Source organism: Vibrio sp. E150_018, assembly GCF_053544035.1.
In genome coordinates this window covers 1-230686 of record NZ_JBHGNY010000003.1, presented here as the reverse complement: position 1 = coordinate 230686, position 230686 = coordinate 1, and the positions used below count along the sequence as shown (strand labels likewise).

Annotated in this window: 208 protein-coding genes, 8 tRNA genes, 1 other RNA gene and 2 pseudogenes (1 of these 219 cut by a window edge); 98 read left to right on the top strand and 121 right to left on the bottom strand. The window is 40.9% G+C overall.

The genetic code is table 11. The annotated features are described in order from the left end of the window. Nucleotides 1-1564 carry the 5' portion of a DEAD/DEAH box helicase gene (locus ACE3G9_RS05815; protein ID WP_417878888.1) on the bottom strand. Its footprint begins 284 nt before the window's first position, so only the first 1564 of its 1848 coding nucleotides appear in the window; the start codon lies at nucleotides 1562-1564; the stop codon falls past the left edge of the window. Between the two features lie 413 nt (nucleotides 1565-1977). Between ACE3G9_RS05815 and rnb the strand changes: the two genes are divergently transcribed. Further along, a complete protein-coding gene (gene rnb / locus ACE3G9_RS05810) occupies nucleotides 1978-4008 on the top strand; it encodes an exoribonuclease II (RefSeq protein ID WP_449218660.1) in 2031 nt (676 codons plus the stop codon). Nucleotides 4009-4093: 85 nt separating this feature from the next. Here rnb and ACE3G9_RS05805 read toward each other — a convergent pair whose 3' ends face one another. Further along, entirely contained in the window at nucleotides 4094-4459 is a 366-nt protein-coding gene (locus tag ACE3G9_RS05805) for a DUF3024 domain-containing protein (protein ID WP_449218659.1), read from the bottom strand. A 440-nt stretch (nucleotides 4460-4899) separates the two neighbouring features. Here ACE3G9_RS05805 and ACE3G9_RS05800 point away from each other — a divergent pair, with 440 nt between their 5' ends. Further along, on the top strand, nucleotides 4900-5718 hold the full coding sequence (locus ACE3G9_RS05800; protein ID WP_449218658.1) for a phosphate ABC transporter substrate-binding protein: 819 nt from the start codon (nucleotides 4900-4902) through the stop codon (nucleotides 5716-5718). A gap of 74 nt (nucleotides 5719-5792) precedes the next feature. On the opposite strand, the gene ACE3G9_RS05795 is transcribed toward ACE3G9_RS05800, so the two are convergent. Further along, nucleotides 5793-5993 (bottom strand): YtxH domain-containing protein, encoded by a 201-nt coding sequence (locus ACE3G9_RS05795; RefSeq protein WP_417878884.1) that lies wholly within the window; start codon nucleotides 5991-5993, stop codon nucleotides 5793-5795. Nucleotides 5994-6145: 152 nt separating this feature from the next. Between ACE3G9_RS05795 and ACE3G9_RS05790 the strand changes: the two genes are divergently transcribed. Further along, entirely contained in the window at nucleotides 6146-6358 is a 213-nt protein-coding gene (locus ACE3G9_RS05790) for a hypothetical protein (RefSeq protein WP_449218657.1), read from the top strand. A gap of 237 nt (nucleotides 6359-6595) precedes the next feature. Further along, nucleotides 6596-7165, top strand: a complete 570-nt coding sequence (locus ACE3G9_RS05785; protein WP_417878882.1) for a PhnA domain-containing protein — start codon at nucleotides 6596-6598, stop codon at nucleotides 7163-7165. 60 nt (nucleotides 7166-7225) lie between these two features. Here ACE3G9_RS05785 and ACE3G9_RS05780 read toward each other — a convergent pair whose 3' ends face one another. The 9 genes from ACE3G9_RS05780 to ACE3G9_RS05740 all read right to left on the bottom strand — a co-directional run bounded on the left by ACE3G9_RS05780 (nucleotide 7226) and on the right by ACE3G9_RS05740 (nucleotide 15147). Next, nucleotides 7226-7618, bottom strand: a complete 393-nt coding sequence (locus tag ACE3G9_RS05780) for a hypothetical protein (RefSeq protein ID WP_417878881.1) — start codon at nucleotides 7616-7618, stop codon at nucleotides 7226-7228. Continuing rightward, a complete protein-coding gene (gene yidD / locus ACE3G9_RS05775) occupies nucleotides 7618-7824 on the bottom strand; it encodes a membrane protein insertion efficiency factor YidD (RefSeq protein ID WP_417878880.1) in 207 nt (68 codons plus the stop codon). The genes ACE3G9_RS05780 and yidD overlap by 1 nt, the downstream gene beginning before the upstream one ends. Nucleotides 7825-7844: 20 nt before the next feature. After that, nucleotides 7845-8060 (bottom strand): DUF4177 domain-containing protein, encoded by a 216-nt coding sequence (locus tag ACE3G9_RS05770; protein ID WP_417878879.1) that lies wholly within the window; start codon nucleotides 8058-8060, stop codon nucleotides 7845-7847. 155 nt (nucleotides 8061-8215) lie between these two features. Further along, the gene (locus tag ACE3G9_RS05765) at nucleotides 8216-8692 is read right to left on the bottom strand and encodes a DUF2947 domain-containing protein (RefSeq protein ID WP_417878878.1); all 477 of its coding nucleotides are present in this window, start codon (nucleotides 8690-8692) and stop codon (nucleotides 8216-8218) included. Between the two features lie 89 nt (nucleotides 8693-8781). Continuing rightward, nucleotides 8782-10404: a transcriptional regulator TyrR gene (gene tyrR / locus ACE3G9_RS05760; protein WP_449218656.1), complete on the bottom strand. Its 1623-nt coding sequence runs from the start codon at nucleotides 10402-10404 to the stop codon at nucleotides 8782-8784. Nucleotides 10405-10573: 169 nt separating this feature from the next. Beyond that, complete coding sequence (locus tag ACE3G9_RS05755; RefSeq protein WP_449218655.1) at nucleotides 10574-11689, bottom strand: YcjF family protein; 1116 nt, start codon at nucleotides 11687-11689, stop codon at nucleotides 10574-10576. Then, nucleotides 11686-13095, bottom strand: coding sequence for a YcjX family protein (locus ACE3G9_RS05750; RefSeq protein WP_449218654.1), 1410 nt, complete (start codon nucleotides 13093-13095; stop codon nucleotides 11686-11688). Before ACE3G9_RS05750 ends, ACE3G9_RS05755 begins: the two co-directional genes overlap by 4 nt. 189 nt (nucleotides 13096-13284) lie before the next feature. Further along, nucleotides 13285-13479, bottom strand: a complete 195-nt coding sequence (locus ACE3G9_RS05745) for a hypothetical protein (protein ID WP_417878874.1) — start codon at nucleotides 13477-13479, stop codon at nucleotides 13285-13287. A gap of 153 nt (nucleotides 13480-13632) precedes the next feature. Continuing rightward, a complete protein-coding gene (locus tag ACE3G9_RS05740; RefSeq protein ID WP_417878873.1) occupies nucleotides 13633-15147 on the bottom strand; it encodes a fumarate hydratase in 1515 nt (504 codons plus the stop codon). Nucleotides 15148-15373: 226 nt separating this feature from the next. On the opposite strand from ACE3G9_RS05740, the gene pabB reads away from it, so the two are divergent. The 4 genes from pabB (at nucleotide 15374) to ACE3G9_RS05720 (ending at nucleotide 20613) form a co-directional block, all read left to right on the top strand. Continuing rightward, entirely contained in the window at nucleotides 15374-16810 is a 1437-nt protein-coding gene (pabB, locus tag ACE3G9_RS05735; protein ID WP_449218653.1) for an aminodeoxychorismate synthase component 1, read from the top strand. 32 nt (nucleotides 16811-16842) lie between these two features. Beyond that, nucleotides 16843-17532: a CoA pyrophosphatase gene (locus ACE3G9_RS05730; protein WP_417878871.1), complete on the top strand. Its 690-nt coding sequence runs from the start codon at nucleotides 16843-16845 to the stop codon at nucleotides 17530-17532. A 298-nt stretch (nucleotides 17533-17830) separates the two neighbouring features. Continuing rightward, nucleotides 17831-19090, top strand: a complete 1260-nt coding sequence (locus tag ACE3G9_RS05725; RefSeq protein WP_449218652.1) for an aromatic amino acid transport family protein — start codon at nucleotides 17831-17833, stop codon at nucleotides 19088-19090. A 161-nt stretch (nucleotides 19091-19251) separates the two neighbouring features. Next, a complete protein-coding gene (locus ACE3G9_RS05720; RefSeq protein ID WP_417878869.1) occupies nucleotides 19252-20613 on the top strand; it encodes an L-serine ammonia-lyase in 1362 nt (453 codons plus the stop codon). 163 nt (nucleotides 20614-20776) lie between these two features. Here the strand turns inward: ACE3G9_RS05720 and ACE3G9_RS05715 are convergent, their stop codons facing one another. Continuing rightward, on the bottom strand, nucleotides 20777-21346 hold the full coding sequence (locus ACE3G9_RS05715; RefSeq protein ID WP_449218651.1) for a hypothetical protein: 570 nt from the start codon (nucleotides 21344-21346) through the stop codon (nucleotides 20777-20779). 280 nt (nucleotides 21347-21626) lie between these two features. Between ACE3G9_RS05715 and asnS the strand changes: the two genes are divergently transcribed. Continuing rightward, nucleotides 21627-23027 carry an asparagine--tRNA ligase gene (asnS, locus tag ACE3G9_RS05710; RefSeq protein WP_417878867.1) on the top strand — a complete coding sequence of 467 codons (1401 nt, stop codon included), beginning with the start codon at nucleotides 21627-21629 and terminating at the stop codon, nucleotides 23025-23027. 322 nt (nucleotides 23028-23349) lie between these two features. Further along, nucleotides 23350-24117: a TerC family protein gene (locus ACE3G9_RS05705; protein ID WP_449218650.1), complete on the top strand. Its 768-nt coding sequence runs from the start codon at nucleotides 23350-23352 to the stop codon at nucleotides 24115-24117. A gap of 56 nt (nucleotides 24118-24173) precedes the next feature. On the opposite strand, the gene ACE3G9_RS05700 is transcribed toward ACE3G9_RS05705, so the two are convergent. After that, nucleotides 24174-25376 carry an MFS transporter gene (locus tag ACE3G9_RS05700; RefSeq protein ID WP_449218649.1) on the bottom strand — a complete coding sequence of 401 codons (1203 nt, stop codon included), beginning with the start codon at nucleotides 25374-25376 and terminating at the stop codon, nucleotides 24174-24176. A gap of 152 nt (nucleotides 25377-25528) precedes the next feature. Here ACE3G9_RS05700 and ACE3G9_RS05695 point away from each other — a divergent pair, with 152 nt between their 5' ends. Further along, complete coding sequence (locus ACE3G9_RS05695) at nucleotides 25529-26179, top strand: class I SAM-dependent methyltransferase (RefSeq protein ID WP_417878864.1); 651 nt, start codon at nucleotides 25529-25531, stop codon at nucleotides 26177-26179. Here the strand turns inward: ACE3G9_RS05695 and ACE3G9_RS05690 are convergent. Continuing rightward, nucleotides 26176-26295, bottom strand: coding sequence for an ASCH domain-containing protein (locus ACE3G9_RS05690; RefSeq protein ID WP_449218726.1), 120 nt, complete (start codon nucleotides 26293-26295; stop codon nucleotides 26176-26178). The genes ACE3G9_RS05695 and ACE3G9_RS05690 overlap by 4 nt on opposite strands. 288 nt (nucleotides 26296-26583) lie before the next feature. Continuing rightward, entirely contained in the window at nucleotides 26584-27264 is a 681-nt protein-coding gene (locus ACE3G9_RS05685) for a YoaK family protein (protein WP_417878862.1), read from the bottom strand. A 158-nt stretch (nucleotides 27265-27422) separates the two neighbouring features. On the opposite strand from ACE3G9_RS05685, the gene ACE3G9_RS05680 reads away from it, so the two are divergent. The 4 genes from ACE3G9_RS05680 to ACE3G9_RS05665 all read left to right on the top strand — a co-directional run bounded on the left by ACE3G9_RS05680 (nucleotide 27423) and on the right by ACE3G9_RS05665 (nucleotide 33774). Next, nucleotides 27423-28613 carry an amino acid aminotransferase gene (locus ACE3G9_RS05680; protein ID WP_449218648.1) on the top strand — a complete coding sequence of 397 codons (1191 nt, stop codon included), beginning with the start codon at nucleotides 27423-27425 and terminating at the stop codon, nucleotides 28611-28613. A 177-nt stretch (nucleotides 28614-28790) separates the two neighbouring features. Next, nucleotides 28791-30944, top strand: coding sequence for an FAD-dependent oxidoreductase (locus tag ACE3G9_RS05675; RefSeq protein ID WP_417878860.1), 2154 nt, complete (start codon nucleotides 28791-28793; stop codon nucleotides 30942-30944). A gap of 151 nt (nucleotides 30945-31095) precedes the next feature. Beyond that, complete coding sequence (locus ACE3G9_RS05670; RefSeq protein ID WP_417878858.1) at nucleotides 31096-33027, top strand: DUF294 nucleotidyltransferase-like domain-containing protein; 1932 nt, start codon at nucleotides 31096-31098, stop codon at nucleotides 33025-33027. Nucleotides 33028-33039: 12 nt separating this feature from the next. Further along, a complete protein-coding gene (locus tag ACE3G9_RS05665; protein ID WP_449218647.1) occupies nucleotides 33040-33774 on the top strand; it encodes a 3'-5' exonuclease in 735 nt (244 codons plus the stop codon). A 102-nt stretch (nucleotides 33775-33876) separates the two neighbouring features. Here ACE3G9_RS05665 and ACE3G9_RS05660 read toward each other — a convergent pair whose 3' ends face one another. The 3 genes and pseudogenes from ACE3G9_RS05660 to ACE3G9_RS05650 all read right to left on the bottom strand — a co-directional run bounded on the left by ACE3G9_RS05660 (nucleotide 33877) and on the right by ACE3G9_RS05650 (nucleotide 36652). Next, nucleotides 33877-35460 (bottom strand): BCCT family transporter, encoded by a 1584-nt coding sequence (locus ACE3G9_RS05660; protein WP_417878856.1) that lies wholly within the window; start codon nucleotides 35458-35460, stop codon nucleotides 33877-33879. Nucleotides 35461-35725: 265 nt separating this feature from the next. Continuing rightward, nucleotides 35726-36042, bottom strand: a pseudogene (locus tag ACE3G9_RS05655) (response regulator transcription factor); the annotation flags it as partial. Between the two features lie 202 nt (nucleotides 36043-36244). Next, the gene (locus tag ACE3G9_RS05650; protein ID WP_417878855.1) at nucleotides 36245-36652 is read right to left on the bottom strand and encodes a MarR family transcriptional regulator; all 408 of its coding nucleotides are present in this window, start codon (nucleotides 36650-36652) and stop codon (nucleotides 36245-36247) included. A 242-nt stretch (nucleotides 36653-36894) separates the two neighbouring features. On the opposite strand from ACE3G9_RS05650, the gene ACE3G9_RS05645 reads away from it, so the two are divergent. Then, the gene (locus tag ACE3G9_RS05645) at nucleotides 36895-37566 is read left to right on the top strand and encodes a DUF2982 domain-containing protein (protein WP_417878854.1); all 672 of its coding nucleotides are present in this window, start codon (nucleotides 36895-36897) and stop codon (nucleotides 37564-37566) included. Nucleotides 37567-37578: 12 nt separating this feature from the next. Here ACE3G9_RS05645 and ACE3G9_RS05640 read toward each other — a convergent pair whose 3' ends face one another. The 8 genes from ACE3G9_RS05640 to gyrA form a co-directional block, all read right to left on the bottom strand. Further along, on the bottom strand, nucleotides 37579-38232 hold the full coding sequence (locus ACE3G9_RS05640) for an MBL fold metallo-hydrolase (RefSeq protein WP_417878853.1): 654 nt from the start codon (nucleotides 38230-38232) through the stop codon (nucleotides 37579-37581). Between the two features lie 91 nt (nucleotides 38233-38323). Then, nucleotides 38324-38746, bottom strand: coding sequence for a hypothetical protein (locus ACE3G9_RS05635; protein WP_417878852.1), 423 nt, complete (start codon nucleotides 38744-38746; stop codon nucleotides 38324-38326). Between the two features lie 13 nt (nucleotides 38747-38759). Then, nucleotides 38760-39872, bottom strand: coding sequence for a DUF1513 domain-containing protein (locus ACE3G9_RS05630; RefSeq protein WP_417878851.1), 1113 nt, complete (start codon nucleotides 39870-39872; stop codon nucleotides 38760-38762). Between the two features lie 6 nt (nucleotides 39873-39878). Beyond that, a complete protein-coding gene (locus ACE3G9_RS05625; RefSeq protein ID WP_417878850.1) occupies nucleotides 39879-40925 on the bottom strand; it encodes an imelysin family protein in 1047 nt (348 codons plus the stop codon). A 15-nt stretch (nucleotides 40926-40940) separates the two neighbouring features. Then, complete coding sequence (locus ACE3G9_RS05620) at nucleotides 40941-42341, bottom strand: di-heme oxidoreductase family protein (protein WP_449218646.1); 1401 nt, start codon at nucleotides 42339-42341, stop codon at nucleotides 40941-40943. Between the two features lie 51 nt (nucleotides 42342-42392). Then, nucleotides 42393-43649, bottom strand: a complete 1257-nt coding sequence (locus ACE3G9_RS05615; protein ID WP_417878849.1) for an imelysin family protein — start codon at nucleotides 43647-43649, stop codon at nucleotides 42393-42395. 298 nt (nucleotides 43650-43947) lie between these two features. Next, nucleotides 43948-44547, bottom strand: a complete 600-nt coding sequence (locus ACE3G9_RS05610) for a GTP cyclohydrolase II (protein ID WP_417878848.1) — start codon at nucleotides 44545-44547, stop codon at nucleotides 43948-43950. A 213-nt stretch (nucleotides 44548-44760) separates the two neighbouring features. Continuing rightward, the gene (gyrA, locus tag ACE3G9_RS05605) at nucleotides 44761-47397 is read right to left on the bottom strand and encodes a DNA topoisomerase (ATP-hydrolyzing) subunit A (protein WP_417878847.1); all 2637 of its coding nucleotides are present in this window, start codon (nucleotides 47395-47397) and stop codon (nucleotides 44761-44763) included. Nucleotides 47398-47683: 286 nt separating this feature from the next. On the opposite strand from gyrA, the gene ubiG reads away from it, so the two are divergent. The 4 genes from ubiG to yfaE all read left to right on the top strand — a co-directional run bounded on the left by ubiG (nucleotide 47684) and on the right by yfaE (nucleotide 52682). Beyond that, complete coding sequence (gene ubiG / locus ACE3G9_RS05600; RefSeq protein ID WP_449218645.1) at nucleotides 47684-48394, top strand: bifunctional 2-polyprenyl-6-hydroxyphenol methylase/3-demethylubiquinol 3-O-methyltransferase UbiG; 711 nt, start codon at nucleotides 47684-47686, stop codon at nucleotides 48392-48394. A 453-nt stretch (nucleotides 48395-48847) separates the two neighbouring features. Continuing rightward, nucleotides 48848-51133, top strand: a complete 2286-nt coding sequence (nrdA, locus tag ACE3G9_RS05595; RefSeq protein ID WP_417878845.1) for a class 1a ribonucleoside-diphosphate reductase subunit alpha — start codon at nucleotides 48848-48850, stop codon at nucleotides 51131-51133. Nucleotides 51134-51270: 137 nt separating this feature from the next. Continuing rightward, on the top strand, nucleotides 51271-52404 hold the full coding sequence (gene nrdB, locus ACE3G9_RS05590; RefSeq protein ID WP_417878844.1) for a class Ia ribonucleoside-diphosphate reductase subunit beta: 1134 nt from the start codon (nucleotides 51271-51273) through the stop codon (nucleotides 52402-52404). Next, nucleotides 52404-52682 carry a class I ribonucleotide reductase maintenance protein YfaE gene (gene yfaE / locus ACE3G9_RS05585; protein WP_089122837.1) on the top strand — a complete coding sequence of 93 codons (279 nt, stop codon included), beginning with the start codon at nucleotides 52404-52406 and terminating at the stop codon, nucleotides 52680-52682. Before nrdB ends, yfaE begins: the two co-directional genes overlap by 1 nt. 101 nt (nucleotides 52683-52783) lie before the next feature. Here yfaE and ACE3G9_RS05580 read toward each other — a convergent pair whose 3' ends face one another. Both ACE3G9_RS05580 and ACE3G9_RS05575 read right to left on the bottom strand, forming a co-directional pair. Next, nucleotides 52784-53536, bottom strand: a complete 753-nt coding sequence (locus ACE3G9_RS05580; protein WP_417878842.1) for a DUF481 domain-containing protein — start codon at nucleotides 53534-53536, stop codon at nucleotides 52784-52786. A 116-nt stretch (nucleotides 53537-53652) separates the two neighbouring features. After that, a complete protein-coding gene (locus ACE3G9_RS05575) occupies nucleotides 53653-54855 on the bottom strand; it encodes a CinA family nicotinamide mononucleotide deamidase-related protein (protein WP_449218644.1) in 1203 nt (400 codons plus the stop codon). 174 nt (nucleotides 54856-55029) lie between these two features. Here ACE3G9_RS05575 and ACE3G9_RS05570 point away from each other — a divergent pair, with 174 nt between their 5' ends. Beyond that, nucleotides 55030-55563, top strand: a complete 534-nt coding sequence (locus tag ACE3G9_RS05570) for a glycine cleavage system protein R (RefSeq protein WP_449218643.1) — start codon at nucleotides 55030-55032, stop codon at nucleotides 55561-55563. Between the two features lie 58 nt (nucleotides 55564-55621). Here ACE3G9_RS05570 and ACE3G9_RS05565 read toward each other — a convergent pair whose 3' ends face one another. From ACE3G9_RS05565 to uvrY, 12 genes are all read right to left on the bottom strand, one after another. Then, nucleotides 55622-55957, bottom strand: coding sequence for a hypothetical protein (locus ACE3G9_RS05565; protein WP_449218642.1), 336 nt, complete (start codon nucleotides 55955-55957; stop codon nucleotides 55622-55624). Nucleotides 55958-56031: 74 nt separating this feature from the next. Next, nucleotides 56032-57177: a carboxynorspermidine decarboxylase gene (gene nspC, locus ACE3G9_RS05560; RefSeq protein WP_449218641.1), complete on the bottom strand. Its 1146-nt coding sequence runs from the start codon at nucleotides 57175-57177 to the stop codon at nucleotides 56032-56034. A 164-nt stretch (nucleotides 57178-57341) separates the two neighbouring features. Then, nucleotides 57342-58586, bottom strand: a complete 1245-nt coding sequence (locus ACE3G9_RS05555) for a carboxynorspermidine synthase (protein WP_417878837.1) — start codon at nucleotides 58584-58586, stop codon at nucleotides 57342-57344. 219 nt (nucleotides 58587-58805) lie between these two features. Continuing rightward, entirely contained in the window at nucleotides 58806-61739 is a 2934-nt protein-coding gene (locus ACE3G9_RS05550) for a diaminobutyrate--2-oxoglutarate transaminase family protein (RefSeq protein ID WP_449218640.1), read from the bottom strand. Nucleotides 61740-62572: 833 nt separating this feature from the next. Beyond that, a complete protein-coding gene (locus ACE3G9_RS05545) occupies nucleotides 62573-64384 on the bottom strand; it encodes an AMP-dependent synthetase/ligase (RefSeq protein ID WP_417878835.1) in 1812 nt (603 codons plus the stop codon). 372 nt (nucleotides 64385-64756) lie between these two features. Further along, nucleotides 64757-64832 (bottom strand) — tRNA-Gly (locus ACE3G9_RS05540). 30 nt (nucleotides 64833-64862) lie between these two features. Beyond that, a tRNA-Leu gene (locus tag ACE3G9_RS05535) sits at nucleotides 64863-64949 on the bottom strand. A 91-nt stretch (nucleotides 64950-65040) separates the two neighbouring features. Continuing rightward, nucleotides 65041-65116, bottom strand: a tRNA-Gly gene (locus tag ACE3G9_RS05530). 24 nt (nucleotides 65117-65140) lie between these two features. Then, nucleotides 65141-65214 (bottom strand) — tRNA-Cys (locus ACE3G9_RS05525). A 306-nt stretch (nucleotides 65215-65520) separates the two neighbouring features. Then, nucleotides 65521-66078: a CDP-diacylglycerol--glycerol-3-phosphate 3-phosphatidyltransferase gene (gene pgsA / locus ACE3G9_RS05520; RefSeq protein ID WP_417878834.1), complete on the bottom strand. Its 558-nt coding sequence runs from the start codon at nucleotides 66076-66078 to the stop codon at nucleotides 65521-65523. A gap of 45 nt (nucleotides 66079-66123) precedes the next feature. Further along, nucleotides 66124-67971, bottom strand: a complete 1848-nt coding sequence (uvrC, locus tag ACE3G9_RS05515) for an excinuclease ABC subunit UvrC (protein ID WP_417878833.1) — start codon at nucleotides 67969-67971, stop codon at nucleotides 66124-66126. Next, nucleotides 67971-68615, bottom strand: coding sequence for a UvrY/SirA/GacA family response regulator transcription factor (uvrY, locus tag ACE3G9_RS05510; RefSeq protein ID WP_027696060.1), 645 nt, complete (start codon nucleotides 68613-68615; stop codon nucleotides 67971-67973). The genes uvrC and uvrY overlap by 1 nt, the downstream gene beginning before the upstream one ends. 424 nt (nucleotides 68616-69039) lie before the next feature. On the opposite strand from uvrY, the gene ACE3G9_RS05505 reads away from it, so the two are divergent. The 3 genes from ACE3G9_RS05505 (at nucleotide 69040) to ACE3G9_RS05495 (ending at nucleotide 72797) form a co-directional block, all read left to right on the top strand. Beyond that, the gene (locus ACE3G9_RS05505; RefSeq protein WP_417878832.1) at nucleotides 69040-71445 is read left to right on the top strand and encodes a DNA polymerase II; all 2406 of its coding nucleotides are present in this window, start codon (nucleotides 69040-69042) and stop codon (nucleotides 71443-71445) included. 244 nt (nucleotides 71446-71689) lie between these two features. Beyond that, complete coding sequence (gene efpL, locus ACE3G9_RS05500) at nucleotides 71690-72259, top strand: elongation factor P-like protein EfpL (protein WP_417878831.1); 570 nt, start codon at nucleotides 71690-71692, stop codon at nucleotides 72257-72259. A 217-nt stretch (nucleotides 72260-72476) separates the two neighbouring features. Further along, nucleotides 72477-72797 carry an HI1450 family dsDNA-mimic protein gene (locus tag ACE3G9_RS05495; RefSeq protein WP_027696063.1) on the top strand — a complete coding sequence of 107 codons (321 nt, stop codon included), beginning with the start codon at nucleotides 72477-72479 and terminating at the stop codon, nucleotides 72795-72797. A 102-nt stretch (nucleotides 72798-72899) separates the two neighbouring features. Here ACE3G9_RS05495 and rluB read toward each other — a convergent pair whose 3' ends face one another. From rluB to rnm, 3 genes are all read right to left on the bottom strand, one after another. Then, nucleotides 72900-73910 (bottom strand): 23S rRNA pseudouridine(2605) synthase RluB, encoded by a 1011-nt coding sequence (gene rluB / locus ACE3G9_RS05490; protein WP_417878830.1) that lies wholly within the window; start codon nucleotides 73908-73910, stop codon nucleotides 72900-72902. 213 nt (nucleotides 73911-74123) lie between these two features. Next, the gene (locus ACE3G9_RS05485; RefSeq protein ID WP_417878829.1) at nucleotides 74124-74744 is read right to left on the bottom strand and encodes an L-threonylcarbamoyladenylate synthase; all 621 of its coding nucleotides are present in this window, start codon (nucleotides 74742-74744) and stop codon (nucleotides 74124-74126) included. Nucleotides 74745-74839: 95 nt separating this feature from the next. After that, on the bottom strand, nucleotides 74840-75706 hold the full coding sequence (gene rnm, locus ACE3G9_RS05480; RefSeq protein WP_417878828.1) for an RNase RNM: 867 nt from the start codon (nucleotides 75704-75706) through the stop codon (nucleotides 74840-74842). A 524-nt stretch (nucleotides 75707-76230) separates the two neighbouring features. On the opposite strand from rnm, the gene ACE3G9_RS05475 reads away from it, so the two are divergent. The 10 genes from ACE3G9_RS05475 to gspS2 all read left to right on the top strand — a co-directional run bounded on the left by ACE3G9_RS05475 (nucleotide 76231) and on the right by gspS2 (nucleotide 85014). Beyond that, entirely contained in the window at nucleotides 76231-77871 is a 1641-nt protein-coding gene (locus tag ACE3G9_RS05475; protein WP_449218639.1) for an anthranilate synthase component 1, read from the top strand. Between the two features lie 10 nt (nucleotides 77872-77881). Next, on the top strand, nucleotides 77882-78463 hold the full coding sequence (locus ACE3G9_RS05470) for an aminodeoxychorismate/anthranilate synthase component II (protein WP_417878826.1): 582 nt from the start codon (nucleotides 77882-77884) through the stop codon (nucleotides 78461-78463). Between the two features lie 45 nt (nucleotides 78464-78508). After that, nucleotides 78509-79522: an anthranilate phosphoribosyltransferase gene (trpD, locus tag ACE3G9_RS05465; protein WP_449218638.1), complete on the top strand. Its 1014-nt coding sequence runs from the start codon at nucleotides 78509-78511 to the stop codon at nucleotides 79520-79522. Nucleotides 79523-79537: 15 nt separating this feature from the next. Beyond that, nucleotides 79538-80923: a bifunctional indole-3-glycerol-phosphate synthase TrpC/phosphoribosylanthranilate isomerase TrpF gene (gene trpCF, locus ACE3G9_RS05460; RefSeq protein ID WP_417878824.1), complete on the top strand. Its 1386-nt coding sequence runs from the start codon at nucleotides 79538-79540 to the stop codon at nucleotides 80921-80923. A 57-nt stretch (nucleotides 80924-80980) separates the two neighbouring features. Then, on the top strand, nucleotides 80981-82171 hold the full coding sequence (trpB, locus tag ACE3G9_RS05455) for a tryptophan synthase subunit beta (RefSeq protein WP_449218637.1): 1191 nt from the start codon (nucleotides 80981-80983) through the stop codon (nucleotides 82169-82171). Continuing rightward, a complete protein-coding gene (trpA, locus tag ACE3G9_RS05450) occupies nucleotides 82171-82977 on the top strand; it encodes a tryptophan synthase subunit alpha (protein WP_449218636.1) in 807 nt (268 codons plus the stop codon). The genes trpB and trpA overlap by 1 nt, the downstream gene beginning before the upstream one ends. 140 nt (nucleotides 82978-83117) lie before the next feature. Next, nucleotides 83118-83660 (top strand): septation protein A, encoded by a 543-nt coding sequence (locus ACE3G9_RS05445; RefSeq protein WP_417878819.1) that lies wholly within the window; start codon nucleotides 83118-83120, stop codon nucleotides 83658-83660. A gap of 116 nt (nucleotides 83661-83776) precedes the next feature. After that, the gene (gene yciA / locus ACE3G9_RS05440; protein ID WP_417878818.1) at nucleotides 83777-84175 is read left to right on the top strand and encodes an acyl-CoA thioester hydrolase YciA; all 399 of its coding nucleotides are present in this window, start codon (nucleotides 83777-83779) and stop codon (nucleotides 84173-84175) included. A 141-nt stretch (nucleotides 84176-84316) separates the two neighbouring features. Next, nucleotides 84317-84616 carry a YciI family protein gene (locus ACE3G9_RS05435; protein WP_449218635.1) on the top strand — a complete coding sequence of 100 codons (300 nt, stop codon included), beginning with the start codon at nucleotides 84317-84319 and terminating at the stop codon, nucleotides 84614-84616. After that, nucleotides 84616-85014: a type II secretion system pilot lipoprotein GspS-beta gene (gene gspS2 / locus ACE3G9_RS05430; protein ID WP_417878816.1), complete on the top strand. Its 399-nt coding sequence runs from the start codon at nucleotides 84616-84618 to the stop codon at nucleotides 85012-85014. Before ACE3G9_RS05435 ends, gspS2 begins: the two co-directional genes overlap by 1 nt. 67 nt (nucleotides 85015-85081) lie before the next feature. Here gspS2 and ACE3G9_RS05425 read toward each other — a convergent pair whose 3' ends face one another. The 4 genes from ACE3G9_RS05425 to ACE3G9_RS05410 form a co-directional block, all read right to left on the bottom strand. Further along, nucleotides 85082-85291 (bottom strand): zinc ribbon domain-containing protein, encoded by a 210-nt coding sequence (locus ACE3G9_RS05425; protein ID WP_417878815.1) that lies wholly within the window; start codon nucleotides 85289-85291, stop codon nucleotides 85082-85084. 89 nt (nucleotides 85292-85380) lie between these two features. Continuing rightward, nucleotides 85381-86328: a class I SAM-dependent methyltransferase gene (locus ACE3G9_RS05420; RefSeq protein WP_417878814.1), complete on the bottom strand. Its 948-nt coding sequence runs from the start codon at nucleotides 86326-86328 to the stop codon at nucleotides 85381-85383. Nucleotides 86329-86346: 18 nt separating this feature from the next. Continuing rightward, nucleotides 86347-87054, bottom strand: coding sequence for a TIGR01621 family pseudouridine synthase (locus tag ACE3G9_RS05415; protein WP_417879472.1), 708 nt, complete (start codon nucleotides 87052-87054; stop codon nucleotides 86347-86349). 146 nt (nucleotides 87055-87200) lie between these two features. Beyond that, the gene (locus ACE3G9_RS05410; protein WP_449218634.1) at nucleotides 87201-88541 is read right to left on the bottom strand and encodes a sodium-dependent transporter; all 1341 of its coding nucleotides are present in this window, start codon (nucleotides 88539-88541) and stop codon (nucleotides 87201-87203) included. Between the two features lie 535 nt (nucleotides 88542-89076). Between ACE3G9_RS05410 and cls the strand changes: the two genes are divergently transcribed. Continuing rightward, nucleotides 89077-90531: a cardiolipin synthase gene (gene cls, locus ACE3G9_RS05405; protein ID WP_449218633.1), complete on the top strand. Its 1455-nt coding sequence runs from the start codon at nucleotides 89077-89079 to the stop codon at nucleotides 90529-90531. A 52-nt stretch (nucleotides 90532-90583) separates the two neighbouring features. After that, on the top strand, nucleotides 90584-91780 hold the full coding sequence (locus ACE3G9_RS05400) for a cystathionine beta-lyase (protein WP_417878811.1): 1197 nt from the start codon (nucleotides 90584-90586) through the stop codon (nucleotides 91778-91780). Nucleotides 91781-91862: 82 nt separating this feature from the next. On the opposite strand, the gene ACE3G9_RS05395 is transcribed toward ACE3G9_RS05400, so the two are convergent. From ACE3G9_RS05395 to pspA, 7 genes are all read right to left on the bottom strand, one after another. Next, on the bottom strand, nucleotides 91863-92663 hold the full coding sequence (locus ACE3G9_RS05395) for a siderophore-interacting protein (RefSeq protein ID WP_449218632.1): 801 nt from the start codon (nucleotides 92661-92663) through the stop codon (nucleotides 91863-91865). A 25-nt stretch (nucleotides 92664-92688) separates the two neighbouring features. Then, complete coding sequence (locus ACE3G9_RS05390; RefSeq protein ID WP_449218631.1) at nucleotides 92689-93291, bottom strand: recombinase family protein; 603 nt, start codon at nucleotides 93289-93291, stop codon at nucleotides 92689-92691. Between the two features lie 207 nt (nucleotides 93292-93498). Further along, the gene (locus ACE3G9_RS05385) at nucleotides 93499-95556 is read right to left on the bottom strand and encodes a BCCT family transporter (protein WP_449218630.1); all 2058 of its coding nucleotides are present in this window, start codon (nucleotides 95554-95556) and stop codon (nucleotides 93499-93501) included. 70 nt (nucleotides 95557-95626) lie between these two features. Continuing rightward, nucleotides 95627-96214: a DNA-3-methyladenine glycosylase I gene (locus tag ACE3G9_RS05380; protein WP_417878807.1), complete on the bottom strand. Its 588-nt coding sequence runs from the start codon at nucleotides 96212-96214 to the stop codon at nucleotides 95627-95629. Nucleotides 96215-96451: 237 nt separating this feature from the next. After that, complete coding sequence (gene pspC / locus ACE3G9_RS05375; protein WP_417878806.1) at nucleotides 96452-96853, bottom strand: envelope stress response membrane protein PspC; 402 nt, start codon at nucleotides 96851-96853, stop codon at nucleotides 96452-96454. After that, nucleotides 96846-97076 (bottom strand): envelope stress response membrane protein PspB, encoded by a 231-nt coding sequence (gene pspB / locus ACE3G9_RS05370; RefSeq protein WP_027696089.1) that lies wholly within the window; start codon nucleotides 97074-97076, stop codon nucleotides 96846-96848. The genes pspC and pspB overlap by 8 nt, the downstream gene beginning before the upstream one ends. A 37-nt stretch (nucleotides 97077-97113) precedes the next feature. Further along, entirely contained in the window at nucleotides 97114-97779 is a 666-nt protein-coding gene (gene pspA, locus ACE3G9_RS05365) for a phage shock protein PspA (RefSeq protein ID WP_417878805.1), read from the bottom strand. A 187-nt stretch (nucleotides 97780-97966) separates the two neighbouring features. Here pspA and pspF point away from each other — a divergent pair, with 187 nt between their 5' ends. The 6 genes from pspF to ACE3G9_RS05335 all read left to right on the top strand — a co-directional run bounded on the left by pspF (nucleotide 97967) and on the right by ACE3G9_RS05335 (nucleotide 104434). Continuing rightward, on the top strand, nucleotides 97967-99043 hold the full coding sequence (gene pspF / locus ACE3G9_RS05360; RefSeq protein ID WP_449218629.1) for a phage shock protein operon transcriptional activator: 1077 nt from the start codon (nucleotides 97967-97969) through the stop codon (nucleotides 99041-99043). Between the two features lie 116 nt (nucleotides 99044-99159). Next, a complete protein-coding gene (locus ACE3G9_RS05355) occupies nucleotides 99160-100782 on the top strand; it encodes an ABC transporter substrate-binding protein (RefSeq protein ID WP_449218628.1) in 1623 nt (540 codons plus the stop codon). Then, nucleotides 100782-101744, top strand: a complete 963-nt coding sequence (locus ACE3G9_RS05350) for an ABC transporter permease (RefSeq protein WP_417878802.1) — start codon at nucleotides 100782-100784, stop codon at nucleotides 101742-101744. The genes ACE3G9_RS05355 and ACE3G9_RS05350 overlap by 1 nt, the downstream gene beginning before the upstream one ends. Next, complete coding sequence (locus tag ACE3G9_RS05345) at nucleotides 101731-102618, top strand: ABC transporter permease subunit (protein WP_417878801.1); 888 nt, start codon at nucleotides 101731-101733, stop codon at nucleotides 102616-102618. Before ACE3G9_RS05350 ends, ACE3G9_RS05345 begins: the two co-directional genes overlap by 14 nt. Further along, a complete protein-coding gene (locus ACE3G9_RS05340) occupies nucleotides 102618-103649 on the top strand; it encodes a peptide ABC transporter ATP-binding protein (RefSeq protein WP_417878800.1) in 1032 nt (343 codons plus the stop codon). The genes ACE3G9_RS05345 and ACE3G9_RS05340 overlap by 1 nt, the downstream gene beginning before the upstream one ends. After that, the gene (locus ACE3G9_RS05335; RefSeq protein ID WP_417878799.1) at nucleotides 103646-104434 is read left to right on the top strand and encodes a peptide ABC transporter ATP-binding protein; all 789 of its coding nucleotides are present in this window, start codon (nucleotides 103646-103648) and stop codon (nucleotides 104432-104434) included. The genes ACE3G9_RS05340 and ACE3G9_RS05335 overlap by 4 nt, the downstream gene beginning before the upstream one ends. Before the next feature lie 183 nt (nucleotides 104435-104617). Here ACE3G9_RS05335 and ACE3G9_RS05330 read toward each other — a convergent pair whose 3' ends face one another. From ACE3G9_RS05330 to ACE3G9_RS05315, 4 genes are all read right to left on the bottom strand, one after another. Further along, on the bottom strand, nucleotides 104618-105094 hold the full coding sequence (locus ACE3G9_RS05330; protein WP_417878798.1) for a response regulator: 477 nt from the start codon (nucleotides 105092-105094) through the stop codon (nucleotides 104618-104620). A 10-nt stretch (nucleotides 105095-105104) separates the two neighbouring features. After that, on the bottom strand, nucleotides 105105-106514 hold the full coding sequence (locus ACE3G9_RS05325; protein WP_417878797.1) for an SLC13 family permease: 1410 nt from the start codon (nucleotides 106512-106514) through the stop codon (nucleotides 105105-105107). 172 nt (nucleotides 106515-106686) lie between these two features. Further along, nucleotides 106687-107076, bottom strand: a complete 390-nt coding sequence (locus tag ACE3G9_RS05320) for a DUF2750 domain-containing protein (protein WP_417878796.1) — start codon at nucleotides 107074-107076, stop codon at nucleotides 106687-106689. An 82-nt stretch (nucleotides 107077-107158) separates the two neighbouring features. After that, on the bottom strand, nucleotides 107159-108067 hold the full coding sequence (locus tag ACE3G9_RS05315; RefSeq protein ID WP_417878795.1) for a manganese-dependent inorganic pyrophosphatase: 909 nt from the start codon (nucleotides 108065-108067) through the stop codon (nucleotides 107159-107161). Between the two features lie 293 nt (nucleotides 108068-108360). Between ACE3G9_RS05315 and ACE3G9_RS05310 the strand changes: the two genes are divergently transcribed. Next, on the top strand, nucleotides 108361-108600 hold the full coding sequence (locus ACE3G9_RS05310) for a TIGR02647 family protein (RefSeq protein WP_417878794.1): 240 nt from the start codon (nucleotides 108361-108363) through the stop codon (nucleotides 108598-108600). Between the two features lie 586 nt (nucleotides 108601-109186). Here the strand turns inward: ACE3G9_RS05310 and ACE3G9_RS05305 are convergent. From ACE3G9_RS05305 to cmoM, 7 genes are all read right to left on the bottom strand, one after another. Then, complete coding sequence (locus ACE3G9_RS05305; RefSeq protein WP_449218627.1) at nucleotides 109187-109729, bottom strand: hypothetical protein; 543 nt, start codon at nucleotides 109727-109729, stop codon at nucleotides 109187-109189. A gap of 204 nt (nucleotides 109730-109933) precedes the next feature. Then, the gene (locus ACE3G9_RS05300) at nucleotides 109934-110221 is read right to left on the bottom strand and encodes a type II toxin-antitoxin system RelE/ParE family toxin (RefSeq protein WP_449218626.1); all 288 of its coding nucleotides are present in this window, start codon (nucleotides 110219-110221) and stop codon (nucleotides 109934-109936) included. Beyond that, nucleotides 110218-110499, bottom strand: coding sequence for a type II toxin-antitoxin system Phd/YefM family antitoxin (locus ACE3G9_RS05295; RefSeq protein WP_027696103.1), 282 nt, complete (start codon nucleotides 110497-110499; stop codon nucleotides 110218-110220). The genes ACE3G9_RS05300 and ACE3G9_RS05295 overlap by 4 nt, the downstream gene beginning before the upstream one ends. 425 nt (nucleotides 110500-110924) lie before the next feature. Further along, nucleotides 110925-115364, bottom strand: coding sequence for a chromosome partition protein MukB (gene mukB / locus ACE3G9_RS05290; protein WP_449218725.1), 4440 nt, complete (start codon nucleotides 115362-115364; stop codon nucleotides 110925-110927). A gap of 14 nt (nucleotides 115365-115378) precedes the next feature. After that, the gene (gene mukE, locus ACE3G9_RS05285; RefSeq protein WP_449218724.1) at nucleotides 115379-116113 is read right to left on the bottom strand and encodes a chromosome partition protein MukE; all 735 of its coding nucleotides are present in this window, start codon (nucleotides 116111-116113) and stop codon (nucleotides 115379-115381) included. Nucleotides 116114-116189: 76 nt separating this feature from the next. Then, complete coding sequence (gene mukF / locus ACE3G9_RS05280; protein ID WP_449218625.1) at nucleotides 116190-117572, bottom strand: chromosome partition protein MukF; 1383 nt, start codon at nucleotides 117570-117572, stop codon at nucleotides 116190-116192. A gap of 32 nt (nucleotides 117573-117604) precedes the next feature. Continuing rightward, nucleotides 117605-118396: a tRNA uridine 5-oxyacetic acid(34) methyltransferase CmoM gene (cmoM, locus tag ACE3G9_RS05275; protein ID WP_417878789.1), complete on the bottom strand. Its 792-nt coding sequence runs from the start codon at nucleotides 118394-118396 to the stop codon at nucleotides 117605-117607. A 112-nt stretch (nucleotides 118397-118508) separates the two neighbouring features. Here cmoM and elyC point away from each other — a divergent pair, with 112 nt between their 5' ends. The 7 genes from elyC (at nucleotide 118509) to ACE3G9_RS05240 (ending at nucleotide 125174) form a co-directional block, all read left to right on the top strand. Further along, a complete protein-coding gene (elyC, locus tag ACE3G9_RS05270; protein WP_449218624.1) occupies nucleotides 118509-119306 on the top strand; it encodes an envelope biogenesis factor ElyC in 798 nt (265 codons plus the stop codon). Nucleotides 119307-119532: 226 nt separating this feature from the next. Beyond that, entirely contained in the window at nucleotides 119533-120537 is a 1005-nt protein-coding gene (gene purR, locus ACE3G9_RS05265) for an HTH-type transcriptional repressor PurR (RefSeq protein WP_417878787.1), read from the top strand. A 131-nt stretch (nucleotides 120538-120668) separates the two neighbouring features. Then, a complete protein-coding gene (locus ACE3G9_RS05260; RefSeq protein WP_417878786.1) occupies nucleotides 120669-121829 on the top strand; it encodes an ABC transporter substrate-binding protein in 1161 nt (386 codons plus the stop codon). A 19-nt stretch (nucleotides 121830-121848) separates the two neighbouring features. Then, nucleotides 121849-123546 (top strand): ABC transporter permease, encoded by a 1698-nt coding sequence (locus ACE3G9_RS05255; RefSeq protein ID WP_449218623.1) that lies wholly within the window; start codon nucleotides 121849-121851, stop codon nucleotides 123544-123546. Beyond that, entirely contained in the window at nucleotides 123543-124220 is a 678-nt protein-coding gene (locus ACE3G9_RS05250; RefSeq protein WP_449218622.1) for an ATP-binding cassette domain-containing protein, read from the top strand. The genes ACE3G9_RS05255 and ACE3G9_RS05250 overlap by 4 nt, the downstream gene beginning before the upstream one ends. Further along, the gene (locus tag ACE3G9_RS05245; protein WP_449218621.1) at nucleotides 124213-124854 is read left to right on the top strand and encodes a CDP-alcohol phosphatidyltransferase family protein; all 642 of its coding nucleotides are present in this window, start codon (nucleotides 124213-124215) and stop codon (nucleotides 124852-124854) included. Before ACE3G9_RS05250 ends, ACE3G9_RS05245 begins: the two co-directional genes overlap by 8 nt. Beyond that, nucleotides 124851-125174 carry a putative signal transducing protein gene (locus ACE3G9_RS05240; RefSeq protein WP_417878783.1) on the top strand — a complete coding sequence of 108 codons (324 nt, stop codon included), beginning with the start codon at nucleotides 124851-124853 and terminating at the stop codon, nucleotides 125172-125174. Before ACE3G9_RS05245 ends, ACE3G9_RS05240 begins: the two co-directional genes overlap by 4 nt. Nucleotides 125175-125201: 27 nt before the next feature. Here ACE3G9_RS05240 and ACE3G9_RS05235 read toward each other — a convergent pair whose 3' ends face one another. Next, a complete protein-coding gene (locus ACE3G9_RS05235; RefSeq protein ID WP_449218620.1) occupies nucleotides 125202-126002 on the bottom strand; it encodes an alpha/beta fold hydrolase in 801 nt (266 codons plus the stop codon). 187 nt (nucleotides 126003-126189) lie between these two features. On the opposite strand from ACE3G9_RS05235, the gene ACE3G9_RS05230 reads away from it, so the two are divergent. Then, entirely contained in the window at nucleotides 126190-126606 is a 417-nt protein-coding gene (locus ACE3G9_RS05230) for a VOC family protein (protein ID WP_449218619.1), read from the top strand. Nucleotides 126607-126709: 103 nt separating this feature from the next. On the opposite strand, the gene pyrF is transcribed toward ACE3G9_RS05230, so the two are convergent. From pyrF to aroA, 7 genes are all read right to left on the bottom strand, one after another. Further along, nucleotides 126710-127408 (bottom strand): orotidine-5'-phosphate decarboxylase, encoded by a 699-nt coding sequence (pyrF, locus tag ACE3G9_RS05225; protein ID WP_417878780.1) that lies wholly within the window; start codon nucleotides 127406-127408, stop codon nucleotides 126710-126712. A gap of 62 nt (nucleotides 127409-127470) precedes the next feature. Beyond that, nucleotides 127471-128640, bottom strand: a complete 1170-nt coding sequence (gene lapB / locus ACE3G9_RS05220) for a lipopolysaccharide assembly protein LapB (RefSeq protein WP_417878779.1) — start codon at nucleotides 128638-128640, stop codon at nucleotides 127471-127473. 12 nt (nucleotides 128641-128652) lie between these two features. Continuing rightward, nucleotides 128653-128943 (bottom strand): LapA family protein, encoded by a 291-nt coding sequence (locus tag ACE3G9_RS05215; RefSeq protein WP_417878778.1) that lies wholly within the window; start codon nucleotides 128941-128943, stop codon nucleotides 128653-128655. A gap of 201 nt (nucleotides 128944-129144) precedes the next feature. Beyond that, on the bottom strand, nucleotides 129145-129447 hold the full coding sequence (gene ihfB / locus ACE3G9_RS05210; RefSeq protein ID WP_346656333.1) for an integration host factor subunit beta: 303 nt from the start codon (nucleotides 129445-129447) through the stop codon (nucleotides 129145-129147). Between the two features lie 59 nt (nucleotides 129448-129506). Beyond that, a complete protein-coding gene (gene rpsA / locus ACE3G9_RS05205) occupies nucleotides 129507-131177 on the bottom strand; it encodes a 30S ribosomal protein S1 (protein ID WP_027696121.1) in 1671 nt (556 codons plus the stop codon). A gap of 145 nt (nucleotides 131178-131322) precedes the next feature. Beyond that, the gene (cmk, locus tag ACE3G9_RS05200; protein WP_417878777.1) at nucleotides 131323-132003 is read right to left on the bottom strand and encodes a (d)CMP kinase; all 681 of its coding nucleotides are present in this window, start codon (nucleotides 132001-132003) and stop codon (nucleotides 131323-131325) included. A 205-nt stretch (nucleotides 132004-132208) separates the two neighbouring features. Beyond that, the gene (gene aroA, locus ACE3G9_RS05195; protein WP_449218618.1) at nucleotides 132209-133501 is read right to left on the bottom strand and encodes a 3-phosphoshikimate 1-carboxyvinyltransferase; all 1293 of its coding nucleotides are present in this window, start codon (nucleotides 133499-133501) and stop codon (nucleotides 132209-132211) included. Between the two features lie 121 nt (nucleotides 133502-133622). Between aroA and aat the strand changes: the two genes are divergently transcribed. From aat to infA, 3 genes are all read left to right on the top strand, one after another. After that, nucleotides 133623-134333 (top strand): leucyl/phenylalanyl-tRNA--protein transferase, encoded by a 711-nt coding sequence (gene aat, locus ACE3G9_RS05190; protein WP_417878775.1) that lies wholly within the window; start codon nucleotides 133623-133625, stop codon nucleotides 134331-134333. A 4-nt stretch (nucleotides 134334-134337) separates the two neighbouring features. After that, nucleotides 134338-135030: an arginyltransferase gene (locus ACE3G9_RS05185; RefSeq protein WP_417878774.1), complete on the top strand. Its 693-nt coding sequence runs from the start codon at nucleotides 134338-134340 to the stop codon at nucleotides 135028-135030. Nucleotides 135031-135148: 118 nt separating this feature from the next. Further along, the gene (gene infA, locus ACE3G9_RS05180) at nucleotides 135149-135367 is read left to right on the top strand and encodes a translation initiation factor IF-1 (RefSeq protein WP_001040192.1); all 219 of its coding nucleotides are present in this window, start codon (nucleotides 135149-135151) and stop codon (nucleotides 135365-135367) included. 189 nt (nucleotides 135368-135556) lie between these two features. On the opposite strand, the gene clpA is transcribed toward infA, so the two are convergent. Both clpA and clpS read right to left on the bottom strand, forming a co-directional pair. Next, complete coding sequence (gene clpA / locus ACE3G9_RS05175; protein ID WP_449218617.1) at nucleotides 135557-137824, bottom strand: ATP-dependent Clp protease ATP-binding subunit ClpA; 2268 nt, start codon at nucleotides 137822-137824, stop codon at nucleotides 135557-135559. A gap of 85 nt (nucleotides 137825-137909) precedes the next feature. Further along, nucleotides 137910-138230, bottom strand: coding sequence for an ATP-dependent Clp protease adapter ClpS (gene clpS / locus ACE3G9_RS05170; protein WP_027696127.1), 321 nt, complete (start codon nucleotides 138228-138230; stop codon nucleotides 137910-137912). Nucleotides 138231-138582: 352 nt separating this feature from the next. Between clpS and cspD the strand changes: the two genes are divergently transcribed. Next, a complete protein-coding gene (gene cspD / locus ACE3G9_RS05165) occupies nucleotides 138583-138804 on the top strand; it encodes a cold shock domain-containing protein CspD (protein WP_417878772.1) in 222 nt (73 codons plus the stop codon). A gap of 407 nt (nucleotides 138805-139211) precedes the next feature. On the opposite strand, the gene ACE3G9_RS05160 is transcribed toward cspD, so the two are convergent. Then, nucleotides 139212-141443 carry an NADP-dependent isocitrate dehydrogenase gene (locus ACE3G9_RS05160; protein ID WP_449218723.1) on the bottom strand — a complete coding sequence of 744 codons (2232 nt, stop codon included), beginning with the start codon at nucleotides 141441-141443 and terminating at the stop codon, nucleotides 139212-139214. A gap of 397 nt (nucleotides 141444-141840) precedes the next feature. Between ACE3G9_RS05160 and ACE3G9_RS05155 the strand changes: the two genes are divergently transcribed. From ACE3G9_RS05155 to xthA, 6 genes are all read left to right on the top strand, one after another. Further along, nucleotides 141841-142539 carry an rRNA large subunit pseudouridine synthase E gene (locus ACE3G9_RS05155; protein WP_449218616.1) on the top strand — a complete coding sequence of 233 codons (699 nt, stop codon included), beginning with the start codon at nucleotides 141841-141843 and terminating at the stop codon, nucleotides 142537-142539. Between the two features lie 102 nt (nucleotides 142540-142641). Next, entirely contained in the window at nucleotides 142642-143784 is a 1143-nt protein-coding gene (gene mnmA, locus ACE3G9_RS05150) for a tRNA 2-thiouridine(34) synthase MnmA (RefSeq protein ID WP_449218615.1), read from the top strand. Between the two features lie 87 nt (nucleotides 143785-143871). After that, the gene (hflD, locus tag ACE3G9_RS05145; protein WP_449218614.1) at nucleotides 143872-144489 is read left to right on the top strand and encodes a high frequency lysogenization protein HflD; all 618 of its coding nucleotides are present in this window, start codon (nucleotides 143872-143874) and stop codon (nucleotides 144487-144489) included. 81 nt (nucleotides 144490-144570) lie between these two features. After that, complete coding sequence (purB, locus tag ACE3G9_RS05140; protein ID WP_449218613.1) at nucleotides 144571-145944, top strand: adenylosuccinate lyase; 1374 nt, start codon at nucleotides 144571-144573, stop codon at nucleotides 145942-145944. Nucleotides 145945-146221: 277 nt separating this feature from the next. Beyond that, entirely contained in the window at nucleotides 146222-147382 is a 1161-nt protein-coding gene (locus ACE3G9_RS05135; RefSeq protein ID WP_449218612.1) for a ribosomal protein uL16 3-hydroxylase, read from the top strand. A gap of 155 nt (nucleotides 147383-147537) precedes the next feature. Continuing rightward, entirely contained in the window at nucleotides 147538-148344 is an 807-nt protein-coding gene (gene xthA / locus ACE3G9_RS05130; RefSeq protein WP_417878766.1) for an exodeoxyribonuclease III, read from the top strand. A 69-nt stretch (nucleotides 148345-148413) separates the two neighbouring features. Here the strand turns inward: xthA and ACE3G9_RS05125 are convergent, their stop codons facing one another. The 4 genes from ACE3G9_RS05125 to ACE3G9_RS05110 form a co-directional block, all read right to left on the bottom strand. Then, complete coding sequence (locus tag ACE3G9_RS05125) at nucleotides 148414-149091, bottom strand: ABC transporter permease (RefSeq protein WP_417878765.1); 678 nt, start codon at nucleotides 149089-149091, stop codon at nucleotides 148414-148416. Between the two features lie 2 nt (nucleotides 149092-149093). Next, nucleotides 149094-149837, bottom strand: a complete 744-nt coding sequence (locus ACE3G9_RS05120; protein WP_449218722.1) for an ABC transporter permease — start codon at nucleotides 149835-149837, stop codon at nucleotides 149094-149096. Nucleotides 149838-149905: 68 nt separating this feature from the next. Then, nucleotides 149906-150676: an ABC transporter substrate-binding protein gene (locus ACE3G9_RS05115; RefSeq protein ID WP_417878764.1), complete on the bottom strand. Its 771-nt coding sequence runs from the start codon at nucleotides 150674-150676 to the stop codon at nucleotides 149906-149908. A 184-nt stretch (nucleotides 150677-150860) separates the two neighbouring features. After that, a complete protein-coding gene (locus ACE3G9_RS05110; RefSeq protein ID WP_417878763.1) occupies nucleotides 150861-151631 on the bottom strand; it encodes an ABC transporter ATP-binding protein in 771 nt (256 codons plus the stop codon). 684 nt (nucleotides 151632-152315) lie between these two features. On the opposite strand from ACE3G9_RS05110, the gene pflB reads away from it, so the two are divergent. From pflB to ACE3G9_RS05080, 6 genes are all read left to right on the top strand, one after another. Then, nucleotides 152316-154592: a formate C-acetyltransferase gene (gene pflB, locus ACE3G9_RS05105; RefSeq protein ID WP_417878762.1), complete on the top strand. Its 2277-nt coding sequence runs from the start codon at nucleotides 152316-152318 to the stop codon at nucleotides 154590-154592. A 180-nt stretch (nucleotides 154593-154772) separates the two neighbouring features. Then, complete coding sequence (gene pflA, locus ACE3G9_RS05100) at nucleotides 154773-155513, top strand: pyruvate formate lyase 1-activating protein (RefSeq protein WP_417878761.1); 741 nt, start codon at nucleotides 154773-154775, stop codon at nucleotides 155511-155513. A gap of 81 nt (nucleotides 155514-155594) precedes the next feature. Then, a complete protein-coding gene (locus ACE3G9_RS05095; protein ID WP_417878760.1) occupies nucleotides 155595-156095 on the top strand; it encodes a YfbU family protein in 501 nt (166 codons plus the stop codon). A 322-nt stretch (nucleotides 156096-156417) separates the two neighbouring features. Then, nucleotides 156418-158352, top strand: a complete 1935-nt coding sequence (locus tag ACE3G9_RS05090; RefSeq protein WP_417878759.1) for a PrkA family serine protein kinase — start codon at nucleotides 156418-156420, stop codon at nucleotides 158350-158352. A 101-nt stretch (nucleotides 158353-158453) separates the two neighbouring features. Continuing rightward, a complete protein-coding gene (locus tag ACE3G9_RS05085) occupies nucleotides 158454-159716 on the top strand; it encodes a YeaH/YhbH family protein (RefSeq protein WP_449218611.1) in 1263 nt (420 codons plus the stop codon). An 11-nt stretch (nucleotides 159717-159727) separates the two neighbouring features. After that, entirely contained in the window at nucleotides 159728-161293 is a 1566-nt protein-coding gene (locus tag ACE3G9_RS05080; protein ID WP_417878757.1) for a SpoVR family protein, read from the top strand. A gap of 23 nt (nucleotides 161294-161316) precedes the next feature. Here ACE3G9_RS05080 and ACE3G9_RS05075 read toward each other — a convergent pair whose 3' ends face one another. The 7 genes from ACE3G9_RS05075 to ACE3G9_RS05045 form a co-directional block, all read right to left on the bottom strand. Beyond that, nucleotides 161317-162126: a PhzF family phenazine biosynthesis protein gene (locus ACE3G9_RS05075; protein WP_449218610.1), complete on the bottom strand. Its 810-nt coding sequence runs from the start codon at nucleotides 162124-162126 to the stop codon at nucleotides 161317-161319. Between the two features lie 787 nt (nucleotides 162127-162913). Next, nucleotides 162914-163093 carry a hypothetical protein gene (locus ACE3G9_RS05070; protein WP_449218609.1) on the bottom strand — a complete coding sequence of 60 codons (180 nt, stop codon included), beginning with the start codon at nucleotides 163091-163093 and terminating at the stop codon, nucleotides 162914-162916. Between the two features lie 261 nt (nucleotides 163094-163354). Next, entirely contained in the window at nucleotides 163355-164104 is a 750-nt protein-coding gene (gene kdsB, locus ACE3G9_RS05065) for a 3-deoxy-manno-octulosonate cytidylyltransferase (protein ID WP_449218608.1), read from the bottom strand. After that, nucleotides 164104-164283 carry a Trm112 family protein gene (locus ACE3G9_RS05060; protein ID WP_417878753.1) on the bottom strand — a complete coding sequence of 60 codons (180 nt, stop codon included), beginning with the start codon at nucleotides 164281-164283 and terminating at the stop codon, nucleotides 164104-164106. Before ACE3G9_RS05060 ends, kdsB begins: the two co-directional genes overlap by 1 nt. Further along, on the bottom strand, nucleotides 164264-165271 hold the full coding sequence (gene lpxK, locus ACE3G9_RS05055) for a tetraacyldisaccharide 4'-kinase (RefSeq protein WP_449218607.1): 1008 nt from the start codon (nucleotides 165269-165271) through the stop codon (nucleotides 164264-164266). The genes ACE3G9_RS05060 and lpxK overlap by 20 nt, the downstream gene beginning before the upstream one ends. A gap of 48 nt (nucleotides 165272-165319) precedes the next feature. After that, nucleotides 165320-167068 carry a lipid A ABC transporter ATP-binding protein/permease MsbA gene (gene msbA, locus ACE3G9_RS05050; protein WP_417879466.1) on the bottom strand — a complete coding sequence of 583 codons (1749 nt, stop codon included), beginning with the start codon at nucleotides 167066-167068 and terminating at the stop codon, nucleotides 165320-165322. A gap of 67 nt (nucleotides 167069-167135) precedes the next feature. Continuing rightward, nucleotides 167136-169541, bottom strand: a complete 2406-nt coding sequence (locus ACE3G9_RS05045) for a DNA internalization-related competence protein ComEC/Rec2 (protein WP_449218606.1) — start codon at nucleotides 169539-169541, stop codon at nucleotides 167136-167138. Nucleotides 169542-169546: 5 nt separating this feature from the next. On the opposite strand from ACE3G9_RS05045, the gene ACE3G9_RS05040 reads away from it, so the two are divergent. Continuing rightward, nucleotides 169547-170056 (top strand): DUF2062 domain-containing protein, encoded by a 510-nt coding sequence (locus ACE3G9_RS05040; RefSeq protein WP_417878750.1) that lies wholly within the window; start codon nucleotides 169547-169549, stop codon nucleotides 170054-170056. 233 nt (nucleotides 170057-170289) lie between these two features. Here ACE3G9_RS05040 and lolE read toward each other — a convergent pair whose 3' ends face one another. Genes lolE through lolC form a run of 3 tightly spaced genes read right to left on the bottom strand, consistent with a single transcriptional unit; the run spans nucleotide 170290 to nucleotide 173540 of the window. After that, nucleotides 170290-171534 carry a lipoprotein-releasing ABC transporter permease subunit LolE gene (lolE, locus tag ACE3G9_RS05035; protein WP_449218605.1) on the bottom strand — a complete coding sequence of 415 codons (1245 nt, stop codon included), beginning with the start codon at nucleotides 171532-171534 and terminating at the stop codon, nucleotides 170290-170292. A gap of 2 nt (nucleotides 171535-171536) precedes the next feature. Then, entirely contained in the window at nucleotides 171537-172259 is a 723-nt protein-coding gene (lolD, locus tag ACE3G9_RS05030) for a lipoprotein-releasing ABC transporter ATP-binding protein LolD (RefSeq protein WP_417878748.1), read from the bottom strand. A 57-nt stretch (nucleotides 172260-172316) separates the two neighbouring features. Next, entirely contained in the window at nucleotides 172317-173540 is a 1224-nt protein-coding gene (gene lolC, locus ACE3G9_RS05025) for a lipoprotein-releasing ABC transporter permease subunit LolC (RefSeq protein WP_449218604.1), read from the bottom strand. 311 nt (nucleotides 173541-173851) lie between these two features. On the opposite strand from lolC, the gene mfd reads away from it, so the two are divergent. The 3 genes from mfd to ACE3G9_RS05010 all read left to right on the top strand — a co-directional run bounded on the left by mfd (nucleotide 173852) and on the right by ACE3G9_RS05010 (nucleotide 178934). Then, nucleotides 173852-177349: a transcription-repair coupling factor gene (gene mfd / locus ACE3G9_RS05020; protein WP_449218603.1), complete on the top strand. Its 3498-nt coding sequence runs from the start codon at nucleotides 173852-173854 to the stop codon at nucleotides 177347-177349. A gap of 102 nt (nucleotides 177350-177451) precedes the next feature. Further along, nucleotides 177452-178195, top strand: a complete 744-nt coding sequence (locus ACE3G9_RS05015; protein ID WP_417878745.1) for a peptidoglycan binding protein CsiV — start codon at nucleotides 177452-177454, stop codon at nucleotides 178193-178195. Nucleotides 178196-178394: 199 nt separating this feature from the next. After that, nucleotides 178395-178934 carry a GNAT family N-acetyltransferase gene (locus tag ACE3G9_RS05010; protein ID WP_417878744.1) on the top strand — a complete coding sequence of 180 codons (540 nt, stop codon included), beginning with the start codon at nucleotides 178395-178397 and terminating at the stop codon, nucleotides 178932-178934. Nucleotides 178935-179050: 116 nt separating this feature from the next. On the opposite strand, the gene ACE3G9_RS05005 is transcribed toward ACE3G9_RS05010, so the two are convergent. From ACE3G9_RS05005 to hinT, 7 genes are all read right to left on the bottom strand, one after another. Further along, nucleotides 179051-180340, bottom strand: coding sequence for an NAD(P)/FAD-dependent oxidoreductase (locus ACE3G9_RS05005; protein WP_417878743.1), 1290 nt, complete (start codon nucleotides 180338-180340; stop codon nucleotides 179051-179053). Nucleotides 180341-180687: 347 nt separating this feature from the next. Further along, nucleotides 180688-181227, bottom strand: a complete 540-nt coding sequence (gene ycfP, locus ACE3G9_RS05000) for an alpha/beta hydrolase YcfP (RefSeq protein ID WP_417878742.1) — start codon at nucleotides 181225-181227, stop codon at nucleotides 180688-180690. Nucleotides 181228-181335: 108 nt separating this feature from the next. Continuing rightward, complete coding sequence (locus ACE3G9_RS04995) at nucleotides 181336-182229, bottom strand: phosphotransferase (protein WP_417878741.1); 894 nt, start codon at nucleotides 182227-182229, stop codon at nucleotides 181336-181338. Nucleotides 182230-182259: 30 nt separating this feature from the next. Further along, on the bottom strand, nucleotides 182260-182844 hold the full coding sequence (gene lpoB / locus ACE3G9_RS04990; RefSeq protein WP_417878740.1) for a penicillin-binding protein activator LpoB: 585 nt from the start codon (nucleotides 182842-182844) through the stop codon (nucleotides 182260-182262). Nucleotides 182845-182860: 16 nt separating this feature from the next. Beyond that, nucleotides 182861-183250, bottom strand: a complete 390-nt coding sequence (locus tag ACE3G9_RS04985) for a YcfL family protein (protein WP_237295482.1) — start codon at nucleotides 183248-183250, stop codon at nucleotides 182861-182863. Continuing rightward, nucleotides 183247-184689 carry a COG3014 family protein gene (locus ACE3G9_RS04980; RefSeq protein WP_449218602.1) on the bottom strand — a complete coding sequence of 481 codons (1443 nt, stop codon included), beginning with the start codon at nucleotides 184687-184689 and terminating at the stop codon, nucleotides 183247-183249. Before ACE3G9_RS04980 ends, ACE3G9_RS04985 begins: the two co-directional genes overlap by 4 nt. Before the next feature lie 193 nt (nucleotides 184690-184882). Then, nucleotides 184883-185233 (bottom strand): purine nucleoside phosphoramidase, encoded by a 351-nt coding sequence (gene hinT / locus ACE3G9_RS04975; protein WP_417878738.1) that lies wholly within the window; start codon nucleotides 185231-185233, stop codon nucleotides 184883-184885. A 473-nt stretch (nucleotides 185234-185706) separates the two neighbouring features. Here hinT and ACE3G9_RS04970 point away from each other — a divergent pair, with 473 nt between their 5' ends. Then, complete coding sequence (locus ACE3G9_RS04970; protein WP_449218601.1) at nucleotides 185707-186870, top strand: Card1-like endonuclease domain-containing protein; 1164 nt, start codon at nucleotides 185707-185709, stop codon at nucleotides 186868-186870. Nucleotides 186871-186970: 100 nt separating this feature from the next. Here ACE3G9_RS04970 and udp read toward each other — a convergent pair whose 3' ends face one another. From udp to ACE3G9_RS04955, 3 genes are all read right to left on the bottom strand, one after another. Further along, complete coding sequence (gene udp / locus ACE3G9_RS04965) at nucleotides 186971-187741, bottom strand: uridine phosphorylase (protein ID WP_449218600.1); 771 nt, start codon at nucleotides 187739-187741, stop codon at nucleotides 186971-186973. Between the two features lie 278 nt (nucleotides 187742-188019). Next, nucleotides 188020-188436 carry a CBS domain-containing protein gene (locus ACE3G9_RS04960; protein ID WP_417878735.1) on the bottom strand — a complete coding sequence of 139 codons (417 nt, stop codon included), beginning with the start codon at nucleotides 188434-188436 and terminating at the stop codon, nucleotides 188020-188022. A 156-nt stretch (nucleotides 188437-188592) separates the two neighbouring features. After that, nucleotides 188593-190137 carry a GNAT family N-acetyltransferase gene (locus ACE3G9_RS04955; protein ID WP_417878734.1) on the bottom strand — a complete coding sequence of 515 codons (1545 nt, stop codon included), beginning with the start codon at nucleotides 190135-190137 and terminating at the stop codon, nucleotides 188593-188595. A 288-nt stretch (nucleotides 190138-190425) separates the two neighbouring features. Here ACE3G9_RS04955 and ACE3G9_RS04950 point away from each other — a divergent pair, with 288 nt between their 5' ends. From ACE3G9_RS04950 to ACE3G9_RS04925, 6 genes are all read left to right on the top strand, one after another. Then, nucleotides 190426-191601, top strand: coding sequence for a sugar efflux transporter (locus tag ACE3G9_RS04950; protein WP_417878733.1), 1176 nt, complete (start codon nucleotides 190426-190428; stop codon nucleotides 191599-191601). Between the two features lie 474 nt (nucleotides 191602-192075). Then, the gene (locus ACE3G9_RS04945) at nucleotides 192076-192900 is read left to right on the top strand and encodes a patatin-like phospholipase family protein (RefSeq protein ID WP_417878732.1); all 825 of its coding nucleotides are present in this window, start codon (nucleotides 192076-192078) and stop codon (nucleotides 192898-192900) included. Nucleotides 192901-192985: 85 nt separating this feature from the next. Then, complete coding sequence (locus tag ACE3G9_RS04940; protein ID WP_417878731.1) at nucleotides 192986-193417, top strand: acyl-CoA thioesterase; 432 nt, start codon at nucleotides 192986-192988, stop codon at nucleotides 193415-193417. 215 nt (nucleotides 193418-193632) lie between these two features. Then, entirely contained in the window at nucleotides 193633-194583 is a 951-nt protein-coding gene (locus ACE3G9_RS04935) for an SPFH domain-containing protein (protein ID WP_417878730.1), read from the top strand. Between the two features lie 2 nt (nucleotides 194584-194585). Beyond that, nucleotides 194586-195047: an NfeD family protein gene (locus tag ACE3G9_RS04930; RefSeq protein ID WP_237295472.1), complete on the top strand. Its 462-nt coding sequence runs from the start codon at nucleotides 194586-194588 to the stop codon at nucleotides 195045-195047. 226 nt (nucleotides 195048-195273) lie between these two features. Next, a complete protein-coding gene (locus ACE3G9_RS04925; RefSeq protein ID WP_449218599.1) occupies nucleotides 195274-195774 on the top strand; it encodes a peptide-methionine (S)-S-oxide reductase in 501 nt (166 codons plus the stop codon). Nucleotides 195775-195808: 34 nt separating this feature from the next. On the opposite strand, the gene ACE3G9_RS04920 is transcribed toward ACE3G9_RS04925, so the two are convergent. Next, nucleotides 195809-196105, bottom strand: a complete 297-nt coding sequence (locus ACE3G9_RS04920; protein ID WP_449218598.1) for a YkgJ family cysteine cluster protein — start codon at nucleotides 196103-196105, stop codon at nucleotides 195809-195811. A gap of 362 nt (nucleotides 196106-196467) precedes the next feature. On the opposite strand from ACE3G9_RS04920, the gene ACE3G9_RS04915 reads away from it, so the two are divergent. Beyond that, nucleotides 196468-197136 carry a hypothetical protein gene (locus ACE3G9_RS04915; protein ID WP_449218597.1) on the top strand — a complete coding sequence of 223 codons (669 nt, stop codon included), beginning with the start codon at nucleotides 196468-196470 and terminating at the stop codon, nucleotides 197134-197136. A 184-nt stretch (nucleotides 197137-197320) separates the two neighbouring features. Here ACE3G9_RS04915 and arsJ read toward each other — a convergent pair whose 3' ends face one another. The 5 genes from arsJ to ACE3G9_RS04890 form a co-directional block, all read right to left on the bottom strand. Then, nucleotides 197321-198550 (bottom strand): organoarsenical effux MFS transporter ArsJ, encoded by a 1230-nt coding sequence (gene arsJ / locus ACE3G9_RS04910; RefSeq protein WP_417878726.1) that lies wholly within the window; start codon nucleotides 198548-198550, stop codon nucleotides 197321-197323. A gap of 85 nt (nucleotides 198551-198635) precedes the next feature. Beyond that, nucleotides 198636-199139, bottom strand: a complete 504-nt coding sequence (locus ACE3G9_RS04905; protein ID WP_449218596.1) for a cyclin-dependent kinase inhibitor 3 family protein — start codon at nucleotides 199137-199139, stop codon at nucleotides 198636-198638. Nucleotides 199140-199152: 13 nt separating this feature from the next. After that, on the bottom strand, nucleotides 199153-200154 hold the full coding sequence (locus ACE3G9_RS04900; RefSeq protein ID WP_417878724.1) for an ArsJ-associated glyceraldehyde-3-phosphate dehydrogenase: 1002 nt from the start codon (nucleotides 200152-200154) through the stop codon (nucleotides 199153-199155). A gap of 11 nt (nucleotides 200155-200165) precedes the next feature. After that, nucleotides 200166-200507, bottom strand: a complete 342-nt coding sequence (locus ACE3G9_RS04895) for a metalloregulator ArsR/SmtB family transcription factor (protein WP_449218595.1) — start codon at nucleotides 200505-200507, stop codon at nucleotides 200166-200168. An 83-nt stretch (nucleotides 200508-200590) separates the two neighbouring features. Continuing rightward, the gene (locus ACE3G9_RS04890; RefSeq protein ID WP_417878722.1) at nucleotides 200591-200965 is read right to left on the bottom strand and encodes a hypothetical protein; all 375 of its coding nucleotides are present in this window, start codon (nucleotides 200963-200965) and stop codon (nucleotides 200591-200593) included. Nucleotides 200966-201124: 159 nt separating this feature from the next. On the opposite strand from ACE3G9_RS04890, the gene ACE3G9_RS04885 reads away from it, so the two are divergent. The 5 genes from ACE3G9_RS04885 (at nucleotide 201125) to phoU (ending at nucleotide 205829) form a co-directional block, all read left to right on the top strand. Next, nucleotides 201125-202117 carry a PstS family phosphate ABC transporter substrate-binding protein gene (locus ACE3G9_RS04885; RefSeq protein WP_417878721.1) on the top strand — a complete coding sequence of 331 codons (993 nt, stop codon included), beginning with the start codon at nucleotides 201125-201127 and terminating at the stop codon, nucleotides 202115-202117. A 334-nt stretch (nucleotides 202118-202451) separates the two neighbouring features. Next, nucleotides 202452-203384, top strand: coding sequence for a phosphate ABC transporter permease subunit PstC (pstC, locus tag ACE3G9_RS04880; RefSeq protein ID WP_417878720.1), 933 nt, complete (start codon nucleotides 202452-202454; stop codon nucleotides 203382-203384). Then, nucleotides 203384-204304 carry a phosphate ABC transporter permease PstA gene (gene pstA / locus ACE3G9_RS04875; protein WP_449218594.1) on the top strand — a complete coding sequence of 307 codons (921 nt, stop codon included), beginning with the start codon at nucleotides 203384-203386 and terminating at the stop codon, nucleotides 204302-204304. The genes pstC and pstA overlap by 1 nt, the downstream gene beginning before the upstream one ends. Nucleotides 204305-204317: 13 nt before the next feature. Then, nucleotides 204318-205172: a phosphate ABC transporter ATP-binding protein PstB gene (gene pstB / locus ACE3G9_RS04870; RefSeq protein WP_449218593.1), complete on the top strand. Its 855-nt coding sequence runs from the start codon at nucleotides 204318-204320 to the stop codon at nucleotides 205170-205172. 9 nt (nucleotides 205173-205181) lie between these two features. After that, the gene (gene phoU, locus ACE3G9_RS04865; protein WP_449218592.1) at nucleotides 205182-205829 is read left to right on the top strand and encodes a phosphate signaling complex protein PhoU; all 648 of its coding nucleotides are present in this window, start codon (nucleotides 205182-205184) and stop codon (nucleotides 205827-205829) included. Between the two features lie 127 nt (nucleotides 205830-205956). Here the strand turns inward: phoU and ACE3G9_RS04860 are convergent, their stop codons facing one another. The 4 genes from ACE3G9_RS04860 to ACE3G9_RS04845 all read right to left on the bottom strand — a co-directional run bounded on the left by ACE3G9_RS04860 (nucleotide 205957) and on the right by ACE3G9_RS04845 (nucleotide 209129). Next, nucleotides 205957-206259 (bottom strand): ArsR/SmtB family transcription factor, encoded by a 303-nt coding sequence (locus ACE3G9_RS04860; RefSeq protein WP_417879465.1) that lies wholly within the window; start codon nucleotides 206257-206259, stop codon nucleotides 205957-205959. A 66-nt stretch (nucleotides 206260-206325) separates the two neighbouring features. Next, nucleotides 206326-207456 (bottom strand): permease, encoded by a 1131-nt coding sequence (locus tag ACE3G9_RS04855; protein WP_417878716.1) that lies wholly within the window; start codon nucleotides 207454-207456, stop codon nucleotides 206326-206328. 199 nt (nucleotides 207457-207655) lie between these two features. Continuing rightward, complete coding sequence (gene arsB / locus ACE3G9_RS04850; RefSeq protein WP_417878715.1) at nucleotides 207656-208714, bottom strand: ACR3 family arsenite efflux transporter; 1059 nt, start codon at nucleotides 208712-208714, stop codon at nucleotides 207656-207658. 94 nt (nucleotides 208715-208808) lie between these two features. Beyond that, a complete protein-coding gene (locus ACE3G9_RS04845) occupies nucleotides 208809-209129 on the bottom strand; it encodes a metalloregulator ArsR/SmtB family transcription factor (RefSeq protein WP_417878714.1) in 321 nt (106 codons plus the stop codon). Between the two features lie 203 nt (nucleotides 209130-209332). Here ACE3G9_RS04845 and ACE3G9_RS04840 point away from each other — a divergent pair, with 203 nt between their 5' ends. The 4 genes from ACE3G9_RS04840 (at nucleotide 209333) to ACE3G9_RS04825 (ending at nucleotide 211641) form a co-directional block, all read left to right on the top strand. Next, the gene (locus tag ACE3G9_RS04840) at nucleotides 209333-209611 is read left to right on the top strand and encodes an ArsR/SmtB family transcription factor (protein ID WP_449218591.1); all 279 of its coding nucleotides are present in this window, start codon (nucleotides 209333-209335) and stop codon (nucleotides 209609-209611) included. Between the two features lie 7 nt (nucleotides 209612-209618). Further along, complete coding sequence (locus ACE3G9_RS04835; protein ID WP_417879464.1) at nucleotides 209619-210608, top strand: permease; 990 nt, start codon at nucleotides 209619-209621, stop codon at nucleotides 210606-210608. Nucleotides 210609-210610: 2 nt separating this feature from the next. After that, nucleotides 210611-210844: a thioredoxin family protein gene (locus ACE3G9_RS04830; protein WP_417878712.1), complete on the top strand. Its 234-nt coding sequence runs from the start codon at nucleotides 210611-210613 to the stop codon at nucleotides 210842-210844. A gap of 386 nt (nucleotides 210845-211230) precedes the next feature. Then, nucleotides 211231-211641, top strand: coding sequence for a septal ring lytic transglycosylase RlpA family protein (locus ACE3G9_RS04825; protein WP_449218721.1), 411 nt, complete (start codon nucleotides 211231-211233; stop codon nucleotides 211639-211641). 529 nt (nucleotides 211642-212170) lie between these two features. On the opposite strand, the gene ffs is transcribed toward ACE3G9_RS04825, so the two are convergent. Both ffs and ACE3G9_RS04815 read right to left on the bottom strand, forming a co-directional pair. Further along, nucleotides 212171-212267, bottom strand: an RNA gene (gene ffs, locus ACE3G9_RS04820) — signal recognition particle sRNA small type. A gap of 93 nt (nucleotides 212268-212360) precedes the next feature. Continuing rightward, the gene (locus tag ACE3G9_RS04815; protein WP_449218590.1) at nucleotides 212361-214382 is read right to left on the bottom strand and encodes a diguanylate cyclase domain-containing protein; all 2022 of its coding nucleotides are present in this window, start codon (nucleotides 214380-214382) and stop codon (nucleotides 212361-212363) included. 144 nt (nucleotides 214383-214526) lie between these two features. Between ACE3G9_RS04815 and ACE3G9_RS04810 the strand changes: the two genes are divergently transcribed. Next, nucleotides 214527-214829, top strand: coding sequence for an MGMT family protein (locus ACE3G9_RS04810; protein ID WP_449218720.1), 303 nt, complete (start codon nucleotides 214527-214529; stop codon nucleotides 214827-214829). A 70-nt stretch (nucleotides 214830-214899) separates the two neighbouring features. On the opposite strand, the gene ACE3G9_RS04805 is transcribed toward ACE3G9_RS04810, so the two are convergent. After that, nucleotides 214900-215349, bottom strand: coding sequence for a YbaY family lipoprotein (locus ACE3G9_RS04805; protein WP_417878710.1), 450 nt, complete (start codon nucleotides 215347-215349; stop codon nucleotides 214900-214902). A 96-nt stretch (nucleotides 215350-215445) separates the two neighbouring features. On the opposite strand from ACE3G9_RS04805, the gene tesB reads away from it, so the two are divergent. Beyond that, nucleotides 215446-216312, top strand: coding sequence for an acyl-CoA thioesterase II (gene tesB / locus ACE3G9_RS04800; protein WP_449218589.1), 867 nt, complete (start codon nucleotides 215446-215448; stop codon nucleotides 216310-216312). A gap of 96 nt (nucleotides 216313-216408) precedes the next feature. On the opposite strand, the gene ACE3G9_RS04795 is transcribed toward tesB, so the two are convergent. Continuing rightward, nucleotides 216409-216867, bottom strand: a complete 459-nt coding sequence (locus tag ACE3G9_RS04795) for an Lrp/AsnC family transcriptional regulator (protein ID WP_417879461.1) — start codon at nucleotides 216865-216867, stop codon at nucleotides 216409-216411. A gap of 145 nt (nucleotides 216868-217012) precedes the next feature. Between ACE3G9_RS04795 and ACE3G9_RS04790 the strand changes: the two genes are divergently transcribed. After that, entirely contained in the window at nucleotides 217013-218068 is a 1056-nt protein-coding gene (locus ACE3G9_RS04790) for a PLP-dependent cysteine synthase family protein (protein WP_449218588.1), read from the top strand. A gap of 142 nt (nucleotides 218069-218210) precedes the next feature. Here ACE3G9_RS04790 and ACE3G9_RS04785 read toward each other — a convergent pair whose 3' ends face one another. Further along, nucleotides 218211-221324: a multidrug efflux RND transporter permease subunit gene (locus tag ACE3G9_RS04785; RefSeq protein ID WP_449218587.1), complete on the bottom strand. Its 3114-nt coding sequence runs from the start codon at nucleotides 221322-221324 to the stop codon at nucleotides 218211-218213. Further along, nucleotides 221324-222391, bottom strand: a complete 1068-nt coding sequence (locus ACE3G9_RS04780; RefSeq protein ID WP_449218586.1) for an efflux RND transporter periplasmic adaptor subunit — start codon at nucleotides 222389-222391, stop codon at nucleotides 221324-221326. Before ACE3G9_RS04780 ends, ACE3G9_RS04785 begins: the two co-directional genes overlap by 1 nt. Before the next feature lie 275 nt (nucleotides 222392-222666). Here ACE3G9_RS04780 and ACE3G9_RS04775 point away from each other — a divergent pair. The 7 genes from ACE3G9_RS04775 (at nucleotide 222667) to ACE3G9_RS04745 (ending at nucleotide 228510) form a co-directional block, all read left to right on the top strand. Beyond that, nucleotides 222667-222751 (top strand) — tRNA-Tyr (locus ACE3G9_RS04775). Nucleotides 222752-222852: 101 nt separating this feature from the next. Next, nucleotides 222853-222937: transfer RNA gene (locus ACE3G9_RS04770), tRNA-Tyr, on the top strand. A 101-nt stretch (nucleotides 222938-223038) separates the two neighbouring features. After that, nucleotides 223039-223123: transfer RNA gene (locus ACE3G9_RS04765), tRNA-Tyr, on the top strand. 97 nt (nucleotides 223124-223220) lie between these two features. After that, nucleotides 223221-223305 (top strand) — tRNA-Tyr (locus tag ACE3G9_RS04760). A gap of 518 nt (nucleotides 223306-223823) precedes the next feature. Next, nucleotides 223824-225359 (top strand): nucleobase:cation symporter-2 family protein, encoded by a 1536-nt coding sequence (locus ACE3G9_RS04755; RefSeq protein WP_449218585.1) that lies wholly within the window; start codon nucleotides 223824-223826, stop codon nucleotides 225357-225359. Nucleotides 225360-225511: 152 nt separating this feature from the next. Further along, nucleotides 225512-226918 (top strand): 8-oxoguanine deaminase, encoded by a 1407-nt coding sequence (locus ACE3G9_RS04750; protein ID WP_449218584.1) that lies wholly within the window; start codon nucleotides 225512-225514, stop codon nucleotides 226916-226918. Between the two features lie 266 nt (nucleotides 226919-227184). Further along, entirely contained in the window at nucleotides 227185-228510 is a 1326-nt protein-coding gene (locus ACE3G9_RS04745) for an anaerobic C4-dicarboxylate transporter (RefSeq protein ID WP_449218583.1), read from the top strand. Nucleotides 228511-228694: 184 nt separating this feature from the next. On the opposite strand, the gene ACE3G9_RS04740 is transcribed toward ACE3G9_RS04745, so the two are convergent. The 4 genes and pseudogenes from ACE3G9_RS04740 to ACE3G9_RS04725 form a co-directional block, all read right to left on the bottom strand. Beyond that, nucleotides 228695-229075 carry a LysM peptidoglycan-binding domain-containing protein gene (locus ACE3G9_RS04740; RefSeq protein ID WP_449218582.1) on the bottom strand — a complete coding sequence of 127 codons (381 nt, stop codon included), beginning with the start codon at nucleotides 229073-229075 and terminating at the stop codon, nucleotides 228695-228697. Between the two features lie 91 nt (nucleotides 229076-229166). After that, nucleotides 229167-229760 carry a TetR/AcrR family transcriptional regulator gene (locus ACE3G9_RS04735; protein ID WP_449218581.1) on the bottom strand — a complete coding sequence of 198 codons (594 nt, stop codon included), beginning with the start codon at nucleotides 229758-229760 and terminating at the stop codon, nucleotides 229167-229169. A 111-nt stretch (nucleotides 229761-229871) separates the two neighbouring features. Then, a complete protein-coding gene (locus ACE3G9_RS04730; protein WP_449218580.1) occupies nucleotides 229872-230423 on the bottom strand; it encodes a carboxymuconolactone decarboxylase family protein in 552 nt (183 codons plus the stop codon). Nucleotides 230424-230570: 147 nt separating this feature from the next. Next, nucleotides 230571-230686: pseudogene (locus tag ACE3G9_RS04725) on the bottom strand (IS982 family transposase); the annotation flags it as partial.

Below are 230686 nucleotides of genomic sequence, written 5' to 3'. Positions count from 1 at the left end.
GCTGAACAAACGTATGACCTTGAGCAAGTTTGATTGCACCGATTGAATGCTTAGTTAAACCAAGTTCGTTAGCAAGGGCGCCTACGATATCTTTTACTTGAACACCACTATCACGGCCAACTTGCAATTGGTAAGTGTCCCAATCTTGCTTAGTGCCGCCGAATGAACGACCGCCGTCACGAGGATTTTCACGACGTTCTTTACGACGCTTATTATCACGCTCAATCGCTTCGATCATTGGATCGGGACCAGTGTAGAATAATGGACGCTTACCTTGTTGGCGTTGAAGAAGAATTGCTGCAAGTGTTGCTGCATCCACCTCTAAAGACGCTTGAAGTTTTTCAATTAACTCAGCAAAGTTTGCAATTGAGTTATTTGTTTTTTCAGCTTCTAGTTCAGCACTTAGCTTAACGAGACGAGCTTCAGCAACTTTATCGCGGTTAGGAAGTTGGATTTCTTCCATGCTTGATTTAGTCACACGCTCAATAGTGCGAAGCATACGAATTTGATTTGTACGAACCAACAATACTGCTTTACCAGTACGTCCAGCACGGCCAGTACGGCCAATACGGTGGATGTATGATTCAGTATCAAATGGGATATCGTAGTTAAATACGTGAGTAATACGTGGAACATCAAGACCACGAGCAACAACGTCCGTTGCCACTAGGATATCAATTACGCCACGTTTGATGTTATCAACCGTACGTTCACGTTGTGCTTGGGGGATATCACCGTGCAATGCTGCAGATTTAAATCCGCGTGCAGATAACCAATCAGATAGACGCTCAGTATCTTGACGAGTACGAACGAATACGATTGAAGCATCTGTATCTTCAGTTTCAAGTAGACGAGTCATTGCTTCGTCTTTTTCTACGCCTTTCACTACCCAGTATTGTTGCTCAACTTTAGCAACAGTACGGTTTTCACCAGCAACGTCAACGCGAGCTGGGTTACGTAGGAAACGGTCCACAATGGTTTTAACCATCGGAGGCATAGTTGCAGAGAATAGTACGCGTTGTGCGGTTTCTGGCGCTTGCTCCATGATCCAAGTTACATCATCAACAAAGCCCATTTTTAGCATTTCATCGGCTTCATCAAGAACGAAAGTTTTCACTTCATCAAGATGAAGAGTGCGACGATTAATTAAATCTTTGACACGACCAGGTGTACCCACAACAATGTGTGAGCCATTTTTAAGTGCACGCATTTGATCCACGATAGAAGCACCACCGTAGATTTCGATTACTTTTAAGCCTTTAATTTTTTGACCCAACGTTTTGATTTCTGCTGCGACTTGAATCGCAAGCTCACGAGTTGGTGCCATAACAATGGCTTGTGGCTTGTGTTGGCCTAGGTCGATTTTATTTAGAACAGGTAAAGAAAACGCGGCTGTTTTACCAGTACCAGTTTGTGCTTTACCTAGTGCATCTTTACCTTCTAAAAGGAAAGGAATCGATGCAGCTTGAATTGGGGTTGGGGTTTCAAAGCCCATAGAGTTCAGTGCAGATAGAAGGTTTTCGTTTAGATCAAGATCGACGAATTTGATTTGATTTTCTGACATGGGGTTCCTACTTATTTAAGGAAAATTTCGGTCCCATTAAGCTCTACTACCTCTAATACCTACCCTAACATCTAATATCCATACATATCATGGACTAGGTAGAAAACGCCTTAAGCTGTTTCGGGACATCATTAAGGGAGGCGCATTCTGCCTTAAGATCACAAAAAAATCCAGAGAAAATTGAATTTCATCACACTTTTGTTCTAATCAGGTCAAATCTTATAAAAATCCCCATCTCTATATTTTTATACTTATAGCCGATACCAAGGTTAAATTTTAATTATTCAACACAAACCGCAACAACTTTAAAACCATATTTAACTTTGTTTAAAGTAATACAGTGGTAATCCATTGGTGCAATCATTATAGTGTCACCAGAATAAACCCCTCAAAAACCCATAAAGAATTTTTCTATGTTTTCAGATAATCCGTTACTCGCTCAACTTAAACAACAAATGAAAGATAACCTGCCTAAAAAAGAAGGGACGGTAAAAGCAACCGATAAAGCATTCGGTTTTTTAGAAGTGGATAGTAAAACAAGTTATTTCATCCCACCCGCTTCTATGAAAAAATGTATCCATGGTGACAAAGTTATCGCGATTATTCGCTCTGAAAATGATAAAGAAAGCGCAGAACCAGATGAGCTAGTTGAAGCATCTCTTACCCGTTTTATTGCCCGCATTAAGTTATTCAAAGGTCGCTTAAATGTCATTCCTGATCATCCGCAACTAAAAAAACTTTCTTTAAAAGCGAAAGCGCGTAAAGGAGTGAACCCTGAAACGCTAAAAGACGGTGACTGGGTTGTCGCTCATCTTGTTGACCATCCTCTTGATAAAAATTCTGACAAAGATAATTTCTTTGTGGAGATCTCAGAAAAAATCACCGATGCCGATGACAAAATTGCGCCTTGGTGGGTAACTCTAGCACAAAATGATTTGCCTAATTGTGAACCACAAGGACTCGAAAAAGGCCAAGAGTGGGAACTCAAAGATGATGAAGCGTTAGAGCGCATTGATCTGACAGAGACGCCATTTGTAACAATTGATGGCGCATCAACAAAAGATATGGACGATGCCCTTTATGCGGAGCAATTAGATAACGGTGATTTCAAGCTAACTATTGCGATTGCTGATCCTACCGCCTACATCACACCGGATTCAGATATGGATGCGGTAGCAAGAAAGCGCGGCTTCACAATCTATCTTCCAGGACGCAACATTCCAATGCTACCACGTGATCTAGCTGATGATTTATGTTCACTGAAGCAAGATGAACTGCGTGCTGCTCTATGTTGTAGCGTCATTGTGGGCAAAGATGGCATAATTGGTGATGATATCCAGTTCTTCGCAGCGAACATCAAATCGCATTCTCGCCTTGTTTATGACCATGTTTCAGACTGGCTAGAAACCGGCACCTGTGCGGAATGGCAACCGGATGCAACCATTGCTAACGTTGTGTCTACTCTGCATAAATTTGCACAAGCGCGCAATGAATGGCGTCAAAACAATGCGGTAGTTTTCCCAGACCGTCCAGACTACCGCTTTGAACTGAGTGAAGATAACGATGTTATTGCGATTCACGCTGACATGCGCCGTACTGCGAACAAGTTAGTTGAAGAATCAATGATCACTGCTAACATCTGCGCCGGTACAGTGCTGAAAGAGAAATTCGAATCCGGAATTTTCAACACTCACGCAGGCTTTAAAGAAGATAAAGTAAAAGAAGTGCTTTCACTGATTAATCCAGAAAATCAACTACCATTTACTGAAGAAAGTATTGTGACACTAAAAGGTTTCAGCGCCCTACGCCGTTGGTTAACTGCTCAAAATGAAAAATACCTAGACAACCGTATTCGTAAATTCCAAGCCTATAGTGAAATTAATCATAAACCCGAACAACACTTTGCAATGGGATTAGATATTTACGCCACTTGGACTTCACCAATTCGCAAATACGGTGACATGATCAACCACCGTATGTTGAAAGCGCTCATTTTAGGTAAAGCGCCAGTGCAAACTCCTGATGAAACCGTTGGGGCTGAGTTATCACTTTGCCGCCGCTATCATAGTATGGCCGAGCGTAATGTCTCAGATTGGCTATACGCTCGTACGCTAATCAATGAACCAGAAAAAGGCACTAAATACCAAGCCGAAATCTTTGATATTAATCGCGCTGGAGCTCGCGCGCGTTTACTAGAAAATGGCGCAGCGGTCTTTATTCCTTGTTCTAAAATTATCGATAATAAAGAACGCATTTCTGCATCCCGTGATTTAGGCACTATCGAAATTGACGGTAACCTTGAATTTAAACTTGGGGATGTGATTGAAGTTAGCTTGTTAAAGGTAAGCATCGATAACCGTAATATCTTAGCAATACCTACTCAGAAATTTGCACCACTGCCAGAGTCTGTTGACCCAACTCAAGACGAAGCTGCTTCTGAATAATTGGATGCGCTAATCGAAAAACTAAAGGCTACCCATTTGTTATACGGTAGCCTTTTTCTTGCTTGATATGTTTTATTAGAAACTCCTACCGCCAGATACATTCTTCCGCATCTTTTTCGATAACCGATAATAAGATCATCGGATTAGCATGAGCAAAATGAACCGGATGTGGCAGCCATTCAGGCTCGGCCAGAGATGCATCTTCAGCACTATTAATATACAGCTCCCACATTTCATGGTTTTCGTCGTAATCTAATTTAGCGACTTCAATAGTGTGGCTACAATGCAAGGAGTCAACTGAAAATACCTCATTAGAAAAAATCAAAAATTTAGTGGTTCCATCACGATCAAAACAAGCTTTCCCTTGACCGACAGGCACACTACCATTTCGATAATGACAAAGTTGTTCACAACGCTTAAGTAATCGACGCCAATCTAATTCATTCAACATAGTAGACCTCCACTATGAGTATAAATCAATCATCAGAATTTCACGTTATTTTAACCTTAACTATACCCAAGTGACTGCAAGATGCAGAATTCAGAGCTCTCATCCAAACCTTTAGGTAAGGAAGATGGGCGAAGGAATGAAGCACCTTTCAAAGCAATCTGACGCGGCCCATCTCTTATAAAAAGAAGAGGTTTGAATGAAGCTCCCGAAGGGCAAGTTAAAACAAGCTTTATGCTGCGTTAAATTGAACAGAGATAGAATCACTATGATCATATTCAATTTGCCTTGCCTAAAGCTTGTTTTATTCTTTCTGAAACTAACATCTTGAAGTTACTTGGGTATACATAGAGAGTATTGGAGTATTTTAGTCACAATACTGTCACATAAACGACATAGAATGATTGCAAGCTTTATTGCCGTTAATCATATTGGAGAACTACATGTTTCGAGCTTTACTGGTTACCCTATTATCTTCAGTACTATTTGTTTCTGTCGTCCAAGCTAAACAAATCGTACTCTCAGGTTCCACCTCTGTCACCCGTGTTATGGATGTACTCGCAGAGAAGTATAATAAAGAGTATCCAGAAGATTATATTGCTGTACAAGGTGCGGATTCTACTGCGGGGATTGTACTTGCTGAAAAAGGCGTGGCAGATTTTGGTATGAGTTCTCGTTACCTAACAGAAGCAGAAGCGAACGAACAAATTGCTATTGTACCGATTGCTCATGATGGTATTGCGATTGCCACAAATATTCAAAACCCAGTACAAAGCCTAACACGAGATCAACTGGCTAAAATTTACCTAGGTGAAATCAATAACTGGAAAGAAGTTGGTGGTCCAGATCAAGCTATTGCAGTGGTCACTCGCGAAGCATCATCTGGCTCACGTTATAGTTTTGAAACGCAACTAGGTTTAACCAAAGTTATCAATGGACAAAGTGTTTCTAACATCAATGCTAAAAGTTTAGTTGTAAACAGCAATGGTATGATGAAAACACTGATTAATAACAACCCACAAGCCATCGGATTTGTTTCAATGGGGTCAATTGATCGTTCAATTAAAGCGGTGGAATTAGAAGGCATTAAACCGACGCAAGAAAATATTGCCAACGGTAAATACAAGTTAGCGCGCCCTTTCTTGATCATTTATAAAAAAGATCACTTAGAAGAACGTGCAGAGAAATTTTTAAATTACGTACTATCTAATCAAGGACAACAACTTATCGAAAGTTATGGTTATACCGCCGTTAAACACTAAATTAGTCATCCAACAAAATAGCCCGCAATCAATGCGGGCTATTTTTGGTCAACAGGTTGCTAAAACTATTTGAGTTATTCAGCTAATTCACTAATGGTATCCGATAAGGAATCCGTACCGTTTTTAATGTTATCCGCAGCATCTTCAATGTGATCATAAAGATTTTCCATATCGCGCATATTCAAAATATCTAAAATTTCATCTTGGTAATTAATACCGATACCAACGCCAACGCCAACGCCAATCAATACTATCCAAAAAACTAACTTACTCATATTGCTCTTTCTCATTCCAATGGAATATTTCGCGCCAATTTTACACAAATTAAACAATCCGTCCATGATTGTTGATATAAGTCTTATCAGTCGGTCATTTTGGTTATATTTCTCGACACTCTCAAATAATATCGAATTTAAGGATAGACTTAATGGAAACTCCAATGTTAAATCAAGCTCAAATCACGCAAAATTCCGCATCCGATCAATTTGATAATATTATCGAACGCATGGTAGAGATGACCCCAAAACAGCTCACGAAAATTCAACAACTCCTAGATGAAATGGAAGCGATACACGACTTTTCGTCTCCCATATTAACCGAACAAGAGAAACTAACCTTAGCCAAAATATTTCAAATATAAACCAACCTATACTTATTGTACTTGAGGCTACAGCTTTGTTGGCGACATTCATTCCCACCAATCGAATAGAGAAGTTAGTTCATGTAACTTCATATTCTTGTCGCTTCACTTCAACTCTAATTACTTTGGATATATACGTCAGAAAATGGCCTAAAATAAACATTCCCCTTTAAATTCTATGGATAACATGGATAATAGCGGCTCAAAATTAAACCCTGACCAAATTAGGTAAACATTATGTCTATAGAAGCTACGCTACTTGAACGTTGCGAATCGAAATGTGAACTTTGCTCTTCAACTTCTTCATTAGCACCTTTGGCTGTTGCGCCACAAACTCAAATCACAGTCGATTACGCAGCAATGCTTTGTGATACTTGTCGCGCACAAATTGAGTCCCCAGAAGACATGGATGTAAACCACTGGCGTTGTCTTAACGACAGCATGTGGAGCCAAGTACCACAAGTACAAGTTCTAGCATGGCGTCAACTGACCCACCTTTCTCGTAAAGGCGAAACGTGGGCCAATGAATTGCTTGATATGATGTACATGGAAGATGAGGTCAAGAATTGGGCCGAAATTGGTATGGATGATGATGAAGAAAAACCACGTGATGTAAACGGTGTTGAGTTGAAAAAAGGCGACGACGTGACCATCATTAAAGATCTACCAATCAAAGGTTCTTCTCAAGTAATCAAGCAAGGTACTGTCGTACGCGGTATCAGCTTATCAGATGACCCTAAATTGGTGTCTGGTAAAGCAAACGGCCAATCAATGTACATCATCGCAGAGTACTGCCGTAAGAAGTAATTACTACCAATATTACTGAATCAATAAAACTGCCGCTTCATTCTGAAGCGGCAGTTTTATTTAAGTTCTTCGTCGTACGTCATTAAAGATTTCACAGGACAATTTATAGTTGTGTTGTCTAACAATCTTCTGTGAAAAAAATAGTTGAGGAAGCTCATAAATTACGAGTAATGATAAGATAATAAATGCGCTTGAATGTCCTAAAATTAAGCCAATAATGCTTACTGTTAGCAAGATCAACTCCAATATAAACAACGCATATTTACCTAGATAACAGTGGTGAAATCCACCTAGAAAAAACCAGTTCAACGTAGCATAGGTGTCAGGGTCCTTAAGCTTTTGAGATTGTAGTCCATAGAATTCTTTTTTTTGGCTTTCAGGTAGAGAACTTACCTGATTTCTCAGTAATTCTTCATTTTTTTCTAATTGTTCAATTGGATCAAATAAGCGCATTAAGGCACCTCATCATATATTTTTTCAATGAGATCTGGTTGGTTACAGCGCTTAATTCTTGCTAAACCTAGTTTCCAACCTTTTATAGCTCCATACTTTAAAATGCATTGTTTTGTATATTCAGAGCAAGTAGGCTCAAAATTACATTCAATATTCAGCAGATGCTTTGAACCACCACTAGCTTGATAGCGATGAATCAATGTCAAAGAGATATACCTAAGCAAACTTAGCGCCCAAGAGTGATAATCACAGCCTCACGCTTCCAAAAGAGCATAAAACGTTTTTGTTCAACGACTTGAAATACAACTTTCCAACCATCTTGTGCATATTTGTTGAGTTCTGCTTCCATTTTTTGCACAGGCAAACCACTTGCACCTAGTAGGATTGTTCCACAACCACCTTCTACAATGTTAACTACTTTATATTCTGTAAATTTCGTCATTTTTTATAACCATATTTTTTATTAAAAACATAATGTTACATAAAAAAATAAGTATATCAAGACGAACATTCCATGTTTATGATGCAGAGATTAGAGCTAACGCCAAACACCATAAAGCCATATTGGCAGCTTCAGTCTTTTATAGGTTTTATTTTTTACTCAGTACGTTGGCCTAACTTTACTGTACCATTAGTATTGAACCATAAAGCTTCAGAGCGTCGGCGGCCTATTAGAATCGGACCATCATCGAAGAATAAGAAATTCTTCCAATGCTTTTTGAAAATTGCCCACTTGGTTTCGATGATGTTGTATTTTTCGTAGCAGAAGTAAACCGTTACGTCATCTTGCCAATCGATATGATCTAGGATTGCTTGAGGCAGTTCAGGTTCATCAGCATCCCAAGCAGTAGACCAATTGACTTCATCAGACCAATTACTTGCTTTACTTGGCCAGTCGCCAGAGCTTAAACGGTCGGCATCTGGGCTTTGTTTGCTGATATTTTCAATCCATAACTGCGCAGCACGCTGCTGAGAAATCGGTTTGATATGCACTAAATCTTCTTCTAGAACAGGAAGAGATTGATGAGTGAAAATCCACTTTCTTTGGTATTGATCCAAAGGTGTATACGACATAGTAACTCGCTTTGTTTAATTTCTTATTGGTCTTTCAACCAGCCATTTATTACTGCTAGTTTCTTTTTTAATTGTTCTAGATTATTTCATTACGATTTTCGAATTCCATAATCACGTAGCTTGTTAGCTATCGAGGTATGTGACACTTCCAAGCGTTTTGCTAACTTGCGACTTGATGGGAATGATTGGTATAAACGCTCTAAAATTTGCGCTTCATGCTTACGCATCATCTCATCAAGCGAACCATCTAGCGTAAAGCTCTCCGATTGTGTTTCAAATGCAGAACGGCTTGCTTGCAGTGTTGGCAGTTGGAAGTGTTCAAACTTCAATACATCATCATCAAGTTGGGTCATTGCGCGCAGTACTGAGTTTTCTAGCTGACGAGTGTTACCCGGCCAAGGATATAAGGTGAGTTGCTCGATAAGTTGTTCATCATAACTAGGCACTTTTAAACCAAGCTGCTGAGCATATTTGGCGACAAACATATCCACCAACGGCAATACGTCACTGCTACGTTCACGTAAAGATGGAATGCTTAAATTCAATACGTTTAAACGGTAGTACAAATCTTCACGAAATGAGCCTGATTGGGTGAGTTGTGACAACGTTTGTTTGGTTGAAGCAATTACGCGCACATCGACGTGCATTTCATTTTCTTCACCTACTCGGCGGAATGAACCATCTTGTAAGAAGCGTAATAGTTTGATCTGTAAATGTGGGCTCATCTCGCCTATTTCATCAAGAAAAACCGTGCCTTTATCGGCTTGTTCAAAAATACCTTTATGACCAATATCATTATTAAACGCGCCCGGTGCATTACCAAACAATTCGGTTTCTGCCGCATCATCTGGCATAGAAGCACAGCTTAGTACTAAGAATGGTTCATTGGAGCGATGAGAGCGGTTATGACAAGCGCGAGCCAGCATTTCTTTGCCTGTACCCGTCTCACCTTCAATCAATAACGGTTGGTCTAGCATGGCTAATTTTTTCGCCTGAGACACCAAACGTTGATGGTGATTCGATACACCAACAAAATGCTCAAAGCCTAATGGGTTGTAATCTGGTATAGCCGTTAGTTTTGTTTCTGAATGCACGATAGGTTTTAGCATGATCACAGCACTGGCAAGAATCGCTTCGCCAGAATCACTATGGATCATTACCGGCATCACATCCATTAAGTAATTTAAGCCTTCAATGGTGATCTTATCGCGATAGCGCAGTAGACCCTCATCAAACTTACCCTGTTTAGGTTTTACCTCTCCACTCGCTAATGCTTTAAACCAAGGCGCAGATTTTAGTTTTGGGATGTAGTGAAAAATACTGTAGGTCTGAATTTCTTGAACGGTCACTTTAAACAGCGCCAGCGCGCAGAAATTCGCCATTTCAATATCCCCTTTCAGATTTATCGAAATGACAGGATCAGGCAGTGTATCTAGAATGGCATTTAGCTCTGTGCTTTCTCGCTCACTTGGCATAAATGGAATTTTGCGAACATCAGTTACGCCTTCGATTTGACGAATTTGCGCCATCAAACGACTAAAAGTTCCAAACTCCACATCAGGGCAATTTAAATAGATGATCCCGGGATCGCCAACGTGAATGCCACGAGTACTTAACTCAATACCACGTAAGTCGATATTTTTAGAAACTAGGATATCTAGCAGTTCACGAGTAAGACCAAGGCGGTCTTGGCAAAGGACTTCTAAACGCACGGTTCTATTCCTGAAAAGGTGTCACGAAAAGTTGACAGTAGTGTGTAGGAAGGTCGGTAATTCGTCAAGAAATTAGATGATTAGGGCCAGATTCTGTTATCTGAGCCCTAAGAATTTTTAGATATTTGAGGTTTCTTTTGATTTTAGCTTGGTTTGTTTATTAATACGGCTATTTCTGTTCGGTTTTCCCTATCACGCGCCCAACCACAAGCTTGCGGATCTCCCCCAAACGCACTGCTTTATCTTTTCGCCACGGTAGAGGACGAAGTAACGCCATCGCTTTTATCCCTAAACGGCCAGTCAGCAAACCAACGCCAATCCCTTGCGCGGCACGAGTTGAAATCTTGCCTGCAACGCTTAGCGACATCATGTTAGTGCCAACATCCACCGCCAGTTCACTTACGCCTGCTGCCGCCATGTTGATGAACACAAGTTTAAGCAAGCGAATACGAGACCAGTAACCGAGTTCAACACCGTAGATTTTTCCTAGTTCATCAATCATTTTGAAGTTACGCCAAGCGACCAGTAGCATGTCGGCAATCGCAAGTGGACTCAACGCGACCAACACCGCAGATTCAGTTGAATAACTGGCAACGACTTTTTTTGCCTGCTTGTCTTGCAGTGCAATCACCATGTCATCATATAGCTCAATGACATCGGCATCGTTATGGTTATCGTTCACTATTTTTACCCAGCGGTCATAACCGGCATGTTCAAGGGTCACACCTGCCTGCGAAGCAAGATCTTCACAAAACGGTTTTGCATTACCGGTTTTATGCGAATGAATTAAGTCCATTGCCAGCTCTTGACTACTTAGTTGTTTACGTAGTCTACGTAGTTTCCATAACTCTTTGACCGTCGCGCCAATACCAAGTGATGCTAATGCTGCGATAAAACCTGTCCAGCCAAGTGTTAGCCAATCCGATTGTTGGTAGGCTTGCAGCACATTATGCACGCTTTGCCAACCGACTAGGCCGGAAAAACCAAGTACACCACCGGTCATTAACCATCGTTTTTTCGAGCGAGGACGAATGATTCTGACCATTTGTTCTTCTACTCTTGTCTCTTCAGCCACATCTAACTGAGCTTGCGACATAGGCACAAATTCAGTGGCGTCATCAAATTTCACTTTTGCACCCACTTTTTTGTAGGCAGGATCTGAATTTAACGCATCCAATGTTTCTTGTTGGTAGTCTAATTTTGATTCGAAAGACTTAGCTTTATCTTGCTGTGCTTCGCTCTCTTTATCACTATTGAAGATGATTTTATTTTTGTAATCGCTCATCGTAATTTATCCCCTAACAAGAACTGCAACACCTTATCCATACGAATATGAGGTAATGCTTGGTCATAAGGTATTTTTAATGGCCTAAATTCATAGAACTCGAAACCATTACCCCGCCAGTAATCTTTTTGTGGCAGTTTTGGCGGCACTTCGCCGGGAAATAAAGTCAGCGTTTCTTCTTCCAGAGTGGTGCCTTTAACTGCTTGGAAAGTCTTATCACCAGACGAAGCATAACCGGGCATAGTAGCTTGAATTGAAGCAAGGCTGACACATTCCATATCAATGCCTTCATAAGACACATGCTGCCAAGCTTCATGTACCAGTTGTTGCAGCAAAGACACCATATTGGCGTGTTGATCTGGTGTGACGTGATCAGCTTTGGTGGCTGCAAACATCACTTTGTCTATCTTGGCTGAGAACAAACGCTTTAATATCGAGTTACGACCGTACTTAAAACTTTGCATCAATTGGCTGATGGCTCCACTCATGTCCATGAAAGAATCATATCCAGAGTTTAAAGGCTGCAAGCAATCCACCAACACGATTTGTCGATCGAATGATGCAAAGTGCTCTTGATAAAAGCTTTTGACGATTTTCTTTTTATATTCATTAAAGCGAGATCGCAACATTGCATAAGCTGAATTTCGCTTAATTTCTTTTAGCGGTTTGCCATGTTCATCCATTTCTAATTCAACTGGGAAGAATTGCAACACTGGCGCGCCAACCAGTTCACCCGGTAGAACAAAACGACCCGGTTGAACCCAATGCAAACCTGCATCCTTACAAGCGTGTAGGTAGTCGGTATAAGATCTGGCTAGTTCAGCAACACGATTTTCATTGGCGGTTGCAAGACTATCGAAATGATTCAACTTCAATAACCATTCTTTCGCCAGTTTCGAACGTAACTCACTACCCGCTTTTTCGCCTCTTAATAATTCAAGCTGACTTTGTGACCATTGCTCAAAGCTCATATCCAATAACGGAAGATCGAGTAACCATTCGCCAGGGTAATCGACAATATCGAGATACAATGTTGAAGTACTTTTAAGTAAACGTCGTGCGCCTTTTTTCGGCTTAAAACGAATCGCAAGACGAATTTCACTCACATCACGAGTAGGCACTGGCCATTTGGGAGGGGTTGAATTCACTTGCTCAATGGCAAGATCGTAGTCAAATCTTGGCACCATTAAATTTGTTTGTGGAATACGCTTCGCACCAAGTAATTGATTATTACGGCTAGGCTCAAATAGCGGTAAGTTATCTTGAGTTGAGCTATTTAAAAGCTGATTAACCAATGAAGTGATAAAAGCCGTTTTACCCGCACGTGAAAGCCCTGTCACCGCGAGACGTAAGTGCCGATCTAAGCTACGTTTAACTAAATCATTTACTTCTTGTTTGATTTTCATTTACCACTCCACATACCAAAGTATGATTAAAGCATATCATATTTCGTTAAAATCAATATCTTCAGCCGCTTACATTGACTTCATCTTTACCCAAAAGAGAAGTTCCAAAAAAAATGTACAAAAAATAAAAGGCCCGTATCTCAACAATACGAGCCTTTATGAATTTTAACGATTCAATTTAAATATCAGTTAATCTTCTTCTATCAATTTGTAGATAATAAATAAAGATAGCTCTAGTAATAAGCCAAGTACCACTGTCATCACTGCAAACCAGTTGTTACTTGTGTCAAAAATCGCAATACCATGCAGGATCATCTGGATACCAACGTAACCACCCACCACTACAGCAATCAATATCTGCAAAATTTTTACAAAACGTGGCATAAAATCTCCTAAATATTCAGCCTGTTATACTGAAACTATAATCAATTTAACGCCATTAGTCAGAAAAATTTTGCTGATAAGTTAAAATAATCTCATTCGAAAAAATAATACCGAGCGTAGCGCACTCGCACTACGCAACGCCTTATCTAGACGTTATTCCATTTCAGCAATTTTTACTTTCCAAGTATCCGGGCCAATTTGGTGAGCATTAGCACCGGTTGAATCAACCGCAACAGTGACCGGCATATCTTCGACTTCAAACTCATAAATCGCTTCCATACCAAGATCTTCAAAAGCGACTACTCGGGCTTTCTTAATCGCTTTCGCCACCAAATAGGCTGCGCCACCGACGGCCATTAGATAAACAGACTGGTGTTTCTTGATGGATTCAACGGTATCTGCACCACGCTCTGCTTTACCAATCATTCCCATAATGCCGGTTTCTTCTAGCATCATATCGGTAAATTTATCCATACGTGTTGAGGTTGTCGGGCCAGCTGGACCAACGACTTCATCACCCACCGCATCAACTGGGCCTACGTAGTAGATGAATTTGTTTTTAAGGTCGACACCTTCTGGTAAACCTTCGCCGCTTTGTAGCATGCCTTGGATACGTTTATGCGCCGCATCACGACCAGTTAAGATTTTTCCAGATAGCAATACCGTCTCACCAGTACGCCACTGGAGAACGTCTTCTTTAGTAATGGTATCTAGATTCACTCGACGAGTATTTTCGCCCGCTTCCCAAGTAATTTGAGGCCAGTCTTCTAATTTTGGTGGTGTTAATTCTGCAGGGCCAGAACCATCAAGCGTGAAATGTACGTGACGAGTTGCCGCACAGTTTGGAATTAAGCAAACTGGTTTAGAAGCGGCGTGCGTTGGCGCCGTTTTAATTTTCACATCCACAACAGTCGTTAAACCGCCAAGACCTTGCGCGCCAATACCCAGTTTATTCACTCGGTTAAAAATATCTAAACGTAATTCTTCTTCCGCATTTTGTGGGCCGCGCTCAATCAATTCATGGATATCAATGTGTTCCATCAAAGATTCTTTTGCCAGTACTGCCGCTTTTTCAGCTGTACCACCAATGCCTATACCCAGCATGCCCGGTGGACACCAACCCGCTCCCATCGCTGGTAGCGTTTTCTCTACCCACTCTGCAATATCATCGGATGGGTTTAGCATTACCATTTTAGTTTTATTTTCAGAGCCACCGCCTTTTGCCGCGATTTGGATCTCAACTTTATTACCCGGCACCATGTTGATGTGGACCACACCCGGCGTGTTATCTTTGGTGTTGATACGCTTGCCCGCCGGATCAGAAAGCACCGAAGCACGCAGTGGGTTATCAGGGTTAGTATAAGCTTGGCGAATGCCTTCATCGACCATTTGCTGAACCGTCATATCCGTTTCATCCCAACGAACATCCATACCAATATTGACAAAACACGTCACAATGCCGGTATCTTGGCAAATCGGACGATGCCCTTCAGCGGCCATACGAGAGTTAATTAAGATTTGAGCAATCGCATCTTTCGCGGCTTGGCTCTCTTCCTTGTGATAGGCCTTTTCAAGCGCCTGAATAAAATCCATTGGATGGTAATACGAAATATATTGGAGAGCGTCAGCCACACTGCTGATCACATCTTGTTTACGAATGACGGTCATACATGCCTCTACACATTACATTATTATAATTGGATAAAGACTGGCGATAGTGAATAGCCACAACGGTGACAGCGTCACGCTGATAACCAACAAATCCTTGTTTAGGTGGGATTTTAACTAAACCAATCAATTACCGATTCACATACATTGCTTAATCTGGAATTATGATACTCTCGCTCAGCATTCGATGCCACGTAACGATTGAACCTTTGTCACACTTTATAGAATGAAAAAGCAAAATAATTCCAATATGACTCAAAACAACTCAAGTACAATCCAAGACCGTATAAAGATTAAACACATTCCTTATGCGGAAGACTTAGCTAAGCATTATTTTGCTACCATCGAGCATCAACCTTGGGCAATGCTATTACGCTCAGCCGCAGACGGCCACCCCAATAATCGCTACGATATTTTAGTGGCGAATCCAATTGCCAAGTTGCTTACCCATGGCAGTATCACGACTATTTATCAAAAGACGGAGACTCGCGAATGGCAAACTCAACAATCTGAAGATGACCCATTCACACTACTTGCTCACTACCAACAACAATTACTGCTGGCACAACCAAGCATCAATGACGTTCCCTTCATTGGTGGTGCTTTAGGTTACTTTGGTTATGATCTAGGTCGTCGTGTCGAACAAGTCCCCTCTTTGGCGGCACACGATATCCCCACCGCGGATATGGCCATTGGTTTATATGAATGGGCATTTATCGTTGATCATCAATTAAAACAAGCGTATTTCGTTGGACAGGATATCAAGCAGCATCAAGCTTGGTTAGAGTCACAACAAACCCTACCAAACAATGCATTTACATTAACCTCTGACTGGCAATCCAATATGACCAAAACGTCATATATTGAAAAGTTCAACGCTATTCAAGAGTACCTACGCTCGGGAGATTGCTACCAAATCAACCTTGCACAGAGATTTAGTGCTGAGTATCAAGGCTCAGAATGGTTAGCTTACCAAGCACTGGAACAATCCAACCACGCACCTTTTTCTGCATTTATCCGTACCGACGAAACCACATTAATCAGTATTTCACCTGAACGCTTCCTAGAAATTAATAAAAATGAACTCAATCAAACCGTGATTGAAACTAAGCCAATCAAAGGCACTCGCCCACGTTCAAAACATGCAGAACAAGATAAGCAATTGGCCGAACAACTCAAAAATGCTGAGAAAGATCAAGCAGAAAATTTGATGATTGTTGATCTATTACGCAATGATATTGGTCGTGTCGCCAAACCCGGCTCCGTCACCGTGCCTGAGTTATTTGCAATTGAGAGCTTCCCCGCAGTGCACCATTTGGTCAGTACTATCCGTGCTATACTCGATAAAGATCAATGCGGCAGCGATTTACTCCGCGCCTGTTTTCCTGGTGGCTCGATTACTGGTGCCCCAAAAATCCGTGCGATGGAGATCATTGAAGAATTAGAGCCTCACCGCCGTAATGCCTATTGTGGAAGTATTGGTTACATCAGCCGTTGTGGTCGCATGGATACCAATATCACAATCAGAACTTTAGTGGCATACCAGCAGCACCTTTATGCTTGGGCGGGCGGCGGTATTGTTGCCGATAGCGAATCTGAATCGGAATACCAAGAAACACTTGATAAAATCAGCCGAATTTTGCCAACTTTATCCAGCTTATAATCTGTAGTCACAGAAAAATCGATAATTAAGGAATGTTTATGAGAAAAGAAGAGTTATTGCGCCAGTTTTCATTAAACATTCCAGCTAAATATCAACCTGAGAGCTTATTAAGAGTGGCTCACCTAGATCCAAAAAAGTTAAGAAAAGCGGCGGTTTTGATTCCTTGTGTCGATCGCCCTGAAGGTTTATCGGTCATACTGACCAAACGTGCTCCTCATTTAAAAAATCATCCGGGACAGATTAGCTTTCCTGGTGGTAAATTTGAATTTTTTGATCGATCTCTAGCCGATACAGCTATAAGAGAAGCACACGAAGAGATTGGCTTGCATCCTAGCCAAGTGAACATTTTTGGCCAACTACCAGAACTCACGACCATTAGTCGCTTTAATGTCACCCCTTTCATCGCCTTTGTTGACGATGGCTATCAAAGCATTATTGATAAAAATGAAGTCGATTATATTTTTGAAGTACCAGCGACTTACTTATTTAATCCCGATAACCTTTATAGTAAAAAGGTGCAAATTAAAGGTTCAGCACATCGTATTTTTGCCATCAATTATCAAAGGCACTTTATATGGGGCGTCACCGCACAAATCATTCAAGCTTTACAAGCCCAACTGTCTATCAAAGATCTTGCAAATTATTCCCCATCATCAATTGATAGCCAGATAGTTTCCCATTCCAATCTGCAACAGCAGACAATTCTGCATTCCACAGTTTAATTCACCATTACCCTTATTTTTACCAGTGAATTAATTTTCATATTTCCTGCCTCATAGATAAGTCGTTTGCTTTAACGACTGTTCACCATTTAAGCAATCTTCAGTTTCACATGAGAAATCTCACTCTTTCGGATAAGTTTATTTAATCTGATACGTCGTTTTTTCGTGACACAGCGCATGTTATGAAATACTTGTCACTTATTCAGTACATAAAGTGATATTGATCCTATATTTATCCCTCCAGATCAGCATAATCCACGCCAATTCTTCCTGTTCCCAACTTTTAAGAGAATTAATAATGAATACGAAAACCATTAATGCTGTAGTCGAAAATGCTCCAACTTCGACTAAATGGACCTACCAAGATTTTTCTTGGGTATTATCTTTATTTGGCACTGCTGTAGGTGCTGGGGTTTTATTCTTACCAATTAAAGCCGGTGCTGGCGGCTTTTGGCCATTGGTTATTCTAGCCTTAATTGCCATGCCAATGATTTGGCTTGCACACAAAGGTTTAGCCCGTTTCGTTTTATCTGCTAAAAATCCAAATGCCGATATTACCGATACTGTTGAAGAACATTTCGGTAAAACTGGCGCCACCATCATTACTTTTGCTTATTTTTTTGCAATCTATCCAATTGTACTTATTTATGGCGTAGGTATTACTAATACGGTTGATTCTTTCTTAGTTAACCAACTTGGTTTTGACTCGATTCCTCGTTGGTTACTTTCTGGCGCTTTAATTAGCTTAATGACTTGCGGAGTAATCTTTGGCAAAGAGCTAATGCTAAAAGTGACGTCACTGATGGTTTACCCTCTTGTGTTCATCTTATTAGCACTATCTGTTTTTCTTATCCCTGAGTGGAATACTTCAATGGCTGAAGTCACGCCAAACTGGACCGAAATGCCAAAAATCATTTGGTTAGCTATCCCTATTATTGTCTTTTCATTCAACCATAGTCCTATCATCAGCCAATTTACTAAAGAACAACGTCGCGTTTATGGTGATAATACGGTGAAGAAAACTGACATGATCACTGGCGGTGCAGCAACAATGCTGATGGCTTTCGTGATGTTTTTTGTATTCTCTGTTGTGCTTTCCTTAACACCAGAGCAACTAGGTGAAGCGCAAGCGCAAAATATTAGCGTATTGTCTTACTTAGCCAACATTCACTCTTCACCAATGATTTCATACCTAGGCCCTATCGTGGCTTTTGCTGCCATCACTTCAAGCTACTTTGGTCACTTCCTTGGCGCTCATGAAGGCTTAGTGGGTCTAGTTAAATCTCGTTCAAAAGCCTCTGAAACAAAGGCTAACAAAATTTCATTACTATTTATTGTGTTGACTACATGGGTCATTTCAATCATTAACCCAAGCATCCTAGGTATGATTGAATCTATGGGTGCGCCAATGATTGCTGCAATCTTGTTTATTATGCCGATTTATGCAATGCGTAAAGTGCCTGCAATGACGAAATTCAAGACATCATCTTTTGCACAAATCTTTACAGCTATTTGTGGTGTTGCAGCGATTACTTCTGTAATCTACGGCTCCTTTTGATATATGACGCTATCGTTATAGAGAAATAGACTATAATTTAGCTAATCAATGTAAAAAGTACAGCATATACACTGTTGAAAAAACAATAAGCAGCATACCAGTAGCTTAGTAATAAAAAATTAAAGCCCCTTAATATAGAGGGGCTTATCAGAGGTAATAACATGATCAGTGTTTTTGATATCTACAAAATTGGTGTTGGGCCATCCAGTTCTCACACGGTTGGTCCTATGAAAGCCGGTAAGCAGTTTATCGATGATCTCAAAGAACAAGATAAACTGCATGATATTACAAAAATTACTGTCGATGTTTACGGTTCATTATCACTGACAGGGAAAGGTCACCATACTGATATCGCCATCATTATGGGTCTGGCAGGTAACACGCCAGAACACGTAGATATTGACGCCATTCCGAGCTTCATCGCTCGTATTGAACAAACAGAACGCTTATCAGTTGATAAGGACAGCCACTCTGTTGATTTTCCAAAAAACGGTGGCATGAACTTCCAAAAGACCAATCTTTCATTACATGAAAATGGAATGACTTTACACGCTTGGATTGACGATGAGGTGGTTTACACTAAGACTTACTACTCTATCGGTGGTGGTTTTATTGTTGACGAAGAAAACTTTGGTAAGAAAGTTGAATCAACCTACCAAGTGCCTTACGAGTTTAATTCTGCAACTGAACTTGTTGCTTTATGTAAAGAACATGGTTTGTCTATCAGTACTTTAGTGATGAAAAACGAAAGTGCTCAATACTCAGAAGAAGAAGTGTATACCTATTTCGCTAACATTTGGAAAACCATGCGTGAATGTATGGAAAAAGGGATGAGCACAGAAGGTATTTTGCCAGGCCCATTGCGTGTTCCTCGTCGAGCTTCAGCATTGCGCCAGCAATTAATGACATCATCTAATACTTCTACCGATCCTATGGCGGTGATCGATTGGGTGAATATGTACGCCTTTGCGGTCAATGAAGAAAATGCTGCGGGTGGCCGAGTCGTTACTGCGCCAACCAATGGTGCATGTGGCATTATTCCAGCAGTACTTGCCTACTACGATAAATTCATTCAACCAGTAACCGAAAAAGACTATATTCGCTACTTCGCAGCTTCTGGTGCAATTGGTGGTTTATATAAACAAAACGCTTCTATTTCTGGGGCAGAAGTTGGTTGCCAAGGTGAAGTAGGGGTTGCTTGTTCAATGGCGGCAGCTGGTCTTGCTGAATTACTAGGCGGTAGTCCTGAGCAAGTTTGTATGGCAGCGGAAATTGGTATGGAGCATAACCTTGGCTTAACTTGTGACCCTGTCGCGGGTCAAGTACAAGTACCTTGTATTGAGCGTAACGGTATTGCTGCGGTTAAAGCGATTAACTCAACTCGCATGGCACTACGTCGCTCTTCTGAGCCTCGTGTATCTTTAGATAAAGTGATCGAAACTATGCTAGAGACGGGTAAAGATATGAATTCTAAATACCGTGAAACCTCGCAAGGTGGCTTAGCAGTTAAAGTGATTTGTTGATGCTCGGTTATCGAATCTAGATCACTTCGCTTCTCGGACACTCGAAAGCAAATAAAAAGGTGAACCAATTATTGGTTCACCTTTTTTAATACTTTGTCTTTTAATTCTTCGCTTTCTTCTTTATCGGTAACGAGTAGCAAAGCGGCCGAAAATCGAGCTTCGGCTATTCTTTTGCTTTCGCTTTCGCCTCATCCACTTGTTTCATTAATTCATCTAGATTTACAGAAAACGCATAGCTAACAGGTTGTTCAACCGTAAAGGTACAATCGTGCTGTTTACCTTTTAAGTGCATCACCACAGGAGCTTTACTAGCGGCTTTTAATTGTTCAGGGGAAATATTCAAAGCAAAGTTTTCGTATACCACTGAATCGGATTTATTTTCTGGCTTATAAAGCTCTAATTGATAATCCTCACCATTGTTATCAAATGCTTTCTCAATGCCGTAAGCACCTTGGGAGGATTTCAAACGAACATAAAGTTGAGTTTGCTGATTACCACTGGCATAAACAGATGTACGATACCGATACCCTAAGCCATCCCATTCTGATTCACATTTAGCCCAATAGGAATCGGTTTGTAAGTCCATACTGCGAGTAACAAGATCTTGTTTAAATGTCATATGATCATTGACATCTTGTGCAGAATTCACTGATGTGCGATCTCCACCAATTGTGGAACAACCCACTAAAAAACCTGTTGTTAAAATGCTTGTACATAACAGTCGAAAATTCATCTCTCCCCTCATAATTACACTCATTTAATCAATTCATTGTAGCGCGAGTAAAACTGATAAAGTTTATTTTTTTACCCATATTTTTGGCGACTATCACTTCAATTTAGAACTAAAGCGTTAAAAATAAAAATAATTGCATAATAAAGGTTGATGCCAAACCTGTGTTGGGTAATATGTCGAATACTTGTAATAATTTTCTATCACGCTTAATTGATAGTCTATTACACCTAAATTATTAGTTTGCACTGTCCTTTTTTGCAGTGTTTTAATGGAGAAAAAAATGACTTACGCGCCTGTAACAGACGTACTAAGCGGTAAATTAGCCGTAAACAGTGAAATCACTGTTCGTGGTTGGATCCGTACACGTCGTGATTCCAAAGCCGGAATCTCTTTCCTTGCCATTTATGACGGCTCTTGTTTCGACCCGATTCAGGCCGTGGTCCCTAATGAGTTAAATAATTACAATGATGAAGTCCTAAAGCTAACAACAGGTTGTTCTGTTGAAGTAACGGGTAAAATCGTGGAATCTCCAGCAAAAGGTCAAGATTTTGAACTTGCCGCAACCGCTGTAAAAGTAGTTGGTTGGGTTGAAGATGCTGAAACCTACCCAATGGCAAAAACTCGTCACTCTATCGAATACTTACGTGAAGTGGCTCACCTTCGCCCTCGTACCAACGTGATTGGCGCGGTAGCACGTGTTCGTAACTGTTTATCTCAAGCTATTCACCGTTTCTACCATGAAAATGGTTACTTTTGGATGTCTGCGCCATTGATCACCGCTTCTGATGCAGAAGGTGCGGGTGAAATGTTCCGTGTTTCTACTCTTGATCACGCAAACCTACCGCTTACCGATAAAGGTGATGTCGATTACGACCAAGACTTCTTTGGTAAAGAAACCTTCTTAACCGTTTCAGGTCAGTTAAACGCAGAAACCTACGCTTGTGCATTAAGCAAAGTATACACTTTCGGCCCAACTTTCCGTGCTGAAAATTCAAATACTAGCCGCCACTTAGCGGAATTCTGGATGGTTGAACCTGAAGTTGCTTTTGCAGATTTAGACGATGTAGCAAAACTTGCTGAAGATATGCTGAAATACGTATTCAAGGCGGTACTTGCAGAGCGTCGCGATGACCTTGAATTCTTTGCTTCACGTATCGATAAAGAAGCGATCACTCGCCTGGAAAAATTTGTTGAGTCTGACTTTGCACAAGTGGATTACACTGATGCAATTCAAATCTTGTTAGAATCTGGTCGTGAGTTCGAATTCCCGGTTGAATGGGGTATCGATATGTCGTCTGAACATGAGCGTTTCCTTGCTGAAGAACACTTCAACGCACCAGTAATCGTTAAAAACTACCCGAAAGATATCAAAGCTTTCTACATGCGTTTGAACGATGATGGTAAAACGGTTGCTGCAATGGACGTTTTAGCCCCAGGTATTGGTGAAATCATTGGAGGTTCTCAACGTGAAGAGCGTTTAGACGTCTTAGATGCACGTATGGTGGCAATGGGTATCGACCCTGAGCACATGTCTTGGTATCGCGATCTACGTCGTTACGGTACTGTACCGCACGCTGGCTTCGGCCTTGGCTTTGAACGTCTTGTTTCTTACGTAACAGGTATGAGTAACGTTCGTGACGTGATCCCATTCCCACGTACGCCACGTAGTGCAAACTTCTAATCATTAGAATTTCAGCCTAATAAACGAAAGCCTGCTCACTTCAAATGAGCAGGTTTTTATTCCTTACCTCTCTATTTAATTATTCTCATCAACGATTTTGACTAATCAATCCCCCCATTTAAGCATTAAAAATGCTGAAAACGATATAAATTAGTCCACTTATTATCTAGTTAAAATTTCTTACAAATGACTATATTGTCAGTATTAAAAAGCTGTGATGTAATGAACATCCTTAACTCATAAAGGTAAATAAAAAACATATGGACGACCCCTTTAGTCGACTGTACACACACCAAGCTTCCACAATCTTGGGAGCGGCAACATGCTAGAACTTTTCTTACAACCAGAAACATGGGCTATTTTCGCCACATTATTCGCACTTGAGATCATCTTAGGCGTGGATAATATCGTCTTTATTTCGGTATTATGTGAACGATTGCCTGTACAACAGCGCAAGCTTGCTAGAAACCTAGGTATAAGCTTAGCGGTATTAGCTCGTATTATTTTGGTCTTTTCAATTTCATGGGTGATGTCATTGACTCAACCATTATTGAAAGTACAAGACTTTAGCTTCACCGGTCGCGATCTTATTATGATTGCTGGTGGTGGCTTTTTATTAGCTAAGAGTGCTAAAGAGCTTTGGTCATGGTTAATGCATTCAGAGCAAGCCAACTCTACTCATATGCGAACAGGTATAGCTGTCGTTTTACTGCAGATCGTTGCCATTGATGCGGTATTTTCAATGGATTCGGTGATTACCGCTATCGGTCTAACAAGTGATGTTCCAATCATGGTTGCGGCTATTTTGGCTTCAGCGCTTGTCATGATACTTATTGCAGAAAAGATTAATAACTTGGTTATTCAGTACCCTGGGTTTAAAACCTTAGCATTATTATTCTTGATATTGCTTGGCGGGCTTTTAATGGCAGAAGGATTCGCAATTCATATCAACAAAGGTTATGTGTATTTTGCGATGTTATTCGGTTTAATTCTTGAATTGTGTCATATACAACTTAAGAAAAAACAACACCGTGACATTCAAATAAAAACACATAGATCAAAAATGAAAATGCTTCCTATCTCTCAATAATATTAATTACTAGGATAATGGGCATCACAAATACCAAGTGATGCCCTAACCACATTTTATTGAATCACCATATTTCGGCCAGCAAACAGCCCAATTGTACCAGCGATACTACATAGAATAACAATCATCCAAATCACTTCGTTCCAACCATTATTTATTCCATATAGGTAGCCAGCGAGCATTGGTCCGATCGCCGCTAATAAATAACCTAAAAATTGAGCCATTCCCGATAGAGACGTTGCTTGTAATGGATTGCTCGTTCTAAAACTGATAAAAGACAGCCCCAAGATGAACCAAGCTCCAGATGCTAGCCCAAGTAAGAATGACCACATATAAGCAAACTGCGGTAATATCAATAGCCCCACAGATGACGCGCCAGCAATAAAACAAATTCCAAAGGCAGGCATACGCTGATCTGCAAGCTTTGCTACAAGTGGAATAACGAAAATCCCCGGGAGTGCTGTTCCAATTTGAAACACCCCATGTATTACTCCAGCTTCTGCTGAACTATATCCCGCCTGAACTAACAAGCTCGGCAACCATGCCACCATGGTATAGGTAAAATATGAACCACATCCTAAGTAGAAAGACACTTGCCACGCCAAAGACTTAGACCATAAGTTAATCGATATAGAAGCACCGTTATTCACCGCATTAGGCTTTTGGTTATTAGCTAATTGCGGTAACCAAATAACCATTGCAATAAATGTAAGTAAGCTCAATGTTGCTAATGACCATTGCCACCCTAATTGATGAAAATTGGCCAATGGTATCGAAAATGCCGATGCCAATGCTGAAGCAATCCCCATTGCTAAAACATAACTAGAGGTCATTAAAGCAACTTTCATTGGGAAATCTCGTTTTACCACTATAGGTAACAAGACATTTCCAATACTCACACCTATCCCAATTAACCCAGTTCCGATAAACAAACAACTGACACTACCAAGTGAGCGTAAAATCAAACCTATAGCAATAAAAACCAGTGCAAAAAAGATCGTATATTCGACTCCAAAACGTTTTGCTAAATAGGCAGAAGGCGGTGCAAATAATGCAAATGCGATAAGAGGTAATGTTGTCAGTAACCCTGCTTGAGTGGCCGATAATTGAAAAGAGCCAGAAACCATCTCAATCATTGGGGCTATTCCGGTAACTGGAGCCCGTAAATTTGCCGCAATGAGCAGCACCCCTACCACGAGTAACATCATACGGTTTTTCGTTGTCATTATTCTTTTCGTCTCTATTGATGATGTCGTCATTTAACCCTCTTTAAGCGTAAAAGCCATGTGGCCAAGGTATATATAGATTGCCTTTTTGCTTTTATTCTATACTCTTAAAACTTCTTTCCCGTTTTGTCATTTCATCTAGCATGCCTAGTTAGCTGGCTCAGCGCCAATTATTTAGGCTAACCATGACAAAATTACGTTTAAGTTATCAGACCATAGAATTTGGTAAAACTGATATTCATTTGTGTACCCTGCGCAATAATCAAGAATTTCACGACCCTGACGGTGTGGCGGAGAAACTCGGAATTTCATCGGCTTCTTGGCCAATATTTGGTGTGTTGTGGCCTTCGAGCCTAGTTCTTGCGCACTATATGTTCGATTGTGAAACGGGTAAAAAACGTATTCTAGAAATTGGTTGCGGCATTGGTTTATCAAGTCTTGTATTGAATGCGCAATCGGCTGATATTACTGCCACCGACTACCACCCTGAAGTGCAAACTTTCCTTGATCGTAATACTGAATTAAATGGCGATCGTTTGATTGATTTTGAACGTACCGATTGGGCCGATCTCAGTGATAATCTAGGCTTATTCGATATGATCATTGGCAGTGACCTACTTTATGAAGATAATCATATCAATCTACTGGCAAGCTTTATCAATGTTCATGCCAACCCGCAGTGTGAGGTCATTTTAGTTGATCCGGGCCGTGGTAGAAAAAACAAACTCAGCACCAAAATGATCGAGTTCGGCTTCACTTATACGAATGAAAAGCCCGCCCATACTGACTATATTGACGGTGAATTTAAAGGACACATCTTAAAATTCATTCGTTAATTATTTTCATTAGTAATTTGATTAAACGGAATTTCAAACACCTCTAATGTTTCGATGATACATTGTGGCTCTCCATCCCAATTCAAAACCACTTGTAAGTGCCCAACTTCTGGCATCGGCTTGTTCATACCAATATTTCAAACTACAGGTTGCCGTTTTTTCACCTTGTACAACAAGGTCGGCACAAGTATTGGCATCTTGCTCTGTGGCACAAAAGAAATCGGCACTAAATGAGGTGTAGCGTCGACGTAAATTTTCGTTTAATGAGAAAAGATAATGATTAAGATAAGATTTTGCACGTGGTGTCATTTGCCATTGTTCCATATTCATCCTTGAATATTGGAAGCTTAAACTAGAAGCACACTCACTGTCATGACGTTATCATCATTGATGATTGAAAAGTGTTACCGACCGCTTGAAAACTGTTCATTTTTAGTCTTTTGGCGATAAACTCTATAGATAAAAGATAAAAGTAAACAACCAACAGCGGGAATAGCTAAGGCTGATACATTCATGCGCTGGAATGCCACATACCCTAAAAGGCCACCACTTAAGAATCCACAGATAATCACACTAAACATAACGAATTTTCTTTTATTAATTTCCTGACCTTTTATTTTACTGCCTAACATCAATCCGAGGTCGGTAAAAATACCAGTTAAATGTGTAGTGCGAATAACTGCACCACTATATGTGGTTACCAATGCATTTTGTAAACCACAAGCCATTGAAGCTAGGCATAACCCCCAACTGATATGTTCGTGAAGTAAACTGGCTGAAAGAAACAACAATATTCCTTCCAACAACAAAACCAGATCATAATGCCGCCCTAACTTTAAGGATTCCCCAGAAATTAACACTCCTGAGATGGTTGAACCAATAACAAAACTACCTACTAAAGCGATTAAAAATACTGAGACTATAGGGCGTTCCAGCGCATTCACACCAATTTTCGTGACACTGCCTGATAAGTGAGAAATGGCTTGATGTTCAAAACCAAGCAAGCCGATGGCATTCACAAACCCCGCAATTAAGGCTAATGTGAACGCACCATATTCGACCCACTTCGGTAATTTGATAAACATAATCATCCTCTCAATAAATGACTGACAAGTGTACGCCTATTTATGCTTGATTGAATGATATGAATCAAACATATCACCAAGCATGATTTACGGTTGTAACCTATAGCATATAACGGTATAAATAATCGAATTATTTACTCATTTACATGGACGGAATTATGTTTGAAAAAGTACCTGCTGCACCTGCTGACCCGATTCTTGGTTTAACTGAAGAATTTAAGAATGATTCTCGCGCAACCAAAATCAACTTAGGTGTAGGTATCTACAAGAATGAAGAAGGTCAAACACCAGTATTAGCTACGGTTAAAAAAGCCGAAGCTGCATTACTTGAATCCGAGAAGACCAAATCTTACCTAACCATTGAAGGGACGGCCGAATATGGCGTTGCAGTACAAAAACTTCTTTTTGGTGCTGATTCAAAAATTGTGACTGATAAACTAGCAAAAACAGCTCAAGCACCAGGTGGCACAGGCGCACTTCGTGTAGCAGGCGAATTTATCAAACGTGAATTAAATGCAGGCAAAATTTGGATCAGTAACCCAACGTGGGCTAACCACGTCGGCGTATTTACTGCTGCTGGCGTAGAAACCGCGCAATACAATTACTACAACGCTGAAACTCATGATAAAGATTTTGATGCAATGCTTACTAGTCTAGCTGATGCTCAAACTGGTGATGTAGTATTACTACACGGTTGCTGTCATAACCCAACAGGTATTGATCCTACGGCTGCTGAGTGGGAACAATTGGCGAAACTGTGTGCCGATAAAGGTCTACTCCCACTATTTGACTTTGCTTACCAAGGTTTTGCTAAAGGTGTTGAAGATGATGCTGCAGGTTTACGTACTTTCGCGCAATACTGCGATGAGATTCTAGTAGCAAGTTCATTCTCTAAAAACTTCGGTTTGTATAATGAACGTGTTGGTGCTTTTACACTAGTAGCTGCAACCAGTGAAACCGCGACCACTGCATTTTCTCAAGTGAAGAAGATCATTCGTTCAATCTACTCAAACCCCCCAGCTCATGGCGCAGCAGTTGTTACTCACATCTTAAACGATGAAACGCTACGTGCTGAATGGGAAAAAGAAGTCGCAGAAATGCGTGACCGTATTCAAGAAATGCGAACCCTTTTTGTTCAAACATTAAAAGATGAAGGTGTAACGCAAGACTTCAGCTTTATTGAAGCTCAAAATGGCATGTTCTCTTTCTCTGGTTTAAGCAAAGAACAAGTTGCACGCCTGAAAGACGAATTTGCGATTTACATTGTTGGCTCTGGACGTATCAGCGTTGCAGGTATGACAAAGTCGAACATGGGCCCACTATGTAAAGGCATTGCAGCGGTTTTATAAACACCCCACAATCCAACTCTTACTTTCAAAGGTCAGCCTCTGCTGGCCTTTTTTATTGGTATCTCATTTTAAATATTAATCTTAATCCTGAAATTTTTTAAATCTTAAGCCTGTCTCTTAGTTTATTCCTATCGATGTACTACCATCGAAACACATCAATACCATATGGAAATCTATATGTTAAAAAAACTATTATTACTTGCGAGTGCAATCATTCTAATTGGCTTGTTTTTCGCTTTCGATTTACAACATATTTTGACCTTAAATGGGTTAAAAGCTCGCATGGATGATTTTAGCAACTGGCAACAGCGTTCCCCTGTCTTGGTTGCGGCGAGCTTTTTTATCATTTATATCTTGATTACTGCATTATCACTTCCTGGTGCCGCTATTCTGACTCTCGCCGCAGGTGGACTATTTGGCTTAACCACTGGATTACTTATTGTCTCATTTGCTTCAACAATTGGCGCAACATTAGCATTTCTGGTATCCCGCTACTTACTACGCGACACCATTGAAAAGAAATTTTCATCTCGCTTAAAACCAATTAATCAAGGCATTGAGCGTGACGGTGCTTTTTATCTTTTCACTCTACGCCTTGTACCAATTTTCCCATTTTTCTTAATTAATTTATTGATGGGTCTAACCAAAATAAAAACCCTTACTTTTTACCTTGTCAGTCAAATAGGCATGCTCGCGGGTACAGCCGTTTATGTTAATGCAGGTACTCAGCTAGCTCAAATAGACAGTTTAAAAGGCATCCTGTCTATTGATCTTATTATTTCATTTGCTCTACTCGGGATCTTTCCATTCATTGCGAAATCGATTATTACTGCCATTCAGAAAAGACGTGTTTATGCGAAATGGAATAAACCCAACAAGTTTGATCGTAACATGATTGTGATTGGTGGCGGTGCTGCGGGACTCGTTAGTAGCTATATCGCCGCCACAGTCCGTGCGAAAGTCACGTTGATAGAAACACATAAAATGGGTGGTGATTGCTTAAATTACGGTTGTGTTCCTAGCAAAGCGATCATCAAGAGTGCAAAAGTTGCCGAGCAATTCAGACACGCGGAAAATTACGGTTTAGATAATCACGCTCCCACTTTTTCATTTAAGAAGGTAATGCAGCGTGTCCATGACGTTATCGCCCAAGTTGAGCCACATGACAGCATTGAACGGTATACTAGCTTGGGCGTTGAAGTTAAACAAGGTTACGCCAAAATCATCGACCCATGGACGGTAGAAATGACTCTACAAGATGGTTCGATAGAAAAACTCACCACTCGAAACATTGTAATTGCTACTGGTGCTCGACCATTTGTACCGCCACTACCAGGCTTAGAAGACGTTGGTTATGTCACTAGTGATACCTTATGGGAAACCTTTGTCGAACTCGATGCTCCGCCAAAACGACTGATCGTATTAGGTGGCGGCCCTATTGGTTGTGAACTATCACAAAGCTTTGCTCGTCTAGGCTCTAAGGTTATTCAAATTGAAATGGCCGATAGAATTATGCTGCGTGAAGATTTAGAAGTCTCCGAACTGGCGCATCAAGAACTCACCCAAAGTGGCGTGCAAATTCTTACCGGCCACAAGGCTTTAAGATGTGAAAAACGCGATAAGCAAAAAATCATCGTAGTCGAGCATCAAGGCGCTGAAATTGAAATCGAATTTGATCAACTACTTTGCGCGGTCGGTCGTTCTGCTCGCCTTGAAGGATATGGTTTGGAAGAACTAGGGATAGAAACGAATCGTACCGTGCAAACCAATGATTATTTAGAGACCTTGTACCCTAATATTTTTGCTGCTGGTGATATTGTCGGCCCTTACCAATTTACCCACGTTGCAGCACACCAAGCATGGTATGCCGCGGTTAACGCCTTATTTGGCAACCTCAAAAAATTCAAAGTTGATTATCGTGTGATCCCTTGGACAACATTTATTGATCCAGAAGTTGCTCGTGTTGGACTAAATGAAACCGAGGCTCAACAACAAGGCATCGATTACGAAGTCACTCGCTTTGAATTTGAAGAATTAGACCGAGCTATCGCCGAAAGTAGCACCAAAGGTTTTATTAAAGTCATCACCCCTAAAGGCAAAGATACTATTTTAGGTGTTACTATCGTTGCTCAACAAGCGGGCGACTTAATTGCTGAATTTGTGTTAGCAATGAAACACGGACTTGGGTTGAATAAAATACTCGGCACTATTCATGCTTACCCTACTTGGGCGGAAGGCAACAAATATGCAGCTGGCGAATGGAAAAAAGCCCATGCACCAGAAACCATTTTAAACTGGTTAGAAAAATACCACACATGGCGTAGAGGCTAGTTTAATAGGCGAAATTTATTCGCCTATTGATGCAAACCTAACTGCAATTGATTAATTTTAGTTAACTAAAAAAGATATAATGATTAATGCTTTAGTTCATAAGCGTAATTGCCTATAGTTATTACAAATTCATAATACAATCGTGGTTCTTATGGAAGCCGAATTACAAGAAATTCAAAATTTTCTCGCTCAATTTCCCCCTTTTGATTCCCTACCGGAAGAAAAGCTCGCTTACGTAGCAAACAATACCGAAATTGCTTATTACCGAGAAAATACCCCTATCATCAAATTTGGTGACCATATTAAAGATTTATATATGGTCCGCTCTGGCGTGGTTGAAATTTACCGCCGTAAGGGTGAACTTTATAACCGTTTAGACGAAGGTGACATTTTCGGACAAATGGGATTATTGATGAACGGTAAAGTTCGTCTGCCTGCTACGGCAACCGCCGATTCTCTTATTTATTGTATTCCCGTTGATGTATTCAATGAACTATATGAAACTGAAGACACCTTTGCTGACTTCGTTGAAATTGAAAACCATGCACGATTACGTCAAGCACTTTCAGATAATAAGAATGCCAACGACTTAACCACTTCTAAAGTAAAAACCTTATTAACCCGTGAAGCCTTTAGTTTGGATAGGCATCAAACGATTCAAGCAGCAGCAAAATTGATGGCTGATGAAAATATCTCAGCGCTATTAATCACAGATGACTCCATCAATATTGACGAAGAAAATGATAACCAAGTGATTGGTATTATTACTGATCGTGATTTATGTACACGCGTACTAGCTGAAGGGTTAGATCCAAGTACAGAAGTCAGTGAAGTGATGTCCCATGAGCTGATCTCTCTTGATCACAACGCTTACATTTATGAAGCTATGCTATCAATGTTACGTTGTAATGTTCATCACCTACCTATTCTTAAAAATAAACAGCCTATCGGTATCATTGAGGTAGCGGATATCATTCGTTACGAATCACAAAATAGTCTACTACTGGTTAATCAAATATATCAGCAACAAAACATTGATGATTTGGTTTCGATTTCTGAGCAAGTAAAAGATTGCTTTGTTCGCTTAGTTCATGAAGATGCTAACTCACATATGGTGGGTAGTGCGATGGCAGTGATTGGACGCAGCTTTAAACAGCGTATTTTGGAATTAGCCGAAGAAGAATACGGTGAGCCACCAATTCCCTACTGTTTCCTTGCGTTAGGCTCGATGGCTAGAGATGAGCAGTTAATTGTAACCGACCAAGACAACGCAATTATTTTAGACAACAGCTATGATGAAGCGCTACACGGTGAGTATTTTGCCAAGCTGTCTGAGTTCGTCTGCCAAGGGCTTGCTCGCTGTGGTTATCACCTATGCACTGGTGACATCATGGCAACGAATCCAATGTGGCGTATGACGCGTACCGAATGGGAAGAATGTTTTGCTGACTGGATTGACAACCCCAATCCTAAAGCCTTATTAAACAGCTCTATCTTCTTTGATTTAGATGGCGTTTATGGCCGAGTAAAATGGGCAGAAAGCTTGAATGGCTTTATTGTTCGTCGGGCACGTAGAAATAATAAATTCTTAGCATGTCTTGCACGCAATGCGATTAATAGAACACCACCACTGGGCTTTTTCAAAGGCTTTGTAATGGAAAAAGATGGTCGTCACAACAACTCGATTAACCTGAAACGCCGTGGTACTGCCCCTCTAGCGGATCTTATTCGCGTACATGCCCTGGCTGTGGGTTCTCGTGCGCAAAATTCATTTGAACGTTTAGATGACATCATTGAAGCCGGCATTCTACCGAAAGGTCGTGCTGAAGATATTCAAGATGCGATGGAGTACATCTCCATGGTGCGCATACGTCACCAAGCATTAGATGTTGAAAATGAAATCGAGCCGGACAACAACATTGAACCGGACAATATGTCTGATTTTGAAAGACGTAACCTGAAAGATGCTTTCCAAATATTAAGTAATGCTCAGAACTTCTTAAAATATCGCTATCACGGTAATTCCTTTAAGAATGCCCCACCACCAGCGAAAAAGACGGAACCAATTCGTCGTAAGCGCTAATTTGGAGTGGATATGAAAAAGAAGACTGATAACAAATTGGCTTATTTGGATCCTAAGTTAACTTGGCAACAACACTTTGATCAGCAAGTTAACTCAGTAAAAGATTCACGTTTAAAACTCTTTTATCAAAGCGGCGTCATCGATCCCGAAACACCGCTATCAGAAGTCGAATTCGTCGCATTAGATTTTGAAACAACCGGTTTAGATATCGATAAAGACGGGATTATCAGCATAGGGTTAATTCCGTTTACCCTGCAAAGGATCTACTGTAAACAAAGTAAGCACTGGCTCGTAAAGCCGCGTAAGCCACTTAATGAAGATTCTGTGGTCATACATGGAATTACACACAGTGATTTATCTGACGCACCAGATCTAAGACGTATATTGGATGAGGTATTGGATTCATTGGCGGGAAAGATCGTCGTGGTTCATTATCAATACATTGAGCGTCAATTCTTTCATCGGGCATTAATGGAGCGGATCAACGAAGGTATTCTGTTTCCAATGGTGGACACTTTAGCCATTGAGTCTGAAGTACAGAAGCGAGCAGTCAGTGGTTGGTGGGATAAACTGCGTGGCAAAAAACCTGCATCGGTACGTTTAGGTTCTAGTCGTAGTCGTTATAACCTACCTGCCTATCAGCCTCACCATGCGCTTGTTGACGCTATTGCGACTGCTGAACTATTACAAGCACAGATTTATCACCATTACAGTCCAGAGACCCCAATTAAGGCCTTGTGGGTGTAATACACCTCTCCCTCAATTATTGTCTACATTGTAAAAATGTGACGTATACAAAAAAGGTTGGCGCGATGCCAACCTTTTTAATATCTAATATTTAGCTAGATGCTATTTCTTCACTGGCTTCGGCTCAGTTCGCATACCTAGTACTAGGCTAATACACATAATGATTAGCACGAATACAAATGGTAATGCTGTCGAGATTGCTGCCGCTTGTAGTGCACCAATGGCATTTGAACCACCAACCCACAATAACGCCATCGCAACCGCACCTTCAATGAAAGCCCAGAACATACGCTGAGGAACAGGCGCATCAACCTTACCACCAGCAGTAATACTGTCGATAACCAAAGAACCTGAGTCTGAAGAACTGATAAAGAATACCAGCACTAAACAAACTGCAAGCATTGAGATAATTTGACTAAATGGTAGTGCGTCAAACATTTCAAACATTGCCATTGTGGCATCATGGAAACCTTGCTCACCTAGCATACCAACTTTATTAATCAGTTGGTCAATACCAATACCACCGAAAGTACCCATCCAAACAACAGTAATAATTGTTGGAATTAGTAGAACTGCCGTTAAAAACTCACGGACTGTACGGCCACGAGAAACACGTGCGATAAACATACCTACAAATGGTGACCATGACATCCACCACGCCCAGTAGAATACAGTCCAACCATGCATCCAATCTTCATCAGGACGATTGAATGGATTTGAAAGTGGGATGATGTTTTCTACGTAGCTCATAAAGGTTTCTGGAATAGTATGAGACACAATTGAAAAACTCACACCACCAACAAACACCAGTAGAATAAAGGCAGCAACCATGTTGATATTACTAACTAGCTTTACGCCACCGTCGATACCACGGTATACCGAAATACCCGCTAACACGGTCACTGCAGCGATAACAATAAGTTGTAATCCAACGCCAGAATCAATACCAAAAATATGTCCGATACCACTGGCTGCTTGTTGAGCACCAAACCCTAATGAGGTTGCGAGGCCAAACAAAGTCGCCAATACTGCGATAATATCGATGATATGACCAGCCCAACCCCATGCGCGGTCACCTAAAATAGGATAAAAAACCGAACGAATAGAAAGCGGTAAACCTTTGTTATAAGTAAAGAATGCCAATGACAATGCCACTACAGCATAAATAGCCCAAGGGTGTAATCCCCAGTGATACATTGTTGCACCTAACGCCAAGCGCTGCGCTTCAGGCGTATTTGCAGCAACATTTAATGGAGTACCATACCAATCGGTAAAGTAAGCGGCAGGTTCTGCAACACTCCAGAACATCAAACCAATACCCATACCTGCAGCAAATAGCATTGCTAACCACGATAAGTATGAGTGCTCTGCTTTTGCATCATCACCACCTAAGCGAATTTTACCGAATGGTGAGACGATCATGCCTAAACAAAACAATACAAAAAAGTTGCCTGCTAAAATAAATAGTGAATCAAAATTATTAATGATTGAATTCTTAACACCATCTAATGCCGATTTAGCGGTTACTGGATCAGTCACTAACACTGCAATAATAAAAAGAATAGTCAACCCAGCGCTGGTGGTAAATACGGCGTTATGGACATCAAACCCCCACTTTTGAACATTATCTTGTCCAATCGTATAGTCGGTGCTGTCTATACTGTATTTATCTATACCCTTAGTCATAAAACCTCGTCCATCTGTGACAATATTGTGCTTAGTGTCGTATTAAATAGTTTACTCATTAAGCAATAAAACGTTAAGCACACAAAATTGATAAGGTTAGATCCTAACCTTGATCGAAAAAATATTCACTAAAACCCGATAAAAACCAACTTAATTGGTTATTTATTGTACTTAAAAGGCAATTTTTTAACAGTTTCACCAGATATATTAACATTACAATGATAACTCACTTTTGTTTTGCCAATTAAACAACACACTAACGCAATTATAACAAGCCATGTTCAACAGCGTATTTAGTCCGTTCTTCTATCAAATTTAAATTTAGTTTGTGCTTAATGTTTTGTCTATGTGTTTCAACGGTTCGATCACTAATATTCAATACTTTAGCAATTTTATTGCTACTTTATCCTTGATCAACCAATGTTAAAATTGTTTCTTCACGTCGACTTAATGGTTTCAACTTATGTTTTATGATTGATGCTTTTTGAGTAAATAACGTCTGTGTAACCGATTCACAAAAATAGGTCGAACCTTGAAAAACAGTTTAATCGCTTGAATGAGCTTATCGGAGAAAATATCTTGACTTAATTGAGTATATGAGGGCACAAAAAAAGCCTTCCTACTCAGAAAGTAGAAAGACTATTCTTGATGACTTTGTTTTACGACTAAGGCAATTCAGTGAGATTACAAGTGCATGAGATCCCATGATCTTAATTTACCTAAGAGGTTGGGCCGAATGAACGCCCTAAACAAAGCCGTAGCTTCAAGTTCGAAGGGTATAACCTTAAGCTAGTTTATAAATGACTTTATTACCAGCAACTTGCTCTTTCACTACTAGGTTTTCTTCAACTAGCTTTTTCAAACCGCCCGTTGCCCAAGCTGCTGCTTTTGCATCTTCTTGACCAGCCTCTAGACCAATTGCTTTAGGGCTGATACCGTCAGCATTAGCTGATACGATGTCTAATACTTGTTGCTGTTTAGGAGTCAGTTTTACATCTTGAGATGCTTCTACTGCCGCTTCAACCGCAGCACTGGCAACTTTTTCAACTTTCGCTGCTGCTGATTTAGTTTTAGCAACCGCTTTCTCTGCTTCTGGCTTAACTGCTTTTACTGTTTTTTCAGCAGCCGCTTTTGTTGCTTTGATTTTCTTTTTAAGTTTAAGTTGTACGTTGCGCTTATGTGCAAGTCTCATTGAAGTTCTCCACAAGTCACTAATTTTAGTGTGGTAAAAATGTTGGACGGTGTTATAACAAAATATAAATCAAATTTACAGCCATTGCCTAAAAAACAGCCTAATTTAATCGAAATTAGTCTAATTGAAGTGAAGATCTGTTATTTTTGCTATTTTGAACACAATCGAACAAGCTTAAATGCATTATTTTGAATTTGCTTTTTATAAGCCTTTATATTTCTCGATTCTTTGACAGGAGTGGTATGCCAACCAAACACCTATTCTACCCACAACCTCGTTTACCTATTTGGAGCCAATATTTTTTATGGGCTTGCCTTCTTATAGTTTCATTTGCCATTGATAGTCAACTAAATAGTAAAGTTGCCGGTCTATTTTTTCTTACTTGTTTAATTATCGGCTTAGCCATTAAGCATTATGTCTATGGTCAAAAATTAGGATTTACCCTTACCGAAACGCATTTTCAGCAGCACTTATATAAGGGTGGTTGGGTATTACGTTGGCATAATATAAAAAGAATCGACACACTAGATTATAGTATTCAAGGTTGGACGACATCGATGCCTTGGATAGGTATTGAGATCAAAGATTATCAAACTTTCATCAATACGATTAGCCCTAAAGTCATTACGCAAATACTGCTGCATCAACGTAGCTTACTTTTCCTAGGTCTCAAACAGCATGGCCAACAACATGAACTGGAAGATCACATCATTAATGACAAGCCTTTTCTATATTCAGATGGGAGTAACGTGAAAGGCCTAAAAGCCATGCTTGCCAATAGAATGAAGATTCAAAAACAGTTGTGGGGTTATGATTTATTTATTAGTGAAAGTGATGTTATTACATCAAAAGAAGAGTTTGTAGGCTTGGCTCGCCGCTATCTTGCGGCAAGCCATAGTGACGCTAGTCTTTAATATGCACTTTTCCTAATAAAGTGGCATTTCGTCAGCAACAAATGGATTGGATTTTCTTTCTTGACCAAATGTTGATTCAGGACCATGACCCGGAATAAAACGCACATCATTACCTAGTGGCCATAATTTGGTTTTAATGCTGTTAATCAAGGTCGTATAATCCCCTTTAGGAAAATCAGTACGACCAATCGCGCCATTGAATAGAACATCTCCAACAAAGGCAATGTTGGCAGACTTACTAAACAAAATAACATGTCCTGGAGTGTGTCCCGGTGTATGAATCACGTCTAATGACTCTTCGCCAAACTGAATTACGTCACCTTCTTGTAGCCATTGTGTTGGCTCAAACGGGTCGATAGGTGGGAAACCAAACATTTGGCTTTGATTCATAAGACCTTGTAGCCAAAATGCATCATCAATATGCGGCCCGATAACAGGGACACTCATTTTCGCTTTCAATTCTGGCGTTCCGCCAACATGATCTAAATGCCCATGTGTCAGTACGATTTTTTCTAACGTCACACCAAGGGTATTAATAATCGTCACTAGATGATTGACTTCACCACCGGGATCAACGATCACTCCTTTCATGGTTTGATCGCACCATACTATTGAACAGTTTTGTTGAAAAGGAGTGACAGGGACTGATTGATATTGAAGGCTCATTGGGGATTTCTCTAACGATTCAAATTTTCGAAACTATGCCAGTTAAGTATAAAATTAGCAATCTTAGCAAACCCCCACCCTTTCTATTCTACTATTGAGGTAGATACTGAATCACCATATTGGCTTGCGACCATATCTTCCATTGGCCATTTTCTTTCTTGAAAACGACTAAAATTTGCATTCGGTTATTCGCGAACACTGCCCCTGAAACTTTGGTTGTTTCTAACCATAATTTTGCATAAGCATATTCATTATCTTCACCTACAAATTGAAAATCTTGTAGTTGATAGTCTAATTCATAATTATCGAAGATCGGTAATAGCACTTGCTGAGTTTGTGGATAGGATAGAGACTGAGAATGCATAGTATTCATATAATCTGCTATTTTTTCATTTTTAGTAGCGGTAAGATTATCTTGTAAAACTTGATAAACTTCCTGACTAGTATCCGCTAAAGCTTTGACCGAAAACAACATCGACAATAAAAGCCAGTAACATCTAAATTTTACGTTCATATATTTTCCTTGATTATTTGGGTATAGCTGTCCAATGGTTATCCCATAAAATATGGGATTGGTTAGCACGCGTTTTTTCTAATCGTAATCGTTTAATCGTTTCTCCCGAACCGGAACTAATATAAAAATAACCATTGTGTGAAATCGCACCAGACGCGCCAGTTAAACTGTTTAGCTCTAACAATTGATTTTGTGATATAGACCATATACCGTAACAATTGCCCGGCGGAGACGTTGCTAGAACATAATCATCAACCACGGCAATGCTAGCAATATAATGATTAAATCTTGCCCATTCTTCCGGTTCAGCATTTAAGTTGGTTAATTCTCCCCCGACTTCTTGCATGGCGATGAGTGCGGGGTAATCATCAGGTTCGCCTCGGTACTGCTGACCGCATAGGACAACACCATCATGGTTATACCCCAAATGACGAATACTCAGCTTTTTATCGCTAAGTCCTACTTGACTGGTTATGACTCCGTTGCGATTCATTCGTGTCAAACTTGGCTGCATTGTCTCTAAATTGAGTGGTTCTCTGCCTTGGGTATGTACACCACCAACGCCAACAGCATAACTTCCATCATCTAATCGAATAATTTCATGCGGTCCAATGCCGATACCATGCCATTCATCCACTTTTTGATATTCTGCTGCCACATCATAAACACCAATCAGTCCTTGGCTTGTATCACGAACACCTTCCGTTGCGAGCAACCAACGTCCATCTTGGCTAAATACACCATGACCGTAAAAGTGACGGTCTTGAGACGCATGAATCAAAGTTTTCTTTTCACCCGTCAAATAGTCAAACACTTGGAAAAAATGCCCTGGGCGACGAGCAAAAGCTACGGCATCAGTAAAGCCCATCGTACTTTCCTGACTAATTGCTACACCATGTGCTCGGTCAGGCAGCGATAATTTAAAAATGGCGTTGCCTTGCCAATCAGCGACTACCGTGTAGTACTGTTTATTATTCCCTAATGCATTTCCAATGAGTACTGGTTGTGAATAACTGGCTTCAGAAAAAACTTTTAAGCTGAAACCTGCAGCAGAGCCTACTCCTGTAAGTGCTGCTAATATCAATAACTGTCTTCGTTTGAGATCAATTGGAGAATGATTACTCATAGGCCCTTAATCTCCATCTGTGGAGTTAAACCCAACCACAATCCCTAATTCAACGGCAGCTTCATCATGAAATAAATATTTAAGTCGCTGTAGTTTATTTTGTTGCGTTAATGCTTCTCGGTAACCATCTTTGGTTTGCAACATATCAAATAAGCTTGCTTGAGCCGGCCAAGTCTCTAGGGTTTGCTTAAATTGCGACTCGAGGCGGTCGGCTAAATCGCTTAAGCCTTTTTCTCTCAATAAACGATCAAATCCAGCACCTTCGGCTAAATACAGTTTATATAAAGCATCTATATTCGATTTCATTAATGCTAATGATTGTTTAGAACGCCAACTCTCTGAAAAGTAAGCCCTTGGATGTCCAATTTTTGCTAAAGGTCGCTGTATTTTTTGTAATAAGAAATCGAGTTGATTCATAATAAGCCCCAGATATTCAGCTGGCCACTGAGACTCAGGTAAAGCTTTCCACGGATTGTCTTGCCATGCGGCATTGATCTCTTCTGCATGATTGGTCAAGTTATCGCTAATTGATAAAGCAAGTTGGCAATAGGATTTATCTTGACGAGAAAACTCGGAATGTTCATCAAATAATAACCACTCCATTGCCCCTAAGCCCTGCACTGTCACGCTTTGCTCTTTTATCGATTCAACTCGCCATAAATCTGGATTTTGTAAAATCTGATTCATTTTTCTACCAGTGATATCTTTTTTATCTGGCCAAAATTGAATCGTCCAACTGAGATCGAGCGCTTTCTTTGGCCCTTTACCTTGTCCTTGTAATGGCATCCAACTATGCATGGTCTCCAACCAGCTCACTTGTACCGTCGCAAGCTTTTCAACTGAATCCGCCTGACAATATTGATTCAATACTTGATTCAGTGTGTTTGTGTGATTTAAAAACGCTTGAGTCTTCTGTTGTTCATACCGTAGAACAGAGATTTGAGAAGTGCTTTTTGATATATCGCTACTCTGGTCTTTATCAAAGGACATTCCATAATAGGTAACGCTTCCGACCAATACACAACTAGTCACAGCTAAAATGATCTTATTCATATTTAGTCCGTTATCTTAAAGAGAGTTTAAAAATGCAATTAATGCATCTCGATCTGATTTGTTTAATTGCATCACTTTTTGTTTGCTCAATTCAGCTTCTCCACCATGCCACACAATCGCTTCCATCAAGTTTCGGGCGCGCCCATCATGCAAAAAGTATTGGTGACCACTGACCTCTTCTGTATAACCAATTCCCCAAAGTGGTGGGGTTCGCCATTCTTGGCCATTCGCAAGAAACTCAGGGCGATTATCTGCCAACCCTTCACCCATATCATGTAAGAGTAAGTCACTATAGGGATGAATAGTTTGTTCTGACAAAGAAGGAAGCTCATCACGCTTAGCTGTTTTTAATTCTGGAATGTGGCAAGAGGCACAATCAAGCTCAGCAAATAAGACTTGTCCACGTTGAACAGCAGGGTCATTGGTATTACGACGAATTGGTACAGCAAGGTGTTGTGAATAAAATTCGACAAATTTCATGATCTTATTACTCACTTCTGCATTTTCACTATCTGCACTATTCCCATTTGGTAACTCAGAACAAATGGTTTGTTTTGGTGAGCAGTTTTCATTGGGAAACAATGTGCTGGTTAAACCGAGATCACCATTAAAGGCGGCTGCATTTTGTTGGTTCAAAGTTGGCTGTCCTGCCTTCCAACCAAATCGCCCCACCTCTGTGGATTGTGTTTGTACATTCCAGACTTGGTTTAATTTACCTGAAACCCCTTGGCCACCTTTTAACTGTTGCTCCGCAATATGTTCCAGTGTTTCAACTGGAATCGATTCCAATAATCCTAAACCAATCATTGGAGGGGCAACGCGTGCCGATAACATAGTCTCTGGGTGTAATTCACCATAATTTAAATCATGCAAAGTTAAGTGAGGTTTTCTTAGTTCAATTTCTTCACCATCTTTAAAGCTTAATTTAAATGTTTCATATTCAATTTTCACTTTGCCTTCAGGCTTAGCGTTAGGAATGGCAAAATCTTCAAGTTGATCGCCATAAGTCGGTTCAGGAATGACTCCCGATATGATCACTTGTTGTTTTTGATTTGCGGTTAATGCTGGAATGCTCATTCTTACTAGCATAGAGACCACTTGATCTTCGCCTTCTTCTGGCGGATGGCCTCTCCCGTCTTTGATATGGCAATTCTGGCAACCATTGGTATTAAATAACGGCCCTAAACCATCACGTGCATCCGTCGTTGCCGGTGCTTGTACCCAAGGGTTACGAAAAAAACTATTACCGACACTAAAATCTAAACGCTTTGAGATAGGTAAATTATTAGCAGGCATGGAATAGGCATTGTTACCTTGCTTATTTGTACTGGTATCACCACCAGATTTAACACCATAAGCAGAGGTAGTAAATGGAAAGAGTAAACATGTAAATGTGAGGATAAAAGAAGGTTTCATGGTACATCCTGTAAGGGCTCATTTTTAGAGCCCTTGTCCATTTTCTATTGATTAAAACTCGTGATCCGCATTATCTGGAGTCAAGCTGGTCACTCCAACTAAACCAGCTGCTTTTTCAATCGCTTCTGTTTGTTTTACTAATGAGTTAATCGCGTTATTGACTAATTCATTTCCAGATTTATTATTCGCCGCAATTAGCTGATCAAAATGTTGATTATTATTTTCAGCAGACTCAACCAATTTATGAACACTGGCGCGCGTCTCTTCAAACTGTTTTGCTATTGTATCTGCCGCAGCTTTATCTTTATCAGCAACGAGATCTTTAATGCTGGCACCCTTCACTTCACTCCCATCAACTCGTGTATAAGAGCCGTTAAATACGTTATAAATCCCTTGTTCATTATAGAAATGCGAGTTATGTGTATTATCTGAGAAACAGTCATGCTCATCTTCTGTAGAGTTGGCTTCTAATGCCACTTTCATACGTTCACCAGCAAGCTCACCCAATGATAACGAACCCATTCCAAATAGCATTTTACGCAAACCTTCTTCAGCAGGTTGTTGTAATAAAGCGCTACGGTAATTATCTTTACCTTCTGCCGCCCATTGACCTTTCATCCAATCCAGATCTTGAACGAGAAGCTGTGAAGCTGCAGATAAATATTGAGCACGGCGCTCACAGTGACCATTAGTACAGCCTTCGCCTTGGATATAATCGGTATAAGAACGTTCACCAGCACCGGCTTCCGTACCGTGTAGATCTTGTCCCCATAATAAAAATTCAATGGCGTGATAACCCGTCGCAACGTTCGCTTCAGAACCAGCGAGTTCATTTAAACTTGCCAATAATTCTGGTGTGATTGTAGAGGCGTCAATTTTGTCTGCGCCCACTTGAATGGTTTTGTTTGCAATAATATTGGCTTGAGCACCTTCATTGCCTAATTCGTGATGGTAACCATCTGCAACATAATCAATTAAGCCTTCATCAAGTGGCCATGCGTTTAACTGCCCTTCCCAATCATCTACGATGGCATTACCAAAACGAAAAGTTTCTGATTGTTGATAAGGAACACGCGAAGCCAACCAAGCTTTGCGTGCTTGTTCTAAAGTGTCAGCTGAAGGTTTTTCAATTAAAGCATCAATAGCTGTTTGTAATTGCTGAGCTGTAATATATGCATCATCAAAGACAGCATAAGCAATATTGGCGTAGTTCGAAACCACATCTTTCGGTACGGATGCAGCAAAAGCGGTATTGCCTGTCACTAGAAGGCTTGAAATGATCAGTGAAGAAGTTCGAATATTAAGCATGTCTCATCCTTGTATAAATCACACGAGTGAAAATCATTATCACTTGCAGTTGGGTTTGAGAATAATACTTACTTACAAGTTTTTTACAACTGTTAAGCATAAAAAAGGCCTCTACAATGAGAGGCCAGAGGGGCTGTTGTTCTTTGATGGTTAAATTTTATTCAATATAAAAGTTTTTTGGTCATTTTTACTATGTTCTCGGCTTAGTCGTGCAGGCTAGCTACACGACTAAGCCTATACTTTGTAAGCAACTCGCAGCGAAAATTATAACCAAGGACCCACAGTTCTTAAGGATTAATCAATCAAATTTAAGTCGATGTTTGCCGTGTGAAGCTTTAGCTTTAAGATAGTTTTCATTGTCATGTTTGATATGCACATGAGTTGGAATCACTTCTTCAAGCTCAATCCCAAACTCTTGAAGCTCTTTCATTTTTTTCGGATTATTAGTGATCAACTTTATTTTCAAAATGCCTAGCGCTTTCAGCATTTGTGCCGCTTCAGAAAAATCACGTAAATCATCGCCAAAGCCTAAATGATTATTCGCTTCGTAAGTATTCATGCCTTGACTTTGTAAGCGATAAGCATCAATTTTATTATATAGGCCAATCCCACGCCCTTCTTGACGTAGATACAATAAAATCCCGCCATTCTGTCCCATTTTCTCAACAGTTTCATCTAGTTGCTCACCACAATCACAACGCGATGAATGAAAAACATCACCCGTTAAACATTCTGAATGCATACGAACTAAAGGCGCTTGGGGGGTTTTATCTGCTGATTTAAAAATAATTGCGATATGTTCTTTATCCGTTTTTAAGCCTGTAAAGGACAATATTTCAGCATCAATTTCGCTTTTTTTACCTACTTTTAAATCCACTCTGGCACGAACTTCCGCCATATTCTTTCTCACTTATTCTTATAATATTCCCTCGATATTTTATCTTAAACCGACTCTAAACACAGATAAAAACGAGGGTTATATCACATTGACCAATCAATATTGTTATACTATTACATTAGATTAACTAATCAAGTAAAACCGACTGAGTTTAAATATAAAAAAGCCGGAAGTATCACCTCCGGCTTCTATCTTTCGTATAACTACAAGAAATTACTCTTCGTCGTCGGTATCAGCTTGAGCTGCAGCATCAGAAGATGTAGATTGCACGTCGTCAGTATCACCAACCTCTTCCACTACAGTTTCTAATAGTTCTTCTTCTTCCACTTCTTCGATACGTTGTAGACCTACAACTTTTTCATCTTCTGAAGTACGAATCAGAGTAACACCTTGAGTATTACGGCCAACTTGGCTTACTTCCGATACTCGTGTACGAACAAGTGTACCTGCATTGGTGATCATCATAAACTCATCAGCTTCAAGCGCTTGGATTGCGCCAACCACTTGTCCATTACGCTCAGATACTTTAATCGAGACAACACCTTTAGTACCACGCCCCTTAGTTGGGTATTCCGTGATAACGGTACGTTTACCATAACCATTTTCCGTTACTGTCAGAACATCACCACCATCATTTGACGGTACAATCAATGACACAACTTGGTCGTTATCTGCAAGACGAATACCACGAACACCTGCTGCGGTGCGGCCCATTGCACGAACATGTTCTTCACTAAAGCGAACCACTTTACCCTCTTTCGAGAACAACATGATTTCATCTTCACCTGATGTGATATCAACTCCAATTAGAGCATCATCATCACGTAGGTTAACGGCAATCAAACCATTTGAACGAACATTAGCAAAACTTGCTAGAGACGTTTTCTTAACCGTACCGTCACCAGTTGCCATGAAGATGAACTTATCTTCAGAAAACTCGTCAACACGTAAGATAGCAGTGATGCGTTCGTCTTCTTCTAACGGTAAGATATTAACGATTGGTTTACCACGAGCATTGCGACTTGCAAACGGTAGTTGGTATGTCTTCAAGCGGTATGTCTTACCACGAGTTGAGAAACAAAGAATATTATCGTGAGTATTGGCGACTAGTAGGCGTTCAATGAAATCTTCATCTTTCATCTTAGTCGCGCTCTTTCCTTTACCACCACGGCGTTGAGCTTCGTAGTCACTTAATACTTGGTACTTAACGTAACCTTCGTGAGAAAGTGTCACAACAACATCTTCTTGAGCAATCAGCTCTTCCATATCAATATCATGGCTTGCTGCTGTGATTTCGGTACGACGAGCATCACCGAAACCTTCACGAACCGCTTCTAGTTCTTCGCGAATCACTTCCATCAAGCGTTCTGTGCTCGATAAAATATGAATTAATTCAGCAATTTCATCTAGAAGTGCTTTGTATTCATCTAGGATTTTTTCGTGCTCTAAACCAGTTAAACGGTGTAGACGTAATTCAAGTATTGCTTGTGCTTGCTGTTCAGTTAGGAAGTATTGACCATCGCGGATGCCATAGTTGTCTTCTAACCAATCAGGACGTGCGGCATCAGTACCAGCACGTTCAAGCATTGCAGCTACATTACCAAGATCCCAACCACGAGCCACTAAGCCCGCTTTCGCTTCTGCTGGTGTTGGAGCATTACGAATCAACTCAATGATTTCATCAATGTTGGAGAGAGCCAATGCAAGTGCTTCTAAGATATGTGCACGGTCACGAGCTTTACGTAGTTCAAAAATAGTACGGCGTGTGACTACTTCGCGACGGTGATCAACAAAGCACTTCAACATTTCTTTTAGGTTGAATAACTTCGGCTGGCCATTATCTAGCGCAACCATGTTAATACCGAAAGTCGTTTGTAGCTGAGTTTGTGCATATAGGTTATTAAGAACCACTTCACCTACTGCATCACGCTTACATTCAATAACAATACGCATACCGTCTTTATCTGACTCATCGCGCAATGCACTGATGCCTTCCACTTTTTTGTCTTTTACTAACTCAGCAATTTTTTCAATCACACGAGCTTTGTTAACTTGGTATGGAATTTCAGTTACAACAACCGTTTCACGGCCATTTTTATCGGTATCAATATGCGCTTTAGAACGCATGTAAACCTTACCACGACCAGTTTTATATGCGTCGATAATGCCTTTACGACCACTGATTAAAGCAGCTGTTGGGAAATCTGGCCCAGGAATGTGCTCCATCAATTCATCGATAGTTACATCTTCATTATCAATATAAGCCAAGCAACCATCTAACACTTCACCTAGGTTATGTGGTGGGATGTTAGTTGCCATACCTACTGCGATACCAGAAGAACCGTTCACAAGTAAGTTTGGAATTTTCGTTGGTAAAACGGCTGGGATTTTTTCTGTGCCGTCGTAGTTATCGACGTAATCTACCGTTTCTTTATCTAGGTCGGCTAATAACTCATGAGCCATTTTAGACATGCGAACTTCGGTGTAACGCATCGCCGCCGCAGAGTCACCATCGATAGAACCAAAGTTACCTTGGCCATCAACAAGCATGTAACGAAGTGAGAATGGTTGAGCCATACGTACGATCGTATCGTAAACCGCGCTATCACCATGTGGGTGATATTTACCGATTACGTCACCGACTACACGGGCTGATTTTTTATAAGGCTTATTCCAATCGTTACCCAGAACGTTCATTGCAAATAAAACACGGCGGTGAACCGGCTTCAAACCATCACGAACATCTGGAAGTGCACGACCAACGATGACTGACATCGCATAATCAAGATATGAACCTTTCAGTTCATCTTCAATATTTACTGGCGTAATTTGTTTAGCTAAATCGCTCATAGAGCCATTATCCCTCTATTCTTTTTGATCGCGTACTTCATTACAAATAGCGATACGCACAAGGTCTAAAAATATAACACAGAAATCATAAATCCGGCATCTATTTCATGGCAGTTTTAATCACTTGGTGGTTACTTCACGCTTTAACTGCAGAAAAATTGAGCTAGATTCAAATTTATGCTTTTTATCAATCACTTTAACTTTCTCAATTTCACAGTCAGGATTTCATTGCCCTTCTCTTTCCTGATATATTAATCACATCTTGATGACTTGAAGAATGACCAATATGACGACTAAACAAAACGTTGATCCTGCCGAAATCAAAAAATTTGAAGATATGGCTTCTCGTTGGTGGGATTTAAATGGTGAATTTAAACCATTGCACCAAATCAACCCACTTCGCTTAAACTTTGTACTTGATAGCGCACAAGGGCTATTTGATAAAAAAGTACTTGATGTCGGCTGTGGCGGAGGAATCCTCGCAGAAAGCATGGCGAAAGAAGGCGCGGATGTCACCGGTCTTGATATGGGTAAAGAACCTTTAGAAGTGGCGAGGTTACATGCACTAGAGTCTGGCGTGACGCTTAACTATATACAAAGCACGATCGAAGATCATGCAGATCAATGCCCGCAAACATACGATGTAGTCACTTGTATGGAAATGCTAGAACACGTCCCCGACCCTCTATCGGTTCTCCAAGCGTGCGCACGATTAGTCAAACCAGGCGGCCATGTGTTCTTTTCGACATTAAATCGTAATCTAAAATCTTATCTGTTTGCCATTATAGGTGCCGAACAAGTGATGAAGATAGTACCGAAAGGCACTCACGATCATAGTAAGTTCATCCGACCTTCGGAGTTATTAAAAATGGTCGACTCTACATCGCTTCAAGAACAATCCATCACTGGTCTACATTACAACCCACTTACAGGTAGCTATGCATTAGGTAAAAACGTTGATGTGAATTATATTATTCACACGCAGAATAAGGCTTAATTTCACGCTCCTTATCACAAAAAACGCTGACCATAAATCAGCGTTTTCTTACATTTATTTCTTTATTAAATGTGCTTGATCATCCACAAATTCCACTGCTAATTTCGGAATCATTTTCTTTTAAAGATCAAGCGAAATATTTTTTCTCTTGGGTATTAAATCATCATATTGGATCTTCGGAAAATCCCTATTCAAGGAATACGTTAGCGCATAGGTTAGTGCCTACTTACAGAAATTTTTCTATCCAAATGTTATCCACAACTTGATAAAAATCCAAATCTTGAAAGTCATGTCTTTTCGCACTATCTTGTAACTCAGCTATAGGGGCAACCCAACATATAGTGTTTAACCTTCGAAGTAAGGTAGAGCGAGATCAGCATAAAAAGCTAGCCAATACCATAATAATTCAATGTTGCAGCTTAGAATTCATCTAGTTTAGGGAACGCATTTCGAATGAACGAACAATTGACAGTCACAAAACGTACTGGACAGAAAGAGTCGATCGATCTTGAAAAGATCCACAGAGTGATCACATGGGCAGCAGAAGGCCTGAACAATGTTTCTGTTTCGCAAGTAGCGCTAAAAGCCCATATCCAGTTTTACGATGGCATCACCACTTCTGATATTCATGAAACTATCATTAAATCGGCAGCCGACCTTATTTCAGAGCAAAGCCCTGACTATCAATACCTAGCTGCGCGTCTAGCGGTTTTCCACCTTCGTAAAAAAGCCTATGGTGAATTTGAGCCACCAAAATTATTCGATCATGTTTCAAAATTGGTTGATATGGGTAAATACGATAAGCATTTATTAGAAGATTATACTGCTGAAGAATTTTCAGTATTAGATAGCTTCATTGATCACAATCGTGACATGAACTTTTCATATGCTGCGGTAAAACAACTTGAAGGTAAATACTTTGTTCAAAACCGTGTAACAAAGGAAATTTACGAAAGCGCCCAGTTTTTATATATCCTTGTTGCGGCTTGTTTATTTGCCAAATATCCACAAGAAACTCGTTTAGAATACATAAAGCGTTTTTATGATGCGGTTTCAACCTTTAAGATTTCATTACCCACACCAATTATGGCTGGTGTTCGTACCCCTACTCGTCAATTTAGTTCATGTGTATTAATCGAATGCGGTGACAGCTTAGATTCAATCAATGCGACAGCAAGCTCTATTGTTCGTTACGTATCTCAACGTGCAGGTATCGGTATTAATGCTGGTCGTATTCGTGCACAGGGTTCTGAGATCCGCAACGGTGAAGCTTTCCACACAGGTTGTATTCCATTTTATAAATACTTCCAAACGGCGGTTAAATGTTGCTCTCAAGGTGGCGTTCGTGGTGGTGCTGCAACCGTGTTCTATCCTATTTGGCACCGTGAAGTCCAGTCTCTTTTAGTACTGAAAAATAACCGTGGTGTTGAAGAAAACCGTGTGCGTCACATGGATTACGGTGTACAGTTAAACAAGCTGATGTACGCTCGCTTGGTCAAAGGTGCAAACATCAGTTTGTTTTCTCCATCTGATGTACCTGGGTTATATGATGCATTCTTTGAAGACCAAGCTAAGTTTGAAGAACTTTACGTTAAGTATGAAGCTGATCAATCGATCAAACGTGAAACCATTAAAGCGGTTGAATTATTCTCACTATTAATGCAAGAGCGTGCTTCAACAGGCCGTATCTACATTCAAAATGTCGATCACTGTAATACTCACAGCCCATTTAACCCAAGTGTTGCGCCGGTTCGTCAATCTAACTTATGTTTAGAAATCGCGCTTCCGACCAAACCTCTAAGTAATGTTGATGATGAAGAAGGCGAAATTGCCCTATGTACTCTATCTGCATTTAACCTAGGTGAAATTAAATCACTGGATGACTTTGCTGAATTGTCGGATCTTGTTGTACGTGCGTTAGATGCCCTACTTGACTACCAAGACTACCCTCTTCCGGCCGCTCGTAAAGCAACCATGAACCGTCGTACTCTAGGTGTTGGTGTCATTAACTACGCTTACTACCTTGCGAAAAATGGCGTGAAATATTCAGATGGTAGTGCAAATGGCCTAACACACCGCACTTTTGAAGCAATCCAATACTACTTGCTGAAAGCCTCGGTTGAATTAGCCAAAGAGAAAGGTGCATGTCCATCATTCAATGAAACGACTTACGCAAAGGGCATTCTTCCAATCGACTCTTATAAGAAAGATTTAGATGCCATTTGTGATGAACCACTACACCTTGATTGGGAAGCGCTACGCAGCGAAATTACCACTCACGGTTTACGTAACTCTACCTTAACCGCGTTAATGCCATCTGAAACTTCTTCTCAGATTTCAAACGCAACCAATGGTATTGAACCACCACGTGGATTCGTTTCAGTGAAAGCATCAAAAGATGGGATCTTGAAGCAAGTCGTGCCAGAATACCAAACACTTAAAGATCAATACGAACTACTATGGCGTATCCCATCAAATGATGGTTACTTACACCTAGTCGGCATTATGCAGAAGTTCGTCGACCAATCTATCTCTGCCAACACTAACTACGACCCTAGCGCACAAGCTAATGGCAAAGTACCAATGAAGTTATTGTTGAAAGATCTGCTAACTGCATATAAATATGGCCTTAAGACACTTTACTACCATAACACTCGTGATGGTGCGAGCGACGCTCAAAATGATGTAGCAACAATTGTTGAAGATGATGATTGCGCTGGCGGCGGTTGTAAGATCTAATTAAACACTTGAAATAACGTAGCCTGCTCTGTTGCAGGCTGCTTTCATAATCACTACCCAAGAAATCGCTCAGTGACTACTCTCCAACATATCACTAGCGCATGGATGGTCACAGACCGTTCATTTAAGAGGTTAACATGGCTTATACAATTTTTAATCAGAAAAAAAATGACCAACTCAAAGAGCCGATGTTCTTTGGTCAATCAGTTAACGTTGCACGTTATGACCAACAAAAATTTGAGATTTTCGAAAAACTAATCGAAAAGCAATTATCGTTCTTTTGGCGTCCTGAAGAAGTTGACGTATCAAGCGACCGCATTGATTACAACAAGTTACCTGATCATGAAAAACACATTTTTATCAGTAACTTAAAATATCAAACACTGCTTGATTCTATTCAAGGTCGTAGCCCAAATGTTGCTCTGCTGCCTCTTGTTTCCCTACCAGAATTAGAAACGTGGATTGAAACATGGTCATTCTCTGAAACCATTCACTCACGTTCTTATACACATATCATTCGTAATATTGTGAACGATCCTAGCGCAGTATTTGATGATATCGTTGAAAATGAATACATCGTAAAACGTGCTCGTGATATTGCCCATTACTATGATGAACTGATCCGTTTAACCAATGACTACCATCGTCACGGTGAAGGTATTCATGTTCTCAATGGCGAAACCGTTGAAATCAAACTTCATGATCTGAAAAAGCAACTTTACCTTTGCTTAATGTCGGTAAACGCACTAGAAGCGATCCGTTTCTACGTAAGCTTTGCATGTTCATTTGCTTTTGCAGAACGAGAGTTAATGGAAGGCAACGCAAAAATTATCAAACTGATTGCTCGTGATGAAGCGCTTCACTTAACCGGTACTCAGCACATGTTAAACATCTTACGCAATGGTCAAGATGACTTTAGCTTTATGCAAATTGCTGAAGAATGTAAGCAAGAGTGTTTTGATTTATTTAAACAAGCCGCTGAGCAAGAAAAAGAATGGGCAGAATACCTATTCAAGGATGGTTCTATGATTGGCTTAAATAAAGATATTTTATGTCAGTACGTTGAGTACATCACGAACATCCGTATGCAAGCGGTTGGCCTTGATGTTGCTTACCCTGAAGCCACCAGCAACCCGATCCCTTGGATCAATGCTTGGCTATCATCCGATAACGTACAAGTCGCCCCACAAGAAGCGGAAATCAGTTCATACCTAGTAGGTCAAATTGATAATGAAATTGGCTCTGATGACTTCGGAGATTTCGAACTGTAATGAAATCACTGCAAATCAATGGGATCACTCAATTGAATATCGACCCACAACAAACCCTACTTGATGCGATGGAAAAAGCTGGTCTTGAGCCTGAATTTCAATGTCGTGATGGTCACTGTGGCGCTTGTAAATGTGAGTTAGAATCTGGTGAAGTGGAATACATTGGATTTGCTTTGGCTTTCACCCATCCTAAAGAAATTCTGCCTTGCATCTGTAAAGCAAAATCAGATGTTGTGCTCAAGAATGTTCGCTACCAATCAGTAAAGAAAAGAGCCTAACCTCATTCTTCACTTTACTCATATAAACAATTAATACTAATAAATAAACGGGCTTGTGATTAATTCGCAAGCCCGTTTTTATCTAATTGAAGCGAGTATAATTAAAAGTCGTAGCTGATACTTACTGTGGTATATATTTCATCATTGCTCTTATCTGAAGCAACATCAGTGTTATAAACATATTCTGCATCAAGTATTAAAGCAACATCACCCACTAAAATGTTCTTTAAATTCGCTCCTAGGGTATAAGTGGTATTCGATTCACCGTAATCGACTTCAGCATCACCACCAATAGATAAAGTATCGGTTATCTTGGTTTTGGCATTAAAGAAACCATTGGCAATAATGTCTTCATTCACTTGGCTTGGATGATCGACATCACTAGATTGACGCTTGCTATAACGGTAACCTGGGCCACCACCAATATTCACTTTTGTCGTTTCCGTATTGACTAACGCTCTTTCAATACCCGCGGTAACAGAATAAACATCACGATAAGTTTCAAACTGATCATGTTCATATTGATTATCAACAAACGCTTTATACTTGTCAGCAATTTGATAAGAAAGTTTATAACCTAAATCATACTTATTCGTGCCATCTTCATCTGAATCAGACGTTTTCGTATAGTAACTACTGCCTGAAAAGTCATGAGTCCATTTCGCTTTCTCATACTTCAACCAACCACCGGTATTGAGAGAGGTCGACGTTGTAGAAGCATTAGAATACAGAAAGCCAAGCTTTGCTCCACCGCTAAACTGCCCTTGTTCCATTGATATAGCATCATCCGAAGCAAGAGCTGAAGCAGAAGAAAATAGCAGCGCAAAAGAAGATAAATAAAGAGTTGATTTCATGCGAAGCACCTTTTGTTAAATATGCGGGCACAATATTTAAGATAGATGTCACATTTGTCATGTAAATGTCATGCAACTGAAAAATAAATCTCATTTGATTAATTTACAATCAAAAGTTAACCCTCAATAAAAGCCAAGCGTTCAAAATGGCTTAACGTTGCTAACATACTGGTTTGTTGCAAGTATCTTCTCACCATATCTAGCATCACGGTAGACAATAATATCTGTTGAGATTTCAGCGGGTAGTCTCGTGTCAATGAAACTTGCTGAGCAAAATGATATTCAGCAGAAATCAGAACTAACGCGATACTTTTATCTTCCATTTTGAAGCTACCAACCACAATATCCGATTGGGTATCCTGACGGTATTCATCAGAAATCAATAGTACATCTTGTAATTCTGATAATGGCTGTGCTTTATTATCAACCACACTTTGTACGAACTGCTCTTGAGCTTTTACATCAAGTGATAAGCTACGAGCGACTTCCCCACCGGTCACTTGTTCTAATGCCGAAATCTGAGTATGGCTTTGTTCTAGTAAATGACCAACCACAACAATTAAAGGTTGGTTGATTGAAAGCGTAAATTCGGCTAACTCGCCACTAATAATCTCAATCACTTGTTCGATATTCGGGTCTTGATAAGGACTGAATATTTTCACTTCAATAAACGGCATATAAGAACGATACCCTAAGCTAAACCCATCAGGTAATTTCACCGATTTCAAACGATCAGCAATTCCCGACTCACCAAGACCAAAGGTATAAAGCTTATTACATTCCAGCCTTTCGACATTGGGAAAACGTTGCTTCAAACGCGGTAAAATTTCATCTTTTGCCATACGTTTGAATTCAAACGGCACACCAGGAGTAAAAAATACCACCGAATTATTAAGCTCGATACTAAAACCACAAGCCGTACCCACCGGGTTATTGATCATCTCAGCACCAACAGGCAGCATCGCTTGCTTATCATTACTTGCCGCCATTGACCGACCTAGTCGAGCAAAATACTGAGTCATAATCTCTAACCACTCTTGATTAAGCTCTAACTCCACGCCAAGTGCCTTTGCCGCAGCTAATGCGCTAAGATCGTCAGTTGTAGGGCCTAACCCCCCATTCACAATTACGACATCGTTTTTTAGGCTTAACGCCGTAATCTCGCTTGCTAATTCTTCTAACTGATCACCGACTGTACTGCGGTAATGAATCGCAAAGCCTTGTTCAAAAAATAATTCCGATAACCAAGACGCATTGGTATCAACAATATCACCATGCAAAACCTCTTCGCCCGTACTCAACATTGATACCTTAATCATCCTAATTCCTCTTATGTATTATTTTTCTCAAGCGGCATTGATTATCAATTCAAACACAACAGGGCACAATTTAGTAGCTTACATCAAATAAAAATAACGTCGCCCTACTTTATACCCAAATAGCTGTACTAAAATAAATAATATACATGTAAAGCTACTTGGTAGGAGGACATTATGGAAAACCATACCGTATTCATTGCCAACGTTTCAGGCCACGCCACCCCGCAAACACTACAGCACCTTGCTCACGTAACTCATGAACATAGCGGTAGTTGGATTATTAGTAAAATTAATTACCTCGATGATCAAATTGCAGGATTAATCAAAATTCAGTGCCCTGAATCAAGCCTAGAAATGATTCAAATGGCATTTGACGAAGCCTCAGGTTTACAAGTTAACTTTGTCCAATCACAAGAAAATAAACACGCAGAAGATGACGTGTATGAATTACGTTTTGATAGCCAAGAACAAGCAGGGATCATTCAAGAACTCACTCATATCTTAGAGCGAGAACGCGCTAATATTTTAAGTATTGATACTCAGCGCCTATTCCTCGCAGGTAAAAATGGCATCAGCGGCAACCTCTTTACATCACAATTCAGTATTACTATTCCAGAAAAAACGAATATTAAAGATGTGATTGCCGAGCTAGAAGCGATCACCCAAGGCACTCGAGTCATTGATGTGACATCTATATTGTCGAAATAAGAGTAAAAATTAGAATGGGTAAAACGGACTTCGCGACTCTCAACGAAGTCCTTTTTTATTAATGCCCTAGCGCTGAAAGATCAAACTCTAACTCACTAGAATCTAATACGGTTAACGTCACTTTATTTTTATCGGTACCCGTTAAATCAATATTGGTACAAGGGCTAAACACGAACCAATCATATTGATAGGCAAGTGAATAACGAGCCTCTCCCAAGTGAATCACATCGATAATTTGAATACCATTATCATTAAGTGCTCTAGGGTCGATGTAATCTAAATTTGGAATTAACTGGCGTTCAATTTTATCTTGGTTCTTTATCAGAAAATCTTTCAAGAGATTTGCCGTCACTTCACCGTGAGAATCAATAACACCAGAATAGATAATTTTCATGAAACGATATCCCTTTTTAATACAGGTAGCAGCACTCTAACGCCCTACCTTACAGAATGCAAAAAGCCGCGTGATTATTTAACCGACCACTGAGATAGTGAGCGTTTGAAGTCTTGATAATCGAATTCGTTCAGTTTTTGGAATTCGCCATTACTACGCTGGCAATAAATACTTGGCATTTTTAGACCATTAAACCAATTGAGTTTCACCATGGTATAACCTGCGCTATCGAGAATATGCAATCGCTGACCTATTTTTAATGGCTCATCAAATTTAGCGACACAAAATTGATCACCGGCAAGACATGAACATGAACCAATCACATATTCATGCGCACCATTTTCAGAAGCTTCACCAATTGATGCTGGTTCATTGTAGATCAACGTGTCTAAACGATGCGCTTCGGTCGCTGAATCGACAATCGCGGTCTTCATGCCGTTTTCAACGATATCAATAACAGTGACAACCAAATCAGCGGTTTTAGTAATAATCGCTTCACCTGGTTCAAGGTAAAGTTGAACGCCATGTTTTTCGCTAAATGATTTCAACGCTTGTGCCAGTTTTTCAACTTCATAACCTGGCCAGGTAAAGAATACTCCACCGCCCAGACTTACCCAGTCAAGCTTATCAAGGTAGGCACCAAAACGTTGTGAAATGCTATCTAGTAATTCAATGAAGTCACCGGCTGACTTGTTTTCACAGTTCATATGAAACATGACGCCATCGAGTTCATCAAACAACTCACTGGTTAACTGGGCTTCTTGTACTCCTAAACGAGAGAACTGACGAGCGGGATCGGCTAAGTCTTGTCCTGCACGGCTCACACCCGGATTTAGGCGCACACCAATCGATGTTTTTCCTTCCACCAAATGACGATGCGCATTAAGCTGGCTTAAGGAATTGAAGATCATTTTGTCACAAATGCCAACCACTTGTTTTACATCATCTTCACTATAACCCACGCTATACGCATGATTTTCTTTACCAGAATTCTCACCACCAAAAGTTTCATGGCCAAGCATCACTTCGTAAGGCCCACTACTGGTTGTGCCATCAAGATACGGTTTGATGATGTCAAATACACCCCAAGTTGAAAAACACTTCAGCGCCAATACTAGCTTTACACCACTCAGCTCTTTTAAGCGCTTCGCAATTTCAAGGTTATGGATAAGTTTGTCTTCATTAATCATGAAGTAAGGGGTTGGAAGGTTGTTAGGCATAGGTAATTCCATAGAACGATTTTCGAGCACTGCGTTTCTCGTATCTAGAGCGCGATGCTTCTCGAAAAAGATATAAAACAGCCATAACGAATGCTATGGCTGTTGTTATTAATTGAGTCTGCTAGTTAGCTCGAGTAACGAAACATGAGCAACGAGATACGGCTTTACTTTAGAATATTAATCTTCGGCTGACCCGGTTCTAACTCTTGAACATGCCAATCAAGACCGATGCTTGGCATTGTTTCTAGGAAGCCATCAGGGTCAAGTTGTTCCATATTGAACACGCCTGCTTCATTCCAGCTGCCTTTAAAGTACTGTAGAGCAGCAGTAATGGCTGGTACACCGGTGGTGTAGGCAATCGCTTGATGTTCAACATCTTGGTACGCGACTTCATGATCGGCATTGTTGTAGATAAACACGCTGCGAGCTTTACCATCTTTTGTACCTTGTACCCAAGTACCAATACACGTTTTACCTGTGTAACCCGGTGCGAGTGATGTTGGGTCTGGCAATAACGCTTTCAATACTTTAAGTGGTTCAACTACCGTGCCATCTTGTAAGGTCACAGGATCTGGGCTTAATAGGCCGATATCTTTCATGCAGTTGAAGTAGTTTAAGTAAGTATCACCAAAGCCCATCCAGAATTCGATACGTTTTGCGGGAATGAATTCTTGCATTGAACGTACTTCATCATGCGCCATTGAGTACACTTTAAACTCACCACAATTTGGGAAATCGAATTCAAGCATACGAGTATGACATGGTACTTGTTTCCAACTACCCTCTTCCCAGTAGAAAGAATCGCCTTGAATTTCAAGCATATTGGTTTCAGGATCAAAGTTGGTGGCAAACTTCTTACCGTGGTCGCCGGCGTTAACATCCATTACATCAATGGTGTCAATTTCATCAAATAAGTGCTTAACAGCGTAAGCGGCAAACACACTCACTACGCCCGGATCAAAACCTGCCCCTAGAATACCTGTGATACCCGCTTCAGCGAATTTTTCACGGAACGCCCACTGTGGATCGTAAGCTTCTGGTACTTGCTGACCTTCACTGCATAAATCCACCGCTACTGAAGTATCTAGGTAAGACACTTTCGCTTGATAGCACGCTTCCATAATCGTCACGTTCACCCACGGAGGACCGGCATTAATGACTAGATCAGGTTTAACTTCATTAATGAGTGCTACTAAAGATGCCACATCATCGGCGTCTACAAATCGTGCTTCTAATTTCTTCGATGGGTCTTTAAGGTTGTTTTTACCTTTGATCGACTCGATGATTTTTTCACATTTCGCAATCGTACGAGACGCAAGCGTAATATCACCTAATACATCATTGTTTTGAGCCGCTTTATGAGCAACAACCCAACCAACACCACCTGCGCCAATTTGTAAAATAGACATCTTTAAGTCACCTTCCTTCTTAGGAGTTATAAAACTATTTGAAGTTAATGAAATCAACCCACCTCATACCTTGAGCACCACCAGCGTCAAACCATAAAATAGATATCTTTCAGTCACCTTCCTTATTAAGGGTTAATCAATTACTTTTCGTTCTAATAGAACAATTAAAAATAAGTATAAGAAAGGGCAGATTGGTCTGAATACTGCCCAGAACATAAATTAATGAGTTAATGCATTTTCCGCTGTAAGCACTTGAGCCAATTCTGTCACATCATTTAGTAATGCTTCAAAATCACTCAAGGTTAAGCATGGATTCAAAATCGTGAATTTCAGCGCTGCTTTACCATCGACAGTGGTTTCACCCAATACCGCCACACCACGAACCAAAGCTTCGATGCGAATTTGACGGTTTAAGTCATTTAACGCTTGCTCGTTCAAGTTAGCATTGCTGTAACGCATTAATACCGTTGAAAGTGCTGGTGGAGCCAGTAGTTCAAACGCGGCATTATTTGCAACCAATTGCGCCACTTCATGGGTTTGATCGATCAAGTGATCGTACATTTCACCTAATGCTTTAGTGCCGACACTTTGCATTGTCATGAATACTTTCAAAGCATCAAAACGACGTGTGGTGGCCATTGACTTATCAACTAAGTTTGGCAGTTCATCGGTTTCACGGTTTAGGTAATCAGCGTGATGCAGCAAGTACTTAAAGTTGGCTTTATCTTTCACCAACACAGCGCCACAGCTAATTGGTTGATAGAACAACTTATGGAAGTCAACACTGATTGATTGAGCGCGCTCAATGCCCGCTAAACGGTTTTTATGACTACTTAGAATTAACGCGCCACCGTAAGCACCATCAACATGCAGCCACATATCATGAACTAATGCTAAATCGGCTAAGGTGTTTAAATCATCAATCGCGCCGTGATCGGTCGTACCGGCAGTGCCGACCATCGCAAATGGAATTAAGCCTTCTGCTTTTAATTGGTTTAAGGTGTCGGCCATCGCATCGGTGTTAATCGTGCCGTCGTTATGAGTATCCACACAAACAACCGCGGCTTCACCTAAACCCATTAATGACGCTGTTTTTTGTACTGTGAAGTGAGATTTCTTCGAACATACGATACGTAATTTGTCGGCGTAATCTGGTAAACCTAACTTTTGAATCGAATGCTGACTTAACTTATCGGCAATCCAATCACGAGCCAACAATAAGCCCATTTGATTACTTTGCGTACCACCACTGGTAAATACGCCATCCGCGTTATCCCCCATGTTGTAACGGTCACATAACCAGTCCACCACTCGCTGCTCAACATAAGTGGCTGCCGATGCTTGATCCCATGAATCCATAGACTGATTCAAAGAAGCAATCATGGCTTCTGCTGCAATCGCCGGTACTAATGGCGGAGTATGCAGGTGAGCAATACAATTTGGATGCTGAACAAAAATAGAATTCTTCGCCACCAAGTTTGTTGCGCTGTTAATGACCTGCTGCAAATCGCTGTTACTAGAATCAAGATTGACTGCTTCGATTTGCGCTTTTAACAGCTGAGGTTCAATACCTGAATAGGGTTTATCTACCGCTTCAAATACTGCTTTCATTGCTTGAGTGGTTTGATTCATCGCTTTTTCAAAGCTGTCTGCACCGTGTGCGCCAGTTTGAATAAAGTGCTGTTGCCAACTCAGTTGTTCTAGTGATGGATGCTCAATTGTTTGTTTAGTTGGATCAATACCACCACCTGCCGCGATGATCGCTTCTTTTAATGTTTTCAAAGCGAAATCAATTTGCTCAAAACTAATGATCACAGGCGGTAAGAAACGTAATACCGAGCCATCACGACCACCTTTTTCAATCATCAAACCACGCTCTAATGCTGCGCGTTGGATCTTAAGCGTTAATTCTGGCGCTGATACAGGCTCACCAAACTTATTCAATTCACCACTTGGATGCACTACTTCTGCGCCAAGCATCAAACCTTTGCCGCGAACTTCCGCAATACAGCCGACTTCTTGTTGAATTTTTTCTAATCCAGCACGTAAGTATTGCCCCGCCACTTTGGCATGCTCAACTAAGTTATCACGTTGAATGATTTCCAATGCTTTCGCGCCAGAGACCATCGCTAATTGGTTTCCACGGAAAGTACCAGTGTGTTCACCTGGATTCCAAGTATCAATTTCTTTATTGAATACCAAAATAGACATTGGTAAACCGCCACCAATCGCTTTTGATAAACAAAGAATATCTGGTGAAATGCCTGACTCTTCAAAAGCAAAGTTATGACCAGTTTTACCCACGCCGCATTGAATTTCATCAAAGATCAATAAGATGCCATGCTCTTGAGTAATACGACGTAATTCGCGTAACCAAAACGCAGGTGCAGGGATCACTCCGCCCTCGCCTTGAACGGGCTCAACAATAATTGCAGCAGGCTTTTGAATACCGCTTTCATCATCATTTAGCATACGTTCGATATAACGAATATTTTGCTTAGCACCTTCATCGCCACCCATACCAAACGGGCAGCGTAGGCTATATGGAAACGGCATAAAGTGCACGTCAGACATTAAGCCAGTACGACGCGCTTTAGTACCTAGATTCCCCATCATTCCCATGGTGCCATTGGTCATACCATGATAAGCACCACGGAAGGCAATCATGGTGTTACGGCCAGTCGTCTGCTTAGCCAGTTTAATTGCCGCTTCTACTGCATCGGCTCCTGATGGACCACAAAATTGAATCACTGAGTTTTCGGCAAAATTCTCAGGTAGGAATGATTTAACCTGCTTAATAAAACGATCTTTTGCTGGCGTCGTAATATCTAAAGTTTGGTAAGGCAGTCCCGTATCAAGCTGCTCTTTTAATGCTTGGTTGATTTCTGGGTGGTTATAACCCAGCACCAAGGTTCCCGCGCCTGCTAGGCAATCTAAAAACAACTGGCCACGGGTATCTTCAACTAAAGCGCCATAAGCACGTTTAATTGCGATAGGTAAACGACGTGGATAAGAACGAACCGCTGATTCATGCTGTTCTTGATCCAGTAACACTTGATCAAGGGCAAGATCGTACACACCATCAACATAAGGAATATTGGTGGTGAATGGCATTTGGGCTTGGTTAAGCTCAAAATCAAAAGCAGTGGTCATTGATAAACCCTTAAAACGGTATTTACTCAGAAACTTAAAGCTACAGACGTGATCATCAACGCTGCAGTTTCAAATATGAAGAGTATTGATATTAAATACTGACTGAATTACCAGCCAAACCGACTTCAATGAAAATAAGTCATTACTTCAAATTGAAGACACTAAACACTAGATATAGCTATGAAATACCAATCAAAATGAGTAACGGGGCGAGATTAGCGTAGGAAAAAATCTTGATAACAAGGCATAAAATTTCTGTTAGTAGTGGGTCTACATACACTTTTTTATAAACAGAAGTTATAACGCAGTTAGCGAGCTTTTTAACAAGCTAAAATGAGCCGTTACTCGTTGCGATTGGTATACAAACTCAAGGTTCCGTTATATTTGAACTTCGTCGGCTTAGCGGAGTACAAGTGTAAGAGTTTAAACTTGTAATATGAGATCGCTTCATCGTGCGCAAAAAGGCCACAATTGAACGATTAAGATGAGTGAAGCTGATTTTTAAAATCTGGATTAATGTATTCAAAGTTGGGCTTCCTATAACAATGCGGATGTCTTTCGCATCGGTTCCCGTCTACTGATTAACTCGATGTTAACAGTACCTACTCATACGTAATGGCACAATCAGCTTGAATGTCCTTACGCGTATCCCCCTAAGGTAAATCTATCGTTAGAATTAACGATAACCTTGAGATTGTGGCGGAAAATAACACAGAAATTATTTTCAACGCAAACGATTTTTATCACACATAATAAAGGGGAGAATAAATTTAATTATTCTCCCCTCGTTTCATATTTCCGTTCTATCTTAAAAGTACTTGATTAGCCACTATTTACGACTTTTTAACCTTATACATAGCTTGAATTTCTTTTTTGTATTTTTCGTAAATCTTTTTACGACGTAACTTCAAGGTTGGCGTGATCAAGCCGTCTTCAATCGAGAACTCTTTTGGCAACAAGGTGAATTTTTTGATTTTTTCAAAGCCTGCCAATTCTTTTTGGAGATGCTTTAAACGTTGTTCAAAATGTTCAACCACATGACTATGCTTTAATAGCTCTATCGGTGATTCATAATGAATGCCCTTTTCTTTTGCCCAAGCATCCAATGATTCAAACGCCGGAACAATCAACGCAGTGACATAGTTTTTCGCATCAGCCACAATCGCTACTTGCTCGATAAAAGAACAAGTTCCAACTTTACCTTCTACTCGCTGCGGTGCGATATACTTACCATTCGAGGTTTTCATTAACTCTTTGATACGGTCAGTAATATACAAGTTACCATCTTCATCAAATTGTCCGGCATCACCGGTTTTCAACCAACCGTCTTCAAATGTCTCTGTAGTCTCTTCAGGGCGGTTGTAATAGCCTTTCATAACAATATCGCCACGAACTAAGATTTCGTTATCTTTTCCAAGCTTCACTTCTGTTTGACTTAGCGGTTGACCATTCGAGCCTGTTACACGGTTTGCAATAGTATTACACGTCACCGTTGCGGTAGTTTCCGTCATACCATAGCCACATAACACTGGAACATTGATCGCATGGAAAAAGCCTGCCACGTCTGCATCTAATGCTGCGCCACCACAAGGCATAAATTTCAAACGTCCACCAAGCGCATTTTGCAACTTACTAAAGACTAATTTTGTCGCTAATGTATTTTGCCACTCAAGAAAAACACTTGATGCACGGCGGCCTTGGCTTACTTCAAACTGCTTCTTACCTACCTTCATCGCCCAGGCGAAGATCAGTTGTTTAACCTTGCTGCCTTTAGTTACTTGTTCTTGAATTGCGCTGTACACTTTTTCTAAAAACCTTGGCACGACACAAAGCGTATTAGGTTTGGTTGCGCTGATCGCTTGCTTAACACGGTTGGTATCTTGCAAGTAAACGTTCTTACCGCCACGCGCTAAAACATAAAATGACCAACTGCGCTCAAATACGTGACTCAAGGGTAAAAATGCAAGCGAGGTGTCACCTTCCGTAAAACCTAGTACTTCATCATGTTGGGAGATCGTAGAAGCAAAATTACGGTAGCCCAACATCACTCCTTTCGGATCACCAGTAGTACCCGAGGTATAAATAAGCGTCACCAAATCATCTAACTGAACTTGCTCAACTCGAATCGCTAGCTGTTCATGTTGTGATTGATCTACTTGATACGTTTCCGCCAATAAATCATCAAGATGCCTATGATTTGGGCGTACTTTCAACTTTACCGAACTATCAAACACAATCACCGATTCAATATTAGGTAAAGTATCTTGTAACTCACACGCCATTTGATACTGCTGTGCATCATTAACAAATAACACTTTGGCTTCGGCATCATTTAAAATAAATTGCGCTTGTTCGAGTGTACTGGTTGGGTAGATAGGAACAATCACCGCTCTAGCCTTTAAGCTAGCTAAGTCGGCACACGTCCACTGCGGGCAGTTTTGCGAAAGAATGGCGCATTTATCTTGGATTGAAACACCAAGCTTAATTAACACTTTTGCCAGTTTATCAGTTTGTTCTTCAAGCTTCTGCCAAGTAACAAGGTTCCATGGAGCCTGAATTTCAAACCCTTCCAACGCAATTTGATCTGCACGTTGTTGAGCTTGCTGTTTAAACAAACGGATAAGATGATAAGCATCAAGAGACATAAATAGATTCCAGTTGAGCGTACAGGTGTTTCGATTTGGCGCAATATTACCCTATAACAGGAAAAAAGCGAAACAGTTGTAAGCTCAAAGAACACAAAAACACAAATAAGAAAAATATTCATAATAAGCTAGTACAAAGAATAAGCTTTATAAGTGAACAATGTTAAATACAGCCAACGCAAAAAGCCCCAGCATTCTGAAGTGCTTTCTTATTTGGAGCGACACACGAGGTTCCCTGCTTTTATGGACTAGGCGTGACCTCAACCTTCTCTACCAATTGAGCTGGCGTCATTCAAATCTCCCGAACCTCGAAATTAGTAAACTTCATAGATGAAAAAAGCCCCGATCAATACTGATCGGGGCTTTCTTATTTGGAGCGACACACGAGGTTCGAACTCGTGACCTCAACCTTGGCAAGGTTGCGCTCTACCAGCTGAGCTAGTGTCGCATTTGCTACATAAATGTAGACTTTAATAGATGGTGCCCCGGGCCGGACTTGAACCGGCACAGCGCGAACGCCGAGGGATTTTAAATCCCTTGTGTCTACCAATTCCACCACCAGGGCACGCAATTCATTGCGATGCCGTGACTTATCAAAGATAATTGAAAAGTTAGAACACCATCTGAAACCGAACTTACATTCCATTTCATTAATTTGGAGCGACACACGAGGTTCGAACTCGTGACCTCAACCTTGGCAAGGTTGCGCTCTACCAGCTGAGCTAGTGTCGCTTTGTATCAATTTAAACAAGATTATGGAGGCGCCTCCCGGAGTCGAACCGAGGTCCACGGATTTGCAATCCGCTGCATAGCCACTCTGCCAAGGCGCCTTATCTTGTGAAGAACTTAACTCTTTCGAATTATGTTGCGTTCCTCTTGAGTACGGGATGGCATTTTACGGATTAAGCCAAGCACGTCAACACTATTTTTCGATTTTTAAATCGTTTGTCTATTTTGCAGTCAAAAACCATTATATCGCACATTTTAATGCCTAATTTTGTCGATATTTTTAACAGAAAATTGAGAAAACATAACTTATCTATTAGATAAATAGCTAGAAACAAAAATCCCCGCATAATCTTTTTTATAATAAAGAATATACGGGGCTCTGATAATTCAATTTTAAAGTGACTGACTTAATCACCCTCGCCAGCCAGTAGATCTCCTTTAGCGGCTTTTAAGTATTGGTACATGGACCAATATGTTAAAGCTGTCGCAATGTATAACGTGACATAACCTAGCCATACCATCCAATCATCATAACGCCAGATGAGAACCCAAAGAGCAAACATTTGTGACAATGTTTTCCATTTTCCAATCCAAGAAACCGCAACGCTCGCTCGCTTGCCAATTTCTGCCATCCACTCTCGTAGTGCTGAAATAATAATTTCACGGGCAATCATAGTGGCAGCCGGAATGGTAATCCAAATGGTGTGATAGTGTTCAGTGATTACAATGAGTGCCGCGGCAACCATTACTTTATCAGCAACAGGATCTAAAAAAGCGCCAAAACGTGACGTTTGACCTAATTTTCTTGCTAGCACTCCATCAAGCCAATCGGTAAACCCTGCAACCCAAAACACCATTGCAGCAGCAAAAGGCGACCATGAATAAGGCAGATAGAAAACGGCAACGAAAACAGGAATTAACGCAAGTCGAAGTAAAGTTAAAATATTTGGTATTGTAAATCGCATAATTACGTCTCTTGGAGAGTGCGGCTTAATGTTGCGTTAAAACGTCTAGGGTTTCAATGCTTCATGGATGATTTCTGCCAAAGATTTACTGATCCCAGGAACTTTGGCTATTTCTTCTACAGTTGCTCGTTTTAATTCTTGTATACCACCCATATATTTCAGTAAAGCTTGGCGGCGTTTCGGGCCTACCCCTTCAATACCTTCTAAAGTACTGGTTCTTCGGGTTTTGGCTCTTTTCGCGCGGTGACCACTGATCGCATGATTATGGCTTTCATCACGAATATGCTGAATTAAATGTAAAGCTGGTGCGTCACTCGGCAAATTGAACTCTTCACCGGTAACTTTAATTAATGTTTCTAGACCGGGCTTTCTGGTAACACCTTTAGCGATACCAATTAGTTCTGGTTTTTTCGGCCAGTCTTGCCAATGTCTTTGTATTATCTCATAAGCACGGTTAAGTTGTCCCTTACCGCCGTCAATAAAAATCACATCCGGTATCTTTTCGGCATATATTTCATCAGTATATTGTTGCTTGGAGTAGCGACGCTCTAACACCTGCCCCATCGCAGCATAATCATCCCCCCCCGTGATACCTTCAATATTGTAGCGACGATACTCTTGTTTAACCGGGCCTTCACGGTTGAAAACCACACAAGAAGCGATGGTACTTTCACCCATAGTATGACTGATATCGAAACATTCCATGCGCTCAATGCGTTCCATACCAAACTCGGTTTCTAACTCTTTAACCCTCTGATTCACCGTCATTTTATGACTAATCTTCGACGTTAACGCACTGCGAGCATTGGTATTGGCCAAATTAAGATAACGACCTCGGATCCCTCTAGGACTGACATGGAATGTAACTTTACGGCCAGCTATTTCGGTTAATGCGGCTTGTAATGGACTTTCATCATCGAATAAATCAGCGTTATAAGTAATTCGAGTTGGAATCGTCGACGCTTCATTATGGCTTAAATAATACTGGTTCAAGAAGCTCGAAAATACTTCGTGATCATCGGTATTGTTAGGGATTTTAGGGAAGTGACTACGGCTACCCAGCACTTTACCTTGCCTAATCATTAGAATATGAACGCAAGCCAGACCATTTTCTTTAGCAAAGCCAATCACATCCATGTCTTCTGCGCTGTCATTGGAGACTGATTGTTGCTCTTGTACACGACGGATCGCTTGAATTTGATCGCGATATTTAGCCGCTTTCTCAAACGCTAACGCTTGACTTGCTTCGTCCATTTTTTTAATTAAAGCATTCAGCACGAGATCATCTTTGCCTTGCAAGAATAAGCGAACATAGTTGACACTTTCCGCATATTCTTCATCACTAATCAGACCTTTAACACACGGTCCTGAACAACGTTCAATTTGATACATCAAACATGGTCGAGTGCGATTGGCATAAATGCTGTCTTCACATTGACGAACTGGGATGATTTTTTGTAATAAGTGAAGCGTTTCTCGTACTGCCCCTGCATCTGGATAAGGGCCGAAATACTCCCCTTTCCTTTTCTTTGCGCCACGATGATAAGCAAGACGAGGATGCTTGTGTTTGGTAATTAAAATATAGGGATAAGATTTATCATCCCTTAATAGCACATTGTATTTAGGAAGGTATTGCTTGATATAGTTGTGCTCTAAAATTAAGGCTTCGGTTTCGGTATGCGTCACCGTGACATCAATTTTGGCAATATGGCTAACGAGAGCCTTGGTTTTTTCGTTATCTAGGTTCTTACGAAAATAGCTGGAAAGACGTTTGAATAGATTTTTTGCTTTACCGACATAAATAACGTCAGCCTCGACGTTATACATACGATAAACGCCGGGCTGATCTGAAACCGTCGATAGAAAAGAAGCAGAATCAAATGGATCTGGCACTACAGAGTCTCTGTATTTATCATGCCATAACGGATTGCGAGATGCGTTAATTCTACATCACCACTGATATCGAGCTTGCTAAACAAGCGGTAGCGATAGCTATTTACTGTCTTAGGGCTAAGATTAAGCTGCTCGGATATATCCGTTACTTTTTGTCCTTTGGTAATCATCATCATGATCTGTAGCTCACGTTCAGACAGCTCTTTAAATGGATTATCTGAAGGTGCTGAAAATTGACTCAATGCCATCTGTTGCGCTATTTCAGGTGAAATATAACGCTGACCACTGTTGACCATTCTAATCGCATTCACCATTTCATCTGGCGCAGCACCTTTGGTTAAATAACCAGCAGCCCCCGCTTGCATGACTTTGGTTGGAAATGGATTTTCAGTATGTATTGTAAGAACAATGATTTTAATATCAGGATTAAAACGTAAAATTTTCTTGGTGGCTTCAAGGCCGCCAATACCTGGCATATTCATATCCATCAAAATAACGTCCGCGTGATTAGCACGGCACCATTTTACAGAATTCTCACCACTGTCAGCTTCCCCTACTACTTTCATTCCACGGACGTCTTCAATTATACGTCGAATCCCTGTGCGAACCAGTTCGTGATCATCTACAAGGAAAACATTTATCACTCTTGTATCTCCACACTTGGATTATCGCTAGACCAACAAGATTATTAATCGCTGGTCACTACATTCTAACTTATTTATGGTCACAAAATGACTGTTAATCTCAGAATCCGTACTATTTTGTGACTAACACATCATAGATATCGTCTTCTATGTGAATTGATTGATTAAAATTACTTAAAGTAAGCTTTATGAAATCAAGTAATTACAAATGTATTATTAATGGTTTACTCAAGAATGCAAGACCAGATTTAATATAAAATAGGCATTTAATATTACCATGTTGAGGGTAGTCCGGTTTTAGAGTTCTAATCCGTCTAGTTTCCAATCAAGATCAATGAAAGCTCGCACCATTCTCAATCAGTTTGTTATCATGCTAGCACTTAACCGCTTCTTTCTCACTTAACAACTCTGGACAGATTTTCACTTGAATGGTTCATCAGACATCAATACCGCCAATATCGACCAAGGCTTTGTGCTGACACGACAAGCTCGTGATTTACACCATTCTGGCTCCCAGACGCAAATTGAACTTTGGGTCGCAACCGATAGCGGCCCGACCCAACTATTAATTGCCGCCGAGCGAAGTGTGTTTTTCGTCTTACAAGAACACCAACAGGCCGTTAGCAATGCATTAAAACAACAAAACATCCCCTTTGAAATTCAAGCTGTTGCACTCAAAACTTTTAGCCAGCAACCGATTTGTGCCTGTTACTTTGGCACCATTCAATTAACCAACCAAGCGAAAAACGTCTTAACTCAATCAAATATCGATTGCTTTGAAGATGATATCCGCCTAACCGACCGCTACTTAATGGAACGATTTATCCGCGGAGGCATTCAATTTACCGGTCAGTTTTCACAGCAGAAGCATTATAAGAAAGTCACACAAGCTCGCTGTAAAACGACATCCTATCAACCTAATCTCACGGTGGTTTCTTTAGATCTCGAATGTTCAGAAAAAGGCATCTTGTATTCGGTTGGTCTCGATTCAAAAATGGACAGTCGAGTCATCATGATTGGTTCGCCACAGGAGTATGACGCAGAAGTTAACATTCAGTGGGTAGAAAACGAATACGCCCTCTTAACCGCCTTAGTCGATTGGTTTGAACACTTTGATCCCGATATCATCATTGGATGGAATGTGATTGATTTTGATTGTCGATTATTAGCCAAGCGAGCGGAATGGCATAAACTGCCTCTGAAACTAGGTCGAGCGCAACAAAAGCTGTATTTCAGGCAATCCAATAATACTCAGCAAGGTTTTGTTTCTATTCCGGGCCGAGTGGTTTTAGATGGCATCGATACTTTAAAAACCGCGACTTATCACTTTAATTCGTGGACGTTAGAATCTGTGGCCCAAAACCTACTCGGTGAAGGCAAAATCATCCATGATCCGTTTAATCGTATGGATGAAATCAATCGCCAATTCCGCGAAGATAAAATTTCTCTTGCCACTTATAACCTACAAGATTGCCGTTTAGTCACGCGCATTTTTGAGCAAACTCATTTACTGCAATTTGCTATTGAACGCTCACGGTTAACCGGTGTAGAGCTTGATCGTATTGGTGGGTCAGTTGCTGCCTTTACCAATTTGTATTTGCCTCAATTGCATCGTGCCGGTTATATCGCGCCAAATCTTCACTCTGAAAACTGGTTCGCTAGTCCTGGTGGTTACGTGATGGATTCTGATCCCGGACTCTATCATTCTGTGCTAGTACTTGATTTTAAATCACTCTACCCTTCAATTATTCGCACCTTTCTCATTGACCCGATGGGGTTAGTTGAAGGTTTAAAACTTGAAATAGGTAAAGAAGAACATCAAGCCGTCTCAGGATTTCGCGGTGGACAATTTCACCGTAGCAAACACTTTTTACCTAATATGATTGAAGAATTGTGGGCAGCGCGAGATATCGCCAAGAAAAATAATGAAGCGGCCTTTTCGCAAGCCATTAAGATCATTATGAATTCATTTTACGGCGTACTCGGCTCTTCTGGTTGTCGTTTTTTTGATACTCGGTTAGCCTCTTCTATTACGATGCGTGGCCATGAGATCATGAAGCAAACTCGAGCCTTAATCGAAGAGAAAGGTTATCAAGTAATTTATGGGGATACTGACTCTTTGTTTGTCTCTTTAATTGAGCCTCACAGTCAGCAACAAGCCGATCAAATTGGCCAAAAGCTGATTAAAGAAATTAACTTGTGGTGGCAGGAACATATTAAAGATAACTATAACCTGCAATCGGCCCTAGAGCTTGAGTACGAAACCCATTATCAACGATTTTTAATGCCTACCATTCGCGGCTCTGAAACTGGGTCAAAAAAACGCTATTGTGGTCTTATCAATACCGATGGAAAAGAAAAGATGGTATTCAAAGGATTGGAAAGTGCTCGCACTGACTGGACATCACTGTCACATCACTTCCAACACAAACTGTATTCTATGATCTTTCATGATGAAGACCCACAAACCTTTATTCGCCAATATGTTGAAGATACGCAAAATGGGGTTTATGACGATAATCTTGTCTATCAAAAACGCCTACGCCGCAAACTAAGTGAATATCAGAAAAATATTCCGCCACAAGTCAGGGCAGCACGTTTAGCCGATGAAAAGAATGCTCGCCTAGGCCGCCCTTTGCAATATCAAAATAAAGGTAGAATAGAATATTTGTTTACGCTCAATGGCCCAGAGCCTAAAGACTACTTAGAAAGCCCTATCGATTATCAACATTATATTGATAAACAGATTAAACCGGTTGCCGATGCAATTTTGCCTTTTATCGGCTTAGACTTTGAGTCGATCATCGCACCGCAAATTGGTCTATTTTAATATATATCTTTCATACTTGAAGCTGCAGTTTTGTTAGACGCGCTCATTCACCCCAATCATTTAGACAAGCTAAACTCATGGGCTTCATTCACTTGTCGCCTCACTGCAACTCCAATTACTTTGGGTATAAGCTAAACTAATAATTATTTTTGGTATTAAGTTAAGATCGTGATATTTTCTCGCTCAAACATACTTTCAAACACCAAGAGCCTCTGTGCTTCTTAGATATAACTTAGGAAAAATCATGCCTAAAGCTAGTGATATTAAAAAAAATGCCGTTGTAGAACTAAACGGTCGTGTATTCTCTGTACGTGAAATCAGCAAATTAACGCCAAGTGGCCGTGCGGGTGCAAGTCTGTACCGTATGCGTATGTACGATGTAGCAACTGGTGCTAAATCAGATGAAAGCTTCAAAGCTGATGAGATTCTCACTCTGGCTGACTTTAGCCGTCACAGCGTAATGTTCTCGTACATTGATGGTGATGAGTACGTGTTCATGGATAATGAAGACTACACGCCTTATCACTTCAATAAAGAAACGATTGAAGATGAAGCCTTGTTCTTTAACGAAGAAACTCAAGGCTTAAGCGTTGTAATCGTAAACGATAAGCCTGTAGCGGTTGAGCTTCCTTCAAGTGTTGAACTAGAAATCGTCGAGACATCACCTTCGATTAAAGGAGCATCAGCAAGTGCCCGTACTAAACCTGCAACTCTCTCGACTGGCCTTGTTGTTCAAGTACCTGAATACATTTCAGGTGGCGACAAAATTAAAGTTAATACCGCTGAACGTAAGTTCATGGGCCGTGCTGACTAATTATTAAAAAATAACTATACCCTTCGTATTTGAAGCTACAGCTTTGTTGACGGCGTTCATTCGCCCCAATCACATAGGCGAGCTATGCTCATGGGGCCTCATTCACTTGTCGCCTCACTGTAACTCCAATTACTTTGGGTATAGCGGTTAATCTTATTTGTTTGACCACTTTTTTAACTGATATGAAATACATTAACCAAGTATATTTAAGGCAATAATGACAGATTTAATCTCTTACGATGACGTAATCGAAGTCGGCTATGACATCTTTTTGGAAATGGCACCAGATAACCTAGAAGCAGCAGATGTCATCTTATTCACAATGCAATTTGAAGAGCGCGGCGCAGCTGAAGTAGTTGAAACAGGTGATGACTGGGCTCAACACGTTGGCTTTGAGGTTGATAAAGAGACTTACGCGGAAGTAAAAGTAGGATTGGTCAATGAAGCCGATGATGCTTTGGATGATGTGTTTGCTCGCATGCTAATTAGCCGAGACCCTGACAATAAATTTTGCCATATTTTGTGGAAAAGAGATTAATACTCGGTCGGGTATAGTCCCATTTCTATAAATGCATAACGAACAAAGGGCCCATCAAGTAATTTTGATGGGCCCTTTTAATATCCGTAATCAGTATTTCAATTACTGACGAGTTCTTGGCTTACCAGCGGTAGATGATGGCTTGCGACGATTCGTCTGCTTACCTTGACGACCGCCTACTGCTTCACCATTGTTAACTTTATTGGTGGTTGTGCCTTTAGTCGCGACATTACCGCGAGAAGCATTGCGGCCACGACCTTTTGGTGCAGTTGAACGCTCTTCGTGACGCTTCACCGCGCGGCGGATCTTCTGACCACGAGAACGTTCACGTTTACGAGAATGCTTATCAGGGTCAATTAATGTTTCTTTTTCAGGTTTAAGATCAACCATTTCACGCAAGTAGTTCACTTCTTTAAGCTCAAGCTCAACCCAGCCACCACGTGGTAATGCTTTCTCTAGAAAAATTTCACCATAACGAACACGTTTCAGACGGCTAACGGTTACCCCTTGAGATTCCCACAAACGACGAACCTCACGATTACGACCTTCAGTGATCATCACATAGAAAGTATGGTTCATACCTTCGCCACCAGCGTAGACAACATCTTCAAAACGAGCCATGCCGTCTTCAAGTTCAACACCACTAGTAACGTTACGAACCATCTCTTCGTTTACTTCACCAAATACACGGACTAAGTACTCACGTTCCACCTGACGGCTTGGGTGCATTAGTCGGTTAGCGAGTTCACCATCAGTTGTGAAGAGCAATAAGCCACCGGTGTTGGCATCAAGACGGCCAACCGAAACCCAACGAGAACCTTTAATTTTTGGTAAGCGATCAAATACCGTACGACGACCTTCTGGATCGTGGCGAGTACATAGCTCCCCTTCTGGCTTGTTGTAAGCAAGAACTCGGCAAATCACTTCTTCAGAATCTTTTACTGACACTTTGTGGCCGTCAATACGAACGATGGCGTTGTCATCTTCCAATCGGTCGCCTAGTTTGGCCACTTGTCCATTAATGCTCACACGGCCAGCTTGAATCATCGCTTCTAATTCACGACGAGAGCCATTACCTGCACGGGCTAAAATCTTCTGTAACTTTTCGCTCATTTATATACCTATTATTTGTCGACTTCACAGCCGTCTTTATTGCTTAATTTAAAATTAGCTTTATAAAACAATAAATTAAAATTAGTTTCTTTTCTTTAATTATCATAAGATTAAGAAAAGGCAGCAGAGTATACACTAGTTTGTTAGATACCTGAATGTTTAAACAACAAAGCCCCACAATTAAATGTAGGAATCAAGTATAGCAAATGAACTTTATTCAAATGGCGTTGGGTCGCCTGCACCACGACGAACAACCACCATTTCATCATCGCTAAAATCAACTACTGTCGTTGGTTGTTCACCTAAGAAACCACCGTTCATGATCAAATCAACCGAATGCTCTAATTTATCGCGAATATCTTCTGGATCAGCCTCTGCGTAATCATTACCCGGTAAAATCAGGGTAGTCGACATTAATGGTTCACCCAGTGCTTCTAGTAAATCCAGCGCAATTTTATTATCTGGAACACGAATACCAATCGTTTTACGTTTCGCATTCATTAAACGGCGTGGTACTTCTTTGGTTCCTTTAAAGATAAAGGTATACGCGCCCGGAGTGTTATTTTTTAAAAGACGGAAGGCGGTATTATCGATTCGGGCATAAAGTGATAACTCAGAAAGGTCGCGACATAACAAAGTAAAGTTATGCTTATCATCGATTTTACGAATGCGGCAAATACGCTCTAAAGCAGTTTTATTTTCAAGTTGACAACCTAGTGCATAACCAGAATCCGTAGGATAAACAATTACCCCACCATTGCGAATGATTGCAACTGCTTGATTAATCAATCGAGCTTGTGGGTTTTCTGGGTGTAGATAAAAAAATTGGCTCATTGATACTCCTAATTGAGATAAAGATTAAGTCTAAGATTCAATTTTCGACTCAATCACATTGGCGAGATCAGGTTCACTCTCTATTAAGCTTAGATTTAGGCTTTATCCGTCCCAAACTCTAAATGTGCAATCTGCTGCCAATCTTTCCAGACTGGTTCAACACCAGACGGTAACCATAAATTACGACCAAGCTCTGTCCATGGTGATGGATAATGAAAATCCGATCCTTGCGAAGCAAGTAGACCATTTTCAATCGCATAGTCGGCTAATGTTCTTCTTTCTTGTAGAGCTTGCTGAGGTTGGGCAACTTCCATCGCATCACCACCAGCAGCCACGAATGCTGCAATTAAACGCTTCAACCATTTAGCTGTCAATTGATAACGTCCTGGATGCGCTAAAACCGCGACACCTCCAGCGGCATGTATTGCGGAAACCGCGTCTTCAATACTGCACCATACTGGTGGAACATAGCCCGGATTATTACGGGTTAAATACTTTTTAAACACTTGCTGCATGGTTTTCGCATAGCCATTTTCAACTAACCATTTGGCAAAATGAGAGCGCGTAATCGATGCGCCATTGGCAATCGCCTGAACTTCTTCCAACACTCCTTCCCTGGTGTGTTTTGCCAAGCGAACGGCCATTAATTCAGAGCGTTCAACTCGTCGTTGCTTTTGCGATTCAATTAATTGCTGCAATGCAGGGTTCTGAAGATCAATATCCAACCCAACAATATGAATATCTTTATTCTGCCATACTGTCGAAAGCTCAATACCCGTGATCAAATGCAAAGGTAGAGATTGCTCAGTAATGTAATCTTGTGCCATAGGAATCGCATCGACACTATCGTGATCGGTGATCGCTAAAACATCTAAGTTCATTTCAACCGCACGATCGAGTAGTTGCTGCGGGCTTAACCGTCCATCAGAGCATGTCGTATGACTGTGTAGATCGATTCTCATGAAAATAAATGGCCTTACATTGAGATTAATAAATAAAAAAGCTTGACTCAAAACCAATGAACTAGTTTACTAGTACACAAGAACTTAAGGGATAACCCGACAAGATAAAGCGGAAGCGAATATGGCAAGCAATGTGTTACAAGATAATAACATTATTCTAAATTCGACTGTAGCCCATTCTCATGATTTATCTGAGGACGCTTCTTCGACTGCTTCAAACCTTCATTTCAATGGTTGGCGAATTTGGCACATATCATCGTGGCGAAGGAAAAAGAGTAATCATAACTTATTGATTGATTAAGCTACTTCGCCCGCTCAGATGCGGGCTTTTTATTGTCTATTTACAATTGAATATTTTATAAACAATCACATTGTTTTCTCTTAACCCAGTCCACAAACATTACAAATAACTCGTGGATAAATAACGAAATATGATAAACAAAGTTTATACACTGAACACGCTATAACTCATAATAAACGTGTGAAAGCAAACGGAATTTTAATACATGATTAAAGGAAGTCTTATGAATAAGGCAGCAAAGATTCATCAAGATAAGATCAACCACAAACACCCAATTGAGGTGTTTCAAGTGGACACCCCTTACCTCGAAGACCCAACGCAAGTTTTTCATGCTTTATGTATCAATGATAACGCACTGGAAACTCAAAATAGTTTATTGCTTGAAAGCGCCGAAATCAGTTCAAAAGAGAACCTAAAAAGCCTACTTCTTATTGATGCTGCAGTACGTATTGAATGTCGTGGTCATCAAGTTACCATGACAGCAAAAAGCTTAAATGGACAAAACTTACTGCAAGCGGTCAAAGCAAATTTAACCAGTAGTGTACTCACTCAAGCAACCGACAAAGCATTAACCCTTTCTTTCGATGCGCCTAACGATGCAATTGATGAAGATTCTCGTCTACGTCAATCTTCTAGCTTTGATGCTCTGCGTGTCGTTCAACATAGCTTTGATTTACTGCAACTTCCTGATTCACTCGGTGCCAATAAAAAACTGGCTATCTTTATTGGAGGTTCGTTTGCTTATGATCTCGTCTCCAATTTTGAAGATCTCGGTGATGCAAAATCCATTGATAACTGCCCTGATTATGTTTTCTACGTAGCAGAAACCTTGATGATTTTCGATCACCAAACCCAACATTGCAGCGTACAAGCGACCGCCTTTAATAGTACTAACAGCATCCAAGCTGAATTAAAGCAACGCCTAGCCAATATTGCTGAACACTGCACCGATGTTGCCCCACTTCCACAAGCAACGGAAGTAGCGGACATGTCAGTGGAAACCAATATTTCAGATGAAGACTTTTGCCAAATCGTTCGTGACTTAAAAGAGTTTGTGGTTAAAGGGGATATTTTCCAAGTCGTGCCATCACGCCGTTTTTCACTCCCTTGCCCTTCTCCGCTTGCGGCCTATAAAGCTTTAAAACAAAGCAACCCAAGCCCATACATGTTCTACATGAAAGATGAGCTATTTACTTTATTTGGTGCATCACCAGAAAGCGCATTGAAATACGATGCGGATAATGAGCAAATCGAAATCTACCCAATTGCCGGTACCCGTCGTCGTGGAAAAAATACCGATGGTTCAATTAACTTTGACCTTGATAGCCGTATCGAATTGGAACTGCGTAACGATAAAAAAGAAAATGCAGAACACATGATGTTGGTCGATCTCGCTCGAAATGATGTCGCAAGGATCGCTACCGCTGGCTCTCGTCACGTAGCCGATTTACTGAAAGTCGATCGTTATAGCCATGTCATGCACTTAGTATCACGCGTAGTCGGCGAATTGCGTTGTGACCTTGATGCACTGCATGCCTACCAAGCTTGTATGAATATGGGCACATTAACTGGGGCACCAAAAATTCGCGCCATGCAGTTGATTCGTGATGTAGAGCAACAACGCCGCGGCACTTATGGCGGTGCAGTTGGCTACTTAACCGGTGAAGGTGACCTTGATACTTGTATCGTGATTCGCTCCGCTTATGTTGAAAACGGCGTAGCTCATATACAAGCTGGTGCTGGAGTAGTGTTTGATTCAGACCCACAATCGGAAGCGGATGAAACTCGCGGCAAAGCACAAGCCTGTATTAGCGCTATTCAACTCGCGCATCAAGCTAACTCAACTCACAGTCAACAAGGTTAAGGTGATCATCATGGCGAACATTCTTTTTATTGATAACTTTGATTCATTCACCTACAACCTTGTTGACCAATTTCGCACACTAGGCCATGACGTTACTATTTACCGTAATAGCTTATCAGCGGAAACCATTGAACAAGCCGTTAATCAACTAGAAAACCCGGTCGTCGTGCTTTCACCAGGCCCAGGCGTACCATCTGAAGCAGGTTGTATGCCTGAGCTAATTCAACGTTTGAAGGGTAAAGTGCCAATAATTGGTATTTGTCTAGGTCACCAAGCGATTGTTGAAGCTTACGGTGGTACGGTGGCTGGCGCAGGTGAGATCATTCATGGCAAAGTCTCGATGATGATGCATGACAAGCACCCAACCTACCAGAACTTACCGTCACCTTTTGCGATTGCTCGTTATCATTCTTTGGTTGCCACTCATGTGAGTAACGCGCTAACGGTAACGGCGCAAGTTGATGGATTAGTCATGTCAGTGGTTGAAGAAAATGACAAAGTCTGCGGCTTTCAATTTCACCCTGAATCCATTATGACGACCTATGGTGCGACATTATTAGAAAACACAATTCGTTGGGCATTAGAAAAATAGAGCTGAGAGCTGAGAGCTGAGAAAAATTATTACAAGGATTTAATTATGCAAAACAACAGCAACCAAAAGATCATTGACAAGCTATATGCCCAAAGCAATTTAAGCGAGAAAGAAAGCCACTCCCTTTTCGATACCATTATCAAAGGCGAAATGGATCCTATTCTATTGGGCGCGGTATTAACTGCATTAAAAATTAAAGGTGAAACGCCGGAAGAAATCGCAGGGGCCGCTCAAGCCTTACTAGCAAATGCCTCTCCATTTCCAAGCATTGAAGGCGATTTTGCCGATATCGTCGGTACTGGTGGTGATGGTTCCAATACCATTAACATTTCAACCACCGCCGCTTTTGTGGCTGCCGCTTGTGGAGTAAAAATCGCCAAACATGGTAACCGCGGCGTATCAAGTAAATCAGGTTCCTCTGACCTACTCGATTCTTTTGGTATTAACCTCGCCATGAGCCCAGAAGATACTAAATCTGCGGTGGAGAACATTGGTGTAGCATTCTTATTCGCACCGCAATACCACGGTGGTGTGCGTCACGCAATGCCAGTACGCCAAGCGATGAAAACTCGCACCATTTTTAACTTACTTGGTCCTTTAATTAATCCGGCTCGCCCAAATATTGAATTAATGGGCGTTTATGATGAAAGCTTAGTTCGCCCTATCGCCAAAACCATGGCAAGTATGGGAATAAAACGCGCGGCAGTAGTGCATGGTAGTGGACTTGATGAAGTGGCTATTCACGGCTCAACCCTAGTGAATGAAATCGTAAACGGCGAAATTATTGAATATACCTTAACCCCAGAAGATTTTGGCGTGAATAGTCACCCACTCGAAGCAATTAAAGGTGGCGAACCAGAAGAGAACCGTGCCATTATCACTAGAATCTTAAATGGCGAAGGAACCGAAGCACAGGTATCTGCCGTAGCCGTGAATGTTGCGCTACTGTTGCGTCTATTTGGCCAAGAAGACTTAAAAGCTAACACTCAACAAGCTATTGAGGTTATGAATTCAGGCAAAGCGTACCAGCTTGTTACTCAACTTGCCGCGCACGGATAATCGAGGAGAAAGGAATTGGAAACCGTATTAGCAAAAATCGTCGCGGATAAACGCATTTGGGTTGAAGAACGTAAAGCTCAACAACCTTTAGAATCATTCAAGCAAGATTTGCAACCAAGCGATCGCGACTTTTATCAAGCATTGCATACTGGCAAAACTGAATTTATTTTAGAGTGTAAAAAAGCGTCACCATCAAAAGGCCTAATCCGTGAAGATTTCAATTTAGACTACATTGCATCGGTCTACGCTAATCATGCTAGCGCTATTTCGGTATTAACCGATGAGAAATACTTCCAGGGTGATTTCAACTTTTTACCTCAAGTACGCAAGCAAGTTACGCAACCTGTCTTGTGTAAAGACTTTATGATCGACAAATACCAAGTGTACCTTGCTCGTTATTATCAAGCCGATGCGATTCTGTTGATGCTTTCTGTACTTAACGATCAAGAGTATCAGCAGCTAGCAGAAGTGGCTCGATCATTAGACCTAGGCATTTTAACCGAAGTCAGTAATGAAGAAGAATTAGAACGTGCGATTGCATTGAAAGCGCAGGTCGTCGGCATCAATAACCGCAACTTACGCGATCTATCCATTACTCTTGAACGCACTAAAGAACTCGCACCTCGTTTATCAAAAGATACTGTGGTGATTTCTGAATCAGGCATTCACAACCATCAGCAAGTGAAAGAGCTATCACAGTTTGCGAATGGTTTCTTAATTGGTAGTTCTTTAATGTCGGAAGAGAATTTAGAAGTGGCAGTTCGTCGTGTCATTTTAGGCGAAAATAAAGTCTGCGGACTGACTCACCCAGACGATGCAAACCTAGTCTACCGTTCTGGTAGTGTTTATGGTGGGCTTATTTTTGCCGCTAAATCTAAACGTCGAATCAGCATAGAAGACGCTCGATTGATTATGAGTGGCGCGCCATTACATTATGTGGGTGTATTCCAAAATCAATCGATGGATGAAGTCGCTCAAACTGCTAATCAACTGGGTCTGGCTGCGGTTCAACTTCATGGCGCAGAAACACAAGCACAAGTCGCTGAATTACGCCAACTACTACCAAAAAGCGTTAAAATTTGGAAAGCTTATGGGGTGTCCGATCAGCTACCAATACTATTAGAGCAACACGTTGATAAACATTTATTAGATTCTCAAGTAGGTAATCAATCAGGAGGAACTGGAATGAGTTTCGATTGGGACCTTTTAAACAAAGGCAATACGTCAACGAGTCATCGTCAAAGCATTATGATTGCAGGCGGCTTATCACCTGACAATATCGAAGAAGCCGCACAACTTGGTTGTATCGGTTTAGATCTTAACTCCGGCGTTGAAAGTGAACCCGGTAAAAAAGATCCACAGAAACTAGAAGCCGCGTTTAAGGCATTAAGAAATTATTAAATTAATGACGCAGAGATTAATACTCCGTCATTGATAATTAACAAGGATTATATTTTTATGGCTAAATTAGATGCCTATTTTGGTGAATACGGTGGTCAATATGTACCACAAATTTTGGTGCCAGCATTGGATCAACTTGAACAAGCGTTTATTGATGCTCAGCAAGATCCTGAATTTCAAGCTGAATTTATGGGTTTATTGCAAGAATATGCGGGCCGACCTACTGCATTAACCTTATGTCGTAACATGACTAAAGGCACTAAAACCAAACTATATCTAAAGCGTGAAGACCTACTGCACGGTGGTGCACATAAAACCAACCAAGTACTTGGTCAAGCGCTACTGGCTAAGCGCATGGGTAAAAAAGAAATCATCGCGGAAACTGGTGCTGGTCAACATGGTGTTGCAACAGCACTAGCGTGTGCTTTGCTCGATTTGAAATGCAAAGTCTACATGGGCGCGAAAGATGTTAAGCGTCAAAGCCCGAACGTATTCCGTATGCGCATGATGGGCGCTGAAGTGATCCCAGTACACTCTGGTTCAGCAACCTTAAAGGATGCCTGTAATGAAGCGCTACGTGATTGGTCTGCTAGCTATGATAAAGCGCACTACCTACTAGGTACTGCCGCTGGCCCTCACCCTTTCCCAACGATTGTACGTGAATTCCAGCGCATGATTGGTGAAGAAACCAAAATGCAAATCCTTGCTCGTGAAGGACGACTACCCGATGCTGTGATTGCGTGTGTTGGTGGCGGCTCGAATGCGATTGGTATGTTTGCCGATTTCATTGAAGAAACCAATGTCCGCCTAATTGGTGTAGAGCCAGCGGGTAAAGGTATAGATACAGACCAACATGGTGCACCACTTAAGCATGGTACCACCGGCATCTTCTTCGGTATGAAGTCACCATTAATGCAAGATGAGAATGGTCAAATTGAAGAGTCTTACTCAGTATCGGCTGGATTAGACTTCCCATCAGTTGGTCCACAACATGCCCATTTAAATTCAATTGGCCGTGCTCAATATGAATCAATCACCGATGATGAAGCGCTCGATTGCTTCCAAAGCTTGGCACGTAATGAAGGTATTATCCCTGCCCTAGAATCTGCCCATGCACTTGCTCATGCGCTTAAAATGGCACAAACAGAACCTGAAAAAGAACAATTGTTAGTGGTTAATTTATCGGGTCGTGGTGATAAAGATATTTTCACTGTACAAGCGATTTTAGATCAGAAAGGAGCACAATAATGGACCGTTATCAACAATTATTTACTCAGCTCAATGAAAAGAGCCAAGGTGCCTTTGTTCCTTTCGTTACTATTGGTGATCCTAACCCAGAGCAATCGCTGGCGATCATTCAAACCTTAGTTGATGCCGGTGCCGATGCGTTAGAACTAGGTTTCCCTTTTTCTGATCCATCCGCCGATGGCCCAACTATTCAAGGTGCTAATATTCGTGCATTAGAATCGAATACCACACCGAGTATCTGTTTTGATTTAATCAGTAAAATTCGTGCGCAACATCCAGATACGCCGATTGGCCTACTGGTTTATGCCAACCTAGTGTATGTACGTGGCCTAGATGATTTCTATTCACGCTGTCAACAAGCTGGTGTTGATTCGGTATTGGTTGCCGATGTTCCAACTGGTGAAAGTAAACCATTTGTCAAAGCTGCCAAAGCACACGGCATTCACCCCATCTTTATTGCTCCGCCAAATGGTAGCCCTGAAACACTAGAACAAGTTGCTAACCTTGGTGGAGGTTATACCTACCTGCTCTCGCGTGCAGGTGTAACAGGTACCGAAACCAAAGCAGGCATGCCTGTTCATGAGTTGCTTGAGCGTTTAAATCAATTTGATGCGCCACCAGCGATTCTTGGGTTCGGCATATCAGAGCCAGCTCAAGTTTCAGAAGCGATCCAAGCGGGAGCAGCAGGTGCAATTTCGGGTTCAGCGGTAGTAAAAATTATCGAGCGTAACCTAACTAAGCCAGATATCATGCTGTCAGAGCTTAATGATTTTGTTATATCGATGAAAAATGCAACTCAGAAATAGGTACTAAAAGTCGTATTTAAGCAAAAAAGGGCCAGATGGCTCTTTTTTTGTAGCAAAACATCTCGAAATGGTTTTCATTCTGACCGGATTGGTTAGACTGGGCGCATTATTGATATAACAAAAAACGGTAACACACTCGCATGAAGCAAATTATTGATTTTATTCCACTGATTATTTTCTTTTTTCTCTACAAAAGTTATGACATCTATGTCGCAACAGGTGCCTTAATTGTCGCAACTGCGATCCAAGTTGGCGTTATCTATTTCTTATATAAGAAAGTAGAAAAAATGCAGCTCATCACCTTTGCCATGGTGGCCATCTTTGGTGGTATGACGTTGTTTTTCCATAACGACAACTTCATCAAATGGAAAGTCACTATCATTTATGCTTTATTTGCTATTGGTTTATTAGTTTCTGATTTTTTAGGAAAGCCAGTTATCAAAGGCATGTTAAGCAAAGAAATTGCCGTTCCGGATAGCGTTTGGAAACGAGTGAATCTTGCTTGGGTTGGTTTCTTTGCTGTATGTGCCGCATTAAATATCTACGTGGCTTACGAATTACCGCTTGATGTATGGGTCAACTTTAAAGTATTTGGCCTGTTAATCGCCACCTTCGCTTTTACAATTCTTTCAGGTGTTTACGTCTATAAGCATATGCCTAAAGAAAATAAAGAAGAAAGCTGAACAAACTATCGACATATAGCTTGATGAATAATTGATTGTTATTCCAATACTGTCATAATTTATACACCTAAGTTCATTGGGTATAACTGTAATGGAATTTTTATTTAGGACATATTATGAGCTCTCAACCTCAGTCCCCTCGTGGTTCTATGGTACTTCGTACTCTTGCAATGCCTGCGGATACCAATGCTAATGGCGATATTTTTGGTGGCTGGATCATGTCTCAACTCGATTTAGCCGGCGCTATTTTAGCCAAAGAACTTTCCAACAGCCGCGTTGTGACAGTCTCGGTTTCAAGTATCACATTCAAACAACCAGTAAAAGTTGGTGATGTGGTATGCTGTTATGGTGAATGCATTAAGGTTGGTCGTACTTCAATGTCTATCGCACTAGAAGTATGGGTTAAATCTGTTAGCCTAAACGGTATAGGTGAAAAGAACAAAGTTTGTGAAGCCACCTTTAATTACGTTGCTATTGATGCAGATGGTAAACCTCGTGCAGTAAAACCTGAATAACATTAACCTGTTTATCCTTATTGGGCATACAACACAAAATAAGGCTATCAAGCGCAGTTTTACTGTCAAATGGTAGCCTTATTTTTTTGAGCCGCGTATATTAACTTCTTACCTTGAATTTCAACATAAAGGACTCTTCCCATGTGGTATGTTATTTTTTCTCAGGATGTTGAGAACTCATTAGAAAAACGAATGAGCGTTCGTGACCGTCACTTAGCTCGCCTAGTCCAATTACAAGAGGAAGGTCGCTTATTAGTCGCTGGCCCAATGCCTGCGATTGACTCAGAGAATCCAGGCGAAGCAGGCTTTACCGGTTCAACGGTAATTGCAGAATTTAACTCTCTTGATGACGCCAAAGCATGGGCAGATGCTGACCCTTATATTGATGCTGGCGTTTATGAGAAAGTTATCGTCAAACCATTTAAGAAAGTATTACCATAATGAAAATGTCTTTGAAAACACCCCTACTCGCTCTATTCAGCGCAACCTTATTACTCGGTTGTTCATCAACGCCCAGTGAAGTAGAAATGATGGCCGATCACCGTGCTAGCGTGATTGAAGCTGGACTACCTTACAAAATCGGCCCGCTGAATGTAATGAGTGCAAAGTCAGATAAAAATGTTGTTGAGCTACTAATGATTTACAACAGCTCAGGCACCGTATCACCTACAGCTTTAGTCGACGCAAGTGTAAAGACTTATTGTAAAAGTAATGAAGTCCGTTCCGTTTTGAAAAAAGGTGTAATTTATAATATCACCATTCGTAGCGAACGTGGAAAAATGCTCGTTGAGAAAAGCATTAGCGAACAAACTTGCCAGCAAGTAGAAGACGAAAGTTAATCTAAACGCGATTAACTAGTAGATACAATTAACCCCCTAGTGATCTTCTCATTAGGGGGTTAATTTTTTATAACTTATGGGCTAAATCAATCAACATAGGTAGGCCATAAACCCAAAACAGGTATCCCCCACCAACAATTGCCACAATCCAGAGTACCGTTGTCAATGCCTTGAATTTAGCTCGGCTATTAAATGGATCAGGCTCACCACAACTTGGGCAAGCATGCGCTCGTTTTGATATCGATTTATCACATATAGGGCATTGAACTAATGGCATAGGTTCTCTTCCTTGGATCAAATAGTTTCATTTAATCATGCATTATTTTACAAATATTGCCAGTAGGAATTTACCTAAAATTCAGCCGGTTAACTTTCTGCTTTTGATGAAAATATCATTACCTTCAAACTTGCTTGATCATCGACATCAGCAAATTCTTCCGGGTTGGCTAATCGCTCAACAAACGTCAGTTCAGGCGCTTCTTCTGCCATTGAATCAATTAAGAAGTCTTCACTCACCACTGGAGAGTTCACACACGCAAACACTTCGCCACCTTCATTCAGCAACGTCGGTAGCTTACGTAAGATGCGTTTGTAATCTTTGGTTAAAGCAAAGCTGCCCTTTTGGAAAGATGGTGGATCGATGATCACTAAATCATAAGGACCATATTTAGTAATTTTTCCCCATGAACGGAAGATATCGTAGCCCATGAAAGTCACATCCGACATATCATGTTCATTTAGTCTGTGATTGTCACGGCCACGAGATAACGCACCTTTTGCCATATCCACATTAACCACTTGAGCAGCACCACCGGCTTTCGCTGCAACTGAAAAACCACAGGTATAAGCAAATAGATTCAATACACGTTTATTTTTCGAGCGTTCTTGTACCCATTGACGCCCTATACGCATATCTAGGAAAATACCCATATTCTGGTTTTTACCCAGTACAAGCTTATATTTAAGACCATTTTCAATGCCAATTGTATTCTCTTGAATCTCACCAGTAATCGTTTCAAACGGCGCACCATGTTGGTATCTATGCTGCAAACCAATCCCCGTGCCACCAGCTGATTGCCAAACATCACTAGCAAAGAGTTCGGTTAAGCCTAATTTCAACGCTTGATTAAAGTCGTCTTCAACGGGCTTAAATAACGTCACGATTAATTGTTTGCCAATCCAATCAGCGGTGATCTGCTCTAAGCCTTGAAAGGTTTGACCACGGCCGTGAAATAAACGCCGCATCTCACCTTCACAAAGTGGTAGTTGCTGTTTGATATGCTCAAAAAAAGTGTTTAACTGTGTGATTTCCATGATTGATTCACTTATAAATTATTTAATTATTGGCCAATTGAGGCTAGATGGTTTATTCCATTGATCAATTGCTTGCTTGGCGACTTCGGTTTGCCACTCTTGGCCTAAATGTTCATATTGGCTTGGATCACAAACAAACTCATACGTTTGCCCTTGATATTCAAACGACAAACAATAGGCATGCAAATAACCGCGATCAGCTTTGTTGCTTGGGGTGTAGATATCGTCCCCTACAATCGATGAGCCAATAGAGTTGAGCGCCACTCGAATCTGATGAGTTTTACCAGTATGCGGCTTACATAAAAACAGACGCTGTCCATTCTCTCCTGCCAATGAAAAGAATTGTGTTTTAGCCGGATTATCTTGGCTCTTTAATAACTTCCAGCTAGAACGCCTAGAACGTACCATATCGCCAGAAATCAACCCTTGTTTTTTCTTTGGCTTTTTCACCCCAATCGCAAGGTAAAATTTGCTCACCATACGATTGGCAAAAAGTTGCGATAACTCACTAGCCGCCTGCTGATGCTTACCGAGAAGTAGAATTCCCGATGTCATTTTATCTAAACGATGCACTAGATAGAGTTTTTGCTCTGCCGTTAATTCAACCATTTCTGATTTGGCCACTTCAATTAATAAAGAAGTCTCACCATCATCTTTATGCACACTGACATTCGAATGTTTATTAATGACTAAAAACTCGGTATTTTGATACAGAATATCGAACATAAAAACCTTACCGGATAAAGAGAGGCTGAAGTATACCTTGCCTTGTTTCAATACTGAATGACAGCCCGATCTGACAGACAAAAAATTCCCCATAAAAAATGCCCCGTAAAAACGAGGCACTTAACGCAATAAAAAAAGAGGATAAGTTAGATTGTCACCCAGAATACTAATCCCATTAAAATTGGGCATACGTAACGCAGATAGTTTGGCCACACTTTCCAGAAAAAGCTACCCTCAACATCTGGGTTACCTTGACGAATCTCTTCCAATAAACCTGCACGATTCCACACCCACCCCGCACAAATGGCCCAAACAAGACCTAGTAAAGGCTGTAGGTAAACGGTTGAAACGGTAATAACGAGACCGAATAAAGTTCCAAAGTTAAAAACAATTGCTGCCGCAAGCACTAGAGCAACACCACCAATCCACCAAACAGCTTTTTTTCGAGAATGACCAAGCTCTTCAATCGCACATGAAACCGGCACTTCTAGCATTGAAATCGATGAAGTTAATGCTGCAATTAACATTAATGCGAAGAATAGGATACTCACAATAACACCAACACTTCCCATCGAGTCGAACATAGCAGGCAAAACAGTAAAAACCAAAGTATCTGAATTTAATAACTGACCCGCTTGATCATAAATCTGTACACCGTGTTTTTGTGCGACAAACATTGCTGGTAGAATCAGCAAACCCGCACCAAATGCAATCCCCGTATCAATCGCGGCCACTTGCGCCGCGGTTTTTGGAATATTAATGTCTTTTGGCAGATATGAGCCATAAACCATCATTACCGTCACACCTAGAGATAATGAGAAAAAGGCTTGTCCCATAGCACCTACTAATAAATCAGCACTGAAATGAGAGACATCAGGAACAAGATACATTTTTAAACCGTCCATTGCGCCATCTTGAGTCAAAATATAGACAATCATGACGATGAATAAACCAACCAACAGCGGCATTAAACGAGATGACCAACGCTCGATTCCATCCGTTACTCCACTCATCACGATCTTCATGGTTAAACCAATAAACACCAAGGCAAGTACTAGGTTTCTTTCAAGGTTAAATGATTCTAACCAATTTGCTGCAGTATGTAGTCCGATCAAATCTAGTATTGGACTCACTAAATAACCAACAAGCCAACCGGCAATAATCGAATAAAAACTCAAGATCATTAAAGCCGTTAACAAGCCAAGTAAACCAAAGCCAACAGGCATTTTACTACGCTTAGGCCAAATACTTGCAACCGAACGTAACGGGCTCGCTTGTCCATAACGACCAATGGTTAATTCTGCAATCAACATAGGTAGAGCAAGAACTGCGACCATCACCAAGTACACAATCAAAAAAACGGCTCCACCGTTACTTGCTGCTTGTGTTGGGAAACCCCAAACATTTCCTAATCCAACAGCTGATCCCGCTGCTGCCATAATAAAACCCAATTTAGAACTAAACTGAGCACGTGAACCTGACGCCATAATACTTTCCGTTGTGTTTTAAGCTTAAAGCCAATAATTATTATAACTTACAGTCATGTAAAAATTAATTTACACACGACCAATATGAATTTTATCAATAAGGTTGCAAGTAGAACAGTTTATGTGGTGGATTTAAAGTTAAAGCAGTATAAAAAGTGCAATTAAGAGGATATTTGAGCATAAAATCATCAAACCCTCATAACACATCAGAACTTCACGCAACAATTGATTAACATCAATCACTCTGGTCGCTTAATTTAGCAATTTTTGCTAATGAAGTTATTTAGGTATAGCGTTAACTATCCATTCATTTTCTGATTGGTCTAACTAACCCATATTATTTATAACAAAGTGCCCTCCTTTCATACGACAACAATATGTACTCACGAGACTTCAAGAAGCTGAATTCAGAGCTCCATCTAACCTTTAGGCAAAGGAATGTAAGCACCTTTCAAACCAATCTGATATGATTCAAATATCAAACCAAATAATGGTAGTATCGAGATCTGTGAAGTCGGTGATATCAAAGGAATAAATGGAAAAGTTCTATCAAATTGTTGCGCTAGCAGGTGTGATTAGTTATTGGCTTCTCGTCGCAGGGGTTACCATTCGTGTTGTGATTAAGCGCCGTGCCGTGAGTGTCTCGCTTGCTTGGCTAATGATCATTTACATCATTCCTTTTGTTGGCGTTCTATTTTATTTTCTATTTGGCGAACTTAACCTCGGTCGTAAGCGCGCCGAACGATCACAAAGTATGTTTACCCCTTATGGTGAATGGTTTACTCAATTACATGAATGCCAAGCCCACCAACCGACTTTACTCAATTTACAACTGGCGCAAATTCATGACCTTTGTACCAACCGCACCGTTATTCCTGCATTGTGTGGCAACACCCTATCGCTACAGGACACACCGGATAAAATTCTGCACTCAATCATTGATGATATTGAACAAGCACAAACCAATATTCGAATGGAATTTTATATCTGGCAAAGTGGCGGTCTAATCGATTCAGTCAATGCTGCGCTGATTCAAGCTGCTAAACGAGGCGTTAATATTCAGATCTTAATTGACTCGGCAGGTAGTCCTAAATTCTTCCGTAGCCATTGGCATAAATTAATGTTGGAAGCGGGTATTGATATTCGCCAGGCGTTAGCAGTAAATGCCTTCCGTGTGTTCTTCCGTCGATTGGATCTACGACTACACCGTAAAATTATCACTATTGATGATGAAGTTGCCTATACCGGTTCAATGAATATGGTTGATCCGGAATACTTCAAAAAAGATGCTGGCGTAGGCGAATGGATTGACGTAATGGTTCGGGTGACAGGCCCTACGGTTAATGTACTTGCCTCAATTCATGCTTGGGACTGGGAGGTTGAAACCGGAGAACGCCATCTACCTACCTTTCCTGTTTGTACAATAGAAAATACTGGTGCACTACATCCCATTCAAGTAGTACCATCTGGCCCAGGTATGCCTGAAAACCTCATTCAGCAAGTTTTAACACTCGCAATTAACCAAGCAAAACAATCGGTTCGTATTACTACGCCTTATTTCGTCCCTAGTGACAACTTAATGCAGGTAATCAAAATGACCGCCCAGCGTGGTATTACTGTTGAATTATTGATACCAAAGAAGAACGATTCTCTATTAGTGAACTGGGCTTCCAAGTCTTTCTTTAGTGAACTACTTGATGCCGGTGTACATATTTATCAATTTGATGCTGGTCTATTACACACCAAATCCGTTGTCATTGATCAGCAATACTGCCTAATAGGTAGTGTTAACCTAGATATGAGAAGCTTGTGGCTTAACTTTGAATTAACTCTAGCGGTCGATGATTATGAATTCACCAAAGAGTTATATTGGGTACAAGAAAATTACTTAAAACAATCTACCTTAGTTTCAAAAGAAAGGTGGGAACAACGTAATTTTGCCCACCGAATGCTAGAAAGAGTCTTCTACTTATTTAATCCTTTGCTATAAGGCAATATGATTAGTAGAAAGCGATAAGTTCTAACAAATATAAGGATATTAAATGTCAGAATCAGAGAAGTACGAAACAAAACTGGTCAATGCAGGACGCAATAAAAAATGGACTCACGGTGTGGTCAACCCACCCGTTCAACGCGCCTCGACTGTGGTATTTAATACGGTTGCTGAAAAAAACGAAGCCACGATGAAGCGCCAAGGCCATACCTTATTTTATGGTCGTCGTGGTACCGAAACTCATTTCGCCTTTCAAGAAGCCATGACCCAAATCGAAGGTGGTGCCGGTTGTGCACTCTACCCTTGCGGCGCTGCTGCGATCACCAATTCAATTTTGTCTTTCGTTGAGCATGGCGACCACATTTTAATGGTTGATAGTTGCTATGAACCAACCCGTGATTTCTGCAATATCATTCTCAAAAAAATGGGCATTGAAACCACTTATTATGAGCCAAGTATCGGCGAAGGTATTCGTGATTTAATCCGCCCAAATACTAAAATTCTATTTACCGAATCTCCGGGCTCTTACACCATGGAAGTGCAAGATGTACCAACCCTTTCTCGCATTGCTCATGAACACGACATTATCGTGATGCTTGACAATACTTGGGGCGCTGGTGTTAACTTTTCACCGTTTGACCATGGTGTTGATGTATCGATTCAAGCCGCAACCAAATACATCGTCGGTCACTCTGATGTGATGTTGGGTACTGCGGTTGCCAACGAAAAATACTGGCCACAACTCCGTGAGCAAAGCTACTTACTTGGTCAATGTGTATCACCAGATGATGCCTACACCGGCTTGCGTGGTTTGCGTACTTTAAGCGTGCGTTTGAAGCAACATGAACAAAACAGTATCGCAATTGCTAAATGGTTAGAAACTCGCCCTGAAGTCGATCATGTTCGCCACCCAGCACTACCATCTTGCCCGGGTCACGAATACTTCCTACGTGATTTTACTGGCTCTAATGGCCTATTCTCATTTGTGCTAAAGACCAGTAATAAGAAAGCGACAACTGCCCTACTTGATACCGTAGAACATTTTAGCATGGGCTATTCTTGGGGTGGTTATGAAAGTTTAATCCTCGCCAATGAGCCAAGCAGCTTCGATAACATGCGAACGGTATCGAATCCGCACTTTGAAGGCACGCTAGTACGATTGCACATCGGCTTAGAAAACGTAGACGATCTGATTGAAGATTTAGATCGCGGTTTTGAGGCTTATAATACCGAGTTAAATAACTAGCCTTTTAATAAAAAGTGCGTTAGGTCTATAAACTTAACGCACTTTATCCAAGAGTTCTATTCAAATTGAGAATACTAAAAACTTAGCTCAAACTCTCCGCATCTTCACGTTTAATCACTTTGTGACCATCTTCTGTCACGCCTTGCTTCCAGTAACTACTAAAGTAACTCTTTTCACGCTGTATCGCGTCTTGGTTATTAAAGTGAGTGCGAATTGCTTTCATCGCTGTGAATTCACAAGCACACCAAATCGAGACATCTTGGCTATCAATGGATAACTGAATAACCGCATCACTTAGCAGACTTGGTTGATGACCAATAACCGTGTGTAACTGCATGCCTGCTGGTAGATTCCAATTTGGATTATCTTGCGGCGAAGTTAATTGCACGACTACATGACCAACCGCATTTTGCTCAAGCTTGTTCAGTTTTTCCGTTATCGCAGGAATCGCAGTCATATCTGCCACCATAAACACTTGTTCAGCAGTAAGATCAATTAACTGGCTATTGCCTGGGCCACCAATCGAAATCGTATCACCTTCTTTTGCATTCATCGCCCAATGAATCGCGTAACCACCCTGTTCTTGGCTAATGACTTTATGTTTTTCATCCACTTCATGTTTTACAAAATCGACTGCAATCTGGCCGTTATCAAGATCTAATTCGCTAATGGTATAAGTACGCATAACCGGACGTTCCCCTTCTGCAAGGTTTGAAATATCCGTATGGCCTTCAGGGTGAAACATTAATTTAATGTAGCCGCCTAGGTCTGTGGCTTGTAATGATTTAAAGTCTTCGCCCTGTAAAATCACGCGCTGCATATTTGCTGAAAGTTCAAAAGTGTTCACAACAGTAGCAAGTTTAGGTTTTCTGTTTGGTTTCATGTCTATTCCTTTTTTCTATCAGCAATTAATGATTAGCTTTATTCTGCAACTTAGCTTTAACGCGTTTTACTGTCGAGATACTGGCTCCGGTTTCATCAGCAATCGCTTGTAAGGTTTTATCACTAGTGAGTAACTGAGCAATCTTATGATGTAACTCACGATTAGCTCGTCGACCTTTGAATTTGGCTTGCCACTCGCTCGGGTTACCTTTAAGTTTTCTGCGACCTAACTCTGCCGCCATTAAACGCTGATAAGTTTCAATTTCTTCATAACCTTTAATCAATCGAAGCATCGTATCGGTCTGCTCATCGTTTGGCTTAAAAATTAGATTCTGGTGGTAAGTTCTTACAATAATGCCTTTATTAAGAAGCTCTGTGATCACGTCATAGGCTAATTTGAAGCCAAGACCGAAATCCGTCATCCACCAGATAAGTAGCGTATCGCCAGCTTTTAATTGAGCATAAGCTTTTTGAAATTCTGGCCTATCCTCTAAAGCAACATTTCCGCGAATACCTCGTTCGATATACAAGACGGCTTGCGTTTCGTTCGTCATCACATCAATACGATTATCAATATCTTCCACTTTGGGCGACATTCGCAAATACCCAATCGTTTTTTTTTGAGTCATATTTTTTCCGTCATCGGATGAAAAAAGATGAAACACCTAAAAGCTCATTTGGTGTTAACTTGAAAAATAATGAGCCATTATGGCTCACATGTCAAACACAACACTAAATGAACCGTAATTTTAATAACAGCTAAGATCAAAAAAGCCTTACCATGAATTGATAAGGCTTTGATATTTGGTTATTTAAAGATTTTAACTATTTAAAGATTATGATTTAGACGGCTCTGGTTGTTCAGGTGGCACATCATCATCATGCTCTTCCATATTCCAAGGTAGGATCCCTGGAGAAATATGGATGAAGTGTAGGTAACGTTCGAACTGGTTTAAGATGTCGTTAATAATATCTTGTTGCTCGTAGTTATATACATCGTAAGCTTGACCACCACGGCGTAAGAATACTTCTGCACGGTAGTAGTACTTATCTTCCGGCTCTTCACCTTCATCATAAGCAAACTCTGGTAAGTCGTAACCACGTAGACGAATTTCATAGATGAACTCAACTTGGCCCTCTTTGAATACTTCAAAGTGTGCGCGGCACAGTTCTTCATCGAAGGTAACTTCCGCTTCCCAATCTTGTTCTTCTAGTTCTTGCTCTACACGCTTCATGCTATTTAGTGCAGTCACACTAATGAACTTCTCAACATCTGCGCGAACAGGGAAATCTACCAAGTTAGCTAGGCGTTTTTTCCACAAACCTTTACCTACAGGGCTAGAGTTTGATTGTTGAGTCTGCATATATTGCTGCTGACTATCTTCATGGTGCCCTTCAATGCGTAGTGCTTTGATCATACCCACCATCGCAATCAACATGATGATAGCAAATGGTAAGGCACTCACCACACTTGCGGTTTGTAAGGCCCCTAGACCACCCGCTAGTAGTAGAACTGACGCTACAATCCCTTCGGTTGCCACCCAGAAAGTACGCTGCCATGCTGGTGTTTCTTGCACACCACCAGAAGCTAACGAGTCAATAACTAATGAGCCGGAATCCGATGAAGTTACAAAGAAAGTAATGATCAAGATAACCGTGACAAACGAGATGATCGATGTCATTGGTAGACGTTCAAACAGTTTGAACAAAGCAATAGCGTTATTATCTTGAACTTCTTGAATGATGTGGTGGTAACCATCTGTCATGATCATGTGTAGTGCAGTATCGCCAAACACAGAGAACCATAGGAAAGTAAAGATAGTTGGTACAACCATTACGCCTACAACAAATTGACGAATGGTACGGCCACGGCTGATTTTCGCGATAAACAAGCCAACAAATGGTGCCCATGCAATCGTCCAACCGAAGATGAACAATGTCCAGTTACCAATCCAATCGCTTGATACATAAGCTTGCAGGTTGAAAGTACGCTCAACGATATTGCTTAAGTAGCTACCTGTATTTTGCATAAAGGTATTTAAGATAAACAATGTTGGGCCCGCTACGAATACGAATAGCATTAATAATAAAGCCAATGCGATATTCAATAGGGATAAGTTTTTCACCCCTTTATCCATACCCGCTAATACTGAAACAAGTGCACATAAAGTGATCAGCGTAATAGCGATAATTTGTACGGTGCTATTAATTGGAATCTCAGGCCATAGGTAGTGTAAACCTGTGTTGATCTGAGTGACCGATAAACCAAGCGTCGTTGCAATACCAAACAAGGTACCCAAGATCGCAAATACATCTACCGTGTGACCAATTGGCCCGTGGATTTTATCACCGATCAATGGGTACAAGGTTGAACGCATAGAAAGAGGAAGACCGTGACGGAAAGCAAAATATGCTAGTGCTAAACCAACTACACCATAAATGGCCCAAATGTGGAAACCCCAGTGGAAGAAAGCAATTTGCATCGCTTCACGTGCTGCATCAATCGTCTCTGGTGCAGCGGTTGGTGGCGCGGCATAGTGTAAAACCGGCTCGGCTACGCCAAAGAATAATAAGGCAATACCGTAACCCGCAGAGAACAGCATCGCAAACCATTCAGTAAAGCTATATTCAGGCTCAGCATGATCAGGACCAAGTTTTATCTCACCCCACTTACTAACAGCAACTGTCACAATGAAGACTAAAAATATTGCCACTGCCAACATATAAAACCAGCCGAAGTTAGTCGTAACATCAGACAGTAATTCAGAGAAAAATACACCAGCTCTCTCTGGGTTTGATATCGTTCCAATTACCAATAAAGCAATAACGATAACGGCGGGTATAAAAACGGGGATCAACACTGTTGATTTCCGTTTAGTTGCCGAAACATCCATTTGTTTCTCCTATTTAATTTTCAATTTTATAACAAATAATTACTAACAAAAGGTAATAACGATTATTGTTTTATTTTTTCATCTTTTGACACTTACTATAACATGGGCAATCGACAACATGATCATTAACCATTCCAACCGCCTGCATGAAAGCGTAGCAAATTGTCTCACCCATAAATTTAAAGCCGTTTTTCTTTAAAAATTTACTCATCGCTTTTGATTGTTCCGTTACCGCTGGAACTTGAGACATATCTGTCCAACCACTCTGAACCGGATCACCATCGACAAACTGCCAAAGCGCATTACTTAACGAGCCATATTCTTTTTGTAGAACTTTGGCCGCCCGAGCATTAGAATATACAGAAGCGATTTTTCCTTTATGTTTAACAACATCAAAATTATCAATAATGTATGGTACTCGTGTTTCATCATACTGACTCAACTTTTCAATATCAAAACCTTCAAATGCCGCAACATATCCAGCACGCTTATTTAAAATAGTTCGCCAACTCAACCCAGCTTGCGCGCCTTCTAAACAAATGAACTCAAATAACTTAGTGTCATCGAACACAGGAACGCCCCACTCTTGATCATGATATTCACGTTCATTGTCATGCTTAATTGCCCAACCACATGTTGTATCCACTTGCTGTGTCATATAACTTTCCAATTAGTTAGTCGAAAAAAAACCTCTGACACAGCATAGCTGAATCAGAGGTGGGAATTTTAATATTGATCAATTTAAAGTATACCCTTTGTACTTGAATCTGCAGCTTTGTTGACAGCGTTCTTTCGCCCAATCACATAGGCGAGCTATGCTCATGGGTCTCATTCACTTGTCGCCTCACTGCAACTCCAATGACTTTGGGTATAGATATAACACGCGTATTAAAAACTATAACTTACTGAATTCTTTATTAACCTTGTAAGCATCAGACGTCACATAAGCTTCCATATCACGAATTTTATTTTCTAATAGCGCATACTCTTTATCAAGGTCGGTTAAGAGTTCCGCTGGTAGCTGCCCTGTTTGCCAAGGTTTACTCTTGATGGTATGGTCGAAATCGAACTCGTCCGCTGCAATTAAATTATCTGGGCGCTTTTCTAGCATCAGCCATAGGCCGAAGTAAGCGAACAGCACTAAAATCCCACCACCAAGCAAGAAAGCTGACACAACTATAATCCGTACCCACCAGGCTTCCATACCAAAGTAACGACCTAACCCGGCACATACACCAGCTAACTTACCATTCTTAGGCTCGCGATATAACGCTTCTCTATCCATTCCTTTAGCCATGATCACGCCTCCAATTTGGCGCCTCAGCGTCTAAGATTTTTTCTAACGTTTTGACACGTTGCTGCACACTTTCCGCTCGCTCGGCTAGCGACTTTAGTTGCTCAAGCTCATCGCTCGACAAACCATGCGCCACTTTACGCTTACTACGGTAATGAAGCAGCAACCACAACGGCGCAACAAAAATTAAAAATACAATCAGCGGTGCCACGAAAAAACTACTCATGAACAGCTCCTAATTATTGTTATTAAAATAATGAACATTACTTATCTTGCAGACTTTTCTTAAGTTTTTCTAGCTCTTGTTCAATTTCATCATCTGCCTGCAACTCAGCAAACTCTTGGTTCAGATCTTTGCCTTTTTCACCTAAATCATAACTATCCGCTTCAGCTTCTAGTTCATCAATTTTACGTTCGTATTGCTCAAACTTAGACATTGCTTCTTCCGTTTTACCGGTATGCAATTGCTTTTTGATATCACGACGATGGCCAGCGGCTTGGCGACGCATCACTATCGATTTCTGCTTAGCTCGAGTTTCAACAATCTTAGTCTCAAGCTTACTGATTTCTCCGGCTAATTTTTCGATAGATTCAGTGAGTAGTGTTTTTTCATTGCGTAAGTTTTTAAGCTGTTCTTCCGCTTTCTGTTTTTCAATTAACGCGCCACGAGCTAAATCTTCGCGCTGCTTTTGAATCGCTAAAGACGCTTTGTTTTTCCAATCTTCAACTTGCTCTTCAAGAAACTCAATACGACGAGTCAGTTCTTTATTATCTGCTAACGCTTTCGCAGAGTGAGTTCGTACTTCTACCAGTGTATCTTCCATTTCTTGAATGATAAGGCGGATCATTTTTTCAGGATCTTCCGCTTTATCTAATAGAGAACTGATATTTGAATTAACGATGTCGGCAAAACGAGAAAAAATACCCATGTTCGACTCCTTCTTAATGTGTCGTGTAATAAATTCAATACTTACTCCACACTAATACATGAAGCGTGCCAATTTTTAACCCACTGATATTAAATAACAATAATTCACAACACTGAAAACACCTTGCATAAAATGACTATTTTAGCTAATTATTAGTAAATTAAGCTAACACCGTTAAAGGACGCCCATGAAAGCACAAAATATCATAGGACAATCTGCAGCTTTTCTTGCAGCTTTAGATAAAACATCACAACTAGCCGTGATTGAGCGTCCTATTCTGATTATTGGCGAAAGAGGAACCGGTAAAGAACTCATTGCTCAACGACTGCATTACTTGTCCAAGCGCTGGCAGCATCCTTTAATCAGCTTAAATTGCTCGGCACTCAACGAAGGCTTAATTGATTCAGAATTGTTTGGTCATGAATCCGGCTCCTTTACCGGCTCTAAAGGCCAACACAAAGGACGATTTGAACGCGCAGAAAGCGGCACCTTATTTTTAGATGAGCTGGCAACCGCGCCATTCTCAGTGCAAGAAAAATTATTGAGAGTGATTGAATATGGCGAATATGAACGCGTCGGTGGCCATAAAACCTTACAAGCCAATGTTCGCCTAGTATGTGCAACCAACGCCGATTTACTGCAAATGGCACAGCAAGGTTTATTCCGAGCCGATTTATTAGATCGCTTAGCCTTTGATGTCATCCACCTTCCGCCACTCAGGCAGCGCCTAGAAGACATTCCACTGTTAGCCGAACACTATGCAATTCAAATGTGTCAGGAACTCAGTTTGCCATTATTTACCGGCTTTAGTACTAGAGCCTTAAATGAACTGTGTGCTTATGCTTGGCCGGGTAATGTTCGAGAACTAAAGAATGTCGTTGAACGTGCGGTATATCGTCATGGTACTCAAGAAGGTAAAATTGACGAGATTGAGTTTAATCCTTTCCAATCTCGCGTCATTGATTCATTATCAAAAGCCTCACCTACAACTTCATTTGTTTCTTCATCGAATGACATCAAAAGTGACACCGTAATAAAAACTAACACAAACACCGCACCTATAATTTATTCAGAAAACACTTTAAGCCTCCCGCTAAACTATAAACAATGGCAACAAGAGCAAGATATTCAACTATTGAAACAAAGCTTAAAGCAAGCTAAATACCACCAAAGAAATGCGGCTAAGCTTTTAGGCTTGAGCTACCATCAATTTAGGGGAATGCTCAGGAAATATGACATGATAGGAAAAGATCAACAAGATTAACCAATATTGTTCGTTTATACCCAGTAACTTCAAGGTGCGAGTTTCCGCAAGAATAAAACAAGCTTTAGGCAAGGCAAATTGAAGTCACTTGGGCATATAATTTAGAGAAGAATTCAATGTCTAAGTCATTACACTGTTTATTACTGTCACTATTTGCGCCTTTAATGCTCGCAGGGTGTAATGATGCCGAAAAAAGCCAACAAGCCCGAATGAATGGTTTTGTCTATTGTGGCACTACTCATCCACAGTTTTTGAATCCACAGCTTTCCGATGGTGGCGATAATATTAAATCGATCGGCCCGCAATTATTTGACTCTCTACTCACGCTCGATCCTATTGATTTTAAACCTAAGTCTAACTTAGCGACCAAATGGCAAGTGAATGAGGACAAAACTCAATACACCTTTACCTTACGACCCAATGTTCAATTTCATCAAACCTCTTGGTTTCAGCCTTCACGCCCAATGAATGCTGACGATGTTGTGTTTAGCTTTAAGCGTATTATTGATTCATCGAATCCTTATCATTATGTCAACGGTGGCCACTACCCTTGGTTTCAGAGCATCGGTTTTTCTCGCCTAGTGAAAGATGTTAAGGCAATTGATGAACAACACGTTCAATTTACTCTTTCTCATCCTGACAATACTTTTCTCGATAATCTCTCTACCGTTTTTGCTGCTATTCATTCTCAGGAATATGCACACCAACTTGCCACCCTAGATGACAAATCAAAATTAGATGAACTTCCAATTGGGACTGGCCCATTTCAATTAGAAAAGTCTCAACATAATGAATTAATTCGTTTAACAAAACACACTAATTATTGGCATCATCCAGCGAACATGAAGCAAGTGGTGTTTGATTTTGGCCCCCGAGGAACCGGATCACTTGCCAAGTTATTGACTCAAGAATGTGATGTGATGACGGATCCTATTTCCAGTCAACTGACTCTTATCAATGACAATACTGATATTCATTCAAACATCAGTAAAGCTATGAATGTGGCATTTCTTTCGCTTAACACTCAACATTTTGCACTTAATGATGTTCGTGTACGTCAAGCATTAAGTTTTGCGATTAACCGAAAAAACATCATTGATGCGGTCTATTTTGGTCAAGGTTATATCGCAACCTCATTATTACCCGCAGATTCATGGGCATATCAAGACAACAGCGTTCAAATTCGTTATGATCGCCAATACGCAAAAGCCTTATTGAAACAAGCAGGTTTTGAGGATGGATTGACGCTCACTATGTGGGTTCCACTGGCGGCACAGTCTTATAACCCAAATCCACACAAAACCGCGGAATTACTTCAGGGTAATTTTGCTGATATTGGAGTAACACTTTCGATTTTAACTGAAAAATTTGGTCGACGAGATACACTCACTCAGCAACCGAATACTGATCTAGTTCTTACTGGTTGGGCAGCTAATACTGGCGAACCAGATAGCTTATTGAGACCTCAATTATCTTGCGAGGCACAACGAGCCAGCTTAAATATTTCAATGTGGTGTGACGCTGATTTTGATTTTTTATTGACGTTAGCACGTGAAAGCGAGCAAACTCGTCACCGGTTAAACTTATATCATCAAGCGCAAACTATGCTCACTCAAGAATTACCGATCATTCCAATCGCTCATGGCGTACAATATCAAGTACATCATAGCTCATTAAGTGGCTTTGTATTAAACCCTTTTAATTCGGGTAGCTTTGAACACGTTGTAAGGGAAAAATAATGCTGGTTTACACCCTGCGCCGCATAAACTTATTCATCATTACCTTGTTAATTTTAACGCTCATTGGCTATAGTATTTTACGTCTAGATCCTCTTTCGCCATGGGCCATTCAAGATTTCTTTCAAGGTTGGTTCACTTACGTAGGCCAATTAAGCCAATTCAATCTTGGGGTTAGTCTGCACGGCGATCCGATTATTGACGAAATCAAATTAGTGTTTCCCGCCACTTTAGAATTATGCTTTTTTGCTATGATCGTCTCGCTGATCATCGGTATTCCTATTGGCACAATTGCCGGAATGCGCCAAGGAAAATGGGTCGATACCTTTATCTCATTTACTTCAATGGTTGGTTATTCCATTCCAATTTTCTGGATTGCATTAATGATGATCATGTTCTTTTCTTTGAACCTAGGTTACACACCAGTTTCAGGCAGGCATGATTTATTACTCGAAGTGCCTTATATCACCGGCTTTGCCACGATTGATGCTTTCATAACCAATGAAGCGAATCGCCTAGAATTGATTCATAGTGTAATGATGCACCTACTTCTACCATGTATCGTATTAGCGCTGGCACCGACAACTGAAGTCATTCGCTTAATGCGTTCATCGGTGGCTGAAGTGCGTAAGCAAAACTACATTCGCGCGGCACGTATCCGTGGTTTATCAACCTATGAAATTATCTTTCAGCATGTATTACGTAATGCGATTCCGCCGATTATTCCCAAGGTAGGCGTACAGCTTTCTACTATGCTGACTTATGCGATTATTACCGAATCCATCTTTAACTGGCCAGGCATTGGTCGTTGGTTACTCGATGCTTTGGCTGATAAAGATTACGTTTCAATTCAAGCAGGCGTTATTACCGTCGCGACCTTCGTTTTACTCGTCAATATTCTGTCGGATCTAATTGGCGTAATGGTTAACCCTTTGGTAAGGAAGCAGTGGTATGCTGTCAAATAACATTTATCAAGAAGACCGTATTCCTGGTCAATTTGAACGCTTTTGGCGCAGTTATCGAGCAAACAGTCTAGCAATGTTTGGCTTATGGTGCTTCGTTATTTTATTGCTAGTTACCATCAGTGCTCAGTGGTTAGCACCGCATGATCCTTTGATGCAAAGCGTACACCGTTTACAGCCACCATCATGGAACCCAGAAGGGAGTGTTGAGTACTTTCTAGGTACTGATGATATTGGCCGCGATATTCTTTCTCGTCTAATTATTGGTACGCAATTGACCTTTGCTTCTGGCCTATTCATTATGCTAATCGCTACTCTTATCGGTTGTACTATCGGTATTTTTGCTGGCATGACTAAAGGTTTATTATCAAGCACCTTAAATCATTTACTTGATACCGTAATGTCTATTCCATCGATCTTACTGGCAATTATCTTTGTGGCATTTCTTGGTACTGGCGAATTTAATATTCTATTAGCGATTTGCTTAGCACTTATCCCCCGCTTCATTCGCTCGGTCTATATTGCAGTGAATGCCGAGATGGAAAAAGACTACAACATTGCCGCTCGCTTAGATGGTGCAAATAACTTTCACTTATTGTGGAACTCTATCTTACCAAACTTATCTACCGTGATTGCTACTGAAATGACACTTGCAGCCTCGATGGCTATTCTAGATATTAGTGCTCTAGGCTTTTTAGAATTGGGAGCTCAAGCCCCTACTCCTGAATGGGGAACCATGCTTGGTGATTCAGTGGATTTGATTTATCTCGCACCATGGACAGTCACACTACCCGGTCTATTTATTATGTTTTCGGTCATCATTATTAATTTAGTCGGTGAAGGCGTTCGTCATTCACTTAGCGCGGGGACCGAATAATGCCATTACTCGATATTCGCAATTTAACTATTGAAATCGAAACGCCACATGGCACCGTAAAAGCCGTTGAACGCATGAGCCTGACGTTAAATGAAGGTGAAATTCGCGGTTTAGTAGGTGAATCTGGTTCAGGTAAAAGCCTAGTCGCAAAAGCGATTGTAGGACTAACAAAAGATACGTGGAAAATCTCAGCCGACCGCATGCGGCTTGGCAGTATCGACCTTCTACAACTCACACCGAAAGAGCGTCGCCGTGTGATTGCTCGTGATATTGCGGTCATTTTCCAAGAACCGAGTAGTTGCCTCGATCCATCAGAACAAATTGGCCACCAACTACGTGAGTCGATTCCTTCATCATCCTTTGAAGGCAAATGGTGGCAACGCTGGCACTGGCGTCATAAGTTAGCCAAAGCACTACTTCATAAAGTAGGTATTAAAGATCACCGTCAGGTGATGAATTGTTACCCATACGAGCTCACCGATGGTCAATGTCAAAAGATTATGATTGCGATGGCGATAGCTTCCAAGCCTAAACTACTCATCGCAGATGAGCCAACCAATGATCTTGACCCCATTACTCAGTCCCAAATACTGAGATTGCTGAGTCGTTTAAATCAAGTCAATAACACTACTATCATGTTAATTGGACACGACCTCACAACCATTACCCAATGGGCAACCCGTATTACGGTCATGTATTGCGGTCAATCTGTTGAATCGGCCAATACTAAACATATTTTGACTGAACCGAAGCATCCTTATACCGTTGCTCTATTGCATGCAATGCCAGATTTTAATGAATGGATCCCTCATAAGAGTCGCTTGCCTTCTCTACCAGGTTCAATCCCACCATTGCAGCATTTACCGATTGGCTGTCGTCTTGGGCCTCGTTGTCCTTACGCGCAAACTAAATGTGTTCATATACCGGCAAGAAAGAAAATTAAGAACCATAAGTTCAGTTGCCACTTTCCACTTAATATGGAAAAACGTTCAACGTTAGAGAAGAACGCAAAAACGGAGAAACACGTATGAGTGCGCTATTAGAAGTCATCGATTTATCGAAAAACTTTGTCACGCGCTCCGGTTTCTTTCATAAGCGTGTTCACAAAGCAGTTAAGCCCATTTCATTTACCTTAGAGCCGGGGCAAACTTTAGGCATTATCGGACAAAATGGCTCAGGAAAATCCACACTGGCGAAAATGCTCGCTGGTGTTACCGAACCGAGCCATGGCAAAATATTCGTCAATGGCGAGCAGTTGTTTGATAAAGACTACTCCACCCGCTGTAAATTAATTCGAATGATATTCCAAGACCCCAACACCTCCTTGAATCCTCGCATTCAAATTGGTCGAATTTTGGAAGAGCCACTCAAACGTAATACACAAATGTCACCAGAAGCGCGAATTCATCGAGTTAAAGAAACGCTAATCCGTGTAGGTTTATTGCCAGAACATGCCTACTTTTACCCTCAAATGCTCGCCACAGGCCAAAAGCAACGTGTTTGTCTTGCAAGAGCCTTAGTACTTCAACCTTCAATCATTGTCGCAGATGAAGCGCTTAACGGGCTTGATATGGCAATGCGCTCACAGATCATCAACCTATTCTTAGAGTTACAAGAAGAAATGGGCGTGTCATTTGTGTATGTTTCTCAACATATTGGTGTGGTTAAGCACATCACAGACAAGTTAATAGTGATGCACGAAGGTAAAGTAGTGGAATCTGGTGACACTCAACAAGTGATTGCCCATCCCCAACATATCATCAGTCAGAAGTTGATAGAAAATCACTTCCATAAGACGCCGAACCATTTAAAGTAAATCATTTGAAATAACCACTTGAAATAACAAGGCTACCCTCTTGTTTCAATAACGAAGCAAGAGGGGGGAAATCGCATTTAATATATACCCAAGTGAATACGGCCCCCATCAAAATAGCTTGCCTATTCGATTAGAGTGAATGAACGCCGTCAACAAACCTATAGCTTCAAGTACATGGGTATATCATCCACGTAGATGTTTCAACACCGTTTCTTGATCTAAGTGTTGTTGCAATGGCTCGTAATCAATTCCTTTATCAAATACATATTCAGTAAGTAAGACTCGCACTTCATGGACTAACTCTTTTTGATCCCAAGGTTTGATAAAGAACCTATCCACTTGCGCAAGATTAATCGCATCAATAAACACTTGTTGCGTAGGACTCTGAGAGAACATCATTTTCTTGGTATGACGAAAACGTCGGTCTTTAGCAAGACTTTGCAGCCAATCGACACCATTCTGCCCTGGCATATTTTGATCCGATAACACCACGCAAGCATAACGACCATCTTGATCTAATTTTTCTAAACTCTCTTGCGCACTTTGGGCATCAGAGCAAATTTTGATTTTCACCCAATCAGAAAACTCAGCTAAGTCATGGGCTAATTGAAATAACATCTCTGGCTGATCATCGACACAAATAATTGTAAATTTGTCCATTTTCATCTCACTAATAAATTAAATTTAAAGCCGCGACTAATACAAAACTCAACGCAACCCCTACCAAGCCAATAAGCACTCCAATTTTAGCCATGTGCTGAGTTTTAATGTGTCCTGTTGCATGAGCCAACGCATTGGGTGGCGTACTAATGGGTAACGCCATGCCGAGCGAAGCGGCAAAAGTCACCACTAATATCAGCATAGCTTGACCACCGAGCACATCTAAACTCGCCATCGTGGCACCTAACGCCGCCATAATTGGCATTAACAAGTTGGCGGTAGCGGTATTCGACATAAAGTTCGCCATCAATAAGCTCAACAATGCTGCGCCACCTAGCACCACATAAGGCGAGAATTCACCAAACGGAATACTGTATACCACCAACGCGGCTAAGCCACTTTTATCGAGAGCAAGACCTAGGGCGATACCGCCAGAAACTAGCCACAACACATCCCATGAAATCTTCTTTAAGTCTTCTTTGGTGATAATCCCAGTGACTAAAAACACCGTAACGGGGATCATAGCAACCGTGTAGGAGTTCATGCCGTGACTACTGCCCATCAGCCATAGCACAATCGTCAAAATAAAGGTGACATACACGATAATGGCTTGAGGTGTTTTGAGGAACTTACCTTTGATATCCAGTGTAATACTGCGTTGCTTCGCTGGGAATAATCCCAAAATCAGTGTCCATGCAATCGCCATTAACACAACCACAAACGGCACCGCAAACGCCATCCATTCACCAAAAGAAATCGTGGTCGTCGATTGTAAATACTTCAATGCAATCGCATTCGGTGGTGTACCTATTGGCGTCCCTATCCCACCAATATTCGCCGCAAGTGGAATACACAAGGCAAAGGCAGTACGACTCGGATCATCCGGTTTCAATAGCACCATTACTGGCGCCAGAATAGACAGCATCATTGCTGTAGTCGCGGTATTGGACATAAACATCGAGAACATTGCGGTAATCAACATTAAGCCTAAAATCATAAAGCGAGGCTGTTCACCAAAAGGCTTAAGTAAAACTCTGGCAAGGTTAATGTCTAGACGATATTTGGTTGCTGCAATAGCCAGAAAGAAACCGCCGAGAAACAGCATAATAATGGGGTTAGCAAAGGTCGCCATAATATCGGTGTGATTCAATATCACGCCGTAATTATCCACCGCTTGCTGATTGGTAAACCACACAATGGCTTTATCGGAAATCAACAATAATTCAAAACAGATAATCGCAACCGACGTCGCGTAGATTGGAATCGGTTCTAATATCCAACTTAGTGCTGCAAATAAAAATATCGCCGCAACGCGTTGCTGAATAATAGTCATGCCTTCAAATGGAAATGCAGAAAGAGGTAGCAATAAGGTGATCAAAGGGATCATAATTGGTAATAAATAACGAAGATTCAAACGCATAGTCTTTACTCTATTGGTAAGGTCTACCCATCATCGATCGGCTACTTGATCTTAATATAGAACTAGATCAATGATTTTTACGTTATTAGCTTTACGTTATTCAATCTGTGACCAGATACAAAAAAAGGCGGCATACGCCACCCTTTCGATAAACAATTTTTGCAACGAACTTTTAACGTTTCTGAGCTTGTTTCTTCAACTCAAAATCAAACTCATCAGGGAAGACAATCACGCCCTCTTGCTCTGCATTTGGAAAAACGACTACCGATAATTCATCATCTTCTAAACCAGTAGTCCAACGGCTGTGCCACTTATTGAGTGAAATGGCTTCTGGCTTACAATTTTCCCAATCATCATTCGCCCACGCTTGAGCAAATTCTTCATTTGGCCAGACTGGTACGCAATCTTCATCTTCGGTATTTAACATCACGCAGCCATCTTCATCCACCAAAATCCAGATTTGACGGTTAGCAACCACTTCTTTAATGCAGTAAGTAAAACGCTTTTCGCTATCAAAACTTAAAATCTCTTGAACGCGCTCATCACTCAGTACTTTTGTCATATTTTTCCCTTATTAAATAAAAAAGACGAGTTATCCACCCGCCTTCTTAATTAATCTTCATCGAACATCACTAGTAAATAGATTATTTAGCGAGCTCTGTTTGCAACCAAGGCCAACCTTGCTTCTTACGGCTTAACGTGTTTTCCATGGTTAGAGAACCGTCTTTAACGTGTTTCTCAAGCTTAGCAGACCATTCCCCTTTGAATAGTAGCTCAGTCGTGCTAGTCGTGATGTCAGTCAACATAAGCGCGGCAAATGCTAGGCCGTCTTCTTGACAACGACGCTCAAGGTCGGCGTTCAAGTCATCAATCATGCCGTCAACTTGTTCCATTGTCGCAAGCTCTACTTGGCCTACTACCACGTCACGACCATTGAATGGGTATGCTTTTAAGTCTTTCTCAACTAGCTCTGCTGCGCTTAGACCTTCGATGTCGGTTTTAGCAATTAACAAATTCTTGATGAATTCGTCTAGGTTGTCGATACCCGCGATTTCAGCAAGCTCTTTTACTGCCGCTTCATCTTTTGGCGTACAAGTTGGAGAAGCAAAGCCTACTGTGTCAGATAAAATTGCTGACATCATAAGAATCGCATAAGGCTTCTCAATTTTTGTTTCTTCCATTTTGAATAAATTGAACAAAATCGTACAAGTACAGCCAACAGGCCAGATCCAAGCTTCTAGTGGGTTTACTGTCATCACATCGCCTAGACGGTGGTGATCGACGATACCAACGATTTCTGCTTCAGCAATGTCATCTGGTGCTTGTGAAACATCTGTGTAATCCACTAACCAAACTTTTTCACCTGCAACGCCAGTACACATTTCAGGTTGCTCAAGGCCCGCTTGCTCAAGAATGTATCGAGTTTCACGGTTTAATTCGCCTTGACGAACGGGTTTCGCTTCAAGACCACGGGCTTTTAAAAGCTCAGTGGCAACCAATGCACTACAAATGCTATCACTATCTGGGTTTTTGTGACCAACGACTTGGATCATGTATTTTCCTATTACGACTATTTATACTCAGGATTCTTCCAGCTATTCAGCAGAAATATTTTGCCCGCTACTTTACCTGATTTTCAAAATTTGTCATTGCTCAACAGACAATTTAGTAACCAAAAATTCATGACAAATGTATATTTAAAAAATTAATCGCTTTTTGCTCTGTTTATCAGCAGTGATCGATAGTAATAGTGAACAAGGCATCAAAACTGCAGTTTATTGCTTGTCAGATCTGACAAATGCAACCTATTGTGTTTCTAAGATTATTTTAAAGGTAAGGAATCACGATGAAATTTATTGCAGACCATATTATTGAACTCAACCTACTACTTCAATTCGATCCAACTAGCCTACAAACTGGCATTAAAGTACATAACGACGCGGCACCAGAGCTGCAACAAGCGGCAAAGAGTTTGTTTGATAAAAACCTATGCACCCTACCAGACGGTGGTTACCTAACCAGCGAAGGGATTGAACTTGCCGAGCACGCATTAAAAGTACTGAATGTGCTGTCTTCTAAGGCGTAAAGATTAGGCTTTCCTAAACGCTTTAATCAAAACTTTTACAATGGCAGCGTCTCTCATTTCAGAGGCTCTGTTTTTTGTGTTTAAGCAAAACAATATCAACCTGTCATCCTGAAAAGTGAGGCACGAACGCAGTTCAGGATCTCCTACCTCTTACCATAATTTGAATAACAACGCGCTGTAGGAGATCCCGCATCTTCTTCGCTTAGGCTCATGTGCGGGATGACATCGATAGGAAAATTGGTTTATTTACTAAATAACTCCAGCACATAAGGAAAAGAGCAGAGTCTTCGAATGTCGTGAGTTGATCGCTTAACTAACCACAACGTACAAATGATGAACATAGGATCGTATATAAACATCAAGGTAATACTATTTTAATCGCACAATTTCGGTAGCACTACAGTTAGTAAGATGCTCTGTTCTTAAATTCGATGTTAATAAATGATGTCATATTGGGTGGATACATAGTTAAGAATTGAGGTAGTGTTTAGAAATCTGTGTCAGTTATTTTCTTATATTCGAAAGTTCTCATCTCTCTCCCTTCTGCTCATATCACATAACGCCAACATGTACTCGTTAGGTAATTTCATTCACTCCACTTAGCCTTAATGTGTTTGCCTGAGCCCTTTCCAAAGCTCTTCCGATCGATCATTTTTGCTTTAAAATCGAAATCTTTACTAATTTTTACGATGAGCAGTTTGTTGAAATTACCGGCTCGCTTCACTAGTACAGCATTGTTGGATTTAAATGGACTAATTGTTTTTATTTCGACGAAATCGTCTCCCAATTTACCATCAGATCCTTGTGTATACGGTTTATGCCTTTTGATTCCGTATTTAGCCTCACCGAATAGCTCACCAAGCTCTCCATAAATTGGTAGGTGGCGACCTGTTACTTCGAAGTAATTTCGGGCGGTTTCAACCAATTCATCTAGCAACTCCCAAAGCTCTAAAGTTGTTGGATTCTTTGGCTCACAACCAAAATCCCAACCTGCTTCATCATCAACAAACTCTTCAATGTTATCCCATTCAGGCTCCCAAGGGTTATAACCACAGGCAGCAGCATCCGCTATCTGCTCAGGGCTAAAGCCCTCATTATGCATATCGTGCAGAAAATCCCAATCACTCATATATTACTCTTACCTAACAATTTATTAGACAAATCGCCTAGTATTTCAGTCTATCATTCCACTCATTTTTTCATCCAACAAGCTAAACATCTAAATTGATTCGGAAAATCAAACTTATCTCATAATTAACTAGTATGAAATACATAAAAATTCGTATGGTTCCTTAAATCCAACTCATACAGATAAGTTGTATAAGTAGCCAACTTACACATCATCCTCACTCAAAATTTGCCGACAATTACGAACGGTTAATATTCGAATTTCGTGGCTTAAACTGTAGATAATACGGTAGTGACCAAAAATAATTTCACGGTAATTTGTATTCGGTATTTCAGGAACAAAACGCCCCATTTTAGGTATATCCCCAAGCAATTCTGTTTTATCAAAAACTTCATTGACCCATTTTTCAGCAGCCGATGGATTATCTAAAGAAATGAACTCTGCTGCGTCACCAAGTTTTTGAAGTGCTAATGGTGACCAAACTACTTTCATTTCTTAATGCGCCCTAATACTTGTGAACGCGCATCTTCATTTGAAACACCTAGTCCTGAAGCCAATTGAGCTTCTGCGGTACGCATTTCTTCAAGTAGTTCGATTTTTTCTTGCATTGCTTCATACTCTGCAACATCGAGAACAACGGCGACACCTTTACCACGTTGTGTAATGACCAATGGGCGACGAGTCTCATTGATTTGTTTTATGTAAGATGCAACACCAGCACGAAACTCAGATAGCGGTTGAATATCTTGATCGAAATGAATACGGCTCATACTGAACTCCAATTAGTACAAAATAACGTACAAACAATAGTTCACCTAAACGTTATTAGCAAGAACTTGATATTGTCTTATAGCCACTTAATAGGTGAGATAATCCGTCATCCTGAATAGTGAGGCACGAACGTAATTCAGGATCTACTTAAAGCGCATTGAATCGTTTCTACAGATGATTTACAGCGCGTGATAAGTAGATCCTCGATGTCGCTTAGGCTCCTCAAGGATGACGAAATCTTTCATTCCGTGCCACGAGTGAAGTATGTGATGGTAAAGAATTTCCTAAAGTGTATTGAGATTCAACTGTCTGAATAACTTACACTCGGAAATTTTAAAACGAAACAAAAAAACGCCTCACTCCAAAGAAGTGAGGCGTTTTAATTTCAAAGTAAGGCTTTACCCTACTCTACCGTTTCAAGCTCTTATGCTTGGTCGGTTTTATCTTTTGGGCCATTGCCAAAACCACGTAAACCAACGACGTGTACGTGTTCGTGATCTTTAAACACTTTACGTACCAGTTTGTAAGTGGTGCCTTTTTCTGGGCTGATGTTTTCCGGTGCGGCAATTAATAATTGCATGTCTAGACGGTCACATAGCTCAAATAAGGTATTGATGGATTTGGTATCCAGACGTGCGGCTTCATCTAAGAAGAGTAGACGACACGGCACAATATCTTTACTGCGCAGACGGCGTGATTCTTCTTCCCAACTTTGGATAACCATCAACAAAATTGACTGACCAGTACCAATCGCTTCACCGGTTGATAGCGCGCCAGATTCAGCTTGTAGCCAACCTTCTGAACCACGGTTCACTTCAATGCTCAACTCTAAGTAGTTACGGTAATCTAGTAACTCTTCACCAAGAATTTGCGGTGAACGCTGACCCATATCGATATGTGGGTTCACACGTTGGAACAGTTTCGCCATCGCTTCTGAGAAGGTTAAGCGCGGGTTATCAAACAAGTCTTGATGTTGGTCTTGTTGCTCAGCCAAGCCAGCTAATAGCGTTTCATGACTTTCACGAATACCGACATTTAAGCGCACGCCGCGTACTTGACCAAAGGCAATGTTCGACAAGCCTTGGTTAAGCATACGAATACGGTTTTGCTCACGTTGAATCGTCTTCTTGATGATATTGGCCACTGAGCTTGAGCTAATTGCCAGACGGTTTTCACGTTGCGTTAGCTCTTCGGTTAAACGAGCCAGTTCCACTTCCATCTCTTCAATCGCTTCAACTGGATCACTAGTGTGAATAATATCCTGGCGAATACGCTCACGTAGATGTTGGTAAACCGCGATGTAGAACAATACTTTGCCTTCTGGGCGAGCATTATCTTCTGAGCCGCGTAGCGCATCACGTAGGGTTTCATTGTTGGCAACCGCTAAGCGCAAGGCACCGAGAGATTTATCCGACATTGAACGCAGTTCGTTATCCGAAAGGTAGGCTAATTCACGGCGATGCAAGCGACGCTCAACATCATTTAAACGCGCTAAACGTAGCACCGAACACCAACCTGCTTTGGCGTTCACCACAAACTTACGTAGGTCTTTGTACTCTTTTTCGATTTTCTTAACGCGTTTGGTTAGCGTCTTCATTTCCATATCAGTCGCGGTAAGAGTGCGTTCAAATTCGCTCTTACGTTGACGAGATAAATGTAGACGCTCATACAATTCGTTTTTACGTGTTTCTGCACGCTCTACTGCGCCGATATCTGGCGTTACGCCATAGTCTTGCAGCTCTTGTTTGAACTCTTGTACGGTTTCCAATTTAGCTTGATGCGACGATTTCAAAGAAGCCAATAATTGATTGTATTGGTTCATTTGGCCTTGTGCTTGTTTCAAGCCTTCACGGCTACGTACTTTCGCTTGCTCTGCTTGCTCAAGTTTGCGTTTTAGTTGCTCGCTTAATTCACTGCTTTGATCCAGTAGAGAGACTGAATCAGAGTAAGCAAAGTAATGACGACGTTCATGCAAATCGGCCAAAGCAAACAATTGAGTTTTCAATGTTTGTAGGTTTTGATCCGCTTGCTGATATTGTGCTTGCAGCGCATCAAATTGCTCTGGATCCGCTTCTAGGGCAGACAACATGTTCGATAGCTTCTCGGCTGCTTTGCCATGTTGTTGAGCAAACGATTTGTATTGAGATAGTTGCTCAAGCTTGTCGTTAATTTCTTCTAAACGCTCGGCTAGGCTTTCATCTTCAATGAGATGCATCACGTTAGCCAGTTTATCTAACTGAGCTAGCGCCTGCTTGGCCGTTTGCATTTGGCTACGTTGCTGCTGGTCTTTTTCATCCAGTGACGCCAATTGACGAACCACTTGATTTAAACCATCACGCACTTCCGCCAGTTGCTGCTCTGGGTCGTCGTTAAACGCAATATGAATGTGTTTAGAAACGAACTCGTTATAGCTTTGGTATAGGCGTTGCAGCTTCTGTGAATCAAACGCCGCTTTGGCATACTCTTCTGCCACTTGTTCACGCTCTGCACGTAACAACTCTAAACGTTGCTCACGGGCGGCACGGCCAAATAGTGGAATCGAAGGCAGACGAGAATAACGTAGCTGACGGTCGTTTAACTGAACGCATACCGCGCCATCTAGTTCATCGGCGTTGAAAGTGCTGTCATCAAACGCATCCACATCGCCTTCAATGATGTAAAGATCTTCTGGGCAATCATCTAAATCCACCAGCTTTTCTTTAATGCCATCTAGGTCCGACACAACAATCGCATGACGAGATGGGCCGTACATCGCACTGAAATATGGCGCATCTTCAATGGTGATGTCATCGTAAATTTCGGATAACAACACGCCGCCTAGACTATCTGCTAAGCCTTTTAGACGAGGATCATTTGAACCAGATGGTGACGCTAGACGCTCAATATCGCTATCTAACTCATCACGACGAGCGGACAAACGCTCTTTCGCCATGGATTGCTGTTTATCTTGCTCAAGCACTTGTTGCATTTGTGCCATCACTGCGTGGCCATCGGTTAGCTCAGCGTCGGTTTGTGATTGTAGTTTTTCTAGTGCTTCACTGGCTGTAATCCAGGCTGGTGCTTGCTTTTGCAGAACTTGAATTTTCGCTTCAGAATCTTGTTGAGAACGACGTAAGTCACCACGTAAATCGCGCAGTTCTTCTTGTTCACCGGCGAGTACATCAAGTTGCTCTAAGTGACGCTCACGTTCTTGCTCTAATACCATTTCATCATCAAGGCGAATCTGGTATTGAGATTGGTATTGTTCAACTAGTTCAGAGGCTTGACGCTGCTCGTTTAAGCTACGCTCTAGGTCACGCTGTTGTGCGCGCCATTGTGATTCATTGTGTAACCATTGCTGAGCTTGTTGAGATCTCTGTACCGCCTCTTTAGCATGTGACAGAGCTTCAGTACGAGCCACGTCACCAACAATGCTTTTCACTAACTCAAGTGCTTGCTCAAACTGCTCTGCTGCCGCTGATGACATATCGAGCTTATGTTTTAACGATAACAAAGTAGATGTACTTTCCGCTTCTTGTTGTTTCAATTCAGACAATTGAGCCTGAGCATTCTCCACGGTTAGGTTGTCATTACCTGTCAGCTGTTGCGCTTTTTCTAATGCTTGCACCGCTTGTTGATATTGCAACGCGCGAGTTTGTTGTACATCCAATGCTTGTTGGTAATCGGCGAGTTGCGATTTCAAGCTATCGACTTCTTGTTCAGAAACTTCAGCTTGTTCTTCAGCAATGGCAACTTGCTCTGCCGCTTCTTCCACTACCATGATTTGTTCTTCTAAGCGTTCACTTAGCTCTTCCAAATCCTCTTGGTAGCGTTCAATTTTTTCTTGCTGACGAATCGCGGTTTGCACCAATTGTAGATGGTCAGCAGCGGCTTGATGGTCTTGCTCTAAACCCGATTCTTGATCGACTAATTGCTCAAGTTCTGCTTGTACTTGCGTCATCAATTGCATTTGCGAAGTTAGAGTACTACTCGATTGATTCAACTCGCTGCGCAGTGCTAACGCTTGATCAAGCTTAATACGACGGTCATTGGCATGGCGCATGTAATCTGCTGCCACGTAGTGAGTCGATTCAGTAATTAAGTGCTTAAACAAGTCACGGTCGGCTTGCGTAGTTTTGATGGCTTCTAGCGTCATGCGGTTTTCACGCAACGCCGATTCCATATCCTGGAAGGCTTTCTTCACGCCGCCATTTTGTGGCAATAAGTAGTCACGTAATGAACGAGTGATCGCGCTTGAAATACCACCATACAAAGAGGCTTCGATTAAACGATAGAACTTAGAGCGGTCACCGGTGTTGCGTAGTTTCTTAGGCAAGACGCCCATTTCAAACATCACGCTATGGTAATCAGCAACGGATGAAAAGGCTTTAATTTGCACGCCTTCATATTCCGCAACTTTGTCTTTTAGCTCGTTGTAAGTTCGAACGCGAGCTTGGCCGTTTTCTAAGCTTTCAATTAACACATCGGTCGGTTTGACATTGCTTGGTAGACCTTGGATAAGAATCGGTTTGATATCCACTTTCTTATCACGACCGGCCACTTGTTGCAGTTTTACGGTAAACAACAAGCGTTGATGACGTGAATTAACAACATCAAGCACAGAGTAACAAGTACCCGGTTGCAGTTTACCGAATAGGCCTTTATCACGAGACGCTTGTGAACTTCCCGCCTCGGTGGTGTTACGGAAATGCAGTAAGCTTTGGTCGGGAATCAATGCCGTGATGAAAGCCGCCATGGTCGTCGACTTACCCGCACCGTTACCGCCAGAAAGCGTGGTCACTAACTCATCAATATCAAAAGTACGAGCAAAGAAGCCATTCCAGTTGATCATGGTTAGCGATTGATATTTACCTCTTTCGATCATATTTTCTTTCGTGATCATAGGTCACCTGCTTTCTGTTCTTGTTCTGCTTGTTCTTGCTCGGCAAAGTCTTCTAATTGTTCGTCAGAAGCATCTTGTTTATCCTGACTATCATTTGCTTTATTGGGGTCAACAGCTTTTGGGTCAAGCACGGCTTCACCATCACGAATCAAGCGTAGTTGCGCTTCACGAACATCGTCACCGACACGTACATCAGCACCAAAACGGAAGACGGCTTCACTGATTCTAAATTTCTCATCATCACCGACTGGCAATACCATACCGATACGACGTAGACGACGTAGCGAAGTCCGCACTTTTTCAAAGAGCTTTTCTTTATCCAGATCCGAACCGGTTGCGCGGTTAGTCACCAAACGCATCAGTTTCTTTTCATCGGAAAGATTGAGTAGCTCTTCGTATAGTTCTTGATTGGTGAAAATGCCTTCATGGGCGAGACGCTCTGGGCTTAAATACAAAAAGCACAAGATTTTACCCACCAGCATATCGAGTTCCGATAACACGCTGCGGCCAATAAATGAGGTTGAACGTGGACGTAGGTAAAAGAATCCTTCTGGTGCACGAACCAGTTCCGCATTATAACGCTGATAGAAAGCGCCAAGTTCACCATCAAAATCACTTAAAAAAGCGTAGTTATCCATATCATCACTTGAGATATGGCGACCCGCACGCAATTGACTATCAAGCGATGGGAATAATGGGTTCGCTAATGCTTTTACCAATTGTTCTGGCATGTAAGCATCTTGAGAGTTGTCAGTCTCTTGTGAATAGCTTGTATTTTGAGACAGATCGGCGCTGTGCGCCTCGTAATTAATATTGATCGATGACATTCGCTTGTACCTTTGCTCCAAAATCGTTAATCGCTTTCCAATCCGGCTGAATGGCTTGGTAATCCGATTCGGAATACCCCATTCTTACCGCTTGGTCGATCACCATTCTGGTTAAATCAAAATGTTGCGCGTGAGAGTGCTGCGCAAGGTAATCTCGTAGTACCGAGCCTAAATCAATCGGCTGACCGGTTTCTTTATGTTGTTGAAGCATGTTGGCGACGCGCTCACTCAATTCATCATCAACGGTTGTTAATTCTTCGTATTCCACTTCGTCTGGAATCTCACCTGTCACTTCATCATCACGTAGTAACATGGCTTCATCCCGCATATCACGTAGACGCTCGGCATCGGCGTAGGTTAAATACCATGGCATATCAAAGTAATCAGTCACAGACTGACGCAAACGCTGACTAAAGGCACGGTTTTGATCCATATCGATAGCCGTACGGATAAATTTATGTACATGACGATCGTAACCAATCCACAAATCTATCGCTTGCTGACCCCAACTAACAATACGGTCGAGTTTGGTTTGCAATGAGAACAAAATGGCGTCAATGAAATCTAAACCTTCTTGGTCATAGATAAGCTGCTGAATATCAAGCAGTTGAGTTTGTAGTTCATCCCCTGCCGCTTGTAATGTATCTTGCAATTCATTCAGGGTAGTAGAGGTTTCAGTCAGTAGGCTTTCACAACTGCTGATCGCATCACGCCAATCTTGGTTTAGTAATTCAGCAATTTGGTTTTTAATTCCCACTTGCTGATCATCCATAACGCGCTGGTTTAAATCGATACGGTCGAAAATTTCACTTATCGAATATTTCAGTACGCCATAAACATGCTTTTGCCATTGCCCGATATCTGAAGCGTCATTTGCAGCGTCTACCGCTTTCGACATTTCATCGGCAACCATAGATAACTGAATGGATAACTTAAGCTTTGAGAATTCACGATGACGAACGTAATAATCGGTAATCGAAACCCCAAGTGGCGACATACGGTAGATGCTCGCACCGTCATTTAATTCACTGACAAAGCGGCTCATCAACCTTTGAGAGACTAATTCATTGATTGCGTTATTAGCGCGAAATGCCGACGCTTCACCTGTTTCATCAAACATGTTAGTGACAATTTTAAATGCGTCGTGCAATTCCCCTTCGCCAAGCTCTTCATCAAACTTCTCATTGCTTAATACGGCAATCGCAATCAAAAACGCTAATCGCTCAGAAGAAAGATTCAATGAAAAGTCATGTTGCTTCACCCAGTTGACCAATTCATCGATGGGCTGTTCACCTATCGTTTTGTCCTCAAGCGGCTGTCCGCCTGTCGACGGTTGAAGTGGAGATTGAGTTATTTCACTCATTATCATTCCTGTATTTACTAATGACTCTCGGACTATTCGGCAGCATGAGGCTTTTGTGCCCACACATGAATATAGCGCCCAAGAGAAAGATAAGGCTCTGTGCGGCATAACTGCTGTTCTAATGCCAACACATCTTCTGGCCCATACTCGCCCATGTATTGTTGGTTTCCGATATAGTCGTTAAAGCATCGAATACCTGATTTACCACAAATGTCGAAGCCTGCTGATTCTATCCATTGATAGACCTCTTCCGGCAATAAGCCACTTTGAGGCTGCAATTTAAAGCGCTTGCGATGTGGCATTCCCTGTAAAATGTGAGGAATATTACCACAAGTTACATTTTTCAAAACTAAACCGTGATGATTATAAAACATCACTGAAATGATGCCGCCGGGTTTCACCTTTTCAAGTAGGCTTGCTAATACTTGTTGCGGATTTTCTAACCATTCCATAACGGCATGAAATAACACCAAATCCGATTGCTCAGTTAAGTGCTCATCGAGGTGTTGAATAGCAGAATGAACAAAACGAAACTGCGAAGATAAACCATTACTATCAATATCTTGCTGAGCTAACGTTAACATTTCGTTGGAAATATCACACAGAGTCACTTGGTGTCCAAGCTGAGCAATTTTTTGCGACATTTGAGCTAATCCGCCTCCAGCATCGAGCACAGACAAAGCGTTTTTTTGCTGTTGTAAACGGCTTAATGCTTGCTCAATATCTTGCCAAAGGATCACTTGACGAATATCACCTTTATCCGAACCATAGATGTTTTTAGCAAATTTATGCGCGATATCATCGAAATTTCGATCATTGTCCATTTTTTTTCATTTAAGATAACTGAATTTTACGTGTATTCTGTCACAGCAATTACAGGAATAAAGCAATTACTCCGTTTTACCTGCTGAATGATGAATTTTTGGGCTATTTAAAATGTTTGAACTGAAAAAATTAATTGGTGCTCTGATCATGCCTTTACCAGCCTTGCTGATTATAGGTTTTATTGGCTTATTTCTGATTATGTTCACTTACAAACGTGGATTAGGGTGTTTATTCACTTTTGTTTCTTTAATGGGGATCTTTCTATTTTCATTCCAACCCATTTCTACTTCATTATTGAAACCGACCGAACGTGCTTACAAAGCTTTTGTACCCGTAGATGGCTCCGTTGACTATGTCATGGTATTGGGAAGTGGTCATATTGTTGATAATGACATTCCAGCAACATCGGAATTGTCTCGTAATGGTTTGATGCGTCTTGCCGAAGGTATCCGTATTTTAAACCTCTACCCTGGTGCAAAATTAATTTTGTCAGGTTATGACGGTGGCACATCAGTAAGCAATGCGCGAATGATGGCTAATGTTGCCGTGTCATTAGGGGTTGCGAAGTCGGATATTATCTTATTAGAAAGCGCTCAAGATACTTGGGATGAAGCACATCAAGCAGCAGGTTTCGTTGCGGATAAACGTATGGTTTTAATCACCTCTGCTAGTCACATGAAACGTGCAATTGTTGAGTTTAAAAAAGCCGGGCTTGAACCTATTCCTGCACCAACCAATTACTTAGCTTTTGATGATATTAAGCAACCATGGGATAAGTATTCTCCACAAGCGAAATATCTTGAACAAAGTGAACGTTATTGGTATGAGCAACTAGGTCGTTGGTGGTCTTCACTGCGCGATACACTGACTAACCAAAAGAACTCTGGTACCACTACAATATTAGAATAACGAGATAATACTCGAGCAATCGATAACGTTGTCGCTAACATGCGATGTCCGTTTAGTCATAAAAATGCCATATCTGATTGTCAGGCATAGCATTTAAGACTAAAATCGTAGCTCATATATTCAAGCATAAAATACAGAATAAAATTAAGTCGCTGATTGAAGGCGACTTTTATCTTTTTAGATTAGAATAAATCCGGCGAAAGTGTCGGCATAAAGGAAATTCACTATGGCTACAATCAAAGATGTCGCACGTATTGCAGGTGTTTCCACCACAACAGTGTCACATGTCATCAATAAGACTCGCTTTGTTGCAGAAGCAACTCAAGAAAAAGTCATGGCCGCAGTGAAAGAACTGAATTATGCCCCAAGTGCCGTTGCCCGTAGTCTTAAATGCAATACCACCAGCACTATTGGGATGTTGGTAACACAATCTACTAACCCATTTTTTGCCGAAGTAGTGGATGGTGTAGAAAGTTATTGTTACCGCAAAGGTTATACGCTAATCCTATGTAATACAGGTGGTCGCGCTGACAAACAACGTGATTATATCCGCATGCTCGCCGGCAAACGTGTTGATGGTCTTTTAGTGATGTGTTCAGACTTAGATGCTGATCTACAAGAAATGCTAGACGGTCACCCTGATATTCCTAAAGTTGTTATGGACTGGGGCCCAGAAAGCTCTCAAGCGGATAAAATCATCGATAACTCTGAAGAAGGTGGCTATTTAGCTACTCGCTACCTGATGGATCAGGGCCATAAAGACATTGCTTGCCTCAGTGGTCATTTCGAGAAAGTCGCCTGTAAAGAACGTATCTCTGGTTGTAAGCGCGCATTAGCGGAAGAGGGTTTAACGCTTCCAGAAGAGTGGTTACTTGAAGGTAACTTTGAGTGTGATACCGCAGTAATTGCTGCAGATAAAATTCTTGCGATGGATAAAAAACCAACCGCAGTTTTCTGCTTTAACGATATTATGGCACTTGGCTTAATGAGTCGTTTACAAGAAAAAGGCATGAAAATACCAGAAGATATCTCAGTGATTGGTTACGATAATATTGATATCTCACCTTACTTTTCACCACCTTTGACTACAGTTCACCAACCAAAACGTCGTTTAGGTAAAAATGCCGTAGAGATTTTATTAGAGCGTATTAAAGATAAAAACCACGCTAAACAAACATTTGAGATGTTCCCTGAGATTCTTGAACGTTCTTCGGTAAAATCTCTGAAATAGTAGTAACCTTAAACAAATAATGAATAAAAACCAACGCTGATGTCGTTGGTTTTTTTTTGAAATTTTTTAGGCTTATCATCTGTCTATATTTTTAAGTTAAATTTCTCTATCCATTTTGTATGAGGATATATATGAAACGTCTATTACTTAGCTTCGCTTTTCTCACCCTCCCGCTGCTTTCTTCTGCTAAAGATGGCTCTATTCGCCAGTTGGATTGGCAACAAGTTGAGCAACAAGCAAAAGGACAAGATGTGTACTTTAATGCTTGGGGTGGCAGCCAAGAAATTAATAACTATCTTCGTTGGGTTGCGAAGCAAGTGAAGCAAAAGTATGGCGTAGCACTTCACCATGTAAAAGTTTCTGACATTTCCGAAACCACTACTCGTTTACTCGCTGAAAAAACTGCCGGAAAACACTCTGGTGGTAGTGTCGATATGGTTTGGATTAATGGTGAGAATTTCAAATCAATGAAGAATAGTCAATTACTCTACGGCCCTTTCACTTCAAGCTTACCAAATTGGCAAAAAGTCGATTCTAGCCTACCGGTTACTCATGATTTTTCTGAACCAACAGAAGGATTGGAAGCACCTTGGGGAGTCGGTCAATTAGTCTATATTCATGATCAAAAAAAATTACCGGCCCCACCACAATCAGCAAAACAATTATTCGATTATGCTAAAGCACATCCAGGACGTATCACTTACCCTAAGCCACCTCAGTTTCATGGCACTAGCTTTTTAAAAGCCTTACTTATAGAGCTCTCTGATGAAAAGAGTGCGCTATCTAAGCCTGTTGATGAAGATTCATTTACTCAAATAACTCAACCTTTATGGAACTACTTAGATGCGATTCAGCCTTATCTATGGCAACAAGGTCGTCAATTTCCAACCACTCAACCTGAGATGCTACAACTGCTTGATGATGACCAAATCGATATTGCGATTACTTTTAATCCGAATGAAGTTTTTTCTGCCCAAGCAAGCGGCAAATTAGCGCCAAGCACTCAGAGCTACGCATGGAAAAATGGCGCTCTGTCTAACATTCATTTTCTCGCTATCCCATGGAATGCCAATGCAAAAGAAGGCGCATTGGTTGTGATTAACTTTCTACTCAGCCCACAAGCACAATCACGTAAAGGGGATATCAATGTCTGGGGCGATCCATCAGTATTGCAAGCCAAATACTTAACAGGTAGCGCTCATAAAACCATACTATCTCCCTCAATTGAAGAGCCTCACCCTAGCTGGCAAACCGCCCTAGAACAGGCTTGGATTGAGCGATATAGCCGATAACAACGAATTAAGGAAACTTATGCAAAGCAAGCAAAGACGTATGCTAAGCATCGGTTATTTACTGGTGATTTTGATCTGCTTTTTCCCTCTTCTTCCGGGGGGGGTAGGCATGGTGATCCCTGCTTTTGGTATTATTCCACCGCTTGGTCTGAATATATTCACTTTGGATGGATTCATATCAGCCATCAACTGGCCGGGAATTGAACGTTCGATCCTGCAAACTATCATGACCGCGGTCGTCAGCACCGTCATTGCCACCATCATGAGTTTTGCCATTTTACAAGCCTATTGGGGGAGTCGTTCATGGCAGCGAATCGAGAAGATATTATCCCCAATCCTCGCGCTACCTCATGTCGCTTTTGCGGTGGGTTTTCTATTCTTATTCTCTGATACTGGTTGGTTAGCCCGCCTTTTAAACTTAATGGTAAGTAATACTTATGGTGAACTCCATGCATGGTTTACTTGGCTTTACTCTTTACAAGATAATATTGGTATTAGCTTAGCCCTTGCTCTGGCCATTAAAGAAACGCCTTTTTTGTTATTAATGAGTGTCGCGATACTAAACAACTTAAAAGTCGAACAAACACTGCAAGTCACGCAAGGCTTGGGATACTCTGTGGCTCAATCATGGTGGAAAGCGATTTTCCCTCAATGGTTGCATCACATGCGCTTTCCACTTTTCGCTATCATGGCTTATTCCTGCTCGGTGGTTGATGTTAGTTTGATTTTAGGTCCCATTAACCCTCCGACATTTGCGGTATTAGTATGGCAATGGTTTAACGATCCAGATTTATCTCAACTCCCAAGAGCGGCAGCTGGCGCTTTTCTCATGTTTTTTTTATGTTCTGTTTTAATTGGCCTCATTTGGCTAACAGAACATTTAGTACTAGGAAAATTTCGATCTTGGTTAACCTCTGGCCGAAATGCTTCCTTGCCCATAAAACCTTATTTCTTTCACCTAATCGCCATCATTAGTTTATTGACCATTCCGGTAATAATCATTTGGACGTTTGCACTACGCTGGCCATACCCAAACCTACTGCCTACATTTTGGAGTATTCGATTTTGGTTAAGTGAATGGACCTATATTCAAGACACCATTTTAACCAGTGTTTGGCTGGCGCTATTCAGCTCTGGGACAGCTCTAGTGCTTACCCTGATTGCTCACGAATATCGCCATCATTTTCGTTACCATATTCCAATGTATGTGATTGCCTTGCCTATGTTGGCCCCTCAACTCTCTTTACTTTTTGGTTTACAAATCATCAGCCTTTGGATTAATCAACAATATTATTGGTTGTGGGTAATATGGGCACATATCTTTTTTGTTTTTCCTTATGTTTATCTATCTTTAGATGGACCATGGAAAAGCTACCCTAGTCGACTATCTCAAACCGCAGTAAGCCTCGGTGTTTCACCACTAAAGGTCTTCTTCACAATAAAGTTACGTACCCTTGCCAGTGGGATATTATTTGCTTGGGCGATGGGGATAAGTGTAAGTTTAGCGCAATATTTACCAACGTTAATGTTAGGTTCAGGAAGAATAGTTACCTTGACCACTGAAGCCGTTGCGTTATCCAGTGGACATGACCGCAGAGTAATTGCACTTTATGCATTATGGCAGGCAATACTACCCTTTATTTTTTTCAGCTTAGCGCTTATCGGTAACCGTATTTTTCAGCGCCGCTATAAGAAGCAGGAGCCACCTTCATTATGAGTTTGTCATTAGAACAACTATCTATTTTTTATCGGGCATCAAAAGCATCCGAGTCGGAAAAAATACCACTACTTAACAACCTCAATTTAAGTATTGCCCCCAGTGAGATAGTCACCTTAATGGGCCCAAGTGGTTGTGGTAAGTCAACATTACTTAATGTTATTGCAGGGCACCTTAGTCAAGAGTTTTATTATGAAGGTAGAGTAATGTTAGATAAACAAGAGATTCAAACTAATGAACCTCATAAACGTTCAATCGGCATACTATTTCAAGATGACTTACTGTTTCCACATTTGAACATATGGGAAAACATTGCATTTGCTCTGCCAAATAATATCAAAGCAAAAAAAAGAAAATTAGAAGCTCTAGCAACCTTAAATAAGGTTGGATTATCTGATATCGCCAATTCTATGCCACATCAAATTTCAGGTGGACAAAGAGCCCGAGTCAGCTTGATTAGGATGCTAAGCTCGCAACCTAAGGCAGTTTTACTCGATGAGCCATTTAGTAAATTGGACCCCGAACTGCGAGTTAACTTTAGAGATTGGGTGTTTAAACAATTAGCTGCAGCTCAGGTTCCAACATTGATGGTCACACATGATAAAACCGATGCTCCTCTCAACGGAAAAATTATACATTGGGAGCAATTTACCACGGAGAATGCCAATGCTTGATAGGTATGTTATCCCACTAATAAAACGCCCATTAGACACCTTGGCAAAGCAATGCGTTCAGCGCCATATAAAAGCTGATCACATCACGCTAGCAAACTTTCTAATTGGTCTACTCTCTATTCCCGCATTATGGGGTGAGCATTACCTTCTTGCTTTATTATTCATCGTATTGAACCGTATAGGTGATGGTCTTGATGGTGCGATCGCGAGACAGACACAAACCTCTGACGCCGGTGGTTTTCTTGATATTTGTTTGGATTTTATTTTTTACGCTCTGATCCCATTTGGTTTTATCTTAGCTAATCCAGAACAAAATGCACTTTGGGGAGCACTATTGATTGTCAGCTTTGTGGGCACAGGTAGTAGCTTCTTAGCATTTGCTTCTATTGCGGGCAAACGAAATATTAGCAATCCGGTTTATCAAAACAAATCTTTATATTACATGTCAGGTATTGCAGAAGGGACCGAGACCATAGGCTTTTTTATTGCCTTTTGTCTATGGCCTGATCTTTTCCCAATACTTGCTGCCATCTTTGTTGCATTATGTTTTATTACCACACTCAATAGAATTTTGGCGGGTTATCGAACTATTCAATCATCGGAGATTCAGCAGCAAAAAGAGGATAATTTATGAAAATATTCAGTGCGGGTAACCCTGTTGAAGCTCATATTGTTTGCGAGTTACTCAAGAGCCATCAAATTGAGGCCAAGGTGCATTCAGGTGAGATTTTCAGCTTAAAGGGGGAAATTCCACTAACTAATGACACCGATCCCTATGTTTGGCTACTTGATGCGCAAGATGAGGAAAGCGCTAAGCAACTAATAGAAGATTATGAAAAAGAAGAGTTGAGAGCCAATTGGGATTGTCAACAATGTGGAGAAAATATTGAAGCTCAATTTGCAGTATGTTGGAATTGTGGTCAAGCAAATCCATCACAAGATCAGAACGCATGACCACCGAGATTAGTTAAACTTACTGGTTTAAGATTGGCTGTTTTGCTGAATAAAAGCTAAAGAGTATTGATTAAACTCTACCGGTTTTTCAACATTACACACATGCCCACAACCTGGAATCTCAAGTAAGTGGCTAAATTTATGCTGCTTTACCATCTCTTTCACTGGGCGGATAAACATGTAATCCATCTCTCCCATCAGATAAAGAGTTGGGATTGGTAACTCACGATCTCTGAAATAACGCATCATAGGATTAACATCAACCGATAGCTTAAACCAACGTTTAAACTCTTTCTGGCAAAGTTTTTTAGCTTCTCGGATAAATAAATGACGGGATTCTTTTTGTCCGCGCTGTGGCATAATAATGTAAGCAAATAATTTATATAGCCACATATAAGGAATAATATTTTTACTCCAATAGCCGAGCTTAACTAAAAGTTGTGAGCGGACATCAAGTCGCGTCACTGCCCCACCAAGCACCATACTTTGGACTTTCCCTGGCGCAATTTCAGCTAGGTTTCTCACTAAGATCGTTCCTAAAGACATGCCAACACAATGTGCTTTTTTAATATTAAGATGTTCTAACACGTTCAGAATATCTATCGTTACATCTTGGAATGAGTAGTGCTTTGAAATGATATCCTTGAGTAATTGATTTGAGCGCCCATGCCCTCTTAAATCAATCAGAAGTAAATTGTAATACTGACGGTAGTCTTTAATTTGTTTGAACCATAGAGACGAGCTGCCGCCAGCACCATGAATAAATACAACCCATTCTTGGCTAGTTGGATGCAAATATGTTTTATGAAACAAAAGCTCTTTTGTCATAATAAAAATACTACGTCTTATGGTTAAAATTTATCTGTTGATTATACCATACCAAACCCTTTCTCTGCGTTTTTTACTAAAGTCTATTATGTGAGTTTATGTTGCATAAAAAACACTTTACCTCATGTTAGCTTGAGGTTTTATCTTTGTCTTAAATTCATTCAAGCCATCAATCAAAGGAATGTGTATGTACTTAGAACATGTCAATTTAGTCGTGAGTGATGTTCCCGCCATGATTCACTTTTATCAAACTGCGTTTCCTCATTGGACAATCCGCAGCGAAGGTGATGATGAGTGGCATGGAAAGCCAAGGCACTGGTTACATCTAGGCGATGATTATCAATATCTCGCCATCAGTAATCATGGTGAAGGGCAAAACCGAGACTTAGATGGTTACCAAGTAGGGTTAGCACACTTTGCTTATTCGGTAGAGAACATAGATAGCATAATAGAAAGGTTAGTCAGTAACGGATACCAAATAGCGAAACCCGGAGCAGAAAACCCATTTAGGAAAAACGTTTACTTCGTTGACCCTGCTGGATTTGAAGTTGAGTTTGTTGAATACCTAACCGATATTCCAAGTGAGCGAAACAACGATTTATAAACCAACATAAAAGCCAGTGTCAAAATGAGCACTGGCTTTTGTGTTTAATACCCTAATAACTTTGGTATATACGAACATGAACTATTTGCGTGAACAAGTCCACTTACGCATTCAAAGAAGCGTTGATATCAATTAGCACTTGGTTTGGCTCTTCTGCTTGAGTAATTGGACGACCAATAACTAAGTAATCCGAACCGGCAGTCATTGCTTCAGCTGGTGTCATGATGCGGCGCTGATCGCCTGCTGCACTACCTACAGGACGGATGCCTGGAGTCACCAATTTAAACTCTTGACCGAGTTCAGCCTTTAAAATCGAAGATTCATGAGCTGAGCATACCACGCCATCTAAACCACTTTGATGAGTGAGCTTAGCAAGACGTTTCACTTGCTCTTGCGGAGCCACATCCAGCCCAATACCCGCAAGATCCGATTGCTCCATACTGGTTAGTACTGTTACCCCAATCAATAATGGGCGATCTTTACCGTAAGATTCAAGGATTTCGCGTGATGCCGACATCATACGTTCACCACCACTGGCGTGAACATTGACCATCCAAACGCCCATTTCTGCCGCCGCTTTAACCGCTTTCGAACAAGTATTCGGAATATCATGGAATTTAAGGTCTAGAAAGACTGAAAAACCTCGTTTATGTAATTCACGCACAAAGTCAGGGCCAAATAGAGTAAACATTTCTTTGCCGACTTTTAAGCGACATTGGGTAGGATCAATATTATCCACGAAAGCTAATGCATCATTTTGATTTTCATAATCTAAGGCAACAATCACTTTTGGGTCTAACATTGGTTTTCCTCTCAATAAATTAAAACGAATTTTAGCGTTATTTTGTGCAAAAAAGGTACGAATTATTCACCATCTAAACCACGTATCGGCTTAATGGTTCCCCACCCCTTACAAGATGGACAGTGCCAGTAAATAGAATGAGTAGCAAAGCCACACTGACGACACTGATAATGAGGCTTAGCTTTCATTTGCACCCCTACCATCTCTTGTAAGGTTGTCAAACTGTCTTTTGCTCGGCCCTCTTCAGCTTCGGCAATATGGTAGTCAATCAGTCGATAGAACCCTTTCATCGTTGGGTTCTTTATTAATTGTTGGGTTAACAAGGTTTGCGCAGCGGCAATACCTTCGTGTTGGGCGACCATTTGAGCGAGCATTAACTCAGCAGATACGCCAGCTTTCTTAGCGATGCACTTTTTCAAGAACTCTAGCATTCCTGATTCTTGGTCAATTTGGTAATAACAGTCTGCTAAAGTTGGAAGAATTTCTGAAATATAATCGATGTCTTGCTCAATAACCTGCTCTAAGCATTGAATGGTTTGCTTATAGTTATCCGACTCAAGATAAATATTACCTAATGCGATATTAGCGCGAACACATTTAGGATCTTCAGTTAGTGCTCGCTTAAAGTAGAGAACTGCTTTTGATGTGTTGGTTAAGCTCAATTCATGCATGGCGATCTCACACCAATAATGAGCAATGTCACGACGCATTTTCTTACGTCCCATCGCGACTAAGTCATCGCCATATTTAATGGCTTTATTCCATTCGCGAGTTTGCTGATAGATGGTGACAAGTTGCTGAAGGGCTTGTTCTCTATGTTCAGGCTCTTCAATCAATTGTTCAAAGATTTTCTCCGCACGGTCAAAAAAGCCCGACACCATATAATCTTTCGCTAACTGTTGCAGTGCAAGATTTTTTTGATCAACCGTAAGACCATCACGAGAAATTAAGTTTTGGTGTATGCGAATAGCGCGATCGACTTCACCACGTGACCGAAACAGGTTACCCAAGGCTAAGTGAGTATCAATCGTTTCATCATCAACTTGAAGTAGTTCGATAAAGTGGTCAACGGCTTGATCTGATTGTTCAGACAATAGGAGGTTTAGACCTCTGACATACTGCCTAGAGATCTGATGAGATTGTTCTTGCTTATCATGTCGAGCACTACGATTACCCATATACCAGCCATAAGCAGCGGCGATGGGCAATAGCAGAAAGAGTAGCTCTAGCATTAACGAATAAACCTAGCCTTTAATTTCAGGGAGCTGCTCTGATGACTTTGCAGAAGGTGCCTGTGCTTTATTCAATTGTTTGCGTAAACGAAGCACAGTGAGTTTTGATTTCAGATATAAACTACCAAAAATCAACCAGGCAATCGCAAAAGCAACCACAAAAACGATGCCGAGTAACAAAGAGAGCGGCAGTTCGTTTTGAGCAATGAGATAATTAAATGTCACTGTTTCTTGATTCTGTGCGCCTAACGCTAAAGCAATCAGAAAAAGTGCGATAACCAGTATGATTTTTATAATTTTCATAATTACCACCTTTCCATACAGCGAAATGATTCTTTGATTATGCAGTAAATTTGCCTGACACTCCATTGCCAATTAATTGAAAGATGGAAATATTATTAATTAAATTGTCAGTCGTTTGAATTTTACCCATAAAAAAACGGCAATCTAACGAATGCCGCTTTCTTTAAATTCTAATCATGTAACGTCATAACACGGCACCACTTACGCAATGCTACTATTTACACGCTCACGTAGTTCTTTCCCTGGTTTAAAGTGAGGAACGTATTTACCTTCCAGTTCCACTTTTTCACCTGACTTGGGGTTACGACCAATACGTGGTTCACGATAATGTAGAGAAAAACTGCCGAAACCACGAATTTCAATACGATCGCCCTCTTCCAACTTAGAAGCCATATGTTCCAGGATATCTTTTACGGCATCCTCTACTTCTTTTGCTGATAAATGGGTTTGCTGAGCACAAAGTCTTTCAATTAATTCTGACTTAGTCATAGGTGATTCCCTCACTTTTCTCTTTCTTATCGAAAAAAGGGAGCCCTTTCAGGCCCCCTTCTATAGGCAAAAAATTATTCGCCTTTAGCAGCCTTGAATGCGTCAGCCATAGCATTACCAAACGCAGCTTCATCAGCTTTGTTTAGAGTAGCCATTGCTTCTTGCTCTTCAGCTTCATCTTTAGCTTTGATAGATAGGTTGATTACGCGATTCTTACGGTCTACACCAGTAAATTTCGCTTCAACGCTGTCTCCAACACTGAATACTAGAGATGCATCTTCGATACGGTCACGTGCTGCTTCAGAAGCACGGATGTAACCTTCAACACCTTCTTGTAATTCAATTGTAGCACCTTTCGCGTCAACTGCAGTTACAGTACCGTTTACAAGAGTACCTTTCTTGTTGTCAGCAACATAGCTGTTGAACGGGTCGTTTTCCATTTGCTTAACGCCAAGAGAAATACGCTCACGATCAGCGTCTACTGCTAGAACAACTGCAGAGATTTCGTCGCCTTTCTTGTAGTCACGAACTGCTTCTTCACCTTGAGCATTCCAAGAAATGTCAGATAGGTGAACTAGACCGTCAATACCACCGTCAAGACCGATGAAGATACCAAAGTCAGTGATAGACTTGATCTTACCAGTAACTTTGTCGCCTTTAGCTTGCGCTTCAGCGAAAGTCTGCCAAGGGTTAGCTTTACATTGTTTTAGGCCTAGAGAGATACGACGACGTTCTTCGTCGATATCAAGAACCATAACTTCAACTTCATCACCAACGTTAACCACTTTAGATGGGTGGATATTTTTGTTAGTCCAATCCATTTCTGAAACGTGTACTAGACCTTCAACGCCTTCTTCGATTTCTACGAAGCAGCCGTAATCAGTTAGGTTAGTTACACGACCAGTTAGTTTGTGACCTTCTGGGTAACGCTTAGCGATTGCTACCCATGGATCTTCACCAAGTTGCTTAAGACCTAGAGAAACACGAGTGCGCTCACGGTCAAACTTAAGAACTTTAACTAGGATTTCGTCACCAACGTTTACGATCTCAGATGGGTGCTTAACACGCTTCCAAGCCATATCTGTGATGTGAAGTAGGCCGTCTACACCGCCAAGGTCAACGAATGCACCGTAGTCAGTAAGGTTCTTAACGATACCTTTAACTTCAGTACCTTCTTGTAGAGTTTCAAGAAGTTCGTCACGCTCAACACTGTTTTCTGATTCGATAACAGCACGACGAGAAACAACAACGTTGTTACGTTTCTGATCAAGCTTGATTACTTTGAACTCTAGCTCTTTGTTTTCTAGGTGAGCAGTGTCACGAATTGGACGTACGTCTACTAGAGAACCAGGTAGGAATGCACGGATACCGTTTAGTTCAACAGTGAAACCGCCTTTAACTTTACCGTTGATGATACCAACAACAGTTTCAGCTTCTTCACATGCTTTCTCAAGTACGATCCAAGCTTCGTGGCGCTTAGCTTTCTCACGAGAAAGTTGAGTTTCACCGAAGCCATCTTCTACCGCGTCAAGTGCTACATCTACTTCAGCACCAACTTCAACTTCAAGTTCGCCAGCAGCGTTCTTGAATTGTTCAGCTGGAATAGCAGATTCAGATTTTAGGCCTGCGTCAACAAGAACGAAACCGTTCTCGATAGCAACAACAGTACCTTTAACAATAGTACCTGGGCGGAATTCTAGTTCGTTTAGCGACTCTTCAAAGAGTTGAGCAAAAGATTCAGTCATTATATATGATCTTCAATTAATTAAACGTCCATGGGTATCCTACCGCATGGGGTTGATAAATTAGCCAGTCATCATCCTTGCGACCGACAGTCCTTATCACTAAATAGCGATGTTTTTAAAAACCAGACGTTCTAAAAACAAACAATTACTTAGTGAGTTTAGATTCTATAAATTCTAGCGCGACTTCTACCACTTCTTCAATAGAAAGTGATGTAGAATCAATCACTAATGCATCATCAGCTGGACGTAAAGGAGCAACAGCACGGTTGCGGTCACGATCGTCACGTTCCTGAATATCGCATAAAAGTTGGTCGAATTTACCACTTAACCCCTTTAGTTGCAACTGGTTCAAGCGGCGTTGTGCTCTTTCTTCGGCACTTGCATCCAAGAAAATTTTCGCTTCAGCATTCGGGAAAACAACCGTTCCCATATCTCGACCGTCAGCAACTAAGCCTGGTTCCGCACTAAATGCACGCTGGCGACGTAGTAATGCTTCACGCACTCGAGGTAAAGAAGCGACTTTTGAGGCAGCAGTGCCCGTTTCTTCTTTACGTAATTCTTTCGATACGTCTTCACCCTCTAAAATGACTCGCACCAAGTCACCTTCCGCAATAAATTGCACATCAAGGTGATTTGCTAGTGGTACTAGTGCATCTTCTGATTCTGTGTCCACACCATGATGAATAGCGGCTAAAGCCAATACACGATAGATTGCGCCTGAATCAAGTAGATGGTAATTCAACTTATCCGCAAGCATCATGCACAAGGTACCTTTACCTGCGCCGCTTGGCCCATCTACGGTGATAACCGGGCTTTGAGATGACATACATTTTCTCCGGGATCTATGTGAGCAAGCTATGCTCAAGAAACATGACGGTTTTTAAGCGCAAAATTATAGCGAAATTAGACCGTCTATGCATGGATTATTAGTCAATATATCCAAGATTAGTCAAAGCAACTGAAATTTTATCCCAATACAAAAAAGCCCCACGCTAAGTGAGGCCGAATAAATATTCTACTTATGTTTAATTTTAGACCAACTGGCTTAATTCGCTAAACTTTGTAAAGTAATTAGGGAAAGTCTTTGAGGTGCAGTTTGGATCGTTAATCGTCACTGCGGTATCACTTAGCGCCACAAGTGAAAAACACATTGCCATGCGGTGATCATCATAAGTATCTATCGCAGCATGCTTTAGCTGTGTTGGAGGTGTAATAGTAATGTAGTCATGACCTTCCTCTACTTCTGCGCCAACTTTTCTTAATTCTGTTGCCATCGCAGATAAACGGTCAGTTTCTTTTACTCGCCAATTATATACATTACGAATCGAGGTAGTGCCTTTGGCGAATAACGCCGCCGTTGCAATCGTCATCGCGGCATCTGGAATATGGTTAAAATCCATATCGATCGCATTCAATTGCCCTTTTCGGCAAAGAACATAATCCTCGCCCCACTCAATTTCTGCGCCCATTTTTTCCAGTGCGTCTGCAAATTGAATATCACCTTGAATACTGTTTTTACCAATGCCGGTTACTTTAATTTCTCCGCCTTTAATTGCCGCTGCGGCGAGGAAGTAAGAAGCCGAAGACGCATCGCCTTCAACCAAGAATTGACCTGGGCTTTGATAAGTTTGACCTGCAAGAATGGTAAATGTTTGGTAATTATCATTGATTACATTAACACCAAACTTAGCCATGATGTCTAAGGTAATATCTATATATGGCTTAGAAACCAATTCACCTTCAATGTGAATGGTAATATCCCCCTCAGCAAGCGGCGCAGACATGAGGAAAGCGGTTAGAAATTGGCTTGATATAGAACCATCAATTGTCACTGAACCAGACTTCAACCCTGTGCCAGTTATTTTGATTGGTGGATAATTTTCATTTTCTAAATACTCAATCGAGGCTCCGGCTTGCTGCAACGCATCAACTAAGTGACCAATTGGACGCTCTTTCATCCGTGGTTCACCGGTTAATACAAACTCCCCTTTTCCTAGGCACAAAGCCGCTGCGAGAGGTCGCATTGCTGTACCTGCATTGCCGAGAAACAATTCAAGAGGAGTAGAAGTGTCTATATCAAAAGCACCACCGATACCTTGCACTTCGCACACGGTTTTATCTTCGGACAATTGGAATGCGACGCCTAGTTTGGTCAGAGCGTTCAACATGTGTCGAATATCATCACTATCTAAAAGATTAGTTAAGCGCGTCGTGCCAGTCGCCAAAGCGGCCAATAATAAAGCCCGGTTTGAAACACTTTTTGACCCCGGAAGGTTAATTTCACCGGAGATTTTCGAGATAGGTTGAAGAGTAAGGCTTTCCATTGGTTTTCATATTCCTTGCTAAAAGCTATTAATGCATTTGAGATTAACGAAAAACAAGATTTAGTGCTAGTGTAAATCTTGCTATCATCTCAAGAGTTGATTAATAAATAGAATACTTGCCGTGACTATCTACTTACCTTGCTTAGATGACTATAAAGAAACATTTCCTGATGTAGAGTCGGCACTCACTGAGCCGGATGGGTTATTAGCTTTCGGCGGCGATCTCAGTCCAGAGAGAATTATCAACGCGTATAAGCATGGCATATTCCCTTGGTTTTCACAGCAAGACCCCATTCTATGGTGGAGTCCTGCGACTAGGGCGGTGATCGAACCTAATCAATTCTCTCCCTCTAAAAGTCTAAAAAAGCATCTTCGTCGTAATCATTTAACCGTCACTTTAAATCAAGCAACCGAACAAGTAATTACACTGTGCGCCAGCACTCGCCCTATCGAAGAAACCTGGATCACTCGAGAGATGATTCATGCTTATATTACATTAGCCAAATTAGGTCATTGTCATTCTGTTGAAGTTTGGCGCGATGACACTTTGATTGGTGGTTTATATGGCATTAAATTAGGCCAACTATTTTGTGGTGAATCGATGTTTTCAATTGAAAGCAATGCATCTAAAGTTGCCTTCTGGTATCTATGCGATCACTTTTCTCATGTTGGAGGTCAACTGATCGATTGTCAGATCATGAATCCTCACTTGGAAAGGCTAGGCGTCAACGAGGTTCCACGTTCTCACTTCATATCGCTAATAAAGCAATTACAAAATAAGCCAATAAATAGCAACTTTACACCGTGTACACTTAAGCTCACAGAAGGATAAACGGATGGAATCAAACCAAATAAAGATCGGCTTAACTCCTTCTAGCCAATGTAGCTATTTAGAAAATCAACAAGAACGGGTCGCGGTTATTTTAGATGAAGCGTTACATACTCCTGGTCAATATGAACTCTTTCTTGCTAATGGCTTTCGTCGTAGTGGCAATATGATCTATCGACCTCATTGCGATGCTTGTCAGGCCTGCCAACCCATTCGAGTCTCAATCCCAAATATTACATATTCAAAGAGTCAGCGACGATTACTGAATAAAGCAGCGCGACTTTCATGGCAATTAAAGTCGCAACTAGATGATAATTGGTTTGATTTGTATGAGAAGTATATTGAAGCGAGACATCAAAGTGGCAGTATGTATCCTGCCAATAAAGATGTTTTCGAAAACTTTATTCTCGCAGATTGGATGCAGCCTCAATTCTTACATGTTTATGAGAACGGTACGCTCATCGCAGTAGCGGTAACAGATTGCCTACCTAACTCTCTAAGTGCATTTTATACCTTTTATGAACCTGAACACCCATTATCACTAGGTACTTTGTGTGTGTTATTGCAATTGAAGCAATGTGAACAAATACATAAACACTGGCTTTATTTGGGTTATCAAATTGATGATTGCCCAGCGATGAATTACAAAGTTCGCTTTCAACGTCATCAAAAGCTAGTAAATCAGCGTTGGCAAGGGTAGAATACGCAACAACTTTAATCTCCTGCATATAATTATTCATTGTTGGAGCATTATTACCCCTAAATTGACTGCTCAATCTAGCGGTTAAGAATAAGCCAAATTTCGGTAAGAGGATTAAATGGCAAAAGAAGACGTAATCGAGATGCAAGGCACTGTCCTTGACACATTACCAAACACTATGTTCCGCGTAGAATTAGAAAATGGTCACGTAGTAACGGCACACATTTCTGGCAAGATGCGTAAAAACTACATCCGTATCCTAACGGGTGATAAAGTGACTGTAGAAATGACTCCATACGATTTATCTAAAGGCCGTATCGTCTTCCGCGCACGTTAATCAATTAAATGTTTAAGTGGCTATCACGTCCGTTTAAACCTAATTTCAAAACCGAGGCTTAGGCTTCGGTTTTTTATAACTTCAATTCCCCTCCCCTCTATCAAGGCTGGAAGCACAAAAAAGCTCCTACCTTTTTAGGTAAGAGCTTTCAACGTCACTCATAAGTTAAAGCCGCCATCTCATACAAGATTAGTGAACCGCTTCTTCTTGATTTAAATAAGTGAATTCCAGTTCTTCATCATTGTGATTGAGCGCTACTTTTACTGTTCCGCCATCAACCAAAACTCCAAATAACAACTCATTTGCCAGTGGTTTTTTCAATTGCTCTTGAATGACACGTCCCATAGGTCTTGCGCCCATAGTTTTATCGTAACCTTTTTTGGCTAACCAATGACGAGCCTCTTCCGACACTTCCATTGAAACACCACGTCCATCTAGTTGTGCTTGTAATTCCACAATGAACTTATCCACTACCTGATGAATCATCTCTTCACTCAAGCTATTAAACCAAATGATATTATCCAAACGGTTTCTAAACTCTGGTGTAAAGACTTTCTTGATTTCAGCCATCGCATCATAACTATTATCTTGCTGAATCAAGCCCATAGATTGTTTCTCAGTCTCTTGAACACCCGCATTGGTTGTCATTACCAAGATAACATTTCTGAAATCGGCTTTACGACCATTGTTATCAGTCAGTGTGCCGTTATCCATTACTTGCAATAACAAGTTGAATATATCGCCATGCGCTTTTTCAATTTCATCAAGTAGGACAACTGAATGAGGGTGTTTAATCACCGCATCCGTCAACAAACCACCTTGGTCATAACCCACATAACCAGGAGGGGCACCGATCAAACGACTCACAGAATGACGCTCGCCGTATTCCGACATATCAAAACGCAGTAGTTCAACCCCTAGTAGCTTAGATAATTGCACCGTCACTTCTGTTTTACCTACCCCTGTTGGGCCTGCAAACAAGAATGAACCAACCGGTTTATTATCGTGGCCTAAACCGGCACGAGTTAACTTAATCGCTTCACATAACACTTCAATCGCAGGATCTTGTCCAAATACCAGTAGCTTGAGTCGGCTATCTAGGCGTGACAATACTTCTTTGTCTGAAGAAGAAACTGACTTTTCTGGGATCCGAGCAATCTTGGCTACGATAGCTTCAATATCAGCAACATTGACGGTTTTCTTACGTTTACTCACAGGTGCTAGTCGACAATGTGCGCCCGCTTCATCAATAACATCGATTGCCTTGTCTGGCAGATGACGCTCATTAATGTACTTAGCAGAAAGCTCCACAGCAGCACGTAACGCTTTATTGCTAAAACGAACCTGATGATGCTCTTCATATTTGCTCTTAAGGCCGATAAGAATTTTCGTCGTATCGTCAATAGAAGGCTCTAAAATATCAATTTTTTGAAAACGTCGAGCCAGCGCACGCTCTTTCTCAAAAATGCTGCTGTATTCTTGATAAGTCGTTGAACCAATGCAGCGTAATTTACCGTTACTCAGTAATGGTTTAATGAGGTTCGCTGCATCCACTTGGCCACCAGAAGCGGCTCCAGCACCGATAATAGTATGAATTTCATCAATAAAGAGAATGGTATCTTTCTCTTTTTCTAATTGCTTCAAAATAGTCTTAAAGCGCTTTTCAAAATCACCGCGATATTTGGTGCCTGCTAATAACGAACCAATATCAAGTGAATAAATCACACTGTCTTTAATCACATCAGGTACGTTACCTTCAACAATACGCCACGCTAACCCTTCAGCTATTGCCGTTTTACCAACCCCCGCTTCACCGACGAGTAATGGATTATTCTTACGACGACGACATAACACTTGAATTGTGCGCTCAAGTTCAACATCACGACCAATGAGCGGATCGATTTGCCCTTTTTTAGCCACTTCATTAAGATTTGTAGCAAAACTATCTAAACGCTCTTCAGAACTATTTTCTTGCGGCTGATCACCAGTGATATCACTTTGACTGCCATCAACGTCATCTCCTGATTTGCGAATACCATGTGAAATAAAATTAACGATATCAAGTCGACTGACATCATTTTTCTTTAGAAGATAGGCGGCGTGTGACTCTTGCTCACTAAAAATGGCAACAAGTACGTTAGCACCTGCGACTTCATTGCGGCCAGAAGATTGAACATGGAATACCGCGCGTTGCAGTACTCGTTGAAAACTTAATGTTGGCTGAGTTTCACGTTCTTCATCAACAGTTGGGATCAAAGGGGTCGTTTGCTCAATAAAAGCATCGAGTTCTTGGCGTAATGTATCAATATCTGCTTGGCAAGCTGATAAAGCCTCATGAGCAGAATCATTATCAAGCAGCGCTAATAAAAGGTGCTCAACAGTCATAAACTCATGACGTTTCTCTCTAGCACGCATAAATGCGCTATTCAAGCTCATTTCCAGTTCTTTATTTAGCATAGCTACCTCCCCAAAGAACAATTACTATGTTCATATTCAGCTAAAGCCTAAGTCATCTAGGTGATACCAATCAAAATAAAAGGCACTACACCTGTTCCATAGTACATAACAAGGGATGTTCATTTTCACGAGCATACATGGTGACTTGCATCACTTTTGTTTCAGCAACTTCAGCCGTAAATGTGCCGCAACTTGCTTTTCCCTCAAAATGCACTTTTAACATTACTTGAGTCGCACTCTCCAAATCCATAGAGAAAAAGCGACTCAGTATTTCAATTACAAAATCCATTGGCGTGTAATCATCATTATTAAGTATCACATGATACATCGCCGGTGGCTTCAGTTTGGTCTTCTCATCTTCCAGAAGATCGATATCTGGTGAAGTCCATTGGTATTGCTTATTCATGCTTAATTCTACTTTATGACCAACATTGATAGAAAACAAACCTATCAACCTGCCTTCTTATTTAGAGACTAATCCACCAATTGTATCCCTGCAAATAAAAGATTGCTATTCCGTTACACTTGCAGACTAACAGCTTAAAAAGAAAGCAATATACTCTCAAACTATCATTAAACGATGTAAATGAGAAAACTCAATGTTAAGCAAAAGTTAAACTCACATCGCTATTTTTGTTATTCGACCGATAATTATCACCATCAACTATTGACTGTTAGCCATGATTGTCTAAATTGTGTTCTTAGAGTGGTTAAAAAACTAACCGTTATATCGTTAAAAAGCATGAGGGATGTAAAGCATGGCTACAGGTACCGTTAAATGGTTTAACAATGCCAAAGGATTTGGTTTCATTTGTCCAGAAGGAGAAGAAGGTGATATTTTCGCTCACTACTCGACAATTCAAATGGACGGGTATAGAACGTTAAAAGCAGGACAACAAGTATCCTACGAAGTTGAAAAAGGCCCTAAAGGCTCTCATGCTAGTCTTGTCATGCCACTAGATGGCGACCAAGTAAAATAGTCCAATTACGATAACTAAATATCACACCTTTCTATAGACTTTTCTGTTATCTATATTCAAGTATAAAGACTATATAAAGCCATACAAATGACCTTATCAATTTGTATGGCTTTTTATGCATCACTCCCCCTTAAATCTAAAATACCAAGCAAAGTAAGCAGCTAAATTAATCCCTACATGTACTAATGCCAATCGCACTAATTATCTGATCATTCTTTCTTGTGAAAAGCCTCGATAACTGCGTTATCAGTTTTGATTGTAGAACGACTGCTTATCGAAAATTTATGCCTTATTCTCAAGGATTCTTCCTGCGCAATTATTGATCACCTAATTATGTTGATTGTTATAACAGACATAAAAAAAGCGCCCATATAGAGCGCTTTATCATTTATTTAAGACTCTTCAGCTTAGCGTAAAGCATTTAGCACTTGGTTTAGTGTCTCACTAGGACGCATTAGTGTTACTACTTTGTCTTCATCAAATAAGTAATAACCGCCTAAGTCGCCTGCAACGCCTTGTGCCTGATTTAATTCAGTTACAATCTGCTGCTCTTTTTCAGCAAGCTCGGCTGCAATCGGTGCAAACTGCTGAGCAAGATCAGCATCTTTCGACTGTTCAGCCAATGCCTTCGCCCAGTATGCCGCTAGGTAGAAGTGGCTACCACGGTTATCAAGCTCACCCACTTTACGAGATGGTGATTTGTTCTCATCTAAGAATTGACCTGTCGCTTTATCTAACGTTTCAGCTAATACTTTTGCTTTAGGGTTATTCGCAACGCTACTTAGATGCTCAAGAGAGGCTGCTAAAGCAAGGAACTCACCTAAAGAATCCCAGCGTAAGTGATTTTCTTTTTCAAGTTGTTGAACGTGCTTAGGAGCCGAGCCGCCCGCGCCCGTTTCAAATAAACCACCACCATTCATCAGAGGAACAATTGACAACATTTTCGCTGATGTACCTAGTTCAAGAATTGGGAATAAATCCGTTAGGTAATCACGTAATACGTTACCTGTTACCGAAATAGTATCTAGGCCGTCTTTGATACGATCAAGGGAGTAGTTGGTTGCCGATACTGGATCTAAAATCTTAATCTCAAGACCATTAGTGTCATGTTGTGGCAAGTAAGCATTGACCTTTTTAATCAACTCAGCATCATGAGCACGATTTTCATCTAACCAGAATACCGCAGGTACACCTGCATCACGTGCGCGAGTAACGGCCAGTTTCACCCAGTCTTGAATTGGAGCATCTTTAACCTGACACATACGGAATAAGTCGCCTTCTTGAACATTTTGCTCAAGTAGAACTGTATCATTTTCGTCAATCACACGTACAACCCCCGCTTTTTTCGCAACGAAAGTTTTATCATGTGAACCGTATTCTTCTGCTTTTTGTGCCATCAAACCTACGTTTGGAACACTACCCATAGTCGTTGGATCAAATGCACCATTCTTTTTACAGAAGTCGATAACTGCTTGATACACACCCGCATATGAACGATCTGGGATCATTGCTTTAGTATCTTGCAGCTGACCTTCGCTATTCCACATTTTACCAGAAGAACGCAACATTGCTGGCATTGATGCATCAACAATCACATCACTTGGTACATGCAAGTTAGTGATACCACGATCAGAATCCACCATCGCCAATGAAGGACGAGTGGCATAAACGGCATCTAATGCTTGTTCAATTTCTTGTTTTTGATCAGTGGGTAAGTTTTCAATCTTACTATATACATCACCGATGCCATTATTCACATCAACGCCTAACTCTTCAAACAAGTTACCGTATTTATCGAATACATCTTTATAGAACACTTTAACTGCATAACCGAAAATAACTGGATCAGAAACTTTCATCATGGTTGCTTTTAAGTGCAAGGATAATAAGATCCCTTGTTCTTTAGCCTCATCAATTTGCTTTTCAAAGAATTCAACTAAAGAAGCTTTATTAAGCACAGCCGCATCAATAATTTCTTTATCTAACAGAGCAAATGGCGCTTTAAGCACTTCAACTGAACCACCCGCATCGACATGCTCAATACGTACATTGCGCGCACCATCAATAGTGACGGATTTTTCGCTACCGTAGAAATCTTGCTCAGACATACTCGCAACATGTGATGCTGAGTTTGCATCCCAAGCCCCCATTGAATGTGGGTTTTTCTTCGCGTAGTTCTTAACAGAAAGTGGTGCACGACGGTCAGAGTTACCTTCACGTAAAACTGGGTTTACTGCACTCCCCTTAATCTTATCGTAAGTTTCTTTAATTGCACGCTCTTCGTCTGTTTTTGGCTCATCAGGATAGTTAGGTAGTGCGTATCCTTTGGCTTGAAGCTCTTTAATCGCTGCGCGTAATTGAGGAATAGAAGCAGAAATGTTTGGTAGTTTAATGATGTTTGCATCTGGAGTATTAGCCAGGTCACCTAGCTCAGAAAGCGCATCACCAATTCGTTGTTCTTCTGTTAGGTATTCAGGAAAGTTCGCAATAATACGACCCGCTAATGAAATGTCACGAGTGTCTACATTGATACCTGAAGAAGCGGTATAAGCACGAATGATTGGCAATAGTGAGTAAGTTGCCAGCGCTGGTGCTTCATCAGTAATAGTGTAAATAATAGTTGGCTGCTTATTTTTCATTTGATCTGTGGTAGGCATTGAATTTCCCTATATATTTCGAACAGCCTTAATAGATGAGATTGGCTGTGTGGCTCAAGAAAACGGTCATCTCATTCGACCTTTCTCTATGTTGGTAGATAATAGATATTAGCTATACCAGATAATTTTTAGCACAGCTGCTTTCGTTCACTTATACTCTTTCAAAGTCACGTCAAAGTCATTTCACGATAACTTGATGATAGAGATATTATTTAGCATTCCATCCGAACTCTTTTGGGTAAGAAATTCGAGAATGAATTAAACAAATTCAAGTTAATGGTCTATTATCTTCTTCTTTTAGCGGCACCATACTAGATCAATTCTAAAGTTATTAAAACTTAGCCTCTTAATTTGTTTACATTTTTGCAAGGTAGTTAACATGTCGAGCTCAAACTCTCTCTCTAAAAAGACACAATCGAGTCGTAAGTTTCAAACAGATCCGACCAAATCAAGAGGAAAAAAAAGCAGCTCAACACATCGTTTTACTAAACGCCCTAAACAAAAAATAACTCACAACTCACCGCGTGTGACCGCAGAAAACCGCATCGTCCTTTTGTTTAATAAGCCATACGATACACTTAGCCAATTTACTGACGGTGAGAAACGAAAAACGCTAGCTGACTATATTGATATTAAAGATGTATATGCCGCCGGTAGATTAGACAGAGACAGCGAAGGCCTAATGGTGCTAACGAACGATGGTATTCTACAAGCTAAAATCACTCAGCCAACATCCAAAGCGCCAAAAACGTATTGGGTGCAAGTGGATGGGGCACCCTCTGAAAAGGATTTAGAACAGTTACGCCATGGTGTTGAACTCAAAGACGGCATAACACTTCCCGCCAAAGTGGAAATTATTCCCGAGCCTGAAATATGGCCTCGTAATCCCCCAGTTCGCTTTCGTGCAAACATTCCAACAACCTGGCTAGCAATGACTATTATTGAAGGTCGTAATCGACAAGTCAGACGTATGACGGCGCATATTGGTTTTCCAACATTAAGGCTAATTCGTTACTCAATTGGTGATTGGTCTTTAGGTAATTTACAGCCTGGTAATTACAAAGTTATTAAAGTTTAAGCAAACAGTACAATATGCATTATTTCTCCCCCTCTCGGATCTGTCACCTGTGATAACTTTCTGTTAGAATTCGGACCAGATTAATTTTGTGGTATTCATTGCATGTCAGATAACAGCCAAAAGCTAGAAAATGCTAATAAAAAAGTAATCGTCGGAATGTCCGGTGGTGTCGATTCTTCCGTTTCAGCTTACTTGCTTCAACAACAAGGCTATCAAGTTGAAGGGCTTTTCATGAAAAACTGGGAAGAAGATGATAACGAAGAATATTGTACGGCAGCAGAAGATCTTGCAGATGCGCAAGCTGTGTGTGACAAGTTAGGCATTGAACTGCATACCATTAACTTTGCATCTGAATACTGGGACAATGTTTTTGAATATTTCTTAGCGGAATACAAAGCTGGCCGTACGCCAAACCCTGATATTCTATGTAACAAAGAAATCAAGTTTAAAGCTTTCTTAGAATTTGCTGATGAAGTGCTTGATGCAGATTATATCGCAATGGGTCACTACGTTCGTCGTACCTTCCCTACTGCTGAGCAAATCGAAGCGGGTGAATTACCGAAAATGCTTCGTGGTTTAGATAGCAATAAAGATCAAAGCTATTTCTTATACACGCTAAGCCATGAACAAGTGGCTAAGAGCTTATTCCCTGTTGGTGATTTAGAAAAACCAGAAGTTCGACGCATTGCGGAAGAGCAAGATTTAATTACGGCGAAGAAAAAAGATTCAACCGGCATTTGCTTTATCGGTGAGCGTAAGTTTACTGATTTCTTATCACGCTATTTACCTGCTCAACCGGGTAAAATCGAAACGCCAGAAGGCAAAGTAATCGGCGAACACCAAGGCTTGATGTACCATACCCTAGGTCAACGTAAAGGCTTACATATTGGTGGCCAAAAAGGTGGTGGTGGTAATGAAGATCCATGGTATGTCGCTGAAAAAGATCTCAAACGTAATGTGCTTATCGCAGTACAAGGTGGCGATCATCCACTTCTAAAATCTACGGGTTTAATTGCTTCGCAATTGCACTGGGTTGATCGTCAAACAATTACTGAACCTCTACGCTGTACGGTTAAAACACGTTATCGCCAGCAAGATATTCCATGTATTATTGAGCCTATCGATGAAAACAATATCAAAGTGATTTTCGATGAACCTCAAGTAGCAGTGACTCCGGGGCAGTCGGCAGTATTCTACTCGCAAGATGTCTGCTTAGGCGGCGGTATTATTGAAGCGAGAATCTAATCGATTATTAACATTTAAAGGGCTCTTCGTGGCCCTTTCGTTTATAGTAAACAGCATCAATTAAGTTTGTTTTTAGGAGAAGTTAACGTGGCAAACACTCTTTATGACCGTACCATCGCTTTTGCTGGCATCTGCCAAGCGGTTGCACTTGTTCAACAGGTCGCGCGAAACGGGCATTGTGATTCTGCGGCTCTTGAAACAACGTTAAAAACCATCGTCAATATGACTCCACGTAATACGCTGGATGTCTTTGGTGATGAATCAAACCTTAAGCTGGGGCTTGAAACCCTAATTAACGGCATAGATGGCTCTCCAGCAGGCAGCGAAGCAACCCGCTATATCATTAGCATTATGTCATTAGAGCGCAAACTCAACGCTCGCCCTGATTCGATGTCTCAACTCGGTGATCGTTTGACTACCATCGAGCGCCAAACTGAACATTATGACTTGCTAGAAGATCAAATGATCAGCAACCTTGCCAGTATTTATCTCGATGTGATTAGCCCTGTTGGTCCGCGTATCCAAGTTTCTGGCACACCAGCCGTATTACAACAAACGACTAACCAACACAAAGTTCGCGCCTTATTATTAGCAGGCGTACGTTGTGCGGTGCTATGGCGTCAAGTTGGTGGTAAACGTCGTCACTTATTGTTTGGTCGTAAGAAGATGCTTGAACAAGCTAAAATCTTACTTGCACGTACTTAATAACACGCACCTAATAATAAGCGACATGCTAAACCTATTTACCCTATTTCAATCTAACTCAATTTAATTCAGGAGATACACATGGAACTGTCAGCATTGACTGCTGTTTCACCGGTAGACGGCCGCTACGGAAGTAAAACGATTGCGTTACGCAGCATCTTCAGCGAGTACGGCCTACTAAAGTACCGTACTATCGTTGAAATTCGTTGGTTACAAAAGCTTGCAGAGACTGCTGCAATTGCAGAAGTGCCTGCATTCAGTGACAAAGCGAACCAATATCTTAACGAGATTGCGGCGAACTTCAGCGAAGATGATGCCAATCGTATCAAAACGATTGAACGTACGACTAATCACGATGTAAAAGCGGTTGAGTATTTCCTAAAAGAAAAAGTAGAAGCACTACCTGAATTGCATGCAGTAAGCGAATTCATCCATTTTGCTTGTACTTCTGAAGATATCAACAACACATCTCACGCGCTTATGCTTAAAGAAGCACGTGATGAGGTTATTCTTCCTGCCATTCGTGAAATCATTGATGCGATTAAAGCACTAGCGGTTGAGTATCGTGATATCCCGCTTCTTTCTCGTACCCACGGCCAACCAGCTTCACCTTCGACTATGGGTAAAGAAATGGCAAACGTGGCATACCGTATGGAACGTCAATACAAGCAAATCGCTAGCGTTGAAATCCTAGCAAAAATCAACGGTGCCGTCGGTAACTACAACGCTCATCTTTCTGCTTACCCTGAGCTAGATTGGCATGCATTTAGTGAAGAGTTCATCACCAAGTCACTTGGCGTAGACTGGAACCCGTACACAACGCAAATCGAGCCACATGATTACATTGCAGAATTGTTCGATGCGATTGCGCGTTTCAACACCATCTTAATCGACTTCGATCGTGATATTTGGGGCTACATTGCATTAGGCCACTTTAAACAAAAAACCATTGCTGGCGAAATTGGCTCTTCAACCATGCCACATAAAGTGAACCCTATCGATTTTGAAAACTCGGAAGGTAACTTAGGTTTAGCTAATGCGATTTTTGGTCATCTTGCACAAAAACTGCCTATCTCTCGCTGGCAGCGTGACCTAACTGACTCAACGGTTCTTCGTAACCTAGGTGTTGGTTCTGGTTATGCAATGATCGCTTATTCTTCAGTGATGCGCGGTATCAGCAAGCTTGAAGTAAACCAAGCGGCTCTTGAAGCTGAGCTAGACAAGAACTGGGAAGTACTAGCTGAACCAGTACAAACAGTGATGCGTCGTTACGGCATCGAAAAACCATACGAGAAACTAAAAGAATTGACTCGTGGTAAGCGTGTAGATGGCGAAGGCATGCGCGCATTTATTGATGGCCTTGACATCCCTGAGGATGAGAAAGAACGCCTAAAACAAATGACCCCAGCAAACTACATCGGTGATGCGGTTAAACTGACGGATTTGTTGAAATAAACAAAGGTCGTTACCCGAAAAAACAACATTCGTCATTCCAAAAGTGAGGAACGAACTGTTTGGAATCTCCTACGTTAAGCTGTGAAGTCGATAGCTTTAGGAGATCCTGAACTACACTCCTTCGTCGTTATTCAGGATGACAGCTCAAGGGTTAGCTCCGGCTGGCCCTTTTCTTTTGCTATCCACTCTCCCCCTTATCCTCTACATTTCCCTTTAATCTGTGCTTTCTGTTACACTCTTCGCCCTGTTTCGTTTCAATACAACTTGTAGGCACCTCATGTATCAACTTTCTTTTTCTCTAGAAGAATTCTTAGCCAAGTATTGGCAAAAAAAACCAACCATCATTAAAGGTGGCCTATTTACCGACTCTCCAGAAAATGGCTTCGTCGATCCGCTAACGCCTGACGAACTAGCCGGGCTTTCTATGGAAGAAGTTATTGATTCCCGTTTTGTATCTAACAAAAACAAACAATGGGCCGCTGAACATGGGCCGTTTGATGAAGATAAGTTCGCCCAACTCCCTGAGAGCCATTGGTCTTTGATCGTACAAGCGGCAAACCATTGGCACCCAGAAGCGGCTCAATTAGTTGAACCATTCAAAGCGATGCCGGGTTGGTTATTTGATGATGTCATGATTAGTTTTGCGGTAGAAAATGGCGGCGTAGGCCCTCATATTGATCAGTATGATGTTTTTATCTGCCAAGGCTTAGGTAAGCGTCACTGGCGTGTCGGTGCGAAAGATAAAGGCCAATATGAAGAAGTCATCCAAGGACAAGCTCTACGCCAAATAAAAGGTTTTGATGCGATTATTGATGAGGTACTCGAACCGGGCGACATCATATATATTCCACCTGGCTTCCCACACGATGGCTATGCACTAGAGCCATCAATGAGCTACTCTGTTGGCTTCCGCTCACCAAAAGAGCAAGAGCTATTAAGTAACTTTGCCGATTACATTTTAGCGCACGATATTGGCGATGTTCACTTACACAACCCAGAGCAAAAAACGCAATCGGGTTCCGGTATGATACAAACGACCGACACGCAGTTACTCATTAGCATGTTGAAAAAAGCCTTTGAAGACCCCGCTAGAATTGAAGATTTCTTAGGTTGTATGTTGAGTCAATCACGTCATCAGCTAAACATCATCGTACCGGAAGAACCTCTCACTATGGATGATGTGATGCAGTGCATCCAAACAGAACAGCCGTTATATAAAGTGGCTGGCCTACGTGCGAACTACCATGAGACCAACCCAAATACTTTATTCATCAATGGTGAAGTATTTGAGCTTGAAGCCGGGTTAGAGCCTTTAGCTAGCATTTTATGTGATTATGATGATATTGAAGCACAAACCTTATCATCCCTGACTAGCATCCCTGCGGCAATCACTCTATTAACTGAGTTGATTAATAAAGGTTACTGGTTTTACGAGTAACATCTTTGTTAGCACTAGTCTCACTAAAGCTAATCACTAGTGCCGAACAAATCATCATCTAAGTGGCGACTCTGATTATTCTCAGTGTCGCCACTTTTACTTTTAGAGCTAAGCCATTAAGATGGCACAAACTCAAATAAGGAAAGTGAATTCCAATGAAAGTGATCTCTTTTAATATAAACGGCCTACGCGCGCGACTTCATCAACTACAAGCCATTATCGATAAGCATCAACCAGATGTGATTGGCCTACAAGAAATCAAAGTGCATGATGAAGCTTTCCCACTTGCCGATGTAGAAGCCATGGGATACCACGTATACTTCCATGGTCAAAAAGCCCATTACGGTGTTGCCATGTTATGTAAGCAAGAGCCTATCTCGGTACAAAAAGGGTTTTCAACTGATACCGAAGAACATCAAAAGCGTATGATCATGGCGACATTTGAAGATGAAAGCGGCCAGAAAACGACGGTGATGAATGGTTACTTCCCACAAGGTGACAACATTAACCATGAAACCAAATTCCCATACAAGCGCCAGTTTTATAAAGATCTTATGACGCACCTGAACACTCATCACCACAACGATGAGCAAGTGATTGTGATGGGCGATATTAATATTAGTCCAATTGATTTAGATATTGGCATCGGTGAACCAAACGCAAAACGCTGGCTAAAAACCGGTAAATGTTCATTCCAACCAGAAGAACGTCAATGGTTAAAAACTCTGCTTGATTGGGGCTTTGAGGATACCTTCCGTAATCTTCACCCAACTGTCGATAATCAGTTCTCGTGGTTTGATTATCGCTCTCGTGGCTTTGATGATAATCGCGGCCTACGCATTGATGTGATTTTAGCGACACCATCTCTTGCGGCTAAATGTATTGATGCGGGCATTGATTACGAATTGCGTGGCATTGAGAAGCCTTCCGATCACGCGCCTATTTGGTCTGAGTTCAAATAATCCCACATAAATAAAACGCCGCTAGTGGCGAACTAACGGCGTTTTATTTTATCGCAATGCAGTGACCTGTTAACTTAATGGTCTTGCATAAGCCAATAGTCGTTTTTCCGTTACCTTGAAAGCATAGATAATCGACATACTTAAAATCATGTAGAAAATCCCCGCAGTAAAGAATGCTTCAAACGGTGCGTAAGTACGTGAGTTCACCAAGCGTGCCACGCCTGTGATATCCATGACCGTAACGATACCGGCCACCGCAGAACCATGCAGCATAAAGATAACTTCATTGCTATAAGCAGGTAGCGCGCGACGCAATGCACTTGGCAAAATAATACGGCGATATATCTTCCATGTAGACATACCGTAAGCTTTCCCCGCTTCAATCTCGCCTTTATCAAGCCCTTTAATAGCACCAGCAAAAATCTCTGCGGTATATGCTCCAGTGTTCAGTACAAAAGCCACTAGAGCACAAAACCAAGCATGCTCCCACAACGTATCTCGCACTTGCATAAACTGGTTGCTACCGTAGTAGATCAAGTACAGCTGAACCAGTAACGGCGTGCCTCGGAAAAAGTAGCTATAACACCATACCGGAAAGTTAATAAAATAATTTTTGCTTGTTCGAGCAATACCGGCAGGAATCGCAATCACTAGCCCAATAATTAATGCTAAACCGACCAACCAAAACGTGGTCCATAAGCCTTCAAAATATAAAGGCAAGCTGTCAATGATGACTGAAAAATCCATGCTTACCTCGTATGTAATGTGTATTTACGCTCTAACAACCTAAGTAGGCCAATAGAAACACTAGTAAAAAATAAGAAGATAACTGATACCGTCATGTAGAAGGTAAATGGCATCTTGGTCGAGCCGGCTGCCAGTGCCCCAACGCGTACCATGTCATCTAGTCCAATAATAGACACCAACGCTGTGGTCTTAAGTAGAACCAGCCAATTATTACCAAACCCCGGAATGGCATGACGAACCATCTGCGGTAATAAAATACGGCGAAAAGACATCACATTACTCATACCATAGGCTTTAGCCGCTTCTAACTCCCCTTTATCAACCGCCATGATTGCACCACGGAAAGTCTCTGCCATATAAGCGCCAAAGATAAAACCAATAGTCAGTACACCTGCCGTAAATGGGCTGACATCAATATAGTCAGGAAGATAAGCCGTCCACTCATGATTTTCATTATAACTAATCATCCAGCTATTAATTTGCTCATTCAGTGAGTAGAGAGAATTGTTTAATAAAATCTGACCACCGAAGAAAATAAGCATCATCAATACGAGATCAGGAATGCCACGAATAATGGTGGTATAGGTGGTCGCGATCACGCGAGCCCAGCGATAAGGAGAAAGTTTTGCCAATGCCCCTAAAATGCCAAGCAATACTGCTACAACCAAAGATAACAACGCGACTTCAATCGTAACCAAAGCGCCCTGTAAAATGGTTTGTTCATAACCTTGTAAAAAATCTAACATCATAAAGGTCTAATTTTGTGAGAGGCAGCCAGTTTAAGCTGGTACTGCCTCTATAATATTAAAGCGGATTATTCACCGTATACATCATACGCAAAGTACTTAGCAGCGATTTCCTGATAAATACCTTTTTCGCGTAATGAATCAATGGCTTTGTTTATCTGTTCAGCGAGATCTTTATCTTGCTTACGAACGGCGATACCAAAACCATCACCGAACCATTTTTCATCCGTTAGTGATGGCCCCGTGAATTCATAGCCGTCTTTCTTATCTAACATGCCACTTTTCAGAGCTGACGCATCACCAAATACAGCATCGATACGTCCGCCTTCTAGATCAAGGTAAGCTTCATCAAAAGTACCATAACGTGAAACATCCACGATACCTTTGTAGTTATCTTCAATGTATTGGTCATGAGTCGTTGAGCGCTGAACACCAATTTTCACGCCTTTTAATCCTTCTTTGGTGAACTGAATATTTGCGCCTTTTTTGGCAATAAATTTATTCGGGATCAAAGCGTATTTATGAGTAAAGGCAACTTTCTTTTTACGTTCTTCGGTAATCGACATGCCAGCAATAATCGCATCGTACTTACGAGCAAGCAGAGCAGGAATAATACCATCCCAATCTTGAGCAATGATTTGACACTTCGCTTCCATCTCTTTACATAGAGCGTTAGCCAGATCTATATCGAAGCCAGCTAGCGTGCCATCGGCTTGCGTATAATTAAACGGAGGGTAAGCGCCTTCAGTTGCAAAGCGCACGGTTTTCCAATCCTTGGCTTGTGCCACTCCAGATAAAGCTGTAGCCGCAATTGTTGCTGCTAAAAACCACTTTTTCATATCCATACTCCTGTGATTATGACTTTTGTTATGTTGTATGTTTTATCATTTACTTCATACCCTTAAACGTTTTTTAAGTGAAATGTGAGGGTATAAAGTTCATATCAGCGTACTGACCAATGAACCGGTTACAAAACTGAATCTGTTACCAAGTTAGGTCTGTTGCTGAATTCTTTTAATGGAACTAGTAAACCGAAGATATAAACTGCTTAAAGCGTTCCGATTCAGGATTATTAAACAGTTTTTCAGGAGCACCTTGTTCTTCCACCTTTCCTTGGTGAAGAAACATCACATGGCTTGATACATCACGAGCAAAAGCCATTTCGTGAGTCACTACCAGCATAGTGCGCCCCTCTTCAGCCAAATCTCGCATTACCCCCAACACTTCACCGACCAATTCAGGGTCAAGTGCCGAAGTTGGTTCATCAAATAACATGACTTCAGGATCAACGGCTAATGCTCTGGCTATCGCGGCACGTTGTTGTTGACCACCAGAAAGATGCCCTGGGTAATAATCTTTACGATCATACAAGCCCACTTTTTTAAGCAGCAATTCTGCATTTTCAATCGCTTGAGCTTTTGGGACGCCTAATACGTGAACTGGAGCTTCGATCACATTTTCTAGCACAGTTAAATGTGACCACAGGTTAAAACCTTGGAAGACCATAGCAAGACGTGAGCGAATTCTTTGAACTTGTTTATCGTTGGCAGGTGAAACGTCATTTTTTCGATTGCTTTTCATTTGAATCAATTCGCCACTCACCCAAACCTCACCCGAAGTAGGTGTCTCTAACAAGTTGATACAACGAAGAAAAGTACTCTTACCCGATCCTGACGATCCGATGATAGAGATCACATCCCCCTTGTTTGCCGACAATGAAATGCCTTTAAGGACTTCATTGTGGCCAAAGGTCTTGTGTAAGTCTTTGATATTTAGCGCGGGTACATCCGTCATGCGCTATTACTCCCTTATTATTGATACACATCTTCCTGATGCTAAAAATAACCTAACACCACTGATTAAGGCTTGCAAACAAAGCGAATTGCTTAAAAGTTTTATTATAGATGTTTATTTTGAATTTTTATGCATGATATAGGCATTTCCACTTACATCAAGTAAATATACTCGCCATCCTACCAATTGATTAAAATATCAACAAAAAAGCAACTTATCGTATAACACCTTTAGTTCCCTTCGTGAAGCTGATAAATAACTCAACAAATCTTGTATAATTTATAAAATATTTTTTAAATTTATCGATATTGTTGACATAAAGTGATCGAGATCAACACTCCAGAGAGAATGTATTGTTAAGTTTTCTACATAATAAATATCTATGAAACAGTTTGATGATAAATTGAAACTTCCCCAGAAATTCTCATGCAGATGTTTAGGAATAAACTAGCCTTATATTAGTCAGAATTTGCAGCAAGAGATCAGGGTTATAAATAGGTATTTAGTGTGTTTAGCGTTCTACCACATCACAAGACACCCCGCTAAGCACTAATACTAATGGGTTAAACACTAGCCCATCAGTATTATTAATCAGAGTGCACTGGAACCTTCGGGCCGTGAGCAGTTAATCCATTAGCAACTCACAACAGTGCGTATTTTTTCTACTAAAAAGGTAGGTATGTCATGGCAGAGCAATTTGCTAAAGCTTGGGAAGGTTTTGCTAACGGTGATTGGCAAAATGAGGTAAACGTTCGTGATTTCATTCAAAAGAACTACACACCGTATGAAGGTGATGAATCTTTCCTAGTTTCTGAGGGTACTGAAGCAACTAACAAGCTTTGGGCTCAAGTAATGGAAGGTATCAAAATTGAGAACAAAACTCTTGCTCCTCTAGATTTTGACACTTCTGTTATTTCTACCATCACTGCTCACGATGCAGGTTACATCAACAAAGATCTTGAAACGATTGTTGGTCTTCAAACTGAAGCACCGCTTAAACGTGCCATCATCCCTAACGGTGGTATCCGTATGGTTGAGGGTTCTTGTAAAGCTTACGGTCGGACTTTAGACCCACAAGTTTCTAAGATCTACACAGAACTACGTAAAACACACAACCAAGGTGTTTTCGACATCTATACTCCTGACATCATGAAATGTCGTAAATCTGGCGTATTAACAGGTCTTCCTGATGCTTACGGCCGTGGACGTATCATTGGTGACTACCGTCGCGTAGCGCTATATGGTATCGACTACTTGATGAAAGACAAATTCGCTCAATTCACGTCTCTACAAGAACGTTTCGAAAATGGCGAAGACCTAACAGCAACAATGCAACTTCGTGAAGAAATTGCAGAGCAACACCGTGCACTAGGCCAAATAAAAGAAATGGCGGCTAAATACGGTTGTGATATCTCTCGTCCTGCTGAAACAGCACAAGAAGCTATCCAATGGACTTACTTCGGTTATCTAGCAGCGGTTAAATCTCAAAACGGCGCTGCAATGTCTCTTGGCCGCACTTCTACTTTCTTAGATATATTCATCGAACGTGATATCGCTGCAGGTCGCATCACTGAAGAACAAGCTCAAGAAATGATTGATCACTTCGTAATGAAGCTACGTATGGTTCGTTTCCTACGTACTCCTGAATACGACGAGTTGTTCTCTGGTGACCCAATCTGGGCAACAGAATCAATGGGTGGTATGGGCCTTGACGGACGTACACTAGTAACACGTACAAACTTCCGTTTCCTAAACAGCCTATACACTATGGGTCCAAGCCCAGAACCAAACATCACGGTTCTTTGGTCTGAGCAACTACCTGCTGGCTTTAAACACTTCTGTGCGAAAGTGTCTATCGATACTTCTTCTATCCAGTACGAAAATGATGATCTAATGCGCCCTGACCTACAATCGGACGACTACGCAATCGCTTGTTGTGTATCTCCAATGGTAGTTGGTAAACAAATGCAGTTCTTCGGTGCTCGTGCTAACTTAGCAAAAACCATGCTTTACACCATCAACGGTGGTGTGGATGAGAAGTTGAAAATCCAAGTTGGTCCAAAAATGGACAAAATCGAAAGTGAATACTTAGATTACAACGAATTGTGGGACAAAATGGACCACTTCATGGATTGGTTAGCAAAACAATACGTAACCGCGTTGAACTCTATCCACTATATGCACGACAAATACAGCTACGAAGCGTCTTTAATGGCTCTTCATGACCGTGACGTTCGTCGTACAATGGCTTGCGGTATTGCTGGTCTATCGGTTGCAGCTGACTCACTATCTGCAATCAAATACGCAAAAGTTAAGCCAATCCGTGACGAAGACGGTCTAGCGATCGATTTCGAAATCGAAGGTGACTACCCTAAATTTGGTAACAACGACTCACGCGTTGATGACATTGCATGTGAGCTTGTTTCTGTATTCATGGGTAAAATCCGTAAGCTTAAGACTTACCGTGATGCTATTCCTACTCAATCAATCCTTACTATCACGTCAAACGTGGTATACGGTAAGAAAACGGGTAACACTCCTGATGGCCGTCGTGCTGGCACTCCATTCGCTCCAGGTGCTAACCCAATGCACGGTCGCGATGAGAAAGGTGCGGTAGCCTCCCTAACTTCAGTCGCAAAACTACCATTTGCAGATGCACAAGATGGTATTTCTTACACCTTCTCTATCGTCCCTAACGCACTAGGTAAGTCTGACGACCAGAAGAAAGCGAACCTTGCTGGCCTAATGGATGGTTACTTCCACCATGAAGCAGGTGTTGAAGGTGGGCAACACCTAAACGTGAACGTTCTTAACCGTGAAACTCTAGAAGACGCCGTTAAGCATCCTGAGAAATATCCTCAGCTAACGATCCGTGTATCAGGTTACGCTGTACGATTCAACTCTCTTACTACAGAGCAGCAACAAGACGTTATCGCACGTACTTTTACTGAGTCTCTATAAGTTTGGCTACAAATAAACTTATGATTAAACAGTAAAACTTTAGCCCCGCTCTGTTTGAGTGGGGCTTTTTTTGCTGTGATGATTTTCATATAAAAAACTGGTGTATTAACCATACTGAAACTAGGTTAATCCTAACTTTTGTAATAAAATAAACACATTACACAGCAAAGGAATTCTCCTATGTCTACAACTGGTCGTATTCACTCTTATGAATCTTGTGGCACCGTCGATGGCCCTGGTATTCGTTTTATCGTCTTTATGCAAGGCTGCTTGATGCGTTGTATGTATTGCCACAATCGCGATACATGGGATACCAATGCAGGAAAAGAAGTGACAGTAGAAGAGATTATTACTGAAGCAAAGTCTTACCGCCATTTTATGAGTGCTTCTGGCGGCGGTATTACCTGCTCTGGTGGCGAAGCAATGTTACAGCCAGAATTCGTCCGAGATTTATTCCGAGCAGCTCAAGCCGAAGGCATACACACTTGTCTTGATACCAATGGCTATGTCCGAAAGCATACTGAAGTGATCGATGAAGTATTAGAAGCCACGGATCTCGTCATGCTCGATATCAAACACATGAAAGATGAAATACATCACGACTTTATTGGTGTTTCCAACCGCAGAACGTTAGATTTTGCTCGTTACTTACATAAGATAGGTAAAAAGACCTGGTTACGCTACGTTGTTGTTCCTGGTTATACCGATGACCTTGAAGCCGCAGAGCTACTAGGTGAGTTCATTCGAGACATGGACAACATTGAAAAAGTCGAGCTTCTTCCTTACCACAAACTCGGTGCACACAAATGGGAAGCGCTAGGTCATGACTACCCACTTGAAGGTGTGGAGCCACCATCAAAAGAAACCATGGAAAAGGTAGTCTCAATACTCAGCAAATACAACGATAACGTGATGTTTTAAGTATTCTCCATTTATCACGCTATAAACAAGCTAAACGAAAAGTAAGCGAAACGAATTCAATTCAATTTATCGAGGTTCACCATGGAAATGACTAACGCACAACGTTTGATCTTATCAAACCAATACAATCTAATGGCGCAACTAGAGCCAAATAACGCAGAAAAATATAAACGTCTACAAACTATCGTAGAGCGTGGCTACGGCTTACAAATGCGTGAGTTGAATAAAAATTTTGGTTGTATGGAAGAAGAAGATTGCCGCGAAATTATCGATATCATGGAAATGTATCACGCAATGCAAGAGTCAAATAACATGCTTTCTGATGCAGATAAAGCCAACGTCGACCAACGCCGTTTACAATTCTTAGGCTTCGATATTGCCACTGAACATCAAGCAGTAAACTATGTTCGCTTCCTAACGGATTCTGAAGGCATGTACCCTCAGTTTGATAAAAGCGATCACTACTTCAATGCTCAAATGCCGATGTTAGACAAATATCGCCGCATGATTAGCACATGGCGTAACTGCCCTCGTCAATACCACCTATCGGCGACAGAGCTTACCCAAATCTTTAACGCATAATTTCTTATACATTATAACGATGTACTAAAGGCGATATTTTCGGATATTGCCTTTTCTTTTTGTGAATTCCCCTCTCCTATTCTTGCCTTCTCCTATGCGTGATAAACCGCAAATGCTTACACAAATAAGGTTATATAAGATTGGTTTGAAAGGTACCTCATTCCTTCGCCAATCTTCCTTGCCTAAAGGTTTGGATGATAGCTCTGAATTCTGCATCTTGACGTCACTTGGGTATAATTATTAAGCAGAATAAAAAATCGAGTCTAGTCTTAATAATAGGGTGTGTACATTTCGCCATTCAATATATTCAAGGGGATTCGCTATGAGTATTTTTGACCACTACCAATCACGCTATGAAGCTTCTAAAGATGAAGAACTTTCTCTCCAAGACTTCCTTTCGTTGTGCCAAAAGGACAAAAGTGCTTATGCGAATGCCGCAGAGCGGCTGCTACTCGCGATAGGTGAGCCAGAGATTATTGACACTTCGAAAGACCCAAGATTAAGCCGAATTTTTTCCAACCGCGTCATTTCTCGTTATAAAACATTCGAGCATTTTTACGGTATGGAAGAAGCGATTGAACAGATTGTTTCTTACCTTAAACATGCCGCACAAGGCTTGGAAGAACGTAAGCAAATTCTCTACTTACTCGGCCCAGTGGGCGGCGGTAAATCTTCGTTAGCCGAAAAACTAAAAGCATTAATGCAGCAAATGCCAATTTATGTCCTTTCTGCCAATGGCGTTCGTAGCCCAGTTAACGATCATCCATTCTGCTTATTTAATGTCGATGAGGACGGAGAGCTGCTAAAAAGCGAATACGGCATCGATCAACGCTACTTACGTTCAATCATGTCACCTTGGGCAGCAAAACGCTTACAAGAGTTCGGAGGCGACATCACCAAGTTTAAAGTAGTTAAGGTTCGCCCTTCTATTTTGAATCAAGTCGCGATTGCTAAAACTGAACCAGGTGATGAGAACAACCAAGACATTTCATCACTAGTTGGTAAGGTCGACATTCGTAAATTAGAACATTATTCACAAGATGATCCTGATGCCTACAGCTATTCAGGCGCACTTTGTAAAGCGAACCAAGGGATAATGGAATTTGTGGAGATGTTCAAAGCGCCGATTAAAGTCTTGCACCCCCTACTGACGGCGACACAGGAAGGTAACTATAACGGTACTGAGGGACTATCTGCACTGCCATTTGACGGTATGATCCTCGCTCACTCCAATGAATCCGAGTGGACAACCTTCCGTAATAATAAAAACAATGAAGCTTTCCTCGACCGGGTTTATATTGTCAAAGTACCGTACTGTTTACGTGTGTCTGAAGAGATGAAAATCTATAAAAAATTACTACTCAATAGTGAGCTATCACAAGCGCCATGCTCACCAAGTACCCTAGAGATATTGTCGCAATTCAGTATTCTGTCTCGTCTGAAAGAACCAGAGAACTCATCGGTATTCTCCAAAATGCGTGTCTATGACGGTGAAACCCTCAAAGACACCGATCCAAAAGCTAAGAGCTACCAAGAATACCGTGACTATGCGGGTGTAGACGAAGGCATGTCTGGACTATCGACACGTTTTGCATTTAAAATTTTATCGCGCGTGTTTAACTTCGACCAAACGGAAGTCGCCGCCAACCCCGTTCACTTATTCTATGTCATCGAGCAACAAGTCGAACGCGAACAATTCCCGCAAGAAACCGCGGATCGTTACCTTGAATTCTTAAAAGGCTACCTAGTCCCTAAATATGTCGAGTTCATTGGTAAAGAAATTCAAACCGCTTATTTAGAGTCCTACTCGGAATACGGACAAAACATCTTTGACCGTTATGTCACCTATGCCGACTTTTGGATTCAAGACCAAGAATATCGAGATCCTGAAACTGGACAGTTATTTGACCGTTCTGCACTAAACGATGAGTTAGAAAAAATAGAAAAAACCGCCGGTATTAGTAATCCAAAAGATTTCCGTAATGAAATCGTTAATTTTGTTTTACGTGCTCGCGCCAATAATAACGGCCAAAACCCAGTTTGGACCAGCTATGAAAAACTGCGCACTGTGATTGAGAAGAAAATGTTCTCGAATACTGAAGAACTCCTTCCTGTCATTTCATTCAATGCGAAAACATCCAGTGATGATCAGAAAAAACACGACAACTTTGTTGCCCGTATGATGGAGAAAGGCTACACCAAAAAACAAGTTCGTTTACTGGCTGAGTGGTATTTACGCGTGCGTAAGTCCTCATAACTGAACCAGCATTTAGCATTGGCTAACTTGTACTATCACAAGGTCAAGTTAGCCCTACTTCGCTATTCAACATGTTGAGGACACTGCTTGGGGGAGGCACTATGTCACAGTTTATTGATCGACGTTTAAACGGTAAAAATAAAAGCACTGTCAATCGGCAGCGCTTTATTCGCCGTAACAAAGAGCAAATCAAAAAGTCCGTTGCTGAGGCGGTCAAGAAACGCTCTATCACCAATACTGAAACCGGTGAGGATGTGTCTATTCCGAACCACGACATCAGCGAACCTTCCTTCCATCAAGGCAAAGGCGGCACCAAAGAACGTGTTCATCCAGGTAACGACCAATTTATTACTGGTGACCGTATTGATCGTCCACCAGCAGGTGGTTCAGGGCAAGGTGACGCCAGTAATGATGGTGAAGGTCAAGACGATTTCATTTTTCAAATATCCAAAGATGAATATCTCGATATCTTGTTCGAAGATCTTGAGCTACCCAATTTAAGAAAAAACCAAGTCAATAAAATCACCGAATGGAAAACCCATCGCTCTGGTTATCAAACCGCAGGGATCCCTTCCAATATTGCGATTGTCCGTTCATTGCAACAATCACTCGCAAGACGTACTGCGATGACCGCCTCTAAACGCCGTCAAATTCGCGAATTAGAAAGCATGCTAGATGACGTTATGATGAGTGAGCCTGCTCAACCATTAGAAGAGACGCGAATAAAAAGTGAAATAGCGGAACTGCGAGAAAAAATCGCCAGCGTTCCTTTTATTGATACCTTCGATTTGCGCTATAAAAATTATGAGCGTAGACCAATTCAATCAAGCCAAGCGGTGATGTTTTGCTTAATGGACGTTTCAGGTTCAATGGATCAAGCCACCAAAGATATTGCGAAACGCTTTTATGTTTTGCTCTATCTTTTCTTAACTCGTACCTATGAAAACGTGGAAGTCGTGTTTATTCGCCATCACACTCAAGCCAAAGAAGTCGACGAGCATGAGTTCTTCTACTCTCAAGAAACCGGCGGCACCATTGTTTCCAGTGCACTAAAATTAATGAGTGACATCGTTAAAGATCGCTACCCAACGAATGAATGGAACATCTATGCGGCGCAGGCTTCCGATGGCGATAACTGGGCTGATGATTCGCCGCGCTGTAAAGAGTTACTCCTTAAACAATTGCTGCCCTACTGCCAATACTATTCTTATATTGAAATCACCAAACGGGCGCATCAAACGTTATGGAATGAATATGAAAAAATTGGCGAAGCTTTTGATAATTTTGCCATGAAGAACATTCAATCGGTTGACGATATTTTCCCAATTTTCCGCGAGTTATTTCAAAAGCAAACTCAATCTTAAGGGGATGCATTATGGTGAGCAAAACACAACAAACACTAGAAAAACAAAATGCACATCCGGGGTTCCCATTACCAACCGGCCCAGATTGGACATTCGATTTATTAGATCTCTACCATACAGAAATCAAACGTGTGGCGGAGCACTATCGCCTTGATACCTATCCAAACCAAATTGAAGTGATCACCGCAGAACAAATGATGGATGCTTACTCCAGCGTGGGAATGCCAATCAATTATAATCATTGGTCTTTTGGTAAACGTTTTATTCAAACTGAGCAAAACTATAAGCATGGCCACATGGGACTTGCCTATGAAATTGTCATCAATTCCGATCCATGTATTGCTTATCTTATGGAAGAAAACACCATTACTATGCAAGCGCTAGTGATGGCACACGCGAGTTATGGCCATAATTCATTCTTTAAAGGTAATTATTTATTTCAATCGTGGACCGATGCAAGCTCGATCATTGACTACCTACTGTTTGCTCGTACTTATATCACTGAATGTGAAGAAAAATATGGCATTAGTGAAGTTGAGAAGATACTCGACTCTTGTCACGCATTGATGAACTATGGAGTCGACCGCTACAAGCGCCCTGAAAAGATTTCCATTCTAGAGGAAAAAGCTCGCCAAGAATCACGCGAGGCTTACCTGCAATCACAAGTCAACGAGTTATGGCGTACCGTGCCGAAATCCGATCACGATGAACAACATGAAACCACCCGTTTTCCAAGTGAACCTCAAGAAAACTTACTGTATTTCATTGAAAAACACGCGCCGCTGCTAGAGCCTTGGCAACGAGAAATCGTACGAATTGTCCGAAAAGTAAGCCAATATTTTTACCCACAAAAACAAACCCAAGTCATGAACGAAGGTTGGGCAACATTTTGGCATTACACTATTTTGAATCACTTATATGATGAAGGTGTGGTGACGGATTCTTTCATTTTAGAATTCCTACATAGTCATACCAGTGTCGTGGCTCAACCAGAATATAACAGCCGCTACTACAGTGGTATCAACCCTTACGCACTTGGCTTTGCCATGTTCCAAGATATTCGCCGTATCTGTGAGCATCCTACCGAAGAAGATAAAGAATGGTTTCCTGAAATTGCAGGTAGTGATTGGTTAGACACGCTTCACTTTGCCATGCATAACTTCAAAGATGAAAGCTTCATCAGCCAATATTTATCGCCAAAAGTAATACGGGATTTTAAACTCTTTTCTGTACTAGATGACGATAGAAAGAACTACATTCAAGTCAGCGCCATCCATGATGAAACCGGCTACCAGGCCATCCGTGAAAAACTTGCCTCACAATACAATCTCAGTAACCTAGAGCCCAACATTCAGGTGTGGAATGTTAATGTGCGTGGCGACCGTTCCCTTACCTTGCAGCATGTTCCACAAGACAGAATCCCACTGAATGATGGCTACCCTGAAGTTCTCAAACACCTACACCGCTTATGGGGCTTCGATGTTATTTTGGAAGAAGTCAAAGACTCAGGCCGCAGAGAAGTACTGGCAACGTGTCCACCCAAAACAGACAACTATACCGACTATGGAATTTCATAAACTATTCAAGGTGCTCAATTATATTACCCCTGTGCTACGTGCATTACTCCTTTAATCACTGTAATGGCTGAACCGACTAGTTTGGTACGGCCATTCGGCAGCAATTCAGTATCCACATACCCTCCTCGCGCGGATGCTTGAAAGGCTTTGAACTTTATTTTACCCAACTTATCCGCCCAGTAGACCGTTAACGCACAATGTGCAGAGCCAGTAACCGGATCTTCATTTACCCCAACCCAAGGTGCAAAATAGCGTGAAATAAAATCTAATTTGTCATTGGTTGAACGAGTAGTTACCAACACACCACGCCCATTCATCTGCTTTAAAGCATCAAAATTTGGCGCAAGGTTTAATAACGTTTCTTCGCTGCTAATTTCAATAAAGACTTTTGAATCAAACTCACCAAACGCTATCACTTCATTTGTAGGGATACCCAGATGTTCTAATAACTCTGCGGATTGGTAAATATCGAATTCAATCGTTGGTGACGGAAAATCAAGCTCTATAGTCTCTTGTTTAATCTGGGCGGTTAAAGTGCCAGATAAGGTTACAAAATTAACGCTATCTCCAACCTTAACTTGCCCTTTTTGTTTTAATACATGAGCCACCGCCAGCGTGCCATGTCCACACAACTTCACCTCGGCTTTGGGTGTAAACCATCTTAATCTCATATCATTAAGCGATAAAAAGGCGGTTTCCGATACCGCCATTTCTTCAGCGATAGACAACATTAGTGACTCACTTAACCCTTCGTCACTGATACAAACTCCAGCCGGATTGCCTTTGAATGCTTTAGTGCTGAATGAATCGACTTGGTAAATTTCTAAATCCACGAGGAGTCCTTAATCGTTAGGGTTTACTCAGCAAAAGCTTTCTTAAATCTCTTTCTGAACGCATAACAAACAGAATATATACGGTATTACTTTTAGCTTAGCAAGCTCTATGGAGTGATGGATTGAAGGAATAATCTACTTACCTATTTGGGTATCTATTATGCTCAATCTACTCGAATTCTTTGCCGACATTTTCTAATGATTTTTTCTTACAAACAGCACAGATAAAATAACGGTTCATATTGTAGTACTGCCCACCATTAACAAACTCATGGACAAATAATGCTAGTCGCCCGAACAATGACTTATTTTGATCGTAACTTGAGGGTTTTCTTTCTAAGCTTTCAGTGTGTTCTGTATCCGTTTTGCAGCAGTCGCAATATTTCATCACCATCGTTTCACCTAAATTGTTGATAAAAATTCAGGTTGAGAGTAGCTGTGAAACAATATCAAATTGATTGCATCAGAGCGCTTTCCGTCTAGGTTCAAACTATTGTTGTGTTTGAGAAGCGGTTGTTACATAAGTTTTTATAGCTCAAATAAGCAAATCGATGTGGAAAAATTAACTGACACAGAATTATGAACACCCACGCTTACTCTTCTATTAGACCTTGCTTTTTTGAGCTCAGAGTGAATTGAACCATTTGTACGCCCAAACTCATCTGCAAGAACCGAAACTAATTTACCGTTTTTGAATTGCTCTGCTACATCATTTTTTTGCTCCTCAGTCCAAGGTAAACCAGCATTTTTAGGTAAACCCTTTTCAAGGTTTTCAGCTTGCTTTTGCTCAATACTCTTTATTAACTTTAGGTTGCTTTGTCGGTGGGTGTTTTATGAAATCCAATGTACTAAATAAAGCTCTGATAATTTCAGGACTATTGTAAGGAGACTCTTTAGGTAAAGCCTCAGCTGTTAGTGGATTTATGCCATTAGCTAAAGCTTCTATGACTTTTAAATTTGCTTCCATACTATTTTGGAAATTCCATGATTCGAAAAGCATATAACCATTTAATAGACAGAAATAATTCCTCTATTCCTTCCGTTTATCATTCCATTCATTTTTTCGGCTAACAAGCTAAACACCTAAATTAATGAATAAAATCAAACTTATTTAATACATTATCAGGGTGGAATACGGAGGAATTCGTTTTGTTATCCAAAATAAAGACCTAAAAAAGCCCAATCCATCGCTGAATTGAGCTTCATTTTCATACTAATTAAAGAGCGCTTACTTCGCTAAAATCTTACGCACTACTTCCAAGTCTTCTGGAGTATCAACACCTGCGGCTGGCGCTTCTTTGGCTAAAGCAACGTGAATTTTTTCACCGTACCAAAGTACGCGGAGTTGCTCTAAAGATTCAATTTGCTCTAGGGCGCTTGGCTGCCAATTGATATACGTATTAATGAAGCCAGCGCGATAAGCATAAATACCAATGTGACGCATAAGTGGTTGGCGGATCGTTTTATCTTTTTTTGCCCATGCATCACGATCCCAAGGAATCGAAGCTCGGCTAAAGTACAATGCGTAACCTTGTTCATCAGTCACGACTTTTACTGCATTGGGATTAAACACTTCTTCCGGTTCATCAATACTCACGCCAAGCGTTGCCATAGGCGCTGTGCTGTTGGCTAGGTTTTCGGCTACTTGTTTGATGATTGAAGGTGGAATTAATGGCTCATCACCTTGCACGTTCACTATTATGTGATCATCGGCAATGCCCATCTTCTCGACGACTTCAGCTAAGCGCTCAGTGCCCGATTGATGGTCTGGTGATGTCATACATACTTCACCACCAAAACCTTTGACTACCGCTTCAATACGCGGATCATCGGTGGCAACAATCACTCGATCGGCACCGGCTTGTAAGGCTTGTTGATGTACCCATTGAACCATTGGCTTACCGGCGATATCTGCTAACGGTTTACCCGGCAAACGTGATGACTGGTAACGAGATGGAATAACAACGGTAAAAGACATTATCGCCCCTCATCCATCGACATTTGACGGGCTTCTACCGCAAGCATAACCGGAATGCCATCTTTAATTGGGTAGGCTAAACGGTCAAACTTACAAATAAGTTCTTGCTTGTCGTTATCCAGTACCACTTTACCTTTGCAGACTGGGCAAGCCACGATTTCAAGTAGACGATGATCCATATTGACTCTTAACCTCTGTGATTTTTTTAATAATATTCTGTTTATCTTGCGATGAAATTTGCGCGGAAACCGGTAAGTACCACCAGTTATCTTCTGCAAATTGATAGCATTTAACCGCATCTTTTTCTGTCATGATTAAATGCTGACCTTGAGTCGCAAGTTGTTGTAATTCTGCTTGTTCAAATGCTTGATGATCGGCGAATGCCTGAGTTTTTACAACTTCTGCGCCTAATAATTCTAGCGTGTTGAAAAAACGAGGCGGATGACCGATTCCAGCAAATGCCACTAATTGTGGGAGTTGCTGTACTGATATTTTCTCACCAGTTTTTAAATTCACCGCTTCACTAGGCTCTAGCATCATGGCGATTTCATGGTTTTGTGCAGCACCACCGTTCGTAATCAAGAAATCCACTTCATTTAAACGTTCTAGCCCTTCACGCAATGGGCCAAATGGAATGTAGTGCTCGTTACCAAAACGACGTTGACCATCAATCACCACAAACTCGATATCTCGTTCAAGTGCGTAATGCTGCAAGCCATCATCGGTGATAATGATATCGACATCTTGCACTAGTAGTGCTTTGACCGCCTGGCTTCTTACTGGGTCGACGGCAACCGGTGCACCTGTACGACGTTTGATTAAAGCTGGCTCATCGCCTGATTGCGCGCTCGGAGTCTCTAGCTCTACCAGTAATGGGTAGTGTTCAGCTTTACCGCCGTAGCCACGAGAAACGACGCCCGGCTTCATACCAAGAGATTGCAATGTTTCTACCAACCAAATCACCACTGGCGTTTTACCATTACCACCAGCAGTGATATTACCGACCACAATAATCGGTACTGGCGCGCGATAACTTGGCTTGTTACCTAAAGCATAAGCCTTGCGACGTTTACCGCTAATCAGCTTAAACAATCGGCTTAGCGGCCATAAAACCGGAGCAAGTAGCCAGCCAATCGGGTGACGGTGAAACCAAATTTTTTCAACCATCACTCTACCTTACTGAATTAACGTTTTGACTATCAATACAAGAGTGCATTATTCACCAAACTGAATACGGTGAAGCTGAGCATAAGCCCCATCTTTTTCAATTAATGATTCATGGTTGCCGCGCTCTACAATTTCACCTTCATCAACAACCAAAATTTCATCGGCATTTTCGATGGTCGATAAACGGTGCGCAATCACAATCACGGTTTTGTTCTTTTGTAGCTCATCTAATGCCGCCTGGATTGCTCGTTCTGATTCAGTATCCAATGCCGACGTTGCTTCATCCAGAATTAACACTGGTGCATCACGTAACAAAGCACGAGCAATCGCTAAACGCTGACGTTGACCACCTGATAGGTTAACGCCATTTTCGCCGATCATAGTATCGAAACCGTTATCCATGTTTTCAATGAAATCGGTCGCGTAGGCTAAATCAGCGGCACGTTTAATCTGCTCGAAGCTGTAACGCTCTTGCGCGGCATAAGCAATATTATTGGCAATAGTATCGTTAAATAAATGAACGTTTTGCGACACGATGGCAAAGTGAGTACGCAGGTTCGATAAAGTATATTCACGAATATCATTGTTATCTAGGTGGATCTCACCTGAGTCGATATCGTAAAAACGCGTGAATAAGTTAGCAATAGTACTTTTACCGGAACCTGAACGCCCGACTAGTGCGACAGTTTTACCCGCGGGCACCTCAAAGGATACATTGCGTAACGCTGGCGCATCTTTGGTTGGATAGGTGAAAGTGACATCTTTAACCGCAAGATTGCCTTTCACTTTTTCAACTTCTTTATTGCCAGTATCAATTTCTGATGGCAGTTCAATAATGCCAAATAGTGTCTGACAAGCTGCCATACCTTTTTGGAAATCAGAGGTGACGTTCGTCAGTGATTTCAGCGGCTTCATCATGGCGAACATCGCTGAGAAGATCACGGTGAAAGTACCTGGAGTCAGTTGTTCTTTAATGGAATCAATGCTCGCTAAATACAGCACCACCACCAAAGCACTCGAAGCAATCAACTGAACGATTGGGTTGGCAGCGGCTTGAGCGGACACCATCTTCATTGATTGTTGGCGCATTTTATTACTGACTGAATCAAAACGTTTTTTCTCAACGTGCTGACCACCGTAGCTTAATACAACTTTATGCCCTTTTAGCATTTGTTCTGCCGATGACGTTACGTTACCCATCATGTCTTGCATGTTTTTACTGATGCGACGGAAACGTTTTGATACCACTCGAATCGCAATCGCAACCACAGGTGCAACGGCAATAAGTACCAAAGAAAGCTGCCAGCTATTATAAAACATCAAGAATAATAAACCTATGATGCTCGCCCCTTCACGCACAATACTGACCAATGCTTTACTGGTCGCCGCGGCAACTTGCTCTGAATCATAGGTAATGCGCGATAACAATGAGCCGCTCGATTCTTTATCGAAGTAGCTTACTGGCATTTGCATAAAATGATTAAAGAGCTTGCGGCGCATTTCCATTACTACATTACCGGATACCCAACTCAAGCAATAAGTAGAAATAAAGCCACTTAAACCACGCACTACCATCATGCCTAAAACAATGAAAGGTAAGACTTTTAAAAAATTTGAATCGCTACTACCAAAACCCTCATCCAACAAAGGTTTTAATAGCGATACCATATAAGTATCACTCGCAGCATTAATGATTAAAGCAATAGTAGCCACAAATAAACCCGCTTTATAAACGCTGATCATTGGCCATAATTTTTTAAAAGTTTGAAATGTGGTTTCGTCTTTTTCGGACGCCATCTGATTTTCTGACACGATGTCTTTTGGTTGAGTCATATACACTTCATTTTGATTTAGACAATTCTTTTCATTCTAACCCTTTACGCACAATCTGCCTATACCATGGCTGATATTGGTTTAGCCTCTTTTGTTCAATTAACCAGCCATTGGTATAAATTGAAATCGTTATTTGTCCGCCATGTGCGGTATCCATCCATTGAATACCGTTTTCTTGGTAACGTCTTTTGACACTTTGGCTGGGTAATCCCCACTGATTATTCAGCGCCAATGAAGCAATCGCTACTTTTGGTTTTAAAGATTCAACAAAGGAAGGAAAGGAAGAGGTTGCGCTGCCATGATGCGGTACCGTCATAACATCAATACCCGATAAATGACTATCTCTCATTAATATAATTTCGGATATTGCATCTATATCACCAGTAAGCAGTAGATCAAATTGCCCATCAGAAACCTGAACCACACACGAATGAGGGTTATATGCGCGCTTAACTTGCTTTGGTGGCCAAACGACTTCGAAATTGAGTTGTTGCCATTGCCACTTCTGCCCTTTAATACAAGCTTGATAACTATTTATATATTCACTACTGCGTTTCCACTGTGGTGATAACGCTGATTCAATATCAGTACGACCACCTGCATGATCTAAATCGGTATGACTGATCACTAAGCCGGATAACTGCTGCTCACCACTATTATGCAGTAATGGCACAATAATCGAATTGGCAATACTGCCGCCCTGCCAACTCATTCCAGTATCATACAAAACACTTTGCTGATCTTTACGGATAAGCACTGCCAAGCCTTGACCTACATCTAACACCTGCACTTGCCATTCAGGTCTAGGACGAGGTGGAAATAGTTGCCACAGTGTGACAATCAACGCAAAAATGTATAACGTTGAATAAATACGAAAGCGCCAAGCAATCAGCGCAAACGCAATCAATACACTAACGATTCCCCAATAACTCGACAACGTTAACCATGCACCTTCGACGAATTGCAATAACCATAAAATCGGCTGCAGTGTGTAATCTGCTAATCGCCATATTTGCACAAGCCAGCTGTCACTAAGGAACCAACTGCCATGAAAAATAGCGGTCATCATCAAGCAAAAGAAAATCACAGGAACCACAACGAGACTTACCCAAGGTATCGCGATTAAATTCACAAACGGAGAAACCCAACTGATGCCACCAAAAAAAGTCATACTTAGAAACGCTAAGCCAACAAACAATCCAAATTGTACGATTACCACTTGTCGCCAATTAAACTTAATCCGCTTATGTTGAGATAAATAAAACCAAAGTGATAGGTAAATAATGACGATAGCGCCAAAGGATAGCCAGAAACTTGTTTGCAGAACCGACATAGGTTGACAGACAAGTATTAAACACAAGCTATACAATAGGATTTGCCACACTGACCAATGAATACCGCTTGCCAACATAAATAAAACTAGCCCGCCCATAATCAAAGCCCGTTGTGTTGGTAGTGCAAAGCCTGCTAAGTAGGCATAAAGCAAAGCAACTGTAAAACTAATAAACAAGGGAATCAGTCGAAAGATAGAAGATAAAGAGTGTGTTAGGTGACATAGTAGTGATTTGATAATACGACCGATATTCCAACCGATAGCCATAGCGAGTCCAATATGTAATCCAGAAATCGCCATGAGATGTGACAAACCAGAATCTCGTAACTGTTGCCATTGCTGATCGGACATCAAGCTTCTATCACCAAAAGCCAGTGCAATAATAAAGGCTTTTGAATCCAATTTATTCAGATAGGCGATCGCTTTTTCGTGTAACCATAAGCGCCAGGAATCGCTTATTTTTATTCGAAAATTTAAACCGTCTTTTGGCTCAATAACCGCTTTACCGTGCCATTGATTAGAGACATAATATTGTTCGCTATCAAAACCCACATCGTTTAATTGACCGGTAATGGGTTTAACTTGAATTTGAAACTGCCAAACCTCCCCAAGTTGCGGCTGATTCTCTTCTGGTCGATCAAAAAATGTCTTCACCGTAGGACGTGCGTAGATCGGTAAATCAATATTATTAATGCGTTGTATTGATAAGAGCATTTGTTGACCATGCACCGCAGGCTGAACAAAACTGATCACTTTAGCTTGGGTTGTGACAGAGGTGCCTTGGGAAAAGAGTGTTTCTGTCACATGACGATAATGATTTCCATGAACAATCACCGTAAAGCAACCCAACAGTAAACCTTGAACTAAATAGCTCAATATTTTGAAGTAACGTTCTTTTATAAAATAGCTATTTGGGGTAACGAAAGCATCTTCTATACAATGTCTATCTTTTATGAAGAAAGCATTTTTTATGAAGAAAAGAACAAGAAATAGTACTACAATCGGCATCAACCAATTGAGTGTCGGCATGAATGGCCACAACGCACCACTTGCAGCCCCAAACATCAAGCCGATCAGAATATAATTGCGATTAATATGAGCCACCATTTATGCCAAAGAAATTGATTAAACGCTTCATGCCAGACCATGAGACAATCAAGAGCCAAAAAGCCTTAAAGATTTTTGGTAGCGTTTTATATAATCCCAATTTGTGGAGCTTAAATAGACGCTCAGCAGCCGGCGCTTTTGCTGTTGGTTTATTTATTGCCTTTATCCCACTGCCAAGCCAAATGCTTATGGCTTCTGGTGCCGCTATTTTATGTGGTGTCAACTTGCCCCTTTCAGTTGCTTTAGTTTGGGTAAGTAATCCAATCACCATGCCATTTTTATTCTACTTTGCTTATCACGTAGGCGCATGGCTGATGAAAACCCCTGAACAAGCTTTCCATTTTGAGCTAACTTGGAATTTCTTTATTGAACAAATCAACACTATTGGGCCACCGTTATTATTAGGTTGTTTCGTTTGCGGTGTCGTTCTTGCCATCCTCGGCTATTTCGGCATCCAAGGTTTATGGCGCTACTCTGTTGTTCGTAGCTGGAAAAAACGCCGTTTACGATAACCTATCAAATAGATAATTCAGCTATTATCGTCACTCAACATTCAGACAAATAAAAAAAGTGCTATCAAGTTAGCGTTCTAAATGAACAAACTTGATAGCACTCTTTTTTTTGAGACAACTTACGGCTCTAGGGCGTTTCACTTCTCGTGTCTCGAGGCCTAACTGTTCACCCCGATTAAAGCGACAACATCGAGCGACGAGAAACGAAAAGCGCAGCGTTCGAGTTACGTTATTTATTTCGCACTTAAAACCGTTGCCGGATTCAATTTACTCGCTCTTGACGCTGGATACCAAGTGGCTAATAAACTCAAAGTAATTGCGGTACCAGACACTAATAACACATCCGGCCATGATACGAGCGAAGGTAGAAAGTCAATAAAGTAAATATCACCCGATAAGAATTGATGGCCTATGATAGTTTCTAATCCTTTAACCATCGGCGTAAGGTTATACGCCACCAGCACACCAATGACACTACCAATCACACTACCTAACACGCCAGACATCACGCCATACCAAACAAAAATACGTTTGATTAGACCATCACTGGCCCCCATTGTGCGTAGAATAGCAATATCAGAAGCTCGGTCTTTCACGGCCATCATCAAGGTCGATACAATGTTAAAACTTGCCACACCGATCACGAGCACCATCACTAAGTACATAATCGTGCGTACCATTTGAATATCATGGTGTAAAAAGCCGTACTTCTCTTTCCAACTTTTCAGGTAGGCATAAACGGGAATAGTTGCGCCAACTTCACGAATGATACGGTCAGCTTCAAAGACAGGTTCCACTTTTAAAGATACGCCGCTGACGCCTTTACCCATCTTCATATAGTTCTGACCATCTTCTAGTGGGATCATCACTAAACCATGATCGATTTGACCACCTAGTGTTAAAAACCCCACCACATGAACTCGTACACGTTTCGGTGCACTCAGTTGTATCTGACCATTTGAAGACGCTGGGGGAATTAATATGGTGATTGAATCGCCGACTTTCACATTCAGTTTGTCAGCAACCCCTTTGCCTAGCACGATTTGATTTTGACCGGCTCTAAAGTTTTGCCATGCTTGTTTATCGACAAATTTAGAAAGGTTGGAGACCGCACGTTCATAATCTGGGTCGACTGCGCGAACTTCCACCGCTTTAAGTTTGCTGCCGCGCTCTAGCAAGGCCGTAAAACGAACATATGGTGCGACCGCTTTCACTTGTTCATTTTTGTTGGCAATCGATGCAATTTTTTGCCAATCTTGAATCGGCTCTTTGACCCCTTCCATTTCAGCTTGTGGGATCACCGACAGCACGCGGTTTTCTAATTCACGTTCAAAACCATTCATTGCTGATAAACCGACAATAATCACCGCCACACCCACGGCAATACCAATAGTAGAAGATAGCGAGATAAACGAAACCAGCTTATTACGTTCTTTGGCACGGCTAAATTTAGAACCAATGAATAACGATAAAAACATAATTACTCGCCCGACTCTTGTTCTGTATGATGAGTGATGACAGTATTTTCATTCCAATCAAGTACGCCGTCTTGCATGGTGTATTGCTTATCCATTTTTAAGGCCAATTGATTATCATGGGTAACCACTAAAAACGCGGTACCAAAATCACGATTAAGTTGACGCATCAAATCGTAAATCTCTAACGCCGTTTTTTGATCAAGATTACCCGTTGGTTCATCAGCTAACACAAGATCCGGCTCATTAACTAATGCGCGCGCAATCGCCACACGTTGTCTTTCACCACCTGACAACTCAGATGGACGGTGTTCTAAACGATGACCTAGCCCCACCTTATCTAACACCGATTTCGCTTTTTGTTTTGCAACATCGGCTTTCTGCTTACCAATCAATAATGGCATGGCGACATTTTCTAAAGCAGTAAAATCAGCAAGTAAGTGATGGAATTGATACACAAAACCGATATGTTGATTACGTAACTTGGCTTGTTTGTTACCCGATAAACGCAATAAAGATTGGCCGAGTACCGTTACATCACCATTACTGGCGTCATCTAATGCGCCAAGAATATGTAGCAAGGTACTTTTACCCGAGCCAGAAGAGCCAACAATGGCTAAGAAGTCACCTTTATTGATGGATAAACTCACCCCTTTTAACACCTCAGTTTCAAGGTTTCCTTCTTGGTAAGTTTTACTTATATTTTGACAGCTTAATAAAGGATTCATAATGTCTTGCCTTGTAGCCAAAAAGCCGCGTAAATAATCGCAGCCTTTGAGAAAGTGTTATTCATAACGAAGCGCTTCTGCCGGTTTAACCGAAGCGGCGCGATAAGATGGAAATAAGGTCGCCAATAAGCTCAAGCCAATAGCAAGAATGATCACTACCGCAACCTGAAGCGGTTCAATCACCACGGGCAGTTCCGTGCCCGGCGCAAACAATGACAAACCTAAAGCGCTCATCACATTGTTTAGATTCGCTGCCAGTAGTGTGCCTAGTAGTCCACCGACGAGTGCACCAATCACCCCACTACTCGCGCCCTGCACCATAAATATCGCTAATATTTGATGATTCGACATGCCTTGGGTTTTCAAAATGGCGACTTCTGATTGCTTCTCCATCACCACCATAATTAACGCTGAAATAATGTTGAACGCCGCCACCGCGATAATCAACCCTAACATCAAGCCCATCATATTCTTTTCCATACGTACTGCTTGAAATAGTTCACCACGTTGATCACGCCAATCAGACCAAAACCATTTTTCAGGTAATAAATCATTGTTTTTCACTTGTTGTGCTAAACCAGCCACCACAAATGGGTCATCAAAAAATAATCGCCAACCTGAAATATGATCACTGGAATAACGCAATAAACGTCCTGCATCTTCGATATTAGTGACCATCAACATGCCATCAACATCAGAGCCGGTATTAAAGATGCCCGCCACAGTAAAATTACGTTGGCTAGGAATGCGCCCTAGCGGTGTATATTGGCTAGCGTTCGTCACCATTAATCGCACTTTAGATCCAACATTCACATTTAATGTTCTGGCTAAAGTGTGACCTAGAAAGACGTGATAACTTCCCGGTGTTAATTGTGAGACTTGCCCCATCATCATACGTTTTGCGATAGGATCTTGCTCTCTTGGCTCAATGCCGACCATTAAACCTGCGCTTAACTTAGTTGAACTTTGGATAATCGCTTCGCTACGCACAATGGGAGAAATATCTTCAACATGGGGGATAGCATTTAGGAAAGCGGGTGGCGTATCTGAGATTAGGGTTTTATCATCGGCTTGTGAGATCACAGCTTGAGGAAGCACGCCGAGAATTTTTTGCTTTAGTTGCCCTTCAAAGCCATTCATCACGGACAATACCGTCACAAGAGATAGAACACCGATAGAAATACCGGCGGTCGACATATACGAGACAAATCGGCTGAATTTATCGCCTGATCGACCTTTCAAATACCGCAAACCAATATAGGCCGAAACTGGGTGAAACATTCCAATAATCCCTGAATAAAATAATGAAACCGGAGCATATACCCAAGTAACTTCAAGGTGCAAGTTTCAGCAAGAATAAAACAAGCTTTAGGCAAGGCAAATTGAATATGATCATCGTTATTCTATCTCTGACCATTTTACAAATAGCAAACGCAATAATTCACATACTTCTTACTATTAGTGGTGAGAAATTGATTAAAAAACAACAATTGTGCACATTCCCTTGATTAGTTTGCCTACATGACGATAATCAAACCACTCAAAGTGCTACAACTAGCGCAACATTCAATTTATAAAAGCCTAATCGAATTATGTCTGAAATTTCATCCACGTCAGCGTCTTCTCTCTTGCAACTGCCACTGCCAACTAAAGCTGGTGACAAAAAGCACATAGGCCAATTAGTCGGCGGTTCACTCGCACTCTCCATTGCAGAGCTTAGCGAACAACATTCAGGAGTCACATTACTTGCTGTACCTGATCCGCAAATAGCGATAAAGCTGCAGCACGAAGTAAGCCAGTTCACCGATCATTCGGTGTCTTTATTCCCTGATTGGGAAACGCTGCCGTATGATAACTTTTCTCCGCATCAAGATATTATTTCAGACCGTATCGCGCAGCTGTATCAATTACCAACGCAGCAAAACGGCTTAATCATTATTCCAATCAGCACACTATTACAGCGTCAATCACCGAAAGATTACCTACTCAAAACCACATTAATGGTCAAAAATGGCGATCTTTATTCACTCGACAAACTACGTATGCAACTGGAAAGTTCTGGTTATCGCCATGTTGATCAAGTGTTTGGCCCGGGTGAATACGCCAGCCGAGGTTCGATTATCGACCTTTTCCCAATGGGCTGTGATAACCCATATCGAATCGATTTTTTTGATGATGAAATCGATAGTATCCGTACCTTTGATGCTGAAACTCAACGCACGATAGAAGATATACAAGACATTCGTCTACTACCTGCTCATGAGTTTCCAACTACTGAAGCGGCGATAGAAGATTTTCGCATTCGCTGGCGTCAACGTTTTGAAGCGCGACGTGAACCTGAATCCGTTTATATGCAAGTATCAAAAGGCACTTGGCCTGCTGGCATCGAATATTGGCAACCATTGTTCTTTGAGCATACCGATACCTTATTCGACTATCTACCAGAAAACACCTTGCTACTGACGCTTGGTGAACTTGAAAAAAGTATTGATACCTTTTTAGCCGATGCTGAATACCGTTTTGAACAACGTAAAGTTGATCCACTTCGCCCATTACTTGAGCCTCATGAATTATGGTTAAAGAAAAATGAACTATTTAGCTGCTTCAAAGGTATGCCTCAAGTAGCCTTATCAGTTGAAGCGGTAGAAGACAAAGCTGGCCGTAACAACGCTTCCGTTACTCCTCTGCCTAATTTACATGCCCAGCACCAGCTTAAAGAGCCACTTATCGCACTGCGTCAATATCTTGAGCAATACTTAACTGACACCCCGCAAGGTAAGGTGATCTTCTCGGTAGAATCAGAAGGTCGCCGTGAAACATTAAATGAACTATTAAGCCCAATAAAAATAAAACCGAAAGAATGTGACAACCTTTCCCAAGCATTAGCATCTAAACAAAAGTACTCTCTAATACTCGGCTCAACTGAACACGGCTTTGTTCATCATTCGCCTGATTTTACCTTTATCTGTGAAAGTGATGTACTTGGCGACCGCGTGATCCAGCGTCGCAAAAAAGATCGTAAAGCGGTCAATAGCGATACCGTAATTCGCCATCTTGCAGAATTAAAACCCGGTCAACCTGTAGTGCATCTCGATCACGGTATCGGTCGCTATATTGGTTTACAAACCTTAGAAGCTGGTGGGCTCGCCACCGAATATGTCACCCTTGAGTACTTAAATAATGCCAAACTGTATGTTCCAGTATCCTCCCTCAACTTAATCAGTCGTTATTCAGGTGGTGCAGAAGAAACCGCTCCATTACATAAACTGGGTAGTGATGCTTGGAATAGAGCTCGTCAACGCGCCGCAGAAAAAGTCCGCGATGTAGCAGCAGAATTGTTAGATGTTTACGCCAAACGTGAAATCAAAAAGGGCTTTAAGTTCATTCACGATAAAGAACAATACGCGCACTTTAAAGCCACTTTCCCGTTTGAAGAAACCGATGATCAGTCTATGGCGATTAATGCAGTTCTCTCCGATATGTGCCAAGCAAAGGCCATGGATAGACTCGTCTGTGGTGATGTTGGTTTTGGTAAAACCGAAGTAGCTATGCGAGCGACATTCCTTGCAGTGGATAACAGTAAGCAAGTTGCAGTACTAGTGCCAACCACCCTACTTGCTCAACAACATTTTGAAAACTTCCGTGATCGTTTCGCCAACCTACCGGTACGAGTTGAAGTGTTATCGCGCTTTAAATCAGCTAAGGAACAAAAGCAGATTTTAAATGATATCACTGAAGGTAAAGTCGATATCATTATCGGCACCCATAAACTGCTGCAAGATGATATTAAATTCCGCGATCTCGGTTTATTGATTGTCGATGAAGAACACCGCTTTGGTGTGCGCCAGAAAGAAAAAGTAAAAGCGATGCGTGCCGATGTGGATATTTTGACACTCACCGCTACACCGATCCCTCGTACTTTGAACATGGCAATGAGTGGTATGCGTGATTTATCGATTATCGCCACTCCACCAGCACGACGTTTAGCCATCAAAACCTTTGTCCGTCAAAGTGAAGGTAGTGTGATTCGCGAAGCAGTACTGCGTGAAATTATGCGCGGTGGCCAAGTCTATTTCTTACATAACAATGTCGAAACCATAGAAAAAGTTGCCGAAGATTTAGCTAAATTAATTCCAGAAGCACGCGTGATCACCGCCCACGGACAAATGCGCGAACGTGAACTGGAAGGCATCATGAATGATTTCTACCACCAGCGCTTTAACTTGCTGGTTTGTACCACCATTATCGAAACCGGTATCGATGTGCCAACCGCCAATACCATCATTATGGATCGCGCGGATAAACTCGGTTTAGCACAGCTTCATCAATTACGTGGTCGTGTTGGTCGTTCGCACCACCAAGCGTATGCTTATTTATTAACGCCACATCCAAAAGCGTTAAGCAAAGATGCAGTGAAACGTTTGGATGCGATTGCCTCATTAGAAGACCTAGGTGCAGGCTTTACACTAGCCACTCACGATTTAGAAATTCGTGGCGCAGGTGAGTTATTAGGTGACGATCAAAGCGGACAAATTCAATCGGTCGGCTTCTCGTTATACATGGAAATGCTAGAACAAGCGGTCAATGCGTTAAAAGAAGGCAAAGAATTGTCATTAGACGAACTTTTACGTGAACAAACTGAAGTAGAATTACGCTTACCAGCATTACTGCCAGATGACTACATTCCCGACATCAATACTCGTTTATCTATGTACAAGCGTATTGCCAGTGTGAATAGTGAGTCGGAACTAGCAGAAATGAAAGTGGAACTGATTGATCGCTTTGGCAGCTTACCGGATGCGGCGAAAAACTTATTAGTGATCAGTGAAATAAAGCTTCAAGCTGCTAGAATACAAGCGAAAAAAATTGAAGCACATGACAAAGGTGGTTTTATTGAGTTTTCACCAAATGCAAACATTAACCCAGCATTCTTGGTACAATTACTCCAATCATCGCCGAAAAAATTTGCAATGGAAGGCCCCACTAAGTTCAAGTTTACTGTACCATTAACAGATAGACGGGAACGAATCAGTTTCATTAACGATTTACTGGCCAACTTTCAACAAAATCGTTTACCAAAAATTGGCTAAACGCTATGTAACTTAGCAATAAGTACATCATTTATTATATTAGCTAAGGTACTATCTACATTAGAAATCTAGAATAGAAGTATCTTTGATTACGGAGTACCAATGAAAAAACTGATTATATTCCTATTGGTTTTTGTTTCATTACCAACATTTGCACGATCTTTTGCTATCGAAATGATCATCTTTAAGCGTAATGTGGAGCCATCACAAGTTAACGAGTTTTGGCCACAAAACCTTGAGCCGATTAATTTTGAACGCGCATTTTCATACCGTGATAGCAACTTAATGTCGCAGCATAAAGCAGGCCTACTTTCGAGTGGTTATTACAAGCTGAATAGACAATACCAAGCATTAGACCGTCACGCAGGATTTAAGCCATTAGTTCATATAACTTGGTATCAAAATGACCGAGGTGAAAGCACATCACCAGTTTTACACATCCAAGCGGGTGAGGATTTTTCGGATAGATTCGCACCGGATGGTCGCTCTCTTAAAGAGATTGCCAAAGATGGTACTCCGACATCCATTGAAAAAAAGCCATTATATGAGCTAGATGGTACAGTCCAGGTTTATGTACAACACTACCTATACTTGAAAACTAACCTAGACTTACGCATTCCTGGACAAAATGAAGTCGTATTACAAGACTCAGTGATCGACCCATCGACTGAAGATAGCGATGAAAATGTTCAAGTAGGAAACCTAGAGCCAGTTAAACCAAAAGTCGAAGTCCAAGACTTTTTAAATAGTTACCGTATGCAGCAAAAACGAAAAATTAGAAGTGGTGAAGTACACTACTTAGATAATCCATTCCTAGGCGTGATTATCAATATTCGTAAGCTGTAATACTAGTTTGTACCCAAAGTAATTGGAGTTTCAGTGAAGCGACAAGTGAATGAGACCCCATGAGTTTAGCCTACCTAAATGATTGGATTGAATGAGTGCTGTCAACAAAGCTCCGGATTCAAGTACAAAGGGTAATAAAGTAACTTCGAATCAAGAGGCCCCCATGGCCTCTTTTTAATTGCATCATGGCAGGTGAACGATGACCCCAGATCATACCTTACTGACCGCTCGGTTAAGATTACGCATGATCCATGCTGATGAAAATCAACGCTTTGCTGATGCGATTAAATTCTCCCCTTCTCTCTACCCATGGCTTGATTGGTGTCATTTAGCATTCACCGTTGAAGAAGCAACAGATTTTCTGATGCATACCCGCTTAAACTGGTTGAAAAATAATGCCTACGGATTTGGTATCTACCATCAACAAACCGATGATTTTATTGGTATGGTGGCATTAACTGATCTATCACTTAGCTTCAATATGGGAACGATTGGTTATTGGATATGCGACCAACACCAATCAAACGGTTATGCCAAAGAAGCTCTGTTAGCCCTCATTAATTTTTGCTTCACCGAATTACGTCTTACTCGTCTTGAGTGTATCTGTGACCCTGACAATATTGCCAGTCATCATGTCGCGTTAAATTGCGGAGCAGAAAAAGAAGGGCTGGCTCGTAATCGCTATTTATTCGAAGGAAAGCCGAAAGATGGAATCGTATTTTCTTTTATTCCGGATTAATGTTCACTGTATAAGTAAGAATGATCATATAATTAGCGAGATTTGTATAACGAAACAAATACAAAAAAGCCCATTATAATGGGCTTTCATTTTAGATAATTAAATCGCGATGACTCTTAGTGCAGCTTAAGATTTGGACGTAACACTCGGTTAATTCGCCCTACTAACATCATCAAGCCAGTTTTAAAGCAGCCGTGTAAAGCCATTAGGTGCATACGGTAGAGTGATATGTATACGACTCGCGCAATACGACCTTCAATCATCATAGAACCTTTTGTTAAGTTGCCCATTAAGCTACCCACGGTAGAAAAGCGGCTTAATGACACAAGTGAACCATGATCTTTATAAGTATACGCTTTCAATGCATGACCATTAATTTGTGCCACAATATTGCGATAAGCCAAACTTGCCATTTGGTGTGCAGCTTGAGCACGAGGAGGTACAAAAGATCCATTCTTTTGCTGGCAAGAGGCTAAATCACCAATCACATAAATATCATCATCACGTGTTGATTGTAGTGTATCTTTCACGATCAACTGATTGATCCGATTGGTTTCTAAACCTGCGATATCTTTCATAAAATCAGGCGCTTTAATACCTGCCGCCCATACCATTAGTTGAGCAGGAATACGCTCACCGTCTTTGGTAATTAAGCCTTGTTCATCCGCTTTCGTCACCATAGTCGCAGTACGAACATTTACGCCTAACTTTGTTAACTCACTGTGTGCTGCTGATGAAATTCGTGGTGGTAACGCAGGTAAAATACGCTCCCCCGCTTCAACTAGGTTCACGTTCAATTTACTTGAATCTAAATCTTCAAAGCCGTATGTGTGCAGCTCTTTAATTGCATTATGCAGTTCAGCAGACAGCTCTACGCCGGTTGCCCCACCACCAACAATCGCGATATCCACTTTGCCATCACCATGTTTCGCATGAAGCTTTAAGAACAAGTTATTCATTTCTTTACGGAAACGGTGTGCTTGCTCTGGGCTATCTAAAAAGATGCAGTTTTCTTTTACGCCAGGAGTATTAAAATCATTTGATTTAGAGCCAATCGCTAATACCAGAATATCGTATTCAATTTCACGGCTCGGGATCAGCAGATCATTATTCTCATCCTTGATTTCACTTAGTGAGATAACTTTACGCTCACGGTCAATACCATCTAGACTACCCATTTGAAAATCAAAATGATGATTTTTGGCATGAGCACGATAACTTAATGCATCCACACCTTCATCCAGAGAACCGGTTGCCACTTCATGTAATAATGGCTTCCATAAGTGACTTCCGTTACGGTCTACTAAAGTAATACTCGCGCGTCTCTTACGACCTAATGTTCGACCTAATTTTGTGGCAAGCTCTAAACCACCAGCACCACCACCTACTACAACGATTCGCGTCATCAGACACTCCTAAATATATAAAGATAAAATTGATTCAGCCCAGTCTCTACTAAACTCAACTGATAAATTCTTCATGTTTTTCGATACGATGAGGTTTAGCGTGTAGACTAAACCTAAAAAGGTCACCTTTGAGATGATGAAAAAGTTGTATGTATCGGTGAGATCAAATTGTGACGTAACGGTTATTTTTCATTCTATTTATTGGTAAAATTTGATCTAGCTCATTATATCCAGACCTAAAGTAGGATCAATAGAAAGTGACGATTAATAAAAAAGAGCCAATTATTAGCTCTTCTTTATAGTAACAATTTGTAATTAGGGTATACCCAGTCAGTTGAATAGATAAATTAAGATTGTTTGAAGGCTTTAATCATTTGCAAGTGTTGAGAGATTTTCTTAAATTTATGTTTTTCAGCGTCATCCCATATCACCTTGTAGTATGGCGATAATGCCTCATAGCTATCTTGATTATCTCTGATTTCATCATTGCGAGATAAAAATACTAAGCAGTTATCTTTATTTTTCTCGCGATAATCTTTAATGCATTTAGTCGCGATATCAGAATATTCTTCAGGGCGATCTATACGACCTTGCATATTATCTTCTGGGTTGAGATTAGGATTGAAAATAGCTTGTTTAATGCCACATAGGAAGCCGATGCGTTCTGACCAGTAACCGCCTAGGCCAACGCCACAGATAAGCGGTGATGAGTCATCAGTTTGCTCAACCACTTTAGTCACTTCTTTTAACAAGTGCTGCATATCATGTTTCGGGTGAAGTGTACTGTAATTGATAAAGCGAACATCTTCATCGATGAATTGAAGCTGTAATACTTTTTCATGATTCCCTGGGCTTGTGCTATCAAAGCCATGTAAATAAATAATCATTGAACCATCCTCAGTTCTCGTTCGATAATTTAATCTACCATGAATAGTATGGTTTATTAATGAAGATATTAAGAAAAGTGACCTATGTTCGCTCTTCCGACCAGAATACTACGATTCAGACAATTCTAACTGCTGAGTTAACACTTCGATCGCTTGCTTATCTGATGCTCGCTGATGTATAGAAAAGTTTACTTGATGCCACAGCAACGCCATAAAGCGTAAATATGGTAACCATTCTTCTACAATAACAATGAATTGGGTCTTATCGATATCTAAACGACTAAGCGCCAAATAACATTCAACACTGTCTTCAACATTAAGTTGTTCAGCTAAAATCGTCGTCGCTAAATCGACCACAGGGCTAGCAATTGCTGCATATTCCCAGTCAATCACCACTAACCCTAAATCAGGCTTTTGGATAATATTATAGCGACCTAGATCAAAATGGCAGAGGCAAGGCGCTAAAATTGATTCTGTACGATTTTTTAACTCATTATATTGCTGATAAAAAAGCTCAAACCACTGCTGATAACGCTGTGTTTGTTGTTGACTCGGTAATGCCTGCCAATAGTTTGCAATACAACATTGATAATCGAAAATAGGCAAGGAATGAACTTGAAGAATCGGATATTGATGAAGAGAAACGAGGCACTTCATCACAAGCAATGACAATGGTGCATTATGTTGCTCCATTAAAGTCACGCCATCTACCCACTCGACCAATAAGCCTTGTGGTAATAAGGCTTTAGCATTTGGTGATAAATCAAAGCTTTCAAGTGCATTGAGAATTTCGAATTCATTGGAACGGTTTATAGAAAAGAATTGAGTAGAAATAGAATGTGGCCGCCATACATACTGACGACCACATGAGGTAGTGATTTTCCAACACTGGTTGGTTAATCCACCTTGTAATGGTTGAATATTTGAAATACTTTCAGGCCACTGAGCTTGTAGATCGATTAAGCTTGAATCTTGCTTAATGTAGTGTTCTTTCAAACCCATGATCCTGACATTACTTAAGTATAAACAATATTACAGACCAAATAGACTTTTCGACTTTTGCTTACGGATTTCAGTTTCATCAGCCCATTCGATCAGACCCGTTTTTAAATCCATTAAACGCATTGTCATTTTGTAGTAAACATCTTTATTATTACCTGCTTCTTTAACAATGCTAGATAAGTTGCCATATAACATGTATTGAGCACCCATCATTTGACCAAACTTAATTGCACTTGTTTGATCAACTAATTCATCGTTATTTTGGAAGTTAAGTTGCTTACGAACATCTTCTACTTTGGTCATATCAACAAAACGAAACTTACCAGAATTCAACATCTTGGTGCTCACTGAGTCAGTGATTGATTCTGTATCGATATGCTCGCTGGTTTTGTTTCGAATACTATCCACGTAAGCAATCGGACGGCCTTTAATCGCGGCAACTGAGCCAGAAGAAAGCATGCTATCTACCATCTCATTAGCGATTTTTTGTAAATCTGTTGAACCAAAATCTACGGTTGTTGTTTCAGCAGCGTTAGCATCACCATACTGAACCTTGTTAGAACAACCACCCAGAATGACTGCTAAACCTATTAATGCAATTGCCGTTTTCTTCATGTGTTACTTCCTTTGATTAATCTTGTGGGCGAATTTGAATACGAAAATCAGTCGCATTCGGGTTCACAGACACTTCACTTAAAGTCATTGATTCATATCCGCGTAGAATAAATTGACGCCAAGCACCTTGCTTTGCATTCACTTCCAGACCTTGGTCATCATACCAATAAAAGCGGTATTGAAGATTTTGTGTATCTTGAGAGTTATTGGTAATTTTCACCAAACCGCGAGTATTACCATTATTTTCCTGAGTGTCGATATTATCAATCGTCAGGTCATCATCTAACGCAGAATCACTGTATAAAACTTGTTGGCTGGCACTATCGATGCGCAATCCTGCAGTATTGCTACTTGAACATCCAGCTAATGCCACTAGGCCTAAGCCTGCTACTAACCATTTTTTCATCGAATTGCTCCTAATTGTTTGTGCCAAATTGTCATTGCATTCCCTTGGCGTGAAAGCCAGACAAAGGTACGTTGATTCTTTTTGATATCAATTGCATATTGTTCACCACCCACAGAGATAGTATGTTGTCCTGCTGTCAAATATGCACTACTACTAAACACCTGAGCAGGTAATGTTTGCCAACTGCGAGTATCCGGTTGCTCTGTCACAACATTCCAGATATTCACTAAAGTACTAGATATACCTGAATCATCGGCTTTCGCCGCTTGGTATCTTAACTGATCTTTAGTATATAACCTTAAACCTTGTTTAAGAACCATCGCTGGAATACGTTCACTCAAATCATTTTGTGCCATCAAGTTTGTATCGGCTAAAATACTCGATTTTAATGGATCACCATCTAAGGTTGCCGGTGAGAAGTTCTGTACTTTGACGTTTTTATAAACTGGCAACGCTACACTATAAAACTTGGTTTTACCTGAGCTATCCCATATCGGCAAAGATAAACGCCAATTTCCACGCTGAGCCACAATTCCTCGCTCATCTACAATTATAACCTGCCCATAACCTTGCGGTACCGATTTAGGTTCATCATATTGCTTGAGTAGAGAATTAAGGTCTTGACGCATCCCTAACCGCTTAGCTACTCGAATGGTTGCATCAATAATTTCTCGGTTATTAGGATTGACCGCTAATGCACGTTTATAGTCAATATAAGCATCATTTAGTTGATTGTCAGCCTCATAGAGCACCGCTGACAAATACAGCAAATAACCATTTTGGACAGCCTGCAAGGTTTTACCTGCATCTGGATATTGCGAAAGAATACTGCCTAAGTTTGGCTGTACTCCATTATTTTTCATATTTTGTTGAGCCTTTTTCAGCTCATCTTCTCGACGCTTTTTAGCTTTTTCCTGAACCTGATTTGCTTGGCGCATTTCAACCAATGCGCCTTGCAAATCGTTTTTCTGTAAGTAGTTTAACCCTAAGTATAAATGCAAATAGCCTAATTCATAATCAGCAGGTTCATAAGTGGTTAAATTATCATTAGTCGCCAAAGAGCCCGCTTGATTCGCACTTTCTGAAAGTGAAACCGTAGCACGATCGTTTAACACTCTTACCGCTTTGTCACTTAGCTGAAAAGCGGTAAAGCTACTCGGATAGTTTTCAGCAAGAAAAGACACTCGACCCTTTTCCATATTACTTAAAACTGGCCCACCAACCTCAGATTCCACCAGTTCCGATTCCGCACTTTTATAATCGCCACTTTCAACATCTTTATAGACGTCTTCATTTTGTGCCGAGTAATGACTAAATAAGCCCCCCACCGAAAGATTGGCACAGGCACTCAATGTCATGCTAAAAAATACAGCCAAACTGGCTTTAACCACTTTATGCCAAGGCATAACATCCATGTTTTTTAAGATTAGAATTCGCATTAATTTAATCACGTTTACGGTTATTCAGTTCGCTTAAAAGCCTAAAAACCATACCCAAAATAATTGGAGTTGCGATGAGGCGAAAAATGAACTGGGGCCCCATAAGCATAGATAACCTATGACTTTCTTGAATAAAACGATAGGGGGCAAATGAACCCGCCAACAAAGCTGCAACTTCAAGTATAAAGGGTATTTAGTTAACTAGCATTGGCCCTAGAGGCTCACCACCAACTAAATGCATGTGGATGTGATAAACCTCTTGCCCACCATGAGCATTACAATTCACAATTAAACGGTAACCATTTTCAGCAATGCCTTCTTGCTTGGCAAGCTTCTTCGCAACAGTAAACAAACGGCCCATCACCAATTCATCTTCTTCTTCAACATCGTTAGTCGTTGGGATCAGCTTATTCGGTATAATTAAAATATGGCTTGGTGCTCTTGGGTTGATATCACGAAAGGCAGTAACTAGGTCATCTTGATACAACATATCGGAAGGAATTTCTTTATTAATGATCTTAGTAAATATTGTTTCTTCAGCCATTTTAATCTCCAACTGCCATCGTGTTTAATGAGTTTATTTGAATATCCTCAAGATCGAGAATTCATCGCTACCATCTTGAAGTGACTTGAGTATCTAAGTATGCGCTAAGCATAGTGAGATAACAATATTTTATCTACTTACAGAAAGATTTAGGCAACTGATATTTCAAGTGAAAATCAACTCACTCTCATTTTATTTTGGAACCTCTACTCTTTTTTGTAGTCTAGTTAATACAGCAATAAATAGGGTTAATACTTGTTATTGTAAAAATGTAGCTACATATTAAAGGTAGAGCCTAAATCACTGAACTTTTCAATTTTCAAACATTTATATCTACACAATGTGATTATATGGGCCTATAAACGTTTCGACGACTTACCTTTCTTGTGTCATGTTCAGAAAGCCACACCAAAGGTTAGTCGTTGATTTCATTAGCAACAAAGATTAGCGACATACGCTACAAAGGAATAACCATGGCGGTTCATATTGGAATCATAGATCAAGACCCTGTTCGTTTAATTACCCCACTTTTAGATAACCGTTCTGAATGCACACACATGGTATTCATTGGTGATGATGCCCAACGAGGCATGTATCAAAGGCTACAACAAGTGCTTGAGTCTCGAAAAATTAGCTCTGAATTTTTTGAAATCCCTAGTGCTGTCAATACTTCCGAGATCAAAACAAAAGTTAAAGAGCTTGCTGAACAACTCATCACACGTAATGAACAGATCTACCTCAATGCTAGCTGCGGTTTAAGGCACCGTTTATTATCAGTTTATGAAGTCATCCGTAGCTACAATTGGCCTATTTTCGTCGTCGAGCCTTTCAGTGATAGTCAATGTTGGCTTTACCCAAATGATAAACCAGAACAACAAGTTCAAGACCATATTCGTATTAGCGATTATCTCACTATTTTTGGTGCTCGTAGTGAATTCCCAACCCATGAAATCCCTGCCCCTCTCGATGCAAAACTGCATGAATTAGGCCAACGCTGGGCGAGTAACGCATTAGAATTGGGCCCTGGTCTTGCCACTTTAAACTATTTAGCAACCACTTGCCGTAAAGAACAGAAACTCGATGTAGCACTGACCGAAAAACAACAAGGCTACAAAGAGCTTGATTGGCTCATTTCTGATTTAGTCGATATTCAACTCGCCACCTATCAAAATGGGGTTCTTGAGTTTTTTAGTGAAGATGCGAGGCGTTTTTCCAATGGTGAGTGGTTAGAAAACCTTGTGCACAATACGGTACGAAAAATTCAAGATGAACTCCCTACCATTCAAGATCATTCATTAAACGTGCAAGTTTATCGTGAAAGTGGTGGTCGAGAAGTCCGTAATGAATTGGATGTCGCCACCGTGGTTAATAACAAACTACATATCATTGAATGTAAAACCAAAGGCATGCGTGATGATGGTGATGACACGCTTTATAAATTGGAATCATTACGAGACTTGCTGGGCGGCTTACAAGCGCGCGCGATGTTGGTGAGTTTTCGTCCATTACGCCATAACGATATTTCTCGGGCCCAAGACTTAGGCTTAGCGTTAATTGGCCCAGAAGAATTAAAAGATTTAAAAACCCACCTAACCGCTTGGTTTAATGAAGCCGGCGGACAAATAGAAAAGTTATAACGAAGTAAATAATTTGGATATAAAAAAGCCCAGATAGACTTATTTAATACTTGTCTATCTGGACCCTGGGTTAGTTTTGGCTCACAAATCAGAACACGATTTAAAGCATTTTTCTCGCCGCTTCCACGACCACTTTAATCGAGTTAATTTCCGTTTGTTTTAATTTCTCATGATCTGGAATTTCATCTTGGCTACGGTTTACAATAACCCCCGCAACACAACCGGCTTTCAGACCTGAGCTCGCACACATGGTTAATAAAGTGGCCGATTCCATTTCGAAGTTTAATACACCCATTTCCTGCCATTCTTTCATTGAACCTTGGAAACGAGAAACCACGCGCCCTGTGAATGTATCGTAACGCTCTTGGCCTGGGTAGAAAGTATCGCTTGATGCCGTAACGCCAGTATGAACCGTACAGCCTGAATCAATCGCGGCTTGTTTCATTGCGGTTGCCACATCAAAGTCAGCAACGGCAGGGAACTCCATCGGCGCAAAGTGTAGACTAGCACCATCAAGACGAACCGAACCTGTCGTTACAATCATGTCACCAACATTAAGATGCGGCTGAATTGCTCCAGTAGTACCGACACGTAAGAAAGTACGAACGCCTAATTGAGCTAACTCTTCCACTGCAATCGAAGTTGAAGGGCCACCAATACCAGTAGAACACACCACCACAGGCTTACCATCTAGCTTGGTGCGAAACACCGTATATTCACGGTGGCTGGCTAAGAACTCAGGCTCATCCATTAAATTTGCAATTTTTTCAACGCGAGCGGGGTCACCTGGAATAATGGCTAAAGTTGCGCCGTTAAGGTCTTGTTTATTTACACCTAAGTGAAAAACATTTTGAGTATCTGTTGGTGCCACGATGTGCTCCTTACTTTTACTAGAAAGTGAATAACTGGGAGATGAACAACCGAATAAGAATAGTCATTCTTCTCTAAAAAATCATTGTCGCCACTCTAATCGAGAACATCTTACAAATAAGTGACGCCAATCACACCAATAATGAAACATAAATTTAATTAATCACAGAAAAACGGTTGGCATCACAAAAAATCAAGGTGTAACGATGAAAAAGGCCGCACTTTACATGCGACCTCGTTAACTATTCTATCCACTCAAACTATCTATGATTTTGAAAATCAGACTGGATGCTTAAAGCAATTATCTAAATTATCACTCACTGCTTTTAGTACTTCACGACGAGAAATAATACCCACCAGTTTTTTATTTTCTACGACAGGATACACTTTGGGCTTGCCTTCTTGCATCATATTAGCCAATTCAATCACTGACATCTCAGGGCTAATAGTCAAAGGTTCGGTCCGCATACAATCACCAACCACATGAGTATCTTGGCAATGGTAACTGACTTGAACTAATCGGTTAAGCAAGTCTTGTTCAGACAAAAAGCCTACCACTTCATTTCTATCGTTAACAACTGGGCCGCCGATATTAATCGCATTCAATACTTTATCCAATGCTGTAGACAACGACATATCAATAGTAAAGGTTACCGCTCTAGGGCGCATGTAATCTCGAACTTTTAATGATGGCATAAAGTACTCCTTGAGATTGTTATAATATACCTCTAAGTGTCGCCTAATTTCTTGATTTTACTAAATGGATTTAAACAATTTTATTAATAGATTATGCCAATCGGTGATCCGGCTCTCGGATTCCATTGACATAAACCCTATTCATTTACTGCTCATTTACTTTTTTCTCGTCTCATTTACTGGTGAGAATTGATAAAGCTCTGGGCGACGATGCTTCAAGTTAGTCACAGAACCTTCACTATGCAAAAGTTTCAATTTCGATAAATCGACATCGGCATAGATCATCATCTCGGTATTTGGATCGGCTTCTGCAATGATCGCATCATGTGGAAAATAAACGTCGGATGGTGAAAATACTGCAGATTGGGCATATTGAATGTCCACGTTATCCACACGAGGTAAGTTACCGACGCTACCACTGATCGCGACATAACATTCATTTTCAATCGCTCGCGCCTGAGCACAAATACGCACTCGTAAATAACCATTTTTAGTATCAGTCCAGAATGGAACAAACAGAATTTGTACGCCTTGCTCAGCGAGCATACGACCTAGTTCTGGGAACTCCACATCATAACAAATCAAAATACCCACTTTACCGGCATCGGTTTCAATCACTTTAACTGTATTGCCGCCTTCAATAACCCAATCCCATTCTTCATGTGGGGTAATGTGTATTTTGTATTGCTCTTCGATGCTTCCGTCACGGTGTAACATGTATGCAACATTGTACATCTTTCCGTTTTGCTGAATAGGCAGACTACCTGCAATGATATTGATGTTATACGTCACCGCTAAGTGAGAAAAACGCTGAATAATTTCATCCGAGTATTCGCTCAAGTAACGCATCGCTTCTACAGAACGTAGATCGGAAGCAAGGCCCATTAGCGGAGCACTGAAAAATTCTGGGAATAACGCAAAGTCAGACTGGTAGTTTGCAAGAGAAGTAATAAAGAATTCCGCTTGATTGACCAGATCATCTAGCGACATCACATGGCGCATTTGCCACTGCACAACCCCAATACGGACAATGCTTTTTTCTGTTCCATGAATCGAGTCAACCTCTTCTTCATAAAAAATATTATCCCACTCAAGTAACGTACCATAACCTTGTGATTTGTCGTCTTCGGGTAAGTAGCCACGCATTAGACGCTTAATATCAAAATCATTAGAAAGCTGGAAAGACAAGATTGGATCATGAATTTCTTGGCGCTTGACCTTATCGATATATTCACTAACTCTCATTTGATCGGAATATTGCTTAAAGCCTGGAATTCGGCCACCGGTCAAAATCGCTTTTAAGTTATTCGCTCGGCACATTTCTTTACGCGCTTCATATAAACGACGACCTAAACGTAAGCCTCGATAATCAGGATGCACAAAGACATCTAACCCGTATATCGCATCCCCTTTAGGGTTATGCTGCACAACATCATTGGCATTAACCAAATCGCTATTCTTATGTGGCAAACTAAAGCGACTATAATCCACCTTCATCGTCAACGCCGCGCCAATCATTTTTCCGCTGTCTTCAATACAGATTTGCCCATCTGGAAATTGAGTCACCAAATCCATAATGGTCGACTCTGGCCAAGCCCCACCCACATCAGGGAAGACGAGATCCATCAAGGCTGCCAGTTCTTGATAATCGTCAGGAGTAAGAGTTCGTAAATTTAACAACGGTGTATTATTTTCATCCATAAATTTTTTGCTCCAATCAAATTATTAATTCCATTATGCGACTTATACCCAAGTAACTTCAAGATGCGAGTTTCAGCAAGAATAAAACAAGCCCTATACTGCATCTTGAAGTTACTTGGGTATATATTAATACTATTCTAGTCGTGTTATTCACGTTCGTTACGATAGGCACACCAAACAGCATTAATTTTCAACAATCTTGCAAATTATGGTTATTATTCAATCATTGCTTTGCTATCATGCACTTATCTAATTTCCCAAGCCTTCCTTTAAAACCTTATGAAAAAAATGCTCTATTCCCTTTTTCCGGGGAATCAACCTGATCAAACGTCAGTATCTTTGTTGTTTACCTGCTTTTTTGTAGGTATTGCAGGGGCATTTACCATGCCTACTATGAGTTTGTTTATCTCCGAAGAAGTTGGCGCTCGCCCTTTTCTCATTGGGGTGTTTTTTATGGTGATGACGGTTTCAGGAGTATTGGTAAGCCAAGTAATTGGTTGGTGGTCCGATCAAGGGGTAGATCGTAAAAAGCTCATTCTAATTTGTAATATGATGGGAGCGATAGGTTTTATCGTTTTTGCATTTAACCGTAACTACTGGGTTTTACTCGCTACATCGGCTATTTTTATCAGCACAACATCGGCTTCTATCCCTCAAGTTTTTGCACTTGCTAGAGAAATTCTAGATCGAAGAACGCACACGTCCGAAACCTTTAGCTCACTGCTCAGGGCGCAAATCTCTCTTGGTTGGGTAATAGGCCCACCGATTGCATTTTTCATTGCAACGGGCATCGGTTTTACCCAATTGTTCTTGCTTGCCGCTAGTATGTTTATCGTTTTATGTTTAGTTACGCATTTTACGCTGCCACAAATTGAACCGACACCGAAACAGAACCAATTTGATCCTAATGATTCAATTTGGCGTGATAAAAATATTTTGCTATTGGCTCTGTCATTCGTGTTTATGTACTGTGCTAACAATATGTACATCATTAGTATGCCGCTATATATCACTCATGAAATGAACTTAGACTCATCGGCTGCCGGCATTATGATGGGAACGGCTGCATTCATTGAAATCCCAATCATGCTGTTATCTGGTCGTTATGCCCTGCGCTTTGGTAAGAAGCGAATCATTTCCGTAGCCGTATTAGCAGGTAGCTTGTTTTATATTGGAATTATTTTGAACACTAGCTTTATCGGTTTTGTTTTCTTGCAACTTCTAAACGGAATTTTTATTGGTGTTACCGCAGCATTGGGCATTTCATATTTCCAAGATTTGAAACCAAAGAAAATGGGACAAATCACAACACTTTATTCAAATGCGATTAAAACAGGAGGGGTATTAGGGGGTGTTTTTGCCGGAACAATTGCTGACCTTTACAGTTTCCAAGCCGTATTTTGGGCATCTCTGATCCTCACTGCTCTCGCTTTTGTAACCATATTAAAAGTTCAAGATAGATAACACTAATCGCAATAAACGTTCGTACTAAATCGAAAAAAGCCAGAGTAACTCACTTACTCTGGCTTCGAATTAATAACACTAGAAGATTTATATTGTTTCTATAGTTTTAGTAACTTCAATTCTTACTTGATGTTGACCTGTTGTATATGCTTCTTGTTTCATGATAACGCTGTCAGTTCCGTGTTCTTTCTATAACTTGATCGCCTAAACGAAAATCATATTCCTCTAGTTGAACATTTACTGGCTCAACTGAAAGTTATAATAATGAAATATAAAACGGGCGAACAACCTCCATTGCTAGTGGTTTCATCCAAGTTTTTTCTTCCTTGAGTAAAGTCGCATCATTGTTACCCAAAGACATGAGAAATTTTCTACATTCTACAATCAAAAACAACATATCATTATTCTTTATAAAGTTTATATTAGGGGGATATTTGGTTACATTGATAGCGATTGAGCTTTGAGGAACATTTTATGCAGAAGGCATTAGTGGTTGAAGGTGGCGCGATGCGTGGTATCTTTTCCGCTGGAATTTTAGATCAATATATTGATGATAATTATAACCCCTTTGATTTTTGTATTGGGGTATCTGCTGGTTCAACTAGTTTAGCTTCATGGCTTGCGCAACAAAAAAATCGAACCTATAAAGTCATTACTGATTATTCTTGTCGCCCAGAATTCATTAATTTTAAACGTTTTGTTCGTGGTGGGCATTGGCTTGATCTTGATTGGTTATGGGACATCACGATTAATGAAATTCCCATTGATATTGATCTGCTCCACCAGCAACCAACTCCATTGTATGTCGTCACGACCGATATTTATACTGGTCAAGCACACTACATTCAATCAACGCCAGACAATGTTATCGAGCTATTGAAAGCCTCTTGTTCCGTCCCGGTTGCTTATCGCAACTATCCCGTAATAAATGGTATTCCAATGACCGATGGTGGGGTTGCCGATTCCATTCCCGTTGAACAAGCTTACAAGATGGGCGCAAAAGAAATCACAGTGATTTTATCTCGGCCACTTGGATATCAAAAAAAGCCATCCCAAATGCCTTGGTTAACCCGTAAATTTTTAGCTCAAAACCCAAAACTTGCTGAAGCGGCATTAAAACGTGCCGAAAACTACAATAAAAGCATCAAATTTATTCAGTTTCCACCAAAAGATTGCACCATTCATGTCCTTGCGCCACCAGATGATTTCCCAGTTGGTCGCTTAACTAAAAAGAAAGCAAAGCTGGATAGTGGTTATCAAATGGGTATTCAAGCAGCCAAAGCACAAATGAAAGTATGATTTCACGCTTTTAATACAATAAGATTGCATAAATAAAAGCGTGAACTTATCTTAAACACATGTTTGACTTTTAAGGATAAGAGTAATGAATCACTTACTTGATGGCTTCCCAGTAGTAACCGAAATCACTGTGGCTTGGGGAGAAATGGATGCACTACAACACGTTAATAATGTGACGTATTTTCGCTATTTTGAAACTGCGCGAATTGATTATTTTAAGCACATCGATTTAATGGAAAATATCGCCATTACTCAAGTCGGTCCCGTGGTAGCAGAGACCAATTGTCGCTATAAAATACCCGTTACTTTTCCAGATACTCTATTAGTCGGAACAAAAATCACGGATTTACAAGATGACCGTTTCACCATGAAATATCAGATAGTCAGTAAGAAGTTCAATAAAGTGACCACTCTAGGCAGCGCTACCATAATGATGTTTGATTTTAAAACCAATCAAAAAGTCAATTTAACACCAGAAATTTTAGCGACCATTCAGCAATTGGAAAACCTGCGTTAAGTCTAACGACCATTATAATTTTCACAGGGTAGCATCAGTTACCCTGATATCATTTTTACTTGGGTATATATTACATCCTTACATTCTAATTTCGAAAAACCTCCCTTTTCTCACTCAAAATTTCAAAACAAACAAGCTAATTACCGTAAATAACCGTAGACTAGATTTATATCCAAATTACTTAGATATACGCATAATTATTAAAGGAATATGCCATGAACTATCCTCTTGACCTGATATTCGATAACATCGTCCCTGTTGTCCTGTTTATTCTTGTTGTTGTCATATTAAAAAGCAGCATTAAATTTGTGCCACAAAACCAGGCTTGGGTGGTTGAGCGATTTGGTAAATTCCAATCCACAAAAGTCGCCGGTATTAACTTCATTATCCCTTTTATTGATCGTATCTCAGCAGTTCGCAGCTTGAAAGAACAAGCTCAAGACGTGCCTTCTCAATCAGCCATTACTCGCGATAACATTTCGTTAGTGGTTGATGGCGTACTGTATTTCCGTGTGCTTGATGCTTATAAAGCCACTTATGGTGTGGATGACTATGCTTTTGCGGTAACTCAGCTAGCTCAAACGACGATGCGCTCTGAACTCGGTAAAATGGAATTAGACAAAACCTTTGAAGAGCGTGACGTACTCAATACCAACATTGTTTCGGCAATTAACGTTGCAGCAGAACCTTGGGGTATTCAAGTTCTACGTTATGAAATTAAAGATATTGTGCCGCCACAATCTATCATGGAATCGATGGAAGCTCAGATGAAAGCCGAACGTGTTAAACGTGCACAAATTCTAGAATCGGAAGGCGATCGCCAAGCGGCAATCAACGTTGCAGAAGGTAAAAAACAAGCGCAAGTACTGGCAGCAGAAGCAGATAAAACTGAACAAATTTTAAAAGCCGAAGGTGAAGCCAAAGCCATTATTGCCGTGGCAAACGCGCAAGCCGAAGCGCTGAAAACCGTAGGTGATGCCGCTAATACCGAAGAAGGTCAAAAAGCCATTCAGCTAGATTTGGCAACGAAAGCGATTGAAGCAAAACATGCAATTGCCAAAGAGTCTTCGGTTGTACTACTCCCAGACAGCGGCACCGATGCAAGTTCACTGGTTGCGCAAGGAATGTCTATTATTCATTCACTGAACAAACAAAATAAGGCTTAACTATGGATTGGATTGTGAGCTACTTACCACAAGTATTAATGGCGGTTGGCGTGATTGCGCTGATTGTTGAAGTGGTAGTGTTAGGCTTTGCCACTTTCATCTTTTTCTTTATTGGACTCTCGTTAGTTATTAGCGGTTTTTGCATGTATATCGGCTGGATTGATGCCACCATTCATTATGCAATTTGGACCAATATAATCTTAACCATCGTATTTGCCGTTGTGTTATGGAAGCCATTTAAGCAATTGCAAAATAGGCAAACCAAGCAAAACTACCAATCTGATTTTGCTCAACAAACTTTTGTACTAAAAGGTAATGTCGATGCTAATACCGATGATGTCACTCACGCTTATTCTGGCATTCAATGGAAGGTTCGCAGTGAGCAACCTTTAATGGAAGGACAGAAGGTTAAAGTGGTAAAAATGGAAGTCGGTATTATGTGGGTTGAGGCAATTAACGAATAATCGCATTTAACCGATTCACTAGATTTTATATATCGAGCAAATTACGAAATAAAAAACAAAAAGCGATGAGCGATGAGCGATGAGCCCAATAAAAGGTTCATCGCTTTTTCATTGCTACTGTCTTCAAGCTTAATAGGTACCGCTTTGGACGCTGAAATCACCACGAGTTTAAACGGTAGGTAATGTTAAACTGGCTTTAATCTGGTATCGAAGAATAGAAATCAATATGACGAACAATATCAATCATGAAGACATTTATCTCGCAGGCGGTTGCCTATGGGGAGTACAAGAGTTTATTCAATACTTGCCGGGTGTGATCGCAACCGAAGCAGGCCGCGCCAATGGCAATAGCAACACGACTCAATCCGACTACGATGGCTATGCAGAATGCGTTCGCACAACCTTTGATCCTAGTGTTGTGAGCATTGAACAGATCTTAGAGGGGTTATTTGAAATCATTGACCCGTACAGTTTAAATAAGCAAGGCCAAGATGTGGGAGAAAAGTATCGCACCGGCATTTATAGCAAGGAATCTCATCATTTAGATGCAACGATTGAATATATCCAACAGCGTGCTGACAGCGACAAAATCGTAGTCGAAGTATTGCCTTTAACTAACTATGTCGCCAGTGATGAAGAGCACCAACATAGACTCAGCCTACACCCAGAAGATCATCACTTATGCCATATACCGTGGAACTTATTACATAAATACAAAAATGACTAAACCTAGGAACTAGGAACTAGGAACCAATATTCCCTTATTCCCCCATCACCGCGATTCGTTGATCTTTGCATTCATATGATGCCATTTCAAACTCTCGACAAATCCACGGGCGGTTTTCATAAATGGTACACATATAGGTTTCGCGATCTAGTGCCGAACACCAACCATCATCCAAGCGGAGCATGGTTTCTCCACCCCACTGATCATACGAAATATGCTCTTCTGGAACACCGGTTTCACTAATGATCATCACTTCTAAGCGACAACAACAAGCTTGGCAGTTTGAACAGGTGATTTCAGGAATAGTGATATCTTTGATTGGAATAGTCATTCAGATCTTAATTGGAGGCAATGTGGGGATTGTACGCGAAATTCATAACTAAGTAACTTGAGTATAAAAATAAAAAATCTGAGCTCAACACTACCGGTTCCTCTTCGTCAGTTAAGAAAAGCTAATCCTCTAACGCTTCCAACTTGGTACTGTCACCGTGAAACTTCTCACGCAGTTTTTTTGAATAATGGGATATAAGGCTAAGAACAATAATGTACCGGAAAGTAGCATGTAAAATAACGACTTATTTATAACAATTTCGCTGTAAACCTATCACTCGATAAAGACGGTGAAAAGTCGCTTGAACACTACAGTTCTAGCTGTTACTTTCTTTCCATTATTCTTGAATACGGTTTTTCCTTTTGAAAGCAGTTCTGTCAATTATTTTCATTGTCATCACCTTATCGTCTCCCAAACTCTTGGCCACTGAAATTGCTATCGGCATACAAGCCACAATAAATAGTATTGATATTCAAAATCCAACAGATAGTGAAAAAAACATTGCCCGCATGACCAGCGACATAATGTATTATCCAACAGTATCGATCTTGTCGGACGCGTACTACTTTTACAAAGACTCGAACGTTGGCATTCAATTACAATTTGATTGGAGTATATTCAAAGCTGATAAGCAAGAAGTTAGCGGAAATGACACCGATCTTGATTTAGGAACATCGATATCGGGCTACGCCCTATCGAGTGTACCACTTATCTTTTACCACTTTAACCGACACAACCGTAATGAATGGAATGTAAAGCTAGGGACAGGGTTGGGGCTTGGGTACTTAAAGCTCAAAGGGGATTACCAGATCACGGATATAAAACATCCCGATTACGGACAGAAAAAAGAAGCAAGTATGGATAAAATAGGGCTTTCAGTCGGTGTCTACCTAGAAGCAAGTAAAAAAAATCATATTCTCTCGATTTACAACTTTAGCCCTGTCACTCAAAGTGGTCATTCACGATTCGAAGAATATAATTTTTTCTTATCTTATAAGTATCGCATTAACATTGTTGATATCCTCCCTTAACTCATTCGCTAAGAGATTCCCATTACATACACAAGCCCACTCAAGTAGGCTTGTGTATTGTGCTAGCACAACGACAACTAAGCAAAAAATAGAACGGATATTTGTTAGACAATAACGATTTAATGAATAGCTTTTAGTCAAAAGGATGAAACAGGCTCAAAAAACCTGCCTTATTATAACATTCTTACTGTGTGAGTCTTTGATTGGCACTACTCGGCAACCAAAATGAAATGAGAGTCGTTAACGCTAAGAAAGTGAATGATACCCACAAGCAAGCGGCAAACCCCCAAGTTTGGAATACCCAGCCAGATAGGATGGTCCCGATTAAGCGCCCCATCGCATTGGCCATGTAGTAGAAACCAACGTCTAAAGAAACGCCATCTCCTTTGGCATAACTGACAATTAAATAAGAATGTAGCGACGAGTTTATGGCGAATACTGTGCCAAATATCATCAAACCAATCACAATCACCAGCTCAGGGTTCCATTGCATTTGTACACTATAAGCAATCACGCCTGTTATTGCGGAAAGGACCAAAGCCCATACAATCGCTGATTTTCCATCTGGAACTTGGCCTGATTTTGCTCCAGTGATCTTAGGTGCGAAGCCTTGAACAAAACCATAACCTATCACCCACAGCGCTAGAAATCCGCCAACAGAACTATAATCCCAGCCAAACACACTTCCTAAGTAAATCGGCAGCGCGATAACAAACCAAACGTCACGTGCACCGAATAAAAACATACGTGCTGCGGATAATACGTTAACGCTGTTAGATTTAGAAAAAATTTCCGAAAATTTAGGTTTGGTTTTCGCTTTACCTAAATCGGCTTTTAAAAAGATCAAGCTCATAATAAAAACGAAAAGCAACACGCCGGCCATAGCGGCAACTGCATATTGGAAACCGATCAAAGACAGTAAGGCACCACCGATAAAAAAACCGACACCTTTTAAGGCATTTTTAGAACCAGTAAGAATAGCGATCCACTTATATAATGCCCCCTGTGCATTTTCAGGCACTAAGGTTTTGATAGAACTTTTGGCACTCATTTTGTTCAAGTCTTTGGCAATACCCGATAAGGCTTGCGCGGCCATCACCCAAGGAATAGTTAGCCATACACTCGGTACCGCCAACATAGCCAAGGCGACTATCTGCATGCCGAGACCAATATTCATGGTTCGATTTAAACCCAGTCTTGCCCCTAACCAACCACCAATAAGGTTAGTGATAACACCAAAGAATTCATAAAACAAAAATAAAGAAGCAATCTCTAATGTGGAATACCCTAAATTATAGAAATACAACACAACCAACATACGCAATGCGCCATCGGTAATGGTGAAGTTCCAGTAATTAAAGGTCACCAACATATACTGACGGATATTTTGATTAATTTGAGACAGCATAATCATTCTCTTTAAAAAAAAGAGCCCCTAAAGAAGGCAGCTCTTTTGGTTTTATTAATTATAAAAATTAATTGATCAAACCAGCGTTAAATTAAGCAACAGATTTTGCAAACTGATTGATATAGTCAATTTGAATTTGTTTGGTAAAAGCGCCCGGTCTTAATGCTTGAACTTGAGAAATAATTTCAGGTAATTCCCAATCTTTTTCTAATAGCAGGTGAGCCGCTAATAAACCAGTACGGCCCGAACCACCCATGCAATGAAGCGCGACTTTTTCGCCGTTATTTATCGCTTTATGCAAAGAAGGAGCAAGGTGTTTCCAGCGGGCATGAAACGCATTATCTGGTGCACGATCATCTTCAATTGGCGCGTTAAACCATTGTAGACCGGCTTTTTCAACTTCTTCCGGTAACGGTTCAACACCCGCTTCTTGCATCTCTTTGACACTTAAAGCCGTAACCACAATGCTCACCCCTTGAGATTTAAGCTGCGCAATACTCTCAGCAAGATCAACACCTTTCGTTCCAGGACAAGGCGTTAATACTAGCCCCGAATTATCCACTTCAAGTGGTAGTAACCATGTTGGATGTGTCATAACAAACTTTTCCTTATGCTAGGCCGACTTTACGAACCAATTCTGCAGTACGTGTTGCGTACCCCATTTCATTGTCATACCAAGCGTAGATTTTTACCATGCGTTTGCCGACAACCATAGTAGACAAGGCATCAACAATCGTTGAACGTTGGTCGCCTTTATAATCAATAGAAACCAGTGGACGCGCTTCAAAACCTAGAATACCTTCTAGTTCATTTTCAGAGGCTTGTTTCAGTAGTTCATTGACTTCTTCAACTGTGGTATCACGCTCAACATCAAAAATAATGTCGGTTAGTGATGCGTTAGCCAATGGAACGCGAACCGCATGGCCGTCAATTTTTCCTGCTAAATCAGGGAAGATTTCAACGATGGCTTTTGCCGAGCCAGTAGTGGTTGGGATCAAGCTCATACCACAGGCGCGAGCACGACGAAGGTCTTTATGTGGTGCGTCCAAAATAGTTTGAGTATTGGTTAAATCATGAATCGTCGTGAAAGAGGATTGAGCGATGCCCAGTTTTTCATGGATCACTTTTACTACAGGCGCGATACAGTTAGTGGTACAAGACGCTGCCGTTACGATTTTATGGGTTGCTGGATCAAAAATATGATCATTCACACCAACAACAATATTCGCAATACCGTCTTCTTTTACAGGAGCTGAAACCACAACACGCTTAACACCTTGAGCTAAATATTGATTAAGAAATTCTGTTTTACGGTGAACACCAGTCGCTTCAATCACCACATCACAGCCAGACCAATCAACCGAATCAATAGCTTTTTCTTTTGTAGTTTGAATTGTCTTACCATTGATGACAATCGTATTGCCTTCGCTAGTTACTTCATGGTGCCAACGGCCTTGAACTGAATCAAATTCCAGTAAATGCGCAAGTGTTGCTGCATCTCCTGCCACATCATTAATTTGTACAAATTCAATTTCAGGCCAATCAAACGATGCTCTTAACGCTAAACGTCCAATACGACCAAATCCATTTATTCCTACTTTTATAGACATCTTATTTTCCTCTAAACACAGCACTCTGGACGTGATTCCATCTCAGATAAGCGCAAAATATCTTGTTGGTATGCTTTTTTTAGACAGTTAGATTCTGTTAATCCTTGAATTTGTTTTCTCATCCAACCTGGTAACTCGTTCGACAATCGGTAAAAAACCCATTGGCCTTGGCGAACATCAACCACCACTCCGCTTGAACGTAATAATGCTAAGTGACGAGATATTTTCGGCTGGCTTTCATTAAGAGCGAGCGTTAATTCCCCTACGCACACTTGTTTTTCACGAGCAATAATCAATAAACATCTCACACGAGTTTCGTCTGAAAGTAATTTAAAAAACTGATGAGGCAACATTGTTATACCCTTATATATGAATATGCGTATATACTATTAAATATGATATAGAAGTCAACAACTAATTCAAACACATTGAAAAGTCATGCAACAATGTTAAAACGAGAGACAAAAAAATTGACATTATCTTGCAGTGCTTTTGTTGCACTTTTATTGCAACTGACTTCCCAGTAAATATTCTTAAAATAAGCTTCCCGCCTTTTCTGGCAGCGGTACATTGCATAATTAATATCAACCACATAATCATAAGCCGGTTCAAGTTCGCTAATTGGATCAAGAAATGAGTAACCGAAGTAACCGAAGCGCTCTAATTCCCCCCCTTCAGATTCCAATTCATCGTCTGACACTTCAAACGAAATATCATACAAACTCGCCGATTGTTGATGTAAAAGATGTGCAGCAATTCGGGCCAAGCTTGAATCTGGGTAACTAATAAAATGCACACTTCGCTTATCCATACTTCCCTCTTTGTGAATATCTATCCGTAAAGATATATAGCACAAAAAATCATCTATACATATGCACATGCAGATATTTAAATGAAATGACATAAAACTGTCATAAATAATCGGTAGGGTAACAATCGAAACATAAATGACTAACAAATGGAGACAGTCATGAAACACACGTTATCAACAACTTTAGTTTTATCCTCACTATTAACAGTAAGCCATACTGTCAATGCTCGTGACCTAGTTAAAATCGATGGTTCAAGTACCGTTTTCCCTATCACTGAAGCAATGGCAGAAGAATTCCAAGTTGCTGAAAAAGGGAAAACAATGGTGACTGTCGGTATCTCTGGTACTGGCGGTGGTTTTAAAAAGTTTTGTCGTGGTGAAACGGATATTTCTAATGCTTCACGCCCAATTAAAGATTCTGAACGTAAACTTTGTGAAGAAAATGGCGTTGAATTTATCGAACTTCCAGCCGCTCTTGATGCGTTAACTGTTGTGATTAACCCTGAAAATGACTGGGTAAAACAACTGAATGTTGAAGACCTTAAAAAAGCATGGGAACCCGCTGCTCAAGGTAAGATTACTTCTTGGAAACAAATGAATCCAAACTTCCCAGACCGCCCATTAAAACTTTTTGGTCCAGGTACTGACTCAGGTACTTATGACTACTTCCTTGAAGCGGTTGTGGAAGGCAAATCAAGCCGTGGTGATTTCACTGCGACTGAAGATGACAACATCATTGTTCAAGGTGTCGCTAACGATGTAGAAGCATTAGGTTTCTTTGGTTTAGCTTACTTTGAAGAAAACAAAGACAAGCTAAAAGCTGCTCCTATTAGCTGGAAAGGTGGCGCAGCAGTTGAACCAAGTGTTGAGAATGCAAAAAATGCCACTTACCAACCACTATCTCGCCCAATCTTCATCTACGTAAGCAAAAAATCGGCTGATGAGAAAAAGCACGTCGAGCGTTTTGTTGAGTTCTACATGGATGAAAAAGAAGCGTCTAAGCTAGTAAGCGAAGTAGGTTATGTCCCACTTCCAGAAAAAGCTTACAAACTAGCTCAAGAGAACTTCAAAAAGCGCCGCACGGGTAGTGTATTTCACGGTGCAGAGGTTGGAGTTGGTATCGAAGAGTTGCTAGCTCGCACACCAAAATAATTCGTAATAAAAATCGTATATACCCAAGTAACTTCAAGATGTGAGTTTCAGCAAGAATAAAACAAGCTTTAGGCAAGGCAAATTGAATACGATCATAGTTATTCTATCTCTATTCAATTTAACGCAGGATAAAGCTTGTTTTAACTTGCCCATAGGGAGCTTCATCCAGACCTTTATACTGCGTCAGATTGGTTTGAAAGGTGGCTTACATTCCTTCGCCAATCTTCCTTGCCTAAAGGTCTGGATGATAGCTCTGAATTCTGCATCTTGAAGGTCACTTGGGTATAAGGGCAGTTTTCTGCCCTCTTTGTTGTATCGATTAGGTACTATCTATATGAATAAAACAAACTTAAGCCCAGATAGCATGATGATTTCAGAAGCGTTTCTGAAGCGTCGTGCTTTTTGGAATATCGTCAGCCGATATTTATTAATGGTAGCGGCGTTGACTTCTATCCTAGTCACAGTCGGCATTGTCTATGTATTGATCTCAGAATCCTTACCTTTTTTTGAACACGTCGCACTTTCTGATTTCTTAACCGACACCCAATGGACCCCAATGTTTGCTAATGCTCACTTTGGTGTGATGACATTAGTTTCTGCAACCTTAACCGTCGCAGGTATTGCATTATTAGTGGCAATTCCAGCTGGCATTGGTTTAGCCATTTACTTAAGTGAATACGCTAGTAACCAAGTAAGAGAAACGGTTAAACCCTTTTTAGAGTTGCTTGAAGGCATTCCAACGGTTGTTTACGGCTTCTTTGCTTTGCTATTTGTGACGCCTCTTTTACAAGCCATCATTCCTGGATTATCAGGTTTTAACTTACTAGCACCGGGGATTGTCATGGGAATTATGATCCTGCCTTACACCGCCTCAGTAAGTGAAGATGCGATGCGCTCCGTTCCTATGCATTTAAGAGAGGCTGGCTACGCGCTGGGCTATTCTCGCTTTAAAGTCGCGATGCACATCGTAATTCCAGCCGCATTATCAGGTATTACCGCCGCTTGTATTCTTGGTATGTCTCGCGCAGTAGGTGAAACCATGGTGGTCGCAATTGCTGCCGGACAAAACCCAAGATTTGGTTTCGACCCAACAGAAGGGGCGGCAACCATTACCTCTTTCATTGTACAGATGGCAATGGGTGATTTACCTCATGGCACGATCGCCTACCAATCCGTATTCGCTGCTGGTTTGGTGCTATTTCTCATCACCTTAATCTTCAACATCATTGGTTTTTATCTGCGTCGCAGATTTAGAGAGGTTTACTAATGGCCACTTCATCGCTTCCACTTGAGACAATTGTCAGTAAAAACAAACGAGACGATTTAATCATCGCATCCATTGGAATATTTATCCTCGTTGTCGCCATGTCTTTGTTGCTCAGTGTTTTTATTGACCTACTCCACACTGGTTTCCCGCGTTTGTTTGATCCAAGTTTTTACACCAACTTTCCTTCACGTCATCCAGAGCGTGCAGGTATTTTATCGGCATGGGTCGGTACTAGCTTAGTCATGTTAGTCACCGCTTGCATCTCGATTCCTTTAGGGGTTTCTGCTGGTATCTATTTGGAAGAATATGCACCTAAAAACTGGCTAACCAATATTATCGAAATCAATGTCAGTAACTTGGCTGGCGTGCCGTCTATCATTTACGGCCTACTCGCTTTAGGTTTGTTCATTTATGGCTTTGGCTTAGGTGAAAGTATTTTAACGGCGGGCCTAGTGTTGGCTTTATTGATTTTGCCAGTAATTATCGTTTCGACTCGTGAATCTATTCGCAGTATCCCACAAGAACTACGTGAAGCCGCTTATGGCTTAGGTGCCGATCAATGGCAGACAGTAAGAATGTACATCATTCCTGCTGCTCGCCCAGGCATATTAACTGGTACGATTGTTGGCTTAGCGCGTGCGATTGGTGAAGCTGCACCGGTTATTACCATTGGTGCATTAACCTTTATTGCTTTCTTACCTACCCCTCCAGTGCAAAGCCAATTCCCTTTCATTAATTTTGATTGGTTATCGAGCCCATTTACCTTAATGCCGATTCAGCTATTCAACTGGCTATCTCGCCCGCAAGCAGAATTCCATGTCAATGCAGCCACCACAGGTGTGGTACTGATTGCAATGACCGTCGCAATGAACGGAATTGCTATTTATATCCGCTATCGACTACGTCGTAACTTGAAGTGATAGGAAAAATATTATGACCACACAAACGATGACAGCGCCAACAAGCGACTTAGTTCAACCCAAAGAAGCCACTGTAGAGAGTAAAACCAAATCAACACACACTCTTTCAGACACATTACGCGCTGAAGTAAAAGACTTAAACTTCTGGTATGGCGGTAAAGTTCAAGCGTTAAACAGCATCAACCTACCGGTTGCCGATAAAAAGATCACTGCACTTATCGGCCCTTCTGGTTGTGGTAAAAGTACGTTATTGCGCAGCTTTAACCGTATGCATGACTTATACCCAGGTCATAAGTATCAAGGTGAAATCTTGCTGCATCCAAGCGGTAAAAACTTAATTGAAATGGATCCCGGTTTAGTGCGCTTAACCGTTGGTATGGTTTTCCAAAAACCTAACCCATTCCCGAAAAGTATTTACGAAAATGTTGTCGCAGGTCTTCGCATTCGAGGCATCACTAAAAAATCGGAACTGGATGAACGAGTGGAGTCCTCTTTACGTGGTGCAGCGCTTTGGGATGAAGTGAAAGATCGCTTACATACTTCGGCTTATGGCTTATCAGGTGGACAACAACAACGCTTATGTATTGCCCGTGCCCTAGCCCCTAAGCCTGATTTGTTATTACTTGATGAACCGACCTCGGCACTGGATCCAATCGCGACAGCAAAAATTGAAGATTTGCTCAGCGATTTACACAAAGAAACCACGGTCGTTATCGTGACACATAACATGCAACAGGCCGCACGTATTTCTCATTACACTGCTTATATGCACATGGGTGAAATGGTTGAGTTTGCTCCAACCGACAATTTATTCCGCTCACCACAAAAAGAGAAAACACGCGATTACATTACAGGACGATTTGGTTAGGAATACATTATGAGTGCCCATATATTTAAAAAGTTTGATCAAGATTTAGCTGAAATACAAGAAACCGTCAATCAATTGGCGAATAGTGTTCTTCAAGAGTTCGAGCAAGCACTTCAGGTCTTTGACATTCCTGATAAAGATCTTGCAAATGAAGTGATAGAGCAAGATAAATTTGCCAACCAGTGCTTAGCTTCTATTGAATTTTACGGTGAGAAAGTACTGTCTCGTCAGCATGTTGTCGCAGATGATTTGCGTTTTATTCTGTGCTCTATGCGCATGGCACCTCGTTTAGAGCGTATCGGTGATTATGCCAAATCAATGGCAATCAAATCGAGCCGTTTTAAACATGCCATCAGCTCTCAACGTAATGAAGAATTTCATAACATGCATACTCAACTCATGGATATGTTGAACAACGTTATTCAAGCCTACAATGATAAAAATTATTCACAAGCCGGCGTTGTTTGGAAAGGTGATGATGAGTTAGATAGCCAATATAAAGCGCTTTATACATCTTTATTAGAAGAGCTTGGCAATAGCAATACCGCACCAAAACAACAAGTTGAATTGTTATTTATCGCCAAAGGCTTAGAACGTGCTGGTGACCATATCAGTGATATCGCAAAAGATGTCCAGTTTATGGTGAAAGGTAAATAAACAAAGTAATTGGAGTGGTCACTTCAAGTGCCAAAGCTCTAAATATTAAGGGGTTACTCATCAAAGTGACCCCTTATTCTATCTGCTAATTAAATCAGGCGATGACGAAACTTAGATATTGAAAAGTTTAATCTGCCGACCCTCGTTCATCGACACAACATTCATCTTGCAAATAACCAATCACACTTTGTAGAACTTCATATTCCGCGACACAATATAAAACGGTGCCTTCACGTCTTTGAGTAATTAAGCCGGCTGAAATTAGCGCAGAGATATGATGAGAAAGCGTTGAGTTTGGAACCTCTAACTTTTCTTGAATTTTCCCTACCGCAATGCCTTGATAACCCGCCTTTACTACCGTGTTATAAATCATTAACCGTGTGGCATGCCCGAGTTCTTTCAACGTTTTTGCAATCGCTTCAATTTCCATCACTTCTTCGCCATAAATTAAATGTTTAAATAGTCAAAATCTATATACGCACATACGAAGGGTATATTAACCAAAAATAAAGTTATAAAGTAACCCAGCACCAATCGCCATGCTTAATATTACTGTTAAAAATGCCGCTATCATCTGATTTTTAAAGATAGATTTAAGCAAAATAACTTCCGTTAGACTCGCGCCTGCACTACCAATAATCAAGGCCATCACAGAACCTAACGCCATTCCCTTTTTCACTAATGCCGCACTTAATGGAATCACTGCTTCCGCACGAATATACAGAGGAATGCCTATCACAGCCGCAACAGGAATGGCATACCATTTATTGGCACCCGCATACTCCACGATAAATTCAGTTGGAATAAAGCCATAGATAAATGAACCAATCGCGATCCCCAAAATTAAATATGGCAACACTTGCTTAAAATCTTTCCAGGTTGATAACCATATTCTCATCCAACGGCTAAGCGGCTTAGCCTCGGGTAAGGTTTCTGCATTATTGGCAGAACAACAAGAGCTACTATTCGATGCAACTGCAACTTTGGGTTGAGGCTTAATACTTGCTTCTTCAATATTTGCTGTTTCAACTTTACTGCAACAGCTCGCTTCTTCTACCTTGGTAACTGGCTCAGGCTGTGAGCAACATGATGTTTTCGAACTTGCTTCAACAGATGAACAGCTGCTTTGTTGATTATTTGTGTTAGTCGCACATCCTGACGTTTCATGGGGTTGATACGCCTCTGGTTTGATATAACGCTCAAAGCCCAATTTTTCCAATAAGTAACCCGAAGCTATCGATACCGTCATCGCAACAGCAAAATAAAATACGGCCACTTGCCAACCAAAGGTAATAAAAAACAACCCGATAATCACAGGGTTTAGCAATGGGCTAGCAAATAGAAATACCATCATTGGCCCAAAACCAGCACGAGCACGTAGCAAACCTTTTAAAAATGGGATCGTCGAACAAGAACAAAATGGCGTAATAGAACCAAGCAATGCTGCAATGAAATACCCCTTCCCTTTACGAGAGCTCAATATCGCTTGAATTTTTTCAGGCGTCAGAAACGCTTGCAGCACACCAACCAAATAGCTGATAGCTAAAAAGAGCACGATTAGCTCAGCGGCTAAAAAGACAAACATATCTAAAGCATCATGCGCCATGTCAATAAATTCATTATTCACAGTCTTACCCTTTAATATTTCTAACATTCTAGAAATATAGTAATTGGGAAGATATTAATCAAGCACTATTTCCATAAACATCGAAATAATGAAAGTAAGAATCTGAGTTAGTAGGATAGTAATTGATCAGGGAAGAGGTTAAATGAAAAGAAAAAATTCGATAGTAAAACGCCACACGGTTTAAGGTGTGGCGAGAGATTTAGTAATTCTTCTTCATTCTCAATGCGACATTAACTAGCGCAATCAATACTGGCACTTCAACTAAAGGCCCGATTACACCAACAAAGGCTTGGTCTGAATTAATGCCAAATACGGCAATCGCCACGGCAATCGCTAATTCGAAATTATTACCTGAAGAAGTAAAAGCAATAGAAGCATTACGATCGTAAGGAATACCTAACTTTTTACCGAGGTAGAAGCTCACAAAGAACATCACTAAGAAGTAGATGATAAGCGGTACGGCAACGCGTAATACATCCATTGGCAGTTCGACAATCATTTCACCTTTTAGGCTAAACATAAGAACAATAGTCGCCAGTAATGCAACTAGAGTGATTGGAGAAATACGAGGAATAAAGACTTCGTTGTACCATTGCAACCCTTTCAACGCGACTAAGATTTTACGGCTTAAGTAGCCCGCTAAAAACGGAATACCAAGGTAGATCAGAACACTTTCTGCAATGTCCGCGATAGTGATATGAATAGCAAAGCTTTCTAAACCAAAGTAAGGAGGCAGTATTGTAATGAATAACCAAGCCATGAAGCTATAAGTCACGATTTGGAAAGCACTGTTTAATGCCACAAGTGTTGCGCCGTATTCTTTGTTACCACCACTAATGTCATTCCATACCAGAACCATCGCAATACAACGCGCGAGACCAATTAAGATCAAGCCTGCCATGTAACCTGGGTAGTCACGTAAAAAGATAATGGCTAAGGCAAACATTAAGATTGGACCGACAATCCAGTTCATCACTAATGACAACGTAATGGCTTTTTTATCACGTGTTACTTCACCAAGTAGACTGTAATCCACTTTTGCTAGCGGTGGGTACATCATTAAGATAAGACCAATCGCCAATGGGATATTGGTTGAACCTGCCGACATATTTTCATTCCACTGTGCAACCTCAGGATAAACCACCCCGATCGCCACACCAATCGCCATCGCTAGGAAAATCCAAATCGTTAAATAACGATCAAGGAAACTCATTTTCTTTGCAGCACTTTCGTCACTACAAGCTGTTACGTTTGTCATTTCAAATCCTTACTATGCAGATTTATCTGAGATTTATTTCGGTGAGTTTTGTCTTTGGGAATAAATTACTTAGCTGATTGATTCTAAGCTGTTATTAAGCTTTTTCGGCTTCAATAACCTGTAATTCTTGTTCAATCATTGCTTGATTATTATTTAATGTTAGCTCTAGTACTTGTAAAGCCCATGTCGGTAGCTCTGGATTGACTCTGTAATGCACCCATTTACCACGACGGTCATCAATCACCAGATTATGCTTTCTTAGCTCAGCAAGATGACGAGAGACTTTAGGCTGACTTAAGTTGAGTGCGCTCATTAAATCACACACACATAACTCACCTTTACTTTGCATAAGTAACAAAGACTTCAAGCGAGTTTCTTCTGAAAGGGCTTTATAAAAATATAGGGGTTCAAACATCGGTATTTTCCCAACCAACAAACATATGAATTATCATATATATGAAACTTCGAATGTCAAGTTGTGTTAGTGAGTTAAATCACTTAATCAAAAGTAGAGCCTCCTTACCTTTTATCTTTATAAATATTCCCACAACAACACTTGCAATAAAAAACAATTGTTATAACATGCAAGTATTGATGAAAATAAAAGTGAGAGAATCAATGAATGATCAAAACTTAGAAAAATACACAACCGTATTTAAAGCAATCTCTAACCCGATGAGATTAAAAATCTTGTTGTTGTTAGAAGATGGTGAGCGATGTGTTTGTGATTTTGAGCATGAATTAAATTTGGATATGTCAGTGATTTCTCGACATTTAAAACTATTAAATGACAGCAACATTGTTTCTTCACGTAGAGAAGGAAAACGAGTCTTTTATAAATTAGAAATGGGCTGTGTGTTGTCCTTCCTTCATTGCATTGATAATCAAATAAGGTAGGTTGATGATGTTTGTTATATTTACTTATTTAGCCGATTGGCTAACTTATCAAATACTTGGTTTAGATCCACAGACGCATATTGCAGAAAGTATTCACTTTTTTATCGAAGATACCAGCAAAATTTTTGCCCTATTATTTATCCTGATTTACTTTATTGCCATTATTCGTGCCGGCTTAAATGCTGAATACGTTAGAGATTACCTCCAAGGAAAAAATAAAGGCATTGGTTATGTGTTTGGCTCGATCTTCGGTGCAGTAACACCTTTTTGCTCTTGTAGCTCCATCCCTTTATTTTTAGGTTTTGTTTCTGCTCGTATTCCGCTTGGTATTACGATGGCATTTTTATTAACTTCACCACTAATTAATGAAGTTGCCATTGTAATGTTAGGTAGTCTACTTGGGCTGAAGTTTACCATTATCTATATCATTTTAGGGATGACGCTAGGAATTGTTGGCGGCATTGTGATTGACCTATTTAAAGCGGATCGTTGGCTTATCCCACAATTGGCTAAAATGTATGCTGAAGATAGCAAACCTCGCAATAACTCATCAGAACCACAGGCGAAACTCAACTTAAAACAAAGACATGAGTTTGCTAAAGAAGAAGTACTGAATATTTTAGAACGTATTTGGAAGTGGATTTTTATTGGTGTGGGCATTGGCGCGTTGATTCATGGAATGATCCCAGCAGAATGGTTCGCTCAATATTTAAGTGAAGGCCAATGGTGGACAGTACCGATTGCAGCTTTGGTTGGCATTCCTATGTACACCAATGCTACGGCTATTATTCCGATCATGGGTAGTCTATTAGTGAAAGGATTACCATTAGGCACTACCCTCACTTTCTGCATGAGTTCAGTTGCTGCAAGCATTCCTGAATTCACTATGTTGAAACAAGTAATGACCTATCGCTTACTTGGACTGATTTTTGGTTACCTTCTGATTGCAATGTCGCTTCTCGGTTGGTTCTTTAATGCGTTTAACTTTATAGGATAAGAATGATGAAACAAGTTATTGTTTATGGCTCTGGTTGTAAAAACTGTACTGTTACTGAAGAGAAAATCAAAGCGTTTGCTGCGGCTCAAGGCATCAGTATTAACGTGAAAAAAGAAACGAATTTAATGGAAATTATGAATGCAGGTGTAATGAGTACACCCGGAGTTTCAGTCGATGGTCAAGTCGTTCATACCGGCTCTGTACCTAATGAAGCTGAAATTGCTCAATTTTTATAATCTATGTGACTCATAGATACACAAGTAACTTCAAGGTGTGAGTTTCAGTAAGAATAAAACAAGCTTTAGGCAAGAAAAGTGGAATCTGATCATTGTTATTCTATCTCTGTTCAATTTAACGCAGCATAAAGCTTGTTTTAACTTTCCCATAGAGAGCTTCACTCACATTATTCGCTCTAAAGGATTAACTTGACGCTATCAATAACAAACCCTTTCATGGGTATGACCGAAAAAAGCGCAGAACATGAAAACATTGAGACATCATGCTAGAGGATAACTTTGACTAAGGACTTACTATGCTTAGCTCGATATTACCGAGTCAACCACGACAAAAACCGAGAAAGTGGAAGGGAATAGATTATCTAAATCACTTGAAAAAGCTAAATATGATTTTTCCCTCTCTCCTTCTTATGTTGATAGCCGGGTGTACCTCAACCGCAGCAATCGGCGGCTCAAAAACAAAGAATTCAGCCAACTCCCATGCTCTTATTGGCCAAGCCTCTTGGTATGGCAACAGGTTTCATGGAAAACTGACCGCAAGTGGTGAGGCATATAATATGAATACTTACACTTCGGCTCATAAAACCCTGCCATTTGGAACTATCGTGAGGGTAACAAATACCACCAATAATAAGTTCGTCGATGTGAAAATTAACGACAGAGGCCCCTATGTAAAAGGCCGTGTTATCGACCTTTCTTACCAAGCATTTACACAAATCAGCAACGTTAAGAAAGGAACCATACCGGTCAAAATTGAGATTATTGATGATAGTAATACATTTAAATATAAGCACTAGTCTCTATTTAATTGACACTATTGTTTCATAGGCAAACACACATTATTCGCATCAACCCTCCCTTAGCTGTATATCTTGATGCCAAGTATTTTTCATTGGTAAAGGGAGGAAGTTATTTGCGAACGCTTGTTGCATAATGGTATTTGCCTGAAGAAATACATTTCAAATATTCAGCGCGTGATAAGTAGATTCCTGCTCTCGCTTAGGCTCGGCTGGAATGACGCGCTAATAATGTGCGGTGAATCTCGGGTAGATACTGCAACTACAAGCGACAAAGACTAGCTCTTCCCCTTGGGAGATGATGTCACTTGGCAGCAGAAGCAATATAAGGGGAAGCGGAGATGGCGTTGGTTACACCAAACTACTTTAAGGCATAATAAGCCACACTTACCAAATTGGATAAGCATTTTCTTTTTTGGAATATGACAACTATTATTAGGTGAAGTAGTTAGATCGAACGAAGTGATTTTGATGTGGAAGATTTAGGTTTTGAAATTTTTCAGGATTTTTTCAAACGCTAGATAGGTGGAAGCCCCAGCCACATCCCGGCACACACGTCATTCGCTGTGGCTGCTCCCTTCCAGGCCTGACCAAGTTCACGAACTAGTATTGCGGGAGGACCAGGGCCTCCATAGATTTTGTATCTTGTTTGCTGTGCAACTCAAGAGTGCAGTGATTATGTCGAATGATGAGAAGCAATGCAAGGTGAATGTTTTATTCTATGATCGTTTGACTAACATTTCGTCACTTTGCGTTCTTGAATAAGCTTTCGCGGCGTACATTTTTTCATCGGCCAAGTGTAATACCGCATCAATTTCCATTAGGTTTTCTCGATAATGAGAGATACCGCATGAAGTATGAACATCGATTGAGTGCTCAGCATCAATATCAATGGTGAAGCTTTGTATTTGTTCTAATACCGACTCTAGCTTCTCTTTAGATACATTACCAACTAATACAAATTCATCACCACCGAGACGAAATGCTCCTTCAGGCCAATGGCGTAAAATGAGATAAGCTAAGCGCTTTAACGCGGCATCACCTACGCTGTGTCCGTAGGTATCATTAATAGCTTTAAATTTGTTAACATCGATATAGACTAAGGTTGTTCGAGGCGGAATACCTCGAGAATATTTTTGGTATAAAGCTCGGCGATTTTTTAGTTTTGTCAGGTTATCGGTAATAGCCTGCTTATACATAAACCAAATGGCTAGCACCATAAATAAGGTACAAAATGTGAAAATCGTATAGATATAACGCGATGCAGCCTTCTCTTTTTTTAAGATTACTTGCCAGTCGGGTTTGATATCATATTGATTAATAATCGATTGAGTATCTATCAACTGATGGGCGGAACTAAACAATTGGGCTAACTTATAGCCTCGATCGGTTTTGGGGAATGCCACTGTCATCGATGATTTATGAAACACGCCAATACTCAAATCTTCTTCTGTTGAGAAATCAGCAACATTGTCTTGTAGCATTTTATAATAGTTTTGTCGGTTCAGTACCACGTAGTCTACATCGCCATTGACCAGTGCTTGCATCTGTTGTACACGGTCGGCATATCGGAACAATTTTTGTCCGGGTAGCATATTGGTCAGCAAAGTATCGTAGTAATCTCCTTTTACGACACTGATTCGCTCTATGATCATTTCAGAAATGGTTTTATAAACGTCCTCTTTGTAACCCGATCGTTTTACAATAATGGCTTCTGACGTAAAGTAGGCTCGACTGAAATACATCTTATCTAATCGACGGCTCGACATTGTCACCGGACCAAGAATGTCGATCTTATTATCGAGTAAGTCGTTATACATACCTGTCCATGATTCATCTGGGTCACTTACCACATCGCAGGTTAGACCTAACACTTCACAGCTTTGATTAAATATGTCGGCAATTAAACCAAAGACATTGTGATTTTTATCATATTCAGATAATAAAATGACATTCTCAAATTTCACTTTAAGTGGTTTGCTGTTATCAAACCCGGCTTCTACTACGCGTTTTCTCAATGCTTTTTTACGTACTTCATATTGATAATTATCCATACGTTGGCGAAGTTTTTTCTGCATTTCTGGGCTATGTAAATACGCCACCATCTCTTTCACTAATTTAGTGTGGTAACCTTTTGCGGTTGCGATTCCTACTGATTGAATTGGCACTTTGCCATTTAGTGCATGGGCATCAAAGCCATAACTCAAAAAGAGCTTTAATTTAGAAATATTATCGACAACACCATCCACTTCTCCACTACGGATCATTTGTTTGGCGTGTTCGAAATCATCTAACTCAACCACTTTAATATTTGGATAAATACGTTGAAATAAATCTTTAAAAATTAAGTCATTCGCAGCCGCAATAGTATGTATCTCCTTAATGGAATGCGGGCTATGACTGTTATAATTAGTAAACAAGTAGGTATACTCGACATTCGTCGGTTCAGAGATATCGATATATTTTGCTCTTTCTTCTGAGTAGGTCACATTAGCAGAAAAGTCAGCTGTTTTATTTTTCACTGCCTTTAGAACCGGTGCAAACTGATCAAAATAGAGATATTGAACCTTAAAGTTGAAATGCTGAGATAGTTCATCAAAGATAATAATATTACCGATATCATCCAGACGTGTGGCGACAGTATAGGTCGGCATTGATATTGGCGTGGTTGGCACTTCTTCTGCATAAGTAGGAAGTGAGATAGTAAGCAGAGAAAGGGCAATAAATAATAGAAGGAACAACACAAACTCCAATACATAATAAGAACACAAAAAATCGCAAACCCCATTTGTATTGTGAGTGTTTTTCGAGCAATAATTTGGCCTTGCATTCTACACTGGTTTAATGATATGTCTATCGAGAATTCCGCGAAAAACGATCAAAAAATGATCCAATTTAATCAACAAGTCTTTTATATATTAAGACAGATCCCAATTGGGAAAGTCAGTAGTTACGGACGTATCGCTGAATACGCAGGCTATCCTGGTTATTCACGTCATGTTGGTAAGTTATTGGCTAAACTTCCAAAAGAGAGTCAGTTACCTTGGTTTAGGGTTCTCAATAGTCAAGGACAAATATCATTAAAAGGAGCAGATTTAGAGAGGCAGAAACGCTGTTTGGAACAAGATGGTATTGAGGTTAGTGCAACCGGAAAGGTCAATTTAAAAAAATACCTGTGGCAACCTTAAGCTATTTAGCTGATTCATAACTATGAAACGGCTAGGCTACACACAGATATTACAACAATTAATATACGAATTAACGACTGCCGATCACACGCAGTTGAACCATTTGAGTTTTATTCTCATCAGTAATCACTGGAGTAACAGTATCTGTTGCGAAGCGTAGTTTGCCATCGAGCTCAATTTTAGCACGAACATTGTAACGATGGTTCGGTACAATTTTATTCGTATCATAATCAAGTTTGAATTTAAATGGCATTTGTTTGCCACCTGTAACAAATGAATCTGTCGCTAAGATTTCAGCCGCTTTATCCGCTAGAGAGACATCTTCTAATGTCACAGTCACTACCGCATTGTCAGGTAGTGCAATACGTTCAAGATAGAACACGCTACCCGTAACACTTGCAAGGCTAACCGCTTCGCTAGAGCTTTGTGATACTGGTGAAGTCTTATCGGTATTTGTTGTGCAACCTGTCATTGCCACTCCCATAATTATTGATGAAATTAACAATAATGACTTTTTCATGCGTTTCCTTAATAAATTATTGTGATGTGAATATCATGCAGTCTTGTAATATCAAACTCGCATGTTAATAATTAGACAATACAATATGGAGGTCTGATGAGCAAACAATTACAAGAATTACTCAATTTACACCAACTCGAACGTTTAGAAGTTGGCTTATTCCGTGGGGAATGTGAGCATTTAGGCTTACCGCAAGTTTATGGTGGGCAAGTAATTGGACAAGCTTTATCTGCCGCAGGTTATACCGTTGAATCAGATAGAACGGTCCATTCTTTTCATAGCTACTTTTTACACCCGGGCGATATCAATCAACCTATTATTTATAATGTCGAAAAACTGCGGGATGGTAAAAGTTTATCCACGCGTCGCGTCAAAGCAATTCAACATGGTCGACCTATTTTCTATCTAACAGCGTCTTACCAGGGCCAATTTGAAGGGTTAGGTCATCAAGAATCGAAAATGCCGAATATTCAAGGGCCTGAAGGGATTCCTTCAGAAACAGAAATCTCTCAATCGATGAAAGAGGCACTATCTCCTGCGATGCAACGTGCATTTTGTCATGAGAAGCCAATTGAAGTACGTCCTGTCGTCGTCAACAACCCATTCAAACCAGACGCTCTACCCGCTAAACAATATTTATGGATTAAAGCCAATGGCGAACTACCTGATGATCCTATATTGCATCAATACTTGCTCGGTTACGCTTCCGATTGGGGGTTCCTAGTCACGGCGCTATTCCCACATAAAGTTTCGCTGTTTACACCTAACTTCCAAGTCGCCACTATTGATCATTCAATGTGGTTTCATCGTCCATTTAAAATGGATGAATGGTTGTTATATGTGATAGATAGTCCAACCAGCAGTAATGGCCGAGGCTTAGTACGTGGTGAGATTTTTGATCGACAAGGAAATCTAGTGGCAAGCGCGATACAAGAAGGTGTGATGCGCTTTACTCAAAAATAGTTTCTAGCATACTTTTTCAGCACATATAAAGCCACAAACTTAATGAGCGACTTAAATTTATACTAAATCAGATTAAGTGGCTCATTAACATCATGATTATCGAATTGGTAATGCCGTTGTATATTTAATTGACTCCATTGCAAAAGTGGAAGTCACATTCGAAATTCCTTCAACACTATTGACTAACTTCTTATAAAATTCATCATACGCTTTCATATCCGAGACCAGGACTTTCATCATATAGTCAAACTCCCCTGCCATGCGATAAAACTCCATTACTTCAGGAAACTCACTGACCGTATCGACAAAAGCTTGATACCACTCATTCGAATGGTTATTGGTTTTGATTAGGGCAAAGGCGACAAAAGATAAGCCTAGTCTCTCAGGGTTGAGTAGCGCGACCTTTTTATCAATCATGCCCTGTTCTTCTAATCGCTTGAGGCGCTTCCAGCAAGGCGTTGTAGTCAAATTGACCGTATCAGCCAATTCTTGTAGAGATGTTGTGGTGTCCTGTTGCAACATATTAAGTAATGTTTTATCCACTTTATCCAACATCAACTGTTTCATTTTCTAAAACCTACCTATAGGGGAATTTATTTCTCCAATATAAGAAATTAACAACCAATAAAGCAATCTTTTTCCCTTATTTAAGAGGTAAATTACCTACATTAGATACCGAGTAAGAATTAGGATTAATATTATGTGCATAGACAGACAATGGATTAACCAAGCGATCAATAAAATCGAAGCGGACTTTCAACGCTCAGCCGATACGCATTTAATTAAATTGGATCTGCCGTATTTATCCGGCATTGATATTTATCTTAAAGATGAAAGTACCCACCCGACAGGCTCTCTCAAGCATCGTTTGGCACGTTCATTATTCTTATATGCTTTATCGAATGGTTGGATTGGCCCTGAAACGACTGTGATTGAATCGTCTTCTGGTAGTACTGCGGTATCTGAAGCCTACTTTGCTCGTCTGCTAGGCTTACGTTTTATTGCCGTGATGCCAAAATCAACCGCGACTAAAAAAATCGAACAAATCCAATTTTATGGTGGTGAAGCTCACCTAGTGGAACGTTCAGATCAAATCTATGCAGAATCTCGTCGTTTAGCAGAAGAATTAAATGGCCATTACATGGATCAATTTACCTACGCTGAGCGTGCGACCGACTGGCGTGGAAACAACAATATTGCCGACAGCATCTTTTGCCAAATGAGTCGTGAAGTTCACCCAATTCCTTCTTGGATCGTCATGAGTGCAGGAACAGGTGGTACATCAGCAACCATTGGCCGCTTTTTACGTTATAAAAAGCACCCTACTCAACTGTGTGTGGTTGATCCTGAAAATTCCGTTTTCCATGATTTTTTCAAACATGGAGATGCCTCTATTACGATTGACTCAGGCAGTAAAATTGAAGGCATTGGCCGCCCACGCGTAGAGCCAAGCTTTATTCCTGGTGTAATCGATGAAATGCGCACTATTCCTGATGCTGCCAGCGTTGCTACGATTCAGTGGCTAGAGAACATTCTTGGCCGCAAAGTGGGCCCATCGACGGGGACCAATTTATATGGTGCATTAAATATCGCCCATGAAATGATTCAGCGAGGCGAAACGGGTTCAATTGTCACCTTAATTTGCGACAGTGGTGATCGTTATTTAAACTGCCACTATAATTCTGAGTGGTTGGAAAAAAATATTTCCGATCTCACCCCGTTTAAAGAAACGTTAAAAGCCATCACCCACTTATAAACATTCCAACATATTTTCAGGCGAAGATTATAGGATTTCACGTTTATTGGGAGCTCGGGCGTTTCACGTCTCGTGGCTCGGATAGGTTACAGCAACAGATCCGAGTCACGAGATACGTAGCGAAGCGTATACGAGTAACGTTTTAACCATGCCCCGGACGAGTGGTTGCATCTCTCTCTAATTCTTTCTCTAACAAGGTTTCTATATACCCAGGAGAATGTGTCTTCAACGAAATTAAACGATACATTTGTGGAATTACGAATAAGGTCACTAATGTGGCAAAGCTCATCCCAAATAACACGACTGTACCTACAGCTACTCGGCTTTCGTAACCAGCACCAGTAGATAACATCAACGGCAATGAGCCCGCAATAGTGGTAAATGCCGTCATTAATATTGGACGAAGGCGACGTACTGCAGCATCAATAATCGCTTTTTCAAATTCAATGCCACGATCACGTAGTTGGTTCGCAAACTCAACAATCAATATACCGTTTTTGGTTACCATACCAATCAGCAAGATCATTCCGATTTGGCTATAGATGTTGAGCCCTTGCCCCATCAAATATAGGCCGATAAAGCCCCCTAACACCCCCATTGGCACGGTAAACATCACAACGAGCGGGTTAATAAAGCTTTCAAATTGCGCAGCCAAAACAAGATAAGCCACCAATAACGCCAAGGCAAAAACCACCATCACACTTGATTGGTTTTCTTTAAAGTCTTTCGATTCACCGCTGTATGAAATGCTAATATCACTCGGCAAGTTATCAACCGCTTGTTGGTCAAGATAGTCGAGCACTTCACCTAATGTGTAATCTGACGTTAAGTTAGCACTCAAGGTAATCGATTTTTGTTTATTGGTATGTGACAAACGGTTCGCTGAAGCAATCTCTTCTAGCTGGGTTACTGTGTCGAGTGTGATTAGCTCTCCGCCATCAGTACGTAAATAAATTTTGCTAAGATCTGCAGCGTTATTAAAGCTATTTTCATCACCACGTAAATACACATCGTATTCTTCACCGCGCTCTAAATAGGTCGTTTCCGTCACGCCACCGAGCATAGCTTCTAATGTGTCGGAAATATCACTGACACTGATGCCTAAATCGGCTGCGCGTTGCTTATCAACCGTCACGACAAGCTCTGGTGTTTTTTCTGAATAATCTAAATCCCCACCAGTGATCACACCATCAGCTTCGCCTTTGTGTTGCAAGAATTCAGCCCATTTCGAAAGCTCTTGGTAGTCTGAACCAGCGAGCACAAATTGCACGGGGTTATCAGAGCCGCCACGGAAACCCGGCATCATCGCGCGTACTCGAACATCAGGAATGCCAGATAGCGTTTTGCTAATCATACCCAAGGCTTGTTGTGCATTTACGCTTCGTTTATCCCAATCTTCTAGCACCATGATCACAAAGCCAGTTTCATCACCTGCTCGGCCACCAAAGGCTGGAGCATCCACACTGAATGATTTCAACACACCTTTACCAAGCAATGGAATGAGGCGATTTTCCACTTCATCCATGTTGGCACTCATACGGTTAAAACTAGTGGCATCCGCCCCTTTTACAAACGCAAATAGCACACCTTTATCTTCTTTGGGTGCTAATTGACTAGGGATCATGGTCATTAACCATCCACTCACCGCAATACAAGCAATAATGCTCACCGGTGCTGACCAACGAAAACGAATCGCATGTATTAATCCATTGCGATAAGCGGTTTCAATACGAGCAAAGAATTTATCAATACAAAGATTAAAACGATTTGGTTTTACGTTAGCTTTCAGCAGTTTGCTGCCTAATACTGGTGTTAAGGTTAACGCGACTAACGATGAGAAAAGTACTGACATGGCAAGCAATACGGAAAATTCGGTAAATAAAAGCCCTACCATGCCATCCATAAAGGAAATAGGTAGGAAAACCATCACCAGTACTAAAGTGGTCGCCATAACGGCAAAACCTACTTCTCGTGTTCCTTTATACGCGGCAAGTAATGGTGGTTCACCTCGTTCAAGGTGATGGAAGATATTTTCAACGACCACAATCGCATCATCGACCACTAAACCAATCGCAAGGATCAGTGCCAACAAGGTGATTAAGTTAACCGAGAAACCAAAATAATAGGCCGCCATAAAGGCAGAAATCAGTGACACTGGAACCGTCACCGCAGGAATTAACGTTGCACGCATTTGACCAAGGAAAATATACAGCACTAACACCACTAAACCGCCAGTGATAAATAGCGTGTTGTAAACTTCACTAATTGACTGATCGATAAAAATCGTTGCGTCATACTCTATTTTTAATGAGGTACCATCTGGTAAAAACTTCTGTACGTTATCGACTTCTGTTCGTACTCGCTGAGCAACGTCAAGTGGATTGGCATCAGTTTGAGTAATAATTCCCATACTAACACCGACTTCACCATCGCTCTTGTACATCGAACTTTCGTTTTTTGCACCTAAGTAAATCTTCGCAACATCTTGTAAATAAAGAGGATGTCCATCACTACTTTTACTAACGACTAGATATTTAAAGTCCTCTTCGGTTAAGTAATTTCGGGTCGTGCGAACCGTCATCGATGTGGTGTCATTACGCACTTCACCACTTGGATTTTCGACGTTTTCACGTTCTAGCGCATCGCGAATATCGGTCGTAGTGACCCCTAGTCCAGCCATCGCAGTGGGATCAAGTTTTACGTACATAACTTTGTCTAGGCCACCACTGATATCAATTGAACTGACGCCAGATATCAAACTAAAACGATCAATCAGAACTCGGTTGATGTAGTCGGTTAATTGAGTACGATCCATCTTGGTAGAGGTAAGATTGATATGCACCGCCGCATCACCAGAGCCATTATCTTTTGACACAATAGGATCGTCAGATTCATCTGGCAAAGAACGTTGCGCGCGAGCAATCGCATCACGGACATCACTCACCCCTGTCGTAAGGTCATAACCTAAATCAAAGGTAATAGTAATACGTGAACTGCCATTTCGAGAAACTGACTGGATGTCATCGACGCCACTGATACCAGAAAGCTGATCTTCTAATATGGTAGTAATCTGGCTTTCCATTATGCTAGCAGAAGCGCCGTCATAACTGGTCGATACCGTGACGACAGGATTCGAAATATCAGGCATTTCACGAACGGCTAGCTTGGTAAAAGACACATAACCAAACACGCACAACAATAGACTTAAAACAATTGCAACCGTTGGCCGCTTTACCGACACATCAGATAACCACATTATTCCGCTCCTTGGTTATCTGACTTTGGCATTGTGAGTGAATCTTGCTCGACGACTTTGACATTTAAGCCATCTCTCATATTAACCAGACCTTTGGTGACGATTTTCTTACCAACCTCAAGGCCAGATTCCACTACAATTTTATCTTCTATACGCGCACCTAAAATAATTTCGGTACGGGTGACTTTGTCATTTTCAATTACATACACGTAACGCTTAGTCCCCGAGTATTCGAGCGCCTGTACCGGAATGATAGGTTTATGAATTTCAGGGAAAGTTAAGGTAGCAGACATCAGCATACCCGGCTTTAATTTATGATTAGGGTTTGCAATATCAACACGCACCGGCACACTCAAAGTGGCGCTATTTACACGGGTGTTGATATGCGTGACCTTGCCAGGAAAAATTTGGTCACTCCACGCTCGGCTTTGGGTATTCACCTGCATACCCAAAGAGATTTTTGAAAGGTACTTTTCTGGCACCTGCAAATCCAAACGCATGTTGTCTAAATTATCTAATGTAAATAACTCTTCATTAGCGCTAACGGTTTTACCTTTACTGAAATCAATAAAGCCAACGGTACCGGAAAACGGTGCATTGATATTAAGATAAGACAGTTCAGCTAACGCGACATCCATACGAGCTTTGGCGATATCAACACTGGCACGTTGAGCATCTAATTCAGTTTGAGTAATGGCATTCTTCTTCACCAAACTGGCGAACTCTCTTTCTTTACGTTTTTCATCATTATAATAAGCTCGTGCTTCATTAAGTGTTGCGCGCGCTTTTTTCTCATCGAGTATAAGAAGTGGCTGATTCACTTTTACTTCTTGGTTTGAATTCACCAAGATCTTCTCTACCTTGCCCGAGACTTCCGGCCTAATGGTGACCGATTCTTGCGCCGATAATTTGGCAACTAAGGTGAGTGTTTGTTGAACATCGTGTTCTTGAACAATTTGAGCGCCAACAGGGATCCCTGTTGGTTTATCATTAGCATTCGCAATATAAGGAGTGGCAATCAATAAAGAACAGGCGATACCAAATGAAGAAAGTGACTTTTTATCCATGAGTAGTTCCATTTAAATGCCTAAATAGGCTCAAGATACAAGCTTTATTCTATCAGCAGAAAGATAGGTTGAACGTAAAACAATGTAAATATACTTATCTTTAAAAAAGACAATGCTTGCTCTCAAGTTAGCTAATTTCAACTAAATCTTACTCAACTTGCTCAATAAAATACCACTCAAAGCCTGAACAGTTCGAAAACCCAACACTTAATCAATTATTTAAAAAAACTTCTTTACAGCCTAAAACAGTTTGCTATTATGCGCTCCACACTTGTGGAGGGGTTCCCGAGTGGCCAAAGGGAGCAGACTGTAAATCTGCCGGCTCCGCCTTCGATGGTTCGAATCCGTCCCCCTCCACCATTATTTAACTTGTTGGTGTTATTTATTCCTTTTAACACGAGCAAGACGTTCTAGATACGATGTCAGGTCATTCGTATTGTTAAAGAACAAATACAATTTGTGGAGGGGTTCCCGAGTGGCCAAAGGGAGCAGACTGTAAATCTGCCGGCTCCGCCTTCGATGGTTCGAATCCGTCCCCCTCCACCATTATTTAACTTGTTGGTGTTATTTATTCCTTTTAACACGAGCAAGACGTTCTAGATACGATGTCAGGTCATTCGTATTGTTAAAGAACAAATACAATTTGTGGAGGGGTTCCCGAGTGGCCAAAGGGAGCAGACTGTAAATCTGCCGGCTCCGCCTTCGATGGTTCGAATCCGTCCCCCTCCACCATTATTCAACTTGCTCATGTTATTTCTTTTAGCATCAGCAAGACGTTCTAGATACGATGTCAGGTCATTCGTATTGTTAAAGAACAAACACAATTTGTGGAGGGGTTCCCGAGTGGCCAAAGGGAGCAGACTGTAAATCTGCCGGCTCCGCCTTCGATGGTTCGAATCCGTCCCCCTCCACCATTATTTTTCTTTTTATTATAAAAAGACATAAAAAACCAACTCTCGCAGTTGGTTTTTTTTCGTCTAAAATCTGCCTCACTTCACATTCTAGCCATAGAAAAAACACAAAAATCACCATATTGAAAAAACAATATTACACACATATTGTATGCAATTTTCCTCAAACAAATTTGCACCACCTTATAACGGAACCTGCACTTTCATGATCCACCCTTCCTTTAATTACAATTACTTATTCACCAAAATCAACTGAAACCTCTCTTAATACATTTCACTTCTTTTTTGGCACAAAACTTGCCAGTTAGACCTAGCTTGCAGAAATTAACAACGCTAATTTACAAAATAGATTGTATTCAATATTGTTGCATTAATGTTAAAGCACACCTATACATACATGGATGCAGAAATATAGCTACCCACATGATTTGGGTATATAACAAAAACTGCTAATTCGAACTTAGGAAGGTAGACCCATACTACCTATAAGAATCTAGTGGAATAGACACTAAGGAAATGTCATGAAGCTTACATATACGCTTAACCAACGCCCACCTGTTGGAACAACATTATTACTGGCCTTACAACACATGCTGGCATCGATAGGGGGAATCGTTGCGGTACCTCTTATTGTCGGGGCATCTGTCGGATTACCCGCTGCTGAAATTGCAGACCTGATTAACGCTGCGTTACTCGTTGGTGGTATTGCCACTATTATTCAATGTGTCGGCCTTGGCCCTGTGGGGATCCGATTGCCAGTTGTAATGGGCTCAAGCTTTGCTTTTCTCGGCGTGGCAATTTCTATCGGTAAAGCAGATGGCATGAGTGGCATTATGGGTGCTGCTTTTGTTGGCTCATTCTTAGTGATTTTTGCCAGCTTCTTTATGACGCAAATTAAAAAACTCTTCCCTGATGTGGTGAGTGGCGTTGTGATCACATTAATCGGCTTAACTATTCTACCGGTAGCGATGAGCTGGATTGGCGATGCGCCAAAAGGTAGTGAAGAATTCGCGACCTTACCAAAATTATTTCTTGCTTTAATCTCACTGGGCATCGTTATCTTAGTCTCAGTATATTGCAAAGGTATGATCGCAGCCTCTGCCATTGTAATTGGATTGGTCGGTGGCTACATTGCCGCTTTAACTATGGGCATGGTCGACTTAAACCAAGTCACTGAAGCTTCTTGGGTAGGCAGCCCGACCCCTCTTAAATATGGTATGACTTTTTCTTGGGGAGCGATTTTAAGTATGAGCTTGGCTTATATCATCGTTGTTGCAGAAGCTACTGGTGACTTTATGGCATTAGGGGCGAACTGCCAAAAAGAAGTAACGGGTAAAGATTTAAAACGTGGTGTTTTAGGTGATGGCCTAGGTAGCACGCTTTCTGCATTGATGACAGGTATGCCATTAGCTTCATTTAGTCAAAATGTGGGTATTGTAGGGATTACTGGTGTAGCAAGTCGTTATGTTGTTGCCACAACAGGTGGCCTCTTAATTCTTGGCGGTTTATTTCCAAAATTGGCAGCAATTGCAGTCACCATTCCAAAACCCGTTCTAGGCGGTGTGGGGTTCATTATGTTCGGCATGATTGCTTATGCTGGTATTCGTATGCTAATCAAAGCGGCCGATACCAAACGTAATGCTTTAATCATTTGTGTCAGCCTAGCTTCAGGTTTAGCGGTGACGGTTGAACCTCGCTTAATACAGCATTTACCTCATGCGATGGCGGAATTCTTCCACTCTGGCATTACTACCGGGACTTTGGTTGCGATTATCTTGCATCAGGTTTTACCGCAAAACCGCCGAGAAGAATTAGCCATGAAAAAACAAGAAGTGGTTGAAATGGCGAAAGATGAAGAATGTCATTCACCTGCATTTAAAGTCATGGAATCAAAAGCAACTATTTCAAAAGCAATCGCCACTATAGCTGCTGAACGTGAAATGGTACGAAACCAAACCCTACTTGAGGCACAATCTGAAGATGATAATTTATCTGATCAACAGGCTTCCTCATCCGAATCACAATCTCGGCTCACCCCGAGTACCGCGATGAAATAAAATCTATACCAAGGTAAAAGTCGGCATGTTCGGCTTTTACCTTTTGTGTTTTGTCTTTTACAACTAAAAGTAGTCACACCAATAATCATTAACAAATCTAAAAATAAGACCCTCTCCCCTGAAATGGCTGAGATGGCTAAGGAAAATTATGAATGTCTCAAACGCTTAATACTCTACATTTAGCGAATCAAAACCTAACCACCACTTGGATTAAAAATCCACTCGATATCTATACTGGCGTCTCGCAAGATGCACGTGGCGGGGTGGTAGTTCGTGGAAACACCATTCTTGAGCTGGTCGCTCTAAATACTGAACCAAGCCACAAGATTGACATTGTGATTGATGCTAAAAATCATGTTGTCACACCGGGCTTAATCAATGCTCATCACCACTTTTATCAAACGCTTACTCGTGCCTACCCAGATGCGTTAGACAAAGAACTATTCAATTGGCTTAAAACCCTCTACCCGGTATGGGCCGGCCTTGATGAAGAAATGCATGCCCTTTCAACTGAAGTTGCGCTAGTTGAAATGATGATGTCTGGTTGTACAACCGCTTCAGATCACCACTACTTAATTCCAGTTGGCTTAGAACATGCGATTGATATTCAAGTTGAAACGGCCAAAAAACTCGGCGTTCGCGCTATCCTGACTCGCGGTTCGATGAGCTTAGGTGAAGATGATGGAGGCCTACCTCCTCGTCATACTATTCAAACCGAACAAACCATCATTGATGATAGCTTAAGGTTAATTAATCAATACCACCAGCGTGAAGACGGTGCGATGATGCAAATTGCCTTAGCACCTTGCTCGCCATTTTCTGTCACTACCGATTTAATGAAAGAAACTTCACGTATTGCCCATCAAGAAAATGTGATGATGCATACTCACCTGTGTGAAACCATTGATGAAGAAGAATTCTGCTTGCAACGCTTTGGTCATCGTCCGGTAGATTACCTTGAGAGCGTCGGTTGGCTAAATGATAAAACTTGGCTGGCGCATGGCATTCACTTTAATGATGAAGAGATCAAACGCCTTGGTAATGCTGGTGTAGGTATCAGCCATTGCCCAACATCGAATATGATGCTCGCTTCTGGTATTTGTCGTAATAACGAATTAGAAGCAGCAGGTGTAAAAGTCGGCCTAGGCGTAGATGGTTCAGCGTCTAACGATGGTTCTAACATGATTGGTGAAGTGCGCATGGCGATGTACTTGCAACGCTTGCGCTATGGCTCAGCCAATGTGTCGCACCTTGATGCACTACGTTGGGCGACCAAAGGATCAGCGACAGCAATGGGACGCACTGACATCGGTACTTTGGAAGCCGGTAAGCAAGCGGATATTTCCATGTTTACTCTAGATGAGATTCGTTTCTCTGGCTCACATGACCCACTAGCGGCACTAATTATGTGTGGCGCACAACAAGCTGGCCGCGTGATGATTAACGGTGAATGGCGAGTTCACGATGGCCATGTTATTGGACATGACTTGGAAAACTTGTTAACTCAACATCGAGCCGCAGCGAAACGCCTTGCTGAAAAGGCTATGAAGCTTCGTTGATAGATGTAAATACATTAATAGATATAATAGCTTTATCATTGAGCCCTGAATATCCTTACCTTAGGCAAATCAGGGCTCTTCTCTTATACCGCTTATTTATCTTACCGACATCACACTATTTTTTGTCAATATCACACTACTTTTATCAACATCACAATATCTCTTCTGTATTTCACTAGACCCAATTGAAGTTGCACTAGATCAAGATGAATCACTACCGACAATGTTAGCTTCTCTATATTCATAATACTTTAGAGGTAACAGGTATGTTTTATATTCATATGTTGCTGTTGTTAGCAGTCATTTTCACAGGAATTCGGTTTGGCGGTATTGCCTTTGGCTTACTAGGTGGCTTAGGCGTTTCCGTTTTAGCGTTTGTCTTTGGTATTGCACCGGGGTCTCCACCGATCAGCGTGATGTTGATTATTCTTGCAGTAGTTGCGGCTTCTGCAACATTAGAAGCGACGGGTGGTTTAAAATTACTGGTTAAATTTGCAGAAAGATTGTTGCGTAAACACCCGAATCAAATCGTATTTTTAGGGCCATTTTGTACTTATCTTTTGACCGTTCTTGTTGGTACTGGCCACAGTGTTTATCCTCTTCTACCCGTTATCTACGATGTTTCAATTAAAAAAGGTATTCGTCCAGAGCGTCCAATGGCGATGGCTTCAGTTGCTTCACAAATGGGGATCACTGCTAGCCCAATCGCCGCTGCTGCTGCCGTTGTAATGGCAACCGCAGCCAAAAATGATTTAGATATTTCATTGGTTCATGTGTTAATGGTTACTATTCCAGCAACATTTTGTGGCTTACTCGCGGGTTGTACTTGGAGCTTATTTCGCGGTAAAGAACTCGATCAAGACAAAGCTTTTATTGAGCGCTGCAAAAATCCAGATTTTAAAGCTGCATTAATTGATGAAAGTGCCGAAGGCGATAATGATATTGCCAATGCCAAAAAGGCCAAAACAGGTTTAAGTGTGTTCTTAGCCGGCATTGCAGTCGTGGTTTTTGTCGCAATGTTCGGTAAGGATCTGAACCTATTACCTCAAGGTGTGGGCATGTCGGTCGCCATTCAATTCTTAATGCTGGCCGTCGGCGCTATTATTTTGTTATGTACTAAAGTCGATCCAAAAGAAATCGCCAAAAGTAATGTATTCACTGCGGGGATGTCAGCAGTCATCATCATCTTTGGTATTGCTTGGATGAGTGACACTATCATTGAACATCACAAACCTTACTTAATTGAAATGGTGAGCGATATTGTTAGCGTTCATCCTTGGACTTTTGCTTTTGCGATGTTTGCTACTTCAATTTTCTTGAAAAGCCAAGCCGCCGTACTGACAATTATGTTCCCATTAGGCTTCTCACTGGGTATTCCACCGGAAATATTAATCGGGGTTATTCCAGCTTGCTATGCTTATTTCTTCTTCCCATTCTACCCATCAGACCTAGCGACGATCACCTTTGACCGATCAGGCACGACATCGATTGGTAAGTATGTATTGAACCACAGCTTCTTTATTCCAGGTATTATCGGCGTATCGACTGCGACTGTGATTGGTTACTTTATTTCGACTACCTTACTAGGCTAGTAGCACGATATGCCTAATGTACCTAAAGCTGAAGCTTTGTTGACGGCGTTCATTCACTCCCAATGACTTCGGGTATAAACATCACATACACTAGATACAAAAATGGCTGATCAATTAATCAGCCATTTTTTATTAGAATTTTGTTATATATCTAAACTTTACTGTCTACTTAAGCTTAAATCGATTATTTCAATCTGATCGTTTGACCAATTAATAACGATTTTGGATTCTTAATTTCTGAGTTTAGTTGCTGTAACTCATCGACCGTCATATCGTGTTCATTGGCAATGTGATACAAGGTATCATTTTCTTTGATCACATAGATGCTAGACTTATCTTGCATAATTTGTTTGATTTCATCCTGATCTATCGACAATTGATCAACTTTATCTGCCAATTGCTGGTTCGACTCTTTTTGAGCTTGCAGGTCAGCTCGTAGAGAACTTAGCTGCTCAGCTTGTTGATTCTGCTGTTCAATCAATTCATCGTTTGAAGCACAACCAGAAAGAGCCAAAGCCGATGCTAACATCGTTAATGTAATGATTTTTTGTTTACTCTTTAACATAGTCAAATACCTTTGATTGCTTTAAGTCTCTAATTTAGTCAATAAACCCTATAGATATCAAGTGAATTAATAATGTTTCATGTATTTATTTTCATCGACTAGTCTGTAAATCAGTAAATAAATCATCAAGAAGCTTCTCTATAACGGCTTGTTGCTTGACGGTTCGTGCATAAGTTCTTAGGCCAATAATTTGAACCTGAAAAAAGCGGGCTAATTCATTTGCGGTTTTATCCGTTGAAAACTCACCATTATTGATTGCTTGCTGGAAAAGATCGGAAAATGTCGCTTCTATTTGCGATAAAATGGTCGTTGCTTCATGCAGTAGCTCGGGAGAGTCACTTTCTGTTAATTCCGCAATGCTTTTCACTATCATGCACATGCCATTAGGGGCCCGATCTTTATCTGCAATAATAATGTGAGTAATAAAGCGTTTTAAGCCAAGTAGAATAGTTGTTTCTTGTGACAAGCAATCCGTCAGTAGCGCCATATTTTGTTTGGCATAAAGTGATAACGATTCTTTAAAAAGATTATCTTTACTACCAAATGCAGCGTAAATACTGCCCGGACGCATATCAATAACCTCTTGTAGGTTTCTCATAGAGGTTGCGTGATAGCCTTTTTCCCAATAAAGATTTTTCGCTTTTTCAATTACTTGATCACGATTAAATTTAGCTTGTTTAGTCATTACTATACCTAAAAAACCAAGCAACAGCACATCACTTGGTTTTATTTACTTTCTTATGATTGTACAGACTTTCAATGGGTATTCACATCTTAAGCCATATCTTTGAAAGCGTTATTTCTTCGTCCATTTAAATTGTTCAAATATTGGATCAATTGGTGTTTCTGCTACATGGTTTACATAATTACTGATCACTTTTTGTGATAAACCGAGGATCACATCTAAAACATGTTGTTGAGTGTAGCCAGCGGCAAAAAAGTCTTGCAGCTCTTGCTCAGAGACATTTCCTCGATTTCGAACCATGCTTAATGTGAACAAATGCAGAGCTTGAAGTTTCTCTGTTGGCATTGGTTGCTGATTGCGTAAAGCTTCCGTGATTGCTGGATCAACGTTCATTGAATGGGCAATGCCAGTATGCGCGGGTACACAGTAGTGACACTCATGCTCTACATTGATGGTTTGCCACACAACCGTTAATTCCTCAGCATCAAACGAGCTGTCTGCAAACAATTTATGCAATTGAATATAAGCTTGTAGCAAATTTGGAGACTCAGCCATCACTCCAAATAATCCAGGAATACGACCCATTTGCTTCTCAGCACCTTCTAATACGGCCTTACTTTTTTCTGGTGCAGATTCAAGTGTATGGATTTTGAAATTAGACATTATAGCTTCCTTATTAATACAAAATTTAAGCTGTTCTATAGGGTGACTCTGTACTACCCATTCACCATACACAAACCTGAACAGTCGTTCAAGTTTATTTTGAACGATCGTTCACATACTTGTTATTCACATAATAATTAACTAACCTCAGATCTGCATAAGAAATTGTTTTTCTAGCCGAGTAACTTTAATACTCGGCTTTTTTTCTTGAAAACTATAAGCAATTAATCCTGCGACTAAATTCACCATGAAGCTGATACAGC

Bases quoted from the DNA above. Each gene is read 5' to 3' on its own strand.
- rnb (WP_449218660.1), top strand. From the start codon at position 1,978: ATGTTTTCAGATAATCCGTTACTCGCTCAACTTAAACAACAAATGAAA.
- ACE3G9_RS05805 (WP_449218659.1), bottom strand. From the start codon at position 4,459: ATGTTGAATGAATTAGATTGGCGTCGATTACTTAAGCGTTGTGAACAA.
- ACE3G9_RS05800 (WP_449218658.1), top strand. From the start codon at position 4,900: ATGTTTCGAGCTTTACTGGTTACCCTATTATCTTCAGTACTATTTGTT.
- ACE3G9_RS05795 (WP_417878884.1), bottom strand. From the start codon at position 5,993: ATGAGTAAGTTAGTTTTTTGGATAGTATTGATTGGCGTTGGCGTTGGC.
- ACE3G9_RS05790 (WP_449218657.1), top strand. From the start codon at position 6,146: ATGGAAACTCCAATGTTAAATCAAGCTCAAATCACGCAAAATTCCGCA.
- ACE3G9_RS05785 (WP_417878882.1), top strand. From the start codon at position 6,596: ATGTCTATAGAAGCTACGCTACTTGAACGTTGCGAATCGAAATGTGAA.
- ACE3G9_RS05780 (WP_417878881.1), bottom strand. From the start codon at position 7,618: ATGCGCTTATTTGATCCAATTGAACAATTAGAAAAAAATGAAGAATTA.
- ACE3G9_RS05770 (WP_417878879.1), bottom strand. From the start codon at position 8,060: ATGACGAAATTTACAGAATATAAAGTAGTTAACATTGTAGAAGGTGGT.
- ACE3G9_RS05765 (WP_417878878.1), bottom strand. From the start codon at position 8,692: ATGTCGTATACACCTTTGGATCAATACCAAAGAAAGTGGATTTTCACT.
- ACE3G9_RS05755 (WP_449218655.1), bottom strand. From the start codon at position 11,689: ATGAGCGATTACAAAAATAAAATCATCTTCAATAGTGATAAAGAGAGC.
- ACE3G9_RS05750 (WP_449218654.1), bottom strand. From the start codon at position 13,095: ATGAAAATCAAACAAGAAGTAAATGATTTAGTTAAACGTAGCTTAGAT.
- ACE3G9_RS05745 (WP_417878874.1), bottom strand. From the start codon at position 13,479: ATGCCACGTTTTGTAAAAATTTTGCAGATATTGATTGCTGTAGTGGTG.
- ACE3G9_RS05740 (WP_417878873.1), bottom strand. From the start codon at position 15,147: ATGACCGTCATTCGTAAACAAGATGTGATCAGCAGTGTGGCTGACGCT.
- pabB (WP_449218653.1), top strand. From the start codon at position 15,374: ATGAAAAAGCAAAATAATTCCAATATGACTCAAAACAACTCAAGTACA.
- ACE3G9_RS05730 (WP_417878871.1), top strand. From the start codon at position 16,843: ATGTTTATGAGAAAAGAAGAGTTATTGCGCCAGTTTTCATTAAACATT.
- ACE3G9_RS05725 (WP_449218652.1), top strand. From the start codon at position 17,831: ATGAATACGAAAACCATTAATGCTGTAGTCGAAAATGCTCCAACTTCG.
- ACE3G9_RS05720 (WP_417878869.1), top strand. From the start codon at position 19,252: ATGATCAGTGTTTTTGATATCTACAAAATTGGTGTTGGGCCATCCAGT.
- ACE3G9_RS05715 (WP_449218651.1), bottom strand. From the start codon at position 21,346: ATGAATTTTCGACTGTTATGTACAAGCATTTTAACAACAGGTTTTTTA.
- asnS (WP_417878867.1), top strand. From the start codon at position 21,627: ATGACTTACGCGCCTGTAACAGACGTACTAAGCGGTAAATTAGCCGTA.
- ACE3G9_RS05705 (WP_449218650.1), top strand. From the start codon at position 23,350: ATGCTAGAACTTTTCTTACAACCAGAAACATGGGCTATTTTCGCCACA.
- ACE3G9_RS05700 (WP_449218649.1), bottom strand. From the start codon at position 25,376: ATGACGACATCATCAATAGAGACGAAAAGAATAATGACAACGAAAAAC.
- ACE3G9_RS05695 (WP_417878864.1), top strand. From the start codon at position 25,529: ATGACAAAATTACGTTTAAGTTATCAGACCATAGAATTTGGTAAAACT.
- ACE3G9_RS05690 (WP_449218726.1), bottom strand. From the start codon at position 26,295: ATGCCAGAAGTTGGGCACTTACAAGTGGTTTTGAATTGGGATGGAGAG.
- ACE3G9_RS05685 (WP_417878862.1), bottom strand. From the start codon at position 27,264: ATGTTTATCAAATTACCGAAGTGGGTCGAATATGGTGCGTTCACATTA.
- ACE3G9_RS05680 (WP_449218648.1), top strand. From the start codon at position 27,423: ATGTTTGAAAAAGTACCTGCTGCACCTGCTGACCCGATTCTTGGTTTA.
- ACE3G9_RS05675 (WP_417878860.1), top strand. From the start codon at position 28,791: ATGTTAAAAAAACTATTATTACTTGCGAGTGCAATCATTCTAATTGGC.
- ACE3G9_RS05670 (WP_417878858.1), top strand. From the start codon at position 31,096: ATGGAAGCCGAATTACAAGAAATTCAAAATTTTCTCGCTCAATTTCCC.
- ACE3G9_RS05665 (WP_449218647.1), top strand. From the start codon at position 33,040: ATGAAAAAGAAGACTGATAACAAATTGGCTTATTTGGATCCTAAGTTA.
- ACE3G9_RS05660 (WP_417878856.1), bottom strand. From the start codon at position 35,460: ATGACTAAGGGTATAGATAAATACAGTATAGACAGCACCGACTATACG.
- ACE3G9_RS05650 (WP_417878855.1), bottom strand. From the start codon at position 36,652: ATGAGACTTGCACATAAGCGCAACGTACAACTTAAACTTAAAAAGAAA.
- ACE3G9_RS05645 (WP_417878854.1), top strand. From the start codon at position 36,895: ATGCCAACCAAACACCTATTCTACCCACAACCTCGTTTACCTATTTGG.
- ACE3G9_RS05640 (WP_417878853.1), bottom strand. From the start codon at position 38,232: ATGAGCCTTCAATATCAATCAGTCCCTGTCACTCCTTTTCAACAAAAC.
- ACE3G9_RS05635 (WP_417878852.1), bottom strand. From the start codon at position 38,746: ATGAACGTAAAATTTAGATGTTACTGGCTTTTATTGTCGATGTTGTTT.
- ACE3G9_RS05630 (WP_417878851.1), bottom strand. From the start codon at position 39,872: ATGAGTAATCATTCTCCAATTGATCTCAAACGAAGACAGTTATTGATA.
- ACE3G9_RS05625 (WP_417878850.1), bottom strand. From the start codon at position 40,925: ATGAATAAGATCATTTTAGCTGTGACTAGTTGTGTATTGGTCGGAAGC.
- ACE3G9_RS05620 (WP_449218646.1), bottom strand. From the start codon at position 42,341: ATGAAACCTTCTTTTATCCTCACATTTACATGTTTACTCTTTCCATTT.
- ACE3G9_RS05615 (WP_417878849.1), bottom strand. From the start codon at position 43,649: ATGCTTAATATTCGAACTTCTTCACTGATCATTTCAAGCCTTCTAGTG.
- ACE3G9_RS05610 (WP_417878848.1), bottom strand. From the start codon at position 44,547: ATGGCGGAAGTTCGTGCCAGAGTGGATTTAAAAGTAGGTAAAAAAAGC.
- gyrA (WP_417878847.1), bottom strand. From the start codon at position 47,397: ATGAGCGATTTAGCTAAACAAATTACGCCAGTAAATATTGAAGATGAA.
- ubiG (WP_449218645.1), top strand. From the start codon at position 47,684: ATGACGACTAAACAAAACGTTGATCCTGCCGAAATCAAAAAATTTGAA.
- nrdA (WP_417878845.1), top strand. From the start codon at position 48,848: ATGAACGAACAATTGACAGTCACAAAACGTACTGGACAGAAAGAGTCG.
- nrdB (WP_417878844.1), top strand. From the start codon at position 51,271: ATGGCTTATACAATTTTTAATCAGAAAAAAAATGACCAACTCAAAGAG.
- yfaE (WP_089122837.1), top strand. From the start codon at position 52,404: ATGAAATCACTGCAAATCAATGGGATCACTCAATTGAATATCGACCCA.
- ACE3G9_RS05580 (WP_417878842.1), bottom strand. From the start codon at position 53,536: ATGAAATCAACTCTTTATTTATCTTCTTTTGCGCTGCTATTTTCTTCT.
- ACE3G9_RS05575 (WP_449218644.1), bottom strand. From the start codon at position 54,855: ATGATTAAGGTATCAATGTTGAGTACGGGCGAAGAGGTTTTGCATGGT.
- ACE3G9_RS05570 (WP_449218643.1), top strand. From the start codon at position 55,030: ATGGAAAACCATACCGTATTCATTGCCAACGTTTCAGGCCACGCCACC.
- ACE3G9_RS05565 (WP_449218642.1), bottom strand. From the start codon at position 55,957: ATGAAAATTATCTATTCTGGTGTTATTGATTCTCACGGTGAAGTGACG.
- nspC (WP_449218641.1), bottom strand. From the start codon at position 57,177: ATGCCTAACAACCTTCCAACCCCTTACTTCATGATTAATGAAGACAAA.
- ACE3G9_RS05555 (WP_417878837.1), bottom strand. From the start codon at position 58,586: ATGTCTATTTTACAAATTGGCGCAGGTGGTGTTGGTTGGGTTGTTGCT.
- ACE3G9_RS05550 (WP_449218640.1), bottom strand. From the start codon at position 61,739: ATGACCACTGCTTTTGATTTTGAGCTTAACCAAGCCCAAATGCCATTC.
- ACE3G9_RS05545 (WP_417878835.1), bottom strand. From the start codon at position 64,384: ATGTCTCTTGATGCTTATCATCTTATCCGTTTGTTTAAACAGCAAGCT.
- pgsA (WP_417878834.1), bottom strand. From the start codon at position 66,078: ATGCGATTTACAATACCAAATATTTTAACTTTACTTCGACTTGCGTTA.
- efpL (WP_417878831.1), top strand. From the start codon at position 71,690: ATGCCTAAAGCTAGTGATATTAAAAAAAATGCCGTTGTAGAACTAAAC.
- ACE3G9_RS05495 (WP_027696063.1), top strand. From the start codon at position 72,477: ATGACAGATTTAATCTCTTACGATGACGTAATCGAAGTCGGCTATGAC.
- rluB (WP_417878830.1), bottom strand. From the start codon at position 73,910: ATGAGCGAAAAGTTACAGAAGATTTTAGCCCGTGCAGGTAATGGCTCT.
- ACE3G9_RS05485 (WP_417878829.1), bottom strand. From the start codon at position 74,744: ATGAGCCAATTTTTTTATCTACACCCAGAAAACCCACAAGCTCGATTG.
- rnm (WP_417878828.1), bottom strand. From the start codon at position 75,706: ATGAGAATCGATCTACACAGTCATACGACATGCTCTGATGGACGGTTA.
- ACE3G9_RS05475 (WP_449218639.1), top strand. From the start codon at position 76,231: ATGAATAAGGCAGCAAAGATTCATCAAGATAAGATCAACCACAAACAC.
- ACE3G9_RS05470 (WP_417878826.1), top strand. From the start codon at position 77,882: ATGGCGAACATTCTTTTTATTGATAACTTTGATTCATTCACCTACAAC.
- trpD (WP_449218638.1), top strand. From the start codon at position 78,509: ATGCAAAACAACAGCAACCAAAAGATCATTGACAAGCTATATGCCCAA.
- trpB (WP_449218637.1), top strand. From the start codon at position 80,981: ATGGCTAAATTAGATGCCTATTTTGGTGAATACGGTGGTCAATATGTA.
- trpA (WP_449218636.1), top strand. From the start codon at position 82,171: ATGGACCGTTATCAACAATTATTTACTCAGCTCAATGAAAAGAGCCAA.
- ACE3G9_RS05445 (WP_417878819.1), top strand. From the start codon at position 83,118: ATGAAGCAAATTATTGATTTTATTCCACTGATTATTTTCTTTTTTCTC.
- yciA (WP_417878818.1), top strand. From the start codon at position 83,777: ATGAGCTCTCAACCTCAGTCCCCTCGTGGTTCTATGGTACTTCGTACT.
- ACE3G9_RS05435 (WP_449218635.1), top strand. From the start codon at position 84,317: ATGTGGTATGTTATTTTTTCTCAGGATGTTGAGAACTCATTAGAAAAA.
- gspS2 (WP_417878816.1), top strand. From the start codon at position 84,616: ATGAAAATGTCTTTGAAAACACCCCTACTCGCTCTATTCAGCGCAACC.
- ACE3G9_RS05425 (WP_417878815.1), bottom strand. From the start codon at position 85,291: ATGCCATTAGTTCAATGCCCTATATGTGATAAATCGATATCAAAACGA.
- ACE3G9_RS05420 (WP_417878814.1), bottom strand. From the start codon at position 86,328: ATGGAAATCACACAGTTAAACACTTTTTTTGAGCATATCAAACAGCAA.
- ACE3G9_RS05415 (WP_417879472.1), bottom strand. From the start codon at position 87,054: ATGTTCGATATTCTGTATCAAAATACCGAGTTTTTAGTCATTAATAAA.
- ACE3G9_RS05410 (WP_449218634.1), bottom strand. From the start codon at position 88,541: ATGGCGTCAGGTTCACGTGCTCAGTTTAGTTCTAAATTGGGTTTTATT.
- cls (WP_449218633.1), top strand. From the start codon at position 89,077: ATGGAAAAGTTCTATCAAATTGTTGCGCTAGCAGGTGTGATTAGTTAT.
- ACE3G9_RS05400 (WP_417878811.1), top strand. From the start codon at position 90,584: ATGTCAGAATCAGAGAAGTACGAAACAAAACTGGTCAATGCAGGACGC.
- ACE3G9_RS05395 (WP_449218632.1), bottom strand. From the start codon at position 92,663: ATGAAACCAAACAGAAAACCTAAACTTGCTACTGTTGTGAACACTTTT.
- ACE3G9_RS05390 (WP_449218631.1), bottom strand. From the start codon at position 93,291: ATGACTCAAAAAAAAACGATTGGGTATTTGCGAATGTCGCCCAAAGTG.
- ACE3G9_RS05385 (WP_449218630.1), bottom strand. From the start codon at position 95,556: ATGGATGTTTCGGCAACTAAACGGAAATCAACAGTGTTGATCCCCGTT.
- ACE3G9_RS05380 (WP_417878807.1), bottom strand. From the start codon at position 96,214: ATGACACAGCAAGTGGATACAACATGTGGTTGGGCAATTAAGCATGAC.
- pspC (WP_417878806.1), bottom strand. From the start codon at position 96,853: ATGGCTAAAGGAATGGATAGAGAAGCGTTATATCGCGAGCCTAAGAAT.
- pspB (WP_027696089.1), bottom strand. From the start codon at position 97,076: ATGAGTAGTTTTTTCGTGGCACCGCTGATTGTATTTTTAATTTTTGTT.
- pspA (WP_417878805.1), bottom strand. From the start codon at position 97,779: ATGGGTATTTTTTCTCGTTTTGCCGACATCGTTAATTCAAATATCAGT.
- pspF (WP_449218629.1), top strand. From the start codon at position 97,967: ATGAAAGCACAAAATATCATAGGACAATCTGCAGCTTTTCTTGCAGCT.
- ACE3G9_RS05355 (WP_449218628.1), top strand. From the start codon at position 99,160: ATGTCTAAGTCATTACACTGTTTATTACTGTCACTATTTGCGCCTTTA.
- ACE3G9_RS05350 (WP_417878802.1), top strand. From the start codon at position 100,782: ATGCTGGTTTACACCCTGCGCCGCATAAACTTATTCATCATTACCTTG.
- ACE3G9_RS05345 (WP_417878801.1), top strand. From the start codon at position 101,731: ATGCTGTCAAATAACATTTATCAAGAAGACCGTATTCCTGGTCAATTT.
- ACE3G9_RS05340 (WP_417878800.1), top strand. From the start codon at position 102,618: ATGCCATTACTCGATATTCGCAATTTAACTATTGAAATCGAAACGCCA.
- ACE3G9_RS05335 (WP_417878799.1), top strand. From the start codon at position 103,646: ATGAGTGCGCTATTAGAAGTCATCGATTTATCGAAAAACTTTGTCACG.
- ACE3G9_RS05330 (WP_417878798.1), bottom strand. From the start codon at position 105,094: ATGGACAAATTTACAATTATTTGTGTCGATGATCAGCCAGAGATGTTA.
- ACE3G9_RS05325 (WP_417878797.1), bottom strand. From the start codon at position 106,514: ATGCGTTTGAATCTTCGTTATTTATTACCAATTATGATCCCTTTGATC.
- ACE3G9_RS05320 (WP_417878796.1), bottom strand. From the start codon at position 107,076: ATGACAAAAGTACTGAGTGATGAGCGCGTTCAAGAGATTTTAAGTTTT.
- ACE3G9_RS05315 (WP_417878795.1), bottom strand. From the start codon at position 108,067: ATGATCCAAGTCGTTGGTCACAAAAACCCAGATAGTGATAGCATTTGT.
- ACE3G9_RS05310 (WP_417878794.1), top strand. From the start codon at position 108,361: ATGAAATTTATTGCAGACCATATTATTGAACTCAACCTACTACTTCAA.
- ACE3G9_RS05305 (WP_449218627.1), bottom strand. From the start codon at position 109,729: ATGAGTGATTGGGATTTTCTGCACGATATGCATAATGAGGGCTTTAGC.
- ACE3G9_RS05300 (WP_449218626.1), bottom strand. From the start codon at position 110,221: ATGAAAGTAGTTTGGTCACCATTAGCACTTCAAAAACTTGGTGACGCA.
- ACE3G9_RS05295 (WP_027696103.1), bottom strand. From the start codon at position 110,499: ATGAGCCGTATTCATTTCGATCAAGATATTCAACCGCTATCTGAGTTT.
- mukB (WP_449218725.1), bottom strand. From the start codon at position 115,364: ATGATCGAAAGAGGTAAATATCAATCGCTAACCATGATCAACTGGAAT.
- mukE (WP_449218724.1), bottom strand. From the start codon at position 116,113: ATGCCAGAACAATTGGTAAAAGCATTAGCGAACCCATTATTCCCATCG.
- mukF (WP_449218625.1), bottom strand. From the start codon at position 117,572: ATGAGTGAAATAACTCAATCTCCACTTCAACCGTCGACAGGCGGACAG.
- cmoM (WP_417878789.1), bottom strand. From the start codon at position 118,396: ATGGACAATGATCGAAATTTCGATGATATCGCGCATAAATTTGCTAAA.
- elyC (WP_449218624.1), top strand. From the start codon at position 118,509: ATGTTTGAACTGAAAAAATTAATTGGTGCTCTGATCATGCCTTTACCA.
- purR (WP_417878787.1), top strand. From the start codon at position 119,533: ATGGCTACAATCAAAGATGTCGCACGTATTGCAGGTGTTTCCACCACA.
- ACE3G9_RS05260 (WP_417878786.1), top strand. From the start codon at position 120,669: ATGAAACGTCTATTACTTAGCTTCGCTTTTCTCACCCTCCCGCTGCTT.
- ACE3G9_RS05255 (WP_449218623.1), top strand. From the start codon at position 121,849: ATGCAAAGCAAGCAAAGACGTATGCTAAGCATCGGTTATTTACTGGTG.
- ACE3G9_RS05250 (WP_449218622.1), top strand. From the start codon at position 123,543: ATGAGTTTGTCATTAGAACAACTATCTATTTTTTATCGGGCATCAAAA.
- ACE3G9_RS05245 (WP_449218621.1), top strand. From the start codon at position 124,213: ATGCTTGATAGGTATGTTATCCCACTAATAAAACGCCCATTAGACACC.
- ACE3G9_RS05240 (WP_417878783.1), top strand. From the start codon at position 124,851: ATGAAAATATTCAGTGCGGGTAACCCTGTTGAAGCTCATATTGTTTGC.
- ACE3G9_RS05235 (WP_449218620.1), bottom strand. From the start codon at position 126,002: ATGACAAAAGAGCTTTTGTTTCATAAAACATATTTGCATCCAACTAGC.
- ACE3G9_RS05230 (WP_449218619.1), top strand. From the start codon at position 126,190: ATGTACTTAGAACATGTCAATTTAGTCGTGAGTGATGTTCCCGCCATG.
- pyrF (WP_417878780.1), bottom strand. From the start codon at position 127,408: ATGTTAGACCCAAAAGTGATTGTTGCCTTAGATTATGAAAATCAAAAT.
- lapB (WP_417878779.1), bottom strand. From the start codon at position 128,640: ATGCTAGAGCTACTCTTTCTGCTATTGCCCATCGCCGCTGCTTATGGC.
- ACE3G9_RS05215 (WP_417878778.1), bottom strand. From the start codon at position 128,943: ATGAAAATTATAAAAATCATACTGGTTATCGCACTTTTTCTGATTGCT.
- rpsA (WP_027696121.1), bottom strand. From the start codon at position 131,177: ATGACTGAATCTTTTGCTCAACTCTTTGAAGAGTCGCTAAACGAACTA.
- cmk (WP_417878777.1), bottom strand. From the start codon at position 132,003: ATGTCATCTCAAAGCCCGGTTATCACCGTAGATGGGCCAAGCGGCGCA.
- aroA (WP_449218618.1), bottom strand. From the start codon at position 133,501: ATGGAAAGCCTTACTCTTCAACCTATCTCGAAAATCTCCGGTGAAATT.
- ACE3G9_RS05185 (WP_417878774.1), top strand. From the start codon at position 134,338: ATGGAATCAAACCAAATAAAGATCGGCTTAACTCCTTCTAGCCAATGT.
- infA (WP_001040192.1), top strand. From the start codon at position 135,149: ATGGCAAAAGAAGACGTAATCGAGATGCAAGGCACTGTCCTTGACACA.
- clpA (WP_449218617.1), bottom strand. From the start codon at position 137,824: ATGCTAAATAAAGAACTGGAAATGAGCTTGAATAGCGCATTTATGCGT.
- clpS (WP_027696127.1), bottom strand. From the start codon at position 138,230: ATGAATAAGCAATACCAATGGACTTCACCAGATATCGATCTTCTGGAA.
- cspD (WP_417878772.1), top strand. From the start codon at position 138,583: ATGGCTACAGGTACCGTTAAATGGTTTAACAATGCCAAAGGATTTGGT.
- ACE3G9_RS05160 (WP_449218723.1), bottom strand. From the start codon at position 141,443: ATGAAAAATAAGCAGCCAACTATTATTTACACTATTACTGATGAAGCA.
- ACE3G9_RS05155 (WP_449218616.1), top strand. From the start codon at position 141,841: ATGTCGAGCTCAAACTCTCTCTCTAAAAAGACACAATCGAGTCGTAAG.
- mnmA (WP_449218615.1), top strand. From the start codon at position 142,642: ATGTCAGATAACAGCCAAAAGCTAGAAAATGCTAATAAAAAAGTAATC.
- purB (WP_449218613.1), top strand. From the start codon at position 144,571: ATGGAACTGTCAGCATTGACTGCTGTTTCACCGGTAGACGGCCGCTAC.
- ACE3G9_RS05135 (WP_449218612.1), top strand. From the start codon at position 146,222: ATGTATCAACTTTCTTTTTCTCTAGAAGAATTCTTAGCCAAGTATTGG.
- xthA (WP_417878766.1), top strand. From the start codon at position 147,538: ATGAAAGTGATCTCTTTTAATATAAACGGCCTACGCGCGCGACTTCAT.
- ACE3G9_RS05125 (WP_417878765.1), bottom strand. From the start codon at position 149,091: ATGGATTTTTCAGTCATCATTGACAGCTTGCCTTTATATTTTGAAGGC.
- ACE3G9_RS05120 (WP_449218722.1), bottom strand. From the start codon at position 149,837: ATGTTAGATTTTTTACAAGGTTATGAACAAACCATTTTACAGGGCGCT.
- ACE3G9_RS05115 (WP_417878764.1), bottom strand. From the start codon at position 150,676: ATGAAAAAGTGGTTTTTAGCAGCAACAATTGCGGCTACAGCTTTATCT.
- ACE3G9_RS05110 (WP_417878763.1), bottom strand. From the start codon at position 151,631: ATGACGGATGTACCCGCGCTAAATATCAAAGACTTACACAAGACCTTT.
- pflB (WP_417878762.1), top strand. From the start codon at position 152,316: ATGGCAGAGCAATTTGCTAAAGCTTGGGAAGGTTTTGCTAACGGTGAT.
- pflA (WP_417878761.1), top strand. From the start codon at position 154,773: ATGTCTACAACTGGTCGTATTCACTCTTATGAATCTTGTGGCACCGTC.
- ACE3G9_RS05095 (WP_417878760.1), top strand. From the start codon at position 155,595: ATGGAAATGACTAACGCACAACGTTTGATCTTATCAAACCAATACAAT.
- ACE3G9_RS05090 (WP_417878759.1), top strand. From the start codon at position 156,418: ATGAGTATTTTTGACCACTACCAATCACGCTATGAAGCTTCTAAAGAT.
- ACE3G9_RS05085 (WP_449218611.1), top strand. From the start codon at position 158,454: ATGTCACAGTTTATTGATCGACGTTTAAACGGTAAAAATAAAAGCACT.
- ACE3G9_RS05080 (WP_417878757.1), top strand. From the start codon at position 159,728: ATGGTGAGCAAAACACAACAAACACTAGAAAAACAAAATGCACATCCG.
- ACE3G9_RS05070 (WP_449218609.1), bottom strand. From the start codon at position 163,093: ATGGAAGCAAATTTAAAAGTCATAGAAGCTTTAGCTAATGGCATAAAT.
- kdsB (WP_449218608.1), bottom strand. From the start codon at position 164,104: ATGTCTTTTACCGTTGTTATTCCATCTCGTTACCAGTCATCACGTTTG.
- ACE3G9_RS05060 (WP_417878753.1), bottom strand. From the start codon at position 164,283: ATGGATCATCGTCTACTTGAAATCGTGGCTTGCCCAGTCTGCAAAGGT.
- lpxK (WP_449218607.1), bottom strand. From the start codon at position 165,271: ATGGTTGAAAAAATTTGGTTTCACCGTCACCCGATTGGCTGGCTACTT.
- msbA (WP_417879466.1), bottom strand. From the start codon at position 167,068: ATGGCGTCCGAAAAAGACGAAACCACATTTCAAACTTTTAAAAAATTA.
- ACE3G9_RS05040 (WP_417878750.1), top strand. From the start codon at position 169,547: ATGCCAAAGAAATTGATTAAACGCTTCATGCCAGACCATGAGACAATC.
- lolE (WP_449218605.1), bottom strand. From the start codon at position 171,534: ATGTTTTTATCGTTATTCATTGGTTCTAAATTTAGCCGTGCCAAAGAA.
- lolD (WP_417878748.1), bottom strand. From the start codon at position 172,259: ATGAATCCTTTATTAAGCTGTCAAAATATAAGTAAAACTTACCAAGAA.
- lolC (WP_449218604.1), bottom strand. From the start codon at position 173,540: ATGTTTCACCCAGTTTCGGCCTATATTGGTTTGCGGTATTTGAAAGGT.
- mfd (WP_449218603.1), top strand. From the start codon at position 173,852: ATGTCTGAAATTTCATCCACGTCAGCGTCTTCTCTCTTGCAACTGCCA.
- ACE3G9_RS05015 (WP_417878745.1), top strand. From the start codon at position 177,452: ATGAAAAAACTGATTATATTCCTATTGGTTTTTGTTTCATTACCAACA.
- ACE3G9_RS05010 (WP_417878744.1), top strand. From the start codon at position 178,395: ATGACCCCAGATCATACCTTACTGACCGCTCGGTTAAGATTACGCATG.
- ACE3G9_RS05005 (WP_417878743.1), bottom strand. From the start codon at position 180,340: ATGACGCGAATCGTTGTAGTAGGTGGTGGTGCTGGTGGTTTAGAGCTT.
- ycfP (WP_417878742.1), bottom strand. From the start codon at position 181,227: ATGATTATTTATTTACATGGCTTTGATAGCACAAGCCCAGGGAATCAT.
- ACE3G9_RS04995 (WP_417878741.1), bottom strand. From the start codon at position 182,229: ATGGGTTTGAAAGAACACTACATTAAGCAAGATTCAAGCTTAATCGAT.
- lpoB (WP_417878740.1), bottom strand. From the start codon at position 182,844: ATGAAGAAAACGGCAATTGCATTAATAGGTTTAGCAGTCATTCTGGGT.
- ACE3G9_RS04985 (WP_237295482.1), bottom strand. From the start codon at position 183,250: ATGAAAAAATGGTTAGTAGCAGGCTTAGGCCTAGTGGCATTAGCTGGA.
- ACE3G9_RS04980 (WP_449218602.1), bottom strand. From the start codon at position 184,689: ATGCGAATTCTAATCTTAAAAAACATGGATGTTATGCCTTGGCATAAA.
- hinT (WP_417878738.1), bottom strand. From the start codon at position 185,233: ATGGCTGAAGAAACAATATTTACTAAGATCATTAATAAAGAAATTCCT.
- ACE3G9_RS04970 (WP_449218601.1), top strand. From the start codon at position 185,707: ATGGCGGTTCATATTGGAATCATAGATCAAGACCCTGTTCGTTTAATT.
- ACE3G9_RS04960 (WP_417878735.1), bottom strand. From the start codon at position 188,436: ATGCCATCATTAAAAGTTCGAGATTACATGCGCCCTAGAGCGGTAACC.
- ACE3G9_RS04955 (WP_417878734.1), bottom strand. From the start codon at position 190,137: ATGGATGAAAATAATACACCGTTGTTAAATTTACGAACTCTTACTCCT.
- ACE3G9_RS04950 (WP_417878733.1), top strand. From the start codon at position 190,426: ATGCTCTATTCCCTTTTTCCGGGGAATCAACCTGATCAAACGTCAGTA.
- ACE3G9_RS04945 (WP_417878732.1), top strand. From the start codon at position 192,076: ATGCAGAAGGCATTAGTGGTTGAAGGTGGCGCGATGCGTGGTATCTTT.
- ACE3G9_RS04940 (WP_417878731.1), top strand. From the start codon at position 192,986: ATGAATCACTTACTTGATGGCTTCCCAGTAGTAACCGAAATCACTGTG.
- ACE3G9_RS04935 (WP_417878730.1), top strand. From the start codon at position 193,633: ATGAACTATCCTCTTGACCTGATATTCGATAACATCGTCCCTGTTGTC.
- ACE3G9_RS04930 (WP_237295472.1), top strand. From the start codon at position 194,586: ATGGATTGGATTGTGAGCTACTTACCACAAGTATTAATGGCGGTTGGC.
- ACE3G9_RS04925 (WP_449218599.1), top strand. From the start codon at position 195,274: ATGACGAACAATATCAATCATGAAGACATTTATCTCGCAGGCGGTTGC.
- ACE3G9_RS04920 (WP_449218598.1), bottom strand. From the start codon at position 196,105: ATGACTATTCCAATCAAAGATATCACTATTCCTGAAATCACCTGTTCA.
- arsJ (WP_417878726.1), bottom strand. From the start codon at position 198,550: ATGATTATGCTGTCTCAAATTAATCAAAATATCCGTCAGTATATGTTG.
- ACE3G9_RS04905 (WP_449218596.1), bottom strand. From the start codon at position 199,139: ATGACACATCCAACATGGTTACTACCACTTGAAGTGGATAATTCGGGG.
- ACE3G9_RS04900 (WP_417878724.1), bottom strand. From the start codon at position 200,154: ATGTCTATAAAAGTAGGAATAAATGGATTTGGTCGTATTGGACGTTTA.
- ACE3G9_RS04895 (WP_449218595.1), bottom strand. From the start codon at position 200,507: ATGTTGCCTCATCAGTTTTTTAAATTACTTTCAGACGAAACTCGTGTG.
- ACE3G9_RS04890 (WP_417878722.1), bottom strand. From the start codon at position 200,965: ATGGATAAGCGAAGTGTGCATTTTATTAGTTACCCAGATTCAAGCTTG.
- ACE3G9_RS04885 (WP_417878721.1), top strand. From the start codon at position 201,125: ATGAAACACACGTTATCAACAACTTTAGTTTTATCCTCACTATTAACA.
- pstC (WP_417878720.1), top strand. From the start codon at position 202,452: ATGAATAAAACAAACTTAAGCCCAGATAGCATGATGATTTCAGAAGCG.
- pstA (WP_449218594.1), top strand. From the start codon at position 203,384: ATGGCCACTTCATCGCTTCCACTTGAGACAATTGTCAGTAAAAACAAA.
- pstB (WP_449218593.1), top strand. From the start codon at position 204,318: ATGACCACACAAACGATGACAGCGCCAACAAGCGACTTAGTTCAACCC.
- phoU (WP_449218592.1), top strand. From the start codon at position 205,182: ATGAGTGCCCATATATTTAAAAAGTTTGATCAAGATTTAGCTGAAATA.
- ACE3G9_RS04860 (WP_417879465.1), bottom strand. From the start codon at position 206,259: ATGGAAATTGAAGCGATTGCAAAAACGTTGAAAGAACTCGGGCATGCC.
- arsB (WP_417878715.1), bottom strand. From the start codon at position 208,714: ATGACAAACGTAACAGCTTGTAGTGACGAAAGTGCTGCAAAGAAAATG.
- ACE3G9_RS04845 (WP_417878714.1), bottom strand. From the start codon at position 209,129: ATGTTTGAACCCCTATATTTTTATAAAGCCCTTTCAGAAGAAACTCGC.
- ACE3G9_RS04840 (WP_449218591.1), top strand. From the start codon at position 209,333: ATGAATGATCAAAACTTAGAAAAATACACAACCGTATTTAAAGCAATC.
- ACE3G9_RS04835 (WP_417879464.1), top strand. From the start codon at position 209,619: ATGTTTGTTATATTTACTTATTTAGCCGATTGGCTAACTTATCAAATA.
- ACE3G9_RS04830 (WP_417878712.1), top strand. From the start codon at position 210,611: ATGATGAAACAAGTTATTGTTTATGGCTCTGGTTGTAAAAACTGTACT.
- ACE3G9_RS04825 (WP_449218721.1), top strand. From the start codon at position 211,231: ATGATTTTTCCCTCTCTCCTTCTTATGTTGATAGCCGGGTGTACCTCA.
- ACE3G9_RS04810 (WP_449218720.1), top strand. From the start codon at position 214,527: ATGATCCAATTTAATCAACAAGTCTTTTATATATTAAGACAGATCCCA.
- ACE3G9_RS04805 (WP_417878710.1), bottom strand. From the start codon at position 215,349: ATGAAAAAGTCATTATTGTTAATTTCATCAATAATTATGGGAGTGGCA.
- tesB (WP_449218589.1), top strand. From the start codon at position 215,446: ATGAGCAAACAATTACAAGAATTACTCAATTTACACCAACTCGAACGT.
- ACE3G9_RS04795 (WP_417879461.1), bottom strand. From the start codon at position 216,867: ATGTTGGATAAAGTGGATAAAACATTACTTAATATGTTGCAACAGGAC.
- ACE3G9_RS04790 (WP_449218588.1), top strand. From the start codon at position 217,013: ATGTGCATAGACAGACAATGGATTAACCAAGCGATCAATAAAATCGAA.
- ACE3G9_RS04785 (WP_449218587.1), bottom strand. From the start codon at position 221,324: ATGTGGTTATCTGATGTGTCGGTAAAGCGGCCAACGGTTGCAATTGTT.
- ACE3G9_RS04780 (WP_449218586.1), bottom strand. From the start codon at position 222,391: ATGGATAAAAAGTCACTTTCTTCATTTGGTATCGCCTGTTCTTTATTG.
- ACE3G9_RS04755 (WP_449218585.1), top strand. From the start codon at position 223,824: ATGAAGCTTACATATACGCTTAACCAACGCCCACCTGTTGGAACAACA.
- ACE3G9_RS04750 (WP_449218584.1), top strand. From the start codon at position 225,512: ATGTCTCAAACGCTTAATACTCTACATTTAGCGAATCAAAACCTAACC.
- ACE3G9_RS04745 (WP_449218583.1), top strand. From the start codon at position 227,185: ATGTTTTATATTCATATGTTGCTGTTGTTAGCAGTCATTTTCACAGGA.
- ACE3G9_RS04740 (WP_449218582.1), bottom strand. From the start codon at position 229,075: ATGTTAAAGAGTAAACAAAAAATCATTACATTAACGATGTTAGCATCG.
- ACE3G9_RS04735 (WP_449218581.1), bottom strand. From the start codon at position 229,760: ATGACTAAACAAGCTAAATTTAATCGTGATCAAGTAATTGAAAAAGCG.
- ACE3G9_RS04730 (WP_449218580.1), bottom strand. From the start codon at position 230,423: ATGTCTAATTTCAAAATCCATACACTTGAATCTGCACCAGAAAAAAGT.